This is a genomic window from Nocardia sp. NPDC050713 (assembly GCF_040654315.1).
GTDB lineage: Bacteria > Actinomycetota > Actinomycetes > Mycobacteriales > Mycobacteriaceae > Nocardia.
On the sequence record NZ_JBFAHS010000001.1, the window covers coordinates 1 to 230,686 of the forward strand.

Here is a 230,686-nt window from a genome sequence, read left to right on the forward strand (position 1 = left end):
TTCTGCGCCACGTACACCCGGACCAGCTCGTTCACACCCGGCGGCAGGTCGTCCTCGTCATCACGGGAGAACACCCGAATACCGATGACCTTGCCGGACTCACCGTGGGGCACCTTCAGCGAGGTATCACGCACCTCGCGCGCCTTCTCACCGAAGATCGCCCGCAGCAACCGCTCCTCCGGGGTCAGCTCGGTCTCACCCTTCGGAGTGACCTTGCCGACCAGGATGTCACCGTCACGAACCTCGGCACCGATACGCACGATGCCCCGCTCGTCCAGATCCGCCAGCACCTCGTCGGAGACGTTCGGGATATCGCGGGTGATCTCCTCGGCACCCAGCTTGGTGTCGCGAGCATCGATCTCGTGCTCCTCGATGTGGATCGAGGTGAGAACGTCCTCTTCCACGAGGCGCTGCGACAGAATGATCGCGTCCTCGTAGTTGTGGCCTTCCCACGGCATGATCGCCACCAGCAGGTTCTTACCCAAGGCCATCTCACCGTTCTCGGTGCTGGGCCCATCTGCCAGCACTTCGCCGCACTCGACGCGCTGACCCTCGTCCACGATCGGACGCTGATTCGCACAGGTTCCCTGGTTGGTCCGCGCGAATTTGCGCATCCGGTAGGACTTGCGGGTGCCGTCGTCGGCCATGACCGTGACGTAGTCGGCGGAAACCTCCTCGACCACACCCGATTTCTCGTTCACCACGACATCGCCGGCGTCGATCGCGGCACGCGACTCCATACCCGTACCGACCAGCGGGGCTTCGGAACGGATCAGCGGCACGGCCTGCTTCTGCATATTCGCGCCCATGAGGGCACGGTTGGCGTCGTCGTGCTCGAGGAACGGGATCATGGCGGTCGCGACCGACACCATCTGACGCGGAGACACATCCATGTAATCGATTTCGGCGGAGTCGACGAGTTCGACCTCGGAGTTCTTGCGGCGCACCGCGATTCGGGCAGCGACGAAGCGACCGTCGGCATCGAGCGGCTCGTTCGCCTGCGCGACGACATGCCGGTCTTCCTGGTCGGCGGAGAGGTAGTCGACCTCGTCGGTCACCTTGCCGCCGACAACCTTTCGGTATGGCGTCTCGATGAAGCCGAACGGATTGACCCGCGCGTACACCGAGAGATATCCGATCAGCCCGATGTTCGGACCTTCGGGCGTCTCGATCGGGCACATCCGTCCGTAGTGGCTGTAATGCACATCGCGGACTTCGAGACCGGCACGTTCCCTGGTCAAGCCACCCGGCCCGAGCGCAGACAGACGACGTTTCTGGGTGAGGCTCGCGAGTGGATTCCGCTGATCCAGGAACTGCGACATCTGCGAGGTTCCGAAGAACTCCCTGATCGCCGCGACGACCGGACGGATGTTCATCAGCGTCTGCGGCGTGATCGCCTCGATGTCCTGGGTGGTCATCCGCTCACGGACGACGCGCTCCATGCGGGACAGGCCGACCCGGAGCTGGTTCTGGATCAGCTCGCCGACGGTGCGCAGCCTGCGATTACCGAAGTGGTCGATATCGTCGACCTCGACCGGCACCTCGACGCCACCGGGCGCGGTCATCACCTTCTCACCCGCGTGCAGACGCAGCAGGTACTCGATGATCGTGACGATGTCTTCCTCTGTGAGCACCCGGGCACCGGTGTGGATGCCGAGTTTCTTGCCGATCTTGTAGCGGCCGACGCGCGACAGGTCGTACCGCTTCTCCTTGAAGAACAGGTTCTCCAGCAGGGTCTGCGCGGACTCCCTGGTCGGCGGCTCGCCGGGACGCAGCTTGCGATGGATGTCGAGCAGCGCCTCATCGGTGCCGGAAGTGTTGTCCTTCTCCAGTGACGTCATCATGGTCTCGGAGAAACCGAATCGCTCGGTGATCTGCGCGGCGGTCCAGCCCAGCGCCTTGAGCAGCACGGTGACCGGCTGACGGCGCTTGCGGTCGATACGCACGCCGACGGTGTCGCGCTTGTCGACGTCGAACTCCAACCACGCGCCGCGCGACGGAATGACCCGCACGCTGTGCAAATCCTTCTCGGTGCCCTTGTCGACGGTGCGATCGAAGTAGACACCCGGCGAACGCACCAACTGCGAAACCACGACACGCTCGGTGCCATTGATGACGAACGTGCCCTTGTCGGTCATCATCGGGAAATCACCCAGGAAAACCGTCTGGCTCTTGATCTCGCCGGTGTTGTTGTTGATGAACTCCGCGGTGACGAACAACGGCGCCGCGTAGGTCATATCCTTGTCTTTACATTCCTCGATCGAGGCTTTGACCTCCTCGAAACGGGGCTCGGAGAGCGTCAGCGACATCGTCGCGGCGAAGTCCTCGATCGGGCTGATCTCGGCGAGCAACTCCGCCAATCCACCCTCGGGTGAATCGCCGAGCGCCGCTGACCGTTCGCGCCAGGCGGGCGCACCGATCAACCATTCGAACGAATCGGTCTGGACATCCAACAAGCCTGGAACAGCGAGGGGTTCACGAAGTTTCGCGAACGAGACTCGCCTCGGGATCCCGGCTTTCGCGGTATCGGTGGGGTTTCCGGCATCGACCTTGATCTGACTCGAGACTGCCAAGACGCGTCCTTCCAGCACCTCGTGCCGCCCACGCCGGTCGCGCGGTCGTCACGGTATCTGCTTGTCCTGTGGGGTGTATTCACATCGCGCACCGTGCTGGACACCGCCCGAACATGACTCGACAACAACGGGTAGAAAGTGGCACGCAGACAAGCGCCACTTCTACAGTCATTTCGTATTTCGAGAGTTGGACAGCGCGCGACCCGGCGCGAAGTCTCAAATTACACCCGAACTCGACCGATGTCGAGGGCGAAAATAAATAAGCACCGCAATTGCTGAGTGCCTTCCCGTATTTATAGTGACATCCGGATATACCATTCGTCAAGGCCATTAGCGGTAATCGGCCACACATGAGCGCCAATTGTGAAAGAGGTCCGCGGCATTCGATCTGCCCGAGCGGCCTACCTGCGCCGATGCCTGTGAGTGGTGGCGATCCGGCACCCTGGGGTGCCTAGGCCCATCGACGGATGCGCCCGATCCTGGATGGACGAGAAACATTCCCCTCAGGAGGTCGACACGGTGCTTTATTGGATGGTTCTGGCCGGCGCGGTCGTCGGCGGCGGCATCTGGGCCGCCCAGACATGGTTCGCGCGGACGGGTCGCAGTCAGCGGCTGAACGAGCGGCAGGAGACGAGTCGCGTCGTCCGGTCCGGCAGGCTGCCGGAGAACTGGAGTGTGTGGGTGCCACGGTTGCAGGCGTATCGGCGTGGTTACGTGGTTTGGGGACGATTCGCCCTCGCCCTCGCCGCCCTCTACGCCTTGGGAGCCATGTCACATCTGCTCGAACACGACAACGCGAAGGCGGCTCTCTTCGGCGGGCTGGTAGCGCTCTTCCTCGCTTCGGCCTACGCCGCCCGTCGGCAGGTGCGCGGCACCGACAAGCTGCTCCACCAGTGAGACACCCCTGACCGACCCCTCGAATCGATCACAGTAACGCTCGCTATCCCAACCACGACGTGCTTGGTGACATATGGCCCGTCGGGGGGCCAGCCCACCTGTCGGTACTGGAATGGGATCGGGACATGGCTTTTCGCGAGTTCTTCGCGCGGCATCGCATCGCTTCGGCCGTTGCCGCACCAGCAGTTCTCGGCGTGGCGGCGATAGTCGCCGCGTCGTTCGCTATCGATTCGCCGCCGCACACGGCGGACACCCAACTCAAGGCTTCCGTCACGGAGTGCCACGACATGGTGACCATCTCGGTCGCCGGTCGCGGTGACACTCCCACGGCGGGGACCACGAAGTTGCTGGTCGACGCCAACGGCAACGAGTTGCCCGCCGCGCTGGCCGGTGACCACAACAGCCGCTGGGTCGACCCGGTGGTGAACGCTCCGGCCGACGACGTCGACCCCGGCTCCTACGCCGCGGTCTACATCGCCTATCCGGCGAACATGGCCACCTACGAAGATGCCGTCAACGCGGGCGTCGCGAACACCCAGCAGGTGATGCGGGAGATCGCGCAGGCCTGCCCGGACACCAAGTTCTCGATCGTCGGCTACAGCGAGGGCGCCGACGTGGTCCGCCGCGTGGCGATGAACATCGGACACCAGGAAGAGGGCGGTCAGCAGATCGTCGATCCGGACGACGTGCTCGGTGTCGTCATCCTCGCCGACTCGGGCCGCTCGGCCGGAGACGGGCCGTTCCCCGGCTCGAAGGACCCGTTCAGCAACCCGGACGGCTTCGACCAGCAGTACCAGGACGGCAGGAAGCCGGTCTCGGGCCAGGGCGCGCTGCCCGGTACCAGCGGCGACTTCGGCAAGCTGAACGGCAAGATCGCGTCGTTCTGCTCCGAGGGCGATCTCACCTGCGCCGCGCCGGAGAACATCTCGCTGTTGCAGCTCGTGGTGAACGTGGGCAGGCAGATCAACGTCGACCAGCTCGAGCGCGAAGGACTCAATCCGACCAACGGCATGGATGTCGCCGTGGTTCTGGGGGAGATCGCGATGGCGGCGTTCGCGGACATCGCGTCGCAGCCGAACTGGATGGCGAGCGACGAGACCTTCCTCGAGGTCCTGCTTCGGGTCTCCGATCCGGAATACAAGCCGGGTCAGCAGCCGAAGGAGCCCGCGAAGGCCGACTCGATCTCGACCGATCAGATGTCGCCGCTCGCTTACCTGCCGCAGAAGGTGCTGAACGAGATCATCGGTCTCGTCGTGACCAACCAGAACACCATCCCGGTGATCATGAGCGACCCGTACAAGCTGACGCTCGGACCGGACCACACCGGCCACCACTTCGACTACTGGCGCGACGCCAACCCCGGCGAAGGCAGGCCGCTGACCTCCGCCGAGTACGCGGCCGCGTGGCTCACCCACCTGGCGAAGCAGGCGCAGGCGGGCGAGACGGTCGACAAGTCCGCCGAGCCGGATGCCACCGATTTCGCCGCCGCGCGGGAGGCGGTGGAGTCCGCCACGGCGAAGCCGAAGGCCGCCTCGACCACGACGACGACCTCGGCCGCGCCGACCACCACCAGCACCGCGCCGACGACCACGAAGACCGACGCCGCCGTCACATCGACGACCACGGCGCCGACCACCACGCCCCCGGTCTCGTCCGAAACCTCCAGCACTACAACGGCTCCGGAGGCGGCGAATCCGCAGGCGCGGACCTCGGTCGCGGCACCCGCCCAAACCGTGGCACCGGCTGAGCCCGTGGCGCCGACCACCACCCAGCCGACCACGACCGCACCCACCACTACGACGCAAATCCCCGCGCCGACCACCACCGGCGCGAGGTGAGCTGGGCGAGGTCGACGGCCACCGAACGGCCGCCGACCTCTCCCGGCAACGCCTTCACGATCGTCCTGGGCAGTGCGCTTCCACTTCACGAGCGAGCAGTACCGCTGTGCCACATAAGCATTCGACGCCTCGCATAGCCACCGGCTATGTGGGGCGTGTGAAAGATGTGTGGGAAGCGCCTGCATCCCGCGGTGGCGCGTGCAGGTCGGCTGGGGCGGCGTGGGTTCGCAGAGGGCGGGACAGGCGTACAGTTCGCAGCGTTCGGAGCAAACCTGGGCCGCTGCGCATTGGGATGTCGCGGGTGGTGAAACCGTTGAGGCCCAGGGTGATCAAAGCGGCGGCCAGGGTCGCGGAGGCGATCAAGGCCAAGGGGGAGACGGCGTCGGAGGGGGTGCGGCCCACCCATTCCAGTGGAGAGAGGTGGCGGAGCCATTCGGGTAGGCGGAGCGTGTCGGCGAGGGTCGCGATAACGGCTACGGCGACGAAGGCGGCCCAGCTCGCGGACAAAGCGGCAGGGCGAATTCCATAGAGCGCCACCGCGAGTCCGAGCAGCACGAGAACGGACGGTAGGTACGAGAGCGTGGCGAGGGTCAGTCGCATCACGGCCGAGGAATCGCCCACTGCCAGCGCGTCGCTCACGCCGAGCGCGAATCCGCTCACCGTGGCGACCACGGCGGTGCCGCATCCGACGGTGATTACCTCGGCGGCCAACCACCGCGCTCGCGAAACCGATCCGGCCAGTACGGGTTCCAGCCGATCGCCCGGCTCGTCCTCCGCGATCCGGCCGACCCCTTGCACCGCGAAACCGGCGACGATCAAAGCCAGCAGCACCGCGACGAACGACAGATACGCATCCGGATTTGCGCTGCCGCCGCCGAAGACGTCTTGGAGGGCGGCGTTGTCCGCCATCACGGTGCGGATGGCGTCGGCGAGCGCACCGAACGAGATGGCCACCAGCGCGCCGATCACGCTCCACGCGACGATGCCGCCGCGGTGCCTGCGAAAAGCGAATCCCCAGGGCCGCAGCAAAATCGGTGACGCCGAGGCGGGTCCGCGACGGGCGGCCAGCACCCCGGCGCCGTGGTCGCGTCGTCCCGCGACCCAGCAGGCCGCGCCGAACAGCACCGCGGCGAAACCCAACGCCAGCAACACGGGCCACCACCGCGCCGCACCGAACGGGCGCGCCTGCTCCGCCCAGCCGATCGGCGACAGCCACACCAGCCCGTTGCCGCGCACGTCGCCGATGCCGCGAAGAAGGAACGCCGCGATCAACACGGCGAGACAGATTCCGAGGACGTTCCGCGCCGACGCGACGATCTGGGCCGCCAGCGCCGCGATTCCGGCGAAACAGCAGCCGAGCGACATCAGCGCCGCCGAATAGAGCAGCGCGCCAGACAATTCCAGCCCCGTCGCCAGCAAGGCGACAACCATGGACACGGAAACCAATATCAGCGCGGAAACGGTCAGCGCCACCGCCGCGGCGAGTCCGGCAACCCGGCCGACCGATCCGGCACGCAACAACTCCGCCCGCCCGGATTCCTCTTCGCGCCGCGTCATCCGAGTCACCAGGTGAATTCCCATGAGCGGAAAGGCGAGTGCGCTCATGAAACCGAATTCGTAGGCGATGACTCCACCCAGATCGTCCAGTCCATAGGGTCTGCCGTTGATCGCGAACAGCGCCGCGCCCGATTCGGTGGCCGCCCGGTAACTCGCCAGCTCGGCCTGCGTGGAATACAGGCTGTCCAGCGACCACACCGTCCCCGCGAAGACGACCGCGAGCCCGAGCACCCAGCACAGCATCTGCCGACGGCTGCCGCGCAGTCCGACACCCGCCATCACCGTGAATCCGCGCACCGCTACACCCCCACCGTCTCGACGTCTTCGGCGGACGCGTAGTTGCGCAAGAACAATTCGTCCAGGCTCGGCGGATTCGCGGTGATCGACAGCAACCCCGCCGCGTGCAGCGCGCCGATCGCCGCCCCGACGTGCCCGGCATCGACGCCGAAGGAGACCGCGTACCCGGCTCCGTCGTGCTCGATGCGAACGGAACTCACCCCGGGCACGTCGGTCAACACCGGCGGCGCGGTGGTGATCGCGTGCACGTGAGTCGTTGTGTGACGGCGCAATTCGTCCAGCGTCCCGGTCGAGACCGTCCGCCCCTGCCGGATGATGCTGACCCGGTCGGCGAGCGCCTCGACCTCGGCGAGGATGTGACTCGACAGCAGGACGGTGCAGCCCTCGGCCTTGCGTTCGGCCAGCGTCTGCTGAAACACCTGCTCCATCAGCGGATCCAGCCCGGACGTCGGCTCGTCCAGGATGAGCAGCTCGCTGTCACAGGCGAACGCGGCGACCAGCGCGACCTTCTGCCGGTTGCCCTTGGAGTAGTCCTGACTCTTCTTCCCCGGATCCAGTTCGAATCGTTCGACGAGGGCGTCGCGGCGGGCGCGGTCGAAGCCGCCGTGCGCGGCGGCGAGCACGTCGAGGCATTCGCCGCCGGTGAGACCGGGCCACAGTGAGACGTCACCGGGAACGTAGGCGATGCGGTCGTGCAGCCGCACTGCGTCGCGCCACGGATCGCCGCCGAGCAGGCGCGCGGTGCCGCCGCTGGACCGGATCAATCCGAGCAGGATCCGGATCGTCGTCGATTTGCCCGCGCCGTTCGGCCCGAGGAATCCGTGCACCTCGCCCGCCTCGACCCGCAAGTCGAGTCCGTCGAGGGCAGTGAAGTCGCCGAACCGCTTGCGCAATCCGATCGTCTCGATGACGGCGTCGGCCATGGCCGCACCCACCTTTCAGAACGTTGGTGTGCACCGATGGTACACACTGGAGGTGCGCACGACTAGGCCCTAAGATGTGACCATGCCGCTCCCCCGCTTCACCCGGCTACCCGCCGACGAACAACGCCGCATCCTCGATGTCGCGCAGCGGATCTTCGCGGAGGACGGCGTGGAAACCGCCTCCTACAACCAGATCATCGCGGCGGCGGGCATCTCGAAATCCTCGGCGTACAACTACTTCGACGGCCGCGAAGACCTGCTCTACACCGCGCTCGACGACGTCGCCGTCCGCCTCGCGGAGGTACTCGGCACGTGGCGGCGGGTCGCGGACGACGCCGAGTTCTGGTCGCAGCTGAAGACCATCGAGCAGCGGCTGCGCGCCCACATCGAAACGCACCCCGCCGACCTCGCGCTGATCGATCCGGCCTTCCTGCTGCGCGAACAGGGCGCGTTCATGTCCTGGATCGCCGACTTCGTCGCGAACGGGATCACCATCGGGATCATCACCGTCGAGACCGACCGCAACCTGCTGGTCGCCGCCACGGCCGCCGTCCTTCGCGCGGTCGACGGCTGGGGAGCCGCCGAGATGAAGGCGGGTCGGACGCCGGATCCGGATCAGGCTTGGGTCCTGCTGCGCAACCTGTGGGGCACCCCGCGCGCCTGACCGCGCGCGACTTCCTGGATCTGGCGGATCGGGTTGCCGATCGGCCCGCGCTGGCGAAAGTCGCTGCCGCACTGCTGACTTCCGCAGCACATCGCCCGGAAGCCCAACGGAAGCGACATACCGGCTGCCCATGGAAATCGGATCTGTCGGATCATGGGATCACCCGCTAGGCTCCTCGTGGATCGAAAGCGAGCGAGAGCATGAATTCTGTGGCGATGGCTCGGGGAACAGCGCGATGACCAAGCGCGGTTGGCTGCTGTTCCTGGCGATGGGCGTGATCTGGGGCGTGCCGTACGCGATGATCGCGGTCGCGGTCGAGGACTTCGACCCGGTGTTCGTGGCGTTCGGCCGGACGCTGATCGGCGGTCTGTTGCTGTTGCCGATCGCGCTGTACACCGACGCGCTGCGACCGGTCTTGCGACGCTGGCGACCGCTGCTGCTCTACACAATGGTGGAGATCTCGGGCCCGTGGTTCCTCATCGGGTACGCCGAGACCACGCTCAACAGTTCGACCGTCGGCCTGCTGATCGCGGCGGTGCCGCTGATCGCGGTGCTGATCGTGACCCGTATGGGGCACGAAACCATCGACGCGCGAAGGATTTTGGGCCTCGTCGTCGGCTTCGCGGGCGTCGCCGCGCTGGTCGGCCTGGATGTGGATCTGTCGAATCCGGCGGCGATCGGCGCCATCGCGCTGACCACCATCGGCTATGCCGTCGGCCCGATCGTCATCAACCGTTCGCTGGCGGATCTGCCGCCGATGGGCGTGGTCACCGCCTCCCTGCTGCTCGCGGCGGTGCTCTACGTGCCGTTCGCCGCGCTGCGCAGACCCGAGCACTTCCCCGCGGACGCCTCGCTGTCGGTGCTCGGCCTGGCGATCGTCTGCACCGCGGCGGCGTTCCTGCTGTTCTTCGCGCTGATCGGCGAGGTCGGTCCGGCGCGGGCCACGGTGATCACCTACATCAATCCCGCCGTGGCGATCATGCTGGGCGTTACGCTGCTGAACGAACCGCTGACCGCGGGAATGGCGATAGGATTTCCGCTGGTAGTGCTCGGATCGTTCCTCGGAACACGGCAGTCTCGCGCCGCCGCTCCGCAGGACGACCCCGCGCTCTCCGCGACGCCATGAGACACCTTTCGCGCAAAGGAGTTCCGGTTTGACCCATGCCGATGTCGACGCCACCCGCACGGCCTACGACGACATGGCCGAGCTCTACACCGAATTCGCCCGCGGCAACCTGGCGACCAAGCCGTTCGACCGCGCGGTCCTCGCCGCGTTCGCGGAGCGGCTGCTGGCCAACGGTTCCGGTCCGGTCGCCGACATCGGCTGCGGCCCGGGCCGAATCGCCGCCCATCTCGAGTCGCTCGGCATCCCGACCTTCGGCATGGATCTCTCGCCGCGCATGATCGAACTGGCGCGCAACGAGTTTCCCGGCCTGCGCTTCGAGGTGGGGTCGATGGAGGAGCTCACCATCGAGGACGGCGCGTTGGCCGGACTCGTCGCCTGGTATTCGCTCATCCACCTGCCGCCGGAGCGGGTGCCGCACGTGTTGAACGAGTTCTACCGGGTACTCCGGCCGAAAGGGCACGCACTGCTGGCGTTCCAGGCGGCGGACGCCGCGGACACCGTGCTCGCCTTCGACCACAAGGTGACTCGGGCCTACCGTTGGTCACCCGACCGGCTTGCCCAGCTGGCGCGCGACGCGGGCTTCACGGTGATCGCCAGGATGGTCTGTGCGCCGGACCCCGACGAGCGGTTCGATCAGGCGTACCTGATGGTCGCGAAGGTCGACGATCCGGTGGGCTGATTCCGCGCACATCCTGGGCTACCCCAGGTAGCTTTGGTACGGGTACACAGGTTTCTGTGGTGCGTCCCACCCGACAACGTGGTCGATTGTTCATTGCACAAGATCTCCACCGTCGTCAGGGGGCGACTCATACATGGAACTCATCGCACCGGTTGATGCCGTGTTTCTACTGGCCGAATCCCGCGAGCACCCGATGCACGTCGGCTCGCTACAGCTGTTCGAACCACCGGAGGGGGCCGGTCCGGAGTTCGCCAGGGAGACGCACGAAAAGCTGTTGTCCTGCCGCGAGATTCATCCGACCTTCCGCAAGCGCCCGGCCAATCTGCTCGGCTCGCCGCAGCTGGCCTGGACGCTCGAGGACGAGGTGGAGCTGGAGTACCACGTGCGGCGCATCGCGCTGCCCGCGCCCGGCACCCATGGGCAGTTGATCGAGCTGGCCTCCGGGCTGCACAGCTCCCTGCTCGACCGGCACCGTCCGCTGTGGGAGATCCACCTGATCGAGGGGCTCAAAGACGGCCGCTTCGCACTCTATTCGAAGATGCACCACGGCTTGATCGACGGAGTCTCGGCGCAGCGGCTGTTGCAGCGCACGTTGACCGACGACCCGACCTCGAGCGAGGCGCGGGTGCCATGGAACCTGCCGCGTTCGGGACGCAAGAAAGAGTCGTCCAATTCCGGATTGCTCGGCGCGGCAAGGACTCTCGTTTCCGCCGCCGCGTCCGCCTCGCCGCTGCTTCGCGCGGCGCGCATCGCGCTGCGCGAACAGCAGGTGACGCTGCCGTTCGAGGCGCCGAAGACCATGTTCAACGTGCCCATCGGTGGTGCCCGGCGCTCGGTCGTTCGTTCCTGGCCGCTGGAGCGAATCAAGCAGGTGCGCAAGGCGACCGGGACCACGATGAACGACGTCGTGCTCGCGATGTCGTCGGGTGCGCTGCGGAGTTACCTGGCCGAACGCGACGCGCTGCCGGACAAGCCGCTGATCGCCATGGTGCCGATGTCGCTGCGCTCGGCGGACGACACCGAGACCAACGGCGTCAAGGTCGGCGCGTTGCTGTGCAACCTCGGCACCGATCTGGCCGACCCGATCGCCAGGCTGCGGACGGTGAGCGAGTCCATGCGGAAGAGCAAAGAGGTCTACAGCGAACTCTCGCCCGTGCAGTCGATGGCGCTCTCGGCGCTGATGGTCAGCCCGATCGCGCTGAACCTGGTGCCCGCGCTCATCCCGTGGACCACACCGCCGTTCAACATCGTCATCTCGAACGTGCCCGGTCCGCGCGAGCCGATGTACTGGAACGGCGCCCGGCTCGACGCCATCTACCCGCTCTCCATCCCGTTCGACGGCCAAGCCGTGAACATCACGCTCACCTCGAACGCCGACAACCTGGACTTCGGTTTGGTCGGCTGCCGCCGCAGCGTGCCACAGCTCCACCGCATGCTCGACCACCTGGAGGGCGCGCTCGCCGAGCTGGAGAACATTGGCGGGTTTGCCTGCTGATGGCGTGGTTCTCTGCGTGGGTATCCGCAACGGGAAGAGACCGTCTGCTGGTGCGCCGTCTGCGCACGGGAGCGCTGGGGGTACCGCGACAAAACTAGAACGTGTTACTGTCAATCTATGGTGCCCCATCGGTCGACGACGACGCTGCCGCGGCATGGCGATACCCGCGGCATGCGGCGGATTCGGCCGGTCGGGGCGGCAGTCCGTCGCCCGCGAGGCGAAGCCCGCGCGGCAACTATGTAACCCGTTCTAGAACGTCCGCGGCCGCTGCGATCCGGTCACGGCGTAGGTAAGGGAGACCAGCACCCGATGCGTACCGAAATCTGCGACCGGCTGGGGATCGAGTTCCCCATCTTCGCCTTCACCCACTGCCGCGACGTGGCGGCCGCGGTCAGCAATGCCGGTGGGCTCGGCGTCCTCGGCGCGGTGGGCTTCACCGCCGAGCAGCTCGAGGTCGAGCTCGCCTGGCTGGACGAGCACGTCAACGGCGTGTACGGCGTCGACCTGGTGATCCCCTCCAAGTACGAGGGCAAGGGCATCGACGACCTGACCCCCGAGCAGCTGGAAGCCAAGCTCGGCGAGATGGTGCCGCAGGGCCACCGCGACTTCGCGGAGAAGATCCTCGCCGATCACGGCGTCCCGCACCTGCCCGCGGAGGAGCATCACAACCAGCTGCTCGGCTGGACCGCGACCACGGTGGCCCCGCAGATCGAGGTCATCCTGAAGCACCCCAAGGCCAAGCTGGTCGCCAACGCGCTCGGCACGCCGCCCGCCGACGTGATCGAGCAGATCCAGGGTTCCGGAAGGCTGATCGGCGCGCTGTGCGGTTCGGTCAAGCACGCGCTCAACCACAAGGCCGCGGGCTTGGACTTCGTGGTCTGCCAGGGCACCGAGGGCGGCGGGCACTGCGGCGAGATCTCGTCCATGGTGCTCTGGCCGCAGGTCGTCGACGCGATCGGCGATATGCCGATGCTCGCCGCCGGCGGCATCGGCGACGGCCGCCAGGTCGCGGCAGCCATGGCCATGGGTGCGGCGGGCGCGTGGACCGGCTCGCTGTGGCTGACGGTCGAGGAGGCCAACGTGCCGCCCGCGCAGATGCAGACCTACATCGACGCGAGCAGCCACGACACCGTGCGCTCGCGCTCGTGGACCGGCAAGCCGTGCCGGATGCTGCGCAACGACTGGACCGACGCGTGGGAGTCGGCCGAGACCCCGGACCCGCTGCCGATGCCGTTGCAGATGATGGTGGCGCTGGACGGCGTCAAGCGCGGCCACCGGTACCCGGAGGCCGCGAAGGACGTCAACTTCAACCCGGTCGGTCAGGTGGTCGGCATGATGACCAAGGTGGAGCGCTCCGCCGATGTGGTCCAGCGGCTGATCAACGAGTACGTCGAGGCGTGCGATCGTCTCAACAAGCTCAACGGCTGATCACGCGGGCCATTCCGGCCAGCGCGCCGCCTTCTGCTCGAGCACCGGATCGGTGATGCCGCCCCAGCAGGCCAGCCGGTCGGCATCCCATCCGGCGAGCTCGGAGCCGTTGGCGTAGACGGACTGGAAGAATTCCAGCGCCGCGCCCACCGGGTCACCGGTGCGGCGCGCGGCGTCGTAGGGGTAGTACGCGGAATGGCCCGAGCCGGAGGCGACCCAGCGCGCGCCCGCGGGCTTCAGCGTCCGGTCCGCGAGTCCGTCCGGTTCCGGTGCGACGTAGGAGTAGAAGGTCGGCTCGGGGACCTTGTCGTCGCCGAACCAGAATCCGGCGCTGATCACCTCGCGCGAATAGGCCTCGCGGGTCACCGAATCGACGGTCGCGGGCATGTCGATCTGCCGTGGCGAGAACCGCTGCACCGCGATATCGAAAGTGTGCCAGAACAATTGGACGGGGCTGATCTTGCCGGAGTAGGTGGCGCTGAACTCCTCCAATATCCGCCCGACCTGGCTCGACACGCGAAAAGCCTTGCGCGCCTTGTCCGGATCGTAGGCGGCGTGGTCGGTGTCCTCTTCGAACGGCCGGTCGGAGTCGGGCAGATCGAAGGGGTGCGGGTGCGGCATGACGACCTGGATGCCGAGGTCGCCGAGTCCGCCCATCACATCGGTGTAGAAGGTGGCGACGGACTGCTGAAGCAGGTCGATCTCCACCTCGACGCCGCGATCGGTCGCGATGCGCAGGACGTGGTCGAAGAAGTCGAAGGAGCAGGTGAACACCGGCCCGTTGCGCGCGGTGCCGAGCGGAACGGTGGTCCAGCCGCGGGCGGTCAGCCGGAAGGTCATGTGCCACCAGTGGTTGCGGCGGATGCCTTTGGCCAGGGCGACCTTGCCGACCACCTGGGCGAAACGGTGCAGCGTGTCCTTGGTCGGACGCCAGGATTCCAGCGGTATGGCGGGCAGCGATTCTGCTGACTCGGTCATGACCAAACGGTACGACCGACTCCGGCAATGCGCTGGCAAATCGCGCGGCCCACCCGATTCGGCAAACAGTCACCGACACGTGCACAGTGCGGAGCCGGCACACCGGCAGGCCGTGCTTTTCCGTTGGTGGGCACTCGCCCGGAGATCCACACTACGAGCAGGTACACCCGCCCCCGCCAGTCCGATGACGGGACGGCCCGGCACCGTGAGCGTCGGCGCCGAATCCGCGGGTCACCGCACGCGGTCGAGTATCCGGCCGCACCCACCACGCCTCCCCGTGATCGGACAGCGGCAACGGTTGCCCCGAGCGCGTCGGCGATGCCGTCCAGCCAGATCTAGAATATCTGTCTCAGACGCTATTGATCGGGATAAGTAATGAATAAGTGACCAAGTTCCGAGCGGCCGCGGATCGCGCGACCGCCCGGGACGACTGGACTCAGACAGCCCGTTTTGTACGTTTCGCCGGATCAGGCGGTGGCTGCGTGCGCTTCCTCGACCTCGGCTTCGCCGCCGCCGAGCAGTTCCTCGAACCGGGCGATGACCTTGTCGTGGTACATCCCGAACAGGTCCTCGAACAGCGCGAGCTGCGCCTCCGACGGGCCGGAGCCGGATTCCCACACCGCTACCAGCGCCCGCCACACCAGCACGTGCAGGTCGGCCGCGCCGGCGAAGTACGCCTCGATCGCCTCGGGCACCTCGAGCACCATCTCGCCGATGGTGTTCAGGATCGCCCGCTGCATGCTCAGTCCGAGCGCGGTCAGCAAACGCCGGACCAGAGCGACCTCGATGGCCAGGATCTGCCGGTAGTCCGGAACCTCCAGGCGGGCAAGGGCTTCCAGTTCGTCGATGGCCGCCTTCAGCTCGGCCGGGTCGATCTCCTGTTCGCTCGCGGTGTAGGCGAGCAACGTCTCCATGACGATGCCGCGCTGCACGTCGACGATGTCGTGGAACATCTCGATCGCGACGTCGGGCATCGGCACCGAGAAGCGGAACAGATGGCGGTACACGTCGAGGCCGCCCGCCTCCCGCACATCGCGGATGGTGAAACCCTTACCGCGACGCGCCTCGACGAATCCATACGATTCCAGCCTGCCCAAGGTCAACTGCGCGGTCGCGCGATTCATATCGAATTCTTCGGCGACCTGGCGGACCGACGGCATCAAATCCCCCGGCTGATATTCCCCCGCGGCAACCCGGCGCGCCAGCTCGTCGGCAACGTCGGCGACTACCGTCTGGGATCCCATCGGATGCCACCTTTCGACTGTTTTCCCATTACGTCCCAGACAGTCTAAGCCCTGCTGTACGAGACTGCATCTGTGTAACACCGATCCGCGCACAGTGTGAGGTGATTCATGGCCATTCGCCGCCCGCCCGCGCATTCGGGTACCGAATCCCCAGGTAGACGTTTTTTCGCGGTGCCGGACGATGGTGTGCCTCCGGTCCGTCGTTCGATACGCACTGCCCGGTTGGCCGGAGTGCCGGTGGCCTACGCGGGTCGTCGGACGCCACCCCCGCCATGCTTCCCGCCGCCGTGGACGCCGCCATGACGGCGAGCATGGGCCCGGACTGGCGCTGGCATTTCCGGGAATTCGACGAGCGCCGCGCGGCGGCCGCCTCGATCGGCCAGGTGCACCGCGCGGTCTGGCGCGACGGGACACCGGTCGCGGTCAAGGTGATGTATCCCGGCGGCCGCGCCGCGGTGACGGGAACCGAGGGCCCGTATCGCGCCGAGCTCGCGCGCTGGTACCCGGAACTGGACGAGATCGCGCACGGTCCGGTGGGCGCCGCGCCGGTTGCTCCGGCCGCGATCTGCCTGATTCGCGATGCCGACTCGGCGCAGGTTTCCTGGGCTGACCTGCGCCGATTCCCGAAATGAGCGCTGGATTCCCGTCTGGGACACTGCTGGATTCCTGGACCAGAAGCGGCTGGAACTCCGAAACACTCAGCGGGACAACCACTCCAGCCAGACCGGCATGATCAGCGCCGCGATCGCGTCGTAACCGGCTTCGCTCGGGTGCGCGCCGTCGCCTTCGCGCACCTCCCGCATCCACACCTCGTTCGCGCGCAGTTCGTGATGCACGCGGGCGTACTGCGTTCCGGCCGCGGCGCAGATCTCGGCGAAGCGGTCGTCGAGGTGGGCGATCCTGGCGTTGTGGGCGTCGCCGTCGACGGGCGGCGGGGCGACGATCATCGTCTGCCAGCCACGCTCGGCGGCGCGCGCCAGCACGGCGGTCAGGTTGGTCGCCGAGTCGTCGGGATCCACCCGCGGCGAGCCGTTTTCGAGCACGGTGTCGTTGACGCCGAACGAGAGGACCACCCTGGCGTCGGTCCCCTCGGGCAGCCGCGGCGCGCACTCGGCTTCCCACCGCGCGGCGATGTCCGCCGAGGTCTCGCGCCGCACGCCGAGGTTGTATCCGGTGAACGGCATGGCGGCGGCGCCGAGGCGGCCGACCCAGCCGAGGCAGCGGGGATCGCCGACACCCGCGACGAACGAGTCACCGACGAAGCAGATGCGAAGATCACGAGCCACCGGTCGATCCTCTCGTGCACTGTCGCGCTGCGGAATTCCGGCCGCTCGAAATTCGCCGGGCGAAGGCAATAAGATCGGCGTGTTCGTCCGGGAGGGAGTGACGTTGTCAGGGGAAACGGTGAGTCAGGCGCCCGCGTGGTTCACGGAGTTGTTCGCGCATCGGCGCTGGATCCGGCGATCGGGGCCGTTTCCGCACGTGTACGTGCGCGACGTCTTCGTGGAGGACTTCTACAAGCGACTGGCCGACGAATACCAGCGGGTGCTCGACGCGCGATCCAGCGCGTTCTCGCGGGTGGCCGACAACTACAGTGCCAGCGGAATTCCGCTCGCCGAACTGCGCGACGGACCGCTCGCGCTGTTCACCTCGCGGGAATGGCACGACCTCATCGCGTCGGTGGCCGGGGTGGAGGTCACCGGCGACGTGGAGGGCTCGATCCACCACCATTCGCCGGACAGCCCGGCGGGCTGGCCGCACAACGACCTGAATCCGGCGTGGTTCGCCGGCCCGGCCCCTGGCCCGGACGAGGTGCGTCTGCCGGACCCCAGCGTCAACACCAAGACGGGGGCGAAGTCCGACGGCGTCACCGCGCGGGAGACGGTGCGCGCGGTCGCGCTGCTGTTCTACCTGGGCAATCCGGGATGGCAGCCGGGCGACGGCGGCGAGACCGGCTTGTACGCCAATATCGCCGACCCGGCGCCGACGCTCGCGGTGCCGCCGCTGGACAACTCGATGGTGATCTTCGAGTGCACGCCGCGGTCCTGGCACACCTACCTCGGCTACAACCGAGCCTCGCGCAGCAGCATCGTGATGTGGCTGCACCGGCCGAAGGACGACGCGATCCAGCGTTGGGGAGGAGACCGCATTGTCCAGTGGTAACCGACGGGTCTGCCTGCTCACCGGCGCGGGCGGCCTCTTGGGCGACGCGTTCTGCCGTGCCCTCTACACCGCCTACGACATCGTCGCCGTCTGCGGCACCCGCGTACCGGCGACGCCCTCGCAGCACGAGTGGTTCGTCGATCCCTTCGACCCGCAGGGCACGGTGCCGGAGAACGATTCCCGGGTCTTCCTGATCCGTTCCGATCTCACCGCGCCGGGTGAGGTCGACCGGGTCATCGATCTGGCGCTCGCCAAGTTCGGCGGCGTCGACCTGCTGGTCAACAATGCCGCGAGCCTGCGGCTGCATCCGCAGGGCATCGTCGACGGCGACACCGCGATCGACGACTTCGAGCCCCAGTTCGCGCTGAACGTCGGTGTGCCGCTGCGGCTCTCGGCCCGATTGGCGCAGCGCGGCTGGATGCACGACATCGACGGCAACCGCGCGCGCAACCGCAACATCGTCAACGTCTCCAGTCTGTCCGGCTCGAATGTCTATCCCGGCGGCCAGGCGGTGTACGCCGCCTCCAAGGCGGCGCTGAACCATTTGACCCGGCACCTGGCCGCGGAATTCGCGGAGTTCGGCGTCCGCGCCAACGCGGTGGCTCCCGACAGCTTCCCGGCCCGGGTGCCGACGGAGAAGGTGTTGCAGGCGATCCTCGAACTGGACACCGGCGCCATGACCGGAGGCGTGTACAGCGTCGTCGCCAATTGAGCCCGCCGGGCCGCCGCGGGGCCGCCTCTGGCAGGGTGAACACATGCGAGTCGACGGGCGGGAGATCCCGGTAACGGGTAGTCTCCTGCAGCCGCTGATCCGGCGAACCACGGACATCGTCCGGGTCATGTTCGCTGCGCTGTGGCTCGGTGTGATCATCGCGGCCTCGGTGATCACCCGGCCGGAATGGCTCGCGCTGGAAAGCTCGGTTTCCAACATCGTCGACTTCCTCACCCCGGACCAGTCCAATCTGATCTACCTGATCTACGGCATCGCGATCCTCATCCTGCCGTTCGCGATCCTCATCGAGCTGATCATCGGCAGGCAGTGGAAGCTGCTCGCGGGCTACGCCGCGGCCGGGCTGGTCGCCGGGCTGCTGCTCTCCATCACCGGGACCGGCATCTCCGCGCCGCAGTGGCACCTGCAGGTGCCCGATCGGCTCGACACCTTCCTCTCCCAATTCCTCGACGACCCGCGCTGGATCGCCATGCTCGCCGCGGTGCTCACGGTCTCCAGCCCGTGGCTGCCGACCAAGCCGCGCCGCTGGTGGTGGTTCCTGCTGCTCGCCTTCGCGCCGATCCACCTGGTGGTCAGCACCGTGGTGCCCGCGCGGGCGATGTTCGGGCTCGCGGTGGGCTGGCTGGTCGGCGCGGTGATCGTCTGGGTGGTCGGCACCCCGGCGCTGGAGGTGCCGCTGGACGCCGCGGTGCGCGTGCTCGCCAAGCGCGGGCACACCGTCACCGGATTCACCGTGGTGCGACCGGCCGGGTCGGGTCCGCTGGTGCTCGCCGCCGCCGTGACCGGTCCGGAGCGCGAGCTGACCGTCGAGATGTACGGCAAGAACCAGCGCAGCCACAGCGCGCTGCGCATGTTCTGGCGCTGGCTGACCTTCCGCAGCAGCGAGACCGGCGCGCTGCACGGCTCCATGCACCGCGCCGTCGAGCACCGCGCGCTGATGACGATCGCCGCGGGCGACCTCGAACTCGCCGGTCAGCAGGTGGTCGCGGTGGCCGCGCTGGATCGCGGCTGGATGCTCTACGCGCATACCGACTCCGGCGGCGCGTCGATCGCCGAGACCCCGATCGACCGGCTGCCCACGGTCTGGAAGGCGCTCGACGCGCTGCACACCGGCCGGATCGCGCACGGCGACCTGCGTCCCGACGACATCCGCGTCACCGAGGACGCCGTGCTGTTCAGCGGTTTCGGCAATGCCGAGTTCGGCGCGTCGGACACCCAGATCCAGTCCGACATCGCGCAGCTGCTGGTCACAACGGCCGCGGTCTACGGCAAGGAGTCCGCGGTGCGCGCCGCCATCGACGCGCTCGGCGAGCAGACCGTGCTCACCGCGACCCGCCGCCTGACCAAGTCGGCCATGCCGTCCGGCATCCGGGTCTCGATTCCGGAGTGGGGTTCGATCGTCGCCGAAACCCGGGACGAGGTGCGCGAGCAGACCGGCAAGGATCGGATCGAGGCCGATCAGATCACCCGGTTCTCCCGCAACCAGATCATTCAGCTGGTGCTGCTGATCGGCCTGGTCTACGTGGCGTACCCGTTCATCAGCCAGGTCCCGACCTTCTTCACCCAGCTGAGGACGGCCAACTGGTGGTGGGCGCTGCTCGGGCTCGCCGTCTCCAGCCTCACCTATATCGGCGCCGCGGCCGCGCTGTGGGCCTGCGCCTCCGGCATGGTGAACTTCCGCAACCTGGTGATCATGCAGATCGCCAACACCTTCGCCGCGACCACCACGCCCGCGCGCGTCGGCGGTCTCGCGCTGAGCGTGCGGTTCCTGCAGAAGGGCGGGCTCGGCGCGGTGCGGGCGACGGCGGCCGTCGCGCTGCAGCAGGCGGTGCAGGTGATCACCCACCTCAGCTTGTTGATCCTGTTCAGCATCGTGGCCGGTACCTCGGCGGACCTCTCGCATTTCGTGCCGGATCCGCTCGTCCTGTATCTGGCCGCGGGTGTCGGCGTCGGCATCATCGGCACCTTCATGTTCGTGCCGAAACTGCGGCGCTGGCTGAACAATTCGGTTCGGCCCCAGCTTCAGGAAGTGCTCGGCGAGCTCGGCCAGCTGGCAAGGGACCCGAAGCGGTTCGCCATCATCGTCGCGGGCTGCGCCGCCATCACGCTCGGCATGGCGGGTGCGCTGTGGGCCAGTGTCGAGGCCTTCGGCGGCGGCACCACGTTCGTCACCGTCACGATCGTGACCATGATCGGCGGCACGCTCGCCTCGGCCGCCCCGACACCCGGCGGCGTCGGCGCCGTCGAGGCGGCGCTGATCGGCGGCCTGGCCGCCTTCGGACTGCCCGCGAACATCGCCGTGCCCGCGGTGCTGCTCTACCGCGTCCTCACCTGCTGGTTGCCGGTGTTCTGCGGGTGGTTCACCATGCGGTGGATGACCGCGAAGAACATGATCTGAGCTATCGCCGGACTGGCGTTCGCTGCGCCGCCGCTACTTCGTCGCGAGCAGGACTCCGGCGAGCGGCGGGACGATCTCGAACTCGATCGAGCGGAACCCCGCTGCCGACAAGGGTTCTCGGTAGCGGCGGATGTCGATGGCGGCGAGCGGGTCGGCGTGCTGTCCGGCCGCGTCGCCGGTGCGGTGCGCGGCGAAGCGGGACATCGTGCGGATGAGTTTCGGCAGGACTCGCCCGGCGGGGTGGGTGTCGGCGAGGAGGAGTCGGCCGCCGGGGCGCAGCACGCGGTACATGTGGGCGAGGGCGGCTTCGCGCTGGGTCTCCGGGATGTGGTGCATGACGAACGTGCAGGTCACCAGGTCGAACGAGGCATCGGGGTGGTCGAGGGTCTGCGCGGGACCGAGTTCGAAACGGCAGTTCGGCAGTTTCGCGTGGGCGGTGGCGTAGGCGATCATTCGCGGTGACGGGTCGCGTCCGACGACCTCGCCCGTGTCCCCGACGCGGGCGGCCGTGGCGCGGGCGAAATCGCCTGGACCACAGCCGATGTCGATCACGCGGTCGCCAGGGGCGGCGCCGCTGCGGGCGATGAGTGCGGCATTCTGCGCGCGGCCGCGGCCGAGCAGGAACGCGGAGCGGACGAAGCGGTAGCCGCGCGGACGGGTGATGAGCAGGCCGATCTCGGCGGCTTGGTCGTTTGTGGACTGTTGTGCGTTTCCGGACATATGTTCATGATCGAAGGTGGTCGCCGCGGCGACCAGAAGCAGAAGTACGGAATCCGTCCGGTTCGGGACCACACCGCCCGATCCGTCCGGAAACGCGGGAACAGATGATGAACGAGACAATCGACCGCCGGGTGCGGCGGACCAGGGCGACGTTGCACCGGGCGCTGATCGAACTGCTGCTGGAACGTTCCTACGAGCGAATCACGGTGCGCGACATCCTGGATCGCGCGGACGTCGGACGCTCCACCTTCTACGCGCACTTCCGCGACAAGGACGACCTGCTGCTGGTGAGCAGCACCGAATACCTGCGCGCCGCCATCACCGCGGCCCGCCCGGAGGACCCCGCCGCACCACCGCCCTCGGCTCCGCTCGCACCGGTCTACACGCTCTTCCAACTGGCCGCGGAGAATCCCGAGGTGTACCGCGCGCTACTGGGGCGCAAGGCGGGCGGGCAGCTGCTGCGCGCCACCCGCGGCATGGTCGGCCGGGTGCTCACCGAACAACTGTCCGGGCGGTTCGACATGGACGACGAGGAGTTCACGGCGATGGTGAACTTCCTGTCCTGGGGCGTGGTCGGCACGCTCGGCGCGATCGCCGACGCGGAACCGCCGATTCCGGCGGAGGTCGCCTATCGGCGTGTGGCGGGGTTGATCGGGCCGGGACTGGCCGATCGAATCCGCTGAATCAGCTCGACTAGCTCGGCCGAACTCCGGAGCGGCGGTCGACCACCGCGCGGCCGTCTACGCCACGGCTGCGGGACCGCGCTGCTCTCACATTCTCCGCTGAATCACCGTGGCGGCAAGGCGCATTCGTACGCCTCGGGGCGGCGCACTCGAGCCGATCCGTGGATCCGCGGCGGACGCCGAGGGTGACGAGCGGTCTGCATTTGGCGTCCTGCCGCACGACTGCTGCGCCTGGCGGTGAAGGTGGGATCGGGTGGACCGCGTCCGGCAGTTCCCGGCCGAGCGGGTGTCGGCAAGCAGCGGTTGGTCGCCGGGTCCGGCTTCAGCGGCGGACGCGATCGAGGGCCTCGGCGGCGGTCAGGCAGCCCGCGGTGACGAGTTCGAGGTTGGCGAGCGCGGCCTCGTGGGCGGCGGGGTCGGCGGCGGCGACGCAGTCGGCGATCGGATGAACTGTGAAGCCGAGATCCGTTGCGTGGCGCGCGGTCTGCTCGACGGTGAGATTGGTGGCGACGCCGGTGAGGAACAAGGTGTCCAGGCCGTGCTCGGTCAGCCAGTCGGGCAGGGCGCTACCCGCGAGCCCGGACAGCTTCTGGTTGTCGTAGATCGCGCTCGGCTGATCCTTCATCTCCGTGATGACTTGCGCGCCCGGTGATTCCGGACGGAATTCGGTCTGCGCCGCGCCGACCGACCGCATGAAACCGGTGTTGCGCACCAGAGCGCCCTCGCCGACGGGGATGGTGAACCGGGTGAAGATCACCGGGAGATCGACTTCGGCGGCCGCGTCGTGGAAGTCCACCGCGCGCGGCACGACGCCGCTGGCCGCGACCGGCCCGGCCAGCATCGGACCGAAAAAGCCCTCGGGCCGAACGATGTTCACCTGCCAGTGCAGGGCCAGCACGGCGGCGCGGATGGGGGGGATCGCCATGCCTCGATCCTCACGCATCCGCGCCGCGCGTGTGGCCGATTTCCACCACCCAGTTCGTGGAAATCGGCGGACGCGCAACGGATCAGGACGAATAATCCTTGCGCAGCTCTACTTTCACGACCTTGCCGCTGGCGTTGCGCGGGAGTTCCGGCACGATCACCAGATCCTTGGGGTGCTTGTAGCGGGCCAGGTTCTCGTTGAGGAACGGCTCCAGCTCCGCGAGGGTGAGCTCGGCGTCGGGGTCGACCAGCGCGACGACGGCGACCGGCACCTCGCCCCACTTCTCGTGCGCGCGAGCGATCACGGCGGCCTCGCGGATCTTGGGGTGCCCGAAGAGCACGTTCTCCACCTCGGCGCAGTAGATGTTCTCGCCGCCGGAGATGATCATGTCCTTCTTGCGGTCGACCACCCAGACGAACCCCTCCTCGTCCGTGCGGACCAGGTCGCCGGAGTGGAACCAGCCGCCGGCGAAAGCCTCGGCGGTGGCCTCGGGCTTGTTCCAGTAGCCCTGCATGAGAGTCGGTCCGCGGTAGACGATTTCGCCGACCTCGCCCGGTGCGACGTCGTTCATCTCCTCGTCCACGATGCGGGCCTGGATGGTGGGGATCGGCTTGCCCACCGAACCGAGCTTGCGCAGCGCGTCCTCGCCCTCGAGCACGCAGGTGATCGGCGACATCTCGGTCTGGCCGAACACCGCGACGTTGGCGGCGTTCGGGAAGCATTCCGCCATGGCGCGCAGCACCGAGTCCGAGGCGGGCGCGGCGCCCCAGCTGAGCATGGTGAGCGCGAGCTTGCGGTCCTTCACGGTGGGCTCGGCGCAGATGGCCTGCCACTGCGCGGGCACGCAGAACGCGGTGGTGGCCTGTTCCTTCTCGACGGCGTCGAGGAACTCGGTGGGATCGAACGCGCCGAGGGGGTGCAGCACGGTCTTGCCGCCGAGCAGGAAATACGGTGCGAGACTTCCGAGTCCGGCGATGTGGAACAGCGGCGAGGTGCAGAAACCGATGGACTCGGGGCCGAGGTTCATAGCCCGGATACAGGTCAGCGCCTGCGCGTTCATGTTCGCGTGCGAGAGCACGGCGCCCTTCGGGCTGCCCGTGGTGCCCGAGGTGTACATGATCAGCGAAGGGGTGTCCTCCGGGATGTCCAGCGGCGTGTGGGGCGTCCCCTCCTCGGCCAACACGTCGTCGTATCCGAGCACGCCCTCCGCGCTCTTGCCGCCGATCACGACGCAGGTCTCGAGCACCGGCGACTGCGCGAGCACGGCGGTGGCCAGCGGCTGCAGGACGGTGTCGGTGACGATGGCCTTCGCCCCGCTGTCGCCGACGATGTAGGCGACCTCCGGCGGGGTGAGCCGGAAGTTCACCGGCACCGCGATGGCGCCGAGCGCGTTGATGCCGAAGACCGCTTCGATGTATTCGGGGTAGTTCAGCGCGAGGATGAGGACCCGATCGCCGAACCCGACGCCACGCCTGGCCAGCGCGTCGGCGAACTTCTGCGAGCGCTCGTGCAGCTGCTGCCACGTCGTGTCCACACCACGGAACCGCAGGGCGACCGCGTCCGGGCGCATCTGCGCGTGGGCGGCGATCTGGTTGTTCCAGTGGTTGCGCCGCGACCTGATCGGCTCGTCGAGCGCCTGTGCACCGGTGGTCATGCCACGTACTCCTCTCGGACCGCCTACAGCGTCCGCCGGGGTGGCCGACCGCCAGGGCGGGCTGAATTGAGACGAGAATAACAACTAACTTAATCGCGCGGCAAGAGATCAAGAGATGAATCATCGTTAATTGACTCAGTGCCGTGGCGCTCGTCGCGGAAGCGCCGCCATCTGCGTTTTTGGGCGGGCGCAGTGCCCTCGAGGGCGCTATCGAACAGTACTGCGCCTGTTTAGCTATGCGAACGGTGACTCACTTACCAGTTGTACGTGAGTCGACCCTCATGTCACGATCGTCCTGTCGGGACGGACCGGCACGCGTGGCGCGCCTGCGCTGGGACAAGCCGTCGCGGTGGGACAGAACAGCGGTGCGCGATCCACGGACGCCGCCGTCATACGGAGGAGAGCGCAATGCTGCGGACCAGGTTCACCGAGGAATTCGGGATCGAGCACCCGATCGTGCAAGGCGGCATGATGTGGGTCGGCCGGGCCGAACTCGTCGCCGCCGTCGCCAACGCGGGCGGACTCGGTTTCATCACCGCGCTGACCCAGCCCACCCCCGACGATCTGCGCAGGGAGATCGAGCGCACCCGCGAACTGACCGACAAGCCGTTCGGCGTGAACGTGACCATCCTGCCGTCGATCAACCCGCCGCCGTACGCGGAATACGTGCAAGCCATCATCGAAAGCGGCGTCAAGCTCGTCGAGACGGCGGGCAGCAATCCGGAGCCGTTCCTGCCGTACTACAAAGAGGCGGGCATCAAGGTGCTGCACAAGTGCACCAGCGTGCGGCACGCGCTCAAGGCGCAGAAGATCGGCGTCGACGGCGTGAGCATCGACGGGTTCGAGTGCGCGGGTCATCCCGGCGAGGACGACATCCCCGGCCTGATCCTGATTCCCGCCGCGGCCCGCGTGCTGGAGATCCCGATGATCGCCTCCGGCGGCATCGCCGACGCCCGCGGCCTGGTCGCGGCGCTCGCGCTCGGCGCGGACGGCGTCAACATGGGCACGCGTTTCCTGTGCACCGCGGAGTCGGCGATCGACCAGAAGGTCAAGGAACAGATCGTCGCCAACAGCGAACTCGACACCCAGCTGATCTTCCGCACCATGCGCAACACCGCGCGCGTCGCGGACAACGAGATCAGCCGCAAGGTGGTCGAAATCGAGAAGGCGGGCGGCACTTTCGAGGACGTGCGCGAGCTGGTCGCGGGCGCGCGCGGCCGCCGCGTCTTCGAAGAGGGCGACCTGGACGCGGGCATCTGGTCGGCGGGCTTGGCCCAGGGCCTGATCCACGACATCCCCACCTGCGGCGAACTCATCAGCCGCATGGTCTCCGAGGCGGAACAGCTCATCACCGCCCGCCTCGCCGACGTCGTCGCCTGAGGTCGGGCGAAATCGACGGTAGTCGAATGGCGATAGCAAGGCCGTCGCGCGGCAAGCGCCGCCAAGCCGCCGACACCGCGCGGATCGCTGTGCTCGAACGCCTACAACGGGCAACGGTGCCACTCAGCGCATTTGGACACCGTGCGCGGCGAACGGCATTCTCAGCGCGAGGGGTTGCGGGTGGCGCGGGCGGTGACCGCGGCGTGGTCGTGGCCCGCGACGATCTCGATGTCGTCGGGGAGGGCGTGTAGGCGGTGGATGACGGCGAAGGCGGCGTCGCGGTCGGAGTCGAACAATTGGCCTGGCATGGGGGCCTTTTCGCGTAGCAGGTCGATCTGGAGCTTGCTCCATACGGCGTCGCCCGCGAGCAGGACGCGGGTGCCGTCGTCCACCGCGAGGAGCACGCCGATGCTGCCCGGGGTGTGGCCCGCTAGGTCGAGCAGCAGTACCGAACCGTCGCCGAACAGGTCCTTGCTGCGCGGGAAGGTCAGCACCGGAGGGCCGTCGAGTTCGAAGGGGTCGAAGGTGCGTCCACGCAAGGGGCCGCGCGCCACGCCGACCGGTGCGTGCGCGCCGAGCATGGCCCACGCGTATTCGGCGGCGGGCAACCGGACGGGCACCTCGGCGGGCAGCTCGAGCAGGCCCGACACATGATCCCAGTGCAGATGGGTGGGAATCACGAAATCGATGTCGCTACCCGCCAAGTCGCGCGCCGCCAGCGCGTCGGACAGGCCGAGCACCGGCTTGTCCGGCGCGACGAACAGCGGCACCGGGAACGGCAGCTCGGGTATCACGCGATCGTGCACGCCGGAGCACAGCGCCGGGTCGACGATGAACCTCGCCTTCGGGTGCTCGATCAGGAACGCCGACATGATCAGCGGCAGCTCCCGCAGGCTGCGCACCCCCTCGGCGACGATGGTCTCCGGTGCGGTCATGTCGCCCTGGGCGAGCACCGTCAGCCGGACGGTCGCGGTGGGGCGCGGCGGCTCGGCGACGGTCAGCCGGGCCAGCAGGTCGGTGTCGGGGCGGCGGGGGCGCAACAGCTTGCCCGGGGTCGCGGCGAGCGCGGCGCAGCAGCGCAGCACGGTGGGCAGGGTCGGCGTCCGCTCGGCGCGCGTCGCACGGTCGGGTTCGAGCACGGTTGTCACGGTAGGGGATGGGCCGGTTTCCGGAAAGCATCCGGGCGACACGCGGGGGCCGCGAGAACTCTTGGCGTGTCGCCAAACGCGCAGGCGAACAGCGGAAAACGGACGTTTTCCGGCCTCTTCAGGTACGGCATAATCGCGGGGGTACCGTTCCCGGGCCGCGAACCGCCGGGAGACGGGGAGGGAGGACGAGATGCGGCCCAGTCAGCCGGACGGGCAAAGTGATACCACCGGAAACGGCCATACCGGCGTGCGCGATCGACGTGCCGCGCTCGCCGACGCCGCCGTCGTGGCGATCGCCGAGTTGCTCGGCGTCGCGCCCGCCGCGGTGTCCACCCGCACGCCGTTCGCCGAGCTCGGGCTGAGCTCGACGCAACTGGCGCGGCTGACCGCACAACTCGAGGACGCGATGGGCGTCGAGGTGTCGCTGGAAGCCGTGTACGACCACCCCGATATCGAGCAGTTGGCCGAGTTTCTCGCGATGCGATGACCGCACGCACTCCGTCCACCCAGCCATCGGTCGCCATCGTCGGCATGGCGTGCCGGGTGCCCGGCGCCGCTGGTCTGGACGAATTCTGGCGACTGCTGACGGCCGGGCGCGATGCCACCGGCGATCCACCTCCGGGCCGGTCGGTGACCAGGCGGGCGGGCTATCTCGACGACATCGAGTGGTTCGACAACGACTGGTTCGCCATCTCGGCCCGCGAGGCGGCGCTGATGGATCCGCAGCAGCGCGTCGCGCTGGAAGTCTCCGTCGAGGCGCTCGACGACGCCGGGATCGGCTATCGCTCAAGAGGTTCCGATGCCGCCGTGGTGTTCGGCGCGTGCGGATACGACCACGGCGTCACGGTGCTCGGCGGCGGTGAACAGGACGCGCCGTACGCGGTGACGGGTTCCGCGCTCAGCATCATCGCCAACCGGCTGTCCTACGCGCTCGACCTGCACGGGCCGAGCCTTGTGGTGGACAGCGCGTGCTCGTCCTCGCTCGCGGCGGTCGACATCGCGCTGCGGCTGCTCGCGGACGAGACCGTGCCCTTCGCGATCGTCGGCGGCGTGAATCTGACGCTGCTGCCGCACACCTCGGACTACCTGGCCGAGAGCGGATTCCTGGCCGAGGACGGGCGCTGCAAGCCGTTCTCCGCGGCGGCCGACGGCTACACGCGCAGCGACGGGTGCGGCGTGCTCGTCCTCCAGCGCACCGCTGACGCGCGGCGCGAGGGAAACCGCGTGTACGCCGAGATCCTCGGTGCGGCGGTCGGTTCGGACGGCCGCTCGAACGGCCTATACGCGCCGAACGGACGCGCTCAGCGAGAGACCGTGCGCGCCGCGTGGTCTCGCGCCGGACTCGACCCGCGCCGCGCGGGTTACATCGAATGCCACGGCACCGGAACGGCTCTCGGTGACGCGGTCGAGGTCGGCGCGTTGGCCGCGGTGCTCGGCGGCGGGGACACCTGGATCGGTTCGGTGAAGTCCAATCTCGGCCACCTCGAGGCGGCGGCGGGCGTGACCGGGTTGATCAAGACCGCGCTGTCGATCCATCGCGGCGTCATCGCGCCGACCATTCATTTCGACACCCCGAACCCGCTGCTGAAGTTGGCCGAGCGCGGACTGCGGGTGCCCACGGAGCCGGTCTACTGGGCGGCCGCGCCGGAAGAGCGGCTGGCCGGGGTCAGCTCGTTCGGATTCGGCGGGACCAACGCGCACGTCGTGCTGCGCGGGTATCCGGAGTTCGCGGCGTCGCGAGGTGACGAGCCGCCGGTACTGATACCGGTGACCGGGCGCGACGTGGCGGATCTGCAGATTCAGGCGCTGGCGTTGGCGCAGCGGTTGGATTCGGAGGGTGAGTTCGCCTCGAGTCGCGGCGATTCGGTGCGCGACTCCGTAGCCGGGTGGAATTCGGAATCCGCTGGGAAGACCAGCATTACGGGGCTTTCGGACGGAGCGGCCAAGCGCTCACCCGGCCGCGAATCCCCCAGGGATACCCCGCCGGAACTCGACGGCACATTCCCCACGGCTACCGGGGCGATACTCGACGGCGAGCCCCCCAGGGCTACCCGGCCAGTACTCGACGGCGAGCCCCTCACGGCTATCCGGCCGATCTTCGACGGCGAATTCCCCACGGCTGCCCCGCCGATACTCGACGGCAAATTCCCCACGGCTACCCGGGCGGTACACGACGGCGGATCCCCCACGGCTACCCGGGCGATACGCGACGGCGGATCCCCCACGCCCGCCCCACCGGTACTCGGCCGCGAATCGCCCACGGCCGCCCGGCCAGTATTCGACGGCGAAGTCCCCACAGCTACCTGGGCGATACTCGACGGCGAATCTTCCACGGCTACCCGGGCGATACGCGACGGCGAATCTTCCACGGCTACCCGGGCGGTACAGGACGGCGAATCTTCCACGGCTACTCGGGCGATACGCGACGGCGAATCCCCCACAGCCGCCCCACCGGTATTCGACGGCGAGTCTCCCACGGCCGCCCGGCCAGTACTCGACGGCGAACTCCCCACAGGTCTCCCGGCGGTACTCGACGCCGAATCCCCAACGGCTACCCGGCCAGTACCTTACGGCGAATCCCCAACCGCCGCCCGAGCGACACACGACGGCGAATCCCCCACGGCCGCCCCACCGGTACTGGACAGGGTGGGCGCGACGGCTGACCCACCGGTACCGGGCAAAATAGCCTCGACGGCAGACGCGACCGAACGGACGGCGCGACCATGGCCGAGTGGATGGTGCCGCAGTTCCGCGACCGCGATCGCGGAAACCAGGACATCCGAGCGCATTCCCGTACCCGAGCCCACGACACGCGCCGCGGGCAGAGATGAAACCACTGCGGCGGCTGGGTATTCCACTTCAACCCTTCGCCCACTCGCCGCGGCGGCGGCCCGATTAGTGCCGGAGGACGCGCGCGCCAGCGTGATCGCGCACGACCGCGCGACGGCGGTCACCGCGTTGCGGGCGTTGGCGCGCGGCGAGAGCGGTCCCGCGATCACCGGTCCCGGCACGGTCCGGCGGCGCGGCGGTGTGCTGTTCCTGTTCTCGGGGCAGGGCGGGCAGCATGCGCGGATGGGACGCGCGTTGGCGGCGCGCTATCCCGTGTTCGCCCGTGCCCTGGCCGAGGCAGCGGACGCGATCGCGGCGCACGGCGGGCCGAAGGTGTGGACCCCGCGCTACGGGTTCGGTCTCGGCGAGGACGGGCGAGCCGCCACCGAACTGGTGCAGCCCGCGATTTTCGCCTACCAGGTGGCGTCTGCGGAGCTGTTGGCCTCCTGGGGGATTCGGCCGGACGCGGTGGCGGGGCACAGCCTCGGCGAGATCGCGGCGGCGGCGGTGAGCGGCGCGTTGACGCTCGCCGACGCGGCGCTGGTCGCGGTGCGGCGCAGCCGTGCACTGGCGACGCTCGACGGGCAGGGCGCGATGGCGTTGCTGGAGGCCACCCCGGACGAGACGGAGCGGCTGGTCGCGCCGGTGCGGGCCGAGGTGGCGATCGCCGCGGTGAACGGACCGCGTTCGGTTGTGGTGTCGGGGACGCCGCGCTATATCGACACTGTCGTGCGACGGGCGAAGCGCCGCGGCATGTTCGCACAGCGCATCGCCGTCGACTTCGCCGCGCACAGTCCTCAGGTCTCCTCCGTGCTGACCGAATTCATCGGCGCACTGGGCGATTTGGCGCCACGTACGCCACACACCCCCGTCTACTCCACGACACGCCGCGGCGCAGTGTTGACGACGGCCGCGCTGGACCGCGACTACTGGGCCGAGAACGCCTCGGGGACAGTCGAACTCGCGGCCGCACTGGAACGCGCCGCCGCGGACGGACTGGCGACGGTACTGGAACTCGCGCCGCACTCCGTCCTCGCTTCGGCCGCCCGCGAGTATCCGGAATTCCGCGACGCCACGTACCCGATCGCCGATCGTGACGACGAAGCCGGGGCCTTCTTGCGGTGCCTGGCCGGGTTGTACGACGAGGGCCGTCCGCTCGACTGGTCCGCGAGCGGACCCTTCGTCGTTCCGCCACCGCGCAGGCGCTGGCGGCGCAGCCAATTCGACCTCGTCACGCGACACCGAACCGGCCGAGCGACAACCCCTTTCCGCACCGGCTCGCTGGAAGATCATGTGGTGCGCGGCGTTCCCACCGTGCCCGCCGTGCACTGGGTGCGCAGGCTGCTGCACCAAGCGAACAGCGCGGCGGCCGGGATGATCGCCGATTTCGTCGTCCACGAACGCACCGACCTGTCCGTGCTTCCCGAAGCCGTCTACCGCACCGACGACGCGAGCGTCCGGGTGCACGCGGGCGCGACGCTGCTTGCCGCGGCACGGCCCGCACCGGGACCGACCCCCGCGGACATCGTCGCGTGGATGCGGGCGGTCGACGCCAATCGCGCCGCCCAGCACCGGATGCGGACGCTCGCGGCAGGTTCGTTCTACGACGCGCTGCGCCGCAGGGGACTCGAATACGGTCCGCGCTTTCGTCCGCTGCGCGCCGTCGCCGCCGCACCCGGGCGCGCGCTCGGGCATTTCGATGCGGCCGAATTGCACAGCGCCGCAACTTTGGACGGTTGCCTGCACCTGCTCGCCGCGGCCGCGGACGGCACGCTGCCCGACGGACTCGTCCCGCTGCCCATCGCCATGGATACGGCGTGGGTGTCCACCGAGCCGGGGCGCGTGGTGGCCGAGGCGCACGCCGTCACCCGTGAGCGCACGGCGCGCGGTTTGATCGGCGACGTCGTCGGCACCGATCAGCACGGTGTGCCCGTGCTGGCGTTCTCCGGCGTGCGGGTTCGTTTCGCGGACGCGCGATCGGTGGATCACTTCCGGCACGACGAGGACTTCGGCGGCGAGGAGCGCGGAATCTTCCGCACCGAAACGTGGCAGCCGATCCTCGCCCCCGCGAGCCAGAGCTACGACCTGACGCGAGTACCGCCGATCAACACCGCGCACTCCGCCCCACACCCCAGGAACGATGCGACACCGGCGAACTCAACCAACGCCCCGCACTACGCCCCACACCCGACCAACGATGCGACACCGGCGAACTCAACCAACGCCCCGCACTACGCCCCACACCCGACCAACGATGCGACACCGGCGAACTCAACCAACGCCCCGCACTACGCCCCACACCCGACCAACGATGCGACACTGGCGAAGGCAGCCAACGCCGCGCACTCCGCCCCGCACCCGGGGAGCGCTGCGGCACTGGCGAAGGCGGCCAACGCCGCGCACTCTGCCCCGCATCAGGGGAAGGGTCCGGCACAGGCGAGCTCGGCCGACATCGCGCACTCCTCGCCGGGCAATGAACCGGTACCGGCAAGTCCAGCGCGGAGGGGAAGCACATCCGGCGCTCCGCATCCGAGGCGCGCGCTCGTGGTGGGCGAGTCCGACCTCGCCGTTCGACTGTCCCGCGCGCTGGAGCGCACACTGCCGACCGAGCGGATCGCACGGGAACCCGACGCGGCCGGAGCCATCCTCGCGTCGGTGCTGCTGGCCCGGGACGCCGCCGACCGCACCGCGCTGGTGACCGTCTGGCCCGACGACGGCGGCGAACCCGGCACCTCCGCGGTCGGCCGAGTTCTGGACGTGCTGCAATGCGCGCAGTCCGATCCGGCGATCGGCTCGCTGACCGTCCTGCTTCCGCAACGAGCACGGCGCGGAAGCACCGCCAACGCCATCGCCGCGCTGACCCGGACACTCCAGCTCGAGTCCGGCCGTCCGGTGCGGCTGGTCTGGACCGATACCGATCCGCGCACGCTGCCCCGGCTCGTCGAGCTGGTCACCCAGGACGCGCACCCCGCCGAACTCGAGGTGACCGCAGGCGAACTGGCGGTGCGGCGGTTCGTCCCGGCCACGCCGGACGCCCCGCCCATCGTGATCGATCCGGACGGAACCTACGTGGTGACGGGCGGTCTCGGCGCGCTCGGCGCGGTCGCGGTGCGCTGGCTGCTGGACGCGGGCGCGCGCGACGTGGTCGTGTTGACGCGTTCACCCCGCCCGGTGCCCGCCGTGCTGGACGGCTCCGAGGATCACGTGGTCGTCGTCGGCTGCGACGTGGCCGATCGCAGCGACCTCGCGAACGCGCTCAACGACATTCGCGAATGCGGCTCCACCATCCGTGGCGTGATACACGCCGCGGGCGCGCTGGAGGACGCCGCCTTCGAGGATGTCGACCCGGACCAGCTGGCCAGAATGTTCGCGCCGAAGGTCGGCGCGGCCGCCGACCTGGTGGCGCTCACGGCCGCCGACCCCACCGACTTCGTGCTCCTGTTCTCCTCTGCCACCGGCGCTTTCGGCGCACCGGGTCAGGCGGCGTACGCGGCCGCCAACGCCGCGATGGACGCGGTTGCCGCCGCTGCGGGAGACCGCCGGGTGCTCAGCATCGGGTGGGGAGTGTGGGCGACGGGCCTCGCGGCGACGGCAGGCGGCGCGGAGCACCTGCGCCGTGCGGGCATCGCCGCCCTCGACGCGGAGCGTGGCGCGGCGATGCTGGCCAAGGCCTTGCGATACCACGGACCGTATCTGCTCGCCTTGGACTACACGCCGACCGACGACCGGTCGCCGGTGGCGGCCCGCCTCCGCGAGCTCCTCGGCGCACCGTCCTCCTTCGAGCGATCGCCGAATTCGGCCGGTGTATCGACGGCCCGCGGTAGCGACAACCCGATCCGCCGATCCGACGGCGTCGCACCGGCCGATCCGGAGTCGATCACCGCCGCCATCCGCCGCGTGCTGGCCGCCACCCTGGACCTGCCCGCCGAAATGATCGGCGCCACCGACGACTTCAACGATCTCGGCCTCAGCTCGCTGCTCGCCATCGAGGCGCGCCGCACGCTGGAGGCGCGGCTCCGCATCGCTATCTCGACAGCCGAACTCTTCCAGCACCCCACCATCGCCGCCCTCGGCGCCGCCCTCGCCGACCGCGTCGCCGCGAACGACAGCGAGGCATCGTGACCACCGAACACCCCAGCCCGCTCGCCGCTCTTGCCGACCGGGTCGCCAGAAACCACTGCGAGGCACCGTGACTGCCGACTTTCCCAGCCCACTCGCAGCCCGCGTCGCGGCGTGGGCGGCGACCAAGCCCGATGCCGAAGCCTTCGTCGAATTGCGTTATCGCGGAACGTCCTGCTTCCCACGGTCGCTGACCTACGCGCAATTACACCGCGCCGCAGGCACACTCGCATCGCAGCTGCGCGCGACCACCGAACCGCGCGGCCGAGTGGCGATCCTGTGCGCACACGGCCTGGACTACGTGGTGGCCTTCCTCGCCTGTCTCTACGCCGACCGCGTCGCGGTGCCGCTCTTCCCGGTCTCCGGCGCGCGCAATACCGCGCGGCTCGAGGGCGCGCTCGCCGACTCCCGTCCTGCGCTGTGCCTGCTCTCCCCTGGCGACGCGGTGACCGAGCCGAGCGTCGGCACGTCGCTCGGCCGAATCCACTACCTGCCCGACGAACTGGTGATCGCGGAGGCCTCGGACCCGGTGCTCGATCCCGTCGGCCGGGGTCCCGCGTACCTCCAGTACACCTCCGGCTCGACCAAGGCGCCCGCCGGCGTCGAGGTGACGCACGCGAATCTCGGCGCGGCACTTGCCCAGCTCTGGACCGCGGTGCCCGCGGCGCGACACAAACCCATCGTCACGTGGTTGCCGTTCTTCCACGACATGGGCTTGGTGCTGGCGCTGGCACTGCCGCTGTACTCCGGCGTGCTCGGCGTGACCATGGCCCCGGCGGAGTTCGTCAAGCGTCCGATCCGCTGGTTGCGCGCCTGTGCCGACTACCGGGCGGGCGTCACCGGCGGCCCGAATTTTGGTCTCGCCCTGGCAGTTTCGGGCACCACTCCGCGGGAGCGCGAACAGCTGGATCTCTCCGCCCTGGACGCCCTGCTCAACGGCGCCGAACCGATCCGCGCCGAGGCGCTGGAGCTGTTCTCGAAGACGTTCGCGGCCAACGGTTTCCGCCACTGCGCGCACACGCCCGGTTACGGCCTCGCCGAGGCGACGCTCTCGGTGACCATCGGTGATCAGGCCGCCGAACCCGTGACTTACCGCTTCGACCGGGCTCGTCTCGCCGAGGGCATGGCACTCGTCGACGAGACCGGCGCCGCCGGAGTTCCGCTCGTCGGCTGCGGCTTTCCCGCCGGACAGCGGGTCGCGGTGGTCGATCCGGCCGCCCGAACCGAGCTGCCCGCGACGATGGTGGGCGAGATCTGGGTGGCGGGCCCGAACGTCTGCGGGGGCTACTTCGGCAATGCCGCCGCGACCGAGGAGACGTTCGGCGCCACGCTGGCGGGGCGGCCCGAACGCTGGCTGCGCACCGGCGATCTCGGCTTCACGTTCGACGGCCAGCTCTACATCGCGGGCAGGCTGAAGGACCTCATCGTGGTGGACGGCCGCAACCACTACCCGTCCGACATCGAATCGACGGTGACCGACCACGCGCCGGAAGTGCGCCCCGGCCACGTGACGGCCTTCGGCCACGACGACGGACGACGCGAGGACCTGGTGGTGGTCGCGGAGCTCGCGGAGCACGCCGCCGAAGCCGACGCGCTCGCGGAGGTCGCGCGGCGCATCAGGGCCGCGGTCGCGACGGCGCACGAGGTGATGCCGGGTTCGGTCGTGCTCGTGGAGCCGGGCGGAATCCCCAAGACCTCCAGCGGAAAACTACGACGCGGCGAATGTCGCAGGCTCTTCGGCGCGGGCAGGCTTCCGCACCTGGTGACGATCGGCCACCGGCCCGCGCCGTGAACCTCAGTCCTCGGTGCGGCCGAGGAGACGATCGGTCTCGCGCCGCTCCCGCTTGGTGGGGCGACCGGTGCCGCGGTCTCGGCGCGGCATGGTCGCGAGGATCTCGCGGGAGGGCGGGGGCGGGCTGCGGTCGATCAGGCACTGCGCGGCGACGGGAGCGCCGACGCGCTTGGTGATGACCCGCTCGACGATCACGATGCGTTCGACACCGCCCGCGCGGATGCGGATCTCATCGCCCGGCCGCACGGGCTGGGCGGGTTTCGCGGTGCTGCCGTTGACGCGGACGTGCCCGCCTCGGCAGGCTTCCGCGGCGGCGGACCGGGTTTTGAACAGGCGTACCGCCCAGGTCCAGGAATCGACCCTGGCCTGCGTCAAGGCAGCCTGTTCTCCCTTCGGCACCGGTTCAGACTATGCGTACATCCGCCTCGGCTCCAGCCGTGCACGGGCCGACGACGGACTTGCCCGAGGGTGACCCTTATTCCACGATGCGGCGAGCGGTGACCACGTCGTCCGGGCTCAGCGAGGTGTAGGACACCGGCTGGCCCGACTGGACCGCGTTGAGCAGCTTGCCGTCACCGGCGTACAGGCCGACGTGGCCGCCACCGTTGGTGATGACGATGTCACCGGGCTTCAGGTCCTGGAAGGCGACGGGGGCGCCGACGTGGGACTGCTCGAAGCTGGTGCGGGGCAGCTCGATACCGGCCTGCCGGTAGGCCCACTTCACCAGACCGGAGCAGTCGAAGCTGGACGGGCCAGCGGCGCCCCAGGAGTACATGGCGCCGACCTTGGTCTTGGCGGCGTCCAGAGCGATGTCACCCGGAGAGTTCTGCACCTCGAACGGGTTGGGCATCTGGAAGTTCGGGAACTGCGGCGCGGCGAGCGGCGCCTGCTGCGGGGCACCGGCCTGCGGCGCGGCGAGCGCCTGCTGAAGCTGCTGGTTGAGCTGCTGGACCGGCTGCTCGAACTCTTGGGGTACCGGAACATCGAAACCGCCGATGCCGGGGATGTTGATCGTGGCGGCCATCGCGGGCACCGCGGGCATCGCGCCAGTGGCGGCCACCGCACCCATAACGAGAGCACCCTTAACGGAATTCGGCAGTCGCGATTCCCGCTGCAAGCTGTGTTTACCCACCGAGCTGAGTCTCCGATCTTCCTGCTCTTCCACCGACCGGGTTAGCTGACGGGTTCGGGCCGGGAAGATCGGCCCTACCACTCCGGCCGTGCGGCCTTCGCGGATTCACCCCAGACGAACCTGTGGGTCCCCGGCACGGCAGGCGGATCCTGGTGGGCCGACTGCCGTTTAGGTGGTGACTCCATGGCGCCACTCCTCTTACGAAGCGACTCCCTCCACGAAGTCACGAAGAGATTACGATGTCGGAAGCGGTGTTGTCCAGCGCACAGTGCAGTTTTTCCAGCCCTTGTGAAAAATCACTGGACGACCGGGCGGAATGATGCCGAGGTGATCAGGTCACGGTCCGGTCTCGGCGGACTGCACAGTGTTACGAAGCGAGTCGGGCGAGTTCAGGACCGTGAGTCGCGCTCGGCGAGCGCCCGCTCCAGCTCCTCGATGCGCCGCCGCGCCTCGGCCAGGCCGACCTCGAGTTTGCCGAGCGCCATGACCAACGGGCCGACCGCGAGATCGGCGACCAGTTGCGGATCGTCGTAGCCCTGCTCGATGGCGACGAGGATGTTGGACCGGATCAGCCCGGCCTGAGTCGCTCCGGCGGGCACGGTCCAGGACTCGACCACCTCGGCGGTGGTATGGGGAGCTGGCTCCTCGGACATGACTCCTCCGTTCCCACGCGGGCCGTTCACCGAACCGCCCCAAGCGTAAAGACTTCCACGCGGAAGACAAGGGCGAAATACCCCTCTCTACGACATCGGGTAGAGATAGGAAGATTCTTGTGCCCGAACGCGCTACGGTGTGTCGGCATGGACCCCGTGCGCAATCCGTACGCACCCGGCGCGGGCCAGCGCCCGCCCGAACTCGCCGGGCGCGACAAACAACTGACGGCTTTCGACATCGTGCTCGAGCGCGTCGCGCGGGGCAGGCCGGAACGCAGCGTGATGCTCACCGGCCTGCGCGGCGTCGGAAAGACGGTGCTGCTCAATCAACTTCGCTCGGCCGCGATCTCGCGCGGCTGGGGCACCGGCAAGATCGAGGCGCGACCGGATCAGGAACTGCGCAGGCCGCTCTCCTCCGCGCTGCACATGGCCACCCGCGCCATCGCCATGGCGCACCGCAATCCGGAGCGGGTCGACGACTTCCTCGGCATTCTCAAGGCCTTCGCGCTGCGAGCCACCGCGGACAAGGGCATGCGGGAACGCTGGCAGCCCGGCATCGACGTGCCCGCGGTCTCGGGCCGCGCCGACTCCGGCGACATCGAGATCGACCTGGTGGAGTTGCTCAAGGAGGCGGCGGGGCTGGCCAGCGACATCGGCGTCGGCATGGCGATCTACATCGACGAGATGCAGGATCTCGGCGCCGCCGACATCTCCGCGATCTGCGGCGCCTGCCACGAATTGAGCCAGGACGGCGCGCCTTTGATCGTCGTCGGCGCGGGTCTTCCCCATCTTCCCGCGGTGCTGTCGGCATCGAAGAGTTACTCGGAGCGCCTGTTCAGCTACCACCGAATCGATCGGCTGGATCGGGAGTCGGCCGACCAGGCGCTGATCGCGCCCGCCGAGCGCGAGGAGGTGAAGTTCACCGAGGAGGCGTTGGACGCGCTGTACGAAAGGGCCGACGGCTACCCCTATTTCGTGCAGGCGTATGGCAAGGCGGCGTGGGATCAAGCGCCGGAGAGCCCGATCACCGCCGAGGATGTCGAGGTGGCCTCACCTGCGGCGGAGGAGGAGCTGGCGGTCGGCTTCTTCGGCTCCCGCTATGAGCGGGCAACACCGGCGGAGCGGGAGTACATGCGCGCCATGGCCGACCTGTCCGGCGACGACGGCCCGGTCGCGACCGCCGCGGTGGCGAGCGAACTCGGTCGCAAACCGGCCTCGCTCTCGCCCGCGCGGGACGGTCTGATCAAGAAGGGGCTGATCTACTCGGCCGAGCGCGGCACGATCGGTTTCACGGTCCCGCATTTCGGTCGCTACCTGCGCAGCGTGTGATCGGCGTATATCCACAGCGCCGGGAGCGATCCCCGGCAAACGGCGCATGGACGGCGATGCGCCCTCGCTCTCTATCAAGATCATTAGAAATCGGTAGATATCGATCGGCCCATATGCCTACCGGTGAGTAACCGACTTTCCTACACTCGAATGTGATTCTGATCACGTCCGAGGAGGACACCATGGCGACTGCCGCGAAAGTCGACGCCACCGAAGAACAGGCTCGCGCACTAGTCGAGGAATCCCGCGAGACCAGCTGGGCCAAACCGTCGTTCGCCAAGGAGATGTTTCTCGGACGGTTCCGGCTCGATCTGATCCACCCGTACCCCCGGCCAGGCGCGGAGGAGGCCGCGCGCACCGAGGCCTACCTGGCGCGGCTGCGGCCGCTCTGCGAGAGCATCGACGGCTCGGTGATCGAGGCCGAGGGTCGCATCCCGGACGAATACGTCAAGGGTCTCGCCGAGCTCGGCTGTTTCGGCCTGAAGATCCCGGAGTCCTACGGCGGCCAGGGCCTGACGCAGTACGGCTACAACCGCGCGCTGATGCTCGTCGGTTCGGCGCATCCCAGCCTCGGCGTGCTGCTCTCGGCGCACCAGTCCATCGGTGTGCCGGAACCGCTCAAGCTGGCGGGCACCCCCGAGCAGAAGGCCGAGTTCCTGCCCCGCTGCGCGGCGGGCGCGGTCAGCGCGTTCCTGCTCACCGAACCCGACGTCGGTTCCGACCCGGCCCGCATGGCCAGCACCGCGACGCCGACCGCCGACGGCGAGGCCTACGAGCTGAACGGCGTGAAGCTCTGGACCACCAACGGCGTCGTCGCCGAGCTGCTCGTGGTGATGGCGCGGGTGCCCAAGAGCGAAGGGCACCGGGGCGGCATCTCGGCGTTCGTCGTCGAGGCCGACAGCCCGGGCATCACGGTCGAGCGCCGCAACGCGTTCATGGGTCTGCGCGGCATCGAGAACGGCGTCACGCGGATGCACAACGTCCGCGTGCCGAAGCGCAACCTGATCGGCAGGGAGGGCGACGGCCTCAAGATCGCGCTGACCACGCTGAACGCCGGGCGGCTCGCCATTCCGGCACTGTGCACCGCCGCGTCGAAATGGTCGCTGAAGATCGCCAGGGAGTGGAGCGCCCAGCGCGTGCAGTGGGGCAGGCCGGTCGGCGAGCACGCCGCCGTCGGCGAGAAGATCTCGTTCATCGCCGCGACCACCTACGCGCTGGAAGCGGCGCTCGACCTCTCGGCGACCATGTGCGACGAGGACCGCAACGACATCCGCATCGAGGCCGCGCTCGCCAAACTGTGGGCCAGCGAGATGAGCTGCCGGATCGCCGACGAGCTGGTGCAGATCCGCGGCGGACGCGGCTACGAGACCGCCGCGTCGCTCGCCGCGCGCGGAGAGCGGGCGGTCGGCGCCGAACAGCTGCTGCGCGACCTGCGCATCAACCGGATCTTCGAGGGCTCCAGCGAGATCATGCGGCTGCTGATCGCCCGCGAGATGGCCGACGCCCACATGGCCGCCGCGGGTGCGCTCGTCGACCGCAAGGCCGAGTTCAAGGACAAGGCCAAGGCCGCCGTCGGCGCCACCGGCTTCTACGCCAAGTGGTTCCCGCAGCTCGCGGTCGGCGCGGGCACCGTCACCGGCACCTACGCCGAATTCGGTCCGCTGGCAAGGCATCTGCGGTTCGTCGAACGCACCTCGCGCAAGCAGGCGCGCTCGCTGATGTACGGCATGGCGCGCTGGCAGGCCGGCCTCGAGTACCGGCAGAACTTCCTCGGGCGCATCGTCGACATCGGCGCCGAGCTGTTCGCCATGTCGGCGGCGTGCGTGCGGGCCGAAGCCCAGCGCGCCACCGGTGGGCCCGAGGGCCACGCGGCCGTAGAACTCGCCGACACGTTCTGCCGCCAATCGCGCATCCGGGTGCGCGAGCTCTTCGACGGGCTCTGGGAGAACACCGACGACGAGGACCGGACGCTCACCAGGGGCGTGCTGGACGGGCGGTACACGTGGCTGGAGGACGGCATCATCGACCCGAGCGAGGGCACCGGGCCGTGGATCGCCGAATGGCAGATCGGTCCGTCCACGGAGGCCAATCTGCTGCGGCCGTTCCTGCCGTCGACGAAGTCTCACGTGAGCCCGTAGCGAGGCGGGGCGTGCGCCCGGTGGACTGTCCCCGCCGGGCGTCATGCACATCTGCCGATGTATGGCGGATCCGCTAGAAGCCCATAGATTTCCGATACTCGCGAAAGCGGTAGGGAAATCTACCGCGTTCTAGGAGGTTCGATAGAACGCCGGATACGGAGATCGCGAGCGGGACATCGATCAAGATCTACTCGTATCTAGCAATCGACCTAGTTTTCCGTAGATTCTCCGGCGAAGCCGCCGCGAGCCAGGCGGACATTCGCCTGGCGCGCGTCGAACGCGGCCTTCGTCCGGTCGTACCGACCGGTGTGATCGACCAGCGGCCTCGGTTGGACAACGTGTCCATAACGCCCGGTATGGACGGCTAACGGTGCGGAAATGGATATCGACATCCTGGCAAGACGCTCCGACCAGGTGCCCGCCGCAGGAGAATCTCATGTCGACCATCGCCCGCCGCGCCGCCGATTTCGACGGCCACCGTGTGACGGTGTCGGCCGATGACGGTGTCCCGATCTCGGTCCGCACCTTCGGCGCCGACGACGCGCCGTTCACCGTCGTGTTCGTGCACGGGCACTGCCTGCGCACCGAATCGTGGACCTTCCTGCGCGAAGAATTGACGCGCCAGTGGGGCGAGGGCGTCCGGATGGTCTTCTACGACCACCGCGGTCACGGCGAGTCCGGCGTCGCCGACCCGTCGACCTACACCATCGACCAACTCGGCCACGATCTCGACGCCGTGCTGCGCACGATCGCCGCGACCGGCCCGGTGGTGCTGGTCGGGCACTCGATGGGCGCGATGGTGGTGCTCGCCTACGCCCGGCTGTTCCCCGAGGCCATCGGCACGAAGGTGCTCGGCGTCGGGCTGATCGCGGGCATCGCCAATGGGCTCAACGAGGTCGGCATCGGCAGGCTGCTGCACCGGTACGCCGTCACCTCGTTGCAGGCGGCGGTGGTGCGCGCACCGCGGGTCATGCAGGCGTCGAAACAGTTCTCCCGCCGCATCTTCGAGCCGATCATGCGCGAGGCGAGCTTCGGCACGAGGAAGATCAACCCGAGGATGGTCGCCGTCGCCACGGCCATGCTCAACGAGACGCCGCTGCTGACCATGTCGAGCTTCCTCGGCTCGCTGATCACCTTCGACGAGACCGCGTCGCTGCACCGGCTCGGCGACATCCCGGCGCTGGTGCTGGCGGGCTCGGCCGACATCGTCGTGCCGTTCGCGCACTCGGTGTTGCTCGCCTCCCAGCTCACCAGCGCCGAACTGGTGCGGATCGAGGGCGCGGGCCACAGCGTCATCCTGGAACGCGCCGAGGAGGTCGCGTTGTCGATCGTCGCGCTGGTCAACCGCGCCTCGGGAACGATGACCACACCGGGGCCCGAGTACGCCGCGGCCAGCTGACCCGGCTCGAATGTTCCCCCTGCGGTTGCGAACCGCCGGAGGAGCCCGCACGCTGGAACCATCCCCCGATGATGCGGGCAAGCTATCCGCAAATCTGAGAATCCCGAATCGCACGAGCTTGTTCGGGAATCTTTCTGTACTGTGTTGTAGATCACGTTGTGTGGTGGGTCACACGACTCGGTGGTGTGCGGCCCTGGGGAGATCTCCGGAACCGTAGGTGCCGACCGGGCTCGCACGGCCACCGAAGGAACACAGGAGGTAACGATGACACGCAGCGATATCGCGGAACTGCGCTACGCCGTCAACCAGCTCCGGCAATCCATCGGCGCACTGCGCTCCCACTATGGCGACGCGAAGACGGTGCGACGGCTGGAGAACGACCTCGAACGGCTCGTCATCGACGCCGACGAGTTCGAGCAGGCGCCGCCGCCCGAGGTGACCAGCCGACCGCAGGAGACCATCTACGTCCCGGACAGCAAGTCCGACGAGGCGGCCTGGATGGGCGCGCAGGACGAAGGCCTAGGTTTCCACTCCCGGCCGCGCACGAAATAGCAAACACCCAGCGGTGCTCGTCCGCTGATGCGGGCGAGCACCGTTTCGGTTCACCCTCGGGTGACCCGAAACCGATGCCATTCCCGGCTGCGCGCGACCACCGACCGAACCCGCGCGATGCGGGCGCCTCGTGAAACAGCCTCGCAGGCGGACAGCACGCGATGCGGCGACGACGACCTCCGGCTCACCCCTGGCGCGGCGCACTTCGGCGCGATGGGCGGTCCGGGTGAGCCGTCCGAAATCCGGGACAGCGAATCCCGCGCACGCTGGGGCGGCAAACTCGTTCTCCTGGAAAGGAGTTCGAAAGGTTTGCCGTACCGTCCGAGCGGAGACGCGCGCGAGGCCGCTGTGTGGCGCAAATCACGGGCTGCCACGCGGGTCTGTATTGCCAGGACCGCGCTCGAGCAATAGCTGACGTGTCGTATGGTGCTGAGCATCACATTGGATCGCGGTCGGTATCGATCACCGCCCGCAGACAGATCAGCGAGGCATCCACCTGTGAGTGCCGCACCGACCGCCACCCCGGAGCAGGGGACCGGCGTTTTCAGCAAGACCAGGGCCCGAATCGCCGAGCGAACGCTACGCACCGACCGCTGGTGGGTGCCGCCGCTGTTCACCGTGCTCGGCCTAGCCGCCTTCGTCCTATACGCGGGCATCAGATCGTATGTGCGAACGGCATATTGGGTGCCGGACTACCACTACCTGACGCCGTTCTACTCGCCGTGCCTGAGCACCTCGTGCGTCCCGGGCTCCAGCCACTTCGGTGAACCCTTCGGCGAGCTGCCGATGTGGTTGCCACTGGGCTTCGTCGTGCTGCCCTTCCTGCTCGGCTTCCGTCTGACCTGCTATTACTACCGCAAGGCCTACTACCGCGCGGTGTGGTTCTCCCCGCCCGCCTGCGCCGTGGCCGAACCGCACGGCAAGTACACCGGCGAGACCCGGCTGCCGCTGATCATCCAGAACGCGCACCGCTACTTCTTCTATGTGGCGGTGGTGGTTTCGGTGATCAACACCTACGACGCGGTGATCGCCTTCCACGGCAAGGACGGCGGATTCGGCTTCGGTCTCGGCAACATCGTCCTGCTCGGCAACGTGATCCTGCTGTGGGCCTACACGTTGTCGTGCCACTCGTGCAGGCACATCGCGGGCGGCAGATTGAAGCACTTCTCGGCCCACCCGGTGCGGTACTGGTTCTGGACCCAGGTGTCCAAGCTGAACACCCGTCACATGGCGCTGGCGTGGACAACGCTCGGCACCCTCGTGCTGACCGACTTCTACGTGATGTTGGTGGCCAGCAACACCATTTCGGACCTGCGGTTCATCAACTGACCGCTCGACTCAGGAGTACACGCGGCAATGCCAGAAGTGGAACGGCACAAGTACGACGTCGTCGTTATCGGTGCCGGTGGCGCCGGACTGCGCGCGGTGATCGAGGCCCGCGAACACGGGCTCTCCGTCGCGGTGGTGTGCAAGTCCCTGTTCGGTAAGGCGCACACCGTCATGGCCGAGGGCGGCTGCGCCGCCTCGATGGGCAACGCCAACGAAAAAGACAGTTGGCAAACCCATTTCAAGGACACAATGCGCGGAGGCAAGTTCCTCAACAACTGGCGCATGGCGGAACTGCACGCCCAGGAGGCGCCGGACCGGGTCTGGGAACTGGAGACCTACGGCGCGCTGTTCGACCGGACCGCCGACGGCCGGATCAGCCAGCGCAACTTCGGCGGCCACACCTACCCCCGGCTCGCGCACGTCGGCGACCGCACCGGGCTCGAGATCATCCGCACCATGCAGCAGAAGATCGTCTCGCTGCAGCAGGAGGATCACGCGGAGACCGGCGACTACGAGTCGCGGATCAAGGTGTTCGCCGAGTGCACCATCACCGAGTTGCTCAAGGACGGCGACCGGATCTCCGGCGCGTTCGGCTACTGGCGCGAATCGGGCAAGTTCGTGCTCTTCGAATCGCCCGCGGTGGTGCTGGCGACCGGCGGCATCGGCAAGTCGTACAAGGTCACCTCGAACTCCTGGGAGTACACCGGCGACGGTCACGCGCTCGCGCTGCGGGCCGGGGCGACGCTGATCAACATGGAGTTCCTGCAGTTCCACCCGACCGGCATGGTGTGGCCGCCCAGCGTGAAGGGCATTCTGGTCACCGAGGGCGTGCGCGGCGACGGCGGCGTGCTGAAGAACACCGACGGCAAGCGGTTCATGTTCGACTACATCCCCTCGGTGTTCAAGGGTCAATACGCCGAGAGCGAGGCCGAGGCCGATCAGTGGCTGAAGGACAACGACTCGGCCCGCCGCACACCGGATCTGCTCCCACGCGACGAGGTGGCGCGCGCCATCAACTCGGAGGTCAAGGAGGGCCGCGGCACCCCGCACGGCGGCGTCTACCTCGACATCGCCTCGCGCCTGCCCGCCGACGAGATCCGGCGCCGCCTGCCCTCGATGTACCACCAGTTCAAGGAGCTGGCCGACGTCGACATCACCAAGGAGCCGATGGAAGTCGGGCCGACCTGTCACTACGTGATGGGCGGTATCGAGGTCGACCCGGACACGGGCGCGGCGAAGGTGCCCGGATTGTTCGCGGCGGGTGAATGTTCCGGCGGCATGCACGGCTCGAACCGGCTCGGCGGCAACTCGCTGTCGGACCTGCTGGTCTTCGGTCGCCGGGCTGGGTTGGGCGCGGCGATGTACGTGGAACAGCTGACCGAACAGCCCACGGTGTCCGACGCCGACATCGCCGCGGCGGCGAAAGCCGCTGTCGCGCCGTTCGATCCGCCGGCCGAGGGCGCGGGGGAGAACCCCTACACCCTGCACACCGATCTGCAACAGGCGATGAACGACCTGGTCGGCATCATTCGCAAGGAGCACGAGCTGGAGGAGGCCATCGAACGGCTCGGCGCGCTGCGGGAACGCTTCGCGCACGTCACCGTGGAGGGGCACCGGCAGTTCAATCCCGGCTGGCACCTCGCCATCGACCTGCGCAACATGCTGCTGGTCAGCGAGTGCGTGGCGCAGGCGGCGCTGCTGCGCACCGAGAGCCGCGGCGGGCACACCCGCGACGACTTCCCGTCGATGGACCCGGCCTGGCGCAACAAGCTGCTGGTCTGCGCGATCGAACCGGACGACGCGGCCGAAGCCGTGCCGCGGGTGCGGGTGACGCCGGAGGACCAGGTGCCGATGCGCGACGACCTGCTCGCGCTGTTCGACCTCGCCGAACTCGAAAAATATTACAACTCCGCCGACCTCGCCGAACACCCGGACGGTTTGGTTTCGGCCACAGAAGGTGAGGCGTAGCAATGGGTTACGACGCCGAATTCCGCGTGTGGCGCGGCGATCAGGACGGTGGCGCGCTCGAGGACTTCACCGTCGAGGTGAACGAGGGCGAGGTGGTGCTCGACATCATCCACCGGCTACAGGCCACCCAGGCGCCCGATCTAGCGGTGCGGTGGAACTGCAAGGCGGGTAAGTGCGGTTCCTGCTCCGCGGAGGTGAACGGGCGTCCCCGCCTGCTCTGTATGACCCGCATGTCCACCTTCGAGCCGGACGAGCTGATCACCGTGACGCCGATGCGCACCTTCCCGGTGATCCGCGATCTGGTGACGGACGTGTCGTTCAACTACGAGAAGGCCAGGGAGATCCCGTCGTTCACTCCGGCCCCGGACCTCAAGCCCGGGGATTACCGGATGAGTCAGGTCGATGTGGAGCGCTCGCAGGAGTTCCGCAAGTGCATCGAGTGCTTCCTGTGTCAGAACACCTGTCACGTGGTGCGCGACCACGAGGAGAACAAAGAGGCCTTCGCCGGTCCGCGCTTCCTGATGCGTATCGCCGAGCTCGAGATGCATCCGCTGGACGTGGGCGATCGGCGCGAATTGGCCCAGCAGGACCAGGGTCTCGGCCTGTGCAACATCACCAAGTGCTGCACCGAGGTGTGCCCGGAGCACATCAAGATCACCGACAACGCGCTGATTCCGCTCAAGGAACGGGTCGTCGACAAGCGATACGATCCGCTGGTCTGGTTGGGGAACAAGCTCTTTCGACGCTGACCCGCCGATGTCAACCGGCCGGGTTCACACCCGGCCGGTCGGCGCACCCGTTCACAGCATCGCGACGACGCCGATGGCGACCAGCCACACCAGCACACCGACGAACAAGGCCGACAGCAATGAGCTGGTGAGTACATACACGCCCACCGATGACACCGCGAAAAGCAGCGCGACGATCAGCCATTCCACCCAATCGCCCGGCCGCAACTTCTTGTACCGAGGTGGGGGGTTCTTCAACCCGCGGTCCACGAAATATGGGCTACCCGTTCGCAGCCCAGGTAAACGTGATTCGTTGTCGAATCTGCTCCGTTTCGTGATCTTCGCGCAGAGATGATCACGGCGCCGGATACGCCACGGCCCGGCCGGGCGGGATCGCACGCCGCCGGGCCGGTCCGTCGAACCTCACGGTAGCTCGAACTCCCCGTCGTTCACGCCGGCGGTGAAGGCCGCCCATTCCCCCGGGGTGAAGACGAGCACGTGACCGTCGGGGTCCCCGGCGCTGCGCAGCGCGACATACCCCGCCGGGAGCAGTGCCACCTGCACGCCCTCGGATCCCGCGCCGTTCGCGCCGCGCCACTCGGCAGCGGCCAGATCCACCGCCGCGCCGAGTTTGTCGTTCACGGCTTCGCCAGAGGTGTTCACGGGCGAGCGAATTCGCCGTCCGCGACCCCCGCGGAGAAGGCGTCCCACTCGCTGGGCGTGAAGATCAAGGCCGGGCCCTCCGGGTTCTTGCTGTCGCGGACGCCGACCTGCCCGCCGGGCAGGAAAGCCACTTCCACGCAGTCCCTGCTGCCGGAACGGGTGCTCTTGATCCAAGTCGCCCCGACGAGTTCCGTCCTCATGCCGCACACTCCTTCGCTAACTGCCGAAGCAGATGTCTACTGGGTTGGATGTCCAGCGCAGAGCGCTGGAGGCACTCGTGTGCCAGGTGGTAACGCTCAACATCGGCCGGTCTTTCGAGATAGAGGTCTCCGGTGAAACCCTCTACGTACACCACCGGAGGCTCTACCTGATGTCCCTTGCTGTCGGTGCCGAACCCTAGAACGGTGAACGGACCCGTGGAATCGCCGAGCGGGACGCCGGCCGCGAACGGCAGGATACGCAGGGAGACATTGGGTCTGGTGCTGAAATCGGCAAGATGTCGTAGCTGCGCCGCCATCACTTTCGAGCCACCCACCGCGCGGTGCAATACCGACTCGTGCAACACCACGTCCACGATGGCGGGCGAGACCCTTCGGGTGACCAAGGCTTGCCGCTGTGTGCGCAGCTGGACGCGCCGTTCGATCTCGTCCTCGGTGTCGTCGGGGTAGCAGAGCCGGTTGAGCGCCCTGGTGTAGTCGGGGGTCTGCAGCAGCCCGAGCACGAGTTCGGACTGGTAGGAGCGGAGCTCGCGGGCCGAGGCCTCCAAACCGACATAGACGTCGAAGTTTTCGGGGATCAGGTCGCCGAAGGCGTGCCACCAGCTCTTGACCGCCGCCTGCTGCGCCAGGCCCTTGAGCCCGTCGCACAGCTCGTCGGGGATGCCGTAGATGCGGCACAGCTCCTGGATGTCGATGGTGCGGATGCGGTCGGCCTGGCCCTTCTCCAACCGTTGTAAAGTGCTGGCGCCCCACTCCATCAGGCGGGCGGCCTCGGCGATGGTGAGCCCGGCCTGGGTACGCCAGTCCCTGAGGTATCGGCCCAATTGCCGGCGCGGTAGGGTGGACGAGCCGTTGTCGGAGGCCGCGGGCGTGCGGTGCGTCTCCGCGGCCGCGTGCTCCGAATTCGCTGCTGTTCTCGCCGAACTCGCTGACACAGTACGCTCCGTTCTGTGCTCGGTCTCCTCACCCGAGTCGGTCAGGGGCGCACCCACAAGCTCGGTTCCCCGTGACTTCGCTTGGGCAATAAGGGCAATGGGGCTTCGTGTGGCTCTGCTGTGGCGTTGTCGAACGTCGATCGCGGACTTCCTCGTCCACTATGGAGAATCCTGCCCTCCCGGCTGGATTTCGTGCTGGGAATTCGCGCGAAATCTTTGGATATCCACGAAGGACACCGTGTCGTGGCCGCCTCGATGGTGTGCTGGAAGTGTGCTCGGATCGAGCGCGGCACCGTAAACCGCACGCAGGAACGAGGAGTCATGGCCGTACAAGTCATAGGGTCGTCGTTGATGACCAGCGATCTGACACCGCATCGAGCGCGCAGCGTAGGGCAGGAAGGCTGGGTGGTCTCCTATTTGCCCGGGCGCACCCTCACTTGCGCGCAAGCGGTTGCGGCGCTGCGGGTTGCCGAGGTGGTGCCAAGCCTCCTCGACACCGTCGGCGAGCTGGCCGACGAGGTGGGGCTCACCGCGCTCGAGGCGGTCGGCATGGCGGTGCGCCTCGCTCCGTGGGACGAACGGCCCGCACCACGGCGCTCCCGACTATTCGGCTCCGACCGCGAGCGGGTTGGGGTCGCCTGATGCAACTGACGAATCTGAACATGCACGTCGCCGGTCTGCTGGTCTGCGGTCGCGACCCCGGCGTGATGACCGACGAACAGGCGCACGCGGCAATGCAATTGCACATCGACTGCACCGTCGACCAGTGCCTGGTGCGCCGCCGGGCCCGTACCACCCTGGTCGAATCGGGCAAATGCGTCTTGGACGAGCGGGCACTGCAATTGTGAACTCGACTGAATGTCACCTTCACCGCTTGAAACCGCCCCGACCGACCGAAGGTGACCTTCAGTGCCAGGTGTGATCGGTGAGCGGGGTGCGCGGGCCGAATTTCGGCTTGTGCGCTTGGCCGCTGATCTCCAGCAGCCGGATGGCCCGGTAGCGGTGCGGGCGAAGGGGTTCGAGGTACTCGACCATCGCCTCGTCGTCGATCGGGCGTCCGAGCAGAGTCCAGCCGACCACGGCGGCCAAGTGGTAGTCGCCGACCGAGAGCGCGTCGGCGTCGCCGTAGGCGCGTTGGGCGGTCTCGGCGGCCGTCCACACGCCGATGCCCGGCACCGAGCACAGCCGCCGCGCCGCCTCGGCCGGATCCTGATCGGCGGTGCGCTCCAGCGATTCCGCGAGCCGCGCCGCGCGCACGATGGTCTGCGCGCGTTGCGGTCCGACGTTCGCGCGGTGGTAGGTCCAGGACGGAATACGCCGCCAGGTCTCGGCATCCGGGGGTAGGCGCAGCCCGTCCGGCGCGGGGCCCGGTGCGGGCTCGCCGAACTCGCGCACCAGTTTTCGCCAGGAGGCGCGCGCCGAGATGGTGTGCACCTTCTGCTCGAGCACGGCGGGCACCAGCGATTCCAGGACCAGGCCGGTACGCAGCATGCGCAGGCCGGGGAAGCGGCGGTGCGCCTCGGCCAGCTTGGGGTGCTCGGGAGCGAAGCCGGACAGGTCCTCGTCCAGGCACAGCATGTGATCCAGCCGGTCGAGGAATTCGGCCGCGCCCGCACCCCAGGCCTGCGCCCGCACCGAACACCGATCGATTTGGACGAGCCGATAGGTCACCGGACCGCTCGGCATCCGGGAAGCGCGCCAGTGTGCGCCGTCGGCGGTGACCCGATGGCAGGGGTCGCCGGTGCCGCGGCGCAGCGGCGCGAGGGTGTGCGCCAGATCGATCGGCCGGTCGGACGTCACCGTTCGAGCCAGGCCGGACCGCGCGGCCGTTGCCATCTGTTCGCGCACGGATCCATTCTCCGCGCCTCCGGTGCGGCGGGCGCACCCGGCCCGGTCGAAACTGTGACAACCAGGATGGATGCGCCAATCACCTTGTCGTCGAACATATTTCCGTCGCGGGCGGCCGCACGAAGATTTGATCGAGCGACCGAGCTCGATATAACCTCTCATAACTTTCATTGTTGTAATTCGCACCGCGAAACAATCTGCACGCCAATCGGTTTGCGACGTTCACGGTGCCGGGAGGGTACGGAAATCATGCGTCTGACCACCAAGAAATTCGGCCGTAAGGCTCTCGTCGCCGCATTGCCGCTGGCTGTCGCGGTGACCTTCGCGGGCGCGGGAGCGGCTTCTGCCGACGCCTCGAGCATCGCCCCGCAGTCGTCCGCAGCCGTGCAGGTGGTCGAGGCTTCGCAGACTCTGGACACGATCCAGCAGGTGATCCCGGTCGCCGCGCAGCCCGCGGCCGCGGATATCGCACAGCCGGTCACCCCGGAGGTGGCTCAGCCGGTGGCGGCCGCGGTTCCGCAGGACATCGCCACCAACCCCAATGCGGCCAACCACGATCCGCTGGCCAATGGTGCGGCAGCGGGCGGAATCGCCGGGGCCGTGTTCGGAGCCGTGGTCTGCGGCGCCACCATCATCGGGATTCCCTTCATTCCGCTGTGCGCGCTCGGTTCCGGTTTCCAGGGCGCCGTGATCGGTTTGATCGTCGGCGCGATCGCCCCGGACGTCATTCCGCAGGTCCTGCCGTGATCCCTCGGGGATGAACGATTCCGGTTTCGGACGCACGCCACGGTGCCCTGGACCGCGTGTTCCGTAGCCTTGATCACTCGCCCATGAGGAATTGCGCCAGGTGCATTCCTGGGCGTCCTGTCAGCTGGGCGCTCTGGCAGCGACAGGAGAAACCGTCGGCGAGGAATATCGCGTCGTCGGGCGCCTCGCGCAGCGCGGGAAGCAAGCCGTTGGCGGCCACCGCGACCGAAATGTCGTAGTGGCCTTTCTGCATGCCGAAATTGCCCGCGAGGCCGCAGCATCCGGTGATCTCCGTCACCTGTGCTCCCGTGCTGGTCAGAATTCGGCGATCGGCGGCGAAGCCGAGCACCGAATGTTGGTGGCAATGCGGCTGGACGACCACTCGGCTGTTCGGCCGTCGCGGCGGATGCCAGTCCGGGTGGTCGAGCAGGAACTCCGCGAGCGTGCGGACGGCCGCCGCGGTGGGAGCGGCGCGCGGGTCGTCGGCGAGGAGTTCGGGGAGGTCGGCGCGCAGGACCGCGGTGCACGAGGGTTCCAGGCCGATGACGATGCCGCCCGCGCGGACGTGCTCGTCCAGCTCGGTGAGGGTGGCGCGGAGTTTTGCTCGCGCGCCGTCGAGTTGACCGGTGCTGATCCAGGTCAGGCCGCAGCACACTCGTCGCCGGGGGATGCGCACGCGGTGGCCGAGCGATTCGATCAAGGTGACGGCGGCTTGGGCGATGTCAGGGTCGAAGGCGTCGGTGAAGGTGTCGATCCAGAGGAGAACGTCGGCTGGGGCACCGGCTGATGTGGTGCTCAGAGGGTTGAGGGTGGGGGGCGGCGGTTCGGGCGACAGCAGCGCTCGGGCGCGTTCGGTGCGGCGGAAGGGGCGGTCGGCCAGGCGGGGGATTTCGCGGCGCGGGTCGATGCCCGCCGCGCGCAGGCCGATTCGGCGCAACCAGTCGATACCGGCGATCGCGTTGGCGGCGCGCGGGATTCGGCTGGCGGGGCGGAGCCAGCGGGGGAGCCAGCCGAGGGCGTAGTGGTCGAGTGGGCGCGGTCTGCGGCGGTAGCGGCGGTACATGGCCTCGGCCTTGTAGGTCGCCATGTCGACGCCCGCGGGGCAGTCGGAGCGGCAGGCCTTGCAGGAAAGGCACAGGTCGAGCGACTCGGCGACGGCGGGCGCGGACCAGGGCAGCTCGCCGCGCACCACCTCTTGCAAGACGCGGGCGCGGCCGCGGGTGCTGTCCTTCTCGTCGGCGGTGGCGAGGTACGAGGGGCACATGAAACCGCCCGCCGCCGAGCTGTCGGCGCGGCACTTCCCGACACCGACGCACCGATGTACCGCGGTGCCGATGTCGCCGTCGTCGTGCGGGAAGGCGAAGCCGCCCGCGCCGGGAAGCAGCGGCAGGCCGGCGACGCGCAGGTCGGCGTCGACGGGGCGTGGCTCGACGAGCACGCCGGGGTTGAGCACGTCGTCGGGGTCGAACAGCGCCTTGTATCCGGCGAAGGCCGCGAGCGCGTCGGGGGAGTACATCACCGAGAGCAGTTCGGAGCGTGCTCGCCCGTCGCCGTGCTCGCCGGACAGCGAACCGCCGTATCGCACCACGAGTTCGGCGGCGTCGAACACGAAGGCGCGGAAGCGTTGCGGCGCTTCGGTGATCGGCAGGTCGAGGCGCACGTGGATGCAGCCGTCGCCGAGGTGGCCGTAGAGCAGGCCGTCCACTCCGTGCTGCGCGGTGAGTTCGGCGAAATCGCGCAGGTACGCGCCGAGGTGCTCGGGCGGAACGGCGGAATCCTCCCAGCCGGGCCAGGCAGGCTTGCCGTCGGTGGTGCGTCCGGCGAGGCCCGCGCCGTCCGCGCGGATGCGCCAGAGCGCCGCGACCGCCGCGGTGTCGGTGACGATGCGGGCGTCCAGCGCGTGCGTGGTCCGGCACAGCCGCTCGGCCACCGCGAGCGCCTCCGCCGCGCTCGCGCCCGTGGTCTCCACGAACAGCCAACCGTCGCCGCGCGGCAGCTCGGGCACCGTGCCGCGGTGCGTGCGAACGACGTCGACCAGGCGGGCGTCGATGCCCTCGACCGCGATCGGCGCGCACGCCATGACAGCGGCGACATCGTCGGCCGCGGTCGCGATGTCCGGGTAGCCGAGCACCGTGAGCACGGTGGCGCGCGGCAATTCGACCAGTTCGACCTCCGCGTCGAGCAGCAACCCGCAGGTGCCCTCGCTACCGACGAACGACTTGGCGAGGGCCGAACCGCGTTCCGGCAGCAGGTGTTCCAGTCCGTAGCCGGACGCCTGCCGTTCGAAGCGGCCGAGCTCGGTGCGCAGTACCGCGAGGTTGGACCTGGTGAACTCGGGCAGGCCCGGCACCGCGGCGAGATCGTCCGCGAGGACGCGCTCGGTTCCGGTTCCGTCCAGAACGCGCAGCTCGCGCACAGTGTCGGAGGTACGGCCCCACGCGACGGCGCGCGGACCGCAGGCGTTGTTGCCGATCATGCCGCCGAGGGTGCAGCGGTTCTGCGTGGAGGGATCGGGGCCGAGCCGCAATCCGTGCGGCCGAGCCGCCGCCTGCAATGCCGACAGCACCACGCCCGGCTGCACCCGCGCGGTTCGACGGTCCGGATCGATGTGCACGATGCGGTTCATGTGCCTGCTGAAGTCGAGCACGAGGCCGGGGCCGATCGCGTTGCCCGCCACCGAGGTTCCCGCGCCGCGGGCGGTGACCGGCAGGCCGTGTTCGCGGGCGAAGTTCAGGGTTTCGGCGACGTCGGAGTCGGTGCGGGGGAAGACGACGGCGGTCGGCGGCACGCGATAGTTCGACGCGTCGGAGGAGTACTCCGCGCGCCGCCGCGGTGACGCGTCGACCTCACCGTCGACCCGTCCGCGCAGCGCCGCCAGCATCCGCTCCTCGGTCACGATGTCAGCCTAGGGCGTACCTCCGCCTTCGGTCCGGCCGTGCGCGGGCTTTCGACGGACACGTCCGGCAGCGGTCTTCGGGCGTCCAACGGCTATGCGCGGACTGAGATCGGGACTTCGCGCGGCAGCCCTCGGCGGGGACCATCGACCGCTGTCGGACGGTGATCAGTCGACCCGACGCGAGGCGGTTGCCACGGAGCGGGCTTGGCCGAGGAGTCGGGCCAGACGCCGAGCGAGCATCGGGCGCATGGCAGCCGGTCGATCTTCGAAGCGGGAACCCCGCCGCTGATCGGCCACTTTGTTCGCTCGCGGCGGAATCCACGGCCGCCACGGAACGACTTGCCCTCAACCTTTGTTGAGGTCCTAGTGTCGGTGACCAGGAGTTGGATGGCGGGGGTCGAGAGGGAGCGATCGTGAGTATCGAATCGGTGGCGTGGAGCCAGATGTATCGGCGGATGAACGCGCCCGACGAACAGCGCCCGTTCAGTCTCGCCACCGCGAAGCGCATCCTGCGGTTCGCCGCGCCGCATCGGCGGCGGATCGCGGTGTTCCTGGTGTTCAGCGTGGTCTCGGCGCTGCTCGCGGTGGCGACGCCGGTGCTGGCGGGCCGCGTGGTGAACGACATCGTCGGCGGGGCCGCGCCGCGCATGGTGGTGACCGTGGCGGCGATCATCGGCGTGCTCGCCGTGTTGGACGCGGCGCTCGGGCTAGGCATCCGCTGGCTCTCCTCGCGGATCGGCGAGGGTCTGATCCTCGACCTGCGCCGCGCGGTGTTCGACCACGTGCAGCGGATGCCGATCGCCTTCTTCACCCGCACCAGGACCGGCGCGCTGGTGAGCAGGCTGAACAACGACGTGATCGGCGCGCAGCGGGCCTTCAGCGACACCCTGTCCGGCGTCGTCGCGAACCTGGTCACGCTGGCGCTCACGCTCGCCGTGATGCTCAGCATCTCCTGGCGGATCACGCTGCTCGCGCTGGTGCTGCTTCCGGTGTTCGTTGTTCCGGCGCGGCGGATGGGCAACCGGCTGGCCGGGTTGCAGCGCGAGGCCGCGCGGCTGAACGCGGCCATGAGCACGCAGATGACCGAGCGGTTCTCCGCGCCGGGCGCCACGCTGGTGAAATTGTTCGGCCGCCCCGAGCAGGAGTCCGACGAGTTCGCGCTGCGGGCGCGGCGAGTGCGCGACATCGGCGTGCGCACCGCGATGTTGCAGACGGTGTTCGTCACCTCTTTGACGCTGGTCTCGGCCCTGGCGGTCGCTCTGGTCTACGGACTCGGCGGCTGGTACGCGCTGCGCGGGCAGTTGGACGCGGGCGCGGTGGTGGCGCTCTCGCTGCTGCTGACCAGGCTGTACACGCCGCTGACCGCGCTGGCCAGTGCGCGGATGGAGATCATGGCCGCGCTGGTGAGTTTCGAGCGGGTCTTCGAGGTGCTCGACCTGCGCCCGCTGATCGAGGACGCGCCCGACGCGATCGCGGTGCCGGAGGGTCCGGTCGCGGTGGAGTTGGACGACGTCACCTTCGCGTACCCGTCGGCGGACAAGGTGTCGCTGGCCTCGCTGGAGGAGGTCGCGACGCTGGACACCAGGGGTGGGGTCGACGTGCTGCACAATGTGTCGCTGCGCGCCGAGCCCGGTCAGCTGGTGGCGCTGGTCGGCTCCTCCGGAGCGGGGAAATCCACCATCGCCCAATTGGTTTCGCGCCTGTACGACGTGGACGGCGGCGCGGTCCGGCTCAACGGCGCCGACGTGCGGCAGATCGGCGCGCGCTCGCTACGCGAGACGGTCGGCCTCGTCACCCAGGACGGGCACCTGTTCCACGACACGATCCGCGCCAACCTGCTGCTGGCCCGACCGGAGGCGACCGAGCCCGAGCTGTGGGACGCGCTGCGCCGGGCCCGCCTGCACGATCTGATCGCCGGACTACCGGACGGCCTGGACACCGTGGTCGGCGAGCGCGGTTACCGCCTCTCCGGCGGCGAGCGCCAGCGCCTGACCATCGCCCGATTGCTGCTGAAGCAACCGCGCGTCGTCATTTTGGACGAGGCGACCGCCTCGCTCGACTCGACCTCCGAAGCGGCTGTGCAAGAAGCCCTTTCGGAAGCGCTGGAGGGTCGCACCGCCCTGGTGATCGCCCACCGCCTCTCCACGATCCGCGCCGCCGACCAGATCCTGGTCCTGGAAGACGGCCGTGTCGTCGAGCGCGGCACCCACACCCAACTACTGGCCGCCGAAGGCCGCTACGCCGAGCTCTACCGCACCCAGTTCGCCGACGAGCCGGTCACCGTCGCAGCCTGACCCACACCCGAAGGCCGCGCCGAACCAACCGGCGCGGGGAGACCTCGGCGCGGCCGGTCGGGTCAGAATTCGCCTGCGACGCCGAGGACGGTTCGACCGGAGTGGTTTCCGCTCTTGATGCTGCGCAGGACGGATTCCACTTCGGTGATCGGGGCGTAGTTCTCGAGGGTCGAGAGGTGTTGGGGGCGTAGGTCTTTGCCGAGACGGGACCACAGTTCGCGGCGCTTCTCGATCGGGAGGTTGACCGAGTCGATGCCGAGCAGGGCGACGCCGCGCAGGATGAACGGCATGACGGTGGTGGGGAGGTCGTGGCCGCCGGTGAGGCCGCTGGCCGCGACCGCGCCGCCGTAGCCGATGCAACTGAGCACGTAGGCCAGCGACTTGCCGCCGACGCTGTCGACCGCGCCCGCCCACTGCGCCTTGGACAGCGGGCGCAGCTTCGCCTCGGGATCCTCGGGCAGGCGGCCGATCACCTCGTTGGCGCCGAGTTCGGAGAGCAGATCGCCCGCGTCCTTCTTGCCGGTGGAGGCGATGACCTCGAAGCCGAGGCCGGACAGGATGTCCACGGCCACGCTGCCGACGCCGCCGGTCGCGCCGGTCACCAGAATCGCGCCGTCGTCGGGGGTGAGGCCGCGGTCGAGCAGGGCCTGCACGCTCAGTGCCGCGGTGAAACCGGCGGTGCCGAGGGCGGCGGCGTCGCGGGTGCTCAACCCGTCCAGCTTCACCACCCACTCGTCGGGCACCCTGGCGTATTCGGCGAAGCCGCCGTTGCGCGAGACGCCGATCTCGTAGCCGTGCGCGACGACCTGGTCGCCCGGCGCGAAATCGTCGGATTCGGAGGAGACGACCTCGCCGGTGATGTCGATGCCGGGCACGATCGGGTAGTTGCGGACCACACCGCCGCCCGGCGTGATGGCGAGTCCGTCCTTGAAGTTGGCGCTCGAGTAATGCACCTTGATCGTCACGGTGCCCTGGCCGAGAAATTCCTCGTCGACCTGCTGCCGCGTCAACACGATCCCGCTGTCCGATTCGTGTGCCACCATCGCCCAGAACTCCATGCGGACGAGCATACGAGGATCGGGCGGCGCTCGAGGGGGCTCCGCGAGGGCCGCCCGTTGACCCGCGCGGCGTTCCTCCTCCCGGGCGACACGGAGGCTCCGGGACCGGCCCGCTACCGGTGCTGGCTGAGCGCGACTACTCCTCGGGCACGAACTCCAGCCGCACGCCGAGCAGACGGACGGGGCGGTCCAGGTCGAAGCGGTCGATGATGCGCAGCGCGGTCTCGGTGATGGTCGCGATGTCGGCGGTCGGCTTCGGGAGTTTGGCCTGTTTGCTGCTGGTGTAGAAGGTCTTGGTCCGCACGGTGACCGCGACCCGGATGCTGATCCGGCCCACCTCGGCCATCTCCTCGGCGACCTCGGTCGCGATGCGCGCCACCTGCGCGCGGATCTCGGCGGGATCGGTGAGATCGTGCGGGAAGGTCTCGGACTTGCTGCGGCCCACCGGGATTCGCGGCTCGGTGGTCACTTCGGTGTCGCCCTTGCCGTGGCCGAGCACCCACAGGTAGGGGCCGGTGGTCGGGCCGAACGCCTCGGCGAGGCGGTGGCGGTCGGCCGCCATCAGGTCGGCGACGGTGTGGATGCCGAGGTCGGCGAGGCGGGCGGCGATGCGGCTGCCGATGCCCCACAGCGCATCGGTGGGACGGTGCGCCATGACCTCGGTCCAGTTGGCGGCGGTCAACCGGAACATGCCCGCGGCGGCGCCCACGCCTGGCGCGTCCGAGGACTTGCCCGCGGACTTGGCGAAGCCGGTGGCGAGCTTGGCGGTGAGCTTGTTGTCGCCGATGCCGATGGAGCAGGTCAGGTCCAGTTCGGCGATGGCGCCGCGGATTTCGCGGGCGAGCAGTTCGGGATCGTCGGTGTCGGCAGCAAGGAACGCCTCGTCCCAGCCCCACACTTCGACCTGGCCGGGGAACGTGCGCAACAGCGCCATGATCTCCTCGGAAGCCTCCTCGTAGGCGGCCATGTCGAGCGGCAGGAAGACGCCGTCCGGACATTTGCGCAGTGCGCTGCGCAGCGCCATGCCCGCGCGCACACCGTAGGCACGAGCGGGATACGACGCGCAGGTCACGACCTTGCGCGGCTCGTTCGGGTCGCCGTGGCCGCCGACGATGACCGGCTTGCCGCGCAGTTCCGGGTGGCGGCGGAACTCCACCGCCGCCTGGAACTGGTCGAGATCGACGTGCAACAGCCATCTGGCCACCTCTCCGTCATACCGCACGGGTATGACGGAAGCAGGTGGACGTGTTGCGCTGACCGGAGAACAGAACTAAATTCTGGTTATGAAGATCCGAGATCGGTTGCTGCTGGCGGCCGAGCGCCAGTTCGCCGAGCACGGAGCGCTGGACGCGACGCTCGCGCAGATCCGCGAGGCGGCCGGAGCGAGCGTCGGCGCGCTCTACCACCACTTCCCCGACAAGGCGGATCTGTATCGGCAGGTGTGGGCGCACGCGCTGACCGACTATCAGCAGCACTTCTGGGTGGTGGTCGGCCAGAGCACCGACGCGCGCGAGGGCATCACGGCGGGCGTGCGGGAGCATCTGCGCTGGGTGACCGAAAACCAGCACCGCGCAAAGGTTCTCACTTCGGCGCGGCCGCCCGGCGTGCGCGAGAGCGAAACCAACCGCACCTTCATGACCGACATCGCGCGCTGGTACCGCACCCACGCGTCCTACGGCGCGGTGCGCGCACTGGATCTGGATCTCGTCTACGCACTATGGCTCGGCCCCGCGCAGGAGTATTCGCGGCAGTGGCTGGGCGGCGACATCCGCATCGCGCCGACGCAGGTCGGCGCGGAACTCGCCGAGGCGGCCTGGCTCGCCCTCGACGCCGGATCGACATCGAAAAGAACGGAGCGGCAATGACCGTCGGCACCACAGCACTCGACCTCGACTTGGCCAAACAGGTCCTGACCGCGCAACCCTTCGCGAATCTGGTCGGCTCCGAACTCACCCGATTCGGCGACGGCGCCGCGACTCTCGTCATCCCGATCCGCCAGGAACTCGGCCAGCAGTTCGGCTTCGTCCACGGCGGCGTCCTCGCCTACGCGGCCGACAACGCCCTCACTTTCGCCGCCGGAACCGTACTCGGCGCGAACGTGCTGACCGGCGGGTTCACCATCACCTATCTGCGCCCCGCCGCGGGGGTGCGATTGCGAGCGGAGGCTTCGGTCACGGCGTCCACGCGACGCCAAGCCGTGGTCAGCTGCGAGATCTACGCGGAATCCGAGGACGGGGAACCGGTGCTGTGCGCTGTCGCGCAGGGAACCACTCGCAGCGTCGAAAGGCAACTCGGCGACGCTTGATCGGGTTCACAGAGACGGTGGCGCATAGGGTTCACACGCCTCACATAGGCGGTGCCTATGTGAGGCGTGTACAGCATGTGTGGCACTAGTCAGGGGTGATGGCCGGGTGCGGTTTCCCGTGCCCGGCCCGGATCCGGACTCACGCGGTGGCGGCGAAGGCAGGACGGTTCAACGACTCCTCCACCACCGGCTCGATGGCGTAGGCCAGGATCTGCGCGACGTCCGCCACCGGCCGAACATCCAGCGCCGCAAGCACTTCAGCGGGCACCTCGTCCAGATCCGGCTCGTTACGCGCCGGAATGAACACGGTCTTCAACCCGGCTCGCTGCGCGGCGAGCAGCTTCTGCTTCACGCCGCCGATCGGCAGGACCCGCCCGTTCAGCGTGACCTCACCGGTCATGCCGACATCCGAGCGCACCTGGCGGCCGAGTGCCAGCGACACCAGGGCGGTGACCATGGTGACGCCCGCGGACGGACCGTCCTTGGGCACCGCGCCCGCCGGGAAGTGGATGTGGATGTTGCGGTCGAGCACCGACGGTTCGATGCCGATCTCCTCCAGGTGCGAGCGCACGTAGGTCAGCGCGATCTGCGCCGATTCCTTCATGACGTCGCCCAGCTGGCCGGTCAGGGTCAGTGAGCGCTCGCCCTCGGCCGCGTTGGCCTCGATGTAGAGGACGTCGCCGCCCGCGCCGGTCACGGCAAGGCCGGTCGCCACACCGGGGACCGCGGTCCGCTCCACCGAATCCGGGGTGAAGCGGGGACGGCCGAGGTAATCCTTCAGATCGCCGAGACCGATGGTGAGTCGGCCGGAAGAGATCGTCGCCGGCAGGTCGTAGCCGAGCTCGGGGTCGTAGCCCAAGCCGATGTCGGACACCGTTGCGCCGGAGCCGGCTTCGTCCTCCGAGAGCCGAGTCGCCGCTTTACGCAACGCCTTCGCGATCAGGCGCTCCATCTGCCGAACGCCCGCTTCCCTGGTGTAGTTCGCCGCGATCTCGCGCAGCGCCTCCTCGGTGATCGAAACCTCCTCGGCGGTCAGCGCGTTGCGCTCGAGCTGGCGCGGGATCAGGAAGTCGCGGGCGATCGCGACCTTGTCGGCCTCGGTGTAGCCGTCGACCGTGATCAGCTCCATGCGGTCCAGCAGCGGACCGGGGATGGTCTCCATGACGTTGGCCGTCGCGATGAACAGCACGTCGGACAGGTCGAGATCCAGATCCAGGTAGTGGTCGCGGAAGGTGTGGTTCTGCGCCGGATCGAGCACCTCGAGCAGGGCCGCCGCCGGGTCGCCGCGGAAATCGGAGCCGACCTTGTCGATCTCGTCGAGCAGCACGACCGGGTTCATCGAACCCGCCTCCTTCATGGCGCGCACGATGCGGCCGGGCAGGGCGCCGACGTAGGTGCGGCGGTGACCGCGGATCTCGGCCTCGTCGCGCACGCCGCCCAAAGCGACGCGAACGAACTTGCGCCCCAACGCCCGAGCGACGGACTCGCCCAGCGAGGTCTTGCCGACACCGGGCGGACCGACCAGGACCAGCACCGCGCCGGAACCGCGTCCGCCGACGACCTCCAGCCCGCGCTGCGCGCGCCGGGCTCGCACCGCGAGGTATTCGACCATGCGGTCCTTGACTTCGTCCAGGCCGTGGTGATCGGCGTCCAGGACCGCGCGGGCGGCGGAGACATCGGTGGAGTCGGTGGTCTTCTCGTTCCACGGCAGCTCCAGCACGGTGTCCAGCCAGGTCCGGATCCAGCCGGATTCCGGGCTCTGATCGCTGGACCGCTCCAGCCTGCCGACCTCGCGCAGCGCCGCCTCGCGGACGGACTCGGGCAGATCGGCCTGCTCGACGCGGGTGCGGAAGCCCTCGGCGCCATCCGGCTCGTCCTCGCCGAGCTCCTTGCGAATGGCGTTGAGCTGCTGGCGAAGCAGGAACTCGCGCTGGCTCTTCTCCACGTTCTCGCGGACCTCGTCACTGATCTTCTCGGTGACCTCGGCCTCGGCGATGTGCGCCTTGGTCCACTCGATGAGGGTGGTCAGGCGCTTGGCGACCTCGGGAGTCTCGAGCAGTTCGCGCTTCTGCTCGGGGGTCAGGTATGGCGCGTAGCCCGCGGTGTCGGCGATCGCCGACGGGTCGGTCAGCTGGTTGACCGCGTCGATGATCTGCCAGGCCTCGCGGCGCTGCAACACCGAGACGACAAGCTTCTTGTATTCGGCGGCCAGCTCCTTGGTCCGCCCGTCCGGCGCCGGATTCTCGACCGGCTCGGCCTCGACCCACAGCGCGGCGCCCGGCCCGGTGACACCGTGGCCGATCTTGGCTCGCCGCTCCGCCTTCAGGACCGCCGCGGGCGCTCCACCGCGCATCCGGCCGACCTGTTCGATGGTCGCGACGACGCCGTAGGAGGCATAGCCCTCGGTCAGTCGCGGCGCGAGCAGCACCGCCTCGGTCTTGGCGGCGCGCGCGGCGTCGATCGCGGCCTGCGCCGATTCGTCCAGTTCGATGGGCACGACCATGCCCGGCAGCACGATCGGATCGGTCAGGAACAGCACCGGCAGATTCTGAGGTGTAGTCACGTCTTCGACCCTTCCAAAGGTTGAGCGATGCCTACTCAACCCCACCCGTTCCGTCTTTGTTCCGCCCTTCCTGGACGTTCGCTCAGAGCGAAGGAAGGGCCGTCTGTGACAGTTCCCGCTGCCGCGTTGACACCCTCGCAATCGCAATGAGAATGTGGGGGCCACTACAGCTCGCGGCACTAAGGGGATCCCAGGATGACCACTCTCGCCTCCGGGGTGTTCATCGACTGGGAAGAGCTCACCGGCCAGACGAAGTTCGTCGTCGACCTGGTCACTTTCCCGATTTTCAGCGCGCTCGCGGGCTGGCTGACCAACTGGACCGGCGTGCTGATGCTCTTCTGGCCGGTACAGTTCCGCGGCGTCCGCGTGCCGGGCCTGCATGTGCTGTACCCGTACCTGCCGCGGCGGGTGCAGGTGCTGCCGACCTTCTCCGGCGACGGGCGCCGACTCGGCTTCCAAGGCTTCATTCCGGCGCGCGCGGAGAAGATGGCGAGCATCTGCGTCGACAAGGCGCTGATGCGGATCGGCAGTCCCAGGGATTTCATCCACGAACTCGACCTGGACGGCATCGCCGACTACATCGCCGAGCTGGCGCGCAAGCAGGTGCAGCCGCTGGTCGACGAGGTGATGTACCGGGAGAACCCGGACCTGTGGCGCTCGGTGCCACGGCAGATGCGACAGGTCATCTACCAGCGGGTGGACCGGCAGCTGCCGAAGCTGTGCCGGCGGGCCTTCGATTCGCTCGGCGACAACATCGATCAGCTCATCGACATCAAGAGCTTCGTCATCCGCTACCTGCGCGAGAACCCGTACATCCTCAAAGATCTCACCACCACCATCGCGGCCCCCGAGCTGAAGTTCATGGTGCGCATCGGTTTCCTCGGCGCGCCGTTCGGCCTGCTGATGGCGCTGTATCTGCACGTGCACGACCGCATTCCGGTGCTCGGTTGGGTACCCGCCTGGGTGATCGTGCTGCTCAGCGCGGCGGCGATCGGCGTCGTCGTGAACGTTATCGCGGTGAAGATGGTCTTCGAGCCGGGCGATCCGCAGCCGAGGTACAAGTACCTGTGGCGCCAGGCCCTGCTGGCCAAGCGCCAGCCGCAGGCCGCGACCGACCTCGCGCGCATCCTGGCCTACCAGGTGCTCACGCTGCCGAACCTGGCCTCGGAACTGCTCGACGGACCGAACGGCGACAAGACCCGCCAGCTCGTCGAGCGGCTGATCTCGGAGGAGATTCACCGTCAGCTCGGGCCGACGCACTCGATGGTGCGCGCCGCGTTCGGCAAGCGGCAGTTCGACAATCTGAAGGTCGGCGCGGCGGGTGCCGCGGTCGCGTTGGCGCCGAGCATGATCGAGGACGAGGAGTTCGCGCGCGAGCAGGCGAAGAAGATCGACGAGTTCGCCGCGCGCAAGTTGCAGCAGCTGAGCCCGGGCGAGTTCATGGAGATGTTCTACGCCTCGGTGGAGCAGGACGCCTGGCTGCTGTACCTGCACGGCGCGGTGCTCGGGCTGGCCGTCGGCGCGGCCCACCTGGTGCTTTTCGGCTGGTAGGTCGCGCCGGAAATACAAGCACGCGTGCTTGCATTTTTTCCGCACCGCTGCGATGCTTGGTCATACCAGGCACACGCGGCGGTGTGCCCGCGATCGGCAAGGGAACTCATGGCTGACCTCGAGGCGCTGCTCGGCGATTTCGGCGACGAATGCGCGGACCTGGAACGACTTGTCGCCCCGCTGGCCCCCGCGGAGTGGGCACGGCCGACGCCCGCGCCCGGCTGGAGCATCGCCCATCAGATCGGGCACCTGACCTGGACCGACGAGATCGCGTCCGTCGCGGCCTCCGATGCCGACGAGTTCGCGAAACAGGTCGCCGCCGCCGCGCCCAAGGCGCTGACTTTCGTCGACGAGGCGGCCGAGGAAGCCGCCGCGGCCCCGCCCGCCGAGCTGCTCGAGCGCTGGCGCGCCGGACGCAAGACCCTGATCGAGGCGCTGCGCGCCGTGCCGGCCGGGACCAAGCTGCCGTGGTTCGGCCCGCCGATGAGCCCGGCCTCGATGATCACCGCGCGGCTCATGGAGACCTGGGCGCACGGTCAGGACGTCGCCGACGCGCTCGGCGTGCCGCGCGAACCGACCGCGCGGTTGCGCAGCGTGGCTCATCTCGGCGTACGGACCAGGAACTTCGCCTATTCGGTGCGGGGCAAGACGGCGCCCGCCGAGGAATTCCGCGTCGAGCTCACAGCGCCGGACGGCACGATGTGGACCTGGGGTCCGGAGGACGCGGCGCAGCGGGTGACCGGGCCCGCGCTGGACTTCTGCCTGCTCGTCACCCAGCGTCGCCATCCCGACGACCTGGCGGTACGCGCCGACGGCACGGATGCGCAGGAGTGGTTGACGATCGCCCAGGTCTTCGCGGGACCGTCCGGGGAGGGCAGGGCCGCAGGGCAATTCGCCTGATCACCGCCGAAATGGCAGGCAGCCCGGCCGGACACCGTCCGACCGGGCTTCACCCGACCCGATCCGAAAATTCGGGAGCGGGCGAGCGCCACACTTGGGTGCGCCGTTCGCGTCGACGGCCGGACGCCGTTGGCCGGGTGTCTAAGAGTGGCAGTCGAGAATGACGCTCGCCAGCTAAGCGATTTTTACCCTCTCTTCAGATGCCGGAAACATCCGTAGGGCGGTCTATTGTGATCCTGCTCGCACGGATGCCGTCCAAGATCGCGGAGCGTCGTAACCTGGACAGGCGTTCGGCTTTCAACGATGCGGGCCGACGACGCGAGGGGAGTCGGGGCGGAGGGAAAGGAACGCATCGTGACGGCACACAAACCTGCTCAGATCGTGCGTCATACCGCGATCGTGTTGGCCGGTGCGGCCAGCCTCAGTCTCACCTTCGTCGCAGGCTCGTACATCGGGAACCAGATGGCCGACACCCAGTCCGCAGGCGCCGGGCAAGCCGCGCCGCCGCCCGCGCCCGTCGTCGAGCCCTTCGCGCCGCGTCCGGGCCCACGAACCGTCGACACCTTGCTGGCCGGTGAGACGCACGCGCTGCCGTCGCCCTACCAGGCGTCCGTCTTTCCCGCGAAAGTCCTTGTGCCGCAACCAGATCCAGCTGCCACCCCGCAGCGACCCGCCGGGGTCGGCGGGCGTTTGGGCCTCGGTAACGCCTACGTCGGCGCGCAGGTCGCCCCGGTCCGCACCGGCACCGTCGCGTTCACCGTCGACACCAACGCCTTCTCGACCCTCACCGGCCTCGTGTTGTCCGAACCCGTGCGCGACCACCTCGGCATCGACCTCGACCCCACCGGAATCACCCGGATCCGCGCCGAAATCGACACCCGCGGCGGCGAAATCGCCCTCGTCCTCTCGGACGCCAACCTCGGCGAACACACCATCGAACTCCACCCCCACCCGACCCCGACGGACGAAAACACCCCCACCGACCCGGACGCCCCTGCGGGCAACGACATCCAGTCCGCGCCCTCGGCCCGAGCCGAATCCACCGTCACCCTCTGATCCGGATCCCGGATCAGGGGGCTTACGCACCGCTCGACGATACGAAAAGACCCGGCCCTATCGAGAGGCCGGGTTGGTGCTGTCACCGTAAAAGCCGGGCGGGACCACCGCCAACGCGTTTGCGCCGCACCCCGGTACTGTCGGCTGACGTGTACGACTTTTGCGTGATCGGGGGCGGGATCGTCGGGGTGGCGACGGCTCGGCGGCTGGTGGAGCGGTATCCCGGGGCTCGGCTGGTGTTGGTCGAGAAGGCCGGGGGGCTGGGGACGCATCAGACGGGGCACAACAGTGGGGTGATCCACTCCGGGATCTATTACGAGCCGGGGAGTCTCAAGGCCGAATTGTGCAGGCGGGGTGCGCGGTGGACGAAGGATTTCGCCGCGGCGCACGGGATTCCGTACGAGGTGTGCGGAAAATTGCTGGTGGCCACCGACTCCGCGGAGTACGAACGGATGCTGGCGCTATACGAGCGCTCGGTCACCAACGGGGTGGAGGTCGAACTCGTCGACGCCGCCGAACTGGTGCGGCGTGAGCCGCGAATCACCGGCGTCGGCGCGCTTTTCGTGCCGAGCACCGGCATCATCGACTACCGCGAGGTGACCGCGGCACTCGCCGAACAGGTCCGCGCGGCGGGCGGCGAGATCGTGCTCGGCGCGGAGATCACCGCCATCGAGGAGACCGACTCGGCGGTGACGATCACCGGCAAGACCGGCACGTGGACGGCCCGCACCCTGGTGGTTTGCGCCGGACTGCAAGCGGATCGCATGGCGCGGCTCGCGGGTCTGCCGATCGACTTTCGCATCGTTCCGTTCCGCGGCGAGTACTACCAACTGCCGCCCGAACGCGCCGGTCTGGTGCGCACGCTGATCTATCCGGTGCCCGACCCGAACCTGCCGTTCCTCGGCGTGCACCTGAGCCCGACCATCGACGGCGAGCTCACCGTCGGGCCGAACGCGGTGCTGGGTCTCGCGCGCGAGGGCTATCGAAAGGGCAGCGTCGACCTGCGCGACGCCAAAGAGGTCGTGGGCTTCCCCGGCGTGCACCGGGTCGCCCGCACGCACCTCAGGACGGGTCTGCGGGAACTGCGCAATTCCCTGTTCAAGCGCGGCTATCTGGCCGAATGTCGCCGCTACTGCCCGGAACTCACCGCCGCCGACCTGCGGCCGCGCCCGGCGGGCATCCGCGCCCAAGCGGTGTTGCGCGACGGCACCCTGGTCCACGACTTCATGATCGAACGCACCGCGCGCTCGGTGCACGTGCTCAACGCGCCCTCGCCCGCGGCGACCTCGGCCATGCCCATCGCGGAGTACATCGTCGACCAAATCTGACGCCACCTCGGCGACCGGCCGGTTTGGATATGGAAAGGCGTACCTCCGCCTTCGCTCCGGCCACAGGCTACGGGCGGACGGCGTCCGGCTGTGTCGACCGGGCTACTGTCCGATTTGCGCCCAACCCCTCGAATAAAAAGGAGAGCTGTAGTACTTTTGTCCGCAGCCGTGGATCAGGGAGGGCCTATGGGCCACATCAAGTACGCGAGTGACGTCGGGGCACCGGTCGAGGTGGCATTCACGTACACGGACAACCATCTTTTCGTGCCGGATTGGATGTTCGGCGTCGCTTCCTTCGAACCCACCGGCGAGCTGGACCAAGGTCCCGGCGCCTGTTTCGCGACAACGGTCCGACTCGGCCTGTGGCATCCGAAGATCCCTTGCGAGATCACCGAATATCGCCGCAACGTGGTGATCGGGTATACGCTGCGTGGGCGGTTGTCGGGAACGCTGACGCTGCGTTTCGACCCGCTCGGCTATGGACGGTCGGTGCTGACCTCCGAAGCGGAGTACGCTGCACCTCGCGGCTTCCTCGGCCGCATGTGCGCGGGCTTGGTCGACAGTGCCGTGCGATCGGCGCTACGTCGCACCGAGTCCCAATTGCGAAGGGAGATAGAGGAATTCCACGGTACCGATCTTGTCGGTCGGATTGCGTAAGGTGCCAGCCATGATCATCGTGAGCACCGACGGATCCTGCCTCCGAAACCCCGGCGGCGCTATCGGCTGGGCTTGGGTCAATCATCAGGGGGGCGCCTCGCGCAGCGGGGGAGCCGCGACGGGGACGAATCAGATCGCCGAGCTACGCGCGGTCCTGGAGGCCATCGAGGCCCACCCCGGCGCCGAACCCCTTCTGATCGAAAGCGATTCGCTCTATGCGATCAAGTGCGCGTCGGAATGGATCTCGAGCTGGCGGCTGAACGGCTGGCGCACCTCGACCGGCGGCGCCGTCAAGAACGTGGAGATCATCAAGCAGATCGACCGCGCCATCGCGAGCAGGCCGGGTCCGGTCCGATTCCGTTGGGTGCGCGGCCATGTCGGCAACTACTTCAACGAGATGGCCGACACCCTCGCGGGCGAAGCGGCACGGAAGGCCGCCGCCTCGGCGTCCGTCGCCGAGGCCGACACCACCGAGCTCACCGCCGTGGAAACGCCGAAAACCACGGTGCCACTGGCGAAGACGACCGTTCCGCTCTCGGTGACGCTGGCGAAAAGCGCTGCACCGCAACAGCGGAATGCCGCACCGCAACAGAAGACCACCGGGCCGCGGGCCTCGGGGAAGGCGGTCGCGTCGGCTCCTCAGACCTTGACCTTGTTCTGAGCAGCTCCGCGACCGCATGCAGGACCGCCCGAAAGACCTCCGGCGGTGGTGACTGGGCCCACCGCCGGAGGCGCTTTCGGAGAACTGTCGAGTGATCAGTTGCCGGGTTGCGGCTGCGGCTGCTCCGTCGGGGCCGGAGCCGGAGCGGGCGCCGGAGCGCCGCCGGGCAGGCCGGTGCCGCCACCCTTCAGCATCGGCGAGTCGAGCTTGGCCACCTTCCACTTGCCGCCCTCGTTCTGCAGGTCCGCGACGATGACCACGAACTGCCGATCCGGCTGCTGCTGGGTGAAGTTGGTGCGGAACTGGGTCAGCGTCACCAGCACCTTGGCCTCGCTGGTGTCGCCGGACTGGTACCCGCACTGCACGTCGTCGGCCCAGGACTTGACCTGCGCCTGCTTCATGGCGTCGGTGAGCGCCGTGGTGGCGTCGGTGAATTCCTTCAGGAACTCGCCGGTGGAGCCCGCCTTGACCTTGTTGAAGTAGCCCTCGAGGTCCTTGGAGTAGTCGTAGACCGAGACGTCGCGGCCGAAATCGCACGCTGCGCGCGTCGCGTCGTTGACGGCGGCGAGCTCGTCCGACTTCTTCTGTGCCTGCTGGTAGAACACCACCACCGCGGTGACGGCCGCGACGAGCAGAATGCCCGCGACGAAGGCCGCGATCACCGGCAGCAGATTCGAGCGGTCCGGGCTCGCCGCGGGTGACGGCTTCGGCTTCGGCTCGCTCTTCGCCTGCTTCTCGCCCGCCTTCCCCAGATCAAGCTTGGCCGTCGCCGCGTCGCTCGCCCCCGCCGCGTCGGTCGCGGCATTCTCCTCGGCGGACTTCTTCGTGGTCTCGGCGTCTTTGTTGGTGTCGGCGTCGTCGGTGGACATCGATAAATCCTGCTCTTTCCCGGCGCGCGCACGCACCGAATCGGCTCGCCGGCCCGCATGCGCGAACCGTACGCGTTCTACCAGCGAGTATGCCGGGCCGACCGAACAGGCGGTGGCCCGGGTCACTCACCGCACCGGGGGAAGGGTCCGCTCGTTGGGATCCACGCCCGGCGGCATCTGGGCGCCGTTGTTCGGCACGTTCGGCCGCGGCGCGTTCGCGGCGCCTCGGATCTGCTGCCCCGGCGGCGGATTCACGCAGTAGTTCCACTTCGGGATGCTGCCGTCCTGGACGACCTCGTTGCGGATCTGCGGGGTTTCGTACGTGCAGTACGGCCGGGGCCAGATGTCGATGATCGCGTGGAACTCGCCGTCGTGCGCCGGGATACCGAGCGCCTCGGCGCCGAGCGCGAGCGAGGGGAACAGCGCGCGCAGCGCGGGCAGGCGCAACTGCGCGGCCTTGGTGATGGCGACGAAGTTGGTCGCGAGGCTGGTGATCGGGTCCGAGGTCTGGTCGAGCACCGCGCCGAGGCTCTCCAGCTGACCGGGGCCCGAGTCGAGCACGCCGACCAGTTCCGCGTTGGCCGCGTTGAACTGCGCGAACAGCTCGCCGGAGTTGGCGGTCAGGGTGGCGAGATCCGGCTGCGCCTGCGACGTGGTGTCGGCGATTGTGCGCAGGTTGGTGATCAGGCTGGTGGTCTGCGGCAGCAGTGAGTCGAGACCGGACGTCGCCAGGCTGATGCCGTTGACCAGGCCGCGCAGCTGATCCGGGCCGCCGCTGAGCGCGACGTCCAACTCGGCGAGGATGACGCTGAACTTGTCCGGATCGACCTGCGCGATCAGCGCGCTGGTGTTGTCCAGCACCGACCACACCGGCGTCGGCGTCTTGACCGTCTCGGGATCGAACTCGACAACCGCGCCGTCGGCCAGGAACGGACCGTCCTCGGTGCCGGGCCGGAAGTCGATGTACTGCTCACCGGCGGCCGACAGCGCCTGCACCGCGACGTCGGTGTCGACGGGGATCTTGTATCGCCCGTCGATCTCGGCCGTGGCGGCGATGGCCTGCCCGCGGTCGGTCAGCTCGATCGAGGTGACCTTGCCGACGCGGTAGCCGCGCAGCGTCACGTCGTTGCCGGGCTGCAGGCCGCCGGAACGGTCCAGGTTCACCGTCACGGTGTAGCTGGACCGCAGCGGATTGATCCGCATGACGCTCACCAGCAGGTACGACGCGCCGACGAGCAGCACGAGCACCAGGCCGACCCCCGAGAGGATCAGCTTGTTCGTCCAGAGCTTCGACACCGCGCTCATCGGTGGCCTCCCACCCGCTGCTGCACGAGCTGCAGCACCTGGATCAGGCTGCCCGCGAAGTCCTGCAGGTCTTCCAGGTTCGGCAGCCTGCCGTGCTGCGGATCGGTCAGCGCGCTGAGATCGAGGTTGGTCGCGGTCGCGTAGACGGCGAAGCTGCGGCCGCGGAAGGTGGCGTCCACCTTCGGGCGGATGTCGTGCAGACGGTCCATCAGCAGGCCGAAGTCGTCGCCCGTTCGCGCGAGCGCGTCCATCAGCGCCTGAGTGTTGGTCAGCAGGTTGCCCAGCTGGTCGCCCGTGGTGTCGGAGTAGTCGCCGAGCGCGGCGCTGGTGACCGAGATCTTGGTCAGCAGCTCGCCGATCGCCCGGTTGTTCTCGGCGACCGCGCCGATCATCTGGGGCAGCGTGTCGGCCACCTGGCCCAGTTCCGCGCGCCGCGAGTCGAGCGTGTTCGCCAGCGTGCTGAACTGGTTCAGCACCGCGTCGACGCGGGCGGTGTTGTCGTTCAAACTGCCGACCACACCGGTCAATTCGTCGATCAGGTGCGCGACCTGCGGCCCGCGCCCGCCGACGATGGAATCCAGTTCCGAGGTCAGCTTGGTGAGCGAGGCGATGCCGCCGCCGTTGAACAGCATGGACACCGAGATGAGCAGCTGCTCGACGGTGGCGCCCGCCGAGGTGTCCTCGATCGTCAGGGTGTCGCCGTCGTGCAGCATCGGCGCGCCCGGCTCGACCTTCGGCTTGGACAGCGCGACGAACACGTCACCGAGCGGGGTCGCCTGGCGCAGTTCGGCGGTGCTGCCCTTGGGCAGCTCGATATCGCTGCGGATGCTCAGGTCGACGACGGCCTGGAAGTTCTCGGTCGTGATGTTGGTGACCACACCGACATCCGAACCGCCGATCTTCACCTTGGCCTGGTCGGGCAGGTTCAGCGCGTTCTCGAACACCGCTTGCACGGTGTAGGTGTCGCCCGCCTGCCCCGGCTTGGGCAGCGGCAGGTCTTCGACCGTGAATCCGCAGCCGGAGGTGATGCCCACCCCGGCCACCGCGGCGATGGCGACGAGCGCCCTGCGTGCCTTGATCGTCATCCGGTACGTCATTTCGTCAGTCCAAGCAGTGCGGCGGTGAGCCCGTAGTCGGGTCCGAAGTCCTGCATATTTCCGGTGCGGCACCCGTCGGCCTTCATCTGGATCCGCTCGCAGAACAGGGCGACGATCTCGCCGTTGAGCGCGGTGCCGATGATGGCGTGCAGGCGCACGTAGCGACCCTCGCGGTTGACGATCCTGTCGATGTTCTGCATCGCCATCGGGGCCACGTCGGCGACCTCGACGAGGCCGTAGGCGTTGTCCCGCAGCTGGTTCGTGACGTTGGTCAGGCCCGCGAGGCTGCTGGCCAGCTCGCCCTGGTAGTCGCCGAGCGTGGTGCTCGTGTTGGCGAGGAAGTCGTTGAGCTGGTCGAGCGTGGCCTGGAGACCGGGAGCCTGCTCGGCGAGCAGGCCGGTCATCTGGGTCACCCGGTTGCTGAAATCGCGCACGGACTGGTCGTTCTCGGCCAGCATCGTGGTCAGCTCGTTGAGCTGGATGATGATGTTGGAGATCGCGTCCTTGTTGTCGACGCCGACCTTCAGCGCGCCGGACAGGGCGTTGAGGGTGTCGCGCATCTTCTCGCCGTTGCCGTTCAGCATCGGGTACAGCACCCGTCCGGAGAGCGGGCCGATGCCCTCGACACCCTCCTGCGGCTTGAGCGCCGCGGCGAACTGGTCGATGGTCTTGATCATCGTGTCCAGTTCGACGGGAGTCCTGGTGCGCGCCTTCGGCAGGTGGGTGCCGTCGGTCATCGTCTCGCCCTCGGTGTAGACGGGGGTGAGCTCGATGTGCCGGTCGGTGACGATCGACGGCGAGACGATCGCCGCCTCGGCGTTCTTCGGGATCTTCACGCCGGAATCGACCGAAAGGTGCACTTCGACGAGGGTGCCCTTCGGCACGATCTTGTCGACTTTGCCGACTTGGAGACCGAGCACCGTGATCGGGTTGCCCTCGTAGATGCCCGCGATGTTCTCGAAGTCGGCGGTGATCTTCATCGTGCCGCCGAGCGCGTCGTTGACCGAGGTCGGCAGCAGCGAGCAGCTGCCGACCGTGAGCGCCGCGGCGCTGATCGCGACCAGCTTGGCGGCGGTTTTCAGCTTGGCCGCGTGAGCGAATCTCATCACTGGCACCCCTCGATAGCTTGGGCGAAGCACAACCAGTTGTCCGGGAACAGCCACGGCAGACCCACGTCGCCGTACGGGCCGCTGCCACCCCACGAGTTGGCCAGGTAACGCACGGTCGGCGGCAGCAAGGACAGGATCCGGTCCAGATTGTCCTTGTTCTTCTGCAGGCCCTCGGCCATCGTGTTCAGCTGCTGGATGGTCGGGCCGAGCTGACCTTCGTTCTGCGCGCCGATCTCCTGCAGCTGCCTGGTCAGCGCCGCGATGTTGTCGAGCAGCTGACGCAGCAGGTCCTGGCGCTCCATCACCCGGTTGGCGATGGCCTCGCCCTGGGTGATCACCAGCAGCACGCTGTTGCGGTTCTCGCCGAGGATCGTGGTGACCCGGTCCAGGTCCTTGAGCAGCTGGTCGACCTCGCCGCGGCGGGTGTCGATCACCTTCGCCAGCGCGCCGACGCTGTCCAGCGCCTGCGCGGTCAGCTCGGGCGAGTCACCCATCGACTGGTTGATCACGTTCAGCGATTCGGCCAGCTTCGCGGTGTCGAGCGCCTCGAACTTCGGGGTGCCGATCTGCACCACGTCGGCGAGGTTGTACGGAACCGAGGTGTTGGACACCAGGATTCGGCCGTCCTTCAGGCCGGAGCCGTCGCCCGGATCCAGGTCGACGTACCTGGCGCCGAGCAGCGTCGCCATCTTGATCGAGGCCCGGGCATCGGGGCCGAGCTTCACGTTGTTGTCGACGTTCATCGTGAGCAGCACGTGGCTGCCCTCGAGCTTCGCGCCGGTCACGGTGCCGACCGGAACGCCAGCGGCGTTGACCTTGTCGCCGACCTTGATCCCGGCCGCCTGCACGAACTCGGCCTTGACCGTCTGATCGCCGACACCGAGCATCCGGATGATGCCCGACGCCATCAGCAGCACCACGATCAGAGCGGCGCCGACGACGCCGAGCCAGAAGTAGCGGTTGCTCTCGAAGCGGTTCCTCATCTTCGCGATCATGGGCGGCACACCGCCGAGTGCGCGGTACCGCCGATTTGCGAGAACAGACCGCGGGGGAACAGCACGCCGTAGAGCGAGATGTCCAAGCCACAGAGATAGGCGTTCGCGTAGGCGCCCTCCGAGGTGTGCCTGCCCGCCGCCGAGAGGACGTGCGGCAGGTCGATCGCGGCCTGGTCGAGCTTGGCGCCGTTGTCCAGCAGCAGCGTCAGCGCGGCGCTGGTGGAGTTCTGCGCCGTCTGCAGCTTGGGCTGGATGTTGCCGACCATGCCGACCAGCGACGTGGTCGCGCTCGCGATCTGCTCGGTGGACGCGAGCAGGGACTGGCCCTGCTCGTACAGTCCGCCGATCAAGGCCCGGGTCTGCGTCACCAGGGTCTCCAATTCATCACCTCGTTTGGCCAAGCCCGCCATCACACCGGACAGGTTGGCGATCACGCCGGACAGAATCGCGTCGCGACGCTGGAAATCGGTGGCCAGCTGGGCGGCCTGCACGATGAACGAACTCAGCGAGACGCCGTCGCCCTGCAGCGCCTGGATGAACGTCTCCGAGAGCCGGTTCACCTGCTCGGGCTGCAGCACCTGGAACAGCGGCTGGAACCCGTTGAGCAGACCCGACACGTCGAACGACGGTTCGGTCCGCTCCAGCGGGATCGAGGCCTTGTCCTTGAGCGGCGCGGGGTTGGCCGCCTCGCCGGGGGCGAGCGCCACGTACCGCTGGCCGATCAGGTTCTGGTAGCGGACAAGGGCTTTGGTGTCGTCGTAGATCGTCTGGTCGCTCTGCACGATGAACGTCACGTTCGCGACCGACTTCTTCGTCCGATCGTCGCGGGCGAGCTCGATCTTCTCGACCTTGCCCACCCGCACGCCCGCCATGCGCACGTCGTCGCCTTCGCGCAGACCGAGCACATCGGTGAACGTCGCGGAGTAGGTCTTGGTATCGCCTGCGACGACCCGCGCGAGGGTGTTCCAGACGACCACCGTCACCAGGATGGAGACGATGGCGAAGATACCGAACCCGATCAGCGGCTTACGGATACTCATGCCTGCGCCTCGCTAGCGCTCGGCTCCGGCATGTGCATGGCACGCTGGCACATGATTCGCTCACTGCGTTCACTCATCGAGCGGCACCGCCTTCGGACACTTCCATCGTTCCGCCCTTCAGAATCGAACTCAGCAGCAGGTACTCCGCGGTGGTCGGCTTGCGGCCGAGCAGCTTCTCGATCGCCGCGTCACCCTGGTAGGAGATCGGCCGGGCATCCGCCGGAGCCGCCGCGGGCGCGGGGGCGGGCGGCAGCAGGCCGGGCAGACCGGGCAGCGCCGGGAACAGACCCTCGAGCGGGGTACCCGCGAACGGCTGCTGCGCGGTCTCCTGGCGGTCGGCGACGATCCGGCCCGGATCCGGCATGGTGACGCCGGGGATGAGCGGCAAGCCGGGCATCGGCACCACCGGAGGCAGCCCGGCGGCCGAGTCCAGCGCGCGCGGCCGCAGGTTCTCCGGCAGCGGCGGCAGCTCGTTCACCTCGGGCGCGGTGGCGCAGCTCGGTCCGGCCATCTCGTCGTAGCGCGGGCAGTCCGCGACGGTGTACGGCGTGTACGGCGTGAGCGTGATGCCCGCGTTCCAGATCTGCTGCTGCTGCGGGCCCCAGCGGAACGTGGTGTTCATCGCCCGGACCGACTCGCTCAGGTTCAGCAGCGTCCTGGTGATCGCGTCGGGATCGGCGGTGAGCGCGCCGAACAGGTCGGAGGTGCCGACGGTGACTTCCTTGCCGACGTCCGGGTTGCGGGCGAACAGGTCGTTCACGCGGTCCACGGTGCCGCTGGTCCCGGTGATCAGCGCGACGAGCTCGTCGCGGCGTTCGGCGATGGTGCTGGCGGTCTGCACCGAACTGCCGAGCACGTCGAGCAGTTCGGGCGCCGACTCGTTCAGCGCGCGGAACGAGCTGGAGAAGTCGTTCAGGAAGACGCCGAGATCCGGGATGGACTCGTCGACGGCGAGCACCCAGCGGTCCAGCCGCTCGATGGTCGAGCCGGGCATCCGGCCGCTGCCGTCCAGCGCCTGCGAGAGGGTGCCGAGCACCCGGCCGAACTGCACGGGGTCGATCTTCTCCAGGATGTTGCGGACCGTTGTCAGCGTGTCCTGCAGTGCGATCGTGCCCTTGCTGCGGTCCTCCTCGATGACCGACCCTTCCTTCAGGTAGGTGTCGGACGGGCCGTTGAAGACCAGTTCGATGGAGGTGACGGCGAACAGGTTGCTCGGCACGACGCGGGCGGTCACGTTGGACGGGATGTCACCCGCGTACTCCGGCTTGAGCTCGATCTGCACCTTCTGCAGTTCGCCCTTGGCCGCGACCTCGACCTCGTCGACCGCGCCGACCAGCACGCCGCGGAACTTCACGTCGGCTTCCGACGGCAGGCCGTCACCGGTGGTGGTCAGCTGCGCGACGACGTTGACCTTCGGCACGAAGTAGCCGGTGTAGCGCGCCATGAGGAAGGCGAGCACCAGCGCGAAGACGATCAGTCCGCACACGCCCGCGATCAGCAACTGCCGCATCGTGGGCCCGCGCCCACTGGGATCGATGATCATCTGGCCCTTACCCCGAGATCCGGATTCCGGGGTTGACGCCCCAGATCGCCAACGTCATGAAGAGGTCCGCGAAGACGACCAGGATGATGCACATCTTGATCGCCCGCCCCGCCGCGACACCGACGCCCTCCGGGCCACCCGAGGCGAAGAAGCCGTAGTAGCACTGGATGAAGGTGGTGATCGCGACGAAAACGATCGCTTTGAGCAGCGAATACAGCACGTCGGTCGGTATCAGGAACTGATAGAAGTAGTGCGCGTAGGTACCGCTCGGGGTACCGCCGACCAACTGCACGGTCAGCGAGCAGGAGATGTAGGCGGTCGCCAGGCCGAGGCAGTACAGCGGGACGATCGCGACGATGGCCGCGAACATCCGGGTGCTGACCAGGTACGGCAGCGGCCGGATGGCCACCGACTCCAGCGCGTCGATCTCCTCCGAGATGCGCATCGCGCCGAGCTGAGCGGTGAATCGACAGCCCGCCTGGGCGGCGAATGCCAGTGAGGCGAGCAGCGGACCGAGTTCACGTGTGGTCGCGAAGGCGGAGATCGCGCCGGTGATCGGGCTGAGGCCCAGCAGGTTCAGCGAGGTGTGGCCCTGGATGCCGACGGTCATGCCGCCGAACGCGCTCAGGATCACGATGACGCCGATGGTGCCGCCACCGACGACGAGGTTGCCGTTGCCCCAGGTGACGTCGGAGAGCAGCCGCCACACTTCTTTCGGGTACTGCTTGAGCGCCAGCGGAATGGAGCCGACGGATCGCAGGAAGAAGAACACCTGGTGGCCGAGCCGAGCGACGAGATCGACCGGCGCCTGCGCGGAACGCTTGAGTCCCTGGAGTGGCCGCAGCAGCGGTGGTACGTAGGTTGATGACACCGGCTCAGACCACCTGTGGGGGGAAGAGTGCGTTGTAGACCTGGGTGATGATGAGGTTCACGCCGAAGAGCATCAGCGCGGAGCTCACCACCGCCGAGTTGACCGAGTTCGCGACGCCGCCCGGGCCGCCTCGGGTATTGAGGCCGGTATCGCAGGCGATGATGGCGGCCAGCAGACCGAAGATCAGCGACTTCACCAGCGCGACGAGCAGATCGCGGGTCACGGCGAACGAGGAGAAGGTGCTGACGTACGAGCCGGGCGTGCCGCCCTGGGCGAAGATGTTGAAGATGTAGCCGGTCAGGAAGCCGACGAAGACGACGAAGCCGCAGAGCAGGACGCTGACCAACATCGCGGCGCCGAGCCGCGGCGCGACGAGGCGGCGCATCGGGTCCACGCCCATCACCTTCATGGCGTCGATCTCCTCGCGGATGGTGCGCGAGCCGAGATCGGCGCAGATGGCCGACCCGACCGCGCCCGCGATCATGATCGAGGTGACCAGCGGCGCGCCCTGCTGGATGATGCCGAGGCCGTTGGCCGCTCCGATGAACGACGTCGCGCCGACCTGTCCGGCCACCGCGCCGACCTGGATCGAGACGATGACGCCGATGGGAATCGCGACGAGCAGCGTGGGCGCCGCGGCCACATTGGCCATGAAGGCGCACTGACGCACGAATTCGCCGAAGGGGAACCTTCGCCGGAAGATGGCGAGGACGAGTTCCGCCACGGCGGCGATACCCATCGTGATCTGTCGGCCGAAGGTCTCCAGTGACCGCTTGGGATGGTCTTCCCAGTACGACCTCGTCCAATCGACCGCTTCACTTATCCGTGATCCCGTGGGAGGACTCTTGGTCGACTGCACTGGCTAACCCCTCTCGACGCCGGTTGCTCACCCCGACGACTTGTTTGCTTGACGCACCTTACTACGGAGTAGTGCAGAACACACCATCCCCATGTGATTGCAGTCATAGATGTGAGTCACCGTCGGGGAATGTCCTAGAGCGCGCGGTCAGGCCTTTGTCTTGCGTCCCAAAATAAAGCGTCCAGATTTTAGAACAAGTTACAGGTGGGGCGCCTCTATATGGGCGTCGTCCACTATCACCGATCAATTACGCGGAAAATATTCATCTAAAATTGACGTCTTATTCGAGGGCTCTCGAATGCGTTCCAAACCGTTTGGAAACGCATTGAGCGTGTCATCCCGCGACCTTTGTTATAGATCCTAGCTATCACCATCACGATTCGGCGGCACCCGCCGGGACGAGACGCGCCCGAGACCGAATACTGACACGATGTATGCGACAGATTGATATCGTGCGGGCTTCCGACGTCTGGAGGGACATGTTCAGCAAACTCGCCAAGGCGGCCAACGCCGTCTTCGCCGTCGCCCTCGGTGCGGCGCTGCTCGGGACGGGCGCGAGCCCCGCGGCCGCCGCGCCCGGTCCGCCGGTGATCGGGGGCGGATCCGGCATCGTCATCGACAACATGTTCGAGTGCACCGTCACCACGGTTGGTCACGACAACGCGGGCAGACTGGTCGGACTCACGGCCGGACACTGCGGTGACCCGGGCGCGCAGGTGTACGCCGAGGTCGATCGCGAGGCGGGTGTGATCGGTCGCTTCGTCTACTCCAACTCGGAACTGGACTACGCCGTCATCGAGTTCGAGCCGGGCGCCATCACCCCGGTCAACCGGATCGGCAACGTCACCATCACCGGCATCGGCGGACCGGCCCAGTTCCCGATGATCGTCTGCAAGGAAGGCCGCACCACGGGCAACACCTGCGGCATCACCTACGGCGACGTGTTCGGCACCAATATCGAGACCTGGACCCAGATGTGCGTCGTCGAAGGCGATTCCGGCGCGCCCGTGGTCGCGGGCACGACCCTGGTCGGCATGGTGAACGCCTACCTGGCGATCGCGTGCTTCGGCCCCGAGGTCGGCACCAACATGAGCGCGATCATGAACGACATCAACGCGCGCGGCGGCATCGGCGCGGGTTACGTGCCGATCTGATCGGCCACAGCACAGACCACGAGGAGCGGGCGGCATCGCCCGCTCCTTTCTGTTACGCGGAACTCCGCGGACCCCGTGGAGCGTCGACGAGGCCGTGGCGTGGCGCGACGGCCGGGCCCGCGACCGCGCACTGCGGCAGACACTCGACGCTGGCCGGGTCCGGCGCCCGGCGCGGCGGACGCAGCAGCACGGCGGCGATCAGCGCGCCGACGGCAAGCAGCCCGACGCAGATCCACATCGCGGTCTCGAACCCGTCGTCGAACGCGGCCGGGTCGGTGAGCGAGCCGGAGATCCCCGCCAGCCCGGGCAGCGCGGCGACCGCGAGCAGCTGGGCGGTCCTCGCCACGGCGTTGTTCACGCCGGAGGCGATCCCGGCCTCGGACGCGGGCACCGCGCCGAGCACGGCGCCGGTCAGCGGGGCGACGAGCACCGCGAGCCCGAGCCCGAAGACCACCACGCCGGGCAGCACGTCGCCGACATATCCGGCGGCCGGTCCGATGCGCAGCAGCAGGATCAATCCCGCCGCCGCCAGTAGGGGGCCGAGCGTCATCGGGACGCGCGGCCCGTGCGCCTGAGCCCAGCGTCCCGCGGGCGCGGACAGCGCCAGCATGATCAGCGTGATCGGCACCGTGGCCAACCCGGACAGCAGCGGCGAATAACCCGCCACCAGTTGAAGTTCCATGACGAGCAGGAAGAAGACGCCGCCGAGCGCGGCGTAGACGGCCAGCGTCACCAGATTGGCCGCGGTGAACACCCGGGAACGGAACAGCGCGGGCGGCACAAGCGGATGATCGCTGCGCACCTCGATCACCACGAAAACCACGAGCAGCAGCACGCCGGAGACGGCCAGCAGCGGCATCGCGTCGATCAGCCCGAAGGTCAGCGCGCCGAGTCCCAGCGCGACCACCACCGCGCCAGGGACGTCCAGTCGCGCGGCGGCATTCGGATCGAAGCTCTCCGGAACGTGACGCAACGCCAGGACCACGACCACGGCGACCAGCGGCACGTTGATCAGGAAGATGGACTGCCAGCCCACCCAGTCGATCAGCCAGCCGCCGAGGAACGGCCCGAGCGCGCCCGCCACGCCGCCGAAACCGGACCACAGCCCGATCGCCGCGCCCCGATCGCGTTCATCGAGCGACGAGGAGATCAGCGCGAGGCTGCCCGGGGTGAGCATCGCCCCCGCCACGCCCTGCGACACCCGCGCCGCCACCAGCATCTCGATGTTCACCGCCGCCGCGCAAAGCACCGAGGTGACCGCGAAACCGACCGCGCCCCAAACGAAGACCCTGCGCCTGCCGAGCTTGTCGCCGAGCGAGCCGCCGAGCAGGATGAACGAGGCCAGCGTCAGGGTGTAGCCGTTGAGCGTCCATTGCAGACCGGCCACATCGGTGTCCAGCGACTCCCCGATGCGCGGCAGCGCGATGTTGACGACGGTGGCGTCCAGCGAGGCGACCGAGGAGCCGAGGATGGTGGCGAGCAGGATCCAGCGGCCGGTCGCCGAACGCAACCGGGGCAGCTCCTGGATGGTGCTCACCGGTCCAACCTATAGGCGCAGCCGGACGTCAGTCCGTCGACAGCCCGCGCACGGCCGGAGCGCGGGTACGTCTCGCGGTCGTCAGAGTTCCTCGACGCAGACGACGAACCGGCGCTCGGAGTACTCGAATCCGATGCCGCTGTCGCAGACGCTCGCGTCGGCGGCGCCCTGCTCGATGGTGGTCACCCGCACGCCCTGCGAGCCGCGCTCGGTGCAGTCGATCCGCTTCGGATCGTCGCCGCCGACGTCCATGCAGCCGCCGACCACCCAGTCGATGTCCAGGCACAGCGCGCCCTGCTGCACGCCGTTGATGGTCTCGGCGTAGTAGTTGTCGCGATCCGCCGGGCACGCCGAGCTGGTCTCGGTCTTGCCGATGACCTTGTAGTTGGACGCGCGGCTGCCGCAGGACGCCTTCGCGATGGTGGCGTTGGTCGTGGTGCCGCCGAGGGTGACGCAGTCGCCGATGGACGCCTCGAAATCGGTGCTGCCGCCGGTCGGCGTGGGACGGCCGGACGTCGGCCTGCCGCTCGACTTGGGGGCAGAGGTCTTCGGAGTGCTGGTGTTGACGGCGTCGACGGTCCCGCTGTCCAGCGCGGGCTGCGCGGTGCCGTCGATGGTCGAGCTACAGGCCACCAAGGTGAGCGCCGTGGCGGCGGTTCCGAGCGCGAGCGCGAGACCGGATAGCAGTTGACGAGACACGTACAGTCCTCCCGAGCTGTAACGCTCCGAACCTATACCCCCGTAAGAATCCGAAGTTGACGATCTGATCTTCAAATATCACGCCATGCATACACCATCACGGACGCGGTAGTCGAGTCGAAAGGGACACAGTCCAGGGGCGCTGCGGAAAGGCCTCGGCGGCAATGGACCTGGGTATGGTGGGCCCTACGGTGTGAAAGGGGTAGACCGTGAAGCTGATCAGCGCGATCATCTGCTCGACCGCCGCGGTGGGATCCTCGTTCGCACTTCCGGCTCTCGCTTCGGCAACCGATGCGCATTGCGGTTCGGAGCACGGTGTCGACGTCACCGTCATCGATGGTCGGGCCGGGTGCCGGGCCGCCACCGACTCGGAAGGACAGGCACGATCGGCCGGTTTCGACGGGGTGGGTTACGCGCGAGCAACCTCCGGGGCGATGGCGCTGGGCATCGGCGCGGCGGGCGGCATCGGCGCCAGCGAGGGCGCGGGCGGGATTCCGGTCGCGCTCGGCTTCGGCCCGGACGCGCTGGCACTGACCACGATCACCGATCCCGACGCGGCGGACGGCACCACGATCGCGATCTCGATCGCCTTCGAAGGCTCGCGCGCGCAGGTCAGCAGCGAGGAACGCACCGTGGTGTGCCTCGGGTCCGCGGCCTTCGCGTGGAACGCGGCCACCGGTGCGTCCTGCCTCGCGACGCCGTTCGGCCGCTGGGTCGCGTCGCACTGAACGAGCCGGTCGAACCGCGGCCGTGGGCGTCTCGTAGGTAAGGGCATGGCGACAGAGACCGCCGCACCGGCTCCGCCTCGGTTCTTCGCACTGCACGCGCTCGCGGCCGGGCTGGACTTCGAGCGGTATTTCCGGTGGCGGCGGGCGCGCGAGGGTGATCCGTTCTACGTCAGGTTCCCCGGCTTCGGCGCGGTGCTGTTCACCGGAACACCCGCGGGCGCGCGTGAACTGTTCCGCGCCCCGATCGACCTGCTCGAACCGCCGCGGCCGAATCCGATCGAGCCGCTGGTCGGACCGGCCTCGCTGATTCTGACCTCGGGCGCCGTGCACCGACGGGATCGGACCTTGCTCGCGCCTGCCTTCCACGGCGCGCGGATCCGCGCCTACGGCGAGCTGATCCGGACCGCGACGCTCGACGAGATCTGCGCCGGTCCGACGCCGTGGCGTCCGGGTACGCGCGTCGATTCGCGCGCCGCGGCGCGGTCGATCACGCTGCGGGTGATCCTGGAGGCGGTCTTCGGCGTGCGCGCCGGCGAACGACGGGCCGCGTACACCGCCGCGATCACCGAGTTCCTCACCGCCTTCTCCGGCCCGCTGCTGCTCGCGCCCGCCCTGCGGCGCGGTGCGTTCGGTCGGGCGCCGTGGGATCGGTTCGTCGCAGCGCGCGCCCGCTTGGATCGACTGATCCGCGAAGACCTCGCCGAGCGCGAAAGCACTGCGCGCCAAGACGACCGCGACATCCTCGGCCTGCTGCTGAGCGCGCGCTACGACGACGGAAGCGCACCCACCGACGCCGAGCTCGGCGACCAGCTGCGCACCCTGTTGGTCGCCGGGCACGAGACCACGGCGACGAGCCTGGTCTGGGCGCTGTACCACCTGCACCGTGTACCGGAGACCCTGCGCACGCTGTGCGCGGAGCTGCGCGAGGCGGGCGATACACCGACGGAAATCGCGGCGCTGCCCTACCTCGACGCCGTCTGCCAGGAGACTTTGCGCCTGCATCCGCCGGTGCCGATCGTGCTGCGCCGGGTGACCGAGCCGTTCGCGCTGCGCGGCGTGCGCTTGGCCGCGGGCGAGACGATGGGGCTCGCGCTACCCCTGCTGCATACCGACTCGGACATTTGGGACAATCCTGAGCGGTTCCGTCCCGGACGGTTCCTGGACCGTCGCTACGGCCCGTTCGAGTTCGCACCCTTCGGCGGCGGACATCGGCGCTGTGTCGGGGCGAGCCTGGCCGACTACGAACTGCGCATCGCGCTCGCCACGGTGCTCGGCCGCGTGCGGCTCGCGCTGCCGCCGCGCTACGCGCGCGGGCGGGCGCCGCTCTCGGTGCCGCACAACATCGCGACGGGACCGCATCGGTCGATCCCCTTCGACGTCCTGGCGTGATTTCTGTCACGAAACTGTTTGATCTTGCAGAAAACCGGACGGACCGCAGGTTGCCGCACTTGCACCGGACTTGCGGACCTGACCGGGCCGTTTGACCGAACTCAGTGATCGGCTTTGACTGATGTGTCCCAGGACACATCTGACCAATAGGGCGAATAACCGGATATTGGCACTGGCTAGCTGTCGCATCCAAACGGTAGGAATGAACAGGGGTCGGGCGTCAATACCCGTGGGGTGCTTCGAAGGCCCCCGTCAGTATCCGTGGCAGCTCCGATGGACCCGTGACGTCCGCGCGCGGGCGCCGAGCACCCACACCGATGAGACATCTCGCCCGCGTACGCGCGCGCGAGAGCTGGAATGGACGAATAACCTATGCATGCCGCTTCGAACAACAGAACGCTGTCGACTTTCCGCGAGGAAGGACGGCTAGCCCGCCGGATCCGGCGGGGCGTTCTCTTGTCCGCGGCGATCGCGGCGGCCGGTGCCATGATCGTCGCTCCCGCTCAGGCCGAGCCGGGCATCCCCGGAGTCGGTTCGGGATCGGCGGCCGCGGCCACCGATCCCGCCCCTCAGGCCAACTTCGCGCCGCCGAGCATCAATATCGCCGACGGCGAGACGGTCGGCGTCGCGCAGCCGATCATCATCACCTTCCAGGAGCCGGTGACCGATCACGCCACCGCCGAGAAGGCCATCAAGGTCACCTCGTCGAAGGACGCGCCCGGCCACTTCTACTGGTTCAGCGACAAGCAGGTGCGCTACCGGCCGAACGACTTCTGGCCGGACAACACCGACGTGACGGTGGCGGCGGGCGGCACGACCAGCTCGTTCCGCATCGGCGACGCGCTGATCACCACCGCCGACGACACCACCAAGACCGTGACCGTCACCCGCAACGGCGAGGTCGTGATGGAGATGCCGGTCTCGATGGGCAAGCCCAAGTACGAGACCCCGAACGGCATCTACATCGTCGGTGAGCGCCAGCGCAAGATGATCATGGATTCGTCGACCTACGGCGTCCCGATCGACGCTCCCGAGGGCTACAAGCTCGAGGTCGAGTACGCCACCCGCATCTCCAACAGCGGCATCTTCGTGCACGCCGCCCCGTGGTCGGTCGGCCAGCAGGGCGTGTCGAACGTCAGCCACGGCTGCCTGAACGTCAGCACCGAGAACGCCCGCTGGTTCTTCGAGAACGCGCAGAAGGGCGATCCGGTCATCGTGCAGAACACCGACGGCGGGACGCTGAACTCGCGCGACGGCCTGGGCGACTGGAACTGATACCCGGCCGATAGCCAACGAAACGCCGACCGCGCACTACCGCGCGGTCGGCGTTTTCGTCTCTACAGCTCGCTCCGCCGCGAAATAACCGTTCATGGTTCGCGATTCGGTGGCGCACGGCGGACTGGTCGCATGTTCAACGCGCCGCCGGGCGATGTTCACCGATGATTTGCTGTTCACGTCGTAAAGTCTCCGCCGTGCGAATACGGCGATAAGTTTCGCGACGACACGAGGAGACGACAGCATGGCGACGGTGCATTTCGACCGGGTGACGCACCGGTATTCCGGTGCGCCGAGGCCCACCGTCGACGACCTGGAGCTCGAGATCGCCGACGGGGAGTTCGTCGTGCTGGTGGGGTCGTCGGGCTGCGGTAAGTCCACCAGTATGCGCATGCTCGCCGGGCTGGCCGCGGTGCAGCACGGGCGCATTTCGATCGGCGAGCGGGATGTCACCGAGTTGCCGGCGCACGACCGCGACGTGGCGATGGTGTTCGGAAGCTACGCGCTCTACCCGAATCTGACCGTCGCCCAGAACATGGGTTTCGCGCTACGCGACGCGGGCGTGAACGAGGCCGACGTTCAGGTTCGGGTCGACGAGGCCGCGAAGCTGCTCGAGCTCGAGGATCTGCTGGAGCGCAAACCCGCGAAACTCTCCGAAGGGGAACGCCAGCGCGTCGCGATGGGGCGGGTGATCGTGCGCAGACCCCAGGTCTTGTGCATGGACGACCCCTTGGCCGACCTGAACGCCGGGCTGCGGGTCAGCACCTGGCCCCAGATCGTTTCCCTACAGAAGCGCCTCGGCACCACCACCCTCTACGCCACCCATGATCAGGTCGAGGCGATGGCCGTGGGTGACCGGGTCGCCGTGCTCCGCGAAGGCAGGCTTCAGCAGATCGCCGCCCCGCGCGATCTCTATGACGACCCGGTCAACACGTTCGTCGCGGGTTTCATCGGCTCGCCGGGCATGAACCTGCTCGACGCCCCGGTGCACAACGACGCCGCGATGCTCGACGACCTGCGAATCCCCTTGCCGCGCAGCGCGAAACCGGGCGCCCGCGTCGTCCTCGGCATCCGTCCCGAATCCTGGGCGGTCACCAGCGATTCCGACGGGAGCGTGACGATCACCGCCGAGCGCGTCGAAGAACTCGGCGCCGAATCCTTCCTCTACGGCCACGGCGCCTCCGAGGACTGGAGCAGCCGCACCGGCAAAGTGGTAGCCCGCGTCGACCGCCGCTTCCGCGCCGGCCTCGGCGCCCCGCTGCACCTGCGGCCCAAGCCCGACGAAATCCTCTTCTTCGACGCCGAGACCGAAACCCGCCTTCGCTGAATCTTTTTCGGCGCTACCAGATCTTCACGCGTTCGGCGGGCTCGAGGTAGAGAGCGTCGCCGGGGCGGACGTCGAAGGCTTCGTGGAAGCTGTCGATATTGCGGACGACGGCGTTGCACCGGAATTCGGGCGGCGAGTGCGGATCGACGGCGAGGCGGCGGATGGCCTCCTCGGTGCGGGCCTTGGTTCGCCAGACCTGGGCCCAGCCGTAGAAGACGCGCTGAAGTCCGGTGAGTCCGTCGATGACCGAGGGCTCGGCGCCCTTCAGCGAGATCTTGTACGCCTCGAGGGCGATGGAGAGCCCACCGAGATCGCCGATGTTCTCGCCGATGGTGAATTCGCCGTTGACGGTGTGCTCGTCGGACAGCTCCTTCGGGGAGAGCACGTTGTACTGGTCGATCAACGCCTTGGTGCGCTTGGCGAATTCGGCGCGGTCGGCGTCGGTCCACCAGTCGATCATGTTGCCGTCGCCGTCGTACTTGGCGCCCTGATCGTCGAAGCCGTGGCCGATCTCGTGACCGATCACCGCGCCGATGCCGCCGTAGTTGGCCGCGTCGTCGGCGTTCATGTCGAAGAACGGCGGCTGCAGAATCGCCGCGGGGAAGACGATCTCGTTCATGCCCGGGTTGTAGTAGGCGTTGACCGTCTGCGGGGTCATGAACCACTCGGCCCGGTCGACCGGTCCGCCGAGCTTGTTCAGTTCGCGATCGTGCTCGGCCGCGTAGCCGCTGCGGTAGTTGCCGACCAGGTCCGCGGGATCGATGACCACGGCGGAGTAGTCGCGCCAGCGCTCCGGGTAGCCGATCTTCGGGGTGAACTTCTCCAGTTTCGCCAGCGCGGCCTTCCTGGTGTCCGGACCCATCCACGCCAGCTCGGAGATGTTGCGGCGGTAGGCCTCCTGGAGATTGGCGACCAGCTCGACCATCCTGGCCTTGGCCTCCGGCGGAAAGTGCTCGGCCACATACAGTTTGCCAACCGCCTCGCCGAGCAGTTCCTGAACCAGGGACACACCGCGCTTCCAGCGCTCCCGGTTCTCCTGGGCGCCCGTGAGCGTGCGGCCGTAGAAGTCGAAGTTCTCCTCGACCAGTTCTTCGGTGAGATACGCCGCGCGCGAACGCAGCACGCGCCACGCAGCCCACGCGCGCCAGTCGGCGAGATCCGCCTCGGCCCAGGTCTGCGCGAAGGTGCGCAGGTAGGAAGGCTGGCGCGCCACCACCTCGGCGAACAATTCCGCGACCGGCTTGTCGACGCCCTCGGCAAGCGCCGAAGCCCAGGCCTGCCAATCGAATTCGGGGTTCTCGGCGACCAGCGCGTCGAACGTGACGAGGTTGTAGCTGCGTTCGGCATCCCGGCGGCGAACCACGTCCCAGTGGCCCGCGGCCAGCTTGCGCTCCAGTTCGAAGACCCGCTGCCCGATCGAGTCCAAGTCCTCGGGCAGCAGTGCGGCGATGCGCGGATCGGCGGCGGCGAGCGCGAACATGCGGCCGATGTGCGCGATGTACTTGGTACGGATCTCGGCGAATTCGTCCTGGCGGTAATAGGACTCGTCGGGCAGGCCGATGCCGGACTGGGTGGCGTGCACCAGGTAGCGGGTGGAGTCCTTGTCGTCGGTGTCGACGTAGAGGGCGACCGCGCCGCCGACACCGGTGCGCTGAAGCCGCCCGAGCAGCGCCGCGAAGGCGCCGCGGTCGGCGACCTCGCGCACGGCGGCGAGTTCGGCGGAGATCGGCGTGAGCCCGGCGGCGGCGACGGTCTCGGTGTCCATGAAGCTGGAGTACAGGTCGCCGATCTTGCGCGCGTCGCTGCCCGGCTCGGCGCCCGCGGCGGCGGCGTTCTGGATGATGGCCTGAACGTCCAGCTCGGCCTGGTCGTACAGCGCGCGGAACGCGCCGTCGACCGCGCGGTCGGCCGGAATCCGATATTCGTCCAGCCATTTGCCGTTGACATGCGCGAACAGGTCGTCCTGCACGCGCACGGCGTCGTCGAGGTGGGACAGGTCCAGGCCGGACGGGCTGATCGGTTCGGAAGTCACGATCTCCAGTATGCCGAGTGGACGCGGTGTCGCGAGGTGATCGTGGCGGGGGCTGCGGCGAGTTCACGCAGAGTGAACCCCGGCCGCGCGGGCGACCGGGGTGGGCGGTCAGGCGGGGAGGATGATGCGGTCGAACTCGCCGTCGTGCGCGCCGGCGAGGAAGGCTTCCCACTCTTCGGGGGTGTAGGTGAGGGCGACGTCGCCGTGGCGGAGCGTGGTGGTGCCGTCCGCGGCGGTGTGAACGACCAGATCGGTGTGCGGTCGTCCACTGGTGAGCAAGGTCAGGAACGAGGTCCATGCGCTCGCGGTGACGGTGATGATGGGCTCTTCGGCGGGGCGGTTGGCCGGGTTGCGGCGGTATTTGCTGTCACGGATGAGCACCGCATCACCATCGAACCTGACCTCGACGCATTGATTGCCGTTGTTCGATCGGGTCGACGTGAACCAGCCGGTGGAGCCCGGCGGGCAAGCGGTGGTGGCCATGGGCAGGATTTTACCCGAGCGCGTGCCGCCTGATCAGGGCCAATGACTCGTCACGGGTCAGCGATTGCTCCAGCGCGCGCAGGTAGGCGAAGCTCAGATCGCGCACCAGATCGGGGTCGTCGACCGCGCCGCCGAACACCGCGCTCTCGGCCCAGCCGAAGGTCGGCAACTGCACGCCGGCGAAATCGAGCAGGTGGAAGCTGCAACCGCCGAGGGTGGCGCCCGCGGTCGCGGCGAACGGGATGACGCGCACCTCGACGGTGTCCAGCTCTTCGATCAGCTTGGCCAGGTGCTCGAGCTGACCATGCAGCACCGCGGGGCCGCCGGTCTGCTGCAACAGCGCGGCCTCACCGATGACGGCGGTGAGTTCTACGCCGTCCGGTCCGCGCAACCGATCCTGCCGGCGCATGCGGATGGACACCAGCTGTTCGACCTGCACCGGACGAATCATCACGTCGGCGCTGATGAGCGCGCGAGCATAAGCTTCGGTCTGCAGCAAACCCGGAACGATGAGGCTGTCGTAGCTGCGAATGCTCTGCGCGCCGTGCTCCATTCCGTACAGCCGCTGCAGCTCGGGACCGATCAGCGCGGAGGACTTGGCCCACCAGCCGCGCTGCTTGCTCGCGTCCAGCAGGGCGAGCAGCTCGGTGCGCTCTTCGGCGGTGACTTCCAGCAGCTCGAGCACGGGACCGATGGTGTTGCCGGTGAGCACGCGCCTGCCCTTCTCCACGTGCGACCAGTTCGCCGGGGTGAAGCCGACCCGCTTGGCGAAGGTCGCGGAGTCGAAACCGCGCTGCTCGCGCAGTTCGCGAAGGCGCAGCACCAGTTCCCAACGCGCGACAGTAGGCGAGACGGGTGCCATGACACGCGATGCTACGCCTGGGCAACACGCCAGCGTGTGACTATTGTCAACCTGATTGCCCAGGACTAGGGTCGACACCAGCGGCCGATTCACCCGTCACGTTCACTACGCATCGAGGCGAGGTTCGTCATGAGCACGTTCCGCACCGAATCAGGCAGTCACGGCCCCCTCGGGACACCGGACGCCTCGCCATCACACGCGGCCCAGGAGTACTCGGCCACCCAGGACGCGTTCGCGCGCTGCCGCCACTACCGCAAGGACAACGGTCTCTACGCCGTGGTCGATCCGGCGCTGGGCCGCATCATGCTCGAGGTCGGCGCCGTCGGCGCGGTCGTCATGCCCGCCTCGCTCGGTGCCGAAGTGCGCGCGCTGCTCACCGCGGGCGGGCGACGCGGCGGACCGATCATCGCGCATCCGCGTTCCGGCCGCTGGACCTTCCTGACCGGGCCGACCGACAACTCCTACCTGGATATGGCACTCTTCGCGGACCTGTTCCGGGTCTGCGCCTCGGTCGCCCTGCCGGGCAGCACGATCGTGCTGCCCTCGCCCGCCGACGAACACAGCGGCTACCGCACCTGGGTCGCGCGGCCGGATATGGACTACCGACCGGAGCTACCCGAGGTGATCGCCGCTACCAGGACCGCGGCGATCCCGTCCAAAGACAAGTGAGTTCGGCTACGGCGTCGGCCGCGGCGTCAGCGTGACGCTGAAGCGGTCCTCGATGTTCTGGTTCCACTTCCGCTCGCACTCGTCGATCTTGGCCTGATCGTTGCCCGCCTTGTCCAGGCAGTCGATGAAATCCTTGCCGCCGGAATCGACGAAGAAACTCCAGCCGACGATGGCGATGAGGATCGCGCCGATCAGCGCGAGCACGCTCAAGATCAGACCGGTGACGGCCATGCCGGTACCGCCCGCGGTTCCCTTGCGCGCCTTGACGAACGCGATGATGCCGAAGATGAGTCCGAACAGCCCGAACAGGACGCCGCCGAGGATGGACCAGAAGGTGAGCAGCGCCAGGATGCCGAGCACCAACGCGGTGATGGCCAGGCCCTTGCCCTTCGGCGATTCCTGCCAGTAGGCGCCCTGCCCCGGCGGCGGATATCCGCCGGGTGGCGGCGGATACTGCCCGGGCGGCGGGTATTGGCCGGGCGGGGGATATTGCGACATGGACTTCCTCTCAGTCGGTGCCGCTGGGGAACTCGCTGGCGGGTGCGCTGCGCGGCGGTCGCCTACTGATCGCGCTCCCTACGCTCGGATGTTAATAGGACAAACCGTACGGTGGATCGCTCATTGCCCGCCGAGTCGCGCGTGCATCTCCCAGACCAGAACCTCCGCCGGACCGTGCGCGGTGATCCGCTGACCGCCGCTGCGCGTCAGCCGCACGGCGTCGCCCTCGTACAGCGGGCCGACGCCCTCCATCTCCACCTCGCCGCGGGCGACGAACAGGTGTAGGTACGGCGCGTCGGGCAGGTCGATCACCTGCGGTTCCGCGCCGGGCATGCGGGCCACGTGCAGCGCGGAGTGGCTGCTGTTGATGGCGATCGCGGCGCGGTCGCGGTAGCGCGGCAGGCCGGAGGCCACCGTGACCAAACCGCCGCCCGCCAGCTCGTCATCGATTTCCAGCTGCTGGTAGCCGGGGGTCAGGCCCGGTTCGTCGGGCACCACCCACATCTGCACGAAATGCACGGGCTCCTGGTGCTCGGCGCTGTCGTCCAGCCGCCAGGAGTCGTTCTTCTCCGAATGCAGGATGCCGGTGCCCGCGCTCATCCGCTGGGCGAGGCCTGGGTAGATGACGCCACTGTGGCCGAGAGAGTCCTGGTGCACGAGGCTGCCGCCGAGCACCCAGGTGACGATCTCCATGTCCCGGTGCGGGTGGGTGTCGAAACCCTGCCCGGGCAGCACGATGTCCTCGTTGTTCACCAGCAGCAGGCCGTGATGGGTGTTCTCCGGGTCGTAGTGCTCACCGAAGGAGAACGAATGCTTCGAATCCAACCAGGACACCCGCGTTTTCATGCGGTCGCCGCCACGGTGGATATCGATGTGCGGCGTCGTGAGTGTGGACATCAGGGTCCTCCTCTCTCCGACCGTGCACCGATCACCTTTCAGGGTAGGAGCACTCGAGGTCGCGGTACTCCTGATTCCTAGTAAATTGTCCTGCACTCGGCATTTTACGCGAGCGACCAGCGGGTGAACGGCAGGCGAGCAATACCTACCGGTGCGGTGAAGCGGGGACGGGACACGTAGGGTTACCGGCGACGGAGCCCCTTACCGACGGCACCGAGTTCGAAATACTAAGCGCCCCAACGGAATCGGAGGTGAGAGCCGAATGCGACCGGAAGCGCTCGATCGCATCGAGCGACAGCTCCGCGCCGAGGCGCGCCGCGACGGCATCAGCGACTTCGTGGTCGGTGTCGCGGTCTTCCGCGACCGGAAACTGCTCGTGGTCCGGCGGGTGCCCGACGACTATCACGGGGGCATGTACGAACTGCCGGGCGGCGGCGTGGAATCGGGGGAGACCTTCGCCGAGTGCGTGGCGCGGGAGCTGTTCGAGGAGACCGGGCTGCGGGTGCGCAGCATCACCGAGTTCCTCGGCGGCATCGATTACGCCACCCGCACCAAGCCGCGGGTGCGCAAGTTCAGCTTCCTGGTGGAGGTGGAGCCGGGCGAGGTGGCGCTCGCGCCGGGCGAACACGACGCCTTCGCCTGGATCGACGCGAGCGCGCTCGACGAACTTCCGATGACGACGGATATGCGGGCGGCGGTCAGTTCCCTGGTCAGCTCGGGCTGAGGAACAGGGCACAATCAAGGCGGTGTCGATCGGTCGCCAAGAGAACAGCCCGCCCGCCGACGAGCCGCGCGTTTCGTTGCGCACGGCGCTGCGCGAGAGTCCCGGCGTGTTGCGGTTGGCGATCGTGCGCTTCGCCGGACAGTTCGGCGACGGGATGTTCCAGGCCGCGCTCTCCGGGGCGATTCTGTTCAACCCCGAGCGCGAGACCGATCCGCTGGCCATCGCCGCGGGCTTCGCCGTCCTGCTGCTGCCGTATTCGCTGATCGGACCCTATGCCGGTGCGCTGCTGGACCGCTGGGACCGGCGCGCGGTGCTGCTGGTGGCGAACGTGCTGCGCGGCGTGCTGATCGGCGTGACGAGCGTCGGGCTGGTCGCCGGGATCGCCGAGCCGCCGCTGCTGTTGCTGGCGCTTGCCGTGGTCGGCATCAGCAGGTTCGTGATGGCGGGCGTCTCGGCGGCGTTGCCGAGGGTGCTCGCGCAGCAGTGGCTGGTGCCGATGAATTCGGTGCTCGCCACCGTCGCCTCCGGGTGCGCCGGCGCGGGCGCGGCGATCGCGGTGGCTGTCATCGGAGGGATCGGGGCGGGTGATTTCGCTTCCGCCGTCGCCGTCGCGATGAGCGGAGTGGGTTCGGTGCTCGGCGCGTTGCTCGCGGCCGGGTTCCGGCACGGCGTGCTCGGCCCGGAGGACGGCAGTGCGGTCCACGAGGGGACCGTGCACGCGATCCTCACCGGGTTGCGCACCGGCGCGCGGGCGGTGTGGCAGTCGGTCTCGGTGACCACGGCGATGGTCGGCATCGGCACGCACCGAGTGGTGTTCGGCGCGAACACGCTGATCATGGTGCTGGTGTTGCGGCAGGCTCCCGAGGGCTCCGGTCTGAGCAGCGGCCTGATCGGGTTCGGTGTGGCGATCGCCGCGACGGCGGGCGGCATGCTGGTCGCCGCTGTCGTCGCGCCGCTGGTGATCGCGCGGTTCGGCCGTTCGCGCACGGTCGTCGCCGGGCTCGTCGCCGCGATGATCGTGCAGCTGACCTTGGTGACGCCGATCGCCGTCGCCGAGGCGGGCGCGGCGGCCCAGCGCGCGTATCAACTACTGCTCATGGGCGCCTTCCTGTTCGGGCTGGCCGGGCAGACGATCAAACTCACCGGCGACGCCACCATGCAGATAGATATCGATGACGCCAGGCGCGGGCAGGTGTTCGCCCTCCAGGACACGGTCTTCAACATCGCGTTCGTCCTGGCCATCGCACTGGCCGCGCTGGTGGTCCCGGACGACGGGCGATCGCTGCCGGTGGTGGTCGCGGGCGCGGTCGGGTACGGGGTGGGGATTCTCGCGATCGCGTTGAACAGCAGGCGGCGGGCCCGGGGATAAGACTGCCGGGCTCGACGTGCGGACGCGGGTCACCGCTACTCCGCTCGATCCGAGATGGCTTGACCGGTCTGCCAGCGGCCTGGCGCACGCTCGAGCTTCAGGACCGGGTGGGCAGGGGGCGCCGCCCACTGGACGCGCGGGGCCGCCCGTCTTGGGTCCGGCCGATTCGGCTTCCGGGCGGTTGCGCGGCACCGACAAGGAGCGATCGGCGCGTTCTGCGAACGTGCTGGCCGAGGCGTCCGTGGAGCGGCCGCGCACCGATCAGAGCTCGTGTGTCGTCGCGGGTGGTTCGGTGATCGGCGTGCTCTCCGTGGCCAGCGGGACCGCGGCCGGACGGGCTGGGCGGTCGGACCAGAGCGGGTGCTCGGCGAGCGGTGCCGAATCGTGCGGTTGCTCGGGGAGATTGGGCGGAGTCGTGTGCTCGAGCGGAGGCGGATGCCCCGGCGCGGGATGATCCAACGTGCCGCCGTGAGCGGTCGGCGCCGGTGGGATCGGGTAGTCGGCCAGCGCTTCGGTGACGACCGGGGCGGCGGCATTCTGCGGGGCGGTGAGCGGATCCGGGCCGGTGCGCACGATCCAGTCGAGCGGTTCGCTGCCCGCGTCGGCGGCCGAACCGGTGATCTGGTGGTTCCAGGTGCCGAGGTCGGTGGGGTCGGTATAGAAGTGGTCGAGCACCCCGTCGTCGTCCAGGTCCAGCGCGGCGACGTCGGCGATGCCGGTGCCGTGCGAATCCCACAGCGCGTCGTCGGCGATACCGTCGCCGTCGAAATCCAGTTGGATGGCGTCGGCCGTGCCGGTGCGGGCCAGGTCGAGATCGGCGGGTGACGACCAGACGTGGACGGCGCCGTCGCCCGTCCCGAAGCCGTACTCGATGTCGTTCATATCTGCTTGGACGCGACCGGCCCTGATCCGGTTCCCTCGCGATTGGCGATCGGCACCGCACGGCGCCCGGCCGCAGGCTCTCGGTTCCGGTAAGTTGATCACGCTGCGACCGATTCGACCAGGGAGTCAACAGGTATGGGAGCGATACCGAGGAAGCTGGAGTCCCCAGCGCTCTTCGGTGTGTTGCTCGCGGGTGTGCTCTCGGTCCCGGCGCCCGCGCAGGCCGCACCGCACCCGTGGGCGCCGCCGCCGGTGAATCTCTGCGGCGAAACAGGATTCGATCCGCTGGCCCGCGAGCCCGATCCGAGCCTGCCGCCGCCACCGCCGATCGTGGTGCCGCCGCAGATCGACATCCCCGTGCCGATCCCGGAGATCACGCCGGTTCCGGTGCCGGACCCGCCGCAGGACAAGACCAGGATCGTCCCGGAGCCGCTGCCCGAGGATCCGTGCCACAACCCGTGCCCCGACATCCGGGACACCCCGAAGCCGGATATCGAAGCGGCGGACCCGGAGACGCCCGAGGCTCCCGCTCCCGGCGGCACCGGATCGAGTTCCGGCAGCGGTTCCGGCTCCGGCAGTGCGGACTCCGGTAGTGCGGGCTCGGGCAGTGCGGGCTCGGGCAGTGCGGACTCCGGCAGTGGTTCGGGTTCGGGCAGCGGTTCCGGCGAGGGCGGAATCCAGTTGCCGCGCATCGAGTTCCGTCCCGAGATCGAGCCGATCCCGATTCCGGTGCCCGGCGGTCCCGGCGACGAGCCGCAGCCCGCGCCGCCGCCGGTCGTGCACCCGATCGATCCGGGACCGGTCGCCGAGGCCGTCGTCGCGCCGCGGGTGCGCAAGACCGAGCTGGTCGGCCAGGTCACCGGGCACGGGTCGAACAACCGCACCGATATGCGCTGGCAGGTCGACGGCACCGACCTCGGCTTCATGTGGGAGACCAAGCCGGGCGAGGTCGCCGTCGTCTTCGGCGACACCTTCGGCGAGGGCTGGGTGACCGGTGGCGCTGGCGGCCCGGACTGGCGAAGCAACGTGCTCGGCTACAGCACCGACCGCGACCTCTCCGACGGCTTGACCATCGACACCATGGTGCAGGACAGCCGCTGCCACGCGGCGGAGATCCTGAGCAGCCGCAAGATCAAGAACTGGGAGACCACCGTCATCCCGACCTCCGGGTTCGCGATCGGGAAGCGCCAGTACCTGAGCTACATGTCGGTGAACAGGTGGAGCCGCGTGCCCGGCATGTGGTTCACCAACTACGGCGGCATCGCCTACTCCGACGACAACGGCAGCACCTGGACCAAGGATCAGCACGCCAGGTGGGACAACCTCTTCGGCACGGGCCGCTTCCAGGTCGCGGCCATGGTTCCGCAGGGCGACTACGTCTACATGTTCGGCACGCCCAACGGCCGGGTCGGCGTGGTCGGCTTGGCCAGGGTTCCGAAGAACCAGGTGCTCAACAAGACCGCTTACCAGTACTGGGTGAACGGCGCTTGGGCCCCGGTGATCGAAAACCACGCGACGCCACTGTTCCTCGGCATCGCGAGCGAGGTGTCGGTGCGCTACGACGAGGCCACCGAGAAGTGGCAGATGGTGTATCTGGATTCGGCGCAGGGCGCCATCGTGCTGCGCGAAGCCGCCGCACCGCAGGGCATCTGGACCGACACGGTGCCGCTGGTGAACACCTCGGACTACCCGAAGGCCTACGGCGGTTTCATCCACCCGTGGTCCTCGAGCCGGGATTTGTACTTCACCATCTCGGCCTGGGACACCTACAACGTCTACCTGATGCGCGCCGACCTCGGCACACCGAAGTGATTCAGCCCCGCAGAAACCGCAGTCGCTGACCGGGTCTGGCCTGCGCCACCGCGTCGACGTCGGCATCGAGTACCACCGCGATCACCGGGTAGCCGCCGGTGACGGGGTGGTCGGCGAGAAAGATCACCGGCTGGCCGCTCGGCGGCACCTGAACCGAGCCGAGTGCCATACCCTCCGTGCGCAATTCGCCGGTGATCCGCCGCCGCAGCGCCGGTCCGCCGACGCGGTCGATGCGGGCGCCGACGCGGTCGGTGTCGGGGGAGACGGCCCACTCGGCCGCGAAAAGCGCTGCGGCGTCCTCGAACCAGTCGTCACGCGGGCCGAGCAGCGCGCGCACCGTGACGAGTCCGCCGGGTGGCGCGTCGACCGGCGCGACGTCGACGAGCGGCAGCTCGCGCGGAACCGGCCCGATCGGCAGCCGATCGCCCGCGCGCAGCGGTTCCGGTCCGATGCCGGACAGCGTGTCGCGGCTGCGCGAGCCGAGCACCGGCGCGACGTCGACGCCGCCGCGCACGGCGACGTAGCAACGCAACCCGTTCGCCGCGAATCCGAGCCGAAGGGTCTGTCCCTCTTCGATTTCCAGCACGCTGGCGTGGCCGACCGGGACGCCGTCCAGCACCGCTTGGGCGGGCGCGCCCGCGACCGCGACGGTGTGGTGCCGCTCCGCGCGCAGCACCAGCCCGCCGAGCAGTACCTCGATCGCCGCGGCGTCCTCCTGATTGCCGACCAGGCGATTGGCCAGCCGCAACGACGCGCGGTCGGCCGCGCCCGAGACCCCGACGCCGGAATCGAACCAGCCTGGGCGGCCGAGGTCCTGGATGGTAGCCAGCGGACCGACCCACTCGACGAGCATCATTCGGCCACCTCGAAACGAACCAGCCCGCCCGCCCTGATCAGCGCGGGCGGATCGCGGTCGACGTCCCACATCGTCAGATCGGTGCGGCCGATCAACCGCCACCCGCCGGGCGTACTGCGCGGATAGACCGCCGAGAAGCCGCCCGCGAGCGCGACCGCACCGGCCGGTATGGACGTGCGGGCGGTATCCCTGCGCGGCACCGTGAGTCTCCCGTCGGGGGACTCGAGATAGCCGAAACCCGGTGCGAATCCGACGAACGCGCAGCGCCACACCGTGCCGGTGTGCGCGGCGATCACCTCGTCCTCGGTCATGTCGAGCAGCTCGGCGACATCGGCCAAGTCCGCGCCGTCATAGCGCACCGGGATCACCAGCGGCTCGGGAGAGACGTTGTGCGGCAATGTTCCACGGGAAACATCGCCCGAATCATCCTGCTGCTGGAGGCTTTCCAGCAAGGCGCAAATCTCACGGCGCACCGACTCGGCGGCGTCGGCGGAAGCCAGGGTCACCAGAACGGTTTCCGCGGCGGGCAGCACGTCTTGCACGCCCTTCGGCGCGCTGACGCGCAGGGCGTCGGCCAATCCGGCGGCGCGATCGGGTTCGTCGGGGGTGACGAGCAGCGCCCGGTCTCCGGCCGCGCGAATATATTGCTGCCAGGGCGATTTCGGATCTCTCATATGGCGCTCCGATTACCCGAACGACGCGACCGGCACACCCGATTCCGCGAGCGCGGTGCGAATCCGCCGTGCCATCTCCACCGCGGCCGGAGTGTCACCGTGCACGCACAGGCTGGCGGCGGACACCGCGACCTCACCGCCATCGACGGTCCGCGCCTTGCCCGTCGCCGCGATCGAAATCGCCTGGGTGACAGCCTCGTCGGCGTGCAGCACCGCGCCGGGCAGTCCGCGCGGCGCGAGCAGGCCGGTCGGCGTGTACGCGCGGTCGGCGAAGCCCTCGCCGACGAACCGGACCTTCGCCTCGGTAGCGGCCGCCTCGAGCTCGGTCCCGGACGGGCCGAGCAGCGCGAGCTCCGTGTCGTACTCCGTCATCGCGGTCAGCAGCGCCTCGGCCAGCTCCCGATCCGCGGCGGCCGCGTGATACAGCGCGCCGTGCGGCTTCACGTAGCGGACCCGGTCGCCCGCGGCCTTGGCGAAGGCGTCGAGCGCCCCGATCTGATACAGCACCTCGTCGCGCAGCTCGGCGGGCGTGACCGCGATCGCGCGCCTGCCGAAACCGGCCAGATCCCGGTACCCGACGTGCGCGCCGATCCGCACCCCCTTGCGCACCGCCGTCGCGCAGGTGGCCCGCATGATCAACGGATCGCCCGCGTGGAATCCGCAGGCGATGTTGGCGCTGGTCACGATGTCGAGCATCGCCGCGTCGTCGCCCATCGTCCACGGGCCGAAGCCCTCGCCGAGATCGCTGTTCAGATCCAGCGCCATCGGTGTCCTCCCGCCGTCCAACCTGCGTGCCCGTGACATTCTCGTCCTCGCGCGCCGCACGAGACAAAGAATCGGCAGACCGGCACCGCGGCGCCCGCCCGCGCGGATGGTCGCACCGCTCGGCGGCAAGTACTCTCGGAGCATCATGGCCACGTATTTCGATCCGAAGTCATGGTCGCCGCTGCGGGCCGTCGACTTGGGCAAGCGCCTCTTCGACCAGTCCTGGCTGGAGCAGTGGATCGCGACGACCACCTCATGGGTGGATCCCGTGGTGGACCTCGGCTCGGGCACCGTCACCGCGCTGATGCCGGACGTGCTGATGACGGTGCTCAGCGAAGGCATCCTGAGCCGGTTCGGTGGTCAAGAGGTGCACGCCACACTGCTCGGCCACGAGGTGAACGCGACACTGCAGGTGCTGAAGGTGCGCAGGCGCGGGGCGCACTTCCAGACCAAGACGGTGTTGTCCCGGCTGAGCTGGGACGAGCATCCGATCGAGGCGGTCACGGTGATCGCGCACGGTGTGCGGCTGATCCCCGGGGTTCCCACCAAGTTGCGAGCCGCCCAGCTGGACCTGGAGGGCACCGTCACCACGGCGTCCCTGGTCGGCTGGCTGAACACCCAGCCGCTGGACTGGCGGCTGAGCGTGCACGAGAGCGGGCTGATCCGGGCCGAGCACCGAAGACGCAAGCTGACCGCGCTGGTCGACGTCGCGGTCGAGAACAACCTGCTCACCATCGAGATCCACCGGGCGAACTGGCTCGGCCTCCGGATACCGCGGCGGATGATCACCGCGCCAGCGATCCTGCTGGAGAACCTGCCGCGGCACGCGCGCATCGCGCAGGCGACCCGAGACGGCGACCTGGTCCGGTTCCGGGTCGACCTGCCCGAGACGACCGGCTCTTTCGATCTCGCGCAGATCCGCGACGCCATCGTCGCGGGTACCACGCTCATCGTCTTCTGAGCGCGGAAAACCCTTTCAGCTCTGCGTCTTCCACCATTCCAACAGCGCCGCCTCGGCCTCGTCGCGGGTCATCGGGCCGCGATCGAGGCGCAGCTCCTTGAGATAGCGCCAAGCCTTGCCGACCTCGGGACCCGGCCGCAGGCCGAGCAGCTCCATGATCGCGTTGCCGTCCAGGTCGGGGCGGACCTTGGCGAGGTCCTCCTCCTGCTGGAGTCGCTCGATGCGCGCCTCGAGGTCGTCGTAGGTGGCGCGCAAGGCGGCGGCGCGGCGCTTGTTGCGGGTGGTGCAGTCCGCGCGCACCAGCTTGTGCAGCCTGGGCAGCAGCTCGGCGCCGTCGGTGACGTAACGGCGCACCGCGGAATCGGTCCACTGACCCTTGCCGTAGCCGTGGAAACGCAGGTGCAGGAAGACCAGCCGGGCGACGTCCTCGGTGAACTGCTTCGGGTACTTCAGCGCGCGCATCCGCCTGCGCACCATCTTGGCGCCGACCACCTCGTGGTGGTGGAAACTGACGCCGCCGCCCGGCTCGTTGCGCTTGGTGTCCGGCTTGCCGATGTCGTGCAGCAGCGCGGCCCAGCGCAGCACCAGGTCCGGGTCGCCGTCCTCCAGATCGATGGCCTGCTGGAGCACGGTCAGCGAGTGCCAGTAGACGTCCTTGTGCTGGTGGTGCTCGTCGATCTCCAGCTTCATGGCGGGCACCTCGGGCAGCACCCGCTGCGCCAGACCGGTCTCGCACATCACGTTGATGCCGTCGATCGGATGCGCGCCACCGATCAGCTTGTCCAGTTCGGCGCGCACCCGTTCGGCGGTGATGCGATCGATCTCCTCGGCCATCGCCTCGATGGCCGTGCGCACCCGCGGGGCGAGTTCGAAACCGAGCTGGGAGACGAAGCGGGCGGCCCGCAGCATGCGCAGCGGATCGTCGTGGAACGAATCCTCGGGCGCCGCAGGGGTATCCAGCACTCCGGCCAGCAGGGCATCCATGCCGCCGAGCGGATCGACGAACTCCAGCGAACCATCCGCGGCGATCTTCACCGCCATCGCGTTGACGGTGAAATCGCGGCGCACCAAGTCGCCTTCCAGGTTGTCGCCGAAGGTGACCTCGGGATTGCGCGAGACCCGGTCGTAGGTGTCACTGCGGAAGGTGGTGATCTCCAGCTGCTGATCGTCCTTGGCCGCGCTGACCGTGCCGAACGCCAGCCCGCCGGTGTCCCACAGGTGATCGGCCCACCCGCGCATCAGCTCCTGTACCTGCTCGGGTCGCGCGCTGGTGGTGAAGTCCAGATCGGTGCCGAGCCGCCCGAGCACCGCGTCGCGCACGCTGCCACCGACCAGATACAGCTCGTGCCCGCGCGCCGCGAACAGTTCACCCAGCGGGGTCAGCACATCGGCGAGTCCGCCGAGGGTGACCGCCGCCGCGGCAAGCAACCGGGTACGCCGATCCTCGGAAGGCAACGGGGCTGGATCGGTCACTTGCGCATCCTCGGACTTGGACGAAACCACGAAGCAGCAGCTTACCGAGGCGGGAAAAGCGGAATTCGGGCAAGGCGCTGGCGTGGTGCGTGCCGTGCGCGCCAGGGCGGCAAATCCAACACAGTAGGATTGCTTGGTGTCTCCGGCCGATCGCGCGAACAGTCGACGCCGCCAGCCTCGGCGCCGCGGTTCGGCGGCCAACGCGGCGAAACCGCGTATGCGCACGGTACGGGAGACTTCCGCGGGGGGATTGGTCGTGGACGGTCTGGACGGACCGAGCGATAAACGCAGCGCCGCCTTGATCGGTCGCACCGATCGTCGCGGCCGGTTGCTGTGGTCGTTGCCGAAGGGTCATATCGAGGAAGGCGAGACGGCGGAGCAGACCGCGATCCGTGAGGTGGCCGAGGAGACCGGCATCCACGGCGTGGTGGTGGCCGAGTTGGGCAGTATCGATTACTGGTTCGTCACCGAGGGCCGCCGGGTACACAAGACCGTGCATCATTATCTTTTGCGTTCCGTCGGCGGTGAGTTGTCCGATGCCGACGTGGAGGTCACCCAGGTCGCGTGGGTTCCGTTGAGCGAGCTGGATTCTCGGTTGGCCTACGCCGACGAGCGACGCTTGGCCGAGGTCGCGAACCGGTTGATCGACCGGATGGAGACCGGCAAGCGATGACCCAGACTTTTCGGCATCGCACTGCGATTCCGTGGGGGGTGGTGGCCGGGCGACGGGTGGGCCTGTTCCGGGTCCTCGTGGCGGTCCTGACCCTGATCGGTTCGGTGACGGCCGTGCCGGTGTTGCTCGCGGTTCCGGCGGACGCGCAGCCGACCGGGTCGAACAACTCCACGACGCCCAAATTCTTGAAGTTGTCGCTGGATTCGGTGACGCCCTCGGCGGTGACCACCACGAGTGATCCGCTGCTCACCGTCTCCGGCACGGTGACCAATATCGGCGACCGCGTCGTCGACGACATCAGCGTCCGCATTCAGCGGGCCTCCATGGTGTCGGCGCCGAGCGGGTTGCGTTCGGCGTTGCGGCTGGATCAGGTCAACTACGAGCTGACCGGTCCGTTCGAGGATGTGGTCGAGCGGCTCAGTCCCGGCCAGCGCAAGCAGTTCACGTTGAGCATTCCGCTGCGCTCCGGCGGCGACACGTCGTTGCAGATCGATGAGCCCGGCGTGTATCCGCTGCTGTTGAACGTCAACGGCGAGCCCGCCTACGGCAGCCAGGCGCGGCTGGACGACGCCAGGTTCCTGCTGCCGGTGCTCGGCCTGCCGCCCGCCGGGCCGGACGCGCCCGAGCCGGTGCACGCGCCGACCGACGCGCCGGTGGCGACCACGTTGCTGTGGCCGTTGGCCGACCGGCCGCGGCTGGTGGCCGGTATGCCGGGTTCGGTGAACGGGAACGTCGAGCTGACCGACGACGAACTCGCGGCGTCGCTCGGCAAGGGCGGTCGGCTGGAACAGCTGCTCGGCGCGCTGGAGTCGGCGCTCGGCACCGGGCCGAACCGGGAACGCGGGCTGGCCTCGGCGGTGTGCGTCGCCGTCGACCCTGATCTGCTGCTCACCGTGCAGGCGATGACCAGGGGCTACCGCGTCCTCGCCAGCCCATCCGATCCGGACGGCGCGACCAGGGAGGGCACCGGCGCCGAACACGCGCAAGTCTGGCTGGACCGGTTGCGCGCGCTCGCCTCGTCGGTGTGCACGGTGGCGTTGCCGTTCGCCCAGGTGGACGTGAACGCGCTGGCTGCGGTGAACGATCCCGAACTGTCCGCCCGCGCGTTGGACGCGCCCGCGGAGATCATCGATTCGATCCTGGCCACCCGCTCGCTGCGCGGCGTCAGCCTGCCCGATTCCGGCAGTATCGACGTGAGCGGCGCAACGTTGTTGCGCGGCCACGGTTTCGGCACCGCCGTGCTCGCCGACACGGCCGCGGTCCCGGTCGGCCAGGCCGATGCGGTGGATTTCAGCAGCAGTCGCGGATCCGCGATCACGACGGACGCTCCGGAAACGGCGGCGCCGGAGATGATCCGGTTGCCGGGGGTCACCGCGCCGACGCCCGAGCAAGCACCTCCGCCCGCCGATCCTTCCGCGCCGCCCGCCGCGCGGCCCGCTCCAGCGAAGCCCGACCCCGCGCTGCACGCGGCGACCTTCGACATCTGGTCGGCGACGGCGCTCGCCGCGGTCGGCTCGAATCCGCCGACGCCCTCGTTCACACCGGACCGGGTGCGCTACGACGTGACCAACGACTCGCGCGCCGCCCGCCTGCAGGACGCGTTGGGCGCGGTCTCGTGGAGCGCGCTGCACCCGGAACCGGGCAAACCGCGTTCGCTGCTGCTGGTCCCGCCGCAGCAGTGGGGCGCCAACCGGGACGAGGCCGCCGCGCTGCTGCGGCAGCTCGACCTGCTGGTCAAGAGCAATCTCGCGACGCCGCGCCCGTTCGCGGACCTGCTCGCGCTGCCACCGGACCCGCAGCCCTACGAACTCGACTACCTGCCGCAGGCCGCCGAGGACGCGGTGCCCGCGCGGTTCGTCCTGCCGACGCGCGAGCAGGGCCACCGGATCACCGAGCTGATGCGAGCCCTCGTCGACGTGCCGGAGATCGAGCCGACGCCGCGCCAGTTCCTCACCCCGCTCCGCGACGACCTGATCCGGGTGCTCTCGCTCTCCGATCGCCGCACCGGCAATGCCACCCAGCCGGACACCTTCGCGCAGCGGCGGCTGGACCAGACGACGCGCACGATGAACAACCTGTACCGGTCGGTGACGGTGCTTCCGCCGGGCGGTGTGTACACGCTGGCCTCGGAGCAGAGCCCGTTGCTGCTGGTCGCGCGCAACGATCTGCCGGTCGCGATCCGCATCAGGTTCCGCATCGAGGCGCCGTCCGAGACGAACATCACCGACATCGGCGAACAGCAGCTGCCGCCGAAGGGCACCCGGTCGTTCCAGATACCGACCGAGGTCAGCGACAGCCGCAACCTGGTGATTCCGATCTCGCTCGCCACGCCCGACGGTGTCGCGCTCGGCAACGCCACTTCGGTCTCGGTGCGTTCGAACGCCTACGGCCAAGCCTTGGCCATAATTACGGCATGTGCCGGACTGCTGCTGTTCCTGTTGGCCGGGCGTCGGCTGTGGCGGCGCTTCCGCGGCGAGCCCGATCCCGCCGACGAGGGTTTCGACCCCGGCATCCGGCGTCGGGTCAACAGGTACCGTCGGGCGCGCATGCGAGTGCTGCGTGAAGAGGGACAGGGGCACGATGAGGGATGATCGATCCGATGCCCTCACCGTGCGGGACAATCGGTGGATGTCCGCGCCCGCTTCGGAGCGCGGGCGGGTACCAGCACGACGGGGGAGGCTCGATGGGCGAAACGCCGATCGGGCATGCCGGATGCGCAGGTCCGGTACGACACAGGAGGCATGATGAGCGACGATGATTTATCCGCTCATCGGCCTCGACCTGATGAACGACCTGACGGGCCGCCTGCCCGCCGGGCGCCCGCCGCGCCTTGGGAACGGGGGATGCGGCCGCAGAGCGAACCGCAGGAGGATCCCGGCATGACGCACCGGGACCCCTACGGCGAGTACCCGAGGGTGCCTCGGGTCAGCCGCCCCTCCGGACCGCCGCAGGGCGGTCGGACGGCGCCGCCCTCGGGCCCGATGCCCGCCCAGCGCGGACCGCTTCCCGGCCAGTCCGGCCCCATGCCCGCGCAGCGCGGACCTGGCGGTCGTCCGCCCGTGCCGCCGCAGCGGCCCGGCTCCGCGCCGCATCCCGGTCAGCGCCAGTATCCGCCGCAATCCGGCGGGCCGCGTCCCGCGCCGCCCGGGCGCCCCGTACCGCCGATGCCATCGGCCCCGCCGCCGACACAGCGTCCTCCGGCACCGGCAGAGGGCAGGCAGGCGCCGCCCAGGGCGCCGCACGGCCAAGGCGAGCCGATCCCACGTACCCCCGCGCCGCCGCAGCGGTTCGCGCCGCCGCCCAAGTACGCGCCGCAGCAGCCGAACCCCGCGCCGCTGCGTGGCCGACCCGCGGCCGCGGTGAACGACTCGCCGCCGCCCGCCAATCGGCCGCGCACCCAGGAGTGGGCCGTCACCGAGGCCGAGCCGGAGCCGACCGAGACCAAGGAAAGCACGAACTCCCGGCTGCTCAGGGACTCCGGCTCGATCGCGATCGCGACTCTGATCAGCCGCATCACCGGTTTCGGCAAACAGTTGCTGCTCGCCGCGGTGCTCGGCCCGGCGATCGCCAGTGCGTTCACCTCGGCGAGCCTGATCCCGAACATGATCACCGAGCTGGTGCTCGGCGCGGTGCTGACCGCGATGGTGGTTCCGACGCTGGTGCGCGCGGAGAAGGAGGACCCCGACGGCGGGGCGGCCTTCGTCCGGCGTCTGGTCACCGCCGCCTTCGTGGTGCTGATGGGCGCGACACTGCTGGCGACGGCCGCCGCGCCGCTGCTGGCGACGCACGTCTTCGTGTCCGCCGACGGCAAGGTCAACACCCAGCTGACCACGGCGCTGACCTTCTTGCTGCTGCCCGCGATCCTCTTCTACGGCATGTCGGCGCTGTTCACCGCGATATTGAACACCCGCCAGGTGTTCAAACCCGGTGCGTGGGCGCCCGTGCTGAACAACATCGTCATGCTGGCGGTGCTCGGCCTCTACGCGGTGACGCCCGGTGAGATCACGCTCGACCCGGTGTCGATGAGCGATCCGAAGCTGCTCGTCCTCGGCGTCGGCGTCACGCTCGGCGTGTTCACCCAGGCGGCCGCCCTGCTGCCCGCGATCCGCCGCGAGGGGATCGACCTGCGCCCGCTCTGGGGTGTCGACACCCGGCTCAAGCAGTTCGGCATGATGGGCGCGGCCATCATCCTGTACGTGCTGATCAGCCAGGTCGGCTTGGTCTTCGCCAACCACGTCGCCTCGACCGCGGACGAGGCGGGCCCGGCCATCTATTCGCTGGCCTGGCTGCTGCTCCAGCTGCCCTACGGCGTCCTCGGCGTCACGGTGCTCACCGCGATCATGCCGCGCCTGAGTCGCAACGCGGCCGAGGGCGACACCCCGGCCGTCGTCGACGACCTGTCCGTCGCGACCCGCCTGACCATGATCGCCCTCTTCCCCGTCGTCACCTTCCTGACGCTCGCCGGGCCGCAGCTGGGCGAGGCGCTGTTCGGGTACGCGCGCTTCACCGGCGACGCCGAACGGCTCGGCTACGCCGTCAGCTGGTCGGCCTTCGCGCTGATTCCCTACGCCCTCGTGCTGATCCACCTCCGGGTGTTCTACGCGCGGGAGCAGGCGTGGACGCCGACCTGGATCATTCTCGGCATCACCGCCGTCAAGATCGCCCTGTCGGCGCTGGCGCCGTTCATCGCCGACAACAGCGATCAGGTCGTCATCGTGCTCGGCGTCGCGAACGGCCTCGGGTTCACCGCGGGCGCCATCATCGGCGGCTACCTGCTGCACCAAAGTCTCGGCGACCTGCGGATGGCCAACGTCGGGCGCACCGTCACTCGGGTCGTGCTCGCCTCGGTCGCGGGCGGCGCGGTGATGCTGATCGTGGACAAGGTGCTCGGCCTCGAGCGGCTGTCGGAGTCCATGGGCGGTCCCGGCTCGCTGATCCGCGTGATCATCACGGCCATCGTCATGTTCGCGACGGCGTTCGGGCTCATGCGGCTCGCGGGCATTCCGGAGATCGTCGCCATCACCGTGGCCATTTCCCGGCGCCTCGGCATCACGCCGCCCGCACCGGATCTCGACCTCGACGGACCGGTCGAGGACGAGTACGCCACGCAGGTGTTCCGCAGGCCCGATCCGTACATGTACTCGGGCTTCGACCCCTACCTGGACTCGCAGGCCACGATGGTCTTGCCCGTGATCAGACCGGATGCTGTTGACCGCACCGGGCGGGGTGAGTTCCCGTACCCTGTTCGGCAGAGAAGCACAAGTGGCGAGTTCGCCGGAACTTCGACATATCAGGGCGAAGGAGGAATGAGGGTGAGCGACGACGCGGCGGTGGGCGGCGTCCCAGCCGCCGATCCTTCTGCGACCAAGGCCGGCGGCCTGTCCACCGACCACCCGCCCGCCGCGGAGAACCCGTCGGACCCCCAGCATCCGCACCCGGGACCCGACAGCCCGCCCTCCGCCGACGGCCACGGCCCGCGCGAGACCCAGCATCAGGCGCCGCCGCGCGACCCGATGTACGACACCGGAATGATCCCCATTCCGCAGCTGCCGCCCGCCGGAACGGAGGCGACGGGTGCGCGTCGAACTCCGCGCGGCCCCAAGCTGATTCCGGGCGCGTCGGTCGCGGGCGGTCGATACCGTCTGCTCGCCAGCCACGGCGGCGCGCGCGGGCTCAAGTTCTGGCAGGCCCTCGACATCAAACTCGACCGCGAGGTCGCGCTCACCTTCGTCGACGCCGACCAGAAGGCCACCGACAACTCCGGCCACGACGGTCCGCAGGCCATCCTGTCGCGCACTCTGCGGCTCGGCCGCATCAATTCGCCCGGTCTGGCTCGCGTTCTGGACGTGGTGCGCGGCAGCTCCGGCGGCATCGTGGTCGCCGAGTGGACGCCCGGTCGCTCGCTGCGCGAGATGGCCGAGACCGTGCCCTCGCCGATCGGCGCGGCCCGCGCGATCCGGGCGCTCGCCTCGGCGGCCGAATTGGCCCACCGCGGCGGCGGTTCGCTGTCCATCGACCATCCCGACCGCGTGCGCATCAGCGCCTCCGGTGACGCCGTGCTGGCCTTCCCCGGCACGCTCGGCGATTCCGACGCCCAGTCCGACGTGCGCGGACTCGGCGCCATGCTCTACGCGCTCATCACCGCGCGCTGGCCGATCCGCTCCGGCGGGCTGACCGGCACCGCGGCCACCGTCGGCGGGCTGCGTCTCGCCGACTTCGGTCCGGACGGAACGCCGGTGGAGCCGAGGCAGATTCGGCCCGAGGTGCCCTTCGAGATCTCCGCGGTCGCGGTGCGCTCGCTGGAGTCGAACAAGGGCGTGCGGACCGCGGCGACCGTCCAGCACGTGCTGGAGCAGGCCTCGGTCGTCGACCAGAAGACCGACTTCATCCCGGTGCTCCGCCTCGGCCAGCGCGCGCAGCCGCCGAACGCTGACGATTCGCTCGCCGATCCGGAATTGCTCGCCGCCGAACGCGAGCGGTCGCAGCGGATGATGTGGATCATGGTCGGCCTCGGTATTCTGGCCGCGCTCGTGGTCGGCATCGTGATCTGGTGGATGGTCAGCGTTTTCGCGCCAGGGGCGTCCGACGCGCCGATCGACGAATCACGCAACATCGGTCTGACCACCAACAGTTCCGTCTCGCCGACGACACCGGCCGGAGCGGTCCCGAGCAATCCTGCGTCCGGCGGCGTGCCCGTCCCGGTGACCAACGCGACCGTGTTCTCGCCCGAGGGCACCCCGGACAACGTCAGCGGCGTCGGCGCGGTGCTGGACGACGACCCGGCCACCGTCTGGCGCTCCGATCAGTACTTCCAGCAGTTCCCGGCCCTCAAGAAGGGGGTCGGTCTGCTGGCCACGCTGCCGAGCCCGGCGAAGCTGACGAACGTCTCGATCACCTCGCCGAGCCCCGGTACGTCCGTGGAAATCCGTACCTCGCCGACGAATTCGCCGACGTTGGACCAGACCCAGCTGATCGGCGCCGCCCAGCTGGCCGACGGAGTCACCGAAATCCCCGTGACCGCGGACCAGTCCGCGCGCTACGTGCTCGTCTGGATCACCGGTCTCGGCAACTCGGGAAACCAGTTCCAGACGACGATCGCCGATCTGCGGTTCGACGCCGCGCCCTGATCGCCCGCGTCGAATTCCTCCCGCTCCCTGCTTGATTGGGCGCCGTCGGACGAAGTCCGCCCGCAGCCCGCGCACGTGGTCTTGTTGCTGCCACTTCGGCAGTCCCGATATGATCGGCTCGCGCTCTCGGCAGGGGAGCTTCCCGGGACCTGGTTTTTTCGATCCCGGATGCTGCGAAATATCTACGGCGATGGTCTTTTTGGGCTGTCGTGAGTTGAGCGCCGTCCAAGGGGTTGGTTTTGTCGTCGGAATTGAACGAGGATTCCCGCGGGGGAAGTTCGCGGGTCGCGGCCCGTGAGCGCTCGTTCGTGCCCGGCGAGCTATCCGACCGGGAACTGCTCAGCGCCCACGCGCGCGGCGAGCGGCACGCCTTCGCCGAACTACTACGCAGGCACAACGATCACCTCTGGCAGACGGCCTTGCGCACGTCCTACACCCGTGAGGACGCCGCGGACTCGTTGCAGGACGCGCTGCTCTCCGCGCACCGCACCGCGGGATCGTTCCGCGCCGAGGCCGAGGTGCGCAGTTGGCTACACGCGATCGTGGTGAACGCCTGCCTGGATCGCATCCGCCGCAACAAGACTCGTCGCGCGGTCTCGCTGTCGCCCGATACGCTGCCGGAACCACGCGACGAGCGGGACGAGTTCGCCGAGGTCGAGATGTCGATCGTGGTGGACCGCGCGCTGTTCTCGCTGCCGCCCGATCAGCGCACCGCGCTGGTAGCGATCGACCTGGAGGGGTATAGCGTGTCGGAGGCGGCGGCGATGCTGGGGGTTCCGGAGGGGACGATCAAGAGCCGCTGCGCTCGGGGTCGACAACGCCTGCAAGAGCGTTTGGAATTTCTCCGCGATCCGGGGAACCGGAAGTAGTGGCGATGCGTCATTAATAGTGACGAACACCTGAGCGATGTACAGATGGCGCCCGCGGGTTCCCGCGGCGCGGCCGCGACAGACAAGACAGTTACGTCGGATGAGACCACTGGAGGTGCGATGGCGACCCGGTCCGTACCGCAGCCTCCATTTTCGCCGGAACTGCTCGCCGATCTGCATGCCGACAACGTGGATCCCGAGCTCGGCGCGCAGCTGTGGCCCGCCGTCCGCGCCGACTCCGACGCGGTGCGCTACCTGCGCTCGCTGGACGAGGTGACGACGCGGCTGCGCACCCTGCGCACCGACGAGTGCGTCGTCCATCCGATGCCGGAGGACGTCTCCGAGCGGCTCGCGGCCTTCGTCGCCGAACTGGAGCTGGGCGAGGAGCCGACCGAACGAGTCGCCACCGTGCATCGGCTCGACGCCACGGCATCCGACGAGGACGCGGCGCTCCGAGATCAACGGGTCCTCGGAAACGGCAGCGAGCCAACGGCTTCCGAGGACCGGACCGAACGCATCGCGACCCCGATATCGCTCGCTCACCGGCGAAGTAGACGCCTGCGCTTGGTCGCCGCCGCGGCCGCCGTCCTCGCGGTGATCGCGGGCACCGGCATCGGCGTCCAGATGCTCCGCGACGGTGACGCGACGACCACCGCGAAACCGACGCCGACCAACGATCAGATCGGCGACGACCTGACCCCCACGGCCGCGCTCGCCGCCCTCGGCCGCAACGACGTCACCGGACCGCTCGGCAGCCGCGGCGCCCTCACCCGCTGTGTCGCCGCGGCCGGGCTGGACCGGGCCGTTCTCGGCTCGATGAATATGCGGTATCAGGGCAAGGACGCGGTGCTCATCCTGCTGACCGGCACCGCCCAGGGCAAGATCACAGCGCTGGTCGTCGGCCCAGGTTGCACCACGGGTGACCCGCAGGTGCGCAAAGTCACCGACATCGGCTGACGAGCACGGGCCCACCGGTGCGGGAACAACAGCGTTTAGGCTGTTGTTGACCGTCACGTTCCCCCTCAGATCTTCTCGGAAGGGCCCCATGAGCGAGCTCCACGAGCGAACCACCGACACGGCCACGCCAGTTCGCGACCTGATCATCGTCGGCTCCGGCCCCGCAGGCTATACCGCAGCCGTCTACGCCGCCCGCGCCGAACTCGAGCCGCTGCTCTTCGAGGGCACCCAGTTCGGTGGCGCGCTGATGACCACCACCGAGGTCGAGAACTTCCCCGGCTTCCGCGCCGGCATCATGGGTCCGGACCTGATGGACGAGATGCGCGAGCAGGCCAAGCGTTTCGGCGCCGACATCCGCACCGAGGACGTGGACGCCATCGACCTGAGCGGACCGGTCAAGACGGTCACGGTGGGCGATCAGACCTACCGGGCGTACGCGGTCATCCTGGCCATGGGCTCGGCCGCCCGCTACCTGAACGTGCCCGGGGAGCAGCGACTGCTCGGCCGCGGCGTGAGCGCCTGTGCCACCTGCGACGGCTTCTTCTTCAAGGGCCAGGACATCGTGGTGGTCGGCGGCGGCGACTCGGCGATGGAGGAAGCGACCTTCCTCACCAAGTTCGCGTCGAGCGTCACCATCGTGCACCGCCGCGAGGAGTTCCGTGCGTCGCGCATCATGCTCGAGCGCGCCAAGGCCAACGAGAAGATCAAGTTCGTGCTGAACGCCGAGGTGGTCGAGGTGCACGGTGAGAACGCCGTGACCAGTCTCACCCTGCGCGACACCCGCACCGGCGAGACCTCCGAGCTGGCCGCGACCGGCCTGTTCGTGGCGATCGGCCACGATCCGCGCAGCGAGCTGGTGCGCGGCCAGGTCGAGCTCGACGACGAAGGCTACGTGCAGGTCGAGCACCCGACGACGGCCACGAAGGTTCCCGGCGTCTTCGCCGCGGGCGACCTCGTCGACCACACCTACCGCCAGGCCATCACCGCCGCGGGCACCGGCTGCCGCGCCGCGATCGACGCCGAGCGCTGGCTGGCCGAACAGGGTGACATCACCGCGAACACCCTGGACGCCGCGGGCCAGCCGGTCGCCGTGAACGCCAACTGATCTCGCTCTACCGGATTCACAAGGAGATACCCCATGTCCGAGAACACGGTCACCGTGACCGACAAGTCCTTCGCCGACGAGGTGCTGCTCAGTGAGAAGCCCGTGCTCGTCGACTTCTGGGCGGATTGGTGCGGTCCGTGCAAGATGGTCGCTCCCGTGCTGGAGGAGATCGCCGCCGCGAACGCGGACAAGCTGACCATCGCCAAGCTGGACGTGGACGCCAACCCGGAGACGGCGCGCGAGTACCAGGTCCTGTCCCTGCCCACTATGATGCTGTTCCGCGGCGGTAAGCCGGTCAAACAGATCGTCGGTGCCAAGGGCAAAGCGGCCCTCCTGCGCGAACTGGAAGACGTGATCTGACGGCGCGAATCCACGACGCGCCGTAGGATGCCTGCACCACCCCCGTAATTGTCGGATTCCGGGGCAGGTCTGAGACAATCGACCGACGCTCCGGTCGTGCGAGGGTGTATGCCGTCGCATGAGTGGGTACCCGGGTTGACGGAAGGAAAGGGCTCTCACGCATGCACCGACTTCGTCACGGTGATACCGGTCCAGCCGTCGCTGAGGTTCGGAGCACCCTGGCAAGTCTCGGCTTCCTGCACGCACACGCCATCGGCGCCGAGCACGGCGACGCACGCGAGTACTGGAAGGACACCGAAGCCTCCTTCGACCACCACCTCGACTCCGCGGTCCGCGCGTTCCAGCAGCATCGCGGTCTGCTCGTCGACGGTGTGGTGGGTCCGGCCACCTACCGGGCCTTGAAGGAGGCGTCCTACCGCCTCGGTGCGCGCACGCTGATCTATCAGCTCTCGGCGCCGCTGTACGGCGACGACGTCGCCACGTTGCAACGCAAACTGCAGGACCTCGGCTTCTATGTTCATCGGGTGGACGGGTACTTCGGCCCGCACACCCACGACGCACTCACCGCGTTCCAGCGCGAGATCGGTCTGTCCGCCGACGGCATCTGCGGTCCGGACACGCTGCGTTCGCTGGAATTGCTCGGCGCGCGCGTCACCGGCGGCAACCCGCATCGCATCGCCGAAGAAGAGGTGGTGCATCGGGCTGGGCCGCAGCTCACCGGCAAGCGGATCGTCATCGATCCGGGTCTCGGCGGTCCCGACAAGGGATACGCGGTGCCGACCGAGTACGGCGACGTCTACGAGTCGGAGATCCTGTGGGATCTGGCCAGCAGGCTGGAGGGCCGGATGGCCGCCACCGGCATGGAGACATTCCTGTCACGGCCGTGGGGTGCGAATCCCACCGACGCCGAGCGCGCGGAGACCTCCAACGCCTTCGACGCCGACCTGATGATCTCGCTGCGCTGTGCCACCAACCCGAGCTCCTCGGCGAACGGTGTGGCCAGCTTCCACTTCGGCAACTCGCACGGCTCGGTCTCGATGATCGGGCAGGTGCTGGCCGGGTTCATTCAGCGCGAGGTGGTGGCCCGCACGTCGTTGCAGGACTGCCGGACGCATTCGCGTACCTGGGATCTGCTGCGGCTCACCAAGATGCCGACGGTCCAGGTCGATATCGGTTACCTCACCAACGAATACGACGCCTCGGTCCTCACGAATCCGCGGATGCGCGACGTCATCGCCGAGGCCATCCTGATCTCGGTGAAGCGTCTGTATCTGCTGGGTCAGGACGATCAGCCGACCGGCACGTACACGTTCGCCGAGCTGCTGGCCGAGGAACTGGCCGCCGCCGACCGAACCTGAGACTTCGTCTCGAAGGAAAGCCCCCGCTGTGATCGGCGGGGGCTTTCTCGTCTCAGCGTGCGCCGGCCCGGGTGGGGGCCGTCATGGACGCGGCGGCGAGCAGCTGGTCGAGCGCGCGCTCCACGTCTTCCTTCCAGCCGTGATCGGAATCCAGCTCCAGGCGCAGGCGCGGGAAGCGGTGGTGCGGTGCGACCACCTCGAAGCCGTACTCCTCGAGCAGGTCCGCTTCGATCATGCAGGTCTGCGGTGAGCATTCGGTGGGGGCGGCCGAGGCGGAACCGCGGACCGGAGCGCCGATCCGCTCCATGAGCGTCATCGAACCGACCAAACGGTCCGAGAGCCGTTTGGTCGGCGGATCCGTACGGATGCCGAACGCTTCCAGTGCGCGAACACCGCGGCGGACCAGATCCGACACCACGGCCTGCACCAGGCGGTGGGCGATGTCCTCGTCCCGGTGCGGGAACTCGGTGCGCAGCGTGGTCAGCAAGATGGCATCCGGGCTGACCGGGGAAGTGGGGAACAGCGTCGCGCGCGGCACGGCGCTGGGCGGCGAGTACAGGGCGCAACCCGCCACGCTGCCGTCCACGTGGGCCACCTGGCCGCACGAACCCCATTCGAGCATGACCGTCGAAAGCCAGGCCTCTTTTTCGAAGACCGGATCGCTGAACGCGCGCGAGTCCTCCGCGACGGCGGGATCGATCTCCCAGAAGACACAGCGCCGGGCATGCGCGGGCAGCTTGTCCAGTCCGTCGAGGGTAAGTGCTGTGACGCTGGTCGACACCGCTCTGCTCAGCCTCCAGCTGTCCGATTCATCCACGCTCACGTCGCATCAACGTCTTCTCGCCAGCAAGAATAAGCGATCAAGCGAATCCGCCTCATTCCACGTCGCTGTGCTGTTGGTAGGAGCCCTCGTGCCGGACCGTCGGCGCGCGCAATATCGCTGTCGCGCTGCCCTTTTCGACGCCGTCACAGTGACGTTTCGACGCCGGGCCCGTATATACCGAGAACACGGGGCTATTTTGCCTCTTCTGTCACTGACCGAGCTGCTCTTGCGCCATCAGACCGACGATGCGCTCCAGATCTTCCACGGACCCGAACTCGACGACGATCTTGCCCTTGCGTTTGCCGAGGCTCACAGTCACCCGGGTGTCGAACGAATTCGACAGCCGCTCGGCCACGTCCTGCAGACCGGGCATATGAATCGGCTTGCGCCGCGGAGCCGGGGGAGTGGCCGCGTCCGGATCACGGTTGGCCAGGGTGACGGCTTCCTCGGTGGCACGCACCGAGAGGCCCTCCGCGACGATGCGGGCGGCCAGCACCTCCTGCGCGTCGGCGCCCGCTTCCAATCCGAGCAGGGCGCGCGCGTGACCGGCGGACAGCACGCCCGCCGCGACCCGCCGCTGCACCGGGATCGGCAGCTTCAGCAGGCGGATCATGTTGGTGACGACCGGACGGGATCGACCGATCCGGGTGGCCAGTTCTTCGTGGGTGACGTCGAATTCCTCGAGCAGCTGCTGGTACGCGGCCGCCTCTTCCAACGGGTTCAGCTGCACCCGGTGGATGTTTTCCAGGAGGGCGTCGCGCAGCATCGACTCGTCGGCGGTCTCCCGAACGATCGCCGGGATCGCTTCCAGGCCCGCCTCCTGGGCGGCACGCCAGCGGCGCTCACCCATGATCAGCTGATAGCGGTCCGCCTCGACGCGGCGCACCACGATCGGCTGCATGAGGCCGAATTCGCGGATGGAGTGGACCAGTTCAGCGAGCGCTTCTTCCTCGAAGACCTGGCGCGGCTGCTTGGGATTCGGCTCGATCTGGTCCGGCGGAATCTCGCGGTAGAGCGCGCCACCGGGGGTGGCGAGGTCGGCCTCGTCGACGGTGTCCTCGGGATCCGGGACGCGGTGCAGGTACGCCGAAGCAGGCTGCGGACCGACGGGATCGAGTCCGATCACCACGTTGGCCGCGGCGCTGCCGAGACCCTGCGTGGTCGCGGGCCCCGTCGGGATCAGCGCGGCCAGACCTCGTCCTAGCCCGCCCTTCTTCGCCTGACTCATCGGCCCACCGATCCCTTCCCTCGTTCGCCACCAAACCGGGTCACGCCGACCCGGGACACCGGTACCCGAATCACTCCGCGCCGTTCGCGGCCTGCCGGGCCATCGCCCGCTGGGCCATCTCACGTCCGGCGTCGAGGTAGCTCATCGCACCCCGGGAGCCTGGATCATAATCGAGCACGGTCATTCCGTAACCCGGCGCCTCCGAGACCTTCACGCTGCGCGGAATCACCGAGCGCAGCACCACATCGCCGAAGTGACCGCGCACCTCCTCGGCGACCTGGTCGGCGAGCTTGGTACGCCCGTCGTACATCGTGAGGATCACCGTGGACACGTGCAGCTCGCGATTCAGATGCGCCTGCACCAGGCCGATGTTGCGGAGCAGCTGGCCGACGCCCTCCAGCGCGTAGTACTCGCACTGGATCGGGATCAGCACCTCCTTGGCCGCGACGAGCGCGTTGACCGTTAGGAGGCCGAGGGAAGGCGGGCAGTCGATCATCACGTAATCGATGTCGTAGCCCGCGATATTGGCCTCCTGGATGGCGCCCTTGAGGCGGCCCTCCCTGGCGACCATCGAGACGAGTTCGATCTCCGCACCCGCGAGATCGATCGTCGCCGGGATGCACAGCAGTCGCTCGTTGTGCGGGCTCTGCTGGATAGCGTCCTTGACGGAGACCTCGCCGATGAGCAGTTCGTAGCTGGAAGGGACGCCGGAGTGATGCTCGATGCCGAGGGCGGTGCTGGCGTTGCCCTGCGGATCGAGATCGATCACGAGCACCTTCATCCCCTGATGCGCAAGGGCCGCGGCGAGATTCACCGTCGTGGTCGTCTTACCGACGCCGCCCTTCTGATTCGCGATGGTGATGATGCGCTGCTCGCGAGGTTTCGGCACTGTCACCTTTCCTGGGTGCAATATCTGACTTGCGCGCTGAGCTTCGGCCGCGATCGGGGTCTCGCTGGGGGAGATGTGCCCGAACGGCGTGCTTCCGAATGCCTCCGCGTCGAAGTTGCTGGAGTCCAGCATCCCCGGCACGCGCGACGTAGTTTCCCGTGAAACATTCGCCGGACCGCTCGACATAGACAGCTCCTAACCAGAGAACTACAGACCACGTGCCCTCGGCCCACGCCGACGCCGTGTCTTCAACAGCCTGTGTCGGATCGAACATGATGCTCCGTCGGGACGGCGCCCGATCAACCGAGCGGAGCTGTCCCGCACACCCACATCCCACCGTGGCATCAACGCTCACGCCCGACGCACACTAGCTTGCCAGCACTGAGCGCTAGAAGAAAGTTGAATCGCGGCGACACGCAGATCCGCGCGAATGAACATTGCGTGCCGCAGGATTTCCGGCCGGGTGGGTGATTTTCACTGGGCGGATGGGGGTTCGAAGGTGCCGGGTTGGGGGTGCGTTAGGGGTTGGGCTTTGCGCGCCGTCGCAGATTCCTTGCGCGGAGGACGAACTGCGGCGCTTCATCGAGTTGCGCTGATGCTCCGGGGACTGCTCCGATAGCGCACCCGACGAGCGATGTTTCACGTGAAGCGGCCGGGCGATGTTTCACGTGAAGCATTGTGTCCACGGCGGAATGCCGCGCCCCCGCGGAGAGTGGCACTGCGCCTTCCGTTCACTCATCCACGATTCTGGCGCTCTCGACGGCGCCGCAGTGATCCAATCCCGTTGCTGGGACGCGGCGACCGCCCAAAGAACAGCCGAAGCCAATGCCCCGAACCCGTTGCGAAGCTTCGGATCCAAAAGCTGGGTCGGTCGCGCCTGCCGCTGTCCAGGCACTGGGTCTATCGCCCCCGCTTCGCACATCCGATCTACGTCCGCATCTCGCGAATTCCGTATCGAGTTCGCGCGTCAGCCGTTCCAGTCGGTGACGCATCCATTGCCCGCACACTCGATCCCGTCGCCACCATCCACAGCGGCGTCGCACTGCGGCTGCGAGCGAAAGAGGCGGGGCGCTCCCAGAGCACGCTAAGAGCGGCGAGCGTCCGTGCACGCTGATTCGAAAGAAGAGGCGCTACCGACTTCCGAGCTCGAACTCCGGAGCGATGCTCCACGTGAAACATCCACCCAAACCCGGCCGCGCACTGGAGCCACCGTCCACTGCACCATCCAGCCAAGCCGTGCGAACGAGCGTCGAGGCGCACGTTGTTGCCGTCGAGGGGCGCGACACCAGACCGAGCTATCGGGACGCTCCATCGGTCCGCGCTACCCTCCGTCGCGGCCGACGGCCTCGCGACAGTGGCCCGCGATCGGGCAACGCCAGCGACTCGAGGCAACAAGGCGTCACTGAGTTGAGCGATCCACCGAGCCAGCCGCCCGAGCCACCAACTCGAGCCACGGGCCGATCCATCGTGCGTGCATCCAGCCAAACCATTTCAGATGCCCACCGCCGGAAGCCGTGGCTTGACACAGGCGCGCCTGAAGCAGCCACCGGCCGCGCGAAAAGCGGGGAGAACGCCCCTGGCGCGGAGATCCGGACGAGTGCCGCTCAGCCACCACCAAGTTCGCGCACCGAGCGATGCTTCACGTGAAACATCCGCCAAAGCCTCCACCCGACCTCATTCGTGGCGTCTCACCACAGCCCAAACCCTTACCCGTGCCGTCACATGCGCAATTGAAATCGAGTCAGCCGACAGGCCACATCTAGGCCCGGTCTCGAAGTCCGGCCGGGATGCATGCGTGGCTCTGATCGTCGCCTGGCAAAGGCGGAGGAGGAGCCGATACCGGGGCCCTGTCTCGGCGACGACGACAACGCGGTCAGGCGGCGATCTGCGCCGCGGAGGCGCCGGATGGGACTTCGAGACAGGGCCTGGTCGAGCCATCCGTCCGAGCCTTGGGCGAGCCATCCGTAGCGCTGCATCCGACTGCGTCTCCAGGATCTTGGCCATCGTGCCGGAGTCACTCGGCCACCCATCGCGTCCCGCGATCGCGGCCGCACCATCGTGCCGAGCCGCTTGCAGCGCTGTATCCGGCTGCGCCTCACGGCTCGAAACCACCCGGCCAATCATCGCGCTGCGTTGCCCCGGGGCGCCTTCGCGCCGCGCAGGGCCATCCGGGCCGCGCCACCAACACCCGCGCCGCCCAGCCGAGTGCTGCGGCCAACCATCGAGCCAAGCCAGCGTGCGCGGCATCCGGCCGAGTCCTCGTAGCGCTCACGGTGACGTGCTGTCTCTACGCGCTATCGACCGCAGTCGGGCCAAGCCGCGAGAGGCCGCGCGCCGAGCCATCTCGCGCGTCGAGCCAAGCCTGGTGGCACGACGGCGCGGCTCGCTCTCGGGGCGGGGCCCACGGATCGGGTAAGCGGGCGCGTCGTCCGGCCGAGCCCTGCCGTCGATCTGTGGGCTACCGCCGTGGAGAGAAGCGGTGACGGGGCCGCGTGAAGTGACGCTGTCGCGCGGACAGCGGGAGTCCGCCACGGGACAGCGGCGAGGCTTGGTGGCGTGGTGAACCGGGGGAGCGGCGTTGTGCCTTATCCAGTTCGAGCACCAGACGATGCTTCACGTGAAACATTCGCCGAGCAATTGCAATCCGATCCGATCGGCACCTCTCGCCCTAGGCTTGATGCCCATCACGATGACCCGGACTCACGCGGACATCGACGCACGGCGCGGTCCCGCAGCGCGGCGGGACGGTGACCCAATTGGCTGCGGTCGAATGGTTCGGCCACAGCTCGACTCCACGGCGTCCCCCGACGGCTTGGCCTGGCTGGCATGTCCCCCGATGGCTCGGCGCGCGGGCACAGCTACGAGCACGGCGGGAGGCCGGGTCCGGCCGCGCGGCCGAGTGGCTGGCGGGGCCTTCCGACTGAACTCGATGGCGTGGCCGACGGCTTAGTCCGACGGCTCGGCCGGATGGCTTGGCTCGATGCCACCACGATGAATCGGACCCTGGCTCAACCCGACGGCGCGCTCGATCGCTCAACCCGATGGCTCGGCTGGGTGGGTGGCGTGGCTGGAGTACGCGCCCGATGGCTTGGGTGGGTGGCGTGACTCGAGTACGTGCCCGATGGCTCGGGTGGGTTGCTCGCCCGGGTCCCACGTCCTAGCCATCCGGCCGTCCGGTGGGCCTGAGCCATCGGGCACGCCGTCGAGTCGAGCCGTGTAGCCGAGCCACCCCCGGCCGCGCCATTGCGGCCACCGATCAGCCGCGTTGCGTGGCCGCGTCGTGCACGGAGCGAGGGGACGCGCCACCAGGCTGAGCCGTCGTGGTGGCATTGGGTCGAGCACCATCCGGCCGCGCCATCGGACCAGCCGTCGAGTGCCATCTATTCCAGCCGTTCCGCCGAGCCGTCGGGACGCCTGAACGGCCACCCGCTAGCCGCACGCCTTCCTGCCTTCTATGGCGCTCATCGACGCGCTCGGCAGCGAACGGGAGTATCGGTCTGGAGGGGATCGTCGATCACACCGTGCTGCGTGCTATCGAGCCAACCCTTCCGACCGAAGGATCGGAACCGCGCCGTCGGGCGGAGCCGTCGGAACGTCGAGGCAGCCGTGCGGCGGACCGGCCGGGCTCCATCAGCCATGCTTTGGCGCCGAGCCGATCGACGATGGCCGAGATTGAGGGGTCCGGTCGCGCCGTCGGACTGAGCCATCGGGCACGTCATCGATCGAGCCGTTCCGCTGAGCCATCGGCCCGCACCAACGGATAGCGCTAACAAGCCAAGCCGTCCTCCCATGGAGCGGGAAGCGGGTCGTCAGACCGCACCGTCGGAACATCGAGGCAGCCGAGCGGCCGATCTTGCGCGGGCGCCATCCGAGCAAGCGATGACGCTTAGGCCCTGTCTCGAGGTCCTATCCGGCGCCTCCGCGCCCAGATCGCCGCCTGGCCGCGTTGTCGTCGTCACCGATACGACCCCGGTATCAGCTCCTCCTCCGCCTTGCCAGGCGACGATCCTGAGCCACGGATGCATCATCCGGCCGGACTTCGAGACAGGGCCTAGCCGGTCTGCTGTTGGGGGATCCGGCCGGGTCGTCGGGCGGTGCCAACGGGGCATCTAAGAGGGTCGGCGGATCGCGGCGCTGTTTCATGTGAAACAGCACGCGGTCCCCGCGGGCGGCGAAGGGTCTCGGCCTACTTCCCGCCCGAGCGACGGCGTTCGGTGCTGCGGCGGAGGACGCCGCCCTCGGAGCGGCCGCCCTCACGGCGGCTTCCGACCTTCTCCGTGCGGCGGCGGGGCGCTCGTTCCGCGCGGGGGAGGCGTTCGGCGCTGATCACGACTGTCGGGGTATCCAGGACTCCGACACCGCATTCGAGGATCTCGAAGTTGCCGGCGCCCGCGCGGGTCAATGCTTCGCCGTCGCGTTCCAGTTCTTCGGTCGCGCTCACGCCCTTCAGGGCGAGCATGCGGCCGTGGTCGCGGAGGAGGGGGAGGGACCACTGGGCGAGTTTGGCGAGGGGGGCGACGGCGCGGGAGGTGACGACGTCGGCGCTGCCCGCTTCCTTCATCACGCCGGATTGTTCGGCGCGGCCGCGGACGACGGTGATGTCGAGTCCGGCCGCTTCGATGAACTCGCTCAGGAAGACGGTGCGGCGCAGCAGCGGCTCGACCAAGGTGATGCGTAGGTCGGGACGGGCGATGGCCAACGGGATGCCGGGAAGACCCGCGCCGCTACCGATATCGACGACGGTCGTTCCTTCGGGCATGAGCTCCGCGACCACCGCGCAGTTGAGGATGTGCCGATCCCAGAGCCGCGGCACCTCGCGGGGTCCGATGAGACCGCGCTCGACGCCTGCGGTCGCGAGCGCGGCGCAGTAGCGGCGGGCGATGTCGAGCCGATCGCCGAAGACGGTGGCCGCCGCCGCGGGCGGCTCCAGCTCGGTCGGCAGCGCGGCGCTTCCACCGAGTTCTCGTTCCACGTGAAACATCCTTCCGAGCTCGAGGTCACCAAATTGCAAGACAGCGGAGGGGTGTCCGCCTCGGCCACGGGCGGCGACGCCCCGGCATGGAGAAGGCCCCCGGTCCGAAGACCGGAGGCCTAGACGACACTATCGGACGGCCGTCCGCCCTCGGACCGCGCACGGCCGGAGCAAAGGCGGAGCAGCGCCCGGGCATGAATCGTCAGCGTGACGAAACGCGCCGTCCTCCGGGGAAGCCGTGCGATCAGCCCGGAACGACCACCACGAAGCGGTTGGGCTCCACGCCCTCGCTCTCGCTGCTGACTCCTTCGACCGCGGCGACGGCGTCGTGCACGATCTTGCGCTCGAACGGCGTCATCGGATCGAGCGATTCCGGGGCGCCGGATTCCAGCACCCGCTTGGCGGCTTCGGTGCCGAGCGCGCTGAGCTCGGAGCGGCGCTTGGCCCGCCAACCCGCCACGTCGAGCATCAGGCGGCTACGTACGCCGGTCGCCTGCTGCACCGCGAGCCGGGTCAGCTCCTGGAGCGCGTCGAGCACCTCGCCGTTGCGACCCACCAACTTCGACAGGTCGCGGCCGCCGTCGATGCTCACGACGGCACGGTCGCCCTCGACGTCCAGGTCGATGTCGCCGTCGAAGTCGAGCACGTCGAGCAACTGCTCGAGGTAGTCGCCCGCGATCTCGCCCTCTTCGATCAGGGCTTCCTCGGCATCGCTCACGACATCGCCGGCATCCGTTCCGGCGTTCACCACACTCGTCGCCACGGTGGCGTCCCCTCCGTCGGTCTCAACAGTCATTTGAATTCCTTCATCTGTCCATCGCGCGCGCCGGACGCTCGGCGCCGGGCGGTTGCGCGATCACGGGATTGCTCGGCGGTCAGCGGCGACGCTTCTGGTTGGCCCGGCCGCGCTGACCCGAACGCTTCTGCCCACCGGCCTTGCGCTGTCCGGCGGCCTTGCCTGCCGCGGTCTTGGAGGTGCCGTTCGCCGACGGTTCCGCATCGGACGGCTCGGCGTCGACGGCGGTGGCCGCGGGCTTCTTCTTCGTGCTCACCGGCTTGGCGCCCGGCTTCGGCGCGTTCTGCGCGCGCTGCTCGAGCTTGGCCTGCTTCTTGGCCTCTTCTTCCTTCGCCATCCGGCCGAAGACGAGGTGCTGCTGACCGTAGGTCCAGATGTTGTTGGAGACCCAGTAGATCAGGATGGCGATCGGCAGGAACGGACCACCGACGAGCACGCCGAGCGGGAACACCCAGAGCGCCAGCTTGTTCATCAGCGCGGCCTGCGGGTTGGCCGCGGCCTCCGGGGTCTGCCGCGCGACCGAGGCGCGGGCGTTGAAGTGGGTAGCGAGACCGGCGATCACCATCAGCGGGATGGCGACCAGGGCGATGCTCACCCGACTCGGGATGCCGCCGTAGTCGGCGAAGGCCAGCAGCTCGTTGGCCGGGGTGGTGATGAACGCCGAGATCGGCGCGCCGAAGATACGGGCGCTCAGGAAGGACTGGACGTCGGCCGCGTTGAAGACGTAGTTCGCGGTGTTCGCGTTCTCCTCGGGCGTCATGCCGAGCTGGCCGAACCCGTGGCCGGTGCGGTTGAACGAACGCAGGACGTGGAACAGACCGAGGAAGACCGGCACCTGCGCCAGGATCGGCAGGCAGCCCATCAGCGGGTTGAAGCCGTGTTCCTTCTGGAGCTTCTGCATCTCCAGCGCCATCTTCTGGCGGTCGTTCTTGTACTTCTTCTGCAGCTCCTTGATCTGGGGCTGCAGCTCCTGCATCTGCTTGGTGGTGCGCACCTGCTTCACGAACGGCTTGTAGAGCACGACGCGCAGCGTGAAGACCAGGAACACCACCGCCAGCGCCCAGGCCAGGCCGTTGTCCTTGCCGAGGCCCGGGATGGCCGCGAAAGCACGGTGCCAGAACCACAAGATCCAGGACACCGGGTAGTAGATGAAGTCGAGCACGGCTCTATGCACTCCCGTCGTTCGTATCGCCGATCACCGCGTGCGGCGATCCTTTACAAGCGTGTGGCGCCGACGACGAGGCGTCGGCCGCAGCCTCGTTCCGTGCGCGATTTCTGCGCTCGGGAACGGGGTCCCACCCACCAGGGTGCCAGGGCGCGCATTTGGCCAATCGCACGACCGTCAATCCGAGGCCGACGAACAGTCCTCGGGTGCGCAACGCGGTGACCGCGTACTCGCTACACGTCGGGGTGAAACGGCACACCGGCATGCGGGTGGGGGAGACATAGGTCCGGTAGAGCTCGATCAGGAAGATCAGCGTACGGGCGGGCAGCCGGGCCAGGACGGCGGCGAATCTCACGACGAAACGTCCGCGTCGACGGCGACGGGTCGAGCCCGTGTGCCGGTCCGGGCGGGAGCCTGAGCGATACCGAGTTTGCGCAACCCGCTGCGCAACTGCCGCAGCAGTTCGTCGGATTCCGCGTTCGCGGCGCCGGGCAGCGCCCGGATGACGATGTCGGCCTCGGCGGGCAGGTCGCTGATCACCTCGGCGCACATATGACGCAGGCGGCGGGCCACCCGGTGTCGAACCACCGCGGAGCCCACCGCCTTGCTGACAATCAATCCGAACCTCGGCCCGCCGACGCGAACGAGCGCTCCGGTGGCTACCGGAGCACTGTGTCGTTCATCAGAGCCCACGACTCCGTCATACCCGTGCACGAGCGCGTGTACGACCAGATCTCGCCTCCCGATTCGCTGGCCGCGGCGCACCGTCCGGGAGAAGTCGGCACGATGATGCAACCGATACGGCTCAGGCAACACCCGAGCGTCCGAGAGCGAGGATCAGGCAGTGAGTTCGGAGCGGCCCTTGCGGCGACGCGCCGAAACGATGGCGCGACCCGCACGGGTGCGCATCCGGAGGCGGAAGCCGTGAACCCGCGCCCGACGACGGTTGTTCGGCTGGAACGTCCGCTTGCCCTTGGCCACGGTCAACACTCCTCGAGTTGGTGGGCGCCGTTCGGCGCCCGAAGCTTGTCGGTGATACGTATGTGCGCGATGAATCGCGATGTCATCATCGGCGCGCGTCGGTCCTGGCGCACACGGTCGTCAAACGACCTAACGCGGTCAGCACGGGACCGCCACCGCACCAAGGGGTGACTGTACGAGGGTACTGATCAGCCCGAGACGGGTCAAACTCGGCCCCCAGGCGAATCCGGTGCACCGGTGCGACGCGCCCGGGCTTCTTCGTGACTTCGTCCACACCCCTAGGCGTGCCGAGCGGGCCCGCGAGCGAGGCGTTGCCAGATGGTTGCTACAGATCCGCAGGTCGGGGCGTGATCCCCGCGAACTTCGAGCCCGTTTCACATTTCCCCAGGGTTTTCCACATCTGTGGATAATTGTGTGGAAAGACCCCTGGAGTGGCATATTCGTAGGCCGACGGCGCCAACGCCGCTGCCTTGGTACGGGGGAATCCGAGCAGCGTCCACACGGCTACGGACGTACGCGGGATCACAGGATAGCCCATCCACGAACCTGCTCGCGTACCCCGGCCGTCTGCTCCTATCGACCTACTTCCGGGGAGGAAACTGCATGGACGACGAGCAGAACGTGCTGGCCACCGTGTGGCCCGAGGTGATTGCCGAGCTCACCACCGGTTCCGACGACGGATCCATCCCGGCGGTGACCCGAGCACAGCAGGCCTGGCTCAAACTCGTCAAGCCGATCACCGTCGCGCAGGGCTTCGCCCTGCTGTCGGTGCCCTCGTCGCTGGCCCAGGAGGCCATCGAACGCGATCTGCGCGAACCCATCCTGCGTTCCCTCGCCCGCCGGCTCGGTCCCCAGGTCGAGGGCCTCGGCGTGCGCATCGCGGCGCCCGCGACGCCGAGCACCGATCGTTCCGCGGCCAACCCACGGCACGCCAGGATGACCAGTCGTCCGGAGCGAAGCAGGGAGGCGGCCCAGCGGAACCGGGACACGCAGCGCACCAGGGAGGCGTCGCGCGGTCCCGTCGGTTACCCGGCCGATCCGCCGAGCCGCACCGACTACCCGGCCCCGCGGTACGCACCGCAGGACTACGCGCCCGCGCCGGAGTATCCGGGAACGTCCGACTATCCCCAGTCCGCCGACTACCCGCCCGCCGCCGAGTACGCCCCCGCGCCCGAGTACACCCCAGCGCCCGAGTACCCGCCGAGTTCGGACTACCCGGCCGAATACCAGTCCGGCGTCGACTACCCGGCCGACGACTATCCGACCGCCGCCTATCGCGCGCCTGGCGTAGGCGACTACCCCGACTCCGCCGCCGTGCCCGAGGTGTCGACGGCGCCGCGGCGTGAGCCAGGAATGGGTTCGCGCCGGGATTCCACCCCGCCCGGCCAGGAGTCGCTGTTCACGCCCGAGCCCGCTCCGATGCGCGGACCAGCCCGGATGCCGTTGCGCGAGGCCGCGCCCGCCGCCGCGCACGATTCGGTCCGCGAGTCAGGTGAGGCGCTGCGCACCGAGCAGCCCGACGACGAACCGGTCGTCAACGTTCGCAACAACTGGCCGACCTACTTCACCAAGAGCCAGGAGACGCCGGCTCCGGCGAACTCCTCGGCGAGCCTGAACGCGAAGTACACCTTCGAGACCTTCGTCATCGGCGCGTCCAACCGCTTCGCGCACGCCGCGGCGGTGGCCATCGCCGAGGCGCCGGCCCGCGCCTACAACCCGCTGTTCGTCTGGGGCGCCTCCGGTCTCGGCAAGACGCACCTGCTGCACGCGGCGGGTCACTACGCCCAGCGGCTGTTTCCCGGCATGCGGGTGAAATACGTGTCGACCGAAGAGTTCACCAACGACTTCATCAACAGCCTGCGCGACGACCGCAAGGTCGCGTTCAAGCGGCGCTACCGCGAGACCGACATCCTGCTGGTCGACGACATCCAGTTCATCGAGGGCAAGGAAGGCATCCAGGAGGAGTTCTTCCACACCTTCAACACGCTGCACAACGCGAACAAGCAGATCGTGGTCTCCTCCGACCGTCCGCCCAAGCAGCTGGCCACCCTCGAAGAGCGGCTGCGGACCCGGTTCGAGTGGGGCTTGATCACCGACGTGCAGCCGCCGGAACTGGAGACCCGCATCGCCATCCTGCGCAAGAAGGCGCGGATGGACCGGCTCGACGTGCCGCACGACGTGCTGGAACTGATCGCCAGCCGGGTGGAGCGCAACATCCGTGAGCTGGAGGGCGCGCTGATCCGGGTCACCGCGTTCGCCTCGCTCAACGGTCAACCGCTGGATCTGCCGCTGGCCGAAGTGGTGCTGCGCGATCTGATGCCAGACACCGCGGCGCTGGAGATCAACGCGGCGACGATCATGGCCGTGACCGCGGAGTACTTCAACACCACGCTCGAGGAGCTCACCGGCCCCGGCAAGGCGCGGCCGCTGGCGCAGGCCAGGCAGATCGCCATGTACCTCTGCCGCGAACTCACCGACCTATCGCTGCCCAAGATCGGTCAGGCCTTCGGCCGCGACCACACCACCGTCATGTACGCGGAGAAGAAGGTGCGCAAGGAGATGACCGAGCGCCGCCGCGTCTACGACCAGGTTCAAGAACTCACAGCCCGTATCAAACAGCGCTCGCGCTGAGCGCCCTCCACAACCCCGCACCGCCCCTGACCAGGGGCGGTGCTTTTTTGTGCGTTGTGGATTCCTCGAGGATTCCTTGTGGAGTCCTCGAGGAATCCACCGGTTTGTGCACCGATTCGTGCACAGGCTCGCGGCGGAGTCGCTCACAGCCGGATATCAACATCATCCCCATCGATCTCTGCCCACAGGGTCTGACCAGCCACGTCTCGGTCAGGCGCTTGTGGAATCCTCGAGGAGTCCGTGTGGAGTCCTCGAGGATTCCTCGAGCTGTCCACCATTCGGTGCACACGTGTGAACAACAGGGTGAATCCGGTGGAACAACTCGAGGACGGCTCGAGGATGAACGTGGGACAGTTTTCGAACCTCCACAGACGCCTCCGGTTCATCCTCGAGTCACCCGACGGCCATCCCCACGGCACCACACCCCCGGACCAGCGGAAACGGGCTCAGTCCACAGATTCCACAGTGCCTACTACTACTTCAGTTCTTCTTCTTATAGATCTCTCTTCAAAACAGGGTGTGTGGAAAGTCGGTCGGGGAGTGTCCGGTCTGGAGCCACGCGTCTACACAGGCAAGGAGAAGAGGGATGGGCGCTCTCGGACATGCGGACACCCGTTTCGGACACGCGAGCGCGAATCGAGGGTCGGACTAGGTACCCGGGCCACACACGGGTACGTTTTATGTCGGTCGCCTGTGCCAGACTGCTGGCGCGGCCGATCCAGCACCCCCTGACGAGAACCACACGTTGTCGAGCCAACACGCTGTCGAGCCAACAGTGCTCGGACGGACGCCACACACGGATCACGGAACCGGGAGAGGACAGATCGGGCGATGGAGCTTGCGAGCATGAAGTTTCGGGTCGCCCGGGAGGATTTCGCGGAGTCCGTCGCCTGGGTCGCGCGCAGCCTGCCGTCCCGGCCTCCGGTGCCGGTCCTCGGCGGCGTGCTGTTGGTGGCGAGTGAGGACGGACTGACCGTCTCGGGATTCGACTACGAGGTCTCCGCGCAGATGCGCGTCGCGGCCGAGGTCGCCGGTCCCGGCGAGGTCCTTGTCTCCGGTCGCCTGCTCGCCGACATCACCAAGGCGCTGTCCAACAAGCCGGTGGACGTCTCCGTCGACGGCACGCGCGTGCTGATCTCCTGCGGCAGCGCCAAGTTCTCGCTGCCCACCATGCCGGTCGAGGACTATCCCCAGCTGCCCGAGGTGCCGCAGCAGACCGGTGAACTGAGTGTGGATGTCTTCTCCGAGGCCGTCGGTCAGGTCGCCGTCGCGGCGGGCCGCGACGACACCCTGCCGATGCTCACCGGCATTCGGGTCGAGATCGAAGGCCCCCAGGTCGTTCTCGCGGCCACCGACCGCTTCCGACTGGCCGTGCGCCACATCGAGTGGCAGCCCGCCCGCACCGACATCGAGACCGCGGTGCTGATCCCGGCCCGCACGCTCTCCGAAGCCGCCAAGACGCTGGGCCCCTCGGACGCGCCCGTGCAGCTCTCGCTGGGCACGGGCGCGGGCTCGGACGGCCTGCTCGGCATCGTCAACGCGGGCCGCCGCACCACCACGCGACTGCTCGACGCGGAATTCCCCAAGTTCCGCCAATTGCTCCCCAAGGAGCACACCTCCATCGCCACGCTGGAAGTCGCGGCGCTGACCGAGGCCATCAAGCGCGTCGCCCTGGTCGCCGAGCGCGGCGCGCAGGTTCGTCTGGAGTTCTCCAGCGAGGGCCTGCTGCTGTCCGCGGGCGGCGACGACGCGGGTCGCGCCGAGGAATGGCTGCCCGCCGATTTCCGCGGTGAGGCGCTGACCATCGCCTTCAACCCCGGCTACCTGGTGGACGGCCTGTCCGCGCTGCACTCCGATCGGGTCACCTTCGGGTTCACCACCCCCAGCCGTCCCGCGGTGCTGCTCCCGGCGAGCGAGGAGGAGCCCGAGGTCCTCGACTCCGGCGCCTTCGCCGCGCTGGCCAGCTCCTACATCTACCTGCTGATGCCGGTCCGGCTCCCGGGCTGAGCATCTGTGCGTGATCGGGTGCCGTCTCCCGCGGTGACCGGGGCGGTGTAGCGAATGTTCATCCGAGCGCTGTCGCTGCGCGACTTCCGCTCCTGGGAGCACGCGGAACTCGAATTATCCCCAGGCCGAACGGTTTTCTTGGGATCGAACGGCAACGGCAAGACCAACCTGCTCGAGGCGATCGGCTACCTGGCCACCCTTGGTTCACACCGGGTGGCCGCCGACGCGCCGCTGATCCGGATGGGCGCGCAGCGGGCACGGATCGGTGCGACGGTGGTCAACACCGGACGCGAACTGCGCATCGATGTCGAGCTGAATCAAGGCGCGGCCAATCGCGCGCAGATCAACCGATCGCCGGTGCGCAGAACGCGGGAGATCCTCGGCATTCTGCAGACGGTGCTGTTCGCGCCGGAGGATCTGGCGCTCGTGCGGGGCGACCCCGGGGAGCGCCGCAGATTCCTCGACGAGTTGTGCACAGCCCGGCTCCCCAGGTTGGCGGGTGTGCGCTCGGACTACGAGCGGGTGCTGCGGCAGCGTTCCGCCCTGTTGAAAACCGCTGGGCGGCAAGCCAGATCGAGGTCCGACCTGGGAACACTCGACGTGTGGGACGGGCATTTGGCGGAGCACGCCTCCGTGCTGCTCGCCGAGCGGCTCCGGCTGGTGCACGACCTGTATCCCCATCTGGCACAGTCCTATCGGTCGATCGCGCCCGAATCCCGTCCCGCCGCAATCGGTTACCGCAGCTCGTATCTTCCGCCGGACTTCCTGGATCCGGCCAGGGAGCCGCAGGCCGACGACGCCGCCGCGCTGGCGGGGATCGTGCTGCGCGAACTCGCCGCGGCGCGGTCCAAGGAGCTGGACCGCGGCGTCTGCCTGGTCGGCCCGCACCGCGACGACCTCGAGTTGGTGCTCGGTGACGCGCCCGCGAAGGGATTCGCCAGCCACGGCGAGTCCTGGTCCTTCGCCCTCGCCCTCCGGCTCGGCGCGTTCGAGCTGCTGCGCACCACCGGAGCGGAGCCGGTGCTGTTGCTCGACGACGTCTTCGCCGAACTGGACCGTCGCCGCCGCTCCGCGCTCGCCGAGGTCGCGGCAGGCGCCGAACAGGTGCTGATCACCGCCGCCGTCCCCGAGGACGTGCCCGCCGAGCTGGCCGCGGTACCCCTGCGGGTGGAGACCACCGGCGAGGCCACGCACCGCGCCTCACGCATCGTCGAGCCCGCGCCCGGGTTCGCTTGAATCGCGCGGACAGAGGTGTCCACAGGTAGCCCGCCGGGTTGTGCACAGGTGGGGAACGCCGACGCGGAAGAGCCGCGACGCGTGTGACAGTTCGTCGGCGGGCTCCCGTACAGTTGCCCTGCACCGGGGCCGGAACGGAGCCGTCGATTCATCCCCAGCACCTGTGGAGAACGTCCCCCCGAGGTGTTTTCCCACGGTGCTGCGGTGATCGTTCGACAGTCACCGCCGTGGTTCCGGAAAACGCCACGAACAGGCGTTCGACGCCGGTCCGGCGATCATGCTGACCGGGCGTTTCGGCGCCGGACCCCGGCCGCGCACCGGTTGGGGACAACAGAGCAAGATCTGGGGACAAACCCGAGGGTCGAACGGAGCGGGACGATGACCGACCAGCCCGAACCGGGCGCACAGCAGCCCGGCGGCGAGCCGCAGTTGCGCGGCATCGATCTGGCCCGGCGCGCACTGGAAGAGGCCCGCGCCGCGGCGAAGGCCAGCGGAAAGTCGGTCGGTCAGGGCCGTGCCTCGCCGGTGCGGAAGCTACGCACCGGGGCACGCAGGCGCACGGGCTGGTCCGGCGCGCGACCGGACGATCGCGATCCCCAGCTGCTGTCCCAGCTCGCCACCCGCATCGCCAAGAGCAGGGGCTGGGACGGCAAGGTCTCCGAGGGAACGGTGCTCGGGCGCTGGGCGGGCGTCGTCGGCGAGGACATCGCCTCGCACGCCACCCCGATCGCGCTCAAGGACGGCGTGCTGAGCATCGCCGCCGAGTCCACCGCGTGGGCGACCCAGCTGCGCATGTTGCAGGGCCAGATCCTGGCGAAGATCAACGCCGCGGTCGGTCATGGCGTGGTGACGCAGCTGAAGATCTCCGGCCCGGCCGCGCCGAGCTGGCGCAAGGGGGAGCGGCACATCAAGGGCCGCGGTCCACGCGACACCTACGGCTGATCGACGGGCGCGGATCGGGTGACCCAGACGCTCTGGCAATTACCCGATACCTGGTGTTACGTTTATCCATATATCCACAGGTATCTCCACAGTCCCCAGCCTCGGGACCTGCGGATTCACCGTGGAACGCCCCGAGGCCGCGCCACCGGCCCGGATCGAATATGCACAGGAGAAACGGATCGATGACGATCAGCACCGCGGGCCCGTTCCCCGCCACGGCCACCACCACCGTCCGCCGGGGCGACGTCGAACTCGCGGTGTTCGAATGCGGCGATCCCGCGGGCATACCCATCCTGCTCGTGCACGGCTGGCCCGATACTCACATCCTGTGGAATCGCGTCGCCGCCCGCCTGGCCGATCGTTATCGCGTCATCGCCTTCGACAACCGCGGCGCGGGTGAGAGCACGGTGCCCACCCAGGTCTCGGCCTATCGCATCGAAGAACTGGCCGCCGACGTGCGCGCGGTCGCCGACGCGGTGGCTCCGGGGCAGCGCCTGCACGTGCTCGGGCACGACTGGGGTTCGGTGATCGGCTGGGAGCTCGTCAGCGATCCGGACGCCGAAAACAGGATCGCGTCGTTCAGTTCCGTCTCCGGCCCGAACCTCGACTTCCTCGGGGCGTACCTGCGCGGCCCGTTCTCGGCGGCCCGGCTGCGCGGGGCGCTCGCGCAGGGCATCGCCTCGGCGTACACCGTCGCCTTCCAGATTCCCGGCCTGCCCAATCCGGTGCTGCGCGCGCTGTCCCGCCGCTGGCCGCGCTTCCTCGCCTTCTTCGACGGCTTGGACCCCGCGCTGGTGCAGACAGCGCCGACGCTGCGCGCCGATATGATCAACAACCTCAAGCTCTATCGTGCGAATATTCGTGCGCACTTGCGCAATCCGCGCCCGCGCCCGATCGGTGTCCCGGTGCAGTTGATCGTCTCGACCGGCGACCGGGCGGTGCGTCCGGTGGTGCACGCCGAGGCCGAGCAGTGGGTCGGCAACCTGACCCGCACCGAGATCGCGGCCCGGCACTGGTCGCCGGTCTCGCACCCGGAGGCGCTCGCCGACCGCACCGCCGAATTCGTGGATCGGGTCGCGGTCTCCGGGTGATCGCGGCGACCATCCGGCACGGCGTGCTGAGCACATCTGAGAGACCCTGAAACGGTTTCGAGGGAGACCGGACTCGTCGCCGGTCGATTTCTCGCAGCCATGAAGCCGTCAGGGGTGTCGTAGGTGCGTTGTGGCGCGGGGCTACCAGTAGGATGGTGACGTAACTAGCGGCGAACCCTTCGGTGCGTTCCGCACAGCCCCCGCGTGGGCCCGTGAATCTCGACCTGTCAAGACCGGGCCGCGCTTGCGCTGTGGCGATCGCTGCACCGGGGTCAGCAAGTAAGGAGAGCTACCGACCAGTGGCTGCCAAGGACTCCAACGATTCGACCAAGGCGACATCGGGCAAGCAGGACTACGGTGCCTCCTCCATCACCGTCCTCGAGGGACTCGAGGCGGTCCGCAAGCGCCCGGGTATGTACATCGGCTCGACCGGTGAGCGCGGCCTGCACCACCTGATCTGGGAAGTCGTCGACAACTCCGTCGACGAGGCGATGGCGGGCTACGCGACGCGCGTCGATGTCACGCTGCTGGCCGACGGCGGCGTCGAGGTGGTCGACGACGGCCGCGGCATCCCGACCGGCATGCACGCGCAGGGCATCCCCACCATCGAGGTGGTCATGACCCAGCTGCACGCGGGCGGCAAGTTCGACTCCGACGCCTACGCGGTGTCCGGTGGTCTGCACGGCGTCGGCATCTCGGTGGTGAACGCGCTGTCCAGCCGGCTCGAGGCCGAGGTCGACAACGACGGCTACCACTGGACCCAGGAGTACAAGGACTCCAAACCCGGCAAACTGCTGCAGGGCGAGGCCACCAAGCGCACCGGAACCACCATCCGGTTCTGGCCGGATCCGGAGATCTTCGAGACCACGACTTTCAACTTCGAGACGGTCGCGCGGCGTCTGCAGGAGATGGCGTTCCTGAACAAGGGGCTCACCATCACCCTCACCGACGAGCGGGTCTCCGAGAGCGAGGTCACCGACGAGGTCGTCAGCGACACCGCCGAGGCGCCCAAGCACCTCGACGAGAACGCGCCCGCCGTCGAGGAGCCGAAGGCCAAGGTCAAGGTCCGCACCTACCACTACCCCGGTGGACTCGAGGACTTCGTCAAGCACATCAACCGGACCAAGCAGCCGATCCACAACTCGGTGGTCGGCTTCACCGGCAAGGGCACCGGGCACGAGCTCGAGGTCGCGATGCAGTGGAATTCCGGCTATTCGGAATCCGTCCACACCTTCGCCAACACCATCAACACCCACGAGGGCGGCACCCACGAAGAGGGCTTCCGCGCCGCGCTCACCACGGTGGTGAACAAGTACGCGAAGGACAAGAAGCTCCTCAAGGAGAAGGACGGCAACCTCACCGGCGACGACATCCGCGAGGGTCTCGCCGCGATCGTGAGCGTGAAGATCTCCGACCCGCAGTTCGAGGGCCAGACCAAGACCAAGCTCGGCAACACCGAGGTCAAGTCGTTCGTGCAGCGCACATGCAACGAGCACCTCGCGCACTGGTTCGAGGCCAACCCGGCCGACGCGAAGACCATCGTGCAGAAGGCCGTCTCCTCGGCGCAGGCGCGCGTCGCGGCACGCAAGGCGCGCGAGCTGGTGCGCCGCAAGTCCGCCACCGACCTGGGCGGTCTGCCCGGCAAGCTGGCCGACTGCCGCTCCAAGGACCCGAGCAAGTCCGAGATCTACATCGTGGAGGGTGACTCCGCCGGTGGCTCGGCCAAGTCCGGCCGCGACTCGATGTACCAGGCGATCCTCCCGCTGCGCGGCAAGATCATCAACGTCGAGAAGGCGCGTATCGACCGGGTTCTCAAGAACAACGAGGTCCAGTCGATCATCACCGCGTTCGGCACCGGCATCCACGACGAGTTCGACATCGCCAAGCTGCGGTATCACAAGATCGTGCTGATGGCCGACGCCGACGTGGACGGCCAGCACATCTCGACCCTGCTGCTGACGCTGCTGTTCCGCTTCATGCGCCCGCTGGTCGAGCACGGCCACGTCTACCTGGCGCAGCCACCGCTGTACAAGCTCAAGTGGCAGCGCAGCGATCCGGAGTTCGCCTACTCCGACCGGGAGCGCGACGGCCTGCTCGAGGCCGGTCTCGCGGCGGGCAAGAAGATCAACAAGGACGACGGCGTCCAGCGCTACAAGGGTCTGGGCGAGATGAACGCCAAAGAGCTGTGGGAGACCACGATGGACCCGGCGGTGCGGGTGCTTCGTCAAGTGACGCTCGACGACGCGGCCGCGGCCGACGAGCTGTTCTCCGTTCTGATGGGCGAGGACGTCGAGGCGCGTCGCAGCTTCATCACCCGCAATGCCAAGGACGTTCGCTTCCTCGACGTGTAGCCGGCGTGAGAACCCGCTGCAGTTCAGCCTTTTCACGCCCCGCTAAGGAGACCGCATGACTGAGACAACGCTGCCCCCGAACGGCGGTGCAGGCGACCGGATCGAGCCGGTCGACATCCAGAACGAAATGCAGAGCAGCTACATCGATTACGCGATGAGCGTGATCGTGGGCCGCGCGCTGCCCGACGTGCGCGACGGCCTCAAGCCGGTGCACCGGCGCGTGCTCTACGCGATGTACGACAACGGGTACCGCCCGGACCGCGGCTACGTGAAGTCCGCGCGCCCGGTCGCGGAGACCATGGGTAACTACCACCCGCACGGTGACGCGTCGATCTACGACACCCTGGTCCGCATGGCGCAGCCGTGGTCGCTGCGCTACCCGCTGGTCGACGGCCAGGGCAACTTCGGTTCCCGCGGCAACGACGGCGCGGCCGCCATGCGATACACCGAGTGCCGCCTGACGCCGCTCGCGATGGAGCTGCTGCGCGAGATCGACCACGAGACGGTCGATTTCGCGCCGAACTACGACGGTCGTTCGCAGGAGCCGGTGGTTCTCCCCAGCCGGGTGCCGAACCTGTTGATGAACGGCTCCAACGGCATCGCGGTCGGTATGGCGACCAACATTCCGCCGCACAACCTGAACGAGCTCGCCGAGGCGATCTACTGGGCGCTGGACAACCACGACGCCGACGAGGAGAGCACCCTCGCCGCGTGCATGGAGCGGGTCAAGGGCCCGGACTTCCCGACGCACGGCCTGATCGTCGGCAACCAGGGCATCAACGACGCCTACACCACCGGTCGCGGCTCGATCCGCATGCGCGGTGTGGTGGAGATCGAAGAGGACAACCGCGGTCGCACCACGATCGTCATCACCGAGCTGCCCTACCAGGTCAACACCGACAACTTCATCAACTCGATCGCCGAGCAGGTGAAGGACGGCAAGATCGCGGGTATCTCGGATATCCACGACGAGTCCTCCGACCGCGCGGGCATGCGAATCGTGGTGACGGTCAAGCGCGATGCCGTCGCCAAGGTGGTGCTGAACAACCTCTACAAGCACACCCAGCTGCAGACCAGCTTCGGCGCCAACATGCTGTCCATCGTCGACGGCGTGCCGCGCACGCTGCGCCTGGACCAGATGATCCGGCTCTACGTCGATCACCAGTTGGAAGTCATCGTCCGGCGCACCCGCTACCTGCTGCGCAAGGCCGAGGAACGGGCCCACATCCTGCGCGGCCTGGTCAAGGCGCTCGACGCGCTCGACGAGGTCATCGCGCTGATCCGGCGTTCGGCCAACACCGACACCGCCCGCACCGGCCTGATGCAGCTGCTCGAGATCGACGAGATCCAGGCCACCGCCATTCTCGACATGCAGCTGCGGCGCCTCTCCGCGCTGGAGCGGCAGAAGATCATCGACGATCTGGCCAAGATCGAAAGCGAAATCGCCGACTACAAGGACATTCTGGACAAACCGGAACGTCAGCGCGCCATCGTGCGCGACGAGCTGGCCGAGATCGTCGACAAGTACGGCGACGAGCGGCGCACCCGCATCATCGCCGCCGACGGCGACGTGGCCGACGAGGACCTGATCGCCCGCGAGGACGTGGTCGTCACCATCACCGAGACCGGTTACGCCAAGCGCACCAAGACCGACCTCTACCGCTCGCAGAAGCGCGGCGGCAAGGGCGTGCAGGGCGCGGGTCTCAAGCAGGACGACATCGTCAAGCACTTCTTCGTCACCTCGACCCACGACTGGCTGCTGTTCTTCACGAACAAGGGCCGGGTCTACCGCGCCAAGGCGTACGAGCTGCCCGAGGCCAACCGCACCGCGCGCGGTCAGCACGTGGCCAACCTGCTGGCTTTCCAGCCGGACGAGAAGATCGCCCAGATCATTCAGATCAAATCCTACGAAGACGCCCCGTATCTGGTGCTGGCCACCAAGAATGGTCTGGTGAAGAAGTCGAGGCTCTCGGACTTCGATTCCAACCGCAGCGGCGGCATCGTCGCGGTGAACCTGCGCGACGAGGACGAACTCGTCGGCGCCGTGCTCTGCTCCGCCGACGACGATCTGCTGCTCGTCTCGGCGCAGGGCCAGTCGATCCGCTTCTCGGCCACCGACGAGGCGCTGCGCCCGATGGGTCGCGCCACCTCCGGCGTGCAGGGCATGCGGTTCAACGCCGAGGACGAACTGTTGTCGCTCAACGTCGTTCGACCCGAGACGTATCTGCTGGTGGCGACCTCGGGCGGCTACGCGAAGCGCACCGCGATCGAGGAGTACACCGCGCAGGGACGCGGCGGTAAAGGTGTATTGACTATCCAGTTCGACGCCAGGCGTGGCACTCTGGTCGGTGCGCTCATCGTCGACGATGAGGATGAGCTCTACGCGATCACCTCCGGCGGTGGAGTCATCCGGACGGCGGCAAAGCAGGTTCGTAAGGCTGGGCGACAGACCAAGGGCGTGCGATTGATGAACCTCGCAGAGGGAAGTACGTTGCTTGCTATCGCGCGCAACGCCGACGAACCCGATCAGGTCGACGGTGGCGACGAAATCGGTTCCTCTCAGCAGTGACCCTCCAAGCGGCGGCAACGAACGGATCTAAGGATTCCCATTGACCACTCCGAATCAGCCGAATGACGGACACCAGACGAACGGTGTGACCGAACGGATCGCACCGTCTCCGATTCCGCCGCGGCCGATCCCCCGGCCCGGCGCGGGCGAAACCGGACAGCCGGGCGGGGGCCAGCAGGGTGGCCAGCCGCAACAGAACGTCGGCCAGCAGGGCGATTTCGGGCCCGGGCAGGGCGGACCCAAGCAGGGCGCGCCCAAGGGTGCGCCGGAGCCCGGTGGCGGCAAAGAAGGGTTCGATCAGGAGACCGTTCGGATGGGTTCGCCCGGTGAATCCGGCGGCCCCGATGGCGCGAAACCCGCGCCGGGCGGCGGTCAGTCGCAGTACAAGGACGGTTGGTCGCAGCTGCCGCAGCGCGAGCCGCAGTCGAACCTGTACCGCCCCGGCCAGGCGCCGGTGGCGGGCAGGCCGCCCGCGGACGGCGGCGCCGGGCTCGGCGCCGGAGCGGGCGGTAACGCGGCGGTCGGCTTGAACGGCGGCGTCACCAACGCGCGCACCACGGCCGACCTCGCGGCCAAGGCGGCGCGCAAGGAAGCGGCGATGGTGAAGTCGGTCGGCATCGACGGACCCACCCGCAGCATCGCGCGGCCGGAACTGATCAAGGACATGCCCGATTTGTCCGATATCCGGCACCCACTACCGCACCCCGAGCCCGTCGGCATGAACCCGCAGGCGCACGTCTCGCCCGCGGCTCCGGTCGCGGTCGCGGCGGCCGTGGCTTCCGGTGAGCCGCTGCGCGCCACCGTGCAGATCCGCCGCATCGACCCCTGGTCGACGCTGAAGATCTCGCTGGTGATCAGCGTGGCGCTGTTCTTCGTGTGGATGCTCGCCGTCGGCCTGCTCTACATCGTGCTCGAGGGCATGGGCGTGTGGGAGCGGCTGAACAACACCTTCACCGACATGGTGTCCCAGGACAGTGGCTCGGTGGGCCTGATCGACGCGGGCACGGTGTTCGGCTACGCGGGCGTCATCGGGCTGATCAACGTGGTGCTGTTCACCGCGCTCGGCACGGTCGGCACCTTCATCTACAACCAGTGCTGCGACCTGGTCGGTGGTATCCAGGTGACTCTGGCGGATCCGGACTAGGAACTCGGCTCGGACGGTGTCCGTCGATCGCTCCATCATGGCTGGAGCGTCGGCGGATCGCCCAGTCCGCGAAATTCTCGGCGGCGGCCGGTATTCCCGTTCCAGGGAATACCGGCCGTTTCCGTTCGGGCGACGGGATCGCTGACGGCTAGGTCGGCTGGCAGGGGTCGGAGAGATGGGCCGAATAGGCCGGTCTAGGCCCGCTACCAGCTGTTTTGTTTGTTTTGAGTCAAGTTTGGTAATGTCTAGCCTCGGCTCGCCCACTACGGTGCGAGAGCCGAACACGGGCCTATAGCTCAGGCGGTTAGAGCGCTTCGCTGATAACGAAGAGGTCGGAGGTTCAAGTCCTCCTAGGCCCACTCCCGAACATGACAGTAGGGTGGGAACCATGAAGATTCTCCTCACGGTCGGCGTCGTGGTCGCGGTTCTCTTCGGAATCACCAAGCTGCGCAAGCGTGACGAAGCGGACCTGTGGCACGAGGTCACCACTCGCTGAAACTCATTCCACCCTCGGGGACTCGGGGCCTTAGCTCAATTGGCAGAGCACTGCCTTTGCAAGGCAGGGGTTAGGGGTTCGATTCCCCTAGGCTCCACTTTCAACCGGCGCGTGCTTGTTCAGAGCACGCGCCGATTCTCGTTTCCGGGCTAGAGGTCGACGGCGGCGGCGCGCAGGCGGGTGAGGGTCGGGGCGTCGGGCCAGTTCTTGGCCAAGTAGCGGCGTGGGGACAGGGTGCGGACCGGGACCAAGTCGATGTGGGCCGCGAGGGTGGCGAAGGGGATCGCCAGGGTTTCGATGATCTCGTCCTTCTCGTCGGTCAGGCAGAGGTCGATGTAGTCGGCTTCCGGCAGCAGGGTCTCGATCTCTTCAGCCCACGGGGCGATGGTGAAGAAACCGTTGTCGCCGCTGGCCAAGTTCAGCTGGGAGGGATAGGCGAAGTCGATACCGTAGGGCGCGAAGCCGTCTTCGTCGTCCAGCGCCTCGATGAGCTGCGCTTGCTGGGCCTGGTACTCGGTGGTGGCCAGGCCACAGCGCGCCCGGTGGGCGGCGGGTAACTGGGGATGCGGACCTGCCAGGTCGAACGGGACGACCGCGCCGCTCCCGTTGGTGGTGTAGGCCTGCGGTGAGAGGCGGCGCACCGCGGTGACGTACTGGTCCTCCACGGCGTCGAAGAGCTGCTCGAGGAGTTCGGGCTCGTCCAGCGTGAGGATGAGGGCGTCGTCTTCGGGGATGAAGGCGACCGCGCGTCTGCCTTCGGCGGCGAGCGAGGCGAGCCAGCCGGGAAGCAGGGGCCAGGAAGTCGCGTAGTAGTCGCCGGTGTCGACGATGCGCGTGTACCCGTCGTCCGACAGGGAGATCGAAGGTGGTTTCGCGGCGAGGTTTTCGCGCGCGGCTTCGAACACCTCGAAAATCGTGACGCCCCAACCCGTCACGTGATCGGTGGTGACGAGGACGCGCTTGTCGGGCATATCGATCGCGATCAGCTCGTCGACGAAGGGAAAGGCCGGGCGCGAGAGTGGACGTATGCCCTGTCCGCCGTAGGTGGCCGGGCGCAGCACCGGAAACAGCGTGGGACGTGCGCTTTCCCAGTCGGCGGGGAATTCCTCGTCGGCGCGCAACGCCGACAGGAACCGCGTGACGCGCTCCGATCGTTCCTCGGCCGTCAACTCGGCGGTATCGCGAAAGATGTTGTGCAGATTGATGACCAAGCCGTCGGGCAGTTCGAAGCAGAACTCCCCGGGTTGGTATTCGGCGCCCTCGATGCCGAGGTCGTCGAGCTGGCGGCGCACCAGCGCGGCGAACTCGCTCGGCGTTGGTGTTCGTGAGTTGTCCACTCGGCCAACGTAATCACCCGCACCGACAAGCGCAGCCCGGTGTATTCACATGCCGACGAAGTCGATGATCGGGGCGGGGTAGTCGACGTCCGCGCGCCACGGCAGATGAATCCGCGGCCCCTCCAGGTGCGCGAGTTCGGGTATCCAACGCCGGACGTAATCGCCGTCGGGGTCGTAGCGCTTGGCTTGGCGCAGCGGGTTGAGCACGCGGTTCGGCCTGGTGTCGGTGCCGGTGCCCGCCACCCACTGCCAGTTGAGCTGGTTGTTGGCGAGGTCGGCGTCGACGAGCCAGTGCAAGAAGTGGGCCGCGCCGATCCGCCAATGCACCCGAAGGGATTTGGTGAGGAAGCTGGCCGTGATCAGTCGTGCGCGGTTGGGCATCCAGCCCTCGGCGCGCAACTGGCGCATGCCCGCGTCGACGATCGGATAGCCGGTACGGCCTTCTCGCCAGGCCTCGACCGCGCGCGGATCGTCGCGCCATTGGATCTGCCGCGCGCGGTAGTCGTGCCAGGCGGCCTCGGGCCGGGCGGCGAGGTGCTGGTGGTGGAAGTCGCGCCAGGCCAGCTGCCTGGCGAAGGCGTGACCGCCCTCGGCCGACATGTCGACCCGGTGCACCACCTCGGTGGGGGACAGGCAGCCGAAGTGCAGATAGGGCGAGAGGTGGGAGGTCGCGTCGGCGGCCAGATCGTCGCCGAGCTTCGCGTAGTCGGCGAGCGGACCGGAAAGCCAGTCGCGCAGCAGTTTCCGGCCCGTCGTCTCGCCGCCGACGGTCAAGTGCGGCGAGGATTCGCCCGAACACAGGTCGTCGGGCTTCGGCAGCGGGTCACCCGATATTCGCGGCAGGGTCAGGGCGCGTGGTTTGCCGAGGGGCTTGCGCCGGTGCGCTTCCTGCCACCGCCGGAAGTAGGGGGTGAAGACCGCGAAGTGATCGCGACCGGTGGACGGCACGAGCAGGTCCGGGTCGGCCGCCGTGATCGTGGCGGTGTGCTCGTCGACCCGACAGTCACGCTCCCGCAGCCGTTCTCGCAATCGCAGTGCTCGCGAGCGGCTGTATCCACTCACATCCTCGGCGAGATGCACGCTGGTGGCGCCCGTTTCGGCGACCACACGGTCGACCTCGTCCACCACGTCACCGCGGCGCAGCACGAGTCGCCCGCCGAGCGCGCGGAGTTCGTCGTCGAGTTCGGCGAGGGCGGCGGCGAGGAAGCGGGCGCGGTTGGGCGGGCAGCGGTCCGGTACCAGGTCGCGGTCGACGATGAACAGCGGCACCACCGCGTCGCCCGCCCGGTGCGCCGCGGTGAGCACGGGATTGTCGTGCACCCGCAGGTCGCGGGTGAACAGCGCCACCGAGGTCGTCATCGGTCGGCTCCGTGCGGCCGCCACGGGGAGCGACGCGACCGATGCGGGCCCCACGAGGGTCGCGCCGCGCGGGCACGGGCGGCTCTTCCGTACCGGCGCGAACGCGACCCTCGCGGAGTCCGCACGCTGTCGCGGTTCACGTAGTGCACAGCGGTCCGATCGTGGACATGCCGCCAGTCGTCGGCGAGGTGAGATAAAGGCAGGAGTCCTGGCCCGCCGCGACGATCGCCGCACGCACGTCCGACCAGGACTGTGGATCCAACGCGGGTTCGCGGGCGAGCACGAAGCCCGAGGTGCGGTTGGGGTCGGTCACCAGCGCCCACGAGTAGTCCGGGCCGAGCGCGGTGACGATGTAGTTCGTCGGGCCGTCCAGTTGATCCTGGGTGAGTACGCCGGGAAAGCTGACGTGCAGCTGCGCGCCCGTCACCCGGTCGTTCACCCGCGCGGTGCCGCGGATCTCGTTGACGGTGCCGGTCCAAGTGATGCAGCGGTTGTGCACGGAGATGTCGCCGCGCGGGTCCAGCGCGTAGTCGGCAGTGGTGTCGCGGGCGCAGGCCAGGTTGAAGTACTGCGGTATCGCGGCGAGCTGGCGCCACTGGCCGAGGTAGCGATCCAGATCCAAGTTCGGCACCGGGGCGGGCGGTTCGGCCGTCGCGGTACCGGCGGCGACGCTCGCCGCCGCGACGACAGCGGTCGCGAGACGCGCACACCATCGTGTTGTCCGGTGCGAGTCCATGGGACCTCCTCGGGTCGGCGACTCTCGCCATGATATCAGTCAACGATGCATAAACGATGCAGAATTCTCGCCGGACACACTCCGAATCCGGGCGTCCGTGCGGAACCGGACGGACTCGACCGGGCAGAATGAGACGATGCCCGCCGGTTCCGCCTCCGCTCCCGACGCGGCCGGTTACACGGTGCGCGCGGTGGCCGAGCGTCTCGGCATTCCGACGGCGACCCTGCGCAGCTGGAACCGCCGCTACGAGATCGGGCCCGCGCAGGATCGGCCCGGCCGTCACCGCCTCTACACCGAATCCGACATCGCGCTGCTGGAACGGATGCTCGAGCTGATCCGCGGTGGCGCCAGCCCGGCGGGCGCCGCCGCGACAGCACGCGGGCCCGTGCTGGCGCTCGGCGATCGGACCGCGCTGCTCGCCGCCGCGTTCGCCCTGGAGACCGGCACGGTCACCGCCCTGGTCGAATCGCACGTTCGCGCCTACGGCGTCGTCGACACCTGGGAACGCCTGTGCCGTCCCGCTTTTGCCGAGATCGTCGATCGGCAGGGCAGTGGCGAGGGGTGCGTCGATGTCGAACACCTGCTCTCCTGGTGTGTCGCGGCCGCCATGCAACGAACGAATCCGCCCACCGGGCCCGCGGGCACCGTGCTCGCCTGCACGAGCGGTGAAACACATTCGCTGCCGCTCGACGTGCTGCGTGCCGCGCTGGCCGAACGCGGCGTCGGCGCGCGGATGCTCGGCCCCGATGTTCCGACCGCGGCATTGGTGGACGCGCTTGCGAGGCAGCGGGATCCGGCTGCGGTCCTGCTCTGGTCGCAGCGCGAATCCACGGCGTTGACCTCGGCCGTTCGCGCCTGTCTCGGGGCGGGGGCTCGGGTGTTCCTCGGCGGGCCCGGATGGGACGACGTGATCCTGCCGGCGGCCGCCGTGCAGGTGGAGAGTCTGGCGGACGCCGTCGACCGGCTGCGCTGAATTTCTCGGCGCCCGAACGGATGCCGTCGCTTCGCGGGAAGGTCCGGCCGTGGCACCGCCGGTGGACGCGTCGCGGTGGTTCTCAGCCGCCGTCCTGTGCGCCGAGCGAGTGTCGCGCCCCAGGTTGTCAGTGCCTCGTCCGGCCGAGCAGGTGACGCAGCGCGGCGTCGAGGCCGGGAGTTCGGAACGTGTGCCCCGCCGCGACCAGCCGGGTCGGCAGCACGCGCTGGCCGGCGGCGGCGAGTTCGCGCGCGCCCTGCTTGCCGAGCAGCAGGGCCGGGCCGAAGTCGGGCACCGGAAGGAGCGCGGGGCGGTGCAGCACGCGGGCCAGCACCTCGGTGTATTCGCTGTTGCGGACCGGGTGCGGCGCAACGGCATTGATCGGTCCCGCGAGGGATTCGTCCCACAGCGCGCGGTGGTAGACATCGACCAGGTCGTCCAGAGCGATCCAGGACAGCCATTGACGGCCGTCTCCGATCCGCCCGCCGAGACCCGCGGTGAACAACGGACGCAGCAGCCGCAGTGTGCCGCCGCTCGGGGACTGCACGATGCCGGTACGAATTCGGATCGTCCGCACTCCGGCTTTCTCGGCGGGGCGGGTCGCCGCCTCCCAGTTCGCGACCACATCGGCTAGGAAGCCGTCGCCCCAGCTCGCCTCCTCGGTGAGTGTCTCGTCGCCGCGGTCGTAGCCGTAGAAGCCGATGGCGGAGGCGCTGACGAAGGTCGAAAGACCTGATCGCGCGGCGAGTTCGGCCAGCTTGCGCGTCGGTTGGATCCGGCTGTCGGCGATCGCCCGCTTGTGCGCCTCGGTGAACCGTCCCGCGATCGACGCGCCGGCCAGGTGCACCACCGCGTCCACGCCGTCGAGCAGTTCGGGGTCGGGAGCGGCGGGGTCCCACCGGCGTTCGCCGGGCGTGCGGGCCGGATGACGCACCAAGCGCAGGACGCGGTGGCCGCCGGTGCTCAGGAAGGCGCACAGTGCGGTGCCGACCAGGCCGGACGCACCGGTCACCGCGACGGTGGCCGGGCCGAAGCCGTGCTCGGCGGCGCGGCGGTGCGCGAGTAGGTCGTCGGCCAGCTGGCGGTATCGGTAGTCGAACATCGGGCGCAGCACGAATTCCGGAATCGGAGTCCGCACTCGATCGATCACCCGGGTGTGCCGGGCGTCGACCTCCTCGAATTCGTGCACGTGCCGCCAGCGCAGCAGCCGCGCGGCGGGCAGCGAGGCGAGTCCCTTCGCGGCAACCGCGTCGACGAAACGTTGCGGCGGCAGATAACCGGCGGGATCGTGCCGCGCCACCCAGCGCAACCCGCCCGGCAAGCCGAGCACGGCGCGTCCGTCGGCCAGCGAATCGGCCTCGGCGAGCGGGGAAACCGGATGCCACGGTGGCGCGAGTCTGGTGAACGCGCCGGGACGCGCGTACCAGGCGAAGACCTCGGATCGGGGCGCGGCGACGACGCTCGAGCACTCGATGGCCATGACTCGACTGTAGTCGCGAAGCGCCCTGATGAAGCGTTTATGCGTCGTTCGACCTGCCGGGCGACTCGATCGGCAGCGGACCGTGCCTGTCCAGGTGCAGATACGTGTAGCCGGTGACGAGGGTGCACACCACCGTCGCCGTGATGAGCATCGCCCAGCCCGCGACCAGCAAGCTCAGCAGACCGCCGAGCAGCGCGCCGAGCCCGAAGGACAGATACAGCAGGAAATAGCCGAGCCAGTCGGCGTAGTCACCGCCGCTGACGTGGCGTTCGATGCCCTGTCCCAGCTTGACCAGCGTCCCGGTGACGTAACTGAGCGGCACCGAGACCTCGCCGTCCTTCACGAACGAGGTGTTCAGCGCGCCGACGCCGAAGGCGACGAACAGGATGGGGACGAAATCGATCCGGCTGGTATCTGTCACGGAGTAGAGCGCGATATCGATGATCGAGGCCAGCGCGAGGCACACGGTTGTGAGCAGCGTGGGCCCGTGCGGATGACCCGACCAGTAGTGCCTGCGACACCAAGAGGCAACGACCACGCCGGACAGGAACGCGGTCAGCAGCAGCGCGGCGGCGACGGCCAGATCGGGCTCATCATGGAACGCGCCGAGTACGGCACGCTCGGTGTTGCCGGTCATGAAGGTGACGAAGTAGCCGGCGGTGTGCATGAAGGCCGCCGCGCCGATCATCCCGGCCAGCGCCGCGAGCACCCAGGAGAGCCGGGCCTCGGCGTCGAAGAGTTCCCTTCTCCGTCTCTCGTCCGGCTGTTTCACAGGTCAGGCTCCTCACGCGGCGGATGCGACCCAATCAGTGATACCCGCGCGCCCTGAGAATCAGCTGACCAGATGCTGGGTGTGTCCGGTTGTTTGCCGAGCTCACATCCGCGCTGTGCTGTCGGTGTCGTCACTGCGGCTGTGTTGTCTGTGCCGCCACCCCGGCGGTGCTGTTGGTGCCGTCACCGGCTCGTGTTGCTGGTGCCGTCACCGCGACGGTGTTGTCTGTGCCGTCACCGGTTGTGTTGTCGAAGCCGCCACCCGGCTGCGCCGCCGGCTGGGGATCGACCCTCGGATCACACCGGCACCGCGGCGGCCGCGTCGTACGCGGTGCGCGCCTCGGCGATCTCGCGCTGATGATCCTCGGTCCAGGTGACCAGCGCCTGGATGGTCTCGTGCAGGCTGCCGCCCAGCGGTGTCAGTTCGTAGTCGACCCGCGGCGGCACGACCGGATGCACCGTGCGCCGCACCAGGCCGTCGCGTTCGAGGTGGCGCAGCGTACGGGTCAGCATGCGCTGGCTGACACCGTCGATCTCGCGGCGCAGTTCGGTGAACCGCATGGTGCGTTCCGCGAGGAGGGCGATGGTCAGCAGCGACCACTTGTCGGCGATGCGGTCGAGGATCTGGCGTACATCGCAGTCCTCGCGGGTGTCCCACTGGCGTGCCGTGTAGTCCTCGGTATCTCCGCAGTAACCGGGTGACTCAGAAGTGCCGTCTTCCATAGCTGTCCATGGTGTCCGATGATGCCCTTGGTTACAAGAAGTAACCGACAGTCGCAGCGGGAACCGGAAGGACTTCGGCATGACGCAGAAGGTCGAGGATTTCGACGAGATCGAGACGGAGTTCAACGCCTACGTGGGGCACATCGTGTACGCCACGATGGTGACCGTCGACAGCAAGAACCGGCCGCGCACCCGGGTGCTCATCCCGGTCTGGGAGCGGGTCGACGGGGTTCCGCTCGGCTGGCTCGCCACCTACAAGACGCCGGTCAAGGCGGCGCACATCGCGCGGAACCCGCACGTCAACTTCTCCTACTGGTCGCGCGGCAACAACTCCGTCGCGGTGGACGCGACGGCCGAGTGGGTGGACGATCTCCCGACGCGCCAACGTGTCTGGGACCTGTACGCGCAGACCAGTCCGCCCGGCGCGGGTTATCACCTCGGCCAGTTCTGGCGCGCGCCCGACGATCCGACGCTGCACATCATGCGGTTGGAGCCGTGGCGCATCCAGGTGATTCGCGGCGCCGATCTGCGCAGCCGGATATGGCAGTCCCCGGTCGAGGTCGCCCGGACCGGTTAGGTGGCCTCGGCTCCGGGCGGGCTCCTGGCGAACTTCGTCCGGCAACGCCTATTTTCCGGACCTTCGCCGTGGCCGACTGCGGGTAGAGATCAGCTAGGCCCGAGTCGGTCGGGCATGAGCTCCGCGCGGGTTAGCGTGCAGGAGTGGAATCTGTGCTCGACTATCTCCTGACCGAACCGCCCGGCGCACCGGTCGACTCCGTGACGGCCGCCTGGGCCGGGCACCGCGCGGTCGCGGCCCGTTTCGCGGCACACGTGGACGCCGCGATCGCGGGCGGTTTCGCGGCCGACCGGCTCGGCTACGCCTTCCTCTCCGGCTACCAGGAGGCGCTGCGCACCCTGTTGCCCGAGCTGCCTGCCGAAGACGCCGTCGCGGTCTCGGCCACCGAGGCGGGCGGCGCGCATCCCTCGGCCATCCGCACCGCGCTGACCGAGCACGACGGCGCGGCGACGATCAGCGGCACCAAGACCTTCACCACGCTGGGCAGTCTGGCGCGCAGGCTCCTGGTCGTCGCCAGCGCGGGCGTCGCCGACGACGGCCGCAACATCCTGCGGGCCGCGCTCGTCGAAACCTCGGCGCCGGGCGTCGCGGTGACGGATCTGCCCGAGCCGCCGTTCGCCCCCGAGATCCCGCACGCCACCGTCACTTTCACCGACGCGCCCGCGACCGTGCTGCCCGGCGACGGCTACACCGATTTCCTCAAGCCGTTCCGCACCATCGAGGACGTGCACGTGCTCGCCGCCGCGCTCGGCTGGCTGGTGCGCGTCGCGCGCGAGTCGTCCTGGCCGCGTCCGGTGCTTCAGCGCCTGCTCGCGCTGGTGGCCGCGGTGCGCGGGTTGGATCTGGACCAGCCCGGGTCGCCCGGCGTGCATGTTGCACTCGGTGGCGTCTTCGAGGAGTTCGGCCGGGTCGTCGACGAGCTCGCGCCGCTCTGGCGGACCGCCGATCCGGTCGCCAGGGACCGCTGGGAGCGGGATCGCCCGCTGTTCGGCACGGCGGGACGGGTGCGGGCGCAGCGGCTGGCAACCGCTTGGCGGGCGGTCGGCTTCGACACCGAGACCACCGGCTGAAGGCGAGAACGGACCTCGTGAAAAGGGTCCGGAAATGGGGAGCGGGCCTCGGCGAAGGGGGGGAGTTAGCCGAGGCCCGCGTAAGGTCGGCCCGGGGGGGAGGGGCCGACGTGACTGATCCTACGCGAAGATTTGTGATTGTGTGCGCATGGGGGTAGCCACTTTCCAAGAAATTTGGCGCGGTGGCACGCGGTGCGATTGCTCGATCACGGCGTCGACCGGCCGCCCGTGCAGGTCCTGCGGCAGGTCCGTGACCTGGCGTTTGTCAAAGACGTTGCGGTGCAGCTCATTCCACCACAATTTCGGCGCGGTGGCACGAAAAGCGGTTCCGACCGGAAACATTCCGAGTGGTCGCAGTGTGGCGCGAATCCCTCCACCGGACGGCGAGCGGGCTCGATTCTGCCGGGTTTGTCGCGTGTCGCGGCGGGCTGGGCATGTCGGGCGACGACCGAAATCTGTCGTACCCCGGTGCGAGTATGTGCCGGTGGTCACTCGGACTGGTTCGACCGCCGCCCGCGGCACGGTGCGGAGTGAGTACCGCGCGCGCGGGAAACGGGTAGTCGGCTACGCACGACCCGAGAGGGCCGCGCGCGGGACCATCGAACCGGTCGCATCCCGTTCCGGTACCCCCGAGCACCGACTGGACCGGGATGCGGCCTTTCGCTGTCCGGCCCGAGGCAAGACGTCCCCCAACAAAGGGGATGCGCACAACCGGAGTCAGGACAATACTGACCCCCGTATCGGTCGGTTGTCCGACCCGCTGACAACGCCTCGACGCCCGGATGAGGGGCGTCGAACGCCGTTCGACATCGAGAATTCACCAACGTCAGGAGAATCATGCCCGACGCAATAGTCGCCGAGGGTCTGGTCAAGCGCTACGGCCAGCTGGTCGCCCTCGATGGACTCGACCTGACGGTGCCGGAAGGCACCGTCACCGCGCTACTCGGCCCCAACGGCGCGGGCAAGACCACCGCGGTCCGGGTGCTCACCACCCTGCTCGTTCCCGATGAGGGCCGGGCGACGGTGGCGGGACTCGATGTCCTCCGGAATCCGCAGGCGCTGCGGTCCAGGATCGGTGCGTCGGGCCAGTACGCCGCCGTCGACGAATACCTCACCGGCTTCGAGAACCTCGAGATGGTGGGCAGGCTCTATCACATGGGCGTGCAGCGCAGTAAGGAGCGCGCACGCGAGCTGCTGGAACGCTTCCGGCTCAGCGACGCGGCCGACCGGCCGGTCCGCGGCTACTCCGGCGGCATGCGCCGCAGGCTCGACCTGGCCGGGGCCCTGGTGGCCAATCCGCCGGTGCTGTTCTTGGACGAGCCGACCACCGGCCTGGACCCCCGGGCCAGGCTGGACCTCTGGGACGTCATCGAGGAGCTGGTCGCGGGCGGCACCACGCTGCTGCTCACCACCCAGTACATGGAGGAGGCCGACCGGCTCGCCGACTCGATCGCCGTGATCGACCACGGCAAGGTCATCGCGCGCGGCACCGCCGACGAGCTGAAGACCCTGGTCGGCGGCGATCGCGTCCAATTCACCGTCGACCACGTCGACAAGCTCGCCGTCGCGCAGCAGGCGCTGAAGGGCCTCGCGGACGGGGAGATTCACCTCGAACCCGGCCTGCGCCGGATCACGGTGCCGGTCAGCAACGGCTCCCAGGCGCTCGTCGACGCGATCGGCCTGCTCGCGGCGAGCGACGTGCAGGTGCACGACGTCGGCCTGCGTCGTCCGTCGCTGGACGACGTGTTCCTGACGCTCACCGGGCACGAGGCCGAGGAGCTCGTCGGTGGCGATGCCGTGGACAAGCGCGCGGGAGACGTCGCGGCGAACGGCTCCGGCGGAGCGAAAGCCGCCGAACGACTCGAAGCTACGGAAGGAAAGTCCCGATGACCGCGACGACGACAGTTGTGGAGGCACCGCCCCGCATGGGTCTCGGTGAACGCCTCTCCATCGTGGTCAGCGACAGCGTGACCATTGCCAAGCGCAACATCATCAAGATCAAGCGCGTGCCCGACGTGCTGATCTTCTCGACGCTGTCGCCGATCATGTTCGTGCTGCTCTTCGCGTACGTCTTCGGCAACGCGATCCAGGTGCCCGGCATGGAGGGCGGCTACCGCGAGTTCCTGATCGCGGGCATCTTCGCGCAGACCGTGGTGTTCGGTTCCTCGTTCACCGGCGCGGGTCTCGCCGAGGACATGCAGAAGGGCATCATCGACCGGTTCCGCTCGCTGCCGATGGCGTCGTCGGCGGTGCTGGTCGGCCGGACCGTCAGCGACGTGGTGATCAACGTGGTCAGCCTGGTGGTCATGTCGCTGACCGGCCTGGTCGTCGGCTGGCGGATCCGCGGCTCCTTCTTGGACGCGGTGCTCGCGTACGTCCTGCTGCTGCTGTTCGCCTACGCGGTGTCCTGGATCATGGCCGTCGTCGGTTTGCTGGTGCGGGCGCCCGAGGTGTTCAACAATGCCAGCTTCATGGTCATGTTCCCGCTGACCTTCCTGGCCAACACGTTCGTGCCGATGGAAAACCTGCCGACCGTGCTGAAGGTGTTCGCCGAATGGAACCCGGTCTCCGCGCTGACACAGGCGACCCGCGAGTTGTTCGGCAACACCAGCGCGATGGTGCCGGTCTCGGACGCCTGGTCGATGCAGCATCCGGTGGCGACCACGCTGATCTGGGTGGTCGTGATCCTGGTGGTGTTCGTGCCGCTGGCCCTGCGCCAGTACAAGCGCGCCGTCAGCCGCTGAACGCGCTCAGCGGTTGTTCTCCGCGCCGGCTCCCGCGACGGGGGTCGGCGCGGAGCCGTTTCGGGAGTAGCCGATGCGCGGCGGCTCCGGCGCTGGCTGCGGCGGCAGCGGTCGTTTGCTGCGGACCAGCCAGGCCACGCCACCCGCCAGCGCGGCGAGACCCCCGGCGATCAGCCGGTTACGAGAACGTGCGGATACGCGTAGACGCCCCAAGCTCATTCGACCACTTTGGCACAGCGGAGTGAACTGCGCAGTAAGTGCCGACCGGTCTGGACGCGCCGCGGGCCGGCCCGGGCAGTGTGCAGGATCGGAGCGCGCGATCGTCAGGCGTGCCTCCGCGTTCGCTCCGGCCATGCGCGGGTGTTCTGCGGACTTCGTCCGGCGGCGCTGTTCTAGCATTGCGGGCGTGACCTCACCGATTCAGACCGCCGGTGTGACGCTCTGTACGAACCACGGCGATATCAAGCTCGCGCTCTTCGGCTATCACGCGCCGAAGACGGTGCGGAACTTCCTCGGGCTGATCGACGGCTCGGCGGCGTACACCACCGAGAACGCGAGCGGGGGCACCTCCGGCCCGTTCTACGACGGCACCGCCTTCCACCGGGTGATCGAGGGCTTCATGATCCAGGGCGGCGATCCCGGCGACACCGGTCGCGGCGGGCCCGGCTACGACATCGCCGCCGAATTCCATCCCGAGCTGCGCTTCGACCGCGGCTACCTGCTGGCCATGGCGAACGTCGGCGCCCGCACCAGCGGCTCGCAGTTCTTCATCACGGTGAGCCCGCAGCCGCACCTGAATCGCAAGTACACGATCTTCGGCGAGGTCGTCGACCCGGATTCGCGCAAGGTCGTCGACGCCATCGCGGCGACGCCGACCGATCGCAACGACCGTCCCAAAGAGCCCGTCCGCATCTCCACCGTCACGATCGATTGAACCGATGAACCCTCAGCCGCCCGCACCGACGTGCGTCCGCCATCCGAATCGTCCGACCGGCCTGGCGTGCACGCGCTGCGGGCGGCCCGCGTGCCCGGACTGCCTGCGACCCGCCGCGGTCGGGCAGCACTGCGTCGACTGCGTGCGGGAGGCGGGCGCCCAGGTCCGTCCGGTCCGCACGGTCGCGGGCGCACCGGTCGTCGCCTCGACCACCCCGCTCGTGACATACGGGCTGATCGCGTTGAACGTGCTGTTCTACGCGATCACCGCGGTTCAAGCGAGCAGCCTGGCCGACAACTACCGGTCCAGCCTCTTCCTGCGCTGGGCGCTGATTCCGCAGCTGGTGGCCGACGGTGAGTGGTTCCGGGTGATCGGCTCGGGCTTCCTGCACTGGGGCCCGCTGCACCTGGCGCTGAACATGTTCGCCCTCTACATCGTCGGCATCCAGCTGGAGCCGTTCCTCGGGCGGACCCGGATGCTCGCCATCTATATGGTCGCGTTGGTCGGCGGTTCGGCGGGCGGGATGCTGCTCGAGCCGGTGAACACGATCGGGGCAGGCGCGTCCGGCGCGGTGTACGGGATGTTCGGCGCGGTCGCGGTGCTGTTGATCCGGCTGCGGATGAACGCCACCCAGATTCTGGTGATCATCGCGATCAACGTGCTGCTCAGCCTCTCGCTGAGCGGGGTCTCGCTGTGGGTGCACCTGGGCGGACTCGTCGCGGGCACGCTGGCAACGATGGGCGTGCTGTTCCTGCCGCAGTGGGTGCGCGCGAAATCGCCGGAGTCCGCACGCACCATCGGGTGGGCCGCCATCGGCGCGGTCGGCGCGGTCTCGGTCGCGCTCATCGGCGTCGCGGCGGCACTGGTGTCCTGAGCCGGTTTTCGGCTCGCTTCACGTGAAACATGGAGCGAATGCCGAGGTATGCCTACTCCGACGGCAAATACGCGATCCGATGCGCGACCAGCGCCTCGAAGACATCCTGCGGCGCGGTGCCCAGGTCCCAACGGCCGAAGATCAACAGCCGCTCCTGGCCCTCGTGCTCGACATCGATCTCGAGCATCGGCGACTTGCGCCCGAGGCGGCGGTAGCTCACCACCCGCGCCTTGACGATCTGCTCGGGCCGGTACTCGGCCGGGCCGAGCAGGCCGCGCACCACCAGGCGCGGATCGGCGCCGGTCTGGATGGACAGGCGCGGCCGCTGGCGGAAACCCAGGCCCGCCAGGGCGAGCAGGCCCGCCGCGGCCAGCCCGATGAGCAGCCGGCTCGCGGCGTCCGCGGCGAAGAACGCCGCACCAGCGAGGATCACACCGCCGACGGCCACCGCGACGAGCGCGGGGGTAGGCGTGGTCCACGCGAGACGCGGTTCCACGGAGGGGGATTCAGGGTTCACGCGGCACTTTCCCCAATCGGTCCTCGAGTTGTCCACAGGGTCATCCACAGGTGTGCATGAATGACACGTCTGTAATCCCGAAGGAGGTGGATCAGCGCCACCGCATGGTCATGATCAGTCCGACGACCATGAGCCCGAAGCCGATCAGGAAGTTCCAGGCGTTGAGGTCGTTCATCCAGCTGATCTGCTCGGCGGCCAGGTAGTAGACCAGCAGCCAGACCAGACCGGCCAGCATGAAGCCGAGCATGATCGTGACGTACCAGACCGGCGACGGGCCCGCCTTCACCTTCACCGGGGTCCGGCTGGCGGGGTTGATCGTGTAGTCGGTCTTCTTGCGGACCTTCGACTTGGGCATGACGTCCTCGTATTCGGCGTGCAGGTCGGTACCGGCGGCTGATTCAGTTGACGCTGTGCCGAGCGACTTCGCCGCGGCCGTTCCGGTGGCAGCGCGGACGGCCCGGGCGAGGCTCGGAAGCCCTCCGGTGTTCCCCCTAGGCTATCCCAACAGGTAATGGATGCGACGGTCTCCCGCGTCGCCACGTAATCTCGAACCATGCGTGTACTGGTCGTCGACAATTACGACAGCTTCGTCTTCAACCTGGTGCAGTACCTGGGCCAGCTGGGAGCCGAGGCCGTCGTCTGGCGCAACGACGATCCGCAACTGGCCGACGTCGACGCCGCGATCGCCGACTACGACGGCATCCTGATCAGCCCCGGTCCCGGCACCCCCGACCGGGCGGGCGCGAGCATCGACCTCGTGCACGCCTGCGCCCGCAGCAGCACGCCGTTGCTCGGCGTCTGCCTCGGGCACCAGGCGATCGGCGAGGCTTTCGGCGCGACCGTCACCCGGGCGCCCGAACTGCTGCACGGCAAGACCAGCTCGGTGTTCCACATCGGCTCGGGCGTGCTGGCCGGTCTGCCCGATCCGTTCACCGCGACCAGGTACCACTCGCTCACCGTGCTCGAGGACACCCTGCCCGAGGACATCGAGGTGCTCGGCCGCACCGAATCCGGGATCGTGATGGCCATGCGGCACCGCACCCTGCCGATCCACGGCGTGCAGTTCCATCCCGAATCAGTCCTCACCCAGGGCGGACACCGGATGCTCGCGAACTGGCTCGAGGTCTGCGGCGAGCGGCCCGCCGAGGGTCTGGTGGAGATGCTCGAGGCGGAGGTCGCGGCACTGGTGTTGCAGTGACCAGGCCGTACGTGCTGCTCTCGGTGGCGGTCAGCCTGGACGGCTACATCGATGACGCCGGTCCCGAGCGGCTGCTGCTCTCGGACGCGGCGGATTTCGATCGGGTCGACCGGGTGCGCGCCGAGTCCGACGCGATCCTGGTCGGTGCCGAGACGTTGCGCCGCGACAATCCCCGGCTGCTGGTCGACAGTGCCGAGCGCCGGGCGGCGCGGGTGGCGGCGGGCAAGCCGGAGTTTCCGCTCAAGGTCACCGTCACCGCGCGCGGCGACCTGGACCGTGAGCTGAACTTCTGGCACCACGGCGGGGCGAAGGTCGTCTACACGACCGATTCCGGCGCGGCGCGGCTCGCCGATCGACTGGTCGGCATCGCCGATGTGGTCGCGCTCGGCGCGGAGCTCGACTTCGGGGCGCTGTTGGACGATCTCGGCCGCCGCGGCATCGGACGTCTGATGGTCGAGGGCGGCACCGGGATACACACGGCGTTCCTGTCCGCCGATCTGGCCGATGAACTGCACCTGGCCGTCGCGCCGATCGTCGTCGGCGATTCGGCCGCGCCGCGGTTCCTCGCGGACGCTCGATTCCCCGGCGGATCGACCCGCCGCCGGACGCTCGCCGAGGTCGAGCAGGTCGGCGACATGGCCGTGCTGCGCTACCTCCTCCGTCCCGGGAACGGAGCCGGGTAGTGAACGGCTGGCCCGACTGTGCCGTCGGCAGGACATCGTCGGTGCGGGAGTCGTGGGAACGGCGCCGCGTCGTGAGCAGTCGGTCCGGTGGCGCGGCGGCGTCCGGTCGGCAGCAGAACATCGTCGAGGCCGGAGCCGCGGCGTGAACGGCGGCGAGCGGTCCGAGGCCGACCACCGCTTCATGCGCAGGGCCATCGACCTCGCGCGCCAGTGCCCGCCGAGCGACACCGCGTTCTCGGTCGGCGCGGTCGTCGTGGTCGACGGTGCGGAGATCGCGACGGGATACTCGCGGGAGACCGACGAGAAGGTGCACGCCGAGGAATCCGCGCTGAACAAGCTGCCCGCCGACGATCCGCGGCTGGCGCGGGCGACGATCTACAGCACCCTCGAGCCGTGTTCGCAGCGCGCGACGGCGACCAGGCCGCCGTGCACCGATCGCATCCTGCGCGCCGGGATCGGCCGTGTCGTCATCGCCTGGCGGGAGCCGACGACCTTCGTGGTGAACTGTGTCGGGGTGGAGAAGCTACGGCAGCACGGCGTCGAGGTGGTCGAACTGCCGGATCTGGCCGACGAGGCCATGTCGATGAATCGGCACCTGGACCTGTCGTAATCGGGCCGTCGGCGCCGAACGGCCGACTCTTCGAGCGATGTGCGGAACGTTTTCCGTCCGCCGCCCGGAAGTCTGCGGCTCCGGACGACGGGCGTTACTCCGATTCGAGGCGGCTACCGGGTCACGGCCTGCCGTAGACCGCCGTCACGAATTCGCTGAGCTGGTTGTCGTCGAGGTGCCTGGCCAGATCGGCCTCGCTGATCATGCCGATCAGCCGCTTGTTCTCGATCACCGGCATGCGCTTGATGCGATGGCTCTCCATCTCCTCGAGCACTTCCTCGACATCGGCGTCGGCCGAGACCCACCGCGGGGTCGCCTCGCACAATTCGGCCGCGCGGGTGTTGGCCGGTGCGCGGCCCTGGGCCACGCATTTCACGACGATGTCGCGGTCGGTGATGATGCCGCACATCCGTTCGTTCTCGTCCGCGATGACGAGCGATCCGACGCCGAGTTCGGCCATCATGCGCGCCGCCTTGCCGACCGTCTCGTCCTTGGATATCCACTGAGCGCCGGGCTTCATGATGTCCCTGGCAGTGGTCATGGGGCTGCCTCCTGTTCCATGCTGTTGCTGGGTTCGGATGGAGCAGCCCCATTCTCGCGCCGATCACACCGACCGGTCGCCTCTTTCGGATAACGATCGATCGGGCGGCACCGGATCAGGGCGGACCAAGCACCCCGGTGGTGATGGTGATCGTGCTGGTCTTGGAAATCGACGAACCGGCCGACGGTTGCTGGCTGACGATCCGCCCGACGCTGCCGGCGTCGAAGGTGCCGACGGTGTTCTGGTCGATCTGGCTGGTGCTTCCGGTCCAGCCGGCCTGGCGCAGCTTCTCCACCGCCTGCGACGGCGTCAGACCGACCACGGACGGCATGGCGATCTGGTCGCCGCTGGACACCTGGACCGTCACCGTCGAGCCCTTGTCGGCGTTGGTGCCGCCCGCCGGGCTGGTCGCGATGACCTCACCCTTCGGCTTGGAGGACTGCACCTCCTCGATGACGATCTTGAATCCGGCGCTGTCCACCAGGTTCGGCTGGGCCACGCTGATGTCCTGCCCGACCAGACTCGGCACCCGAACCTTCTCCGGGCCCTTGCCGAGCCAGACCACGATCGCTTGGTCCACGTCGACTCGCGCGCCCGCCGCGGGCTCGGTGCCGATCACCTTGTCCAGATCCTGGGCGCTGGACTCCTTGCGCACCACGTTCGGATCCATCCGCAAGCCGAGGGAATTGAGTTCCTGCTCGGCCTGCTGCAAGGTCAGTCCGTCCAACCGCGGCACCGGCACTTGGTCGGGCCCGGTGGAGACCTGCAGGGTGACCGTGCTGCCCTCGTCGATGCGGGAACCGCCGAGCGGCTGGGTCGCGATGACGTTGCCGTCCGCCACCTTGCTGTCCTGCTTCTGCTGGATGGCCACCGTGAAGCCGAGCTTCTCCAGCGCGTCCTGTGCCTGCGCGAGCGACTTGTTCGACAGGTCGGGCACGGTCACCTGATCCGGCTTGCTTCCCGGACCGATCAGCACCCAGAACAGCGCGAACACCACGGCGAGCGCCGCGGCGGCGCCGAATCCGAGATAGGCGGTGCGGCGCGAGCCGCCCGGTTCGGCGGGCTCCTGCTCGGCGGTGTCGTCGTTGCGTTCGACGGTGCGGAAGCTGCGCGGCGCGGGCTCGTTGTTGCCGAAGACGGTGGTGCGATCCTCGTCGGTCATCACCATCGGCGCGCTCGGCTTCTGGCCGCCGAGAACCCGGATCAGGTCCGCGCGCATCTCGGCGGCGGTCTGGTACCGGTTGGCCGGGTTCTTGCTCATCGCCTTGAGCACCACGGAATCCAGCTCGCGTGGCACGCCCGAGTACACGTGCGAGGGAAGCCGCGGGTCCTCGCGCACGTGCTGATAGGCGACGGCGATCGGTGAGTCACCCGTGAAAGGCGGTTCGCCCGTGAGGATCTCGAAGAGCACGCAGCCCACCGAGTACACGTCCGAGCGCGCGTCCACGGTCTCGCCGCGGGCTTGCTCGGGCGAAAGGTATTGCGCGGTACCGATGACGGCCGCGGTCTGGGTCATCGGGTTGGAGCTGTCGGCCAGCGCGCGCGCGATGCCGAAGTCCATCACCTTCACCGCGCCCGCCCGGTTGATCATGATGTTCGCGGGCTTCATGTCGCGGTGCACGATCCCGGCCTTGTGGCTGAAATCCAGTGCGGCGCAGACGTCCGCGATGATCTCCATCGCCCGCCGTGGCGGCAGCGGACCCTTGCCGCGCACGATGTCGCGCAGCGTCTCGCCGTCCACGTACTCCATGACGATGTAGGGCAGCGGACCGCCGTCGACCTCGGCCTCGCCGGTGTCGTAGACCGCGACGATGGCCGGATGGTTCAGCGCGGCGGCGTTCTGCGCCTCACGCTTGAAGCGCAGGTAGAACGTGGGATCGCGGGCCAGATCGGCGCGCAACACCTTGATCGCCACATCCCGGCTCAACCGCAGATCGCGCGCCTTGTGGACCTCCGACATACCGCCGAAGCCGATGATCTCGCCCAGCTCGTAGCGGGAAGAGAGATTCTTCGGGGTCGTCATCGTTGTCCTTGTGAAGGAGTAGCGGGCGCGCTGCGAGTGTTACCGGGGCCCGAAGCACCGGGATTCTCCGGAAATGGTAAGTCGAAAGTCGGGAACAGGGTGCGCGTGGTGGTCGGACTCGTCGTCTTGGTCGTCTTCGTCGTGGTCGGCGCCGTGGTGCTCGGCGGCGCCGTCGTCGTGGGTTCCGGAGTCGTCGTCGGCGGCTCGGTGGTGGTCGGTGACGGCTCGTCGGACGTGACCGGCGGCGGGGGCGGCACGAACCTGGTGGTGGTCTGCGGCACCGTCGTGGTGATCTGCGCGGGCGGTGGGGCCACCGACGAGGGGACCGGGTCGCGCACCGGGTCCGGGTTGGTGTCGCCGCCGAACAGCAGCCAGATCGCCGCGCCGCCGAGCAGCACCGCGCCCGCGCCGAGGCCGGCCAGCGCCTTCTGCATCGTGGTCCAGGGCCTCTTGCCGGGCGGCTCGGCGTTCGATCCGCCCGTGTTCATCATGGTCGCGGGCGCGCTCGCCGCCGCGCCGCCGATGGCAGCGGCCGCGGGCGCGCTGTACCGCACGGTCGCACCGTCGGCCTGACCCGCGGGCAGGATGACGGTCGGGCCGGGCGGCAGTACCCGGGTGGCGCCCGCGGTGAGCGGACCCGCGGCGGAGCCGGCGCTCAGCGGTGGCGGCGGACGGTGACCCGCGCGCACCGCGGCCACCGCGTCGGCGAACTCGCCGCCGGTGGCGTAGCGCATGTTCGGGTCCTTGGCCATCGTGATCTCGATGAGCTCGCGGACGTTGGGCGGCAAATCCTCCGGCATCGGCGGCGGATTCTCGCGCACGTGCTTCATCGCCACGGTGATCGCGCCGTCGCCGGTGAACGGCCGCTGACCGGCCAGCGCCTCGTAACCGACCACGCCGAGCGAGTACACATCGCTCGCGGCGGTCGCGTCCTCGCCGACGGCCTGCTCCGGCGCGATGTACTGCGCGGTGCCCATCACCATGCCGGTCTTGGTCACGGGGCTGGCGTCGACCGCCTTGGCGATGCCGAAGTCGGTGATCTTCACCTGACCGGTCGGCGTCACCAGGATGTTGCCCGGCTTCACGTCCCGGTGCACCACGCCGGCGGCATGGGCGACATCGAGCGCGCGGCCGGTCTGCTCGAGCATGTCGAGGCCCTGGAGCACCGAGAGCCTGCCCATGCGGTTGAGCACGGTGTTGAGCGGCTCGCCCTGCACCAGCTCCATGACCAGGTAGGCGGTCTCGCCCGCGCTCGGGTCGTAGGTCTCGCCGTAGTCGTAGATGCCCGCGATGCCGGAGTGGTTCAGCTGCGCGGTGGTCTTGGCCTCCGTGCGGAACCGGTGCCGGAAGGTCGGGTCGGCGGAGAACTCCGCCTTGAGCACCTTCACCGCGACCCGGCGGTCCAGGCGGGTGTCCAGCGCCTCCCACACCTGACCCATGCCGCCGGTGGCGATCAGACGTTGCAGGCGGTAGCGATCGGCGATCAGCGCACCGTTGTTCAGCATCGGGGCCCCCGAACTTCAACTCGTTCGTTCATATCGTTCAGCCCCCCTGCAGACCGGCGTCCAGCACGGCCCTGGCAATGGGTGCGGCCACCGAACCGCCGGTGGCTGCCAGCGCCCGATCTCCGCCGTTCTCCACGATCACCGCGATGGCGATCTTGGGGTTCTGCGCGGGCGCGAAGGCGATGTACCAGGCATGCGGCGGCGTGTTGCGCGGGTTGCTGCCGTGCTCGGCGGTTCCGGTCTTGGACGCGATCGTGTATCGGGACTGGCGTGATCCGACGGTGTTCTCCTCGGAGGCGACCATCAAGGAGGTCAGCTGAGACGCTACCTGGGCGCTCACCGCCTGTCCGACCGAGACCGGCTTCGTCTTGGACAACACGCTCAGATCCGGCCCCTGCGTTTGATCTACCAGGTACGGCTCCATCCGAACGCCGCCGTTGGCGATGGTCGCGGCGATCACCGCGTTGTCCAGGGGGGTGAGCGCCACGTCGCGCTGGCCGATGCTGCTCTGGCCGAGCGCGGCGTTGTCGGAGATGGTGCCGACCGTGCTCTCCGCCACCGGGATCGGGATGCCGCGGTGCGGGCCGATGCCGAACGCGGCGGCCTCGTCCTTCAGGTTCGCGGCGCCCACCTTGATGCCGAGTTCGACGAACGCGGTATTGCAGGACAGCCGGAACGCCTCGGTCAACGAGGCCGTCGGGCCGGACCCGCAGTTCGAGCCGTTGTAGTTCTCCAGGGTGGTGCTCGTTCCTGGCAGGGTGATGTTGGGCGCGGCGGTGAACTGGTCGTCCGGCGTCGCGACGCCGTTGGCGAGTGCGGCCGCGGTGACCACCACCTTGAACGTCGAGCCGGGCGGATAGGTCTGCGAGACGGCCCGGTTCAGCATCGGCTGGTCCGGATCCCGGTTCAGCGACTCCCACGCCCGCGTCGTCGCGGCGCCGTCGTGCCCGGCCAGCAGGTTCGGGTCGTAGCTCGGGGTGGACACCATGGTCAGGATCTTGCCGGTGCTCGGCTCGATGGCCACCACCGAACCGGTGTGGCCCTTCGCGGTGAGCTGCTCGTAGGCGACCTGCTGCATCACCGGGTTCAGAGTGGTCAGCACATTGCCGCCGCGCGGATCGCGGCCGGAGACCAGGTCGATGAGGCGGCGGCCGAACAGCTGGCTGTCCGATCCGTTGAGCACCTGGTCCTCGGAGCGCTCGAGTCCGGCGCTGCCGTACTGGATCGAGTAGAAGCCGGTCGCCGGCGCGTAGGCCTGCGGGTCGGTCGGGTAGGTGCGCAGGTATTTGTAGCGGTCGTCGGTCTCGATCGAGCTGGCCAGCACGGTGCCGCCCGCCGAGATCTGGCCGCGCTGGCGCGAGTACTCATCGAGCAGCACCCGCGAGTTGCGCGGATCGCTTCGATAGTCGTCGGCCTTGATGACCTGTACATAGGTGGCGTTGGCCAGCAGCGCGACGACCATCACCATCACCGCGACCGCGACCCGCCGGAGGGGAGTGTTCATTCCTGCGGCCTCGATTCCGAGCGGCGCAGCAGCTCGGTCGGTGCGTCCGCGATCGGCGCCGGGTCCTTCTTGCGCGCCGGCGCCGGTGCGCGGGCCGCGTCGGAGACCTTGATCAGCAGCGCGAGCAGCGCGTAGTTGGCCAAGAGCGAGGAACCGCCGTACGACATGAACGGGGTGGTCAGACCGGTCAGCGGGATCAGCTTGGTGACGCCGCCGACCACCACGAACAGTTGGACGGCGATGGTGAACGAGAGCCCGGCCGCCAGCAGCTTGCCGAAGCTGTCGCGCACGGCGAGCGCGGTGCGCAGACCGCGCACCACGAAGACGAGGAAGAGGATCAGCACCGCGGTGAGCCCGATCAGGCCGAGCTCCTCGCCGATGGTGGTGACGATGAAGTCGGTGTTGGCGAACGGCACCTGGTTCGGCCGTCCGCTGCCGAGGCCGGTGCCCGCGAGCCCGCCCGTGGCCAGGCCGAACAGCGACTGCGAGATCTGGTAACCGGTGTTGTGGTAGTCGGCGAACGGGTCGAGCCAGGTGTTGGTGCGCACCCGCACGTGGCTGAACGCCTGGTAGGCGAACACGAACCCGATGACGAGCAGGCTGCCGCCGATGATCAGCCAGCCCACCCGCTCGGTCGCGATGTAGAGCATCACCAGCACCGTGCTGAAGATCAGCAGCGAGGTGCCGAGGTCCTTCTCGAAGACGAGCACCGCGATGCACACCACCCAGACCACCAGGATCGGGCCGAGGTCGCGGGCGCGCGGGAACTCCATGCCGAGCATGTGCCGTCCGGCGGTGGTGAACAGATCGCGCTTGGCGACGAGTACCGAGGCGAAGAAAATGATCAGCAGGATCTTGGCGAACTCGCCGGGCTGCACGCTGAAGCCGGGCAGCCGGATCCAGATCTTCGAACCGTTGGTCTCCGAGTACGCGCTGGGCAGCAGCGCCGGAATCATCAGCGCGACCAACCCGACCAGGCCGAGCGTGTAGCTGTAGCGGGCCAGCGTGCGGTAATCGCGCAGCACGATCAGCAGCGTGACGAACACCACCATGCCGAGCGCCGTCCACAGGATCTGCTGGTTGGCGTCGGGGGAGGGGATCGGGTCGGAATTGAATTTCGCGTTCTGCGCCGCGCCGAGATCGAGGCGGTGGATCAGCACCAGTCCGAGACCGTTGAGCAGCGCGACGATCGGCAGCAGCAGCGGATCCGCGAACGGCGCGAACCGGCGCACGGCCAGGTGCGCGATGCCGAACAGGGCGAGGAAGGCGAGGCCGTACTTGGCGATGTCCCAGGTGACCGACTGTTCCTGGCTGGCCTCTACGAGGAACAGCGAGACGGTCGTGATCAGCGCGGCGAACCCGAGCAGAAGCAGTTCGGCGTTGCGTCTGGTGGACGGAGGCGGTGCTGGAGCGAACCCGCCCGGGGGACTCGGGAAGGCCCCCGCGGACGGTGGTGCCGGTGCGGACATCAGTCCGTCACCCGGCAGTTCTCCCCCGAGATCTGGGGGTTCGGCGCCGGGGTCGTCGTCGGCGCCTGCTCCACCTTCGTGGGCGTGTTGACGTCGGTGCCCCTGGTGTCACCCGGGTCGGTGGTCGGTGCGGGGTTCGGCGGCGCGACCGGACCCGGCGCGGGTTCGCCGGGCGGCACGACACCGGGCTGCGGAACGCCGGGCTGCGGCGGCGGGGTCGTTTCCCGCGCCGGGCACGGCGGCAGCAGCTCCTGCTGGGCGAGCAGCCGCATCTGCTCCTCGGCCTTGCCGAGGGAACCGGGCGGCAGGCCCGCGTTGACCTTGTCCCGACCGGTCTGCTCGAGATCGCTGACCCGCAGCTGGCGGCAGCCCGAGGGCAGATCCGATCCGGACTTGACGATGGTCAGGTCCCCGTCGCGGTCGACGCAGCCGACCGTGTCCACGTCGTGGATCGAATACCCGAGCACCGAACCCGGCAGCCCGCGCATGATCACGACCTGGCCGTTGTCCGCGCCCACGTAGTAGTTGTTGCGGATCATCTTGTAGCCGACGAGCAGACCGACGGCGACGGCGACCACCAGTGCGACCGCGAGCAGGATCCAGCGCAGCCGGTGCGACTTGCCCGGCGGCGGCGGTTCCAGCGCGGCGGCCCGGCGCGGCGGTGCGGCGCGCGGCGGACGCATGGCCGCGGCGCGACCCGCGGCGGTGTTCGGCGGCGGGGTGTCCTCGTCCTGTCCGGAGGCCGCTCCCGCCACGATCGGGTGGCTCTGGCCGTAGTCCAGATCGATGACGTCGGCCACGACAACGGTCACGTTGTCGGGACCGCCGCTGCGTAGGGCGAGTTCGATCAGGCGGTCGGCGCACTCGTCGGTGCTGCCCTCGCGCATGGTGTTGGCGATGGTCTCGTCGCTCACCACGTCCGAGAGACCGTCCGAGCACAGCAGGTAGCGGTCGCCCGCGCGGGCCTCGCGCATGATCAGCGTCGGCTCGATCTCGTTGCCGGTGAGGGCGCGCATGATCAGCGAACGTTGCGGGTGGGTGTGCGCCTGTTCGGGCGTGATCCGGCCCTCGTCCACCAGCGACTGGACGAAGGTGTCGTCGCGGGTGATCTGCGCCAGCTCGCCGCCGCGCAACAGGTAGGCGCGCGAATCGCCGATGTGCACCAGCCCGAGCTTCTTGCCCGCGAACAGGATCGCGGTGAGCGTGGTGCCCATGCCGTCGAGCTCGGGCTCCTCCTCGACCTGATCGGCGATGGCGGCGTTGCCCGACCGCGTCGCCGAGTCGAGCTTGCCGAGCAGATCGTCGCCGGGCTCGTCGTCGTCGAGATGCGCCAGCGCGGCGATCATCAACTGCGACGCGACCTCACCCGCCGCGTGCCCGCCCATGCCGTCGGCCAGCGCGAGCAGGCGGGCGCCCGCGTAGACGGAATCTTCGTTGTTGCCTCGGACCAGACCGCGGTCGCTGCGCGCTGCGTAGCGGAGAACGAGTGTCACGATCGGAGCTCGATCACTGTTTTGCCGACACGGACGGGTGTGCCGAGCGGAACCCGCACGGCGGTGGTGACTTTCGCACGGTCCAGGTAGGTGCCGTTGGTCGAGCCGAGGTCTTCGACGTACCAGTCGTCACCACGCGGGGACAGACGCGCGTGTCGGGTGGAGGCGTAATCATCGGTGAGCACCAGCGTCGAATCGTCCGCACGCCCGATCAGCACCGGTTGGGTGCCGAGTGAGATGCGGGTGCCGGCGAGTGAACCTTGAGTCACCACAAGATATTTGGCGCCCTTCTGGCCTCGGCTGAAGGAAGGCAGCACCGCGGAACCGCGTGCGGCCCTGGGCTGGATCCGTATGCCGGATGCCGCGTAGATGTCGCTGCGCAAGGTCCGAAGTACCGCCCACACGAACAGCCACAACAGCAGCAGGAACCCCGCACGGGTCAACTGCAGGATCAGTCCCTGCACGGCGTTCCACCTCCTGTTCGGCGATAGGTATGTCGGTGCCGTAGGTGCGGTTCGACCCACCCCCACGGCCTGCCGGGCTTGCCGGCCCCGATTTCGGGGCCGTGCGCGTTGGCAGCATCATAGGGCTGTCAGTCGATTCCGATCACGATACGACCGACTAAACCGTGAGAGCCATGTCGTGACCTGCACCGCGAGCTTACGGGATCAGACGATACGGATGAGGATCTCGGAATGCCCGGCGCGGATCACATCACCGTCCGCGAGCTGCCAATCCTGCACCGGGGAGCCGTTGACCAGCGTGCCGTTCGTCGACCCGAGGTCGGACAGCATAGCGGTCTGGCCGTCCCAGCGGACCTCGATGTGGCGGCGCGAGACACCGGTGTCGGGCAGCCGGAAGTGCGCGTCCTGACCGCGGCCGATGATGTTGCTGCCCTCGCGCAGCTGGTACGTGCGGCCGCTGCCGTCGTCGAGCTGGAGCGTGGCCGAATAGCCGGAACCGGCGGCGGCGCCGCCGCTGTACGACGGCGCGGCGTAGCCCGCCTGCTGGCCGCTGTAGCCGGACTGTTGCGAGTAGGCCTGGCCGTAGCCCGCCTGCTCCTCCGAACCGTAGCTCTGGTCGGTGTAACCCGGTTCGCCGTAGGCGGGCTCCGCGTAGCCCTGCTGGCCGTAACCCTGCTGGCCGGCGTAGCCCTGCTGGCCGTACCCCTGGTCGGCGTAGCCCTGGTCACCGTAGCCCTGCTGCTGGCCGTAGCCCTGCTGACCGTAACCCTGTTCGCCGTAGCCGCCGCCCTGCTGGCCGTAGCCGGGCTCCTGATAGCCCTGCGAGCCGTAGCCCTGGTCGCCGAAACCTTGCTGGCCGTAGCCGCCGCGCTCGCCGTAGCCCTGCTGCTGGCCGCCGTAACCCTGATCGGCGTACCCGCCCTGCTGGCCGCCGTAACCCTGGCCGCCCTGCTGGTAGTCGTAGCCGTTCTGGTAATCGCCGTACGCCTGCTGCGAATCCGGCGCCTGGTACTCGGAGGCGCCGTAGGGCGCGGCGCCGCGCCCGTACTCGTCGCGGTACGCACCGTTCTGGGGACCACCGGCCCGCCCGCTTGGCGGAGGTGCGTACCCGCGATTGCGTGGATCGGACTCCGCGGGCTCACGGCTCGGGTCGTAGCCAGAGTTCTGCGTCATGGGGCCAGCTCCTGGTTGCGGGGTTGCAGGTCGTTGTGGCGTGGGTTCCGGGCTGTGAGCGGGTGCAGCTCGACGGCCGACGTCCGGATCGACGCGGCCGCTCGCCCTGAACTGTCCGGTGTGCAGCGTAGGTGATGCCTCGAACGCTACGTGTACTTCGCCATAGGTCTGCCACCCTTGATCGCGGATGTAGTCCTGGAGATGCTTGGCGAACGCGCGGGTCGTGAGGTCGTGATCGGCGTCCAGTTGCTGGTGGTCGGAAGAGTTGATGGTGATCACATAGCTGTTCGGAGCCAGCAGGTGACCACCGCCCACGTCTTGGACGTGATCGGCGGCCTCTTGCTGCAGCGCCGCCTCCACCTCCTGGGGCACGACGCTGCCCCCGAAGACCCGGGCGAACACATCACCGACGGCGCCCTGCAGGCGACGCTCGAACCGCGAAACGATGCCCATCTCGGCCTCCCTTCGGTGAGCGTCTTCCTATGTCATTCCCAGCTTCATAACAACGACACACGCGCATGGCGTGTCGTCCGACGAACACGTTCATTGCATGATATCCACGATCCTCCACACCTGTAACTCTTGGAAATCCCAGGAGGTTCCCCTGATGCCCATTACGCATCACAAGCCCCACTGAGCAGCCGATTTCGTTTCTCGACCGGCCCCGTGATAGTGTTCCGGAGTCGCTCGGGCGAGTGGCGGAATGGCAGACGCGCTGGCTTCAGGTGCCAGTGTCCTTCGGGACGTGGGGGTTCAAGTCCCCCTTCGCCCACTGCACTCGATAAGAGGCTCATGCTCACTGAGAGCATGAGCCTTTTCTCGTTTCGTGCGTTTTGTGGGGGCGCGGCCCCCACGCCCCGGCCTGGGGGCTCTGCCCCCTAGCCCCCCGCTTCATAGGTGCCGAGTGGGCGCTACTTGGTAGGTACCTAGTGGGGCTTTGGTTCGCGAGGCGCGCTAGTTGGTTGGTGCCCAGTCGGTGTGGATGCCTTATCTATATGTGTGCGTTGCGCGCTGGGTCAGGTGAGGGTGGTTCTGGAACCGGTTGCAGCGGGGGCTACCGGAAATATGGTGGTCGAATGGGTTGATTCCCTGTAGGAACCTGTTCTAATTTTGGGCATGCGTAGATACGAGGGTCGTCGGGTTGTCGTCACCGGAGCTGGGTCGGGGATCGGGCAGGGGATTGCTCTGCGGCTGCTCGACGAGGGGGCGCAGCTGGTGGGGGTGGACATCGATCGGGCGGGGTTGGATGTCACCGCGGAGAAGGCGGGGGAGGTGGGGGAGCGGTTCGAGGCCGTCGAGGTGAACATCGCCGATGTGGAGTCGGTGCGCGCGGGGACGGCGGCGGCGCTCGAATTTCTCGGAGGGCTGGACGTGCTGGTGAACGCGGCGGGGATCCTGCGGCCCGCGCGGACGCACGAGATGCCGTTGGACGCGTGGAATCAGGTCATCACGGTCAATCTGACCGGGACCTTCCTCATGACGCAGGCCGCGCTGCCCGCGTTGGTGGAGTCGGGGCACGGGGTGGTGGTCAATCTGTCGTCGACCGCGGCTTACAGCGCGGCTCCCTATCTCGCGGCGTACGCCGCCTCGAAGGGTGGGGTCAGCGCGTTCACGCATTCGATCGCGCTCGAATACGCCAAGCAGGGGTTGCGCGCGGTGAACATCGTGCCCGCGGGCATCACCAGTGGGATCACCACCAAGTCGATCCTGGACCAGCCGGAGGGCGTGGACTACAGCCTGTTCGCGCGGCTGACTGGGTGGCTCAACGGCGGGGCGCTCGGCACGCCGGAGGACATCGCGGGCGTGGTCGCGATGGTCGCCTCCGACGACGGCCGCTACATGACCGGCACCGAGATCCGCATCGACGGCGGCGCATTGATGTGAGTGGGTTCCCGTCGCGTACAAGCAATCTGATTTCGTAACTCCCGTGGGCAGCACCTCTCGCACGCGGTCCCTCGCTGTGCTCGCCGCTTGTGTCCTGGCGCTCGGATCGCCGGGGCAGGCGCAGGCGGCGGAGCAGTGGGGGCCGCTCGCGCCGCCGAATCCGCATCTCGGGCCGCACGGCACGTCGACCATGCACGGTGACGCCGGGTCCTCGGACGCCACTCCGCTCGCGGGGCCCGGGCCAGGTCTGCGCGGGGTCGGCGCCTATCCGCTGGCGGCCGCGTGCCCGACTTTGCTACAGGGCTCCGACGGGCTCGTCGTCGCGCTCTGCACTGCCATCGCCGGGCGAGCTCCGACGGTGCATCTGCTCGATCCGGGCGCCGGGCCGGTCGGTCACTCGCTCGCCTCGCTGGAACTGGCCAAGGGCAGCCTGCTCGGCGGCGTGTACGCCTATCTCGACAACGCCGATCGCCTGGTGGTGGTCGACGGTGAACGCGCCCTCCTGCGCGTCGCGCACGCCGAGAACTCACGGGGCAGGTGGCAGCTGCGGGTCGACACCAGCACCGATCTTTCCGGCGCGATCCCGGCGGACGACAACGTGACCGGCTTGGTGCCGGACTGGTCGGGAAATGTCTGGTTCGCCACGGGCAAAGGGCTCGTCGGCCTGGTGACGCCCGCGGGCGCGACAGCGACGGCGCCGCTGCCCGCCGGTGAGCTGGTGGCCAACAGCATCTCGGCGGCGCCGAGCGGACGGATCGCCGTGGCGACCACGCACGCGCTCTACGAACTGCGCGCCGACACGGCCGGGCGCCCGGAGGTGATCTGGCGCGCGACCTACGACCGCGGCTCCGCGCGCAAACCGGGACAGCTGAGCTGGGGCACCGGCTCCACACCGACCTACTTCGGCCCGCGCACCGGCGCCGACTACTTGACCATCGTCGACAACGCCGACGGTCAGGTGCGGGTGCTCGTCTACGCCTCGGGCACCGGGCAGCTGGTGTGTTCGCAGCCGGTACTGACGAAAGGCGGTGCGGGCAGCGAGAATTCGCCGGTCGGCATCGGCAGGTCGGTTTTCGTGGCGAGCACCTACGGCTACCCGTATCCGGCGGTGCCGGAGGACGCGGGCCCGGCGGTGCCGCCGAACGCGCCGTTCGTCGGCGGGATGACCCGCGTGGACATCGATGACGCGGGCGGTTGCCGCACGGTATGGGAGAACACCGTCCGCAGCGCGGCGGTCCCGCACCTGTCCACCGCGGACGGCTACGTCTACACGGTGACCCGGCGCGGTGTGGACGTCACGACACCGCTGGACGGCTACGCGTTCACCGTCATCGATCCCGGCACCGGCGCGGTGGTCTCGAACTCGCCGCTGCCCGGCACCATCGTGGACGATCCGCTCCAGATGTCGCCGCTCGTCACCGCGAGCGGGCGGGTGCTGCAAGGCACGGTTACCGGCGTTTTGCGGGTCGGCTGACAACCTCGCCCGAACCTGTGGACAGTCCGGACCTTCCTGTGGAAAACGTGTGCGGCGCAGAGGATGTGCGGCGAGCTGTGGACAACTGCCACCGCCGTTCGCGAAAGTCCTTGCGCGCCAGCGCGAGTGCCATGGCCGCCTCCGGTCTACGCATTATTTCGGCTGGTAGAGAGCCGATTCTCGAATAGCCGATTCCGTGCCCGGCCTGTGGATATCCGGTCCGCGACACACGCGGAACACGGAACCACGCCCGCTCACAACGACTTCCGCGCATTTATCCACAGGCTGTGCGCACCGCGCCGCTCAGTCCGCAGCGTCCGGCATTGCTGCTCGCCGCGCATCGCGGCCGAAATCCGCGGCGTTCGGTCCGGTCGCCAGTCCGCGCGAGATCACGGCGAGGGTGCGGTCGATAGCCAGATCCCTGGCTCGCGGGCCCGTGTCGGGTAGCGCGCGTTCGACCAGCAGCGACGCCATCCCGTGCACCGCCGACCACGCCGCGTACTCGGCGTCCGGCCGGTCGGCGGGATCGGTGAAACCGATCTCTACGAGCTCGTCGAGCAGATCCGAGAGCAGATCGAAGGCGGGGGAGTTCCAGTTCTCGGGGTCGTCCTCCTCTCGGTTGCAGAACGCGGTGCGGAACAGGCCCGGCTCGCGCAGCGCGAAGACGATGTACCCGCGTCCGACCGCGAACAGCCGGGTCACCGCGTCGGCGTCGGGCGGGAATGTCCGGATGGTCTCGGCCATCGCGCCGAACAGGCTCTGCTGCGCCTGCTCCTGCGCGGCGCCGAGCAACTGCTCGTGATTGGTGAAGTGCCGATAGGCGGCGGTGGGCGTCACGCCGACTCGGCGCGCGGCGGCCCGCACGGTGACCGCCTCGGGTCCACCGGTCTCGGCGAGTGCGGCGGCCGCGCGCACCAAGGCATTGCGCAGGTCGCCGTGGTGATACGGCCCTTCCCGCTCGGATTTCGTCATCCATTCGATGTTGACACTCGCACACATCGATGGCAAGTTAACGCCCATAAAGTTTACGCATGCCAACATGCTCGACTGGAGGCTCGACATGTTCGAACAACTCGGCCGCTTCGTGGCCCGACACGCTCGCTGGATACTCGTGGCGAGCGTGCTCGCCCTGATCGCGGGCGGCGCGCTCGGCGTCACCGCGTTCAGCAAGATGCAACCCGGCGGGCAGGAGGACCCGAACGCGGAATCCAGCACCGCGACCGTCCAACTCGCCGACAAGTTCGGCGCCGACACCGACTACGTCTTCCTGATCCGAGCCGAGCAGGGCGGCGTCGACGCCGAGGCGACCGCCGGGTTCGGCAGGGATCTCGCGCGCAGACTGGCCGCCGACGACCGGCTCACCAATGTCGTCTCGTACTGGGACACCGGCTCTCCGGCGATGCGGTCCGCGGACGGTACGGCCGCGGTCGTCCTGGCGGGTGGCGCCGAGCGGGACCCGACCAAGGAAACCGAGATCGCCGAGGAGATCGTCGCCGAATATCGCTCGGACGGGCCGGTAGCCGACGTCCAGATCGGCGGCAACAACGCGATCTTCCAGGCCGTCACGGAACAGATCGGCAAGGATCTCGGCATCGCCGAAGGCATCGCGGTGCCGCTCATCCTCGCGCTGCTGGTGCTCGCCTTCGGCAATGTGATCGCCGCGCTGCTCACGATGGTGGTGGGCGGCGTCGCGATTCTCGGCACCTTCACCGAACTCTCGATTCTCGGCTCGGTGACCGACGTGTCGGTCTACGCGGTGAACCTGACGACCGCGCTCGGCCTCGGCCTCGCCGTCGACTACGGGTTGCTCATGGTCAGCCGTTTTCGGGAGCGGCGCGCGGCAGGCGCGTCGCCCGACGACGCGGTGGTCGGCGCGGTCGCCACGGCCGGGCGCACCATCGTGTTCAGCGCGGCGACCGTCGCGGCGGCGCTCTCCTCGCTGGTGATCTTCCCGCAGTACTTCCTGCGCTCGTTCGCCTACGCGGGCATCGGCGTCGTCGCCATCTCGGCGGCGGCCGCCGTGATCACGCTGCCCGCGCTGCTCGTCGCGCTCGGCGCCAAGGCCGACGCGTGGAAAGTGCCGGGTGTGCGCGGCATTCGCGGTGACGCTGCGCCGTTCTGGGCGGGAGTCGCGGGCTTCGCGATGCGGCGGCCGCTGCTCACCGGCGTCCCCGTGGTGGCGGCGCTGCTGCTCGCGGCGGCTCCGCTGCTGAACGTCCAGTTCGGCACGCCCGACGATCGCGTGCTGCCGACGAGCACCGAGGTTCGCCAGGTCGGCGACGCGCTGCGCGAGGATTTCGGCGGCGGCGACAGCAACGCGCTTTCCGTGGTCACCACCTCCGGCGTCGAGGCGGGCCCGCTCGCCGAGTACGCGGCGGCGCTCTCGCGCGTGACCCACGTCACCCAGGTCGATTCCAGCGCGGGCACTTTCGTGCGGGGCGAGCGCACCGCGAGTTCGCCCGCGGACGCCAGGTTCGCCAAGCCGGACGCGCAGCGACTCACTGTGCTCACGGATCTCGACCGCAACTCGGCCGAGGCGCGCGAACTGGTCGACCGGGTGCGCGACGTGCCCGCGCCCGCGACGGCGCTGGTCGGCGGTCAGGTGGCCGAGCTGCGCGACAGTCTGGCCTCGATCGGGTCGCGGCTACCGGTGGCGGTGGCGTGGATCGTGCTCACCACCTTCGCGTTGCTCTTCCTGTTCACCGGCAGCATCGTGCAGCCGCTGCGGGCGCTGCTGTCGAACGTGTTGAGTCTCGCGGCCACGCTCGGGTTGATGGTCTTCGTCTTCCAGGACGGGCACCTGTCGGGACTGCTCGGCTTCACGCCCGCGCCGCTGGACGTGTCGATGCTGCTGCTCTTGTTCTGCATCACCTTCGGGTTGTCCATGGACTACGAGGTTTTCGTGGTCAGCCGGATCAAGGAGATGCACGACAAGGGCGCGTCCAACCGGGACGCCGTCGTCGAGGGGCTCGCACGCACGGGCCGGCTGGTGACCACGGCCGCCGCGCTGATCTCGATCAGCTTCCTCGCGTTCGTCACCAGCGACGTGCGGTTCATCCAGTTCTTCGGTCTCGGCGCCGGTTTGGCCATCCTGATCGACGCCACGCTGGTGCGCGGGGTGCTGGTTCCGGTGGCGATGCGGCTGCTCGGTCCGGCGGCCTGGTTCGCACCGCGCCCGCTGCGGCTGGTGCACGCGCGGCTCGGTCTCGCGGAAGCGTGATCCAGGCCACTTTATTCGGCGCCGACTGATGTGTCCGGTCGAGTTTTCGAGCTCGGCCGGACGCTGTCGTTTCAATACCGGAAACCGGCACCGTCCTGGGCTTTCGCCCCGCTGAGCGAGACGGTGAGGCGAAGATCACAGAGGCGCTTTCGGTTGCGGTTTCGGTGCTGGGGTATCGCGTGATGTTCGGGCCCGGGTGGCCAATTGCGCGTCTGGCAATCATCCGGATCGGCTTGATGCGTGTACACCACATGCCGTCCCGGCGGGGTGGGAATCTTGTTTAGTCGGCTATAAACAGACCTTGGGTCGCTTTTAGCTTCAAGAACGTGCGGCAACCCGAAAACGAGTTGACAAAACACCTGGTAGATGCGTCGGGCGGAATACATACCGATGCGCGACAGGCGCTTCGGCTAACCATTACGCAGCCAATTGTTCGGTTCGCGGACGGGTTTCAGTAGTGGTTTTCAACTTCGCCGCGGGGGATCTTGGAAGGGAGGAAAACCGACCGCCCGAGCGTCAGCCATGAGTTAGCTGTTGGTGTGAAAAAGTGGGTGGTCAGAGGGGTTTGCTGACGCGCTGCTTTATACGCGCGACACCGGCGCGGAGGGTTGCGCGGGCATAACGATTGTGTACAGTTGGCGGTAACGCTGGCCGCAGCTCGAGCACGACTCGCTGCGGCCAGCGGAACTCAAATGGGGGATATCGCAACCGTTCCGTGACATGGCGTTGCTGCCGATTGTCCGAAGCCTTTCCAGTCAGCGTGTGCCCGGGGTTGTCTGCCACCGTTCCGATTCCTCGATCGGCAAGGTTCGCGCCGCGTCCTGCACGAGCGCCGCGCGCCGTCCCGCGCCGAACACGTACGCGAAGAACAGCGCCTCCGCCGCGAAGCCGATTCCGATCCGCACCGGGGCTGGAAGCGGGCTCGGGGTCACGAAACCCTCCAGCAGGCCGGAAACGAACAGCACGCCGACCAGCCCGAGCGCGATCGTCGCGGTGGCCCTGCCCTGCCTCGCGACCGCCTCGATCCGGCTCAGCCGACCGGGGTCGACCAGCGTCCAGCCCAGCTTCAGTCCCGCGCCGCCCGCGACGAAAACCGCGGTCAGCTCCAGGGTTCCGTGCGGGAGGATGAAACCGAAGAACGAATCGAGCCGATCGGCCTCGGCCATCAAACCGGCGGTGATGCCGACGTTCAACGCGTTCATGAAGAGCAGATACACCGCAGGCAGGATCAGCACGCCGGTGAACAGCGCGATCGCCGCCACCCACGCGTTGTTGGTCCACACCTGCGCGGCGAACGCGTCGTTCGGGTGTTCGGTGTAGTACGTCTCGAACGCGCCGCCCGGCGCGGTGATCGCGGAATTGTCACCGCTGATGCCCAGTAGCTCGCGGGCGCGGCCCGAACCCTCGATCCAGATCGCCAACCCGGCCGAGACCACCACGAAAAGCGCGGCCACCGAAGCCCACCAGGGCCACGCGCGGTAGACGGCGGCGGGGAACCGGTGGGTGAAGAAATGGGCGATCTCGCCCCAGGTGTCGGCTTTGGTGCCGAGCACCCGTCCGCGCGCCCTGGCCAGCAGGGCGCTGAGCCCGGCGATGAGTTCCGGGTCGGGGGTGTGCGATTGCAACCGGGCCAGCTGCTGAGACGTGCGCCGGTACAGCGCCACCAGTTCGTCGGACTCGGCGCCGGTCAGCTTGCGCCTGCGCGACAGCTGGTCGAGCCGGTCCCACGACCGCCGGTGCGCGTAACTGTATGCGTCTACGTCCATATCGGTTGCCTCCCACTACCGCCGGTCGCAAGAATGCTATCGAGATGGCTGAGTTCACCACCGGCGAAGCGGTCGCCCTCGAGCTTCCGATCGCGCGGATACCGACACGCGCCACCGCGTTCCTCATCGACCTGGTGGCGCAACTGACCCTCGGCGTGCTGCTGATGGCGCTGGCGGGCCTCGTCGTCGTGCGCGCGGACGCCGACTCGGCATGGGTGGACGCGATCATGCTGGCGACGGTCGTCGTTGTGCTCGTCGGCTACCCGGTCGCGTGGGAGACGCTCAGCCGCGGCCGTTCGCTCGGCAAGCTGGCGCTCGGGCTGCGGGTCGTGCGCACCGACGGCGGACCCATCGATTTCCGGCACGCCATGACGCGCGGACTGGCGGGCGCCATCGTCGACTTCTGGATGCTCGGCGGTTTCGGCGCGATCGCGGTGATCACCTCGATGTGTTCGCCGAACGCCCGCCGTGTCGGTGACGTGCTCGCGGGCACCGTCGTCGTGCACGCCCAGCGCGGCCTGCCAGCCCCCGCACTGGCTTTCGCGCCGCCTTGGCTGGCGGGTTGGGCCGCTCGCCTCGACCTCTCCGGCATTCCGGAGGATCTGGCCCTCGCCATCCGCCAGTACCTGACCCGGCTGCGCACCCTGACCCCGGCCGCCGAGGCGAGTCTCGGCCACGCGCTCGTCACCGCGCTCTGCGCCCAGCTGCGCGTGCCCCCACCCCAGGGTTACCCGCCGGTGCAGATCCTCGGCGCGATCGTCGCCGAACGCCAACGCCGCGCCCTCACTCCGCCCGCCCAGGGTCTCGTCCGCGTGGCGTAATCGCTCTCACGCGCCGCCCCGCCCCGTGCCTCGTCCGCATGGCGTAGTCGCTCTTATGCGCCGCTTGTGTCGGGCCTCTCGTTCGTGTCGCCAGTCGCTCTCACGCAGCCGCTCGCGCTGGCTCATTGTTCGCGTAGTCGCTTCACATTCGATCGCCACGCCGGGGTTCATCCGCGTCGCAGCCCTCGCGCAGGGGTGACGCCCCACACCCCTACCGCACGCCTCACATAGGCACCGCCTATGTGAGGCGTGCACAGGATGTGTGAGCTCGTTCGTGTCGCAGAGCGCCGCACGTTGCCGCTCGCGCCGGGCCTCGCTCGGGCGGCGTGGTCGCGCGTGATACAGCCGCTCGCGCCGGGTCTCGTTGGCGTCGCGTAGTTGCCCGCACGCAGTCGCTCGCCGGGCCTGGTGCACGTCGCATAGTCGCTTCACACGCAACTGCCCCGGCCGCGCCTCGTGCACGGCGCAGCCGTCGGGTGCGCAGCCGTTCGCGCTGAACCTCGTTGCGTCGCATGGCCGCTTCACACGTATCCGCCCGCACCGGGGCCGTCCGCGCTGCCCAGGCGCTTCGAACTCGGTCCTCGGCGGTCACGACGCCGCGCAGGCCTCGAACCCCTGCGGGGCGTGTATGCGATAGGCGGACTTCGAAACTCACAGGGAGCCGGACTGTTTGAGTTCGAGGTATTCGTCGGCCAGGGCCTCGGGGAGGCGGTCGGGAGGGGCGGAGACCACCGCGATGCCCTTGCGGCGCAGTGATTCCTGGACGAGGGCGCGTTCGGCGAGGACGGTTTCCGCGGCGGCCGCGGCGTAGACGTCGTCGCGGGTGGTGGCGGCCGCGGCGATGTCGGGGTCGATCACCGAGACGATGAGGACGCGGTGGCGGTGCGCGAGCACGGGCAGTACCGGGAGCAGGTTCTCCTCGACGGCGGCGCCGTCCAGGCTGGTAAACCAGACCACCAGACTGCGACGGCGGGCGCGTTCGATGGTGGCGCGCACCAGACCCGCGCTGTCGGTGTCGACCAGCGCCGGGGTGACGCCCGCCAGCGCATGCATGAGCTGGAGTTGCAGGCGGTTGCCGCGCACGCCGCGTACCTCGGTGCGCACGGTGCGGTCGTAGGCGAGCAGGTCGACACCGTCGCCCGCCGCCGCGGCCAATCCGCCGAGCAGCAGCGCGGCCTCGATGGCGGCGTCCAGACGGGTGCCCTCGCCGACCCGGCCCGCGCTGACCCGCCCGGTGTCCAGCAGCATCAGCACGTGCCGGTTGCGCTCCGGGCGCCAGGTGCGGACGAGCACGTCGGTGGCGCGGGCGGTGGCGCGCCAGTCGATGGACCGCACGTCGTCGCCCGCGACGTACTCGCGGAACGAATCGAATTCGCTGCCTTGGCCGCGGGTGTTGGCGACGTTGCGGCCCTCGAGGTGTTGCAGCCGCTTCACTTTGGAGCGCATCAGCCGCTCGCTGCGGAACGCGGGCAGCGCGCGCACCCGGGCGGGCACGGTGCGCCTGGTCTGCCTGCCCGCCATGCCGAGCGGACCGAGCAGCCGCAGCGTCACCGGACCGGCGACCCGGTCGCCGCGATACACCGGACGCAGTGAGGTGCGCAGCCGGACTTTGGTGTTGGGCGCGAGTTCCAGCGTGTGCCTGCGGTGCTCGGTGCGCGCGCTGCGCGGCCAGTCGTCCCAGAACAGACCGCGCACGGTCCGCGCGCCGGTGTTCACGACGGTGAGTTCCACCTCGGCGGTGCGGCCTTGGCGCACGGTGGTCAGTTCCGGCCTGGTCAAAGTCAGGTCGCCCGCCGCACCTGCCGCGGCCAGGTCGACGAGTATCGCGACCGCGAGCACGACGCACGCCAGCGCGACCCCGTACCAGGACGGCAGCACGACCGCGACGAACAACCCGAGCGCCGCGGCGACGGCGACCAGACGACCGGTGACGACCACGGCTAGACCGGAACCGGGACCGAGCCGAGCAGCGCGGACATGACGCCTTCGGTGGTGACGCCGTCCAGCTCGGCCTCCGGCCGCAGGTGCAGCCGGTGCCGCAACACCGCCACCGCCACGAACTTCACGTCGTCGGGCGTGACGAAACCGCGCCCGTTCAGCCACGCGAACGCCCGCGAGGCCGCCATCAGCGCGGTCGCGCCGCGCGTCGAGGCGCCGTGCTGCACGGCGGGCGCGGTGCGGGTGGCCCGGCACAAGTCGACGGTATAGGCCAGCACCTCGGGGCTGATCGTCACGTCGGCGATGGCGGCCCTCGCCGCGGTGATGTGCGCGGGCCCGGCCACCGGTCGCAATCCGGCCGCCGTGAGATCGCGCGGATCGAAACCGGCCGCGTGCCGTTGCAGCACGCGGAATTCGTCGTCGCGGCTGGGCAATTGGATGTCGACCTTGAAAAGGAACCGGTCCAGCTGCGCCTCCGGCAGCGGGTAGGTGCCCTCCTGCTCGATCGGGTTCTGGGTGGCGACCACGACGAACGGATCGGGCAGCTGCTGCGGTTTGCCGTCGACCGAGACCTGGCGCTCCTCCATCGATTCCAGCAGCGCCGACTGGGTCTTCGGCGGCGTCCGGTTGATCTCGTCGGCGAGCAGCAGGTTGGTGAACACCGGGCCGTGCCGGAAGGTGAACTCCGCCGAATGCGGGTCGTAGATCTGCGATCCCGTGACGTCGCCCGGCATCAGATCGGGCGTGAACTGCACCCGCGCGTACTCCAGATCGAGCGCGGTCGCCAGCGCGCGGACGAGCAGCGTCTTCGCCACGCCCGGCACGCCTTCGAGCAGCACGTGACCGCGGCACAGCAGCGCGAGCACGAGGTACATCACCGCGTTGTCGTTGCCGACGACCGCCTTGCCGATCTCGGCTCGCAGCGCGCCGAACGCCGCACCGGCCTGCTCGGCGGTGACGCCCTTCGTGATGTCCGTGGTCATCCGACCTCCGTTTCGATCCATTCCAGTTGTGCGGCGACGATGTGCAGCGCGTCCGCGTCCGGCACCGGCCCGAAGAACGCGTTTCCGACCAGTTGCGGGTCCGCGCCGCTGCGGGCCGCGATCGCGGCGACGAGCGGTTCGGGCAGCGCGTCGGCGCCGACCCCGAGCAGTGGCCGCAGCCTGCGCAGCGTGGCCGCGCGCAGCTTGGCGGCGACGTACTCGTAGTCGCGGGACTTGCGGTACAGCGCGGCCTGACCGGCGAGCAGTTCGTTGGCGGCGACCTCCACCGGGCGCGGCTCACCGACCAGCGCCCCGCGCCGCCTGGCCCGCCACCACATCAGCAGCGCGAGGGCGATCAGGAACTGCAAGCCGCCGAAGGCCAGCGGCGCGGGCAGCCGGGAGAAGATCGAGTCCTCGCCAGCCCCGATGTCCGGGCGGTCGATGTCGTTGTCGGAGGGCGGCGGTTGCGGCGGCGGGATGTCCGGCGGCGGTTTCGGCGCGGTGGGCGCGCCGCAGGATTGCATGGCGGCGTAGAGCAGCAGCGCGAGCACGGCCACCACGGCCAGCGTCGCCCAGAACTTCGGATTCCGCAGCAGGCTCGGCAGCGGCGGCAGCTTCCTGCGGGTGCGCGGCCCGGCCTCGACGACCTCGCGCTCGACGGGCTCGGCGGCGGGCGGTGGGGCCGCGGCCGAGAAGCGGTCGGCGTATTCGAGCCTGCGGTACTCGTCCTCGGTGGCCGCGCGGCCGCCGTAGACGACCTCGTCGAAACTGCGTGCGGCGGGTTGGAGTTCGGTGGTGACCTCGAGCGGCAGCACGGCCGAGACGTCGTCGACGGTCTCGTCGGCCGTCCGAGAACGCCGGACTTCCAGCACGCCGTGCTGCTCCATGCCGCGCAGGACGGCGCGGAACCGTTCGCGCAGCGCGCGGTCGTAGTCGCGGCGCTGCGCCGCTTCCTCGGCGGCGGCGCGATGATCGGCGGCGGGGCCGAGACGCGGGGGCGGCGGTGTCTCGGGGTGCGTCACCGTGCGTCCTCGCGCCCGAACGACCCAGCGTCCTCGCGACCGGACGGTATCCGGATGTCGAGTCCCTCACGGCGACACCGCAGATCGATATAGGACACCACCCGGGTACTCGCCTCCACGATCTCGCCGAACGCGACGAGCAGCAGCGCCGCGGCGGTGAGCAGCACGATCACCGGCCAGCGGTGGGTGCCGGAGAAATCCGAGACGAACCAGGGGATCGCCAGCAGCGGAACGGCGAGCAGCGTGAACAGGCAGCGCTGGGTCAACCACAGCCCAGTCAGCGGCCATTCCGAGCCCGCGACAAGCAGTTTCGTGCGGCGGACCGCCTCGCCGTGCGAGCCGTGTTCGGCGAACAGCACCGGCGCGACGAGGAACCGCTTGGCGCGCAGGTAGCCGAGCCAGATCACCGCGAAAGGAAAGGTGATGATCAGAATGCCGCCGCCGACCAACACCGCGACGCCGACCACCGAGAACAGCACCTGCGCGATCAGCAGCGCCGGCGCGACGGCGCGCAGCCGGACCAGCGCGGCCCGCCACCCGATCCGCTCGCCCGCGATGCTCGCCAACCCGATGGGCACGGTCACGCCGCGCAGCAGCAGCCGCAGGAACCAGGCGCAGACGACGGTCGAGAGGATCGCCGCCCAGGCGGTGCCCGCGTCGGACCCGTCGGTCGCGTTCGAGACGCTTCCGGTGATCACCACGACGACGATCTCGGCCGCGACGAGTCCGGCCGCCGCCGTACCGGCCAGCGTGGCGATGTTGGCCTGAATGAGGGCGAACGGCAGGTCGAGCAGTTCGCGGAAGGTCAGCGGCCGGATCGGCACCGTCGTTCCAGGGGACCCTGGTACCGGATCGCTCCCCGCCCCGACGGCACCGGCCGGGTCAGCGGCTGGTAACACGCGGCCGAGTCTAATGCGCGCGACCGACCTGGGCCCGTTATCCGGTGCGCGGCAGGGCCGGAGGAGACAGTGTCACCGCTCCAGCAGGCGATCCAGCACGCGGCGGTACCGCTCCGGCTCGATCGGCGGAAAACCGAGCAGTGCGCGCAGATACACCCCGTCGCCGACGAGGCGGACGATGTCGGCGTGCACCGGGTCGTCGATCTCGGCGTCCAACCCGTCCGACCAGGAGGACATCAGCTCGGTCAGCGCGCGCTGCACCTCGTCGACCTCGGGTCCCGGGCTGGCGTCGATGGTGCGCATGGTCGCGAGCATCGAGCGGTAGAGCTCGAGTTCCACCGCGTCGGTGGCGCTGTCCGGATTCGGCGTCTGGAGATACCACTCCGCCACCGAGGTGCCCTTGGCTCGCGCGTCGGCGACCTGTTGCGTGGCGCGTTCACCGAGGCGGCGGACCAGACCGGCGAGCAACGCGTCCTTGCTCTTGAAGTGATAGAGCAGCCCGCCCTTGGAGACGCCCGCCGTAGCGGCGACGTTCTCCAGCGTCACCTGGGACATGCCTTTGTCCAGCAGCAATGTCTCGAGTGCGTCCAGGATCCGGTCGCGGGTGTTTGCCGTCACGGTATTCGACTATACCGGCCGGACGGTAATGTCCTGTACTGTACCGTCTGGACGGTAAAAAGAATTCGACGACGGAAGTCGAGAGAGTCGATGAACGCCCCAACCACGACCGCGGCCACCTCTGCCGCTTCGCCAACCAGGACCGCCCCGCCGCGCGCCACCGCGCGCGAGTGGGCGGGCCTCGCCGTACTCGCGCTCGCCCTGCTACTGCTAGCGGTCGACGCCACGGTTCTCGACCTAGCGGTCCCCGCCATCAGCGCCGATCTCGCGCCGACCACGCCGCAGCTGCTGTGGATCATCGACGTGTACTCCTTCGTGCTCGCCGGTCTGCTCGTCGTGATGGGCAACCTCGGCGACCGTGTCGGGCGGCGCAGGCTGCTGCTCATCGGCGCGGCCGGTTTCGGCATCGCGTCCGTGGTCGCCGCGTGGGCGGTCTCGCCCGAAATGCTCATCGCCGCCCGCGTGCTGCAGGGCGTCGCGGGCGCGACACTGATGCCCGCCACGCTCGGCCTGATCCGGACGATGTTCCTCGATCCGCGCCAGCGCACCGTCGCGATCGCGGTGTGGAGCGCGATGGCGGGCGGTGGCGCCGCGGCGGGTCCGCTGATCGGCGGCTGGCTGCTCGAGCACTACTGGTGGGGCTCGGTGTTCCTGGTGAACCTGCCGGTCATGCTGGTGCTGTTGGCCCTCGGCCCGGTGCTCGTCCCGGAATCGCGCGACCCGAACCCCGGCCGGTTCGACCTGCCGAGCGCGGCGCTGTCCATGCTGGCCCTGGTGCCGATCGTGTACGCGGTGAAGGAAGCCGCGGCGCACGGTCCGAGCGCCACGCTCGTCCTCGTCGGCGCGGTCGGCGTGCTCGCGGGTGTGCTGTTCGTGCGCAGGCAGCGCAGGCTGGCGCACCCGATGCTGGACCTGAAGTTGTTCGCACTGCCCAGGTTCCGCACCGCGGTGGTGACCAACCTGTTGGCGGTGTTCGCACTGGCCGGTGTGCTGTTCTTCGGTTCGCAGTATCTGCAGCTGGTGCTCGGCAAGTCGCCGTTGCAGGCCGGGCTGCTGTTGCTGCCGGGTCTGGCGGCCAGCGTGGTCGCCTCGCTGGCGGCGGCCTGGCTGGTGCGGCGCTGGCGAGCGGGCGCGGTGCTGGCGGGCGCACTGGTGACAGCGGCGTCCGGCGCGGTGCTGTTCCTCTGGCTCAGCCCCGACGTCGCGACGAGCACGGTGCCGTTCGTTCTCGGTTTCCTCGGCGTCGGCGCGGGTGTCGGTGCGGCGCTGACGGTTTCGTCGGACCTGGTGGTCAGCTCCGCGCCGGTGGAGCGGGCCGGTGCGGCCGCGGCGGTCTCCGAGACCGCCTACGAGACGGGCATCGCCCTCGGCGTCGCGCTGCTGGGCAGCGTGGTCATGGCGATCTTCCGCAACGGCCTCGACCTGTCCCGAGCGCCCGGCGAAACCGCGGGCGCGGCGACCGAATCCCTCGGCGCCGCCACCGAATTCGCCCGCCAGCTGCCGGACGCCACGGCGGAGACGTTCCTGCTCTCGGTGCACGAGGCCTTCGTCTCCGGCATCCACCTGGCCGCGATGGGCACCGCCGCGGTGCTGCTGATCGCCGCCGTCGTGGCGTTCCGGCTACGCGCGACGCAGTAGTGAATCGGCGAGGACTCGCACTCCGCAAGGGGTGCGAGTCCTCGCGCTCGTGTGATCACTGCGGCGCGGACAGGTTCGGGAGCGACGGCGACGCAAGCCAAATCGCGGCCGTCCAGCCGACCCCTCCCAAAGCCCAGCGGTCGGCTCCTCGATAATCAGCGCTGCTGCCCGCTTCGGTTCAGCGGTGGCGCGCCAGCATTCTCGGCGCGCGGCGGCGCAAGCTGATCGCCTTGCCGGGTTGCCTGGGTTCGGCCTCCGCGGATTTCAGGCGCGGAACACTAGCGGGGCCGCGCGAGGGTCGTCTGCGCGACGCGGCCGCGCAAGGTGACCGACTCGCCGAGTGCCCAATGTTCGGCTTCCGCGGAATCCGCGGCCGCGACGGTCGACGCGGACGCGAGCAGCAAGCCCGAATCCTGTTTGGCGAGTTCGCAAAGCCGCGCCGCCTCGTTGACCGCGTCGCCGATGACGGTGAACTCGTAGCGCTGGTGGGCGCCGACATTGCCCGCGACCACGCGTCCCGCCGCCACGCCGAGACCGGCGGTCAACTCGGGGATCTCCCCGAGGCGCGCGCGGATGGCGCGGGCGCAGGCCAAGGCGGCGCCCGGGGCGTCGGGCAGCGGGCTCGGAGTTCCGAAGACAGCGAGCGCCGCGTCGCCCTCGAACTTGTTGAGCAGCCCGCCGCAGCGCTCGACCTCGTCCACCACGATGCCGAAGAAGCGGTTCAGCAGCGCGACGGTCTCGGTGGGCGGGCGGGTCGCGGTCATCGTCGTCGAGCCGATGATGTCGATGAACAGCGCGGCCGCGTCGGTCTCCACCCCGCCGAGCGCGGGCTCGGCCGCCAGCGCGGCGTCCGCGACATCCTGGCCGACGTGCCTGCCGAACAGGTCGCGGATCTGTTCGCGCTCCCGCAGCCCGTGCACCATGTGGTTGAAACCGCTTTGCAGCTCGCCCAGTTCGGTGCCGTCGTACACCGCGAGCCAGACGTCCAGATCGCCCTTCTCCACCTGACGCATCGCCTGCCGCACGCCCTGGATCGGCGCGACCGTGGCGGCCAGCGTCTGGGTCGTCAGCAGCAGGCCGAACAGGAGCGTGGCCCCGCCGAGGGCGAGCACGCAGACGGCGAGCCGCTCGACGCTCACATCCGAGCGGGCCAGCGCGAGCACCGCGATCACCATCAGGCCGCCCACCGGCACGCCGGAACCGAGGATCCAGGCCAGCAGCGAACGGCCGAAGACGCCGATGCCGCGCCGGCGGTGGGCGGGCGCGGCCTCCAGCACTCGCGTGGTCACCGGCCGCAGCGCGAACTCGATGATCAGATAGCTGTTCGCGCACACCACGATCGCGCTGAAACCGACGGCGAACGCGATCTTCGCGATCAGCTCCGGATCCGCCAATCCGTATAGCGTCGTCAGGACGACGAGCCCGCCGAACCACAGCGCGGCCTGCTGCACCACCAGCTTGCGCGGCACCGCCGCCGCCGCGGACTGTTCGGCCTCGGTGGGGACGTGGTCGGGATCGGTCGCCCAGCGCAGCGCGCCGAGTCCGCGCGTGGTGCCCCACCACACGCCGAACACCGTCGCCAGCCCGGCGTACACGGGCGCGGCGAGCACATCCAGCAGCAGCAGGTCGCGAGTGAACACCGAGGGGCCCGGCAGCACGAACCCGCCGAGCGCGAGCGAGACGACCATGCCGGTGAAGTTGGCCAGCAGCAGCGGCACCGTGAGCAGCAGTTGGATACGGATGCGACGCACACCCGAGGACTCCTGGGTCGACCCGAGCAGTCGCGAGCCCCATGGCGCGGGCGTCTTGGCCGTCACATCACGCACCGACATGCGTGCAGACTAGATCGCCGCGCGCGAAGCCATGTGCGGACGTCACCACGGTTGGACGTAGCCCAATGGCGGCGGCGCCACGATGAGGCTTCCGCACGAACGGCACGCTGCCGCCACCGCGTGTTCCGCTCGGTCAGCGACCGGGCGGAAGTTCCCGCTGACCCCGCGGGCCAGGCAGTTCCCGCTGCTCGCGGGCGGCCAGTTCGTCACGGTGTTCGACGGGCGGCAGGCCGTACGTCTGCTGCCCGTAGCCCAGCGCGGAATACCGCGGGTCGTGCGGCGACGCATAGTGCGGCGGGGGGTAGTGGGCGTCGACCACGGACGACGCGATGCGGTGCGCGTGCCATGCCTCGGGCGATCCGGGCGGCAGCTGGTAGCCGACGGGCGGGGCGACCGCCTGCTGGGCCTGCGCGTGCGAGTCCTGCGAGTCCACCGTCACCTTCCTGGTGCGGCGCAGCGTGAAGGTGATCTCCTCCACCTCTTCGAAGGCCTGCCGCGCCGTGCGCAGCGGGTGGGTCGCGGTGTCGATCGCGTTGGCGACGAAGGAGGGCACCAGCGGGCGGATCCAGCGCGCCGCGGTGTCGGTGAACGGCACCGTCCCGATGATCGGCAGTTCCAGGCCACCGCCGCCCTTGGGCTCCGCGGGCCGCGCAGTAGGAGCCGGGGCCAGTGCGCCCGCGTTCGCGGTGGGCGCCAACGCGCCCGCGCCGACGGTCGCGGGCAGGTTCGGTGTCACGATCCCGTCCTGAGACACGGAGCTGTCCTTTCGATCGGCAGCCGGTGCGGCTGGCAGGGCGTGTGGCGTCGGCTTTTCCAGGCCGCGCGGTTCGGTGATGCCGATCTCCAGCCCGCCGATGGCCGCGATGACGCGGGTGCGCTGGCGCTCCCTGTCGATGGCCGTGTCGGCCTCCGCGGCGAGCCGGGCGGCGGTGAGTTGCTGTTCGGCGCGCAGGTTCTCGGCCTCCGCGCGCACCTCGGCGCGCTTGATGGCGATCGCCGCCTCGGCCTCGCGTTCGGCGCGATCCACCACGGCGCGCGCGGCGGCGTGCCGGTCGAACGAGGTCTCGCCGCGCCACCAGCGCAGCAGCAGCGGGAGCAGGGCGAGCAGCACGAAGGCGAGCAGCGTCGCGAGACGCAGCAGCAGCGCGCCGCCGAACGCCGCGGTGTGGTCGTTCATGGCGACCCAGCGCGCGCCGAGGCCGCGATCGCCGTCCGTGAAGGCGGCGGTTCGGGCTGCGGCCGTTGCGCTTTCGGCCTCGGCGAGGCGCTGATCCAGCTGCGCGGCGCGATCACGGGCGGCGGTGTGCCGGTCGCGGGCGTCCTGGAGCATCTCGTTGGCGGTCTGCGATTCGGGGCCGCGGCCGGGGACGCCGGTGATCCGGGTCTGCGGGCACTCCGGCGTCGGATTGAACTCGCACCGCGCGATCACCAGCATGCGGTCGATATCGGCCTGAGCGGCGGCGATGGTCTGGTCGAGCGCGGTCCGGTCGGCGCGCGCACGGTCCAGCTCGGCGCGGGCGGCGGCCACCGCGGGGGCGGATTCGACGGCCGCGTGTGACTTCTCGTCGAGCACCCTGTCCACCGAGCCGTCGAACAGCGCCGTTGCCGCGAGTTCGGCGAGCAGCACGCCGAAGACCACGGCCACCGCGACGCGCCCGGTCAGCCCGAGCCGGTCCGGCATCCGCCCCGGGCGGGCGGTGGCGAGTGCGCGGCCGACGGTGCCCGCGAGCAGCGCGACGATGAGCGCGAGCGGCGCGATGGCCAACAGCGGCCAGCCGCCGGTCGCCGCCAGCGCCAACGTCGTCACGACCCCCGCTACCAGGGCGAACAGGGCGACGGAAGCTCCGGTGACGGCGTAGCTCGCGCGTTCGTGGCGTTCGGTGAGTTCACCGGTCTGACCTCCGCCGAGCCAGGTGAACAAGCCGGTGACGGTCATGGGGATCTCACATCCTCTACGTCCCAGTCGTTTGGCAGCTTGGCGAAACTGTCACAGATTCGTTGTCCCAGCGTGACAGGCAAGGGCCCGACACACCGAGTACGGCCCGGCGGATGTGTCGAGGCTCACAGCGAAGAGGGTTCGGGCGTGCCGTTTTCCGCGCCGAGCAGTGTGCGCGGAGTCGGCGCGGAGGCCGTGGCTTCGCCTTAACCTGGCAGGGTGAGTCGTTGTCGGGCGAACGGGTGGGAGCATGCGCGCACTTGCGGTGGCACTGCTGTCCGCGGCGCTGCTCGTGTGGGCCGCGGGTAGCGCGAAGCCGGTTCCCGGCGAGCCGGTGCCCGGGTCGCTCGAACCGCTCGTCGCGCTGATCGCGCAGCGCATCGACACCGCCGACGCCGTTGCCGCGGCCAAATGGGCGCACGCCGCGCGCGATGGCTCCGTCCCGACGATCGACGACCCGGAGCGCGAGGCGGCGGTATACGACGCGATGGCGCGCCTCGGCGCCGCGTACGGGCTGTCCGAAAAGTGGGTCAGGAGGGTGTTTTTCGGCCAGATCGAGGCCAGTAAGACCGTGCAATACGGCCTGATCGCGCGCTGGCGGTTCGACCCAGCCGCCGCACCGGCCGCGCCACCGGACCTGACAGGCGTGCGCCCGACCATCGATCGGCTCAACAAGGCGATCATCGATCAGCTGGCCGAGCACCGGGCCGAACTCGCCGCGCCGGACTGCATGGAACGGTTGGCGCCCGGCGTCTTCGCGCACTTCACGACCGCCGATCCGCTGCACCGGCTGGCCTTGATTCGGGCCGCCTCGGCGCTGTGTTGATGTGCGCTGGCGCGGGTGTCGATGTGCGCTGAACTCGCTGTGTCGAAAATTACTGATCTTGTTTGCTGAAAATGTGCTGAAAGCCACAAAGGGCAAAAGAATCCGGACGGTCGGATACCGTCCGAGGCTTGTCACACCCCTGTCGTAAATATCTCATCAAGGCCGTTGACGAGTTAGCCGTGGCACAAGGGGTTTGCCGTCCTCCGGCCGGGGGAAATCATCTTCGATGCAGGTGAGCGCCTGTTCTCGGGGTCGAAGTGCCTCGTCGGACGCTCTGTCGGTGGCCCATCGCCGCCGCCCGGCACCGAGTGCCGGGGGATCGATCCAGGTCCATCCGCTGCTTTACACTGGACGACGCGCACACGTGGAGGACCGAAATGAAGAAGCCCAGCTAGACCAGGTTATTAGTGCTACCTAAGTTGGTTGGGCCCCGGACCTGACTTATCGTTTGCTCTTACGCCGAACACGAAAAGTTCGGCACCATCGCCCGCTCGGGCTCACCAAGTAGGTGCCCAGAGTAGCGGGCGAGCACCCGCACGGAGGTAAGGAACACGTAAGCGTTCCGTTACCGACTAGCACCCACTACGTATCCATCGCGGGTGGACAACTGGAGACGTGACTGCACGCCGGAAGACCATCAGCGCGGCTGGATTCCGGAACGTACGGGCGCAGTCTTGACGGAGGCGTTCGACGAAAGGCCGTTTTTTCTTCGAAGGCCACTTTCTTGAAGGCAGAGGCATGACGCAACTTCCTGGCCACAGGTCACCTGGACCCATCGGTCTCTACGACCCGGCGAACGAACACGACGCCTGCGGTGTCGCATTCGTCGTCGACATGCACGGCCGCCGCAGCCGCGACATCGTCGACAAGGCTATTACGGCACTCTTGAATCTGGAGCACCGTGGTGCCGCCGGCGCCGAGCCGAACTCCGGCGACGGCGCGGGTGTCCTGATCCAGATCCCGGACCGTTTCTTCCGCGCGATCGTGGACTTCGAGCTGCCCGCCGAAGGTGCCTACGCGTCCGGCATCGCCTTCCTCCCGCAGGCCCGCCGCGAAGCCGCGCGCGCCGCCTACGGCGTGGAGAAGATCGTCAAGGAAGAGGGCCTCGAGGTTCTCGGCTGGCGCGAGGTGCCGATCGACGAGTCGTCGCTCGGCGCGCTGTCGCGCGACGCCATGCCGACCTTCCGCCAGATCTTCATCGCCTCGCCGAAGGGCGCCGCCGAGCAGCTGTCCGGCATGGACCTGGAGCGTCGCGCCTACGTCATCCGCAAGCGCGTCGAGCACGAGCTCGGCTCGCAGGGTGCGGGCGAGGGCGCCGTCGGCAAGGAGTCGGTGTACTTCCCGAGCCTGTCCGGCCAGACCTTCGTCTACAAGGGCATGTTCACCACGCCCCAGCTGCGTGCCTTCTACCTGGATCTGCAGGACGACCGGGTGGAGTCCGCGCTCGGCATCGTGCACTCCCGGTTCTCCACCAACACCTTCCCCTCGTGGCCGCTCGCGCACCCGTTCCGCCGGGTGGCGCACAACGGTGAGATCAACACCGTCACCGGCAACGAGAACTGGATGCGCGCCCGCGAGGCGCTGCTGAACAGCGACGTCTTCGGTACCGACTCCGCGGGCAAGAACCGCCTGGAGAAGATCTTCCCCGTCTGTACCCCGGGTGCGAGCGACACGGCCCGCTTCGACGAGGTGCTGGAACTGCTGCACCTCGGCGGTCGCAGCCTGCCCCACGCCGTGCTGATGATGATTCCCGAGGCCTGGGAACGCAACGAGAACATGGACCCGCAGCGGCGGGCGTTCTACGAGTACCACTCGATGCTGATGGAGCCGTGGGACGGCCCGGCGTCGGTGTGCTTCTCCGACGGCACCGTGATCGGCGCCGTGCTCGACCGCAACGGCCTGCGGCCGAGCCGTATCTGGGTCACCGAGGACGGCCTCGTCGTGATGGCCTCCGAGGTCGGCGTGCTCGACATCGACCAGTCCAAGGTCGTCAAGAAGGCGCGTCTGCAGCCGGGCCGCATGTTCCTGGTCGACACCTCCAAGGGCCGGATCATCTCCGACGACGAGATCAAGACCGAGCTCGCCGCCGAGCACCCCTACCAGCAGTGGCTGGACGAGGGCGTGACCCGGCTCGCCGATCTGCCCGATCGTCCGCACGTGCACATGTCGCACGACCGCGTGCTGATCCGCCAGCAGATCTTCGGATACACCACCGAAGAGCTGAACCTGCTGATCTCGCCGATGGCCAAGACCGGCCTCGAGGCGCTCGGCTCGATGGGCACCGACACCCCGATCGCGGTGCTGTCGGCGCGCCCGCGTCTGCTGTTCGACTACTTCTCGCAGCTGTTCGCGCAGGTGACCAACCCGCCGCTGGACGCGATCCGCGAAGAGGTCGTCACCAGCCTCAAGCGCAACATCGGCCCCGAGGCCGATCTGATGCACCCAGGCCCCGAGTCGTGCAAGCAGATCGCCATCGAACAGCCGATCCTGGACAACGACGAGCTGGCCAAGCTCGTGCACATCAACGACGACGGCTCGCGTCCCGAGCTGCGCTCGGTGGTCGTGCGCGGCCTGTACCCGGTGAAGAAGGGTGGCAAGGGCCTGCGCAAGGCGCTCGAGGCCATCAACACCCAGGTCTCGGCGGCCATCGATGGCGGTGCGCGGATCATCGTGCTCTCCGACCGCGAGTCCAACGAGAAGCTGGCGCCGATCCCGTCGCTGCTGCTGACCTCCTCGGTGCACCACCACCTGGTGCGCGAGCGCACCCGCACCAAGGTCGGCCTGATCGTGGAGGCCGGTGACGCCCGCGAGGTGCACCACATGGCCATGCTGGTCGGCTTCGGCGCGGCCGCGATCAACCCGTACATGGCCTTCGAGACCATCGAGGACATGCTGGAGCGCGGCGCGCTCGACCTCGGTACCGGAAGCCTGGAGACCGACTTCCGCAAGGCCGTCGCCAACTTCAACAAGGCGGCGGGCAAGGGCGTGCTGAAGGTGATGTCCAAGATGGGCATCTCCACCCTGGCCTCCTACAACGGCGCGCAGCTGTTCCAGGTGATCGGTCTGTCGCAGGAACTGGTGGACGAGTACTTCACCGGCCTGCGCTCGCACCTGGGCGGCATCGGCCTGGACGAGATCGCCGACGAGGTCGCGGCCCGGCACCGGGTCGCGTTCCTGGAGAACCGCAACGAGCGCGCGCACCGCGAGCTCGAGGTGGGCGGCGAGTACCAGTGGCGCCGCGAGGGCGAGTACCACCTGTTCAACCCGGACACCGTGTTCAAGCTGCAGCACGCGACCCGCTCGGGCCAGTACTCGATCTTCAAGGAGTACACCAAGCTGGTCGACGACCAGTCCGAGCGCCTCGCCTCGCTGCGCGGCCTGTTCAAGTTCAAGTCCGGTGAGCGCGCGCCGATCTCGATCGACGAGGTCGAGCCCGCCTCGGAGATCGTGAAGCGGTTCTCCACCGGCGCGATGAGCTACGGCTCGATCTCGGCCGAGGCGCACGAGACCCTCGCGATCGCGATGAACCGGCTCGGCGGCCGCTCGAACTCCGGTGAGGGCGGCGAGCACCCGGCCCGCTTCGAGGTCGAGGAGAACGGCGACTGGCGTCGTTCGGCGATCAAGCAGGTGGCCTCGGGTCGCTTCGGTGTGACCGCGCACTACCTGACCAACTGCACCGACATCCAGATCAAGATGGCCCAGGGCGCCAAGCCGGGCGAGGGCGGCCAGCTGCCCGCGCACAAGGTGTACCCGTGGGTCGCCGAGGTGCGGCACTCGACGCCGGGCGTCGGCCTGATCTCGCCGCCGCCGCACCACGACATCTACTCGATCGAGGACCTGGCGCAGCTGATCCACGACCTGAAGAACGCGAACCCGCAGGCGCGGATTCACGTGAAACTCGTCGCGGAGCCCGGCGTCGGCACCGTCGCCGCGGGTGTGTCGAAGGCGCACGCGGACGTCGTGCTGATCTCCGGCCACGACGGCGGCACCGGCGCGTCCCCGCTGACCTCGCTCAAGCACGCGGGCGGTCCCTGGGAGCTCGGCCTCGCCGAGACCCAGCAGACGCTGCTGCTCAACGGTCTGCGCGACCGCATCGTCGTCCAGGTCGACGGTCAGATGAAGACCGGCCGCGACGTCGTGATCGCCGCGCTGCTCGGCGCGGAGGAGTACGGCTTCGCGACCGCGCCGCTGGTGGTCTCGGGCTGCATCATGATGCGCGTCTGCCACCTCGACACCTGCCCCGTCGGCGTCGCCACGCAGAACCCCGTGCTGCGCGAACGCTTCACCGGCAAGCCGGAATTCGTCGAGAACTTCTTCCTGTTCATCGCCGAAGAGGTCCGTGAACTGCTGGCCTCCCTGGGCTTCCGCACGCTGGACGAGGCCATCGGCCGGGTCGACCTGCTCGACACCTCCAAGGCGAAGCAGCACTGGAAGGCCAGCAAGCTGGACCTGTCGCCGATCCTGGACGACGTCGAGACGGCGTTCATGTACCAGGACCGCCGCTGCACCAAGTCGCAGGACCACGGCCTGGACAAGGCGCTGGACCAGCAGCTGATCACGCAGAGCCGGGACGCGCTGGAGCGCGGCAAGCCGGTGAAGTTCGAGACCAAGATCACGAACGTGAACCGCACGGTCGGCACCATGCTCGGCCACGAGGTGACCAAGCTGTACGGCGGCACCGGCCTGCCCGACGACACCATCGACATCACGTTCACCGGTTCCGCGGGCAACAGCTTCGGCGCCTTCGTTCCGGCGGGCATCACGCTGCGCGTGCAGGGTGACGCGAACGACTATGTCGGCAAGGGTCTTTCGGGCGGTCACATCGTCGTGCGCCCGTCGCAGAACGCGCCCGCCGATTTCGTCGCGGACCAGAACATCATCGCGGGCAACGTGATCCTGTTCGGCGCGACCAGCGGCAAGGCGTTCATCAACGGCGTGGTCGGCGAGCGGTTCGCCGTGCGCAACTCGGGCGCCACCGCGGTGGTCGAGGGCGTGGGCGATCACGGTTGCGAGTACATGACTGGCGGCCGGGTGGTCATCCTCGGTGAGACCGGGCGCAACTTCGGCGCCGGTATGTCCGGCGGTGTGGCGTTCGTCTACGACCCGGAGGGCACGTTCGCCGCGCGGGTCAACCCCGAACAGAGCGACGCGATCGAGCAGCTCGCCGGTGACGACTTCACCTGGCTGCACGACATCGTCGCCGAGCACCGTGACCAGACGGGTTCGGCTGTCGCCGATCGCATCCTGAGCGATTGGTCGCAGCAGGTGAACCACTTCGTCAAGGTCATGCCGCGCGAATACAAGAAGGTTTTGCTCGCCATCTCCGAAGCTGAGAAGAGCGGCAAGGACGTGGACGAAGCGATCATGGAGGCCGCACGTGGCTGACCCACAAGGATTTCTGAAGCACACCTCGCGGGAACTGCCCAAGCGGCGTCCGGTTCCACTGCGCCTGATGGACTGGAAAGAGGTCTACGAGGACAAGTTCTCGCACGACACTCTGCAGACCCAGGCCAGCCGGTGCATGGACTGCGGTATCCCGTTCTGTCACAACGGCTGTCCGCTCGGGAATCTGATTCCCGAGTGGAACGACCTGGTGTACAAGGGCCAGTGGCGGGAGGGTATCGACCGCCTGCACGCGACCAACAACTTCCCGGAGTTCACCGGTCGGCTCTGCCCGGCGCCGTGTGAGGCGTCCTGTGTCCTCGGCATCAACCAGGACCCGGTGACGATCAAGCAGGTCGAGGTCGAGCTCATCGAGAACGCCTTCGACGAGGGCTGGGTGACCCCGGTCTACCCGACCCGCATCACCGGCAAGAAGGTCGCCGTCGTCGGTTCGGGCCCGGCCGGTCTGGCCGCCGCCCAGCAGCTGACCCGCGCCGGTCACACCGTGACCGTGTTCGAGCGCGCCGACCGCATCGGCGGCCTGCTGCGCTACGGCATCCCGGAATTCAAGATGGAGAAGCGCTTCATCGACCGCCGTCTCGCGCAGATGGAGGCCGAGGGCACCATCTTCAAGACCGGCGTGAACGTGGGCGTCGACATCACCGCCGAGCAGCTGCGCGAGCAGTTCGACGCGGTCGTGCTGGCCGGTGGCGCCACCCTGGCCCGCGACCTGCCGATCCCGGGTCGTGAGCTGGACGGCATCCACCAGGCGATGGAGTTCCTGCCCTGGGCCAACCGGGTGCAGCTCGGCGACGACGTCACCGACGCCGATGGCCTGCCGCCGATCCACGCCAAGGGCAAGAAGGTCGTCATCATCGGTGGCGGCGACACCGGCGCGGACTGCCTCGGCACCTCGCACCGCCAGGGCGCGGCGTCGGTGCACCAGTTCGAGATCATGCCGCGTCCGCCGGAGGAGCGCGCCGCGTCCACCCCGTGGCCGACCTACCCGCTGATGTACCGGGTCTCCTCGGCGCACGAGGAGGGCGGCGAGCGGGTGTTCTCCGTGAACACCGAGCGTTTCGTCGGCGCGGACGGCAAGGTGACCGGCCTGGAGGCGCACGAGGTCAAGATGGTCAACGGCCGCTTCGAGAAGGTCGACGGCACCGACTTCACCCTCGAGGCGGACCTGGTGCTGCTGGCCATGGGCTTCGTCGGACCCGAGAAGCCGGGCCTGCTCAGCGATCTCGGTGTCGGCTACGACCAGCGCGGCAACGTCCAGCGCGACAAGAACTGGGCCACCAACATTCCCGGCGTCTTCGTCGCCGGCGACATGGGCCGTGGTCAGTCGCTGATCGTCTGGGCCATCGCCGAAGGCCGTGCCGCGGCCGCCGCGGTCGACCAGTTCCTCGAGGGCGAGACGGCGCTGCCCGCGCCGGTGACGCCGACGATGGTCGCCCAGCGCTGATCTAGTCGCACAACGCGAACACGAGGCGCCCGTGGACAACTCGTCCACGGGCGCCTTCGCGCGTTTGCTCGCTGAAATCGGACATCAGCGGGCCCCGAATGGCATCTGGGGCGCGCGGGCCCTATTGTGATCTTCGGCGTGCGGCGGGGCCTGCGAGATCCGGGAGTCGTCGGCACGTCACGTCGGCGGGTAACTCGAGTTGACCCTCCGTTCACTGGAACGACATTCGTGGCGTCCAGCATGTGAGCGGCAACTCGTTGGGGACGCCCCACACAACCGGGGCCAGGGTGTGAACTGGAGCAGTATGCAGTTGAAGAAGCTTGTCGCGGCCCTCGGCGCGTCCGCGACGATCGCGTCCGGCTTGGTGATGGGCAGCAGTGGGACCGCCGCGGCGGACAACTGCCCGACCCTCCATGTGGTGGCCATCCCCGGCACGTGGGAGACGGGTCACGACAAGACGCCGCAGCCCGGCATGTTGGCCGGCGTCACCCGTAACCTGCCGCGCTCGGTCGAGGTCGACTACGTGACCTACGCCGCGACCGCCTTCCCTTGGGAGGGCGAGGTTTACGGCAACTCGAAGAAAGAAGCCGTCAGCGCCGCGCGCGGGTTGATCGGCGACATGGCGAGGCGTTGCGGTGCGACAGAGTTCGCGCTCGTCGGGTACAGCCAGGGCGCCGACGCCGCCGGTGATCTCGCGGCCGAGATCGGCACTGGCCTCGGCGTGGTCCCGCCCAATCGTGTCGCGGGCGTCGGCCTGATCTCGGATCCGCGCCGCTCGCCGACCGACATCCAGGTCGGCCCGGTCGCGCAGGGCGCGGGCGCCGGTGGCCCCCGGGTCGGCGGCTTCGGCTGGCTGAGCGATCGCACCCGCACCATCTGCGCCGTCGACGACCTGTACTGCGCGACCGCGACCGACGACTTCGTCACCCGTTTCGCGGGCTTCCTCGCCCAGAGCTCGGACGCCAATCCCGCCAACATCTGGCGGTACCAGCTCGAGGCGGGCGCGATCATCAACGATCTGATGGCGTTCGGCGGCGTGCCCCTCTTGCAGTCGCAGCTCACCGAGTCGGCGAACCAGCAGCGGGCCAAGGATCTGGAGCGCTTCTACCGTTCCCAGGCGCACACCGTGTACGGCAGCTACTCGGTCGGCGGCGGGCAGACCGCGATCTCCTGGATGCACAACTGGATCGCGGGCATGGCCTGATCGGTCCGTAAGCCACGACGAAGGCCACCATTCCGCGCGGGATGGTGGCCTTCGTCGTCGCCGGATCAGCCACGGTGGCCGGACGTGGTCGGCGGCATCACTTGCTGGTCGGCAGGGGGCTCCGCACCGGGCGACGTGGAGTCCGACCGGTGCGAATCCATGCCGCTGTGCCCTGGCTGACCTGGGAAGCCGTGGTGCCCAGGATGATGCGGACGGCCGACATCCGTGTGTTCCAGCGCTGGACCCTCCGCCGCTTGCTGAACCCGAACGGCGTCGGCCGCGGGCGCTTGCGCACCGGCCGTAGCCGCCATCCCGGCCAGCGGAATCGTCAGCAGCGCGCCCGCGATGGCGAACCGGAGGGCCCCTCGGCGCATGTTCGATGTGGAAAGCATTTCGGAACTCCTTCTCTCAGAGCGCGAGTCGCGATGACTCACGAACTCTCATCGAAGGCCTCGGTGCTATGACCCGGATAGGACGAGTCTGGTATTCGACTGTGAGCCGAGGGGCCTTTCTTTGAATCTCCGGTCGTTGTTAACAGTGGCGCGCTGACCTGCGATAACGCGGGCGATATTGCGAGGCAACGAGTTTCGCTCGATTCGCCGCCAGCGTTAACGGAGGTCGGCTTTCCCGCGATTCCGCGGACGGGCGAGAGGTCCCGCTCGAACCGTCGCCGTTGTCGCTGGCGGCGAACTTCGGTGCGATCCCGCCAGCGGATGTTGCGGGGCAACGAGTTCCGCTCGATTCATCACCGGCGTTAACGGTGGTGGACTTGCCCGCGATTCCGCGGCCTATTGCGCGGGATTCGTCCCGGTGCCAACGGGCGAGCGAAGGCCACGTTCCCCGCGCGGGACGTGGCCTTCGTCGTGGCGGCCCGTGGCTAGCTGCTTCCGAACGAGCCGGTCGGCGGAAGCGTCTGGTAGAAGACGCGCGGGCCCGGGCCGGGGAAGTCGTGCTCGGGACCGCGGAACTCGACCCGCGGTCCGCCGGGTCCGGGCCTGCCGGGGAACCCCTCGCCCGGATGCGGACGGCTGACATCGGCGCCCTCGAGTGGGACGCCCTCCGACACCTGCTGCACCTGGGTGGCGTCGGCGGGCGCTTCCGCGCTCGCGGTGGCGGCCACGGCGGCGAGCGGAATCGTCACCAGGGCGCCCGCCACGGCGATCCGGACCGCTCCTCGGCGCATGTTCGTCTTGGAAAGCACTCGGTATTCCCTTCTCTCGGAGCGTGAGTCGCGGTGACTCACGACTCCTATCGAAGGCGGCGGCGCTGTGACCGCGGTGCGACGAGGCTGGTAGTCGGCTGTGAACGGCGGAGCGTTCCTGTGAATCAGCGACCGATGTTGCGCGGCAACAGGTCCCACACGTGCCCGTTCTCGTTCACCGTGGCGGCGGTGCGGCGGCCGGTGCGGGAGAACAGGATTCGGGTGATCGAGCAGTAGTCGATCGGGAAGGTCAGCGGCCGCGGCAGGCCGAGCACCTCTTGGAGCAGCACGTTGATCACGCCGCCGTGCGCGAAGGCCAGCACGGTGTCGGCCGGGTCGGTGTTCGCGGCGATCTCCGTCGCCACCTCGCGCACCCGGTGCACGAAAGCGGGACCGTCGATCTGCTCGGGCAGGTATCCGGCCTTGATCCGGTCGTAGGTGTCGCGGAACTCCAGCTTGGCGTCCTCGATCGGAATGTAGGCGGGCAGGTCGCGATCGTATTCGGCCAGGTCGTCCACGATCTCCACCGGCAGCCCCAGCTTGGCCGCCGTCGGCGCCGCGGTCTCCCGCGCCCGCCGCTGCGGACTGCTCAGCACCCGTGCGATCCGATGGTGGCTCAACGCCCCGGGCACCCGCTCCGCCTGCTCCCGCCCCACCTCCGACAACTCCGGATCGGCGGGCCCGGACGCGTTCGACACCCGAACCGGCTGAGCATGACGAACGAGAATCAACTGCACCCACCCACTCTGCCGTATGCCCACGTGGCGGTTCGGATCAGGTGGCGTTGTCGGGGCGCGAAAGCTCGAGCCGTCGCGGCGACCGGGGCATTCGCCCTGCAACTCTGGGGTCCAGCTCAGTGCATGCTTTCGAATACCTCGAATCGAGACCCGGTGACATACTCGTAGCCATGACCGTCGAGTCGTTCCCGCAATGGCTGCGTCCGCCGCCCGGCGGGTTCGTCGCCGAGGATTTGGATCGCCTGCCCGACCTGCCACCGCACACCGAGTTGATCGACGGGAGTCTCGTCTTCGCGAGTCCGCAGGCGGAGTTTCACATGCTGGTCATCTCGTTGCTCGAATCGGTGCTGCGTCGCCTGGTGCCCGCAGAGATGCGAGTTCGGCGTGAGATGACGGTGACGCTCGGTCGAGACCAGCGCCCGGAGCCGGATGTTCTGGTGGTGCGAGCGAACATCGGTGGCGACACCAAGCGGACAACCTTTCGCCCCGAGGAAGTCGTGCTGGCCGTCGAGGTTGTGTCGGTCGAATCGCGATTTCGGGATCGAGAGCGTAAGCCGCAGCTGTACGCAAAAGCCGGAATCATGCATTTCTGGCGAGTCGAGGATATCGACGGCCGTCCGGTCGTCTACGCGTACGAACTCGACCCGGCGACAAGGACGTACGCGCTAACAGGCATCCACCACGACAAATTGCGACTGAGCGTCCCGTTCGATATCGACATCGATCTGACCGAGATCGCCCGGATGTAGGCTGGCGAGCCGAACCGACTCGGCAGCCGAACTAGGGCGGACCGAGCCGATTCCGCGCCGCACACGAAAGCCCGGGCTGCTTACGCGGCCCGGGCTTTTCGAATGGCGGAGCCGGTCAGTGCTGACCGTACGGGGGCTGACCCTGCGGCGGCTGGCCGTAGGGCGGCTGGCCCGGGCCGCCGTAGGGCGGCTGACCTGCCGGAGGCTGCTGGTCGTTCTTCTTGCGCTTGTTGAGCAGGAGGTAGATGCCGACCGCGATGGCGATGACAACGAGCAGGCAGCAGATGCCGCCGAAGATCAGGCCGTTGTTGCTCTTCTTCTTTTTCTTGGCCGTGTATTCCATCGCCGTTGTCCAGGTGTCCGGGCTCGCCCACACGGACGGATCCAGCAGGCTGGCATTGGTCAACAGGTCAACGTACATATGTCCCATCCCGATCGTCGTAGGTATCGGCCCCCTCCTCCCGAGGCCGAATCTCCAAGGTTATCGGCAGGACTCGATTACCGTTAACCCTTCGCCGATGCAATCCCTCATCGTGAGATCCTCGCGGCGGACGCGAAAGTCTCAGCGCGGCTTGACCAACGGGAACGGCAGCGTCTCGCGGATGCTGCGGCCGGTGATCAGCATGACGATCCGGTCGACGCCCATGCCGAGACCACCGGTGGGCGGCATGGCGTGTTCGAGCGCCTGCAGGAAGTCCTCGTCCAACTCCATCGCCTCCGGATCGCCGTTGGCGGCGAGCATGGACTGATCGGTCAGCCTGCGCCGCTGTTCGATCGGATCGGTGAGTTCGCTGTAGGCCGTGCCGAGTTCGACGCCCCAGGCCACCAGATCCCAGCGCTCGGTGACGCCGGGAATGCTGCGGTGCGCGCGGGTCAGCGGCGACACCGAGGTGGGGAAGTCGATGTAGAACGTGGGCTCCTGGGTTTGCGATTCCACCAGGTGCTCATACATTTCCAGCACGACCTGCCCCGCGTCCCAGGCGTGCTGGTACGGGATGGCGGCCGTGTCGCACAGCTCGCGCAGGTCTTCCACCGAAGTCTCCGGCGTGATGGTGGACCCGATGGCCTCCGACACCGCGCCGTGCACCGTCTTCACCGACCACTCACCGGAGATGTCGACGGCCTCGAACGAGCCGTCGGCCGCGGGCCGCATCGCGACCATGGCGCCGTTGGCGGCCAGCGCGGCGTTCTGGATCAGGTGACGGCAGGTGTGCATCATGCGCTCGTAGTCGCTGTGCGCCTCGTACGCCTCGAGGATGGTGAACTCGGGATTGTGGCTGAAGTCGACGCCCTCGTTGCGGAAGGTGCGGCCGAGCTCGAACACCTTTTCCATGCCGCCGACGCACAGCCGTTTCAGGTAGAGCTCGGGGGCGATACGCAGGTAGAGGTCCAGATCGTAGGCGTTGATGTGGGTGACGAACGGCGTCGCGTTGGCGCCGCCGTGCACCTGTTGCAGGATCGGCGTCTCGACTTCGAGATAGCCCCAGGAGTTCAGCGAGTCGCGCAGCGAGCGCACCACCGCGCTGCGCTTGGCGAGCACGTCGCGGGACTCCTGACTGATGGCCATGTCGACGTAGCGCTGGCGCACTTTGGCTTCGGGATCGGCCAGGCCCTTCCACTTGTCCGGCAGCGGATGCAGGCATTTGCCGTTCATCCGCCAGTCGGCCGCGAGCAGCGAGAGCTCGCCGCGTCGGCTGCGCCCGATCTGCCCGCTCACCTCGATCAGGTCGCCGAGGTCGAAGTACTCGCCGAACTCCGCGCTGCGCTCGGCGCCGACCCGGTCGCGGTCGATCATCAGCTGGATGTCGTCGGTCCAGTCGCGCAGCACCGCGAAGATCACCCCGCCGTAGTCGCGGATGCGCAGCAGCCTGCCGCACACCCGGACCGTGGTGCCGCGCGGCGAGCGCCGGGCCGCCGCCACGGTGTGCGTCGGGGGATAGGCGACCGGGTACGGGTCGATGCCCGCCTCGATCAGCCGGTCCAGCTTGTCCATCCGCACCCGCACCTGCTCAGGGCGGCGCGGGAATTGTTCGGCGAGTTCGATTTCCGGCGCTTCCGGCGCGCTGCCGTCGGCGTGCAGCCCGGTGACGGTGTCCGGCACCGCGCTGTGCAGACCGGTGTGCACGGCGGTCTCGGGGTCTTTGCCGATGCGCGGCAGGAACCCTTCCGCCAGGCCGCTCGCCATCGCGACTCTAGGCAACTGCCTGCGTTCCTCGAAAAGGAAGAACCGCGGCACCCAGTGCGGCTGATACTTCACGTTGGACCGGTACAGCGCCTCCAGCTGCCACCAGCGCGAGAAGAACAGCAGCACCCCGCGCCAGAGCCGCAGCACCGGGCCCGCGCCGATCCGCCCGCCCTCCTCGAACACCGAGCGGAACACCGCGAAGTTCAGCGACACCTTGGTGATGCCGTGCTGCTCCGAGGTCAGCGCCAGCTGCGAGATCATCAGCTCCATCACGCCGTTGGGGCTCTGCGGGTCGCGGCGCATCAGCTCCAGCGACGCGCCGGTGCGGCCCCACGGCACCAGCGAGAGCATGCCGAGCACCCGGTCCTGCGGGTTCACCGCCTCGACGAGCAGGCAGTCACCGTCCAGCCGGTCGCCGAGCCGACCGAGCGCCATGGAGAAGCCGCGCTCGGTCTCGGTGTCGCGCCAGGCGTCGGCTCGGGCGATGATCTGCGCGAACTCCTCGGCGGGGATGTCCGAATGACGGCGGATGCGCACCGAGATGCCGTGTTTGCGCAGCCGATTCGCGGCTTGGCGGACCTGCTTGAGCTCCGGGCCCGCCAGCGAGAAGCTCCTGGTGTCGAGAATGGCTTCGTCGCCGAGGCGCAGCGCGGAGAGCCCGGCCCTGCGGTATGCGGTCGCTCCGTGTTCGCTGGCGCCCATGACCGCTGGCGCCCAGCCGAATCGGTCGGCCAGCCGCAGCCAAGCATCGATCGCCTGCGGCCAGGCGTCCGTGGTGCCGACCGGGTCACCGCTGGCCAGGCAGACGCCCAGCTCCACACGGTAGGTGACGGCGGCCTTGCCGCTCGGTGCGAACACCACCGCCTTGTCGCGGCGGGTGGCGAAGTAGCCGAGCGAATCCTCCACGTCGGAGCGGTCCAGCAGGCCGCGGATCGCGGACTCGTCCAGGCCGGTCATCGCGTTCTCGGCGCGCTGCGAGCGCAGCAGGGTGATCACCGCGGCCAGCAGCGCGAGCGCGCCGAACAGGCCGAGCAGGAAGTTGACGAACGGACGCGGATGACCGTCGAAGTGCTCGTTGTCCACCAGAATCGCCGCGGTCACCCGGTACACCGCCCAGCCGGGCCGCTGCCAGCCCGCGGGCAACGTGCCGGGGAACAGCTCGACGAGCGCCCAACCGAGCAGACAGCCCGCGGCCAGCCCACCGAGCAGGACGCCGAGCGCCTTCCAGCCGGCGCCGCGGCGCACCCTGGTGTAGAACTCCCGCCACGACGCGATCAGCACACCGATCACGCCGAGCTGCACGATCATCGCGACCAGCGCGTCGATATTGCCCTCGGCGGCGAAATCCAACGCGTTGGTCATCGCGAAGAGCGTGAGATAGCCGACGAGCAACCACCAGGCGATTCGCTTACGGCTGGCGATCGCTCCGGCCAGCAGACCGACGATCAGCGCCCACATGAGGTTGGTGTCGGGCGCGTCGAAGTAGTAGTCGTCGATGTAGCGGCGCGGCACGTGGGTCAGGAAGCGCAGGGCGGGCGAGAGGCTCCACAGGAAGCACAGCACCGCGAAGACACCGAGCACGGTGCCCGCGATATGCGGGACCTGAGCGAACCGGCCGTGCCCGCGGTGCGGAACCGGTGGTGTCGGTCTGTTCGCCGGTAGTTCGATCTCGGTGCGCGCACCGGCCTGCGTGGAAGTCACCAACCCAGTCTGTACGTTGCTGTGTTTTATTGCCGCGCCTTCGGCGCGGCGTGTTCGCGGCCCCTTTTGTCTCGCGTCCGAGCGGTCGAGACTCGCGACTGCGTCGCATGCGCTTCGACCGCTCGGAAGCGAGACGGCCGCGAACGGGCTCGTAAGACTCGCCCTCGAGGTGGTCGGGAGGGAGCGACCGGTCCAAGTCGCTTCGACTCGCGAACAGGTTAATCATGCACGGTTCGTCCAGAGCGAGCGCAATCGCGTCCAGCGCAGCGCACCAATTCGGCACGGCAAGCGTGGTTTGTTCGGACTTGCCGAGTGGGCGACCCGCGCAGGGGCGCTCATATGTCGGACCACCTCATACCGCGGGATCACCCGGCGACCGGTCGCCGGGTGCGACCCGGACCGACGCTGTCGGATCCGGCCGCACCCGGTTACGTCAGCTGCGACCGGTGTAGTTCGGCGCCTCGACGGTCATCGTGATGTCGTGCGGGTGGCTTTCCTTCAGACCCGCCGCGGTGATCTGCACGAACTGCGCTTCCTGCAGCTCGGCGATGGACTGCGCGCCGGTGTATCCCATGCCCGCCCGCAGACCGCCGACGAGCTGGTGGATCACCTGGTTGACCGGACCGCGGAAGGGCACGCGGCCCTCGATGCCCTCGGGCACCAGCTTGTCCTCGGCGAGCACGTCGTCCTGGAAGTAGCGGTCCTTGGAGAAGGACTTGGCCTGGCCGCGGCCCTGCATGGCGCCCAGCGAGCCCATGCCCCGGTAGCTCTTGAACTGCTTGCCGCCCACCAGGATCAACTCACCGGGCGACTCGGCCGTGCCGGCGAGGAGCGAGCCGAGCATCACGGTGGACGCGCCCGCGGCGATGGCCTTGGCGATGTCGCCGGAGAACTGGATGCCGCCGTCGGCGATGACCGGAACGCCGTGCGGCTTGCACGCGGCCACGGCCTCCAGGATCGCGGTGATCTGCGGCGCGCCGACACCGGCGACCACGCGGGTGGTGCAGATCGAGCCGGGGCCCACGCCCACCTTGACCGCGTCCGCGCCCGCCTCGACCAGCGCGGCCGCGCCCGCACGGGTGGCGACGTTGCCGCCGACCACCTGGATGCGGTCGCCGACCTCGGCTTTGACCTTGGCGACCATCTGCAGCACCTGCACCTGGTGTCCGTGCGCGGTGTCGACGATCAGCACGTCGACGCCCGCGTCGGCCAGCGTCATGGCGCGCGACCAGGCGTCCTCGCCGACACCCACCGCGGCGCCCACGAGCAGGCGGCCGTCGCGGTCCTTGGTGGCGTTCGGGTACTGGTCGGTCTTGACGAAGTCCTTGACGGTGATGAGACCGCGCAGGCGGCCGTTGCCGTCCACGATCGGCAGCTTCTCCACCTTGTGGCGGCGCAGCAGGCCGAGCGCTGCCTCCGCGGTGACGCCCTCCTGAGCGGTGATCAGCGGGGCCTTGGTCATCACGTCGGCGACGCGGCGGTTCTGGTCGACCTCGAAACGCATGTCGCGGTTGGTGATGATGCCGACGAGCGAACCGGTCTCGTCCACCACCGGAAGACCGGAGATGCGGAAGCGGGCGCACATGGCGTCGACCTCGGCCAGCGTGTCGGACGGGCGACAGGTCACCGGATCGGTCACCATGCCCGCCTCGGAACGCTTGACCGTCTCCACTTGCGCGGCCTGATCGGCGGCCGAGAGGTTGCGGTGCAGGACGCCCATGCCACCGGCGCGCGCCATCGCGATGGCCATCCGCGCCTCGGTGACGGTGTCCATGGCCGAGCTCACGAGCGGGGTGCGCAGCCGGATCTCCCTGGTGAGCTGACTCGAGGTCTCCACCGAGCTGGGAATCAGATCCGATGCGGCGGGCAGCAGCAGCACGTCGTCGAACGTGAGGCCGAGCATGGCGATCTTGTTCGGGTCGTCGCCACCCGTAGGGGGGCGGACCGCGAGCCGTTCGCCCGGTACGGGATTACTCATTCGGATCGACCCCTCCTGGACGTCGAAAGCGAGAGACGCCGGACGGACCGGCGTCGCACACAACTGATGGGATGGACGGTGGCGGCGAGGTCAGCGTGTCGAGAACTGTCCGGCGCCTGACACCCATGGTATCTGTCCCGCAAACTCGTCGATGAACTGCCCAATGGCGCCGCCGAAGCGAGTCCGTCGACGGACCGCACAGCCGGAGGTACGCCGCGATGGCGAAACTGGCACCCTACATAGCTGGCGAAGACCACCCTGTTCTGCGTACCGTGGGTGTGTGCGCGACCATCTACCACCTGGCTTGCCGCCGGATCCGTTCGCCGGAGACCCCTCCGACCCGTCCGCCGCGCTCGACGCCATCGAGCCCGGCGAACCGCTGGATCCCCACGAGCGCCTTGCGGTCGAGGAGGATCTCGCCGACCTCGCGGTCTACGAAGCGCTACTGGCCCACCGCGGAATCCGCGGGCTGGTCGTCAGCTGCGAGGACTGCCGACAGGACCATTACCACGACTGGGACATGTTGCGCGCCAACCTGCTTCAGTTGCTGGTCGACGGCACGGTGCGGCCGCACGAGCCGGCCTACGATCCGACGCCCGAGGCGTACGTCACCTGGGATTACTGCCGGGGCTACGCGGACGCGTCGATGAACGAAGCCTTCCACGGCGACGGGTTCGACGGCTTCGACAGCTGACCTCGGTTCCCACACACCCTGAAACGACGAAAGCCGACCCGCCGGTCGGCAATCGTTCGACGCGCCAATATTCGCGTGGTTCATCGCGACACGCCGAATGTGCGCGCGATCTTTTCAGGGTGTCGTTCGACACCTCGCCCACAAGTAATGACTACCGGCGATCCGTCCGACAACCGAGGGGTCGCCGTTCGATGGTGAATTCGCTTACGTTCGAGCTCAGTTGCTCGGGGTGATGCCCCCGGGCACGCTGGGAACGATGACCGTACCCGGCCCGTCCTCCAAGATCGGCGACCGCGTCGCAGGCTGAGTCGGTTCGCCGACATCCACGCTCGGCACGACAACCGTCGTCGGCACCTGCGTGGTGGGCGGCGCCTGCGTCGGCGGCTCCTCGACGGGCGTCGTGTTGTTCGGCACGGTGGTCACCGGCGGCTGCTGCGTCGTCGGCCTGGTGGGCTGTGTCGGCGGCAGGCTCGGCTCCACGGCCACGGTGGTCGGCGGAGTCGTCGCCGTGACCGGCGGCACCATCTGGTTGGTGATGGTGGTCTGCTGCTGCGCGGGCTGCGTCGTCGTGGGAGTGGAATCAGTGGTGCCGCTCGGCCGTGGCTGAGTCGACGTGACCGCCTCCTCGAGCGCGGCCGCCGCCTCCGGAGAGAGGCCGCGGAGCTGCGTGAGCAGCCGTTGCCACTCGGACTGCAGATCCTGCTTCTTGCCGGAATCGCTGACCTGGTCCACGTTCACCGACGCCCGCTCCAGCAGTGCCTTCGCCTGCGCCGGGTTGTTCTGGGCCAGTGCACGCTCGGCCTGGTCCAGCTCGTTGCCCGCGCGCTGCACCACGGTGGTCTGGGCCTGCTCGCTGAACACGACCTCCTTGACCCGCCAGAGCGGGTCGCCGGGTTCGGCGCTGTAGGAGAACGCCGTCACACCGCCGAAGACCAGTGCCAATGCGGCCGCGGCACCCGTGATCGGACCGACAAGCCGAAGACGGCCACGGTTGACTGCGCCGACTCGAACCTTGCGCGCGCCGATCTCCTGGTTGACCGCGGCTACGACCGCGTCCAGATCCGGATCTCCCGGTAGCGGCGGCGAAACGAGTTCCGCGCGCCAATCCGCGAGCAGCGCGGCGAGCTGAAACTCCTCCGCACTATCGGTCTGTACCGGTCCATCGCTGGCGATGGCGTCGATCAGAGCATCGTCGCGGCGTACCGCTGCGATGTCCACCGGTCCGGTGTCACCAGTCCCCCCGGCGTAGGGACCGCTGTTTCGCGATCCACGTCGCGCCTTCCAGTCACCCCGACCGCGCTCGCCATCCCTAGCCATACATTTCACCTGCCCTCGCCACTTGTGACTTCAGTTTCGCGAGTGCCCTGTGCTGGGCCACCCGTATCGCGCCCGCCGTACTGCCCACGGCGACCGCGGTTTCTTCCGCTGACAAACCCATGACCAATCGCAGGATCAGGATCTCTCGATGCTTCTCCGGAAGCGTCGCGAGCAGACGGTTCATCTGCCTGCTGGTTTCCGATTCGAGAGCGCGCTGCTCCGGTCCTTGGTCGGTGGATATGACATCTGGTACTTCGGCCATCGCCTCCGCCTTGTTACGGGCGGCGTTGCGGTGTGCGTCGGCGACCTTGTGCGAAGCGATTCCGTATACGAAGGCCATGAAGGGCCTGCCCTGGTCTTGATATCTGGGCAAGGCTGTCATCACGGCCAGACATACCTCCTGCGCAACGTCGTCCGCGGAGAGCTGTCCACGCTCCGCCGCGCCGATACGCGCGCGGCAGTACCGGACAACCAGCGGGCGGATCAGCTCTAGTACCTGAGCTAAAGCGGATCTGTCGCCCTGCGCTGCGGCAGCGACGGCGAGGTCCAACTCTTCGCCCGTGTGCGTCATCGTCAGAGATATTCCTGGCGTTACAAGTGGCACCGGCCCGATGACCTGTGCTTCCGCTGAAGCGGCGGAACGGATCTAACAATAGCGATAGGCAGCGCGGAACCGAGCAACATGGTCACTTGTCTCGACAACGCCGCGCCGACAGCTACGCGGCGCCCGGTGGCCGAAAACGCCCGCCACGACGGACTATTCCGGCGGCACACCGTTCGGCCTCGCGCGTGGCATCCGGATCCGAGAGCCCGGAACGCAGCATCGCGCACGCCCAGCGCAACGGAAGCAGATCGTGCTCGCGGCACTCGGCCGCGACCGTGTCGGCCAGCGCGCGAGAGTGTTCCAAGTCACCCGAAGCGGCCGTCGCGGCGGCCACGAGGAGACGGGACTTGACGCGGTGCCGCACCGAGGGCGCGGCCTCGGCGAGAGCCAGAGCTTCGCGCGTGTGCGGCAGCGCCGCGCCGGCCGCGCCGGACGCCAACGCCGTCTCGGCGCTGACCCAGTGCCAGCGGATCCAGGCCCGCCATCGCAGGCCGTCCGGATCGAGGGCGGCGCGGCTCCGGTCGAGCAGCCGCCGCGCCAGCGCGAGGCGGCCCGCCCCGAGCGCGTCGGCGGCCAAGCCGGTGAGCGCGTCGCAGACCGCGTCCGTTCGGTCCGGCGCGGAACCGATCGGCGGGGCGGGTTGGAGTGCGCCGCCGGGCAACGCCAGCGCGGCGGCTCTGCCGTCCGGGCCCGAAGCCGCGACATGCCAGCCGAGTTGGCGCAGTAGCGAGCCCGCGGTGCTCGCGGCGAGTGAGAGCAAGACCGGATCGGTCGTCCGCCGCCGCACCGCGGCCAGTTCCGCGCGTGCCGCGGCATAGCGCCCCTGCCCCCCGAGAATCACCGCCCGGTGCCACGAACTCAGGGCATCCGGGGCATCCGGCAACTCGGCAGCGGCGAGGCCGGGACGAGGCCCGAAGGCTCCCATAGCGAGGACTTCATATCGGACATCCACCGTCGGAACTGGCGCGAACACGGGCGAACTCTATACCGAGCGCAGCCGACGACGGCGCGTAGTAAAAGTGCGTCCGCGCCCCTGGCAACTTGTCAGCATTTCTGGTACGTGGCCCATGTTTCCATCAGGTAAATCTCGCGTCGGCATTGCGCGATCATCCGCGACGCAAATTCACGCGCGTTTCGCGCAATTAACCTCTACGCCCCGTTTCCGCCATCTGAGCGACCCTCGGCAACCACCCGTACGGTGGCCACCATCACGGCGGTTATCTGTCCCCCATGGGACCAGTAACCTGTGAGTTTTCCCAAAAAAGACAGACTACCTGCGGAAACAGTCACATGCCTCGGACAGCGGCGGGCCAGCCACGTACTGGCCAACCGAACAGTATCACCGGAACCCCCGTTAAAAGTAAACAACGGGTAGGTTAAATCTCGCCATTGCGGATTTGGAAAACCGGTGCGTCGAACTATTGACGTAATTTCGCGGCTGCCCCTAACGTAGCTCATCGCCACGGACGGCGCCGCGCGAAATTGCAGCGACCGGCCGGGCGACCGCGGGACCCGCCGATCGCATGCGTTCCGCAACTGTTGCAGACAAACTGCTCGACAACGCCGACGAGCTCGCATTACGAGGAGTTCACCATGCCCATGCCGACCCACCTCCCCGGACCGAACGCCGACGTCTGGGACTGGCAGATGCGAGGTTCCTGCCGAGGCGTGGACTCCGCCGTGTTCTTCCATCCCGACGGCGAACGCGGGCGCGCCCGCACCGCACGCGAGATGCGAGCCAAGGAGATCTGCCGCGCCTGCCCGGTGCTCATGCAGTGCCGCAGCCACGCACTGAAAGTCAGCGAGCCGTATGGCATCTGGGGCGGCATGTCGGAGACCGAGCGCGAGATGCACGCGCGGCGTAACCGCCGCCGCATGGCCGTCTGAGCAGCGACCAGCCGTCGCCCGACAGCCACAACGCGAATCCGCGACCCATCCGCATCGCGCGGCGCGCCGAATGCCTAGCAAATAACCGGCCACTGAAACACCAGATGCACGATCACCGGCCGGACCGCGTCGGCACACCGCCGTCGCAGTTCGGGACCGACGCTGACGCGCGGCATCAGGCGGTCACCACCGCTGCACCCGCGGTCGCGGCGAGGCAGAAGCCGCACGGCTGTCGGCCCGGTGGCGAGCGGTAGCTGTTGGCGTGTCACATCTGAATTCGCCCGGCGTTTGGGAGTTCACCGCAAAGTAGCTGAGCTACTTGCGGTTTGCTGGCACCCCACTGGAAGGAGGCGATAGCGGCACGCTACGGTAGTGACCGATGACACAGAATGGAGCGTTGTGACAACGCGGCCGCCAGCCGCAGAGGGCGACTCGTTCCGAAGAGAAGCCTTCCCACCGAGTGTGGATTCTGCGGTGTCGGCACGCGCAGCCGAAAGCATCGAACTAGCCGCTCTCCTGCACCGTTGCGGTCAGTCCGATCAGGAAGCTTTCGCCGAACTGTACGACCGGACGTGCGCGCGCGTGTTCGGTCTGGTGCTCCGGGTGCTGCACGATCCGGGGTACGCGGAGGAGACCACGCAAGAGGTGTATCTCCAGCTCTGGCGTACCGCAGCCAGCTTCGACCCCGCGAAGGGGTCGGCGGTGACGTGGTTGATGACGCTCGCCCATCGGCGCGCGGTCGACCGGGTCCGCGCCGAGCAGGCCCATACCCAACGGGAAGTCGCCTACGGGATAAGGGTTCTCGGCAACGAGTTCGACGAGGTGATCGAAGAGGTCGAGCGCAGGCTCGAACAGCAGGCGGTCCTCGAAGGACTCACCGGCCTCACGGAAACTCAGCGAGAAGCCATCTCGCTGGCCTACTACGGCGGCCGGACGTACGCGGAGGTGGCCACCTATCTCGGCGTAGGGTTACCGACCGTTAAGTCCCGGATTCGGGATGGATTGACACGACTGAAGAAAAGTTTGGGGGTGACGTGAGATGAACGAAGCCCAGATCGATCTCGCGCACACCGTCGCGCTCGGATCGATCGACGACGAAGACCATCACGCTGTTCAGGAATTGCTCGACGGCGAGGACCCGGTGCTACGCGCCGAGTTCCTCGCAGAGGTGCAACAGGCCAAAGACGCTTTGACCGCGCTCGCGGCGGTAACGGCCACCGCGCCGCCCGCCGCGCTCCGGGGTCGGTTGCTCGCGGCCATCGCCGCTGAGCAACCCCCGGTCGCCTCCTGAGCGACGATTCACCACTGCGGCTCGCGCGTCCCACCGCGCGGCCGATTCTCGCTTCGGCGACCTCGCGCGCCGCACCGCAGGCTCGAGGTTGCGGTGCTATCGAGCCCTAGCCGATCACTCTCGGCGCGCCGCCCGGTACGGGCGTTGCCGCGCCCCCCTCGTCCTCGTTCGCCAGTCCCGGTTTCTCCGGGCGGTCCAACGCGAATCGTCCACTCGACTCCGGTCTCGCTATCACGCGTCCCGTCGAGCCGCATTATCCCCGAACGCCGAAAAGGCCCCCGGACGCTCGCATCCGGGGGCCTTTCGCACGCTCGTCGCGTCAGTGCGCGTGACCGTGGTGACCGTGGTCGTGCGCCTCTTCGGCGGGCTTGTCGACCACGGCGCTCTCGGTGGTGAGCACCATGCGCGCGACCGACGCCGCGTTGACGACCGCGGAACGGGTCACCTTCACCGGGTCGACGACACCGTCGGTGAGCAGATCACCGTAGGTGAGGGTGGCGGCGTTGAAGCCTTCCTTGCCCTCGGCGACCTTGCTGACCACCACGGCGCCGTCCAGGCCCGCGTTGGTGGCGATCCAGTACAGCGGCGCCTGCAGCGCCTTGCGCACCACCTCGACGCCGACAGCCTCGTCACCGGACAGCGAGTCGCGCAGCTCGACGAGCTTGGCGCCCGCCTGAACCAGCGCGGTGCCGCCGCCGGGGACGATGCCCTCCTCGACCGCGGCCTTGGCCGCGCTCACCGCGTCCTCGACGCGGTACTTGCGCTCCTTGAGCGCGGTCTCGGTGGCCGCGCCGACCTTGATCACCGCGACGCCGCCCGCCAGCTTGGCAAGGCGCTCCTCGAGCTTCTCGCGGTCCCAGTCGGAGTCGGTGGCCTCGATCTCGCGGCGCAGCTGCGCGCTGCGGGCCGCGATGTCCTCCGCGGTGCCCGCGCCGTCGATGATCGTGGTGTCGTCCTTGGTGACGACCACGCGCCGAGCCTTGCCGAGCAGTTCCAGACCCGCCTCGCGCAGGTTGACGCCCAGGTCCGGGTTGATGACCGTGCCCGCGGTGACCACGGCGAGGTCGTCCAGGAACGCCTTGCGACGGTCACCGAAGAACGGCGCCTTCACCGCGACGGCCTTGAGGGTCTTGCGGATGGAGTTGACCACCAGGGTGGACAGCGCCTCGCCCTCGACGTCCTCGGCGATGATCAGCACGGCCTTGCCGCTCTCGGCGATCTTCTCCAACAGCGGAAGGAAGTCCGGCAGCGAGCTGATCTTCTCGCGGTGCAGCAGCACCAGCGCGTCCTCCAGGACGGCCTGCTGGGTGTCGGCGTCGGTGACGAAGTAGGGCGAGAGGTAGCCCTTGTCGAACTGCACGCCCTCGGTGACGACGAGCTCGGTCTCCAGCGTCGAGGACTCCTCGACGGTGACGACGCCGTCCTTACCGACGGTGGTGAGCGCCTTACCGACCATCTCGCCGAGCTGCTCGTCGCGCGAGGACACGGTGGCGACCTGCGCGATGGCCTTCTCGCCGGAGACCGGGGTCGCCGCGGCGAGCAGCGCCTCGGAGACCGCGTCGGCGGCCTTGGCGATGCCCGCGCCGACGGCGATCGGGTTGGCGCCGGCGGCGACGTTCTTCAGGCCGGCGCGCACGAGCGCCTGGGCCAGCACGGTCGCGGTGGTGGTGCCGTCGCCCGCCACGTCGTTGGTCTTGGTCGCGACGCTCTTGACCAGCTGCGCGCCCAGGTTCTCGAACGGATCCTCGAGGTCGATGTCGCGCGCGATGGTGACGCCGTCGTTGGTGACGGTCGGGCCACCGAAGGCCTTCGCGAGCACCACGTGGCGACCGCGCGGACCGAGGGTGACCTTCACCGCGTCGGCGAGCTTGTCGACGCCGCGTTCCAGAGCCCGGCGAGCCTTCTCGTCGAACTCGATCTGCTTTGCCATAAGTCCTTTTCCTTGGATGCCTGGGCGACGGGCTCGGTCCGGTGGGGCCGTGCTGTCGCCGCCCGGTGGGCTGAAACGACGTTGCCCCGGCCCCGCTGGGAGGGGTACCGGGGCAACGTCGTTACGACTCGATCCCGGGCGTGGCCGGGAAGCGCGATCCGATCCGGATCACGCCGAGCGCGGTCACTTGCTGACGACAGCCAGCACGTCGCGCGCGGACAGGATCAGGTACTCCTCGCCCTGGTACTTGATCTCGGTGCCGCCGTACTTGCTGTAGATGACGACGTCACCCTCCTGGACATCCAGCGGGATGCGCTTCTCGCCCTCGTCGTCCCAGCGGCCGGGGCCGACGGCGACGACGGTGCCTTCCTGCGGCTTCTCCTTCGCCGTGTCCGGGATGACCAGGCCGGAGGCCGTCGTCGTCTCGGCCTCGTTGGCCTGGACGAGGATCTTGTCCTCGAGCGGCTTGATGTTCACGCTCGCCACGTTGAGCCCTCCACTTTCAGGGGATTTACGGTCGTCCGGAACTGTTGTCCCGGACCATCGGTTCGGTCACGGTGCTGACCCTGCGCATAGCCCCGTCGTCGCGGGTGCCGGGACCCCTGCTCAGTAGTCACAACTGCTGACATCCGGCGAACGCGTAGGGTGGACGCTTGCCCGGCCGACCGTGTTCACCAGTGCCACTAGCACTCTATACACGAGAGTGCCAGCGCTCAAGGCCGGGCGGTGCCAATGCGCGTCGGCGTTTTCCGACACGCCCGGACGTTCGACTTTGCACTGACCAGGGTTCGCCACCCCACGGCCTCGGGACTTTCCATTGGTTCGCGAAATCTGTAACGTTCGGATAACGGATTGTGACAGTATTAGCGACGGTCGTTCCTCGGTCCGCCATGTTCATCACGAACCGGCGTCCGCGGGGGGCATCGAGCGTCACGAAAGAACCAGCACAGCGTCACAGGTAGTACTGCGTCACAGGTAGCACAGCTTCGCACGTAGCACAGCGTCACAGATTCCGTTGCGCCACAAAGCTTCACCAGAGGGCAAGTCCACACGTGATCCCAAGCCGGTTCCCGCGACCCACCCGGACGGCGGTCCGGCCGGATCCCGAGTCCGGATCGTTCGCCGACAAGGCGACGGTCCGGAAGTCCATTCGAGATGGTCGGCGACACGATGACCATCCGCTCGAAGGGAGGTGAACATGCGAACGTCCCTCGGCATCTCCGCCGGGAACGAGGTCGTGTGCTCGGCGCTGGTCGCCACGGCGTCGAACGGCGCCCAAAGTTTCGACTACCGAGTCGTTTCCGCCGACGCGGCCCATTCCGACATCGGCGATCTCGTCGCGTCCTCGATCGACCTGATGACCACCCAGCTGCCGACTCAGCAAGCGCCGCACGACATCGCGTGGCCCACGCAGCCGGTCGGCGTCCGCTTCGCGGGCACCGGCGCGACGGGTATGGAAGCGGCGGCGGGCAAGCCGCCGACCAGCGTCGCCGTCGCCTACCGCAGCAAGGAGCAGGCGCAGGTGATCCGTTCGGCCACCGGCAAACAGCGCGAGCTGAAGCTGGTGCCGGAGGGCACCGCCGCGCTCACCTTCCTGCGCCACACCGGCCTGCTGGACCGCTACGAGACGGTCGCCATCGTCGATCTCGGCGCGACGGGTCTGAGCGTCACCGTCGCCGAGCAGGCCGGCGGCAACGTCCTGAGCTCCGAACGCATTCACGCGATCAGCGGCAACGCGATCGACGACCTGATCTACCACCACCTGCTCGACGTGCACTACGCCCGGCGCGGCACCAGGCCGAACCGCGGCATGCTGACCAACCGGGGTCGTGCCGCGAAGGAACATCTCTCGGTGACGCCCGCGGTCACCATCGACCACGTCGCGGGCCGCCCGCTCAAGCTGACCAGGGCCGATTTCGAGGAACTCATCGGCGATCTGCTGCGCGACATCGCCCTGTTCACCGCGGCGGTGTTCGCGCGAGCGCCGAAGTCACCGCAGGCGGTGGCGGTCATCGGCGGCGGCGCGAACATCCCCGCGGTCCTGCAGACACTCGAACGCGAGCTGGACGTGCCGGTGCTCACCGTCGACGATCCGGAGGCGGTGATCGCCAAGGGCGCGGCGCTGGTGGCCGATGCCGCACAGCCGTCCGGCTTCCCGGTTGCCGCGCTCGGCGGCGACGCGCCGGCGGGCACCTTCACCAAGGTCATCGGCACGCTCGCCGGAGCCATCGTGGTGGTCGGCCTCGTAATCGGCTACGGCTTCAAGACCTTCGCGCCGACGTCGGACGAGGAGGTCTCCCCCGCGGGCACGACGAGCAGTGCCCTGGTGCCCACCGCGCCCGTCACGGTCGCGCCGCAGACCGGCGCGGGGACCGACACCTCCGGCGCCCGCGAGCCGGTCAGCCGGACCACCGGCGCGACGCCGCCGGTCACCGAGGACGCCGGTCTGTCGTCGACCCGCACCGGTGCCGTGTCCACGCCGTCGCCGACACCCACACCGACGGCGGCGCCGATCCCGTCGGTCCAGCCGACGCTGCGTCCGGACCCGAACCTGCCGCCCATCCCGTTCCCGGAACTGCTGGGCCCGCTACTGAATCCGCCCGGCGGTTCCTCGGTGCCCACGCAGCAGAACCGCGAGGAATACGGGCCGTCGACCAGCCCACCGCCGCCCACGGGCGACCCGTCGCAGACGCCCGCGCAGACGCAGATCCCATTCCCCTCGCCGCCGGCGAGCGCCCCGCCCCAGGCGCCCGCACAGACCCGCATCCCGTACCCGATGCCCCGCTCCAATTCGGGCTCCGCCCGGCAGGGCACGGTGACCGCACTACCGCTGCTGGAACTCGAGTTCGCTCCGCGCAACTGAGACGGGGTAGGACAGCCGCCAGCGGAAGGCGATCGGCCTCAGGCGATCTGGCTGACCGAGACCGGCAGGCCCGGGTCGGTGGCGACCGTGAGCGACGAGGGTTTCGCTCCGCCCGCGATGACGTGCGCGCCGAGGGCGGCGATCATCACGCCGTTGTCGGTGCACAACCGCGGTTTCGGCACCCGCAGCGTCAAACCAGCCGCCGCGCAGCGCTCTTCGGCCAGCGAGCGGATTCGCGAGTTGGCGGTGGCCCCGCCGCCGAGCACCAGGGTGCCGACACCGACGTCCTCGGCCGCGCGGATGGCCTTCATGGTCAGCACGTCGGCGACCGCCTCCTGGAAGGACGCGGCGATATCCGGAATCGGCAGGTCCTCGGTCGCGACGCCGGCGCGCTGCGCGGACTCCACGTGGCGGGCGACGGCGGTCTTCAGACCGGAGAAGGAGAAGTCGTAGCGCGGGTCGCGCGGCCCGGTCATGCCGCGCGGGAACGCGATCGCCTTCGGATCGCCGCTGGCCGCGGCCGCGTCCAGCGCGGGTCCGCCGGGGAAGCCGAGACCGAGCAGCCTGGCCACCTTGTCGAAGGCCTCCCCCGCCGCGTCGTCGACCGTGCTGCCGAGTTCGACGATCGGCTCGGCCAGATCGGTGACGTGCAGCAGGTGGGTATGTCCGCCGGACACCAGCAGCGCGACGCACGGCGGCATCGGCCCGTGCTCCAGCGTGTCCACCGCGACGTGGCCGCCGAGGTGATTCAGCGCGTAGAACGGCACATCCCACGCCGCCGCATACGCTTTCGCGGCCGCGACGCCCACCAGCAGGGCACCCGCCAGGCCGGGGCCGATGGTGACCGCGATCGCGTCGGGCTTGGCGATGCCCGCCGCGGAAAGCGCCCGGCGCATGGCGGGCACGATCGCCTCCAGGTGCGCGCGCGAGGCGATCTCCGGTACCACGCCGCCGAAGCGCGCGTGCTGGTCGACGCTGGAGGCGACCTCGTCGGCGAGCAGCTCGCAGCTGCCGTCGGGAGCGCGGCGGACGATGCCGACTCCCGTTTCGTCGCAGGAGGACTCGATGCCCATGACGATCACGACAACACCTCGTCGGGAAGCGGGAGCGCGGTCAGTTCCGGCCTGCGCATGGTGTAGGCGTCGGCGCCGCTGGGGTGGTAGTAGTTCTTGCGCAGACCGATGATGTGAAAGCCGTGCTTGGCGTAGAGCGCGATGGCGGGCGCGTTGTCGGTGCGTACCTCGAGGAAGACCGGTCCGCCGCGCTTGCCCGCCTCCGCGAGCAGCGCCTCCAGCAGCAGCGTGCCGATGCCGGCCCGGTGATAGCTCGGGTCGACGCCGATGGTGTGCACCTCGGCCTCGGGGTGTTCGGCATCACCGAGCAGCGCCACGCCCGCGTAGCCCACCATCCGGCCGTCCTCGGCGCGGGCGGTGATGTAGCGGTTGTGCGACCCGGCCAGTTCCGAGCGGAAGGCGACCGCATGCCACGGATCGTCCTCCGGGAACAGCAGCTGCTCGAGCTCGACACAGCGCTCGATGTCGGCCGCGTTCATCGGCTCGATGTGGAAGGCGTGGGCGCGTACTTCGTCGTCCACCATCACGCTCCCGTCCGATCGAGGGTGCGATACGCGTTCTCGACCGCGTCCGGCCTGCGCAGGTAGAGCGGCACCAGCGGTTCCGGCACGGCGCGCGCGAGCAGCTCGGCGGCGGCGACGCGCACCAAGCCCGCGGGCGAGGGCGTCTCGACCGGAAGCACCGGCAGGTCGAACAGATCGACGTGCGAGGCGGAGCCCGCGATCACCGTGGCCGAGCCGTGGTCGAGCGCGGCGGGCTTGACCACATCCGGCCCCGCGACCCGGATGCCGGCGCGGTAGCGCGCCCAGTACACCTCGCGCCTGCGCGCGTCGGTCACCACGAGCAGCTCGCCGTCGGCGGCGAACTCGCCCTGGGCGAACGCGTCCGAGGCGATCGCGTCCAGACTGCACACGCCGTACACCGGGATGCCGAGCGCGTCACCGAAGGCGGCCGCGGTCGCCATGCCGACCCGCAAGCCGGTGAACGGACCGGGTCCGACGCCGGCGACGACCGCGGCGATATCTGTCCTGGAACGGCCTGCCTCGGAGAGGCATTCGAGGATCTGCGGGGTCAGCACCTCGGCGTGGGCGCGGGCATCGACCCGGACCCGCGAGGCGATGGTGCGCAGCTCGGTCGCGGTGACCGCATCGGGCGCGGCCTGCTCCAGTTCCACCAATCCCGCTGTAACGGCGGGTGTCGCGGTGTCGACAGCTAGTACAAGCATGATTGGCCCAACGATACCGGGTGGTACCTCGCCGCGGCGCGGAGCTACCGAGTAGCTAGTTCCGCAGGCCGATCCGGTGGCAGCCCCACTGTGACCTGCGTCTACTCGACCCACTCCCAGACCGCGGTTCGCACATCGGATTCCGGTTCTCTGGTCAGCAGGACGCGCAGATGCCGCTCGGCGAGGTGCTCGACGACCCCGAGGCCCCACTCCACCACGACCACCGCCTCGTGCAGATCGGTGTCGAGGTCGAGCGCGTCGAGTTCGTCCAGATCGCCGCCGAGCCGGTAGGCGTCGACGTGCACCATCGGCACCGGCGCCGCACCTTCGCGCCGACCCGCCCGGTGCTGCCTGGCGATGATGAAGGTGGGCGAGCTCACTCGGCCCTGCACGCCGAGGCCCTCGGCGATGCCGCGTGTCAAGGCGGTCTTGCCCGCGCCGAGCGGACCGTCGAGCACCACGAGATCACCCGCGCCGAGTCCGGCGGCCAGTTCGCGGCCGAGCGCCTCGGTGTCCTCCACGGTCGGCAGCGTTCGCCGTTGCTGCGTCACCGCCGACCTCCTTCTCACCCTGCCGTTGATCGGGTCGAGCGTACCGGCGCGGTCGGGATCGGCCGCGAGCAGCTTCGCGATCGACGCTCACCCGCCGACGCTTCATCGCCCTCCTCGGCGAGCCAGGCTCGCGTCCGCCGATCGCCCCGCCGACGCCACGACGGCCTCCCCACACTGAAGAACCCGGCGCGGCAAGCTTCACCCAGCCGAAGCCTCGTCGCCCTCCTCGGCGCGGAAGAACCCGGCGCGCACCAGCAGCCGATGTAGCGCGTCGTTGACGGTGTCGGGGAATTGCAGGTGCGGCATGTGGGCGGCCTCGGCGAGGCGGATCAGTTCGCTGTTCGGCAGTTCGCGGGCGAGGGCGCGCGAGTTGCGGAACGGGATCACCAGGTCGTGCACGCCGCCGAGCACCAGCGCGGGAAGCCCGGCCAGCGTCGGCAGGGCGGCCGACTCGTCGTGCAGTTCAATCGCTTTCAGGAACTTGACGATCGTCTCCACCGGGGTGTCGTCGATCATCAGCGTGGTGAATCTGGACAGCGTCGGGCTGACCGGACCGTGGAACGAGCTCACGTGCAGGATCGGCGTGATCAGGTGCCGCACCGTCGAGCGACCGGCCTGCACCAGCGCGGGCGCGGTGTGCACGGCGAGCCGGAAGCCGTCGATCGCCGGATTGCGCAGCAGCTGGGTGATGCCCGCCGCGGTGACCTCGGCCGCCGCGGTGGAGAGCAGTGCGATCGCGACCACCCGTCGCGCGAACAGCTCACGGAACTGCGCCGCCGCCGCGAGCACGGCCATGCCGCCGAGCGAATGCCCGACGAGCGCGACCGGTCCGGTGGGCGCGGTCGCCTCGATGACCGCGCCGACGTCGCGACCTAGCTGCGCGACGGTGCAGCTCTCGGTGGTCGGCGTGCCGGAGCGTCCGTGCCCGCGCAGGTCGAAGAAGACGAGTCGAACCTCTGCGCCCCAGCGCTTTTCCAGATCACGCCGCTGGAAGTGGAAGGACTCCATGCTGTTGCAGAAGCCGTGCACGAAGACGACTGTCAGTGGCGCGTCGACCGGACCGCACTCGCGGGTGGCGAGCCGGACGCCGTCTTCGGTGACGACCGCACCCGCCCGGTCTTCGGCAATGAGCGCGAAGTTCTCGTCGCGGTATTCGTCGCGACGCGCGGGCCAGAGCACCCGTGCGCCCGCGCGGCGCAGCGCGTGCGCACCGGCGAGCGCGCCGACCATGCCGGCGGTCGCCATTCCGCCGCGCCAGATGTTCGTGTGATTGTTGTTGCCCCGCAGTGCTTTCGGTCGTCGCGCTCGCATCGAGAACCCCTCATCTGTCGGCGGAACGCACGCCGACGAGTCCAGCACACGGCATCAGCACGGGCAAGCTCCGATGTGCCGCCGCGCCACCCGTCCGCGCGGCGAGCAGACGATCTCGTAGTGGATCGTGCCGAGCACGTCGGCCCAGTCCTGGGCGACGGGCTGGTCCGGGTCTGCGCCGAACATGATCGCGGTGTCGCCCTCGGCCACGCCCGCGGCGTTGTCGCCCAGGTCGACGACGAACTGATCCATGCACACGCGCCCGACGTTGGGGCGCCGCGCGCCGCCGAGCCACACGTCGAAGCGGCCGCTCAGCGGACGGAATACGCCGTCGGCGTATCCGGCGGGGACGAGGGCGACGGTGGTGTCGCGCGGCGCGATCCACTGGTGCCCGTACGAGACGCCCTCGCCCGCCGCCACCCGTTTCACCAGAGCGACCCTGGCCTGGAACGTCATCGCGGGGCGCAGGCCGAAATCGCCCATCTCCGGGACCGGGCTCAGGCCGTACACCGCGATGCCGGGGCGCACCATGTCGAAGGCCAGGTCGGGGCGGGTGACCGCGGCGGCGGAGTTGGCCAGGTGCGTGACCTCGGGCGTCAGGCCGTGTCGCTCGGCGTCGGCGATGGCCTCGATGAACCGGTCGCGCTGCACGTCGAGGAACGGGTGGTCGGGCTCGTCGGCGTGCGCCAGGTGCGAGAAGATCGCGCGGAAGCGCACGACGCCTTCCGCGACCAGGTCCCGCAGTGCGGCGAGCACCTTCGGGTATTCGTCCGGGGCGATGCCGTTGCGGTTCAAGCCGGTGTCGACCTTGAGGGTGACCGTCGCGGTCTGGCCGATCCGCCGCGCCGCTGCCTCGACCGAACGCAGATGCGCGAGCGAGGAGACGCCGATTTCGATGTCGGCGGCGATCGCGGCGGCGTAGTCGGAGCCGGAGTTGTTGAGCCAGCAGAGAATCGGCGCGTCGATCCCGGCCGCGCGCAAGTCCAGCGCCTCCGGAATCGTGGTCGTCCCGAGCTCCCGAGCCCCCGCCGCCAACGCGGCCCGCGCGACCTCCACCGCGCCGTGGTTGTAGCCGTCGGCCTTCACCACCACCATCACCGCCGCGTCCCCGGCGTACTCCCGCAGAACCCGCACATTGTGGGCAATGGCATCGAGATCGACGACGGTCTCCACTTGCGCACTCACAACAGCCGATCCTGCCATTCCGGGTGTCGGCACTGTCAGGGAGTACCGATTCCGCAGGTCATCGCGGTTTGTCAAGGGGTGATCGGTGAGGACCGGGCGTGGGATCGGGGGGCGTTGAGGTGGGGTGGAAGTGGTTGTCGAAGTGAAACGATGGCGTCCAAGGCGCTGGGGTCGACCCTCGTCAACCCGGCTAACGCCGCCAGTCACTCCCCGGCAATCGGCGAGCGGTTCGGAGTTCCCGCGAGCTGGACGGATGAGCGGATGCATGGCCGACGGGCGCCGGGTTCGGCGGCCGTTCGATTCGGCGCGAGCTGGTCGATTCCCCGAAGCGGTGCTGGGCACGACGAGTGCCGTACCCCTTACCTCCCGCAGTCAGGTGGGTTGGCGCAGCTTTGAGCCCACTGTGGTTGCGTCCAAAGAGACGCAAGGAGGCAGGGCGAAATCGAGACGGAGTGAAATGGTGGTTGCCGCGGCGGTTTCAACCGCCATATGACAGGACTCTGCCTCGAACAACTTCAGTCACTCAACGAACGCAACGTGCGAATCGCCGCGCGAAGGTGGCCGAGGAGTGGAGTCGCCGAGGTCGGGGCGGCGGTGGGGTGGTTCTCGTGGGCGGCGAGGTTGGCGGCCAAAGCGTGGGCGCGGGCGGCGGCAGCGGCGGACCAGGCGGGGTCGCGGCCCGCGGCGAGCAGGGCGCCGATGACACCGGAGAGGACGTCGCCCGCGCCCGCCGTGGCGGCCCAGGATCCGCCCGCCTCGTTGACGAGCACCGGGCGGCCCGGGGCGGCAACCAGGGTTGCTCGACCCTTGAGCAGCACGGTGACCTGCCATTTCTCGGCGAGCTCGCGCACCGCGCCGACCCGGTTCGGACCCACTTCCTGCCCGGTCAGCCGAGCGAATTCCCCCGCGTGCGGCGTCAGCACCGTCGGCGCGGTCCGGGCGCGCACCAGGTCGGGGGCCGCGGCGAGCAAGGTCAGCCCGTCGGCGTCCACCACCGTGGGCAGGTCGGTGGCGAGGATCTGCTCGAGTCGTTCGCGCGCGTCCGCGTCCGTGCCCGCACCTGGACCGAACACCCAGGACTGCACCCGGCCGGTGTCGGAAACGCTCTGCGCCGCAATCACTTCCGGGAAATGTGTAAGCACTTGCGATGCACCGGTACCCGCGTATCGCACCATGCCCGAGGTGGCCGCTACCGCACCGCCCGTGCACAAGACGGCCGCACCGGGATAGGTCGCGCTGCCCGCGCAGATACCGGTGACGCCCTGGGTGTACTTGTCGTCGGTCGACTCCGGCACCGGCCACCGCGCACCGATCTCCGCCGGTTCGAGCGCGGCGAGTTCAGGGTCGGGAAGCTCTAAACCGATGGGCACCAATTCGATTCGTCCGCACCACGGCGCCGCCAGTGCGTGCACCGGCTTGTACGCACCGAACGCGACCGTCACCGCAGCACGCACCGCGGGCCCCGCCACCGCCCCGGTATCCGGATCGACGCCGCTCGGCAGATCCGCCGCCACGATGGGAACGCGCACCCCCGCGACGATTTCCGCGGCACGCGGCCGCAGCGGACCGCGCCCGGAGATACCGACGATGCCATCCACGACCAGATCGGGCACGCCGACTTCCTCGCGTACCCGCCCGCCCGACGCACGCAGCGCGGCAAGGCCTTTCGCGTGCGCGCGGGCCGGATCGAGCAGCACCGCCGTCACTTCCACGCCCCGTCGCCGCAATTTCGCACCCGCCCACAGGGCATCGCCGCCGTTGTCGCCGGAGCCGACCAGCAGCGTCACCGCCCGCCCCGCGATGCCCCCGGTCCGCGCGCGCAGCTCGCCCGCGACGATCGTCGCCAGGCCGTGCGCCGCACGCTGCATCGGGATCCCCTCGGGCACCCTGGTGAACAGTTCGGCCTCGGCCGCGCGCACTTCGTCGGCGGTGAAATAGCCGCGCAGAACGGACATCGGCGCCTCCACTGGTTGCTTCGGGCTGGCCACCCGCCCGGACACTACCTTCTCGCGCACCGAAATCCGCCGTGCCACAGTCCCGGCGGTTCTGCCCTGCCCGCCGGACAGGCGTTCCCGACCGCTCCGGCCTCCGGCTCTGCCACTAAGCTCGAACATCATGCCGATGGTTAGCCGCGCCAAGTCCGCTCCGATCGTCACCGCGTTCGCGGTGGCCGCGACGCTGTCGCTGGCCGGCTGCGGCTCCGACGAGTCCGCACCCGAGGGGAACGGCACCGCGCAGGCCACGTCGGCATCCGGGACACCGACCGGCGAGCGCAAGGCCGCCAGCGTCACCGTCGACGTGGACGACATGAAGTTCTCGCCCGAGAACGTCACGGTCGGCGTCGGCGACACCGTCAGGTGGAAGTTCTCCGACAAGGCGCCACACTCGGTGCAGGGCATCGGAGACAAGGCCATGGGCATCAACAGCCCGATCTTCGACAACGGCGAGTGGAGCTACACCTTCACCCAGCCCGGCACCTACCGCTACCTGTGCACCCTGCACCCGGAGATGCGCGGCACGGTCACCGTCCAGTAGGTCCGGTCACACCGGCCGGTACTCCCGCATCCGCGCACCGCGCGCGGACGTGTTCAACGCCTCGACGGCCGCGACGAGCGGCGCCAGTTCCGGTTCGGCCGCCGCCTGCCCGAGCGCGCTGGACAGCGCGGCGTCGTGGGTGGGTCGGGCCTGGCCGAGCAGCACTTTCGAGACCTACTCGACCGTCACCGATTTCGCCAGGTTCCGCGGCTTGTCGACGTCGTAACCGCGCTCCTGCGCCACCTCGGCGGCGAAGATCTGTAGCGGGACGGTCGAGAGCAGTGGCTGGAAAAGGGTTGGGGCCGACGGGATTTCGATGAGATCGTCGGCGAACGGGCGCACCGTGTCGTCGCCCTCCTCCGCGATCACGATCGTCCGCGCGCCGCGCGCCTGGATCTCGCGGATATTGCTGAGCAGCTTGGAGTGCAGCACCGCGCGGCCCTTCGGCGAGGGCATCACCACGATCACCGGCAGTCCGTCCTCGATCAACGCGATCGGGCCGTGCTTGAGCTCGCCCGCCGCGAAGCCCTCGGCGTGCATGTACGCGAGCTCCTTGAGCTTGAGCGCGCCCTCCAGCGCCACCGGGTATCCCACGTGGCGGCCGAGGAACAGCACGGTCGGCACGTGCGCCAGTTCCCTGGCGATCGCGCGCACCTGCGGCGCCGTCTCCAGCACCCGCTCGACCAGCTTCGGCATGGCCTCCAGCTCGCGGAACTCGCGCGCCACCTCGTCTGGGTACTTGGTGCCGCGGGCCTGCGCCAGCGCCAGACCCACCAGGTAGTTCGCGGCCACCTGCGCCAGGAACGCCTTGGTGGAGGCGACGCCGATCTCGGGCCCGGTGCGGGTGTAGAGCACCGCGTCGGACTCGCGCGGGATCTGCGCGCCGTTGGTGTTGCAGATCGCGAGCACGCGCGCCTTCTGCTCCTTGGCGTGCCGCACCGCCTCCAGTGTGTCGGCGGTCTCACCCGACTGCGAGATCGCCACGACCAACGTCGACCGGTCCAGGACCGGGTCGCGGTAGCGGAACTCGCTGGCCAGCTCCACCTCGACGGGCAGGCGCGTCCAATGCTCGATCGCGTACTTGGCCAGCAGACCCGCGTGATACGAGCTGCCGCACGCCACCACGAAGACCTTGTCGAACTCGCGCAGTTCCTGATCGGCGAGGCGCTGCTCGTCGAGCACGATCCGGCCGCCGGACTCGTCGGTGGTGAAGTGCCCGATCAAGGTGTCGGCGACCGCGGTCGGCTGCTCCTCGATTTCCTTGAGCATGAAGTAATCGTGGCCGCCTTTCTCGGCGGCCGCCAGATCCCAGTCGATGGTGAACGGGCGGGTGCGCACCCCGTCCTCGGCGCCGGAGAAGTCGGTGACCTTGTAGCTGTCCGAGGTGATCACCACGGCCTGGTCCTGACCGAGCTCTACCGCCTCGCGGGTGTGCTCGATGAACGCGGTGACGTCCGAGGCGATGAACATCTCGCCCTTGCCGACGCCGACGACCAGCGGGGTGCTACGGCGCGCCGCCACGATCACGTCCGGGTGGTCCGCGTGGGTGAAGACCAGCGTGAACGCGCCCTCTAGGCGGCGCAGCACGGCCAGCGCGCTGGCCGGGAAGTCACCGGCGGTCGGCCCGTCGGCGTAGGCGCGGGCCACCAGGTGCACCGCGACCTCGGTGTCGGTGTCGCTGAGCAGCTCGACGCCCGCGTTCTCCAGCTCGCGCCGCAACGGCGCGAAATTCTCGATGATGCCGTTGTGCACCACCGCGACCTTGCCGGAGATGTCGCGGTGCGGGTGCGCGTTGCGGTCGGTCGGCGCGCCGTGCGTCGCCCACCGGGTGTGTCCCATGCCGGTGGTACCAGCGAAGCCGGCGACCCCGGTTTCGGCGAGCTCGGCCTCCAGATTGGCCAGCCTGCCCGCTTTGCGCTCGACCGCGAGAGCGCCCGCTCCGTCCAGGATTGCGACGCCCGCGGAGTCGTACCCGCGATATTCCATGCGGCGCAATGCGTCAACGACGACGCCGAGCGCGTCCCGGTACCCGACGTAGCCAACGATTCCGCACATGGCTCACCAGAGTACTTATCGGATAACGTTCACGTCGTGTCGGCGTCTGTGAAATCGCTACTGAGCACCCTGACCAGCCGCGGCCCGCACCGGGTGCTGCGGGGGAACCTGGCCATCGCGGGCCAGCCGGGGGTGGTCTATACGCCCGAAAACGGGCTCGGCCTGCCCGCCGTCGCCTTCGGACACGGCTGGCTCACCGGCGTCGCCAACTACCGTGAACTGCTCCAACACCTCGCGTCCTGGGGTTACGTCGTCGCCGCCCCCGACACCGAGCGCGGGCCGATTCCGTCACATCTCGGCCTGGCGACCGACTTGCTCACCGCGCTCGACATCTGCACCGGCGTGCGCCTCGGCGACGGCGAGATCAGCGTGCACCCCGACAAGCTCGCCCTGGTCGGGCACGGCATGGGAGCGGGGGCCGCCGTCATCGCCGCCGCTCAACGCCGGGTCGCCGCGCTCGCCGCCCTCTACCCCGCGCCGACCGCCCCCTCCGCGGAGACCCTCGCCCCCGACCTCGACATCCCCGCGCTCATCGTGGCCGGTGCCACCGACGTCTCCTCCGTCAGCTCCAACGCCTTCCCCCTCACCGCGGCCTGGGGCGGCGAAGCGCTCCTGCGCACCGTCGACGGCGCCTCCCACAACGGCATCATCGAGGGCCGGCGCGCCCTCGCCGCCCTCGGCGCGGGCAAGCACGAAGCCAAGACATCGCGCACCACCCGCGCCCTCCTCGTCGGCTACCTCAACTACCACGTCCTCGGCGACAAGACCTACAAGCCCTTCGCCGACCCGGAAGCCGCCATCCCCCACACCCAACTCGTCGACCCGAACGCCCCGCAGGAAGAGGAACGGCCAAAACTCTCTGTCGGCACCCTCACCCAGCTGCTGCGCAAGTAGGCGCCTCACCCGCAGAGCGGCGCGTCCACCCACCAGTGGTCGAGGAGCTGCTGTAGCCCGTCCGATCGATACCGATCAAGTACCTGGACAGCCGCGGGTCGCCCGGGAAGTCGTGGGCATGTCGCTATCGGTTCAGATCAGCCAACTCTTGCGCCGGTAGTACTCCGACTCGGGGTCATCGTCCTCATCGATCGGCGTGACGACATTCTTCGATTTGCGCGCCGCGATGGACCGCGCGATCGCCTCCCGCTGCTCCCGCGCTTCGGCCGCGAGGCGTTCCTGCTCGGCACGGGCCTCGACTTCCTGCCGTTCCTTTTCTTCGGCTTCGGCCTGGGCCTTGGCGATCTCCTCGCCATGCTCTGCCCAGAACTCCCGCATCGCCGCCGCGGACTGCTCCGCGAGTTCGCGGCTCTTGTCGGCCGTCCTCTGGTTTATCTCGATCAAATCTTCGGAGATCGCTGCGGATATCCGACGGCACTCGTCGCCGATCCGCTCCATCTCCTCGGCGTAATTCACCATGACTGCACTCCTAGCCGATCCCGATCAGACTGCCTGCGCCGGAATCACAACGGTCCCGCCTCGGCCAACTGCGCACCGCTGTCGAACGGCTCTTCCGGTTCCGCGTCCTCTTCCACGACGGGCGCCGGAATAGGCTCCGGCTTGTACTCGCCGTCCTCTTCTCGCTTGGTGCCCGGCGGAACTGACGGCGTCGCACCGGGATTGCCGGTACCGCCCTCCGGATTCTGACCGCCGTCGGCGGGCTTGTCCTCGCCGGGAGGAGGAGCCTCTTCCTCGCCAGGCTTCTGCTCGGTACCCGTGATGACGGGATTGCCGTTCTCGTCGAACTTCATGCCATATTCGTGCGATGTGCCGTCGGGATCGGTGGCGACCAGCTTCAACTGTCCGTCGGGACCCATTTCGACGGTCAAATGCTTTCCAGCGAGGTCGAATTCGGCCTTCGCCTTGTCGTCCTTGTTCTCCTCGTCGGTCTTCGCGTCCTCTTCCGATTGCTTCGTGACCTCTTCCAACTGCTCCAATGCCGTGTCGACGCCGTCTTGAACGACGCCGCTCAGCGCGCTGAGGCCCGTGCTCAATCCCGTGGCGAGGGTGCTTGCCAGCGGAGAGAGCGTGCTCACCAAGCTCGCAAGACCCTCCAACGGATTGGATGTCGTGGTGTTCGAAGGTTTCGTCGTGTCATCGTCGGTCGTGTCGTCCGGCGTGGTGCCCGGGCTGGGACCTGGGCTCGGGCCGGGACTCGGGCCCGGGCTGGGACCTGGGCCGGGATCTCCCGGCGAGGGATTGTTCGTCTTGGGCGTCCCGGCGGGTCGGGGGTACGACTCCTCGGAGATCTTCTTCACCGCGTTGATGATCAGGTCGTACGCCTCGATGACCTTGAGATCCGTCTGATTACAGGCTTCGAGGAATTTCGTCGTTTTCGATGCGTAGTCCGGCTTGAAGACGTTGTCCAGCCAGTGTTGGCACCGTTCCTTGATCATTTCTGCGTAAGGAGTACCCCCTATTACCAAACCTTGGAGGAAAAAGCCGTTCGTGCCCGCGTTGATCCCATCTATGAAGCCCTCCCGCATATCCGGAAAGATCCGTTCGATCCTTCTGGCCGCAGTCTCGCCAGACAATCGGTTGGACAAGCCGATACCCTCGGCCCCAGAAATGATCGCGTCGATATCCTCCGGCGTTTTACCGCCGATCCTTATCTCCGTGCCGTTCTCCAGAATATGGAGCACTTGGTCCGACTTTATCTTGACGGCTAAGCGAAGACTCTGCGGCGCCTTTTCGAAAGCCTCGAGGATTTCCTGGGCGATTTTGGCATCCGCGTCGGCCAGCCTGAGCTGAGTAGCCATCATCGTCAGCGCCCTTGTTGCCGCGTCACCCTGCCATGCCTGCGAAATGCTCTGCGATGTCGTCGATTGCACAGTGTGTTGTTCTTGCATCGCCTTGACAACCTCTTTCAAGGCGTCGACCGTGTGCGTGAGCTTGTCCTCGTTCAGCCCATTCTGCTCATAGAACCGCTCGTGCAGCTCTTTATAGCTCTTCAGGTCGCCGGACAATCTACCGAAGGCACGCGTATAGCGAGGCTCGAAGTGTTCGAAGTACCACAACATCTTCGATCCGTGGTCCAGCAGCTGAGCGACAGTGCTGGACACGGGAGCATCGGAAGTCATTCCTCGATCCCCCAGGTCACTTGTTGTTCAGTTCGCTGGCACGCTGTTCGTCCACGGTGGAGTAATTCACCACCGCGGCGCCGATTACGTCCGCGGTGGCGCCGCTCGCGTTCGACCAGTCATCGATGCGTTGGCGCAACTCTTCCAGCCCGGCCTGAATGTCCTTGCCCTTACTCGTGTACTTCGTTCCGGCGTCTCCCGGCCCGAAGAGGTTGTCGCTGATCTTCTTGATCTGTTTCTTGACGACGTCGGTCGACGCCTGAAGCTCGTTGCTCAACCTGCCGAGCTCACCGGTCTTGACACCAAGTGTGCTGCTCGTGTTGGTCATCAGTACGGGGCCCCTCCGTAGTCGCTTCGTCCGATCCCCAGCTCGGAACCCTAGGTAGCCTAGGCACGCCGAGTATCGCCATACCTTCTTCGACGTGTTTGGCCCGCACTCGGTTCCATCGGATCCACGCGATTCGCCGCAGTCGTACCGAGAAACCTACTGGGCGGAGCGGCGCGGCTCAATCGGGACCGTTGTGCGTGGACGCAGGTTCCGATGATCCGCACGTGATGTGCGGATCATCGCAGCCTGCGGCCTGGTTCACCCCTGCATGGGGTCGGCGTTCGGGGGCCGTATGGGAGGTGAGTGTAGTCGGCGCGGCGGAGTCGTGTGGTGGCACGCGTTTTCGACCTTGTGATGAAACTCGTTCGGCCGAGTCGGGTGGCCGTCGTTGGCACGGAGTCCTGTGAGCCACACGGCGACTCACGAAAGAGTCTGTGGCGGGCGCCTTTTGATGGTGCGCCCGCCGGCGAACGGCGACTACTCCCCGATCTTCCCCTGGTCGGTGCGGACCCATTCGGAGGAGCCGTCGGGGTGGCGGTGGAACTCCCAGGCGGCGTAGTCGCCGTCTTTTTCGACGACCGTGACGTGGTCGGCGAAGCCGTCGTGGTCGTAGTCGGTCCAGACCTGCATGGCGTCGTCGCCCTGGGTGGTGATCGAGTCCAGGATGCCGTCGGCGTTGATGTCCTGGGTGGGCTGGTTCAGTTCGACAGCCCCGAGGCCGTCCAAGGGGGTGGACGCGTCGATGTCGGGTAGATCCATGCCCGGGAACTCGCCGGACGTGATCATGGCTCCTCCTCGGACGGGACTCGTGCGATGGTGCGGAACTCCGGCAGGCGCGCGGAATCACTCCATCCTGTCATCCACGAGTCCCTGGCGCAGCCCCCGACCCGGTCGCGGTGGTCACTTTTTCGGAATCACCAGCCACAGAACGAGGTACAGGATGAACTGCGGGCCGGGCAGCAGGCAGGACAGGACGAACAGCAGCCGGACGATGCCGGCGTTCCAGCCGAAGTACTGTGCGATGCCGCCCCAGACTCCGGCGATCCACTTGTCGTGGGAGGTGCGGGTGAGGCGGCGGGCGGGTGCGGTCATCGGATTTCCCTCTCTGGTGTCGATCGCTGTGCCATCCACTCTCCGCGTGCGGGCGCTCGCGCACATCGGTCCGTCGACCCATCGGGACCCTGATTTCTTCGCGCGACGACTCAGGGTGAAACCCCGAGCGCGGGCGCGGATCCGGTTCGCCCGGTCTCCGGCGGCGCCCTTTCGAGTGCGCCCGCGTGCGGCGGGCCGACGGGAAGACGGCAGACTTCTCCCTGTGAGCACCACTTTGCATGCGCGCGGACTCTCCGCCGGACACGGCGAACGCACCCTGTTCGACGATCTGGACCTGACGCTCGCTCCGGGTGACGTGATCGGCTTGGTCGGCGTCAACGGCGCGGGCAAGTCGACGTTGCTGCGCATGCTCGCCGACCGGGCGACGCCCACCGGCTCGATCACGCTCAGCCCGCCGGACGCGACGGTCGGCTACCTCGCGCAGGAGCCGGAGCGGATCCCCGGCGAAACGGTCTTGGAGTTCCTCGGCCGCCGCACGGGGGTCACGGCGGCGCAGCATGCGATGGACTCCGCCGCGGAACGGCTGGCCGAGGGCGGTGCGGACGACTACACGCCCGCGCTGGAACGCTGGCTCGCGCTCGGCGGGGCGGATCTCGATCAGCGGGCGGAGGAGGTCGCCGCCGAGCTCGGCCTCACCGAGAGCCTCGCAACGGGGTTGGACACGCCGATGACGGGTCTTTCCGGTGGTCAGGCGGCCCGTGCCGGTCTGGCATCGGTCCTGTTGTCCCGCTTCGACATTCTGCTGCTCGACGAGCCGACCAACGATCTGGACCTGGACGGACTCGCTCGGCTCGAGCAGTTCGTCACGGGCGTGCGGGTGCCGCTGATGGTGATCAGCCACGATCGAGAGTTCCTGGCGCGCACGGTGAACCGGATCGTCGAACTCGATCTGGCGCAGCAGCAGGTGGGCGTCTACGACGGCAGCTACGAGTCGTACCTCGCCGAACGGGCGATCGCGCGGCAGCACGCCAGGGACGCGTACGAGGAGTACGCCGATACCAAAGCGGGACTGGAGGCGCGGGCGCAGATGCAGCGCAACTGGCTCGAGCACGGCGTGCGCAACGCCCGCCGCAAGGCCCGCGACCCGAAGAAGCTGGATTCCGACAAGGCAGGCCGCAAGATGCGCGCCGAGTCGACCGAGAAGCAGGCGGCCAAAGCCCGCCAGACGCAGCGCCGCATCGAGCGGCTGGATGTCGTCGATGAGCCGCGCAAGGAGTGGGAGCTGCGAATGTCCATCGCCGCGGCGCCGCGCAGCGGGTCGGTGGTCGCCACGGTCTCCAACGCGACGGTCACCCGGGGCGATTTCACCCTCGGGCCGGTGACGACCCAGGTCGACTGGGCCGATCGGATCGTGCTGACCGGTGCGAACGGTTCCGGCAAGTCGACGCTGCTCGCGCTGCTGCTCGGCAAGATCCAGCCCGACTCCGGGACCGCGACGCTCGGCTCCGGTGTCGAGATCGGGGAGGTCGATCAGGCGCGCGGACTCTTCCGTGGGACCGCCTCCCTCGCGGACACTTTCGGCGCGCAGATGCCGGACTGGCCGGATGCCGAGGTGCGCACGCTGCTGGCGAAGTTCGGGCTGCGCGGGCCGCACGTGCTGCGTGCTTGTGACACGCTCTCGCCCGGCGAGCGCACGCGTGCCGCGCTGGCGCTTTTGCAGGCGCGCGGGGTGAATCTGCTGGTGCTGGACGAGCCGACGAACCACCTCGACCTGCCCGCGATCGAGCAGTTGGAGCAGGCCGTCGAATCCTTCACCGGCAC

General features: G+C 68.6%; 192 protein-coding genes, 3 tRNA genes, 1 pseudogene and 1 riboswitch (1 of these 197 cut by a window edge). Of the genes and pseudogenes, 93 read left to right on the plus strand and 103 right to left on the minus strand.

All coding sequences use genetic code 11. The features are described from left to right. Positions 1 to 2,591 (minus strand): DNA-directed RNA polymerase subunit beta (rpoB, locus tag AB0H49_RS00005; protein ID WP_357245444.1); only part of this gene is annotated, 2,591 nt, incomplete at its 3' end. A 513-nt stretch (positions 2,592 to 3,104) separates the two neighbouring features. On the opposite strand from rpoB, the gene AB0H49_RS00010 reads away from it, so the two are divergent. Together AB0H49_RS00010 and AB0H49_RS00015 are read left to right on the plus strand one after the other, a co-directional pair. After that, positions 3,105 to 3,470, plus strand: coding sequence for a hypothetical protein (locus AB0H49_RS00010; RefSeq protein WP_357245447.1), 366 nt, complete (start codon positions 3,105 to 3,107; stop codon positions 3,468 to 3,470). Between the two features lie 125 nt (positions 3,471 to 3,595). After that, on the plus strand, positions 3,596 to 5,308 hold the full coding sequence (locus tag AB0H49_RS00015) for a cutinase family protein (protein WP_357245450.1): 1,713 nt from the start codon (positions 3,596 to 3,598) through the stop codon (positions 5,306 to 5,308). A 144-nt stretch (positions 5,309 to 5,452) separates the two neighbouring features. Here AB0H49_RS00015 and AB0H49_RS00020 read toward each other — a convergent pair whose 3' ends face one another. After that, a complete protein-coding gene (locus tag AB0H49_RS00020) occupies positions 5,453 to 7,162 on the minus strand; it encodes a hypothetical protein (protein ID WP_357245453.1) in 1,710 nt (569 codons plus the stop codon). A gap of 2 nt (positions 7,163 to 7,164) precedes the next feature. After that, a complete protein-coding gene (locus AB0H49_RS00025; protein ID WP_357245456.1) occupies positions 7,165 to 8,085 on the minus strand; it encodes an ABC transporter ATP-binding protein in 921 nt (306 codons plus the stop codon). Positions 8,086 to 8,167: 82 nt separating this feature from the next. Here AB0H49_RS00025 and AB0H49_RS00030 point away from each other — a divergent pair, with 82 nt between their 5' ends. The 5 genes from AB0H49_RS00030 (at position 8,168) to AB0H49_RS00050 (ending at position 13,477) form a co-directional block, all read left to right on the plus strand. Further along, a complete protein-coding gene (locus tag AB0H49_RS00030) occupies positions 8,168 to 8,749 on the plus strand; it encodes a TetR/AcrR family transcriptional regulator (RefSeq protein WP_354998377.1) in 582 nt (193 codons plus the stop codon). Between the two features lie 235 nt (positions 8,750 to 8,984). Continuing rightward, the gene (locus tag AB0H49_RS00035) at positions 8,985 to 9,875 is read left to right on the plus strand and encodes a DMT family transporter (protein ID WP_357245459.1); all 891 of its coding nucleotides are present in this window, start codon (positions 8,985 to 8,987) and stop codon (positions 9,873 to 9,875) included. Positions 9,876 to 9,903: 28 nt separating this feature from the next. Next, the gene (locus tag AB0H49_RS00040; RefSeq protein WP_357245462.1) at positions 9,904 to 10,554 is read left to right on the plus strand and encodes a class I SAM-dependent methyltransferase; all 651 of its coding nucleotides are present in this window, start codon (positions 9,904 to 9,906) and stop codon (positions 10,552 to 10,554) included. 133 nt (positions 10,555 to 10,687) lie between these two features. After that, positions 10,688 to 12,049, plus strand: a complete 1,362-nt coding sequence (locus tag AB0H49_RS00045) for a wax ester/triacylglycerol synthase family O-acyltransferase (protein ID WP_357245465.1) — start codon at positions 10,688 to 10,690, stop codon at positions 12,047 to 12,049. A gap of 309 nt (positions 12,050 to 12,358) precedes the next feature. Further along, on the plus strand, positions 12,359 to 13,477 hold the full coding sequence (locus AB0H49_RS00050; RefSeq protein ID WP_354998373.1) for a nitronate monooxygenase family protein: 1,119 nt from the start codon (positions 12,359 to 12,361) through the stop codon (positions 13,475 to 13,477). Here AB0H49_RS00050 and AB0H49_RS00055 read toward each other — a convergent pair whose 3' ends face one another. Together AB0H49_RS00055 and AB0H49_RS00060 are read right to left on the minus strand one after the other, a co-directional pair. Then, positions 13,478 to 14,455, minus strand: coding sequence for a DUF5996 family protein (locus tag AB0H49_RS00055; protein WP_354998372.1), 978 nt, complete (start codon positions 14,453 to 14,455; stop codon positions 13,478 to 13,480). Between the two features lie 467 nt (positions 14,456 to 14,922). Continuing rightward, the gene (locus AB0H49_RS00060; protein WP_354998371.1) at positions 14,923 to 15,699 is read right to left on the minus strand and encodes a GntR family transcriptional regulator; all 777 of its coding nucleotides are present in this window, start codon (positions 15,697 to 15,699) and stop codon (positions 14,923 to 14,925) included. A gap of 269 nt (positions 15,700 to 15,968) precedes the next feature. On the opposite strand from AB0H49_RS00060, the pseudogene AB0H49_RS00065 reads away from it, so the two are divergent. Further along, positions 15,969 to 16,331, plus strand: a pseudogene (locus AB0H49_RS00065) (AarF/UbiB family protein); the annotation flags it as partial. A 66-nt stretch (positions 16,332 to 16,397) separates the two neighbouring features. On the opposite strand, the gene AB0H49_RS00070 reads toward AB0H49_RS00065, so the two are convergent. Continuing rightward, positions 16,398 to 16,985: a GDSL-type esterase/lipase family protein gene (locus AB0H49_RS00070; RefSeq protein WP_357245470.1), complete on the minus strand. Its 588-nt coding sequence runs from the start codon at positions 16,983 to 16,985 to the stop codon at positions 16,398 to 16,400. 118 nt (positions 16,986 to 17,103) lie between these two features. Here AB0H49_RS00070 and AB0H49_RS00075 point away from each other — a divergent pair, with 118 nt between their 5' ends. Genes AB0H49_RS00075 through AB0H49_RS00085 form a run of 3 tightly spaced genes read left to right on the plus strand, consistent with a single transcriptional unit; the run spans position 17,104 to position 20,990 of the window. Then, a complete protein-coding gene (locus AB0H49_RS00075) occupies positions 17,104 to 17,862 on the plus strand; it encodes a 2OG-Fe(II) oxygenase (protein ID WP_357245473.1) in 759 nt (252 codons plus the stop codon). After that, entirely contained in the window at positions 17,849 to 18,574 is a 726-nt protein-coding gene (locus AB0H49_RS00080) for an SDR family oxidoreductase (protein ID WP_354998367.1), read from the plus strand. The genes AB0H49_RS00075 and AB0H49_RS00080 overlap by 14 nt, the downstream gene beginning before the upstream one ends. A 43-nt stretch (positions 18,575 to 18,617) precedes the next feature. After that, positions 18,618 to 20,990: a lysylphosphatidylglycerol synthase domain-containing protein gene (locus tag AB0H49_RS00085; RefSeq protein ID WP_357245477.1), complete on the plus strand. Its 2,373-nt coding sequence runs from the start codon at positions 18,618 to 18,620 to the stop codon at positions 20,988 to 20,990. A 33-nt stretch (positions 20,991 to 21,023) separates the two neighbouring features. Here the strand turns inward: AB0H49_RS00085 and AB0H49_RS00090 are convergent, their stop codons facing one another. Further along, on the minus strand, positions 21,024 to 21,710 hold the full coding sequence (locus AB0H49_RS00090) for a methyltransferase domain-containing protein (RefSeq protein WP_357245480.1): 687 nt from the start codon (positions 21,708 to 21,710) through the stop codon (positions 21,024 to 21,026). Positions 21,711 to 21,817: 107 nt separating this feature from the next. Between AB0H49_RS00090 and AB0H49_RS00095 the strand changes: the two genes are divergently transcribed. Continuing rightward, a complete protein-coding gene (locus tag AB0H49_RS00095; RefSeq protein ID WP_354998364.1) occupies positions 21,818 to 22,393 on the plus strand; it encodes a helix-turn-helix domain-containing protein in 576 nt (191 codons plus the stop codon). A 322-nt stretch (positions 22,394 to 22,715) separates the two neighbouring features. Here AB0H49_RS00095 and AB0H49_RS00100 read toward each other — a convergent pair whose 3' ends face one another. Beyond that, entirely contained in the window at positions 22,716 to 23,318 is a 603-nt protein-coding gene (locus AB0H49_RS00100) for a cysteine hydrolase (protein ID WP_357245482.1), read from the minus strand. Positions 23,319 to 23,400: 82 nt separating this feature from the next. Next, entirely contained in the window at positions 23,401 to 24,972 is a 1,572-nt protein-coding gene (gene fadD5 / locus AB0H49_RS00105; protein WP_357245485.1) for a fatty-acid--CoA ligase FadD5, read from the minus strand. A 408-nt stretch (positions 24,973 to 25,380) separates the two neighbouring features. Here fadD5 and AB0H49_RS00110 point away from each other — a divergent pair, with 408 nt between their 5' ends. Then, positions 25,381 to 26,352 (plus strand): nitronate monooxygenase, encoded by a 972-nt coding sequence (locus tag AB0H49_RS00110; RefSeq protein ID WP_357245488.1) that lies wholly within the window; start codon positions 25,381 to 25,383, stop codon positions 26,350 to 26,352. 161 nt (positions 26,353 to 26,513) lie between these two features. Here the strand turns inward: AB0H49_RS00110 and AB0H49_RS00115 are convergent, their stop codons facing one another. Beyond that, complete coding sequence (locus tag AB0H49_RS00115) at positions 26,514 to 27,491, minus strand: MBL fold metallo-hydrolase (RefSeq protein ID WP_354998360.1); 978 nt, start codon at positions 27,489 to 27,491, stop codon at positions 26,514 to 26,516. Between the two features lie 199 nt (positions 27,492 to 27,690). On the opposite strand from AB0H49_RS00115, the gene AB0H49_RS00120 reads away from it, so the two are divergent. From AB0H49_RS00120 to AB0H49_RS00130, 3 genes are all read left to right on the plus strand, one after another. Beyond that, a complete protein-coding gene (locus AB0H49_RS00120; RefSeq protein WP_357245492.1) occupies positions 27,691 to 27,987 on the plus strand; it encodes an acyl carrier protein in 297 nt (98 codons plus the stop codon). Beyond that, entirely contained in the window at positions 27,984 to 34,451 is a 6,468-nt protein-coding gene (locus AB0H49_RS00125) for an SDR family NAD(P)-dependent oxidoreductase (RefSeq protein WP_357245495.1), read from the plus strand. Before AB0H49_RS00120 ends, AB0H49_RS00125 begins: the two co-directional genes overlap by 4 nt. Before the next feature lie 67 nt (positions 34,452 to 34,518). Next, positions 34,519 to 36,240 carry a fatty acyl-AMP ligase gene (locus AB0H49_RS00130; protein ID WP_357245498.1) on the plus strand — a complete coding sequence of 574 codons (1,722 nt, stop codon included), beginning with the start codon at positions 34,519 to 34,521 and terminating at the stop codon, positions 36,238 to 36,240. A 3-nt stretch (positions 36,241 to 36,243) separates the two neighbouring features. Here AB0H49_RS00130 and AB0H49_RS00135 read toward each other — a convergent pair whose 3' ends face one another. From AB0H49_RS00135 to AB0H49_RS00145, 3 genes are all read right to left on the minus strand, one after another. Then, positions 36,244 to 36,639: an RNA-binding S4 domain-containing protein gene (locus AB0H49_RS00135; RefSeq protein WP_354998356.1), complete on the minus strand. Its 396-nt coding sequence runs from the start codon at positions 36,637 to 36,639 to the stop codon at positions 36,244 to 36,246. Between the two features lie 76 nt (positions 36,640 to 36,715). Next, positions 36,716 to 37,309 carry an NlpC/P60 family protein gene (locus AB0H49_RS00140; protein WP_354998355.1) on the minus strand — a complete coding sequence of 198 codons (594 nt, stop codon included), beginning with the start codon at positions 37,307 to 37,309 and terminating at the stop codon, positions 36,716 to 36,718. A 78-nt stretch (positions 37,310 to 37,387) separates the two neighbouring features. Further along, positions 37,388 to 37,557: riboswitch (cyclic di-AMP (ydaO/yuaA leader) on the minus strand. A gap of 204 nt (positions 37,558 to 37,761) precedes the next feature. Beyond that, positions 37,762 to 38,025: a hypothetical protein gene (locus AB0H49_RS00145; RefSeq protein ID WP_354998354.1), complete on the minus strand. Its 264-nt coding sequence runs from the start codon at positions 38,023 to 38,025 to the stop codon at positions 37,762 to 37,764. Positions 38,026 to 38,172: 147 nt separating this feature from the next. Here AB0H49_RS00145 and AB0H49_RS00150 point away from each other — a divergent pair, with 147 nt between their 5' ends. From AB0H49_RS00150 to AB0H49_RS00180, 7 genes are all read left to right on the plus strand, one after another. Beyond that, entirely contained in the window at positions 38,173 to 39,354 is a 1,182-nt protein-coding gene (locus AB0H49_RS00150) for an ATP-binding protein (RefSeq protein ID WP_357245503.1), read from the plus strand. Between the two features lie 182 nt (positions 39,355 to 39,536). Beyond that, complete coding sequence (locus AB0H49_RS00155) at positions 39,537 to 41,492, plus strand: acyl-CoA dehydrogenase family protein (RefSeq protein ID WP_357245506.1); 1,956 nt, start codon at positions 39,537 to 39,539, stop codon at positions 41,490 to 41,492. A 436-nt stretch (positions 41,493 to 41,928) separates the two neighbouring features. After that, positions 41,929 to 42,891: an alpha/beta hydrolase gene (locus AB0H49_RS00160; protein ID WP_357245509.1), complete on the plus strand. Its 963-nt coding sequence runs from the start codon at positions 41,929 to 41,931 to the stop codon at positions 42,889 to 42,891. A 264-nt stretch (positions 42,892 to 43,155) separates the two neighbouring features. Next, entirely contained in the window at positions 43,156 to 43,443 is a 288-nt protein-coding gene (locus AB0H49_RS00165; protein WP_354998350.1) for a hypothetical protein, read from the plus strand. A 498-nt stretch (positions 43,444 to 43,941) separates the two neighbouring features. After that, positions 43,942 to 44,772: a hypothetical protein gene (locus tag AB0H49_RS00170; protein ID WP_354998349.1), complete on the plus strand. Its 831-nt coding sequence runs from the start codon at positions 43,942 to 43,944 to the stop codon at positions 44,770 to 44,772. A 27-nt stretch (positions 44,773 to 44,799) separates the two neighbouring features. Next, positions 44,800 to 46,740: a fumarate reductase/succinate dehydrogenase flavoprotein subunit gene (locus AB0H49_RS00175; RefSeq protein ID WP_354998348.1), complete on the plus strand. Its 1,941-nt coding sequence runs from the start codon at positions 44,800 to 44,802 to the stop codon at positions 46,738 to 46,740. Positions 46,741 to 46,742: 2 nt separating this feature from the next. Beyond that, positions 46,743 to 47,489 carry a succinate dehydrogenase/fumarate reductase iron-sulfur subunit gene (locus AB0H49_RS00180; protein WP_354998347.1) on the plus strand — a complete coding sequence of 249 codons (747 nt, stop codon included), beginning with the start codon at positions 46,743 to 46,745 and terminating at the stop codon, positions 47,487 to 47,489. 51 nt (positions 47,490 to 47,540) lie between these two features. Here AB0H49_RS00180 and AB0H49_RS00185 read toward each other — a convergent pair whose 3' ends face one another. From AB0H49_RS00185 to AB0H49_RS00200, 4 genes are all read right to left on the minus strand, one after another. Continuing rightward, positions 47,541 to 47,738 (minus strand): hypothetical protein, encoded by a 198-nt coding sequence (locus tag AB0H49_RS00185; RefSeq protein WP_067792544.1) that lies wholly within the window; start codon positions 47,736 to 47,738, stop codon positions 47,541 to 47,543. Between the two features lie 153 nt (positions 47,739 to 47,891). Beyond that, complete coding sequence (locus AB0H49_RS00190) at positions 47,892 to 48,110, minus strand: DUF397 domain-containing protein (protein WP_357245516.1); 219 nt, start codon at positions 48,108 to 48,110, stop codon at positions 47,892 to 47,894. A gap of 17 nt (positions 48,111 to 48,127) precedes the next feature. Beyond that, positions 48,128 to 48,331: a DUF397 domain-containing protein gene (locus tag AB0H49_RS00195; protein WP_067792543.1), complete on the minus strand. Its 204-nt coding sequence runs from the start codon at positions 48,329 to 48,331 to the stop codon at positions 48,128 to 48,130. After that, on the minus strand, positions 48,328 to 49,173 hold the full coding sequence (locus AB0H49_RS00200) for a helix-turn-helix transcriptional regulator (protein WP_357245519.1): 846 nt from the start codon (positions 49,171 to 49,173) through the stop codon (positions 48,328 to 48,330). Before AB0H49_RS00200 ends, AB0H49_RS00195 begins: the two co-directional genes overlap by 4 nt. Positions 49,174 to 49,410: 237 nt before the next feature. Here AB0H49_RS00200 and AB0H49_RS00205 point away from each other — a divergent pair, with 237 nt between their 5' ends. After that, entirely contained in the window at positions 49,411 to 49,926 is a 516-nt protein-coding gene (locus AB0H49_RS00205; RefSeq protein WP_354998344.1) for a hypothetical protein, read from the plus strand. Beyond that, on the plus strand, positions 49,926 to 50,132 hold the full coding sequence (locus AB0H49_RS00210) for a hypothetical protein (RefSeq protein WP_067792538.1): 207 nt from the start codon (positions 49,926 to 49,928) through the stop codon (positions 50,130 to 50,132). Before AB0H49_RS00205 ends, AB0H49_RS00210 begins: the two co-directional genes overlap by 1 nt. Before the next feature lie 58 nt (positions 50,133 to 50,190). Here AB0H49_RS00210 and AB0H49_RS00215 read toward each other — a convergent pair whose 3' ends face one another. Further along, positions 50,191 to 51,120 (minus strand): DNA-3-methyladenine glycosylase 2 family protein, encoded by a 930-nt coding sequence (locus tag AB0H49_RS00215; RefSeq protein WP_357246567.1) that lies wholly within the window; start codon positions 51,118 to 51,120, stop codon positions 50,191 to 50,193. Positions 51,121 to 51,381: 261 nt separating this feature from the next. On the opposite strand from AB0H49_RS00215, the gene AB0H49_RS00220 reads away from it, so the two are divergent. After that, positions 51,382 to 51,879, plus strand: a complete 498-nt coding sequence (locus AB0H49_RS00220) for a hypothetical protein (protein WP_357245522.1) — start codon at positions 51,382 to 51,384, stop codon at positions 51,877 to 51,879. Positions 51,880 to 51,952: 73 nt separating this feature from the next. Here the strand turns inward: AB0H49_RS00220 and AB0H49_RS00225 are convergent, their stop codons facing one another. After that, positions 51,953 to 54,760 carry an FAD-binding and (Fe-S)-binding domain-containing protein gene (locus AB0H49_RS00225; RefSeq protein WP_357246568.1) on the minus strand — a complete coding sequence of 936 codons (2,808 nt, stop codon included), beginning with the start codon at positions 54,758 to 54,760 and terminating at the stop codon, positions 51,953 to 51,955. Positions 54,761 to 55,188: 428 nt separating this feature from the next. Between AB0H49_RS00225 and AB0H49_RS00230 the strand changes: the two genes are divergently transcribed. Beyond that, positions 55,189 to 57,069: an ABC transporter ATP-binding protein gene (locus tag AB0H49_RS00230; protein ID WP_357245525.1), complete on the plus strand. Its 1,881-nt coding sequence runs from the start codon at positions 55,189 to 55,191 to the stop codon at positions 57,067 to 57,069. A gap of 62 nt (positions 57,070 to 57,131) precedes the next feature. On the opposite strand, the gene AB0H49_RS00235 is transcribed toward AB0H49_RS00230, so the two are convergent. After that, positions 57,132 to 58,127, minus strand: coding sequence for an oxidoreductase (locus AB0H49_RS00235; RefSeq protein ID WP_357245527.1), 996 nt, complete (start codon positions 58,125 to 58,127; stop codon positions 57,132 to 57,134). A 136-nt stretch (positions 58,128 to 58,263) separates the two neighbouring features. Beyond that, entirely contained in the window at positions 58,264 to 59,331 is a 1,068-nt protein-coding gene (locus AB0H49_RS00240) for a DNA polymerase IV (protein WP_354998340.1), read from the minus strand. Between the two features lie 79 nt (positions 59,332 to 59,410). On the opposite strand from AB0H49_RS00240, the gene AB0H49_RS00245 reads away from it, so the two are divergent. Continuing rightward, positions 59,411 to 59,992, plus strand: a complete 582-nt coding sequence (locus AB0H49_RS00245; RefSeq protein ID WP_357245531.1) for a helix-turn-helix domain-containing protein — start codon at positions 59,411 to 59,413, stop codon at positions 59,990 to 59,992. Continuing rightward, complete coding sequence (locus AB0H49_RS00250) at positions 59,989 to 60,432, plus strand: PaaI family thioesterase (protein WP_357245534.1); 444 nt, start codon at positions 59,989 to 59,991, stop codon at positions 60,430 to 60,432. The genes AB0H49_RS00245 and AB0H49_RS00250 overlap by 4 nt, the downstream gene beginning before the upstream one ends. A gap of 139 nt (positions 60,433 to 60,571) precedes the next feature. Here AB0H49_RS00250 and lon read toward each other — a convergent pair whose 3' ends face one another. Then, positions 60,572 to 62,995 (minus strand): endopeptidase La, encoded by a 2,424-nt coding sequence (gene lon / locus AB0H49_RS00255; RefSeq protein ID WP_357245537.1) that lies wholly within the window; start codon positions 62,993 to 62,995, stop codon positions 60,572 to 60,574. Positions 62,996 to 63,190: 195 nt separating this feature from the next. Between lon and AB0H49_RS00260 the strand changes: the two genes are divergently transcribed. The 6 genes from AB0H49_RS00260 to AB0H49_RS00285 all read left to right on the plus strand — a co-directional run bounded on the left by AB0H49_RS00260 (position 63,191) and on the right by AB0H49_RS00285 (position 69,148). Continuing rightward, positions 63,191 to 64,546, plus strand: a complete 1,356-nt coding sequence (locus AB0H49_RS00260; protein WP_357245540.1) for a hypothetical protein — start codon at positions 63,191 to 63,193, stop codon at positions 64,544 to 64,546. A 108-nt stretch (positions 64,547 to 64,654) separates the two neighbouring features. Continuing rightward, positions 64,655 to 65,446, plus strand: a complete 792-nt coding sequence (locus AB0H49_RS00265) for a TIGR03084 family metal-binding protein (RefSeq protein ID WP_357245543.1) — start codon at positions 64,655 to 64,657, stop codon at positions 65,444 to 65,446. A gap of 354 nt (positions 65,447 to 65,800) precedes the next feature. Next, the gene (locus AB0H49_RS00270; RefSeq protein WP_357245545.1) at positions 65,801 to 66,502 is read left to right on the plus strand and encodes a hypothetical protein; all 702 of its coding nucleotides are present in this window, start codon (positions 65,801 to 65,803) and stop codon (positions 66,500 to 66,502) included. A 164-nt stretch (positions 66,503 to 66,666) separates the two neighbouring features. Further along, a complete protein-coding gene (lhgO, locus tag AB0H49_RS00275; protein WP_357245547.1) occupies positions 66,667 to 67,830 on the plus strand; it encodes an L-2-hydroxyglutarate oxidase in 1,164 nt (387 codons plus the stop codon). 156 nt (positions 67,831 to 67,986) lie between these two features. Continuing rightward, positions 67,987 to 68,487, plus strand: coding sequence for an SRPBCC family protein (locus tag AB0H49_RS00280; protein ID WP_354998332.1), 501 nt, complete (start codon positions 67,987 to 67,989; stop codon positions 68,485 to 68,487). Positions 68,488 to 68,497: 10 nt separating this feature from the next. Further along, a complete protein-coding gene (locus AB0H49_RS00285) occupies positions 68,498 to 69,148 on the plus strand; it encodes a ribonuclease H (RefSeq protein ID WP_354998331.1) in 651 nt (216 codons plus the stop codon). A 95-nt stretch (positions 69,149 to 69,243) separates the two neighbouring features. Here AB0H49_RS00285 and AB0H49_RS00290 read toward each other — a convergent pair whose 3' ends face one another. The 9 genes from AB0H49_RS00290 to AB0H49_RS00330 all read right to left on the minus strand — a co-directional run bounded on the left by AB0H49_RS00290 (position 69,244) and on the right by AB0H49_RS00330 (position 78,800). Continuing rightward, a complete protein-coding gene (locus AB0H49_RS00290; protein ID WP_354998330.1) occupies positions 69,244 to 70,017 on the minus strand; it encodes a hypothetical protein in 774 nt (257 codons plus the stop codon). 126 nt (positions 70,018 to 70,143) lie between these two features. Further along, entirely contained in the window at positions 70,144 to 71,322 is a 1,179-nt protein-coding gene (locus AB0H49_RS00295) for an MlaD family protein (RefSeq protein ID WP_357245551.1), read from the minus strand. After that, a complete protein-coding gene (locus AB0H49_RS00300; protein WP_354998328.1) occupies positions 71,319 to 72,407 on the minus strand; it encodes an MCE family protein in 1,089 nt (362 codons plus the stop codon). The genes AB0H49_RS00295 and AB0H49_RS00300 overlap by 4 nt, the downstream gene beginning before the upstream one ends. Before the next feature lie 8 nt (positions 72,408 to 72,415). Next, positions 72,416 to 73,525 carry an MlaD family protein gene (locus tag AB0H49_RS00305; RefSeq protein ID WP_354998327.1) on the minus strand — a complete coding sequence of 370 codons (1,110 nt, stop codon included), beginning with the start codon at positions 73,523 to 73,525 and terminating at the stop codon, positions 72,416 to 72,418. Further along, on the minus strand, positions 73,525 to 74,520 hold the full coding sequence (locus tag AB0H49_RS00310; RefSeq protein ID WP_357246571.1) for an MCE family protein: 996 nt from the start codon (positions 74,518 to 74,520) through the stop codon (positions 73,525 to 73,527). Before AB0H49_RS00310 ends, AB0H49_RS00305 begins: the two co-directional genes overlap by 1 nt. After that, on the minus strand, positions 74,520 to 75,563 hold the full coding sequence (locus tag AB0H49_RS00315) for an MCE family protein (RefSeq protein WP_354998326.1): 1,044 nt from the start codon (positions 75,561 to 75,563) through the stop codon (positions 74,520 to 74,522). Before AB0H49_RS00315 ends, AB0H49_RS00310 begins: the two co-directional genes overlap by 1 nt. Positions 75,564 to 75,636: 73 nt before the next feature. Next, positions 75,637 to 77,106 (minus strand): MCE family protein, encoded by a 1,470-nt coding sequence (locus tag AB0H49_RS00320; RefSeq protein WP_357245556.1) that lies wholly within the window; start codon positions 77,104 to 77,106, stop codon positions 75,637 to 75,639. A gap of 7 nt (positions 77,107 to 77,113) precedes the next feature. Next, on the minus strand, positions 77,114 to 77,977 hold the full coding sequence (locus AB0H49_RS00325) for an ABC transporter permease (protein WP_357245559.1): 864 nt from the start codon (positions 77,975 to 77,977) through the stop codon (positions 77,114 to 77,116). A 4-nt stretch (positions 77,978 to 77,981) separates the two neighbouring features. After that, positions 77,982 to 78,800 carry an ABC transporter permease gene (locus tag AB0H49_RS00330; RefSeq protein ID WP_246124245.1) on the minus strand — a complete coding sequence of 273 codons (819 nt, stop codon included), beginning with the start codon at positions 78,798 to 78,800 and terminating at the stop codon, positions 77,982 to 77,984. Positions 78,801 to 79,315: 515 nt separating this feature from the next. Here AB0H49_RS00330 and AB0H49_RS00335 point away from each other — a divergent pair. After that, positions 79,316 to 79,990, plus strand: coding sequence for a S1 family peptidase (locus tag AB0H49_RS00335; RefSeq protein WP_354998323.1), 675 nt, complete (start codon positions 79,316 to 79,318; stop codon positions 79,988 to 79,990). Between the two features lie 52 nt (positions 79,991 to 80,042). Here AB0H49_RS00335 and AB0H49_RS00340 read toward each other — a convergent pair whose 3' ends face one another. Then, a complete protein-coding gene (locus AB0H49_RS00340) occupies positions 80,043 to 81,527 on the minus strand; it encodes an MFS transporter (RefSeq protein WP_357245562.1) in 1,485 nt (494 codons plus the stop codon). 81 nt (positions 81,528 to 81,608) lie between these two features. After that, positions 81,609 to 82,226, minus strand: a complete 618-nt coding sequence (locus AB0H49_RS00345) for a hypothetical protein (protein ID WP_357245565.1) — start codon at positions 82,224 to 82,226, stop codon at positions 81,609 to 81,611. A gap of 209 nt (positions 82,227 to 82,435) precedes the next feature. Here AB0H49_RS00345 and AB0H49_RS00350 point away from each other — a divergent pair, with 209 nt between their 5' ends. From AB0H49_RS00350 to AB0H49_RS00365, 4 genes are all read left to right on the plus strand, one after another. After that, positions 82,436 to 82,954, plus strand: a complete 519-nt coding sequence (locus AB0H49_RS00350) for a DUF6764 family protein (protein ID WP_357245567.1) — start codon at positions 82,436 to 82,438, stop codon at positions 82,952 to 82,954. Between the two features lie 45 nt (positions 82,955 to 82,999). Then, positions 83,000 to 84,343: a cytochrome P450 gene (locus tag AB0H49_RS00355; RefSeq protein ID WP_357245569.1), complete on the plus strand. Its 1,344-nt coding sequence runs from the start codon at positions 83,000 to 83,002 to the stop codon at positions 84,341 to 84,343. Between the two features lie 372 nt (positions 84,344 to 84,715). Next, complete coding sequence (locus AB0H49_RS00360; protein WP_357245572.1) at positions 84,716 to 85,618, plus strand: L,D-transpeptidase; 903 nt, start codon at positions 84,716 to 84,718, stop codon at positions 85,616 to 85,618. Positions 85,619 to 85,862: 244 nt separating this feature from the next. Continuing rightward, complete coding sequence (locus AB0H49_RS00365) at positions 85,863 to 86,945, plus strand: ABC transporter ATP-binding protein (protein ID WP_357245575.1); 1,083 nt, start codon at positions 85,863 to 85,865, stop codon at positions 86,943 to 86,945. Between the two features lie 13 nt (positions 86,946 to 86,958). Here the strand turns inward: AB0H49_RS00365 and AB0H49_RS00370 are convergent, their stop codons facing one another. From AB0H49_RS00370 to AB0H49_RS00380, 3 genes are all read right to left on the minus strand, one after another. Further along, positions 86,959 to 88,977, minus strand: coding sequence for a M13-type metalloendopeptidase (locus tag AB0H49_RS00370; RefSeq protein WP_357245578.1), 2,019 nt, complete (start codon positions 88,975 to 88,977; stop codon positions 86,959 to 86,961). A 108-nt stretch (positions 88,978 to 89,085) separates the two neighbouring features. Next, entirely contained in the window at positions 89,086 to 89,460 is a 375-nt protein-coding gene (locus AB0H49_RS00375; RefSeq protein ID WP_354998315.1) for a DUF397 domain-containing protein, read from the minus strand. A gap of 10 nt (positions 89,461 to 89,470) precedes the next feature. Next, on the minus strand, positions 89,471 to 90,322 hold the full coding sequence (locus tag AB0H49_RS00380) for a Scr1 family TA system antitoxin-like transcriptional regulator (protein WP_354998314.1): 852 nt from the start codon (positions 90,320 to 90,322) through the stop codon (positions 89,471 to 89,473). Positions 90,323 to 90,451: 129 nt separating this feature from the next. On the opposite strand from AB0H49_RS00380, the gene AB0H49_RS00385 reads away from it, so the two are divergent. Further along, the gene (locus AB0H49_RS00385) at positions 90,452 to 90,991 is read left to right on the plus strand and encodes a hypothetical protein (protein WP_354998313.1); all 540 of its coding nucleotides are present in this window, start codon (positions 90,452 to 90,454) and stop codon (positions 90,989 to 90,991) included. Between the two features lie 6 nt (positions 90,992 to 90,997). Here AB0H49_RS00385 and AB0H49_RS00390 read toward each other — a convergent pair whose 3' ends face one another. Beyond that, positions 90,998 to 91,489 (minus strand): DUF4190 domain-containing protein, encoded by a 492-nt coding sequence (locus tag AB0H49_RS00390; protein WP_354998312.1) that lies wholly within the window; start codon positions 91,487 to 91,489, stop codon positions 90,998 to 91,000. Between the two features lie 120 nt (positions 91,490 to 91,609). After that, entirely contained in the window at positions 91,610 to 92,386 is a 777-nt protein-coding gene (locus AB0H49_RS00395) for a pirin family protein (protein WP_354998311.1), read from the minus strand. 262 nt (positions 92,387 to 92,648) lie between these two features. Here AB0H49_RS00395 and AB0H49_RS00400 point away from each other — a divergent pair, with 262 nt between their 5' ends. Further along, complete coding sequence (locus tag AB0H49_RS00400; protein WP_357245583.1) at positions 92,649 to 93,110, plus strand: NUDIX domain-containing protein; 462 nt, start codon at positions 92,649 to 92,651, stop codon at positions 93,108 to 93,110. 22 nt (positions 93,111 to 93,132) lie between these two features. After that, complete coding sequence (locus AB0H49_RS00405) at positions 93,133 to 94,479, plus strand: hypothetical protein (protein ID WP_357245586.1); 1,347 nt, start codon at positions 93,133 to 93,135, stop codon at positions 94,477 to 94,479. Positions 94,480 to 94,740: 261 nt separating this feature from the next. Here the strand turns inward: AB0H49_RS00405 and AB0H49_RS00410 are convergent, their stop codons facing one another. Beyond that, positions 94,741 to 95,361, minus strand: coding sequence for a hypothetical protein (locus tag AB0H49_RS00410; protein ID WP_357245589.1), 621 nt, complete (start codon positions 95,359 to 95,361; stop codon positions 94,741 to 94,743). Positions 95,362 to 95,496: 135 nt separating this feature from the next. Between AB0H49_RS00410 and AB0H49_RS00415 the strand changes: the two genes are divergently transcribed. Beyond that, positions 95,497 to 97,173 (plus strand): DUF4185 domain-containing protein, encoded by a 1,677-nt coding sequence (locus AB0H49_RS00415; protein WP_357245591.1) that lies wholly within the window; start codon positions 95,497 to 95,499, stop codon positions 97,171 to 97,173. A gap of 1 nt (position 97,174) precedes the next feature. Here AB0H49_RS00415 and AB0H49_RS00420 read toward each other — a convergent pair whose 3' ends face one another. Genes AB0H49_RS00420 through AB0H49_RS00430 form a run of 3 tightly spaced genes read right to left on the minus strand, consistent with a single transcriptional unit; the run spans position 97,175 to position 99,468 of the window. Further along, on the minus strand, positions 97,175 to 98,029 hold the full coding sequence (locus tag AB0H49_RS00420; RefSeq protein ID WP_357245594.1) for a biotin-dependent carboxyltransferase family protein: 855 nt from the start codon (positions 98,027 to 98,029) through the stop codon (positions 97,175 to 97,177). Then, positions 98,026 to 98,703 (minus strand): allophanate hydrolase subunit 1, encoded by a 678-nt coding sequence (locus tag AB0H49_RS00425; RefSeq protein WP_357245597.1) that lies wholly within the window; start codon positions 98,701 to 98,703, stop codon positions 98,026 to 98,028. The genes AB0H49_RS00420 and AB0H49_RS00425 overlap by 4 nt, the downstream gene beginning before the upstream one ends. 12 nt (positions 98,704 to 98,715) lie before the next feature. Next, the gene (locus AB0H49_RS00430; protein ID WP_357245600.1) at positions 98,716 to 99,468 is read right to left on the minus strand and encodes a 5-oxoprolinase subunit PxpA; all 753 of its coding nucleotides are present in this window, start codon (positions 99,466 to 99,468) and stop codon (positions 98,716 to 98,718) included. Positions 99,469 to 99,613: 145 nt separating this feature from the next. On the opposite strand from AB0H49_RS00430, the gene AB0H49_RS00435 reads away from it, so the two are divergent. Then, entirely contained in the window at positions 99,614 to 100,429 is an 816-nt protein-coding gene (locus AB0H49_RS00435; RefSeq protein ID WP_357245603.1) for a hypothetical protein, read from the plus strand. Positions 100,430 to 100,444: 15 nt separating this feature from the next. On the opposite strand, the gene AB0H49_RS00440 is transcribed toward AB0H49_RS00435, so the two are convergent. Then, complete coding sequence (locus AB0H49_RS00440; RefSeq protein ID WP_354998303.1) at positions 100,445 to 101,902, minus strand: CCA tRNA nucleotidyltransferase; 1,458 nt, start codon at positions 101,900 to 101,902, stop codon at positions 100,445 to 100,447. Between the two features lie 136 nt (positions 101,903 to 102,038). Here AB0H49_RS00440 and AB0H49_RS00445 point away from each other — a divergent pair, with 136 nt between their 5' ends. The 8 genes from AB0H49_RS00445 (at position 102,039) to AB0H49_RS00480 (ending at position 114,351) form a co-directional block, all read left to right on the plus strand. After that, the gene (locus tag AB0H49_RS00445; RefSeq protein ID WP_067834794.1) at positions 102,039 to 102,575 is read left to right on the plus strand and encodes an NUDIX hydrolase; all 537 of its coding nucleotides are present in this window, start codon (positions 102,039 to 102,041) and stop codon (positions 102,573 to 102,575) included. Next, entirely contained in the window at positions 102,572 to 105,166 is a 2,595-nt protein-coding gene (locus AB0H49_RS00450; RefSeq protein WP_357245607.1) for a DUF6049 family protein, read from the plus strand. The genes AB0H49_RS00445 and AB0H49_RS00450 overlap by 4 nt, the downstream gene beginning before the upstream one ends. Positions 105,167 to 105,454: 288 nt before the next feature. Beyond that, positions 105,455 to 109,702, plus strand: coding sequence for a lipid II flippase MurJ (locus AB0H49_RS00455; protein WP_357245610.1), 4,248 nt, complete (start codon positions 105,455 to 105,457; stop codon positions 109,700 to 109,702). A gap of 308 nt (positions 109,703 to 110,010) precedes the next feature. Beyond that, positions 110,011 to 110,571, plus strand: a complete 561-nt coding sequence (gene sigM / locus AB0H49_RS00460; protein WP_357246574.1) for an RNA polymerase sigma factor SigM — start codon at positions 110,011 to 110,013, stop codon at positions 110,569 to 110,571. 120 nt (positions 110,572 to 110,691) lie between these two features. Beyond that, the gene (locus AB0H49_RS00465; protein WP_357245613.1) at positions 110,692 to 111,528 is read left to right on the plus strand and encodes a hypothetical protein; all 837 of its coding nucleotides are present in this window, start codon (positions 110,692 to 110,694) and stop codon (positions 111,526 to 111,528) included. Positions 111,529 to 111,616: 88 nt separating this feature from the next. Continuing rightward, positions 111,617 to 112,633, plus strand: a complete 1,017-nt coding sequence (gene trxB, locus AB0H49_RS00470) for a thioredoxin-disulfide reductase (protein WP_354998299.1) — start codon at positions 111,617 to 111,619, stop codon at positions 112,631 to 112,633. 33 nt (positions 112,634 to 112,666) lie between these two features. Beyond that, positions 112,667 to 112,993 (plus strand): thioredoxin, encoded by a 327-nt coding sequence (trxA, locus tag AB0H49_RS00475; protein ID WP_141808050.1) that lies wholly within the window; start codon positions 112,667 to 112,669, stop codon positions 112,991 to 112,993. Between the two features lie 161 nt (positions 112,994 to 113,154). Next, entirely contained in the window at positions 113,155 to 114,351 is a 1,197-nt protein-coding gene (locus AB0H49_RS00480) for an N-acetylmuramoyl-L-alanine amidase (RefSeq protein ID WP_354998298.1), read from the plus strand. A 52-nt stretch (positions 114,352 to 114,403) separates the two neighbouring features. Here the strand turns inward: AB0H49_RS00480 and AB0H49_RS00485 are convergent, their stop codons facing one another. From AB0H49_RS00485 to rpmH, 9 genes are all read right to left on the minus strand, one after another. Next, entirely contained in the window at positions 114,404 to 115,132 is a 729-nt protein-coding gene (locus AB0H49_RS00485) for a GNAT family N-acetyltransferase (protein WP_357245617.1), read from the minus strand. 250 nt (positions 115,133 to 115,382) lie between these two features. Further along, positions 115,383 to 116,402 (minus strand): ParB/RepB/Spo0J family partition protein, encoded by a 1,020-nt coding sequence (locus AB0H49_RS00490; RefSeq protein WP_354998296.1) that lies wholly within the window; start codon positions 116,400 to 116,402, stop codon positions 115,383 to 115,385. A 70-nt stretch (positions 116,403 to 116,472) separates the two neighbouring features. After that, entirely contained in the window at positions 116,473 to 117,477 is a 1,005-nt protein-coding gene (locus tag AB0H49_RS00495) for a ParA family protein (protein ID WP_357245621.1), read from the minus strand. 4,000 nt (positions 117,478 to 121,477) lie between these two features. Beyond that, positions 121,478 to 122,272 (minus strand): 16S rRNA (guanine(527)-N(7))-methyltransferase RsmG, encoded by a 795-nt coding sequence (rsmG, locus tag AB0H49_RS00500; RefSeq protein ID WP_357245624.1) that lies wholly within the window; start codon positions 122,270 to 122,272, stop codon positions 121,478 to 121,480. Between the two features lie 235 nt (positions 122,273 to 122,507). Then, positions 122,508 to 123,059, minus strand: coding sequence for a protein jag (locus tag AB0H49_RS00505; RefSeq protein WP_354998293.1), 552 nt, complete (start codon positions 123,057 to 123,059; stop codon positions 122,508 to 122,510). 79 nt (positions 123,060 to 123,138) lie between these two features. After that, the gene (gene yidC / locus AB0H49_RS00510; RefSeq protein WP_354998997.1) at positions 123,139 to 124,221 is read right to left on the minus strand and encodes a membrane protein insertase YidC; all 1,083 of its coding nucleotides are present in this window, start codon (positions 124,219 to 124,221) and stop codon (positions 123,139 to 123,141) included. A gap of 4 nt (positions 124,222 to 124,225) precedes the next feature. Then, a complete protein-coding gene (gene yidD / locus AB0H49_RS00515) occupies positions 124,226 to 124,579 on the minus strand; it encodes a membrane protein insertion efficiency factor YidD (protein WP_354998292.1) in 354 nt (117 codons plus the stop codon). Next, entirely contained in the window at positions 124,576 to 125,040 is a 465-nt protein-coding gene (gene rnpA, locus AB0H49_RS00520; protein WP_357245629.1) for a ribonuclease P protein component, read from the minus strand. Before rnpA ends, yidD begins: the two co-directional genes overlap by 4 nt. A gap of 21 nt (positions 125,041 to 125,061) precedes the next feature. Continuing rightward, positions 125,062 to 125,205 (minus strand): 50S ribosomal protein L34, encoded by a 144-nt coding sequence (rpmH, locus tag AB0H49_RS00525; protein ID WP_071932098.1) that lies wholly within the window; start codon positions 125,203 to 125,205, stop codon positions 125,062 to 125,064. A 603-nt stretch (positions 125,206 to 125,808) separates the two neighbouring features. On the opposite strand from rpmH, the gene dnaA reads away from it, so the two are divergent. The 11 genes from dnaA (at position 125,809) to AB0H49_RS00580 (ending at position 139,769) form a co-directional block, all read left to right on the plus strand. Next, entirely contained in the window at positions 125,809 to 127,836 is a 2,028-nt protein-coding gene (dnaA, locus tag AB0H49_RS00530; protein WP_354998290.1) for a chromosomal replication initiator protein DnaA, read from the plus strand. 831 nt (positions 127,837 to 128,667) lie between these two features. After that, complete coding sequence (dnaN, locus tag AB0H49_RS00535) at positions 128,668 to 129,843, plus strand: DNA polymerase III subunit beta (RefSeq protein ID WP_067786332.1); 1,176 nt, start codon at positions 128,668 to 128,670, stop codon at positions 129,841 to 129,843. A gap of 54 nt (positions 129,844 to 129,897) precedes the next feature. Further along, a complete protein-coding gene (gene recF, locus AB0H49_RS00540) occupies positions 129,898 to 131,079 on the plus strand; it encodes a DNA replication/repair protein RecF (protein WP_357245631.1) in 1,182 nt (393 codons plus the stop codon). Positions 131,080 to 131,457: 378 nt separating this feature from the next. Then, positions 131,458 to 132,021 (plus strand): DUF721 family protein, encoded by a 564-nt coding sequence (locus AB0H49_RS00545; protein ID WP_354998288.1) that lies wholly within the window; start codon positions 131,458 to 131,460, stop codon positions 132,019 to 132,021. A gap of 182 nt (positions 132,022 to 132,203) precedes the next feature. Further along, on the plus strand, positions 132,204 to 133,112 hold the full coding sequence (locus AB0H49_RS00550) for an alpha/beta fold hydrolase (protein WP_357245633.1): 909 nt from the start codon (positions 132,204 to 132,206) through the stop codon (positions 133,110 to 133,112). Between the two features lie 299 nt (positions 133,113 to 133,411). Beyond that, on the plus strand, positions 133,412 to 135,463 hold the full coding sequence (gene gyrB, locus AB0H49_RS00555) for a DNA topoisomerase (ATP-hydrolyzing) subunit B (RefSeq protein ID WP_357245636.1): 2,052 nt from the start codon (positions 133,412 to 133,414) through the stop codon (positions 135,461 to 135,463). 55 nt (positions 135,464 to 135,518) lie between these two features. Then, positions 135,519 to 138,032, plus strand: coding sequence for a DNA gyrase subunit A (gyrA, locus tag AB0H49_RS00560; protein WP_357245638.1), 2,514 nt, complete (start codon positions 135,519 to 135,521; stop codon positions 138,030 to 138,032). A gap of 40 nt (positions 138,033 to 138,072) precedes the next feature. Beyond that, positions 138,073 to 139,176 (plus strand): DUF3566 domain-containing protein, encoded by a 1,104-nt coding sequence (locus AB0H49_RS00565; RefSeq protein WP_354998284.1) that lies wholly within the window; start codon positions 138,073 to 138,075, stop codon positions 139,174 to 139,176. A gap of 285 nt (positions 139,177 to 139,461) precedes the next feature. Further along, positions 139,462 to 139,535: transfer RNA gene (locus AB0H49_RS00570), tRNA-Ile, on the plus strand. Positions 139,536 to 139,564: 29 nt separating this feature from the next. After that, entirely contained in the window at positions 139,565 to 139,672 is a 108-nt protein-coding gene (locus AB0H49_RS00575) for a DLW-39 family protein (protein ID WP_218018413.1), read from the plus strand. A 24-nt stretch (positions 139,673 to 139,696) separates the two neighbouring features. Next, a tRNA-Ala gene (locus tag AB0H49_RS00580) sits at positions 139,697 to 139,769 on the plus strand. A gap of 52 nt (positions 139,770 to 139,821) precedes the next feature. Here AB0H49_RS00580 and AB0H49_RS00585 read toward each other — a convergent pair. The 3 genes from AB0H49_RS00585 to AB0H49_RS00595 form a co-directional block, all read right to left on the minus strand. Then, the gene (locus tag AB0H49_RS00585; RefSeq protein ID WP_357245642.1) at positions 139,822 to 141,009 is read right to left on the minus strand and encodes a hypothetical protein; all 1,188 of its coding nucleotides are present in this window, start codon (positions 141,007 to 141,009) and stop codon (positions 139,822 to 139,824) included. Between the two features lie 45 nt (positions 141,010 to 141,054). Beyond that, positions 141,055 to 142,368, minus strand: coding sequence for a deoxyribodipyrimidine photo-lyase (locus AB0H49_RS00590; RefSeq protein ID WP_357245645.1), 1,314 nt, complete (start codon positions 142,366 to 142,368; stop codon positions 141,055 to 141,057). A 136-nt stretch (positions 142,369 to 142,504) separates the two neighbouring features. Beyond that, positions 142,505 to 143,104: a lipocalin family protein gene (locus AB0H49_RS00595; RefSeq protein WP_357245648.1), complete on the minus strand. Its 600-nt coding sequence runs from the start codon at positions 143,102 to 143,104 to the stop codon at positions 142,505 to 142,507. 136 nt (positions 143,105 to 143,240) lie between these two features. Here AB0H49_RS00595 and AB0H49_RS00600 point away from each other — a divergent pair, with 136 nt between their 5' ends. Beyond that, positions 143,241 to 144,077 carry a MerR family transcriptional regulator gene (locus tag AB0H49_RS00600; protein WP_354998280.1) on the plus strand — a complete coding sequence of 279 codons (837 nt, stop codon included), beginning with the start codon at positions 143,241 to 143,243 and terminating at the stop codon, positions 144,075 to 144,077. Between the two features lie 127 nt (positions 144,078 to 144,204). Here the strand turns inward: AB0H49_RS00600 and AB0H49_RS00605 are convergent, their stop codons facing one another. From AB0H49_RS00605 to AB0H49_RS00615, 3 genes are all read right to left on the minus strand, one after another. After that, complete coding sequence (locus tag AB0H49_RS00605; RefSeq protein WP_357245652.1) at positions 144,205 to 145,557, minus strand: TIGR01777 family oxidoreductase; 1,353 nt, start codon at positions 145,555 to 145,557, stop codon at positions 144,205 to 144,207. A 37-nt stretch (positions 145,558 to 145,594) separates the two neighbouring features. Further along, complete coding sequence (locus tag AB0H49_RS00610; protein WP_357245655.1) at positions 145,595 to 146,329, minus strand: YoaK family protein; 735 nt, start codon at positions 146,327 to 146,329, stop codon at positions 145,595 to 145,597. Positions 146,330 to 146,625: 296 nt separating this feature from the next. Beyond that, complete coding sequence (locus AB0H49_RS00615) at positions 146,626 to 147,051, minus strand: helix-turn-helix domain-containing protein (protein ID WP_354998277.1); 426 nt, start codon at positions 147,049 to 147,051, stop codon at positions 146,626 to 146,628. A gap of 79 nt (positions 147,052 to 147,130) precedes the next feature. On the opposite strand from AB0H49_RS00615, the gene AB0H49_RS00620 reads away from it, so the two are divergent. The 4 genes from AB0H49_RS00620 to AB0H49_RS00635 all read left to right on the plus strand — a co-directional run bounded on the left by AB0H49_RS00620 (position 147,131) and on the right by AB0H49_RS00635 (position 151,442). Next, the gene (locus AB0H49_RS00620) at positions 147,131 to 147,628 is read left to right on the plus strand and encodes a pyridoxamine 5'-phosphate oxidase family protein (RefSeq protein WP_354998276.1); all 498 of its coding nucleotides are present in this window, start codon (positions 147,131 to 147,133) and stop codon (positions 147,626 to 147,628) included. 143 nt (positions 147,629 to 147,771) lie between these two features. Further along, a complete protein-coding gene (locus tag AB0H49_RS00625) occupies positions 147,772 to 148,698 on the plus strand; it encodes an acyl-CoA dehydrogenase family protein (protein WP_357245659.1) in 927 nt (308 codons plus the stop codon). An 837-nt stretch (positions 148,699 to 149,535) separates the two neighbouring features. Then, positions 149,536 to 150,588: an ATP-binding cassette domain-containing protein gene (locus AB0H49_RS00630; protein WP_354998274.1), complete on the plus strand. Its 1,053-nt coding sequence runs from the start codon at positions 149,536 to 149,538 to the stop codon at positions 150,586 to 150,588. A gap of 35 nt (positions 150,589 to 150,623) precedes the next feature. Then, positions 150,624 to 151,442, plus strand: a complete 819-nt coding sequence (locus AB0H49_RS00635; RefSeq protein WP_357246577.1) for an ABC transporter permease — start codon at positions 150,624 to 150,626, stop codon at positions 151,440 to 151,442. A 6-nt stretch (positions 151,443 to 151,448) separates the two neighbouring features. Here AB0H49_RS00635 and AB0H49_RS00640 read toward each other — a convergent pair whose 3' ends face one another. Further along, entirely contained in the window at positions 151,449 to 151,661 is a 213-nt protein-coding gene (locus AB0H49_RS00640; RefSeq protein ID WP_354998273.1) for a hypothetical protein, read from the minus strand. Positions 151,662 to 151,848: 187 nt separating this feature from the next. Between AB0H49_RS00640 and AB0H49_RS00645 the strand changes: the two genes are divergently transcribed. Continuing rightward, complete coding sequence (locus AB0H49_RS00645) at positions 151,849 to 152,376, plus strand: peptidylprolyl isomerase (RefSeq protein ID WP_354998272.1); 528 nt, start codon at positions 151,849 to 151,851, stop codon at positions 152,374 to 152,376. Between the two features lie 4 nt (positions 152,377 to 152,380). Further along, positions 152,381 to 153,250, plus strand: a complete 870-nt coding sequence (locus tag AB0H49_RS00650) for a rhomboid family intramembrane serine protease (RefSeq protein ID WP_354998271.1) — start codon at positions 152,381 to 152,383, stop codon at positions 153,248 to 153,250. Between the two features lie 52 nt (positions 153,251 to 153,302). Here the strand turns inward: AB0H49_RS00650 and AB0H49_RS00655 are convergent, their stop codons facing one another. Both AB0H49_RS00655 and crgA read right to left on the minus strand, forming a co-directional pair. Continuing rightward, entirely contained in the window at positions 153,303 to 153,767 is a 465-nt protein-coding gene (locus tag AB0H49_RS00655) for a PH domain-containing protein (RefSeq protein WP_357245663.1), read from the minus strand. Between the two features lie 91 nt (positions 153,768 to 153,858). Continuing rightward, on the minus strand, positions 153,859 to 154,122 hold the full coding sequence (crgA, locus tag AB0H49_RS00660) for a cell division protein CrgA (protein WP_067786371.1): 264 nt from the start codon (positions 154,120 to 154,122) through the stop codon (positions 153,859 to 153,861). A gap of 198 nt (positions 154,123 to 154,320) precedes the next feature. On the opposite strand from crgA, the gene AB0H49_RS00665 reads away from it, so the two are divergent. The 3 genes from AB0H49_RS00665 (at position 154,321) to AB0H49_RS00675 (ending at position 156,258) form a co-directional block, all read left to right on the plus strand. Beyond that, positions 154,321 to 154,965: an aminodeoxychorismate/anthranilate synthase component II gene (locus AB0H49_RS00665; RefSeq protein ID WP_354998269.1), complete on the plus strand. Its 645-nt coding sequence runs from the start codon at positions 154,321 to 154,323 to the stop codon at positions 154,963 to 154,965. Beyond that, positions 154,962 to 155,648, plus strand: a complete 687-nt coding sequence (locus AB0H49_RS00670; RefSeq protein WP_357245667.1) for a RibD family protein — start codon at positions 154,962 to 154,964, stop codon at positions 155,646 to 155,648. The genes AB0H49_RS00665 and AB0H49_RS00670 overlap by 4 nt, the downstream gene beginning before the upstream one ends. 142 nt (positions 155,649 to 155,790) lie before the next feature. Further along, positions 155,791 to 156,258 (plus strand): deaminase, encoded by a 468-nt coding sequence (locus AB0H49_RS00675; protein ID WP_354998267.1) that lies wholly within the window; start codon positions 155,791 to 155,793, stop codon positions 156,256 to 156,258. A gap of 121 nt (positions 156,259 to 156,379) precedes the next feature. Here the strand turns inward: AB0H49_RS00675 and AB0H49_RS00680 are convergent, their stop codons facing one another. From AB0H49_RS00680 to AB0H49_RS00715, 8 genes are all read right to left on the minus strand, one after another. Next, entirely contained in the window at positions 156,380 to 156,799 is a 420-nt protein-coding gene (locus AB0H49_RS00680) for a CBS domain-containing protein (RefSeq protein WP_354998266.1), read from the minus strand. Between the two features lie 115 nt (positions 156,800 to 156,914). Continuing rightward, entirely contained in the window at positions 156,915 to 158,822 is a 1,908-nt protein-coding gene (pknB, locus tag AB0H49_RS00685; RefSeq protein ID WP_354998265.1) for a Stk1 family PASTA domain-containing Ser/Thr kinase, read from the minus strand. Beyond that, the gene (locus tag AB0H49_RS00690) at positions 158,819 to 160,327 is read right to left on the minus strand and encodes a protein kinase (RefSeq protein ID WP_354998264.1); all 1,509 of its coding nucleotides are present in this window, start codon (positions 160,325 to 160,327) and stop codon (positions 158,819 to 158,821) included. Before AB0H49_RS00690 ends, pknB begins: the two co-directional genes overlap by 4 nt. A gap of 37 nt (positions 160,328 to 160,364) precedes the next feature. Next, positions 160,365 to 161,831 carry a penicillin-binding protein 2 gene (locus AB0H49_RS00695; protein WP_357245672.1) on the minus strand — a complete coding sequence of 489 codons (1,467 nt, stop codon included), beginning with the start codon at positions 161,829 to 161,831 and terminating at the stop codon, positions 160,365 to 160,367. Continuing rightward, positions 161,828 to 163,300 carry an FtsW/RodA/SpoVE family cell cycle protein gene (locus tag AB0H49_RS00700; RefSeq protein WP_354998262.1) on the minus strand — a complete coding sequence of 491 codons (1,473 nt, stop codon included), beginning with the start codon at positions 163,298 to 163,300 and terminating at the stop codon, positions 161,828 to 161,830. Before AB0H49_RS00700 ends, AB0H49_RS00695 begins: the two co-directional genes overlap by 4 nt. Further along, positions 163,300 to 164,793 carry a PP2C family serine/threonine-protein phosphatase gene (locus AB0H49_RS00705; RefSeq protein WP_357245675.1) on the minus strand — a complete coding sequence of 498 codons (1,494 nt, stop codon included), beginning with the start codon at positions 164,791 to 164,793 and terminating at the stop codon, positions 163,300 to 163,302. The genes AB0H49_RS00700 and AB0H49_RS00705 overlap by 1 nt, the downstream gene beginning before the upstream one ends. Continuing rightward, positions 164,790 to 165,257 (minus strand): FHA domain-containing protein, encoded by a 468-nt coding sequence (locus tag AB0H49_RS00710; RefSeq protein WP_067786390.1) that lies wholly within the window; start codon positions 165,255 to 165,257, stop codon positions 164,790 to 164,792. The genes AB0H49_RS00705 and AB0H49_RS00710 overlap by 4 nt, the downstream gene beginning before the upstream one ends. A gap of 204 nt (positions 165,258 to 165,461) precedes the next feature. After that, positions 165,462 to 166,883 (minus strand): FhaA domain-containing protein, encoded by a 1,422-nt coding sequence (locus AB0H49_RS00715; protein ID WP_354998260.1) that lies wholly within the window; start codon positions 166,881 to 166,883, stop codon positions 165,462 to 165,464. Positions 166,884 to 167,119: 236 nt separating this feature from the next. Here AB0H49_RS00715 and AB0H49_RS00720 point away from each other — a divergent pair. The 3 genes from AB0H49_RS00720 to AB0H49_RS00730 all read left to right on the plus strand — a co-directional run bounded on the left by AB0H49_RS00720 (position 167,120) and on the right by AB0H49_RS00730 (position 169,788). Beyond that, positions 167,120 to 167,202: transfer RNA gene (locus AB0H49_RS00720), tRNA-Leu, on the plus strand. A gap of 344 nt (positions 167,203 to 167,546) precedes the next feature. Further along, complete coding sequence (locus AB0H49_RS00725; RefSeq protein WP_354998259.1) at positions 167,547 to 168,314, plus strand: SDR family NAD(P)-dependent oxidoreductase; 768 nt, start codon at positions 167,547 to 167,549, stop codon at positions 168,312 to 168,314. 43 nt (positions 168,315 to 168,357) lie between these two features. Further along, complete coding sequence (locus tag AB0H49_RS00730) at positions 168,358 to 169,788, plus strand: hypothetical protein (RefSeq protein ID WP_354998258.1); 1,431 nt, start codon at positions 168,358 to 168,360, stop codon at positions 169,786 to 169,788. A gap of 303 nt (positions 169,789 to 170,091) precedes the next feature. Here AB0H49_RS00730 and AB0H49_RS00735 read toward each other — a convergent pair whose 3' ends face one another. Continuing rightward, a complete protein-coding gene (locus AB0H49_RS00735; protein ID WP_357245680.1) occupies positions 170,092 to 170,760 on the minus strand; it encodes a TetR/AcrR family transcriptional regulator in 669 nt (222 codons plus the stop codon). Positions 170,761 to 170,827: 67 nt separating this feature from the next. Between AB0H49_RS00735 and AB0H49_RS00740 the strand changes: the two genes are divergently transcribed. After that, positions 170,828 to 173,008 (plus strand): MMPL family transporter, encoded by a 2,181-nt coding sequence (locus AB0H49_RS00740; RefSeq protein ID WP_357245683.1) that lies wholly within the window; start codon positions 170,828 to 170,830, stop codon positions 173,006 to 173,008. A 755-nt stretch (positions 173,009 to 173,763) separates the two neighbouring features. Here AB0H49_RS00740 and AB0H49_RS00745 read toward each other — a convergent pair. Next, the gene (locus AB0H49_RS00745) at positions 173,764 to 174,774 is read right to left on the minus strand and encodes a stage II sporulation protein M (protein ID WP_357245686.1); all 1,011 of its coding nucleotides are present in this window, start codon (positions 174,772 to 174,774) and stop codon (positions 173,764 to 173,766) included. Between the two features lie 44 nt (positions 174,775 to 174,818). Between AB0H49_RS00745 and AB0H49_RS00750 the strand changes: the two genes are divergently transcribed. Next, positions 174,819 to 175,595, plus strand: a complete 777-nt coding sequence (locus AB0H49_RS00750) for an RDD family protein (protein WP_354998254.1) — start codon at positions 174,819 to 174,821, stop codon at positions 175,593 to 175,595. A gap of 651 nt (positions 175,596 to 176,246) precedes the next feature. On the opposite strand, the gene AB0H49_RS00755 is transcribed toward AB0H49_RS00750, so the two are convergent. The 5 genes from AB0H49_RS00755 to AB0H49_RS00775 all read right to left on the minus strand — a co-directional run bounded on the left by AB0H49_RS00755 (position 176,247) and on the right by AB0H49_RS00775 (position 181,055). Continuing rightward, the gene (locus tag AB0H49_RS00755; RefSeq protein ID WP_357245689.1) at positions 176,247 to 177,533 is read right to left on the minus strand and encodes a DUF58 domain-containing protein; all 1,287 of its coding nucleotides are present in this window, start codon (positions 177,531 to 177,533) and stop codon (positions 176,247 to 176,249) included. A 2-nt stretch (positions 177,534 to 177,535) separates the two neighbouring features. Further along, a complete protein-coding gene (locus tag AB0H49_RS00760) occupies positions 177,536 to 178,516 on the minus strand; it encodes a MoxR family ATPase (protein ID WP_357245692.1) in 981 nt (326 codons plus the stop codon). Continuing rightward, positions 178,513 to 179,538, minus strand: coding sequence for a DUF4129 domain-containing protein (locus AB0H49_RS00765; protein ID WP_357245695.1), 1,026 nt, complete (start codon positions 179,536 to 179,538; stop codon positions 178,513 to 178,515). Before AB0H49_RS00765 ends, AB0H49_RS00760 begins: the two co-directional genes overlap by 4 nt. Continuing rightward, complete coding sequence (locus AB0H49_RS00770; RefSeq protein WP_357245698.1) at positions 179,535 to 180,362, minus strand: hypothetical protein; 828 nt, start codon at positions 180,360 to 180,362, stop codon at positions 179,535 to 179,537. Before AB0H49_RS00770 ends, AB0H49_RS00765 begins: the two co-directional genes overlap by 4 nt. A 147-nt stretch (positions 180,363 to 180,509) precedes the next feature. Continuing rightward, the gene (locus AB0H49_RS00775; protein WP_354998249.1) at positions 180,510 to 181,055 is read right to left on the minus strand and encodes a TetR/AcrR family transcriptional regulator; all 546 of its coding nucleotides are present in this window, start codon (positions 181,053 to 181,055) and stop codon (positions 180,510 to 180,512) included. A gap of 90 nt (positions 181,056 to 181,145) precedes the next feature. On the opposite strand from AB0H49_RS00775, the gene AB0H49_RS00780 reads away from it, so the two are divergent. Further along, entirely contained in the window at positions 181,146 to 182,693 is a 1,548-nt protein-coding gene (locus AB0H49_RS00780) for an MFS transporter (RefSeq protein ID WP_357245701.1), read from the plus strand. A 278-nt stretch (positions 182,694 to 182,971) separates the two neighbouring features. On the opposite strand, the gene AB0H49_RS00785 is transcribed toward AB0H49_RS00780, so the two are convergent. Both AB0H49_RS00785 and AB0H49_RS00790 read right to left on the minus strand, forming a co-directional pair. Further along, a complete protein-coding gene (locus AB0H49_RS00785; protein ID WP_354998247.1) occupies positions 182,972 to 184,525 on the minus strand; it encodes an adenylate/guanylate cyclase domain-containing protein in 1,554 nt (517 codons plus the stop codon). Between the two features lie 133 nt (positions 184,526 to 184,658). Next, a complete protein-coding gene (locus AB0H49_RS00790; RefSeq protein WP_357245704.1) occupies positions 184,659 to 186,461 on the minus strand; it encodes a DUF4407 domain-containing protein in 1,803 nt (600 codons plus the stop codon). 250 nt (positions 186,462 to 186,711) lie between these two features. Between AB0H49_RS00790 and aroQ the strand changes: the two genes are divergently transcribed. From aroQ to AB0H49_RS00810, 4 genes are all read left to right on the plus strand, one after another. Beyond that, entirely contained in the window at positions 186,712 to 187,287 is a 576-nt protein-coding gene (gene aroQ, locus AB0H49_RS00795; protein WP_357245707.1) for a gamma subclass chorismate mutase AroQ, read from the plus strand. Between the two features lie 738 nt (positions 187,288 to 188,025). Beyond that, positions 188,026 to 192,672: a glutamate synthase large subunit gene (gltB, locus tag AB0H49_RS00800; RefSeq protein WP_354998244.1), complete on the plus strand. Its 4,647-nt coding sequence runs from the start codon at positions 188,026 to 188,028 to the stop codon at positions 192,670 to 192,672. Further along, positions 192,665 to 194,134 carry a glutamate synthase subunit beta gene (locus AB0H49_RS00805; protein WP_354998243.1) on the plus strand — a complete coding sequence of 490 codons (1,470 nt, stop codon included), beginning with the start codon at positions 192,665 to 192,667 and terminating at the stop codon, positions 194,132 to 194,134. The genes gltB and AB0H49_RS00805 overlap by 8 nt, the downstream gene beginning before the upstream one ends. 304 nt (positions 194,135 to 194,438) lie before the next feature. After that, positions 194,439 to 195,338: a cutinase family protein gene (locus AB0H49_RS00810; protein WP_354998242.1), complete on the plus strand. Its 900-nt coding sequence runs from the start codon at positions 194,439 to 194,441 to the stop codon at positions 195,336 to 195,338. A 65-nt stretch (positions 195,339 to 195,403) separates the two neighbouring features. On the opposite strand, the gene AB0H49_RS00815 is transcribed toward AB0H49_RS00810, so the two are convergent. The 3 genes from AB0H49_RS00815 to AB0H49_RS00825 all read right to left on the minus strand — a co-directional run bounded on the left by AB0H49_RS00815 (position 195,404) and on the right by AB0H49_RS00825 (position 197,276). Next, complete coding sequence (locus AB0H49_RS00815) at positions 195,404 to 195,730, minus strand: hypothetical protein (RefSeq protein ID WP_354998241.1); 327 nt, start codon at positions 195,728 to 195,730, stop codon at positions 195,404 to 195,406. 485 nt (positions 195,731 to 196,215) lie between these two features. Further along, on the minus strand, positions 196,216 to 196,539 hold the full coding sequence (locus AB0H49_RS00820) for a hypothetical protein (RefSeq protein WP_357245712.1): 324 nt from the start codon (positions 196,537 to 196,539) through the stop codon (positions 196,216 to 196,218). Positions 196,540 to 196,664: 125 nt separating this feature from the next. Further along, positions 196,665 to 197,276, minus strand: coding sequence for a histidine phosphatase family protein (locus AB0H49_RS00825; RefSeq protein WP_354998239.1), 612 nt, complete (start codon positions 197,274 to 197,276; stop codon positions 196,665 to 196,667). A 170-nt stretch (positions 197,277 to 197,446) separates the two neighbouring features. Here AB0H49_RS00825 and AB0H49_RS00830 point away from each other — a divergent pair, with 170 nt between their 5' ends. Further along, positions 197,447 to 198,025, plus strand: a complete 579-nt coding sequence (locus AB0H49_RS00830) for a Uma2 family endonuclease (RefSeq protein ID WP_354998238.1) — start codon at positions 197,447 to 197,449, stop codon at positions 198,023 to 198,025. Between the two features lie 115 nt (positions 198,026 to 198,140). On the opposite strand, the gene AB0H49_RS00835 is transcribed toward AB0H49_RS00830, so the two are convergent. From AB0H49_RS00835 to guaB, 3 genes are all read right to left on the minus strand, one after another. Then, positions 198,141 to 198,431: a hypothetical protein gene (locus AB0H49_RS00835; RefSeq protein WP_354998237.1), complete on the minus strand. Its 291-nt coding sequence runs from the start codon at positions 198,429 to 198,431 to the stop codon at positions 198,141 to 198,143. Positions 198,432 to 198,587: 156 nt separating this feature from the next. Further along, complete coding sequence (lysX, locus tag AB0H49_RS00840) at positions 198,588 to 201,911, minus strand: bifunctional lysylphosphatidylglycerol synthetase/lysine--tRNA ligase LysX (protein WP_357245716.1); 3,324 nt, start codon at positions 201,909 to 201,911, stop codon at positions 198,588 to 198,590. Positions 201,912 to 202,344: 433 nt separating this feature from the next. After that, positions 202,345 to 203,889: an IMP dehydrogenase gene (gene guaB / locus AB0H49_RS00845; RefSeq protein ID WP_355000059.1), complete on the minus strand. Its 1,545-nt coding sequence runs from the start codon at positions 203,887 to 203,889 to the stop codon at positions 202,345 to 202,347. A gap of 280 nt (positions 203,890 to 204,169) precedes the next feature. Here guaB and AB0H49_RS00850 point away from each other — a divergent pair, with 280 nt between their 5' ends. Continuing rightward, complete coding sequence (locus AB0H49_RS00850; protein WP_011207424.1) at positions 204,170 to 204,583, plus strand: DUF5319 domain-containing protein; 414 nt, start codon at positions 204,170 to 204,172, stop codon at positions 204,581 to 204,583. Positions 204,584 to 204,799: 216 nt separating this feature from the next. Here the strand turns inward: AB0H49_RS00850 and AB0H49_RS00855 are convergent, their stop codons facing one another. From AB0H49_RS00855 to AB0H49_RS00865, 3 genes are all read right to left on the minus strand, one after another. Further along, the gene (locus AB0H49_RS00855; RefSeq protein WP_355000060.1) at positions 204,800 to 205,801 is read right to left on the minus strand and encodes an anti-sigma-D factor RsdA; all 1,002 of its coding nucleotides are present in this window, start codon (positions 205,799 to 205,801) and stop codon (positions 204,800 to 204,802) included. 91 nt (positions 205,802 to 205,892) lie between these two features. After that, positions 205,893 to 206,471, minus strand: coding sequence for a sigma-70 family RNA polymerase sigma factor (locus AB0H49_RS00860; RefSeq protein ID WP_067784912.1), 579 nt, complete (start codon positions 206,469 to 206,471; stop codon positions 205,893 to 205,895). 145 nt (positions 206,472 to 206,616) lie between these two features. Then, the gene (locus AB0H49_RS00865) at positions 206,617 to 207,429 is read right to left on the minus strand and encodes a hypothetical protein (protein ID WP_357245720.1); all 813 of its coding nucleotides are present in this window, start codon (positions 207,427 to 207,429) and stop codon (positions 206,617 to 206,619) included. 668 nt (positions 207,430 to 208,097) lie between these two features. Between AB0H49_RS00865 and AB0H49_RS00870 the strand changes: the two genes are divergently transcribed. From AB0H49_RS00870 to AB0H49_RS00880, 3 genes are all read left to right on the plus strand, one after another. Further along, positions 208,098 to 208,391 carry a WhiB family transcriptional regulator gene (locus tag AB0H49_RS00870; protein WP_067784918.1) on the plus strand — a complete coding sequence of 98 codons (294 nt, stop codon included), beginning with the start codon at positions 208,098 to 208,100 and terminating at the stop codon, positions 208,389 to 208,391. Positions 208,392 to 208,853: 462 nt separating this feature from the next. Next, on the plus strand, positions 208,854 to 209,429 hold the full coding sequence (locus AB0H49_RS00875; protein ID WP_253810709.1) for a sigma-70 family RNA polymerase sigma factor: 576 nt from the start codon (positions 208,854 to 208,856) through the stop codon (positions 209,427 to 209,429). A gap of 1 nt (position 209,430) precedes the next feature. Then, positions 209,431 to 209,682 carry a hypothetical protein gene (locus AB0H49_RS00880; protein WP_355000062.1) on the plus strand — a complete coding sequence of 84 codons (252 nt, stop codon included), beginning with the start codon at positions 209,431 to 209,433 and terminating at the stop codon, positions 209,680 to 209,682. Positions 209,683 to 210,001: 319 nt separating this feature from the next. On the opposite strand, the gene groL is transcribed toward AB0H49_RS00880, so the two are convergent. Further along, positions 210,002 to 211,612: a chaperonin GroEL gene (groL, locus tag AB0H49_RS00885; protein WP_355000063.1), complete on the minus strand. Its 1,611-nt coding sequence runs from the start codon at positions 211,610 to 211,612 to the stop codon at positions 210,002 to 210,004. 183 nt (positions 211,613 to 211,795) lie between these two features. Continuing rightward, positions 211,796 to 212,098, minus strand: a complete 303-nt coding sequence (gene groES, locus AB0H49_RS00890) for a co-chaperone GroES (RefSeq protein ID WP_067784927.1) — start codon at positions 212,096 to 212,098, stop codon at positions 211,796 to 211,798. A 712-nt stretch (positions 212,099 to 212,810) separates the two neighbouring features. Between groES and AB0H49_RS00895 the strand changes: the two genes are divergently transcribed. Then, entirely contained in the window at positions 212,811 to 214,475 is a 1,665-nt protein-coding gene (locus tag AB0H49_RS00895; RefSeq protein WP_357245725.1) for an Hsp70 family protein, read from the plus strand. A gap of 38 nt (positions 214,476 to 214,513) precedes the next feature. On the opposite strand, the gene tsaD is transcribed toward AB0H49_RS00895, so the two are convergent. From tsaD to AB0H49_RS00930, 7 genes are all read right to left on the minus strand, one after another. Continuing rightward, positions 214,514 to 215,557 (minus strand): tRNA (adenosine(37)-N6)-threonylcarbamoyltransferase complex transferase subunit TsaD, encoded by a 1,044-nt coding sequence (gene tsaD, locus AB0H49_RS00900; protein WP_355000065.1) that lies wholly within the window; start codon positions 215,555 to 215,557, stop codon positions 214,514 to 214,516. Next, positions 215,554 to 216,072, minus strand: a complete 519-nt coding sequence (rimI, locus tag AB0H49_RS00905) for a ribosomal protein S18-alanine N-acetyltransferase (RefSeq protein WP_355000066.1) — start codon at positions 216,070 to 216,072, stop codon at positions 215,554 to 215,556. Before rimI ends, tsaD begins: the two co-directional genes overlap by 4 nt. Continuing rightward, entirely contained in the window at positions 216,072 to 216,773 is a 702-nt protein-coding gene (gene tsaB / locus AB0H49_RS00910; RefSeq protein WP_355000067.1) for a tRNA (adenosine(37)-N6)-threonylcarbamoyltransferase complex dimerization subunit type 1 TsaB, read from the minus strand. The genes rimI and tsaB overlap by 1 nt, the downstream gene beginning before the upstream one ends. A gap of 101 nt (positions 216,774 to 216,874) precedes the next feature. After that, on the minus strand, positions 216,875 to 217,342 hold the full coding sequence (gene tsaE, locus AB0H49_RS00915; RefSeq protein ID WP_355000068.1) for a tRNA (adenosine(37)-N6)-threonylcarbamoyltransferase complex ATPase subunit type 1 TsaE: 468 nt from the start codon (positions 217,340 to 217,342) through the stop codon (positions 216,875 to 216,877). 180 nt (positions 217,343 to 217,522) lie between these two features. Continuing rightward, entirely contained in the window at positions 217,523 to 218,635 is a 1,113-nt protein-coding gene (locus tag AB0H49_RS00920) for an alpha/beta hydrolase (RefSeq protein WP_357245728.1), read from the minus strand. A 54-nt stretch (positions 218,636 to 218,689) separates the two neighbouring features. Further along, on the minus strand, positions 218,690 to 219,838 hold the full coding sequence (alr, locus tag AB0H49_RS00925) for an alanine racemase (RefSeq protein ID WP_355000070.1): 1,149 nt from the start codon (positions 219,836 to 219,838) through the stop codon (positions 218,690 to 218,692). A gap of 497 nt (positions 219,839 to 220,335) precedes the next feature. Next, entirely contained in the window at positions 220,336 to 221,766 is a 1,431-nt protein-coding gene (locus tag AB0H49_RS00930) for an NAD(P)H-hydrate dehydratase (protein WP_357246580.1), read from the minus strand. Between the two features lie 169 nt (positions 221,767 to 221,935). On the opposite strand from AB0H49_RS00930, the gene AB0H49_RS00935 reads away from it, so the two are divergent. Then, the gene (locus AB0H49_RS00935) at positions 221,936 to 222,355 is read left to right on the plus strand and encodes a cupredoxin family copper-binding protein (RefSeq protein ID WP_357245732.1); all 420 of its coding nucleotides are present in this window, start codon (positions 221,936 to 221,938) and stop codon (positions 222,353 to 222,355) included. 6 nt (positions 222,356 to 222,361) lie between these two features. On the opposite strand, the gene AB0H49_RS00940 is transcribed toward AB0H49_RS00935, so the two are convergent. Together AB0H49_RS00940 and glmS are read right to left on the minus strand one after the other, a co-directional pair. Continuing rightward, on the minus strand, positions 222,362 to 222,520 hold the full coding sequence (locus AB0H49_RS00940; protein ID WP_357245735.1) for a hypothetical protein: 159 nt from the start codon (positions 222,518 to 222,520) through the stop codon (positions 222,362 to 222,364). Between the two features lie 9 nt (positions 222,521 to 222,529). Then, positions 222,530 to 224,410 (minus strand): glutamine--fructose-6-phosphate transaminase (isomerizing), encoded by a 1,881-nt coding sequence (glmS, locus tag AB0H49_RS00945; protein ID WP_141807294.1) that lies wholly within the window; start codon positions 224,408 to 224,410, stop codon positions 222,530 to 222,532. 36 nt (positions 224,411 to 224,446) lie between these two features. Here glmS and AB0H49_RS00950 point away from each other — a divergent pair, with 36 nt between their 5' ends. After that, complete coding sequence (locus AB0H49_RS00950; protein ID WP_357245739.1) at positions 224,447 to 225,304, plus strand: dienelactone hydrolase family protein; 858 nt, start codon at positions 224,447 to 224,449, stop codon at positions 225,302 to 225,304. Positions 225,305 to 225,436: 132 nt separating this feature from the next. Here AB0H49_RS00950 and AB0H49_RS00955 read toward each other — a convergent pair whose 3' ends face one another. The 5 genes from AB0H49_RS00955 to AB0H49_RS00975 form a co-directional block, all read right to left on the minus strand. Next, positions 225,437 to 225,823 (minus strand): hypothetical protein, encoded by a 387-nt coding sequence (locus AB0H49_RS00955; protein ID WP_357245742.1) that lies wholly within the window; start codon positions 225,821 to 225,823, stop codon positions 225,437 to 225,439. 44 nt (positions 225,824 to 225,867) lie between these two features. Further along, the gene (locus AB0H49_RS00960) at positions 225,868 to 227,466 is read right to left on the minus strand and encodes a hypothetical protein (protein WP_357245745.1); all 1,599 of its coding nucleotides are present in this window, start codon (positions 227,464 to 227,466) and stop codon (positions 225,868 to 225,870) included. Between the two features lie 34 nt (positions 227,467 to 227,500). Beyond that, positions 227,501 to 227,812 carry a hypothetical protein gene (locus AB0H49_RS00965; protein WP_357245748.1) on the minus strand — a complete coding sequence of 104 codons (312 nt, stop codon included), beginning with the start codon at positions 227,810 to 227,812 and terminating at the stop codon, positions 227,501 to 227,503. A 477-nt stretch (positions 227,813 to 228,289) separates the two neighbouring features. Then, a complete protein-coding gene (locus tag AB0H49_RS00970) occupies positions 228,290 to 228,598 on the minus strand; it encodes a DUF6802 family protein (RefSeq protein ID WP_357245751.1) in 309 nt (102 codons plus the stop codon). Positions 228,599 to 228,712: 114 nt separating this feature from the next. Further along, on the minus strand, positions 228,713 to 228,904 hold the full coding sequence (locus AB0H49_RS00975; protein WP_357245754.1) for a PspC domain-containing protein: 192 nt from the start codon (positions 228,902 to 228,904) through the stop codon (positions 228,713 to 228,715). A 223-nt stretch (positions 228,905 to 229,127) separates the two neighbouring features. On the opposite strand from AB0H49_RS00975, the gene AB0H49_RS00980 reads away from it, so the two are divergent. Then, positions 229,128 to 230,686 carry the 5' portion of an ABC-F family ATP-binding cassette domain-containing protein gene (locus AB0H49_RS00980; protein ID WP_355000080.1) on the plus strand. 94 nt of this gene lie beyond the right edge of the window, so only the first 1,559 of its 1,653 coding nucleotides appear in the window; its start codon is at positions 229,128 to 229,130; its stop codon lies beyond the right edge, outside the window.

Coding starts and splice junctions, on each gene's coding strand:
- AB0H49_RS00220 (WP_357245522.1), top strand. CDS start 51,382: ATGCGTCTGACCACCAAGAAATTCGGCCGTAAGGCTCTCGTCGCCGCA.
- AB0H49_RS00160 (WP_357245509.1), top strand. CDS start 41,929: ATGTCGACCATCGCCCGCCGCGCCGCCGATTTCGACGGCCACCGTGTG.
- AB0H49_RS00420 (WP_357245594.1), bottom strand. CDS start 98,029: ATGATGCTCGTCGAGTGGGTCGGTCCGCTGGCTACCATCCAGGACCTC.
- AB0H49_RS00715 (WP_354998260.1), bottom strand. CDS start 166,883: ATGGGCATCGTTTCGCGGTTCGAGCGTCGCCTGCAGGGCGCCGTCGGT.
- AB0H49_RS00605 (WP_357245652.1), bottom strand. CDS start 145,557: ATGGCCATCGAGTGCTCGAGCGTCGTCGCCGCGCCCCGATCCGAGGTC.
- AB0H49_RS00355 (WP_357245569.1), top strand. CDS start 83,000: ATGGCGACAGAGACCGCCGCACCGGCTCCGCCTCGGTTCTTCGCACTG.
- guaB (WP_355000059.1), bottom strand. CDS start 203,889: ATGAGTAATCCCGTACCGGGCGAACGGCTCGCGGTCCGCCCCCCTACG.
- AB0H49_RS00700 (WP_354998262.1), bottom strand. CDS start 163,300: ATGTCCGCACCGGCACCACCGTCCGCGGGGGCCTTCCCGAGTCCCCCG.
- AB0H49_RS00390 (WP_354998312.1), bottom strand. CDS start 91,489: ATGTCGCAATATCCCCCGCCCGGCCAATACCCGCCGCCCGGGCAGTAT.
- AB0H49_RS00545 (WP_354998288.1), top strand. CDS start 131,458: ATGACCGACCAGCCCGAACCGGGCGCACAGCAGCCCGGCGGCGAGCCG.
- AB0H49_RS00970 (WP_357245751.1), bottom strand. CDS start 228,598: ATGATCACGTCCGGCGAGTTCCCGGGCATGGATCTACCCGACATCGAC.
- AB0H49_RS00225 (WP_357246568.1), bottom strand. CDS start 54,760: ATGCTGGCGGCGCTGCGCGGACGGGTCGACGGTGAGGTCGACGCGTCA.
- AB0H49_RS00295 (WP_357245551.1), bottom strand. CDS start 71,322: ATGAGCGCGGTGTCGAAGCTCTGGACGAACAAGCTGATCCTCTCGGGG.
- AB0H49_RS00870 (WP_067784918.1), top strand. CDS start 208,098: ATGCCCATGCCGACCCACCTCCCCGGACCGAACGCCGACGTCTGGGAC.
- AB0H49_RS00055 (WP_354998372.1), bottom strand. CDS start 14,455: ATGACCGAGTCAGCAGAATCGCTGCCCGCCATACCGCTGGAATCCTGG.
- AB0H49_RS00290 (WP_354998330.1), bottom strand. CDS start 70,017: ATGTCCACCGACGACGCCGACACCAACAAAGACGCCGAGACCACGAAG.
- AB0H49_RS00090 (WP_357245480.1), bottom strand. CDS start 21,710: ATGTCCGGAAACGCACAACAGTCCACAAACGACCAAGCCGCCGAGATC.
- AB0H49_RS00740 (WP_357245683.1), top strand. CDS start 170,828: ATGCTCGACTGGAGGCTCGACATGTTCGAACAACTCGGCCGCTTCGTG.
- AB0H49_RS00375 (WP_354998315.1), bottom strand. CDS start 89,460: ATGGCCACCACCGCTTGCCCGCCGGGCTCCACCGGCTGGTTCACGTCG.
- AB0H49_RS00235 (WP_357245527.1), bottom strand. CDS start 58,127: ATGGAGTTCTGGGCGATGGTGGCACACGAATCGGACAGCGGGATCGTG.
- AB0H49_RS00010 (WP_357245447.1), top strand. CDS start 3,105: ATGGTTCTGGCCGGCGCGGTCGTCGGCGGCGGCATCTGGGCCGCCCAG.
- AB0H49_RS00100 (WP_357245482.1), bottom strand. CDS start 23,318: ATGGCGATCCCCCCCATCCGCGCCGCCGTGCTGGCCCTGCACTGGCAG.
- AB0H49_RS00880 (WP_355000062.1), top strand. CDS start 209,431: ATGAACGAAGCCCAGATCGATCTCGCGCACACCGTCGCGCTCGGATCG.
- AB0H49_RS00315 (WP_354998326.1), bottom strand. CDS start 75,563: ATGAGTATCCGTAAGCCGCTGATCGGGTTCGGTATCTTCGCCATCGTC.
- AB0H49_RS00465 (WP_357245613.1), top strand. CDS start 110,692: ATGGCGACCCGGTCCGTACCGCAGCCTCCATTTTCGCCGGAACTGCTC.
- AB0H49_RS00260 (WP_357245540.1), top strand. CDS start 63,191: ATGACCACTCTCGCCTCCGGGGTGTTCATCGACTGGGAAGAGCTCACC.
- AB0H49_RS00385 (WP_354998313.1), top strand. CDS start 90,452: ATGAGCACGTTCCGCACCGAATCAGGCAGTCACGGCCCCCTCGGGACA.
- AB0H49_RS00735 (WP_357245680.1), bottom strand. CDS start 170,760: ATGACGAAATCCGAGCGGGAAGGGCCGTATCACCACGGCGACCTGCGC.
- AB0H49_RS00425 (WP_357245597.1), bottom strand. CDS start 98,703: ATGAGAGATCCGAAATCGCCCTGGCAGCAATATATTCGCGCGGCCGGA.
- AB0H49_RS00935 (WP_357245732.1), top strand. CDS start 221,936: ATGCCGATGGTTAGCCGCGCCAAGTCCGCTCCGATCGTCACCGCGTTC.
- AB0H49_RS00155 (WP_357245506.1), top strand. CDS start 39,537: ATGGCGACTGCCGCGAAAGTCGACGCCACCGAAGAACAGGCTCGCGCA.
- AB0H49_RS00035 (WP_357245459.1), top strand. CDS start 8,985: ATGACCAAGCGCGGTTGGCTGCTGTTCCTGGCGATGGGCGTGATCTGG.
- AB0H49_RS00550 (WP_357245633.1), top strand. CDS start 132,204: ATGACGATCAGCACCGCGGGCCCGTTCCCCGCCACGGCCACCACCACC.
- crgA (WP_067786371.1), bottom strand. CDS start 154,122: ATGCCCAAGTCGAAGGTCCGCAAGAAGACCGACTACACGATCAACCCC.
- rimI (WP_355000066.1), bottom strand. CDS start 216,072: ATGGTGGACGACGAAGTACGCGCCCACGCCTTCCACATCGAGCCGATG.
- AB0H49_RS00045 (WP_357245465.1), top strand. CDS start 10,688: ATGGAACTCATCGCACCGGTTGATGCCGTGTTTCTACTGGCCGAATCC.
- AB0H49_RS00785 (WP_354998247.1), bottom strand. CDS start 184,525: ATGTCGGTGCGTGATGTGACGGCCAAGACGCCCGCGCCATGGGGCTCG.
- AB0H49_RS00110 (WP_357245488.1), top strand. CDS start 25,381: ATGCTGCGGACCAGGTTCACCGAGGAATTCGGGATCGAGCACCCGATC.
- AB0H49_RS00575 (WP_218018413.1), top strand. CDS start 139,565: ATGAAGATTCTCCTCACGGTCGGCGTCGTGGTCGCGGTTCTCTTCGGA.
- AB0H49_RS00665 (WP_354998269.1), top strand. CDS start 154,321: ATGCGTGTACTGGTCGTCGACAATTACGACAGCTTCGTCTTCAACCTG.
- AB0H49_RS00635 (WP_357246577.1), top strand. CDS start 150,624: ATGGGTCTCGGTGAACGCCTCTCCATCGTGGTCAGCGACAGCGTGACC.
- AB0H49_RS00450 (WP_357245607.1), top strand. CDS start 102,572: ATGACCCAGACTTTTCGGCATCGCACTGCGATTCCGTGGGGGGTGGTG.
- AB0H49_RS00480 (WP_354998298.1), top strand. CDS start 113,155: ATGCACCGACTTCGTCACGGTGATACCGGTCCAGCCGTCGCTGAGGTT.
- AB0H49_RS00250 (WP_357245534.1), top strand. CDS start 59,989: ATGACCGTCGGCACCACAGCACTCGACCTCGACTTGGCCAAACAGGTC.
- AB0H49_RS00050 (WP_354998373.1), top strand. CDS start 12,359: ATGCGTACCGAAATCTGCGACCGGCTGGGGATCGAGTTCCCCATCTTC.
- AB0H49_RS00830 (WP_354998238.1), top strand. CDS start 197,447: ATGACCGTCGAGTCGTTCCCGCAATGGCTGCGTCCGCCGCCCGGCGGG.
- AB0H49_RS00760 (WP_357245692.1), bottom strand. CDS start 178,516: ATGACCACGGACATCACGAAGGGCGTCACCGCCGAGCAGGCCGGTGCG.
- gltB (WP_354998244.1), top strand. CDS start 188,026: ATGACGCAACTTCCTGGCCACAGGTCACCTGGACCCATCGGTCTCTAC.
- AB0H49_RS00810 (WP_354998242.1), top strand. CDS start 194,439: ATGCAGTTGAAGAAGCTTGTCGCGGCCCTCGGCGCGTCCGCGACGATC.
- AB0H49_RS00165 (WP_354998350.1), top strand. CDS start 43,156: ATGACACGCAGCGATATCGCGGAACTGCGCTACGCCGTCAACCAGCTC.
- AB0H49_RS00365 (WP_357245575.1), top strand. CDS start 85,863: ATGGCGACGGTGCATTTCGACCGGGTGACGCACCGGTATTCCGGTGCG.
- AB0H49_RS00320 (WP_357245556.1), bottom strand. CDS start 77,106: ATGATCATCGATCCCAGTGGGCGCGGGCCCACGATGCGGCAGTTGCTG.
- AB0H49_RS00490 (WP_354998296.1), bottom strand. CDS start 116,402: ATGAGTCAGGCGAAGAAGGGCGGGCTAGGACGAGGTCTGGCCGCGCTG.
- AB0H49_RS00590 (WP_357245645.1), bottom strand. CDS start 142,368: ATGACGACCTCGGTGGCGCTGTTCACCCGCGACCTGCGGGTGCACGAC.
- AB0H49_RS00305 (WP_354998327.1), bottom strand. CDS start 73,525: ATGAGATTCGCTCACGCGGCCAAGCTGAAAACCGCCGCCAAGCTGGTC.
- AB0H49_RS00085 (WP_357245477.1), top strand. CDS start 18,618: ATGCGAGTCGACGGGCGGGAGATCCCGGTAACGGGTAGTCTCCTGCAG.
- alr (WP_355000070.1), bottom strand. CDS start 219,838: ATGGCAGGATCGGCTGTTGTGAGTGCGCAAGTGGAGACCGTCGTCGAT.
- AB0H49_RS00815 (WP_354998241.1), bottom strand. CDS start 195,730: ATGCTTTCCACATCGAACATGCGCCGAGGGGCCCTCCGGTTCGCCATC.
- AB0H49_RS00415 (WP_357245591.1), top strand. CDS start 95,497: ATGGGAGCGATACCGAGGAAGCTGGAGTCCCCAGCGCTCTTCGGTGTG.
- trxA (WP_141808050.1), top strand. CDS start 112,667: ATGTCCGAGAACACGGTCACCGTGACCGACAAGTCCTTCGCCGACGAG.
- AB0H49_RS00395 (WP_354998311.1), bottom strand. CDS start 92,386: ATGTCCACACTCACGACGCCGCACATCGATATCCACCGTGGCGGCGAC.
- AB0H49_RS00630 (WP_354998274.1), top strand. CDS start 149,536: ATGCCCGACGCAATAGTCGCCGAGGGTCTGGTCAAGCGCTACGGCCAG.
- AB0H49_RS00790 (WP_357245704.1), bottom strand. CDS start 186,461: ATGACCGTCACCGGCTTGTTCACCTGGCTCGGCGGAGGTCAGACCGGT.
- glmS (WP_141807294.1), bottom strand. CDS start 224,410: ATGTGCGGAATCGTTGGCTACGTCGGGTACCGGGACGCGCTCGGCGTC.
- gyrA (WP_357245638.1), top strand. CDS start 135,519: ATGACTGAGACAACGCTGCCCCCGAACGGCGGTGCAGGCGACCGGATC.
- AB0H49_RS00060 (WP_354998371.1), bottom strand. CDS start 15,699: ATGGGATCCCAGACGGTAGTCGCCGACGTTGCCGACGAGCTGGCGCGC.
- AB0H49_RS00690 (WP_354998264.1), bottom strand. CDS start 160,327: ATGCTGAACAACGGTGCGCTGATCGCCGATCGCTACCGCCTGCAACGT.
- AB0H49_RS00140 (WP_354998355.1), bottom strand. CDS start 37,309: ATGGGTGCGGTGGCCGCCACTGGCGCGATGCCCGCGGTGCCCGCGATG.
- AB0H49_RS00865 (WP_357245720.1), bottom strand. CDS start 207,429: ATGGGAGCCTTCGGGCCTCGTCCCGGCCTCGCCGCTGCCGAGTTGCCG.
- dnaN (WP_067786332.1), top strand. CDS start 128,668: ATGGAGCTTGCGAGCATGAAGTTTCGGGTCGCCCGGGAGGATTTCGCG.
- AB0H49_RS00335 (WP_354998323.1), top strand. CDS start 79,316: ATGTTCAGCAAACTCGCCAAGGCGGCCAACGCCGTCTTCGCCGTCGCC.
- AB0H49_RS00400 (WP_357245583.1), top strand. CDS start 92,649: ATGCGACCGGAAGCGCTCGATCGCATCGAGCGACAGCTCCGCGCCGAG.
- AB0H49_RS00380 (WP_354998314.1), bottom strand. CDS start 90,322: ATGGCACCCGTCTCGCCTACTGTCGCGCGTTGGGAACTGGTGCTGCGC.
- aroQ (WP_357245707.1), top strand. CDS start 186,712: ATGCGCGCACTTGCGGTGGCACTGCTGTCCGCGGCGCTGCTCGTGTGG.
- AB0H49_RS00895 (WP_357245725.1), top strand. CDS start 212,811: ATGCGAACGTCCCTCGGCATCTCCGCCGGGAACGAGGTCGTGTGCTCG.
- AB0H49_RS00595 (WP_357245648.1), bottom strand. CDS start 143,104: ATGGACTCGCACCGGACAACACGATGGTGTGCGCGTCTCGCGACCGCT.
- AB0H49_RS00965 (WP_357245748.1), bottom strand. CDS start 227,812: ATGACCAACACGAGCAGCACACTTGGTGTCAAGACCGGTGAGCTCGGC.
- AB0H49_RS00360 (WP_357245572.1), top strand. CDS start 84,716: ATGCATGCCGCTTCGAACAACAGAACGCTGTCGACTTTCCGCGAGGAA.
- AB0H49_RS00955 (WP_357245742.1), bottom strand. CDS start 225,823: ATGGTGAATTACGCCGAGGAGATGGAGCGGATCGGCGACGAGTGCCGT.
- AB0H49_RS00505 (WP_354998293.1), bottom strand. CDS start 123,059: ATGACTGTTGAGACCGACGGAGGGGACGCCACCGTGGCGACGAGTGTG.
- dnaA (WP_354998290.1), top strand. CDS start 125,809: ATGGACGACGAGCAGAACGTGCTGGCCACCGTGTGGCCCGAGGTGATT.
- AB0H49_RS00120 (WP_357245492.1), top strand. CDS start 27,691: ATGCGGCCCAGTCAGCCGGACGGGCAAAGTGATACCACCGGAAACGGC.
- AB0H49_RS00620 (WP_354998276.1), top strand. CDS start 147,131: ATGACGCAGAAGGTCGAGGATTTCGACGAGATCGAGACGGAGTTCAAC.
- AB0H49_RS00495 (WP_357245621.1), bottom strand. CDS start 117,477: ATGTCGAGCGGTCCGGCGAATGTTTCACGGGAAACTACGTCGCGCGTG.
- AB0H49_RS00725 (WP_354998259.1), top strand. CDS start 167,547: ATGCGTAGATACGAGGGTCGTCGGGTTGTCGTCACCGGAGCTGGGTCG.
- AB0H49_RS00245 (WP_357245531.1), top strand. CDS start 59,411: ATGAAGATCCGAGATCGGTTGCTGCTGGCGGCCGAGCGCCAGTTCGCC.
- AB0H49_RS00175 (WP_354998348.1), top strand. CDS start 44,800: ATGCCAGAAGTGGAACGGCACAAGTACGACGTCGTCGTTATCGGTGCC.
- AB0H49_RS00030 (WP_354998377.1), top strand. CDS start 8,168: ATGCCGCTCCCCCGCTTCACCCGGCTACCCGCCGACGAACAACGCCGC.
- recF (WP_357245631.1), top strand. CDS start 129,898: ATGTTCATCCGAGCGCTGTCGCTGCGCGACTTCCGCTCCTGGGAGCAC.
- AB0H49_RS00860 (WP_067784912.1), bottom strand. CDS start 206,471: ATGACGCACACGGGCGAAGAGTTGGACCTCGCCGTCGCTGCCGCAGCG.
- AB0H49_RS00600 (WP_354998280.1), top strand. CDS start 143,241: ATGCCCGCCGGTTCCGCCTCCGCTCCCGACGCGGCCGGTTACACGGTG.
- AB0H49_RS00180 (WP_354998347.1), top strand. CDS start 46,743: ATGGGTTACGACGCCGAATTCCGCGTGTGGCGCGGCGATCAGGACGGT.
- AB0H49_RS00210 (WP_067792538.1), top strand. CDS start 49,926: ATGCAACTGACGAATCTGAACATGCACGTCGCCGGTCTGCTGGTCTGC.
- fadD5 (WP_357245485.1), bottom strand. CDS start 24,972: ATGACCACCGGTGCACAGGCGCTCGACGAGCCGATCAGGTCGCGGCGC.
- pknB (WP_354998265.1), bottom strand. CDS start 158,822: ATGACGACCCCGAAGAATCTCTCTTCCCGCTACGAGCTGGGCGAGATC.
- AB0H49_RS00650 (WP_354998271.1), top strand. CDS start 152,381: ATGAACCCTCAGCCGCCCGCACCGACGTGCGTCCGCCATCCGAATCGT.
- AB0H49_RS00920 (WP_357245728.1), bottom strand. CDS start 218,635: ATGCGAGCGCGACGACCGAAAGCACTGCGGGGCAACAACAATCACACG.
- AB0H49_RS00745 (WP_357245686.1), bottom strand. CDS start 174,774: ATGGACGTAGACGCATACAGTTACGCGCACCGGCGGTCGTGGGACCGG.
- trxB (WP_354998299.1), top strand. CDS start 111,617: ATGAGCGAGCTCCACGAGCGAACCACCGACACGGCCACGCCAGTTCGC.
- AB0H49_RS00125 (WP_357245495.1), top strand. CDS start 27,984: ATGACCGCACGCACTCCGTCCACCCAGCCATCGGTCGCCATCGTCGGC.
- AB0H49_RS00095 (WP_354998364.1), top strand. CDS start 21,818: ATGAACGAGACAATCGACCGCCGGGTGCGGCGGACCAGGGCGACGTTG.
- AB0H49_RS00300 (WP_354998328.1), bottom strand. CDS start 72,407: ATGACGATCAAGGCACGCAGGGCGCTCGTCGCCATCGCCGCGGTGGCC.
- AB0H49_RS00640 (WP_354998273.1), bottom strand. CDS start 151,661: ATGAGCTTGGGGCGTCTACGCGTATCCGCACGTTCTCGTAACCGGCTG.
- groL (WP_355000063.1), bottom strand. CDS start 211,612: ATGGCAAAGCAGATCGAGTTCGACGAGAAGGCTCGCCGGGCTCTGGAA.
- tsaB (WP_355000067.1), bottom strand. CDS start 216,773: ATGCTTGTACTAGCTGTCGACACCGCGACACCCGCCGTTACAGCGGGA.
- AB0H49_RS00285 (WP_354998331.1), top strand. CDS start 68,498: ATGATCATCGTGAGCACCGACGGATCCTGCCTCCGAAACCCCGGCGGC.
- AB0H49_RS00780 (WP_357245701.1), top strand. CDS start 181,146: ATGAACGCCCCAACCACGACCGCGGCCACCTCTGCCGCTTCGCCAACC.
- AB0H49_RS00680 (WP_354998266.1), bottom strand. CDS start 156,799: ATGACCACTGCCAGGGACATCATGAAGCCCGGCGCTCAGTGGATATCC.
- AB0H49_RS00695 (WP_357245672.1), bottom strand. CDS start 161,831: ATGAACACTCCCCTCCGGCGGGTCGCGGTCGCGGTGATGGTGATGGTC.
- AB0H49_RS00025 (WP_357245456.1), bottom strand. CDS start 8,085: ATGGCCGACGCCGTCATCGAGACGATCGGATTGCGCAAGCGGTTCGGC.
- AB0H49_RS00215 (WP_357246567.1), bottom strand. CDS start 51,120: ATGGCAACGGCCGCGCGGTCCGGCCTGGCTCGAACGGTGACGTCCGAC.
- AB0H49_RS00265 (WP_357245543.1), top strand. CDS start 64,655: ATGGCTGACCTCGAGGCGCTGCTCGGCGATTTCGGCGACGAATGCGCG.
- rsmG (WP_357245624.1), bottom strand. CDS start 122,272: ATGTTTCACGTGGAACGAGAACTCGGTGGAAGCGCCGCGCTGCCGACC.
- AB0H49_RS00015 (WP_357245450.1), top strand. CDS start 3,596: ATGGCTTTTCGCGAGTTCTTCGCGCGGCATCGCATCGCTTCGGCCGTT.
- AB0H49_RS00615 (WP_354998277.1), bottom strand. CDS start 147,051: ATGGAAGACGGCACTTCTGAGTCACCCGGTTACTGCGGAGATACCGAG.
- AB0H49_RS00455 (WP_357245610.1), top strand. CDS start 105,455: ATGACGCACCGGGACCCCTACGGCGAGTACCCGAGGGTGCCTCGGGTC.
- AB0H49_RS00975 (WP_357245754.1), bottom strand. CDS start 228,904: ATGACCGCACCCGCCCGCCGCCTCACCCGCACCTCCCACGACAAGTGG.
- AB0H49_RS00435 (WP_357245603.1), top strand. CDS start 99,614: ATGGCCACGTATTTCGATCCGAAGTCATGGTCGCCGCTGCGGGCCGTC.
- AB0H49_RS00410 (WP_357245589.1), bottom strand. CDS start 95,361: ATGAACGACATCGAGTACGGCTTCGGGACGGGCGACGGCGCCGTCCAC.
- AB0H49_RS00150 (WP_357245503.1), top strand. CDS start 38,173: ATGGACCCCGTGCGCAATCCGTACGCACCCGGCGCGGGCCAGCGCCCG.
- AB0H49_RS00750 (WP_354998254.1), top strand. CDS start 174,819: ATGGCTGAGTTCACCACCGGCGAAGCGGTCGCCCTCGAGCTTCCGATC.
- AB0H49_RS00430 (WP_357245600.1), bottom strand. CDS start 99,468: ATGGCGCTGGATCTGAACAGCGATCTCGGCGAGGGCTTCGGCCCGTGG.
- AB0H49_RS00195 (WP_067792543.1), bottom strand. CDS start 48,331: ATGAGGACGGAACTCGTCGGGGCGACTTGGATCAAGAGCACCCGTTCC.
- AB0H49_RS00145 (WP_354998354.1), bottom strand. CDS start 38,025: ATGTCCGAGGAGCCAGCTCCCCATACCACCGCCGAGGTGGTCGAGTCC.